The sequence below is a fragment of the Pseudomonas sp. AC016 genome (assembly GCF_979253365.1).
The window spans coordinates 3,893,529-4,124,214 of the sequence record NZ_CEEDCC010000001.1 but is presented as its reverse complement, the minus strand read 5'-3'; the positions used below and the strand labels follow the sequence as shown (position 1 = coordinate 4,124,214).

Sequence of the window (230,686 nt, the reverse complement as noted above, 5' to 3'; positions counted from 1 at the left end):
TCAACGACCGGTCAGCAGTCTGGCCGCCGGTGAAAAGCAGAAGCTGGAAATTCTCAAGCAACTGTATCTGGAACGTCGGCTGGTGATTCTCGACGAACCGACTTCGGTGCTCACGCCGCAGGAAGCCGACGAGGTGCTGGGCCTGATGCAGCAGATGGCGCACCGTGGCGAGCTGACGGTGCTGATGATCACCCACAAGTTTCGCGAGGTCAGCACCTACGCCGACGACGTCACCGTGTTGCGCAAGGGTCGCTGGGTGGCAAGCAGCGCGGTCGCCGACACCACGACTCAGCAAATGGCGACGTGGATGATGGGCCATGCGCAAACCAACAGCGTCAGCGGTGATCGGCCGCCCGTGCCTGAACAGGCCCCGCAATTGCAGGTCGATCAGCTTGATGTGCCGGGCGACAAGGGCACGCTGGCAATCAGAAAGCTGAGCCTGTCAGTGCGGCCCGGAGAAATCCTCGGCATTGCCGGTATCTCTGGCAACGGCCAGCGCGAACTGACCGAAGCGCTGTTGGGCCAACGGCCGTTCAGCGCCGGACGCGTGCTGATCGACGGTCAGCCTTATCACGCCAGCCGCGAACAGATGCAGCGCCTGCGCGTGTTCAGCCTGCCGGAAGAGCCGCTGCGCAATGCGTGCATCGGCGGGCTCAGCGTTGCCGACAACCTGGCCCTGCGCAACTTTGACCGCCCACCGCTGTGCCGTCAGGGTTGGCGCATCGACCGCCGTGCGGTTGCCGCTCAGGCGCGCGGTCTGATCGAACGCTTTCAGGTCACGCCCAACGATCCGAACCGCCCCATCGGGACCTTGTCCGGCGGCAACGTGCAACGCGCGGTGCTGGCTCGCGAGCTGACTTCGGACATCGCCGTGCTGATCGTCGCCAATCCGGTGTTCGGTCTGGACTTCTCGTCCGTGGCGCTGATCCACCAACGCCTGATCGACGCTCGCAACAGCGGCGCCGCCGTACTGTTGTTAAGCGAAGACCTCGACGAACTGTTGACCCTGGCAGACCGCATCACTGTGATCCACGACGGCGAGCTGGTCTTCGAAACACTCGCGAACGCTGCCGACCGCACCGAACTGGGCCGACATATGGCGGGCGCTGAACACTCGCACAAGGAGTCCGCATGATTGACGTCAACGCTCATCCGGCCCGCTTTGCCTTCGACCCTGCCAGCACCGCGCTGGTGATCATCGACATGCAGCGCGACTTTCTCGAACCCGGTGGTTTCGGCGCAGCGCTGGGTAACGACGTGCTGCCGCTGCAAGCCATTATCCCGACGGTTCAACAGCTATTGGCGCTGGCACGTGATCAAAACCTGACCGTGATCCACACCCGCGAATCCCATGTCGAAGACCTCGCCGACTGCCCGCCCGCCAAACTCGAACATGGCCTGCCGGGCCTGCGCATCGGCGATGCCGGACCGATGGGCCGGATTCTGGTGCGTGGCGAGCCGGGCAATCAGATCATCGACGCTCTGGCTCCGATTGCTGGCGAGTGGGTCATCGACAAGCCCGGCAAGGGAACGTTTTTCGGCACGGGTCTGCACGGAAGACTGAGCACAGCGGGCATCACTCATCTGATCTTCGCCGGTGTGACCACGGAGGTCTGTGTGCAGAGCAGCATGCGCGAAGCAAATGATCGCGGTTACCGCTGCCTGTTGATCGAAGACGCCACCGAGAGTTACTTTCCCGCCTTCAAGCAAGCGACGCTCGACATGATCACCGCACAGGGTGGCATTGTCGGTCGAGTGACGTCGTTGTCAGCCCTGGAGCAGGCACTACAGACAAGGAGTACACACTGATGGATATCAACCTGCCTCATGTGGTGGCCGCCGTCACCGATGCGTTCATTGATTACGAACGCGCGTTGCTGGCCAATGAACTGACAACGCTGGATGACTATTTCTGGAATTCGGAACACACCGTGCGTTACGGCGTGGCGGAAAACCTGCACGGCGCTGAAGCCATTGCGCTGTATCGACGCCACTGCCAGCCCGTCGGTCCCGGACGACAATTGGTTCGTACGGTCGTTAGCACCTTCGGCGAAGACTTCGCGACCGTCAGCACCGAATTTCACGATGGCGTCACTCAACGGCTGGGACGCCAGATGCAGACCTGGGCCCGCTTCGATGGCGCGTGGAAAGTCGTTGCCGCGCATGTCAGCATCGACCTGAGCACGCTGGAGTGAACACCGTGAGCACGCCCCACTCCACCAACGCGCTGGCCGAAGACGTCTACCGTCGACTGAAACAGGAAATCTTCGATTTCTACCTGCTGCCCTATGACCGCTTCACCGAGAACCAGTTGGCCGACCGTTATCAGGTGTCACGCACGCCGGTTCGCGATGCGCTCTACCGCCTGCAGCGCGAGGGTTATCTGGAAGTCGAGTTTCGTCGGGGCTGGTCGGTCAAGCCGCTGGACTTCACCCAGATCGACCAGCTCTACGATTTGCGCATCGTGCTGGAGTGCGCGGCCGTCGAACGTATCTGTGCGTCTGCCGAGGTCCACCCGGAACTCAACATCCTGCGTGGACACTGGCTGGTGGACAAAAGCCAACGGCACACCGACATGCAAGTGGTCGCCGATCTCGACGAGCAGTTTCATACCCAACTGGTGGCTGCGTCAGGCAATCAGGAAATGGCCCGCGTGCACCACGAAGTCACTGAACGCATCCGCATCGTCCGGCGTCTGGACTTCTTCAAGAGCGCGCGCATCGAACACACCTACCTTGAACATGCCGCCATCCTCAACGCCCTTCAGGCCCGCAAGCGTGATGAAGCGCTGTTGCTGCTGCGCTCTCATGTGGAGATCAGCAAGCTGGAGGTTCGCAAGCTGACCATCTCGATGCTGACTGATGCGCGGCGTCAGCATCAGGCGTGAGCGCCAAGACAGGCGTTCATCAGGAGCCGAGTGACCGGGCAAGCAAACGGTCGCCTCCCGACGTCATCAATTGCATCTCGAAGCCCGGCTTCTTATCATCGCTGCGGGTGTATCGACGCATATCGCGCGGTGCAGGTTAAAGCTGACGCGTTGGTCGGGCCGCCAACGGAGAGTCATTGTGTCTGAGAGAAAGCCCCCCGCCCCCGCAATTCCCCGCCCTCAGGTTCTGACAGAGCGCGCCTTGTCCGCGCTGGAACGGTTCTCGCACATCGAAGCGGTCAGCGGCATCGTGCTGCTGCTCGCCGCCTTGACGGCGCTGGTGTGGGCCAACAGCCCCGCCGCTGAAAGTTACGAACATTTCTGGCACACCCAGGTGAGCCTGGGCTTTGGTGATTTCAGAATCTCCCAGTCATTGCACTTTCTGGTCAACGACGGGCTGATGACGATTTTCTTTCTGGTTGTCGGGGCAGAGATCCGCCAGGAAATCAGGGACGGCGCACTGGCAAGCATGAAGCTGGCGATTCTGCCGCTCGGGGCTGCACTGGGCGGCGTCATGGTGCCCGCCATCATCTACATCGCGCTGAACCACGGAACAGCCGCCAACGCAGGCTGGGCAGTCCCGACCGCGACTGACATTGCCTTTGCGGTGGGCGTCCTTGCGCTGCTGGGCAAATCCATTCCCAGTGGCGTGCGCATTCTGCTACTGGCCCTGGCGATCATCGACGATATCGTCGCCATTCTGATCATTGCCGTGTTCTTCACCGAAAGCCTGAACTACAACGGCCTGCTCATCGCCCTTGGCGGTCTCGCACTGGTGCTCGTGCTGCAGCGCATGGGGATCGGCAAGGCTTACGCCTACATTGTGCCGGGCGCCATCGTCTGGTTCGGGCTTTGGAAAACAGGGGTTCATCCGACGCTGGCAGGCGTGATCCTGGGCTTGATGACGCCGGTCAATTCCCGGCCAGCCAGAGAGCGTCCGATGGAGACGATCGGACGCACCTTTCATGAGCTGATGGGCCGCTTTTCTCAAGCCAACGAAGATCCGAAAGAACTGGCAAAGCCCCTCAAGCAGCTCAGCCAGGCGCAGCGGGAAGTCCTGCCGCCGGTGCTTCGCGTTCAGGTGGCGCTGCATCCCTGGGTCGCGTTCGGCATCATGCCGCTTTTTGCGCTGGCCAATGCGGGGGTGAATCTGGAAGGGGCCAATCTGGATAACGCCATGTCCCAGAGCGTGTTTCTGGGCGTGATGCTGGCGCTCGTGCTGGGCAAACCGTTGGGCGTCATTCTCGCCAGCCTGACGCTGGTCAAACTCAATATCTGCAAGCTGCCGGAAGGCGTGACCTGGGCAGGCGTGATTCTGGTCGGGTTGCTGGCCGGTATCGGCTTCACCATGTCCATCTTCATCGCCTCCCTGGCGTTTTCGGATGAAGCCCTGCTGTCGTCGGCCAAACTCAGCGTGCTGGCCGCCTCGTCGACCGCTGCCATCATCGGGTTGATATGGGGCAAGCTTAAATTCCGAAACCGGTGATCGATCTTTGCGCTCCGATAACGGTCCATAAGGTTCGTCAGACGGATTGCCCTGCGAACGGGCAGTCCGCCCACACACGTTAGCGCACGAGGTTTCATGCAGATCGAACTTCAGGAGATCAGCGATCACCTTCATCGCTTCCCTCCTTTCGACGTATTGCCCAAAGACACGCTGGACATGATTGCCCAGCGAATCGAGGTCAGCTACTTCAGGGCAGGCAGCGTCATTCTCGAAGCAGGGTCGCAGATCACTGATCTGCACTATGTGCGCAGCGGCGCGGTTGAGATCTACCGACGCACGGGAGAGCTCTACAACCGGCTGGTCGAAGGTGACATTTTCGGCCAGGCGGGGCTTTTGCGAAGCAACAAGGTTCGCTTCCCGGCCAAAGCACTCGAAGACAGCCTGATCTATTTCATCCCTTCGGACATGTTTGCCGAGTTGTGCGAACGCCATGACAGCTTCGCCGATTTCGTCGAAGCCGAAGGCCACTCGCGGCTCAAATCGGCAGTCGAAGCGCAGGGACGCGCCAGCGAGCTGATTCAACTCAAATCGTTGGCGCTGATTTCCCGCTCGCTGGTCTGGGTTTCGCCACAGACCAGTGTGCAGCAGACAGCCCTTCTGATGAGCAAGGAAAGCGTTTCCTGCGTGGTGGTCCTCGACAAGCCCGCCGACGGAGCCGAGAAAATGCTCGGTATTGTCACCGACAGAGACCTGCGTAACCGCGTGGTGGCGGCCAATCTGAGTGGCGATACCGAAATTACACAGGTCATGTCGGCCGACCCTGTAACGATTCAGGCCAACGACTCGGTATTCGAGGCGATGCTATGCATGCTCAGGCACAACATTCACCACCTGCCGGTCATGGATCGCGGCCGTACGAAGGGCCTGATCAACCTGTCGGATATCATTCGGCACGAATCACAGAGCAGCCTGTATCTGGTCAACAGCATTTCCAACCAGACATCGGTTTCGGGCCTGCAGTCCTTGCTGCGCGATCTTCGCGGTACTTACATCCGCATGGTTCGCGACGGTGCAACCGCACACATGATCGGCAGTGCCATTTCCGGAATCGGCCGCGCCTTTACGCAGCGTCTGCTGGAACTGGGCGAGCGGGAACTGGGACCGGCTCCCGTTCCGTACTGCTTCATGGCGCTGGGCTCCATGGCGCGGGACGAACAGTTGCTGGTCACCGACCAGGACAACGCGCTGGTGCTGGACGACAGTTTTGATCCCGGCCTGCATGACGACTACTTCAAAAAGCTCGCCGCCTTCGTCAGCGACGGGCTGGCGGCGTGTGGATACAGTTATTGCAAGGGCGGCATCATGGCGACCAACGCGCAATGGCGTCAGCCGCTGCATGTCTGGAAATCCTATTTCACGCAGTGGATCGAAAAGCCGAGTGCCGCGACCCTTCTCAACAGCTGTATTTTTTTCGACCTGGACGGCGTGCATGGACAGATGCACCTGGTTGAAACGCTCAAGACGCTCTGCGCCGAAAAGTCGAAGGAAAACCCCGACTTTCTGGCTGCGATGGCCAGAAATGCGCTCAATCGGACGCCTCCGCTGGGCTTCTTCCGAACCTTTGTGATGGAAACCGATGGTCGCCAGAAGCAGATCATCAATCTCAAGGGGCGCGGGACTGCGCCGTTGACCGACCTGATTCGCGTCCACGCTCTGGCCTGTGGCTCGACCGCGCAGAACTCGTTCGATCGCCTGGACGCCATCAGCGCGACACGCTTGATCCAGCCGGAGGGCCTGCAGCATCTGCGCTATGCGCTCGAGTTTTTATCGATGGTGCGGATTCGCCATCAGGCGGAGGCGATGGAACAGGGACAGGAACCCGACAATTACATCGAGCCCGAGCGTTTCACCACCAGCGAGCGCCACAACCTGAAAGAATCCTTTCAAGTGCTCAGCAGCGCGCAGAAATTCCTGCGTTTTCGCTACCCGGGTCAAACGCGGTCATTGCGATGAGCCGGACCGTGAAGCCAGACCAAGACGTTGCGCCCCTGAATTGGCCAGAGACGTTTGACCGACTGGCGCAAACGTCCCGCCATCCGCTCCTGCAAAACTATTACCGCTCCGGCGTTCCGGGAGCAGATGAGCCTCTGGACGAGATCCAGTTGCTCGCCATGGACCTGGAGACCACTGGGCTGAATGCCGAGTCCGACAACATCGTCAGCATTGGCATTATGCCCTTCACCCTAAAGCGCATACAGTGCGGCCGGTCACTGTACTGGGTGATAAAACCTCCCACCGAGCTGAGCAGCGCTTCAGTGGTGTTTCACCACATCACCCACGCAGACATCCACAGTGCGCCACAGCTGTCCGACGTGATGGAGCAGTTGCTGACCGCGATGGCAGGCAAGGTCATGGTGGTGCATTACAGAGCCATCGAGCGCAACTTTCTCGATCAGGCATTACGCAGACAGATTGGTGAAGGACTTCAGTTTCCGGTCATCGACACCATGCAACTGGAGGCGCGCCTGTACCGAAAAAAACGTGGCTGGATTGACCGCTTGCTGAGGCGTCAGCCGGTGTCGATCCGGCTGGCCGACAGCCGCAGTCGCTACCATCTTCCGCAGTACCTTGCGCACCATGCGTTGACCGACGCACTGGCAACGGCGGAGCTGCTGCAAGCGCAGATAGCCACGCACTATGCGCCATCGACGACCGTGGGTGAGGTATGGAGTTGATGGCTGGAAACGAAGGATGACCTGAACGCAGCGACCCGAAGGCTCGCTGCGTTCAGTCGTCAGATCAGGAGCGTGGCTCGGACAGCAGCCCCTTGACCAGCGAGATACAGCCCAGCATCAGGACAATCGCAAACGGCAGACCGGTCGAAACCGCCATCGCCTGCAGAGCGACCAGGCCGCCGCCCAGCAACAGGGCAATGGCGATCACACCTTCAATGACGGCCCAGAAGACACGCTGAGGAACCGGCGCGTTGACCTTGCCGCCAGCGGTGATGGTGTCGATCACCAATGAGCCTGAGTCGGACGAGGTGATGAAGAACACGATCACCAGAACGATACCCAGGAACGAGGTGATTTCCTTGAGCGGAAGCTCGCCCAGCATGGCAAACAGCTTCAGCTCGAGTACGGCGTCCTTCACGCTGACCACGCCTTGCAGCGTTGCCTGATCGATGGCCGTGCCGCCAAACGTCGTCATCCAGAGCACCGACACCAGCGTTGGAACCAGAAGGACCGAAATCAGGAACTCGCGGACCGTACGCCCACGACTGACGCGTGCAATGAACATCCCGACAAAAGGAGACCAACTGATCCACCATGCCCAATAGAACGCTGTCCAGCCTTGCGTGAACTCGGTATCGGTACGTCCGAACGGGTTGGAGAGTGCAGGCAGGTATTCGACGTAGTTGACCAGGTTATGGAAGAACCCGGTAAAAATGGCCACTGTCGGACCCACCACGATAATGAAGACGAGCAAAAGCAGCGCAAGTCCCATATTGACCTGCGACAGCAACTTCACGCCCTTGTCCAGACCGGCAAGTACCGACCACAGTGCAATCAGCGTAATGCCCACGATCAGCACGACTTTGCTCAAATTGCTGGATTTGATACCAAACAGATATTCGATACCCGCAGCAGCCTGCTCGGCACCAATCCCCAGCGAAGTGGCCAGGCCGAAGAGCGTGGCAAACACCGCCAGAATATCAATGATATGCCCGGGCCAGCCCCACACCCGCTCACCCAGCAACGGGTAGAAGATGGAGCGGATCGAAAGCGGCAATCCCTTGTTATAGGAAAACAGTGCAAGCGATAACGCGACAATTGCGTAAATGGCCCACGGATGCAGACCCCAATGGAAAATGGTCGCCGCCATCGCCAGATCGGCGGATGCCTTCATATCACCCTGCGCGCCGCCCAATGGCGCCCAGTCGGTACGCAAGCCCGCCGCATCGACACTGACACCATCCATTGCCGCAGAATAGTGGGACATCGGCTCGGCAACGCCATAGAACATCAGCCCGATGCCCATGCCTGCGGCGAACAGCATCGAGAACCAGCCCACATACGTGTAATCCGGTTTGGCTTCCCTGCCGCCAATACGAACCTTGCCGAGCGGCGACACAATAAGCGCCAGACACAGCACGACAAAAACGTTGGCCACGCTCATGAACAGCCAGGCCAGATGCCCGGTCAACCAATTGCGTATCGCGTTGAAGAGCGGCTCTACTTCGGTCTGAAGTGCAAGTGTCAGCACGACAAAGAGCACCACCGTCGCGGCCGAGATAATGAATACCTTGCCGTGGATATCAAGCGAGAACGAGAACTGGCCCTTGATATTATCCTGGCCAATCACATAGTCGGTATCGATCAGATTAGCGTCGCCGCTGGGTGCCGGGATGCCTTCGATATTGGCATTCTGCGTTTGTTCCGGCACGTCATTTTCAGGTTTTTTATCCACAAGAACCTCCTTTATAAACAGCACGCTACAACATGCAGCCGTCTGAATTCTCGCTGTTCCTATGGTAAAACGAGTCTAAGCGTTTCATGGTAACAATAGATGACAACGCATTAAGCTATTGCCGTGACCACCCGGACCAGACACGCGCCCGGCCCACAAAGTTCAGAATGCCGTCTCAACGCTGGTCGTGCCAATCGCTCTGCGCCACCTTCGAGGGTGGACGCGGAGCGTCCTGGGAGGCATTCCCACGCAGAGCGCTCATCGTTATACACAAGTCCGTCTCGACACTGATCGTGCCCATCGCTCCGCGTGGGCATGCCTCCCGTGACGCTCCGCGTCACAAATGGCACAGACTAGGGATTCAGTAAGCCGAGCGCATGACGTGGATAACGCTGGAGCCTGGGCACACATCTGCGCCACATTCCAGAGCGGACGCGGAGCGTCCTGGGAGGCATTCCCACGCAGAGCATGGGAACGATCATCATCGTATTCCTCCAGGAGGACTTGTGTATAACGCCGAGCGCGGAGCATAGGAACGATCAGCGTGATCTCAAGCAAGCCGATCATGCCCATGTTTGTGCTCAGCGTTATACAAGAGTCTTGCTGCGACCACGGACTGTGGGGCACGCGCTGAAAGAGCATCAAAAAGCCATCATTTCCTCGACGCGCCGGTCGATGATCAGGCTATGATCGGGGCGACCTGACCCGGACGTTCCTGAACATGCCCGTTGACCTCCAAGCGCTCTACCCCAAGCTCATCCATCTGATGCTGGATACGGTCTTTGTGGTCGACAGCGACAACCAGATCGTATTCGTCAGCGATGCGTGCGAGACGCTGCTGGGCTATCGCGCTGCCGAGCTGGTCGGGACGCAGATTACTGGCTATATGCACCCTGAAGACCTGGCGGCCACGATAGCGTCCATCGACCGGGTGATGAATGGGCAACCGCACTTCGATTTCCGTAACCGTTACCTTCGCAAGGATGGAAGCATCGTCTACATCTTGTGGGCGGCATTCTGGTCTGAAGAAGTCGGCGCACGTATCGGCGTCGCGCGCGATGTGACGGCGCTGGCCAAGGCCGAGAAAGAGTTACGCTTTCTGGCCCATCATGATCCTTTGACCGCACTGACCAACCGCTCGCTGTTCAATGAACGGCTTGATGAAGCCTTGCGAGTTGCACGTCATGACCAAAGCTCGCTGGCCTTGTTGTTCCTGGACGTCAATGACTTCAAGGGTATCAACGACGTCCACGGGCATGCTGCGGGCGATCAGGTGCTGTGTACGGTGGCTCGGCGCCTGGAACGCTGCATTGGCGAGGCAGGCACGGTGGCCCGTGTTGGCGGTGACGAGTTCACAGTCTTGCTGACGGATATTCCGTCCCGGGACGCGGTGTCCATGAAAGTCAGACAGATTCTTGAGGCCATGGCTGCACCGCTGGATGAGGCGTCTGGCGCAATAGCCATGCCGTCCTGCAGCATCGGCGTCGCGTGTTATCCGGCAGATGGGGAAGACGCCGACACCCTGCTCAGCCATGCGGACGGCGATATGTATCGGGTCAAAAGGCAGCGGCCTTTCAGCCATAAAATGTAACCAGCTGAATAAAAAACCATCGGTGGGAGGCGGCTTGCCGGCGATGCAGTCGACGCGGTATGTCAGGAAAATCGCGTCATCGTTCATCGCTGGCAAGCCACCTCCCACGGTCCCGTGTTTGCTGCGCTACAGCGCTACGTCAAAGACGTCGTGAGACCTCCCCAGCCTGGGGTCTGCCAGGAGACAACATGAACCTCAACGCTTGACCGTCTCCTCCAGCGTGAACCGACCCAGCGGGTTCTGGCCGAAGTGTTCGATGTTCTTGCGCGACACGCTGATGTACGGGCTGTAGTAAAGGTCGATCCAGTTCACGTCGGCCTTGGCCATTTTCTGCAGGTCGATGTACATCTGCTCACGTTTTTTCGGGTCCATTTCCACGCGGGCGGCGGCGACCAGTTCCTTGACCTTGTCGTTCTTGTAGCGGGTCATGTAGTTCATGTTGGTGTCATGCCCGAGCACGAACGTCGTCTTCTGATCCGGGTCGAGGATGTCGTTGGTCCAGTACATCACGGAGATGTCGTAGTCACCGGCGATCAGCATGTCCCAGCTCTGGCTCGGGTCGACTTTCTGCAGCGTGGTGGTCACGCCAACCTTGGCCAGTTGCTGTTGCAGCATGACGGCGATCTGCTCGTCGACTTCGTTGCCTGCGTTGACGATGTAATTGAGTTTCAGGTCTGAAGCGCCCGCGTCGGCCAGCATTTTCTTCGCTTTCACCGGGTCGTAAGGGCGTTGCAGGTTGTCGGCGTAGTGGTACAGCGCGCCCTTGGGGATGTAGGAATTGGCGACAGTACCCAGTCCGAAGGTGGCGGCTTCGACAAGGGATTTCTTGTCGATGGCCATGTCCAGCGCCTGACGCACTTCCACTTTCGCCAGCGCGCCATGCTCGTGGTTGATCAGCAGATGATCTTCGCGGGTCGACGGGTCTTCATGTACGACCAGACCGGCATCTTTCTTCAGGGTCTCCACGCGGGAAAACGGCACGTAGATCGCGGCATCCAGCTCGCCGGCCTGGACCTTGAGCATGCGAGTGTTGTCGTCCGGCACCGAGATCCACTCGACACCGTCAAGGCTGACGGTGGAGGCTTCCCAGAAGTTGGGGTTCTTTTCCAGAATCACCCGATCGCCACGTCGCCATTCCTTGACGGTAAACGCACCCGAACCCACCGGTTTTTCGGCGTAGGCTTCTTCGCCCAGACTTTTCATGGCTTTCTCGGACAGGATCGAGACGTTGGGCAGCGCCAGTTGCGAGAGGAATGAGGCCGACGGGTGTTTCAGGGTGATCACCAGCGTGTGCGGGTCGCTTGCCACAGCAGTGTCGATGATCTTGTAGGAGTCGCTCCACAGCGAGCCTTTGTCGTCACGAATGCGCAACAGGCTGAACACCGCATCGCTGGCGGTCAGCTCGGAGCCGTCGGAGAACTTCGAGGGGCGCATCTTCAAGGTGTAGATGAGCCCGTCCGGTGAAATGCTCCAGCTTTCTGCCAGCCCCGGCACCAGTTTCGTGCCCTTGTTATCGACGCGGATCAGCACGTCGTAAACGTTGGAAAACACCCAGTTATCGATGTTCTGCGCGCTCTTGATCGGGTCGAACGTGGTGCCGTCTTCGCGGCGGCCGATGGTCAGCACGCCAGCGGCTTCCGCCACCCCGGCAGCCAGAGAACAGGCCGCCAGCATGGCGACGGTCAGCAACTTCACAGGTCGTGCTTTCATATACGGAAACTCCTTGTCGGTATCGAGAACGGATAGTGATTACGGGATCAGAAAACGAGTTCTTCAAGCACACAGTCGTAGCGCTGTTCGCCCACATGACGCGTGGGCGGCGCGATGCTGGAACAATCGGCTCGGGCAAAACGGCAGCGTGGATGAAACGCGCAGCCGTCCGGCAAATGCAGCGGGCTTGGCGGTTCGCCCTGCAGCGGTTCGCTGGGTAACGGGCGGTCAGGATCGATTTCCGGGATCGCCTGAATCAGGGCGGCGGTGTAAGGATGACGCGGGCTGAGAAACACCGACTCGACAGGTCCTTCCTCGACGATGCGGCCCAGGTACATCACTGCCACCCGATCACAGAGCCGGCGCACGATGGCCAAGTCGTGAGCAATGAACAGAATGGCCAGGTTCATGCGCTGGCGCAGTTCCAGCAGCAGGTTGATGATCTGGCCCTGAATCGACACATCCAGCGCGGCCACGCACTCGTCGGCAATGATCAGCCGCGGCTCGATGGCCAGCGCGCGGGCGATGCCGACCCGCTGACACTGCCCGCCGCTCAGGGCGCCGGGCTTTCGGTCGGCGAACTCCGGGCGCAGGCCGACCATGTCCAGCAACTCGATGACCCGCGCCGGAATGTCGGACCTGGCGACCTTGCGCTGCACATGCAGAACCTCAGCCAGCGTGGCGCCGATGGTCATGCGTGGATTGAGCGAGGAAAACGGGTCCTGAAAGATCATTGCCGTTTCGCTGCGCAGGCGTTGCAGATGAATGCCGCTGCCCTGCGCCACATCCACGTCGTCGAATACGATCTGCCCGGAAGTCACGTCATTCAGGCGCAGGATGGCGCGGCCCAGCGTGCTCTTGCCGCTGCCGGACTCGCCCACCAGCCCCAGCGTTTCGCCCGCGCTTATGGTCAGGGACACACCGTTGACCGCCTGTACCCACTGCTTATGCATGCCCAGAAAGCCGGTTCCGGACGCCGGGAAGCGCACCACCAGATCATTCACGTTCAGCAACGTCGGGCCGCTCATGAGTGCACCTCTTCGCCGTGCGCCGACGTCACCTGTAACGGGTAATGGCAGGCAGCGGCGTGGCTGTCGCCGACAGAACGCATGAACGGTAACTGTGCAGCACAATCCGGACCGGCGTGCGTGCAGCGCGTATGGAACCGGCAGCCTTCGGGCAGTGCATCGAGCAGCGGCGGCTGACCGGGAATAGTGCGCAACAGCGCATTGCCCGCACTGCTGGCGGGCTGACATTCGATCAGGCCGCGCGTATAGGGATGTCGCGCACGGGCCAGCACATCGCGTTTGCTGCCGTGCTCACACAGGCGACCGGCGTACATCACGGCGATGGAATCGCAGGTTTGCGCCACCACGCCCAGGTCATGGGTGATCATGATCAGCGAAAGCCCGTGACGATCACGCAGGTCGAGCAACAACCGCAGGATCTGCGCCTGAACGGTCACGTCGAGCGCCGTGGTCGGCTCGTCGGCAATCAGGACCTGCGGGCCGCAGCCCAACGCAACGGCAATCATGGCGCGCTGGCGCATGCCACCGGAAAATTCATGGGGATAGTTGTCCACGCGGGACGCCGGATCGGGAATACCGACCTGACGCAACAGGTCGATGGCCTGCGCCCTCGCCTCGCGTTTCGACGAGCCCTGATGCAGACGAAAGCCTTCGGCAATCTGCTCGCCGATGCGCATCAACGGGTCGAGGTGGCTGCTGGGGTTCTGGAAGATCATGCCGATGCGGCGCCCACGCATGGCGCGCATCCGGGCCGCATCGAGTGTGAGCAGATCGACATCGTTGAGCAGTACCGACCCACCGCGCACCTGCAGGTCCGGCGATGGCATCAACTGCATCAGGGCACGACAAGCCATGGTCTTGCCCGAACCACTCTCACCGACCAGACCGAGAATCTCGCCCTGATGCAGATCGAATGACAGCCGATCCACCAGCGTCACCTCGCGGCCACCGTTGCTGGCGACCACGCTCATGTCGCTGACCTTCAGTACCGGCGTGCTCATCGGCGTTCTCCCAGCGTTTCGGCCACGCCGTCGGCCAACAGGCTGAAGCCCATGGCCAGGGTGACGATAGCCAGGCCCGGAAACAGACAGATCCACCAGGCCGTGGTCAAAAACGCCTGACCTTCGGCAACCATCGTGCCCCACTCGGCCAGCGGCGGCTGTACGCCCAGGCCCAGATAGCTGACCGCTGCACCACTGAGCAGCACCAGCACCGCATCGGACATGGAAAACACAATCGAGCCGAACAGTGCGTTGGGCAGCAAGTGGCGAAACAGAATGCGCAGGTGGCCGAAGCCCAGACTCTTGGCGGCGAGAGCAAAGTCGCTTTCCTTGAGCACCAGAATCTGCGAGCGGATCAGCCGCGCGTAAGACACCCAGCCCACCAGCGCCATGGCGATATAGAAGCTGGTCAGGCCGGGGCCGAGAATGGCGATGATCGCCAGCATCAGCACCAGAAACGGGAACGCCAGCACGATGTCGATCACGCGCATGCACAGGTTGTCGAAGCGGCCGCCAATGTAGCCGGACAGCGCGCCGACAAAGGTGCCGATCATGAACGGGAAGATGACGCCGAGCACGCAGATCTGCAGGTCGACACGGGCCGCCCAGATCACGCGGGAAAGAATATCGCGCCCGAAATTGTCGGTGCCGAACGGGTGCGCCAGGTGCGGCCCCATCAGGCGCAATTCGGTGTTCTGGAAGATCGGATCGTAGGGCGCCAGCCACGGCGCGAAGATCGCCAGCAGCAGCCACATGCCCAGCAGCGAGCCACCGAGCAGCATGGCCAGCCGGCCATTGCGCAAGCGTAGACGCAGACGCGTACGCCATTGGGCAGGGACATGGGTCTGGGCCGTGTTCATTTGATGCTCACCCGTGGATCGACCGCAACCGTTGCCACGTCCGCCAGAAAGTTCACCATGACCGTCCCGCAGGCCAGCACCATTGCGACGCCCTGCACCACCATGTAGTCGCGGCTGAAAATGCCACGCACCAGCAGCTGACCGATGCCCGGAATGGCAAACAGGCTTTCGATAACCACGGTGCCGCTGATCAGCCAGCCGATGTTCACTGCCAGCAGGTTGATGGACGGCACCAGCGAGTTGGGCAGCACGTGACGGCGAAACAGTGCGCCTTCGCTGACGCCTCTGGCTCGGGCTGCCGTGACGTGATCGGCCTGCAACTCCATCAACATGCTGGCGCGCAGGTTGCGCACAAGCACTGCGGACAGCGCCAGCGCGATGGTCAGGCACGGCAGCGCCATGTGATGAAGCTTGTCGAGCCAGTCGTTGCCATAGCCAGATACCGGAAACCAGCCCAGCTTCACGCTGAACAGCAGGATCAACATGATCCCCAGCCAGAACGCGGGCATGCCCAGTCCGGTGGTGGTGAAAACACGAATCAGATTATCGCCCCAACTGCCTTTGTTGCGCGCGGCCAGCGTGGCGAGCGGGATGGCAATCAGCAACGCCAGCAGGACGCTGCCCAACACCAGAAACAGGGTCGGCTCCAGGCGTGTGACGATCAGTTTCAGGACATCGATCTTGTACAGCAGCGACTTGCCCATATCGCCCTGCAGCAGGTTTTTCATGAAATAGACGTATTGCATCCACATGGGCTGATCGAGCCCGTATTGGGCGCGAATGTTGGCCAGCGCATCGGGCGTGCTGCGGGCACCCAGCAGGATGCGTGCCGGGTCGCCGGGGATCGAGCGCACCAGAATGAAGGTCACCAGGCTGATACCGAACAACACCGGCAGCAGCTGCACCGGGCGCTGGAGAATGAAACGATAACGACCCAGATTCATTGCATGTCCCGAGGTGGTTGAAGAAAGATCGAGCAGGACCGAAAAATCGCTGCGGGCCTCTCATGATAGAACGACACGTCAGAACCGTTGGAAAACGCCCTTCGCCTACCGTTATCCCCGACAGGTCATGACTCAACCCTATCGCGCCGTCCATCGGGTGACAGCTAGTAATTCTTATAGGTTTTCAACGCGCAGGTCGTCCGGATTCATGCGCGTGGCACTTTCCTTGCTTCGTTCATTGCTATAGTTGTCGTTCGATGGGTCGAGTGACAAAGGAAGTCATGCCATGCACGTGAGGTTGTCGGATTTCAATACACGTCTACAGTCTGCAGCCACGCTGGACCAGCAGATGGACTGCGCATGGATGCTCGCCTCAGGGCTCGGCTTCGACTCGGTGGTTTACGATTACAGCCCGGTGCCCGTGGCCCATGATGGTGCACTGATCACCCCTTCTTTGCTCGCGCTGCGCAATGCACCCGAAGACTGGCACACGCTCTGGTGCCGCAAGGGCTATTACCAAATCGACCCGGTTCAACAACTGGCGGTGAACAGCGTCTCGCCATTTGTGTGGTCTTACCAACCCAAGGCGGAGACCGTATTGCGCACAGTGATCAAGGATCTGCACACACCCGTGGTGCGCTATTTGAACGAATTTCATATGACCTGCGGCGTCACCGTGCCGATCCACATGCCCAGAGGTGGCTTCGCAACGCTCACCGGTATCTGCTCGGACAGCAGCGACGTGGCACTCGAAGACGCCCGACAAAGCCTCGCCGAGTTCGGCCTGCTCGCCCATGCCTTTCAGGAAGTGGCTTACCCGATGTTCGACGAGGCCATGCACTCGTGCACGGCAATCAAACTTACACGTCGCGAACGCGAATGCCTGCGCTGGTCCGCCGAAGGCCTGACCGCCAGGGAAATTGCCCAGCACCTCAATCGCTCCGTCGCCACCGTGACACTGCACCTCAACTCCGCGATGCAGAAGCTCGGTGCGAAGAACCGCGTGCAGGCCGTGGTGCGCGCCGTACATTATAGGTTGCTGGACAGCTGACCCTTTGTTTAAAGGCAAAACCTATCATTTCTTACAGTTATCGCTGACGAAAAACAGCGCTAAGGTGCCCCGATCCATCACCGGGAGACCGACAGCATGTCAGAGATAACAATCCAGGAAGGTTACGCACCCTTTGGCCAGTACCAGACCTGGTATCGCATCACTGGCGATCTGCGTGGTCCCCACACGCCGCTGGTCATCCTGCACGGAGGTCCCGGCTGCACCCATGACTACGTGGATGCGTTCAAGGACATCGCCAGCACCGGCCGCGCCGTCATTCACTACGACCAGTTGGGCAACGGCAAGTCGACTCATTTGCCGGACAAAAAAGCGGATTTCTGGACAGTCGAGCTGTTTCTGGCGGAGCTGGACAACCTGCTGATGCATCTGGATATCGCCAACAACTACGCCCTGCTGGGCCAGTCCTGGGGTGGCATGCTCGCGTCCGAACACGCGGTTCGACAACCTTCCGGCCTGAAAGCGCTGGTCATCGCCAATTCGCCAGCTGACATGCACACCTGGGTCAGCGAGGCCAACCGCCTGCGCCGGGAGCTGCCGGAAGCTGTGCAGAAGACGCTTTTGCGACACGAACAGGCGGGCACTTTGCAGGACGAAGAATACAAGGAAGCGTCTCGCCTCTTTTACAACCGTCATGTATGCCGGGTTAATCCATGGCCGGAGGAAGTGCAGCGCACGTTCGACCAGATCGATGAAGACCCGACCGTTTACCACGCCATGAACGGTCCGACCGAGTTTCATGTGATCGGCACCATGAAAGACTGGACGATCATTGATCGCCTGAACCTCATACGAGTACCAACGCTGCTGATTTCCGGCCGTTATGACGAAGCCACGCCGCGCGTGGTAAAGCCTTACGAGGACAACGTACCCGGCATTCAGGCGGTGGTTTTCGAAGAGTCCAGCCACATGCCGCACGTGGAAGAGCGCACGGCCTGCATGGGTGTCGTCGCGGAGTTTATGGATACTGCGCTCGCTTTGGCAAAACCGTAACGTGCCTCCTGCAGGCTGGACGGAGGGTGCTAATCTGCCAGGCGTCCGGCTGGACGGGTTCGCGAGGAGTACGTAATGGACATCGTGGTGCATAGTTACTGCTTGAAAGGGGCACGCCAGGAAACGTTGCTGCCCTCTGTCACCCTGACACCAGACGCGTCGACCCTGACGGTGGCGGAACTCATCCGCCTGACCGTCGCCGAGCAGATCGCCGCCTTGTCGGTCCGCCACTTTCTTGAACAAATGTCGGTGCGCGAAGTACTCGATCGCCAGTACCTGAGCGAACGTGACATCGTCAGGCAGACCCGCGCGGGTACGATCGCCATGCCACAGGCCACCGCTTCTCCGGATCTGGATGTAGGCGTTGAGGTCGAGCGGGCCTTGAAGGGCTTTAAAACCCGCGCTTTTCGCGTTCTGCACAACGGCGTCATGTTGCAGAGCCTCGACGAGTCCATCGACCTGAGTCCCCCGTCCACGCTCGCGTTTATCCGCCTGATGCCCCTGATCGGCGGTTGATCCTCTTCGTTCACCTGCTCGGAAACCGTCATGCAATCACGTCGCCCTGCACCCGAACAAGTCAAACGCCTCGCTACACTGCGGGCGTTTTGTGATCACGCACTGGATTTCTATCCCGAGCTCAGCCGACATGACGACTTCGAGATGGATTTCTGGGACAGCATCGACTTCCTGCGCATCGCCGATGACTGGCTCACTCAGCATCCGCAGGAAGGCAGCAAGGCACTGGCCGACGGCCTGGTGTTCCCGACCGTGTGGGATGATCTGGAAGATCGACGCGATCAGCAACGCTACGGGTTGCAATACCGCCTCTGCGATGCGTGGGTCATCGCTCATCCGGAGGACGCCTATGCGCTTGAACAGATCGGCGCGCGGCTGCAACACATGCTGTGCCATGCGTTCGAGGACAGTGACTACCCGCTGCCCACTGACGCTGATTCTCCTGCGTATTATCGACGACGTCCGGAAAACGCCTGGGCGTTTCCCGACGTTCCTGCCTGCATCCATCGATTGAGCCACTTCCCGCCGACACCGGAGTGGCAAACCTTCGCAGAGTGGTTGCTGGATGGCAGCTGGAACCGTGTGCTGCCTCCCTCCCCGCCAGACGAAGAGCAGCGCAGGATCGCCGACGCTTACGTCTATGTGCACAAGGACATCGAGCGCATCGCGCGGGGTCTGCTGGACGCGGGCCGTCTCGATTACCCTCGCTTCGCCCGGGCAGCCGACACCTGGGGTCGCGCCATGATGTTCTACTCAGACGACGCGGGTCTGGACAGTGATGATGTCGACCAGCAGCACTACGCTGTGGACGAGGACGATTCGCACGACGATAGCCTCGAAGACGCAGGCGTCGACCATGAGCAAACGCCGAGTACTGACACCGCCTGCGGAGCGCATGAAGACGTCCATCCCGAACTGGCGAAGTTCACCGTTCGCTACGTGGAGGATGCCCTGGCTGGACTGCCCGGGAACGCTGTAAAACTGGCCGATACATTCCGTTCGGTAGAGGTGTATGAGACCCGCTGGATGCTGCAGGCTCTCGCAGTCATCGAGCGGTTGGACATGAAGCCGGATGATTTCTTTGACCGTTCCGTTGACACGGCCGAGGTGCTGGAACGCTTTCTGCTGCTTCAGGATTTGCCCAAAAGCCAGTCGACAGAATTACTCGCAGCATTGAGCTGCTTTTCAAGAAACACCTTGCTGACGGCACTGCCCTATGCCGGGCAAGCAAGCCGCGTAGTGCTCGATGCGCTCGGCTGGACTGACCTGCAAGCCTTCCAGCGCGAATACCTTGGCATTGCGCTCGCGCCTGCGTCAGGCTGGGGCAGCGACCTGCCCAATACGACGGACGAAACCGTAGGCGTGGTAGACCGTTATCTGCTGAACAACGCGTTGGCCGAGGCCGACCCGCAACACTTGCGCGACTACCTCGAGGCGCTTGAGCCTTCGCACTGGGCGTTTCCCGAAACGCGGACCTTGCTCGACGCGTATCAGGGCATAGGCCGGCCGGCGCTGGAAAAGAAACTGACTCGCCATGCGCAATCAGCCATGCGCATCTACGGCGTATTGCCCGTCAAGGATGCGGACGACATCCGTCAGCGCTACCTGATGTTCAAGAAGTTGCATAAAGAGGTGCGCAAGTACGGCGCTGAACGGCAAGCCAACTCTCAAGCAGCGATACAGGCAGGCCTGGAAAACCTGGCGCGTGTCGCCGGTTACCCCTCGGCGATTCGCCTGGAATGGACCATGGAATCGGAGATTGCCGAATCCGCCCTGACGGCTGCCACCATCGATGGGTATGACGTCACGCTAGTGGTTAACGGTTTGTCGCCGACGATGCACATCTGCAAGGCGGGGAAAACGCTCAAGGCCGCACCACCGGCGATTCGCAAGAGCGCTGAATTCGTCGCCCTGAAAGCACAGCAAACGCAGCTCAAAGAGCAGATTGCACGCTTTTGCCGCACCCTGGAAGCGATGATGGGCAGCGGCGAATCTCTGGCGCTGGTCGATTTGAAACAACTGCTGAGCATGCCCGCGGTTCGCCTGCTGATGGAGCAATTGATCGTGCAGGCGGATGACGCTGTGCTGGGCTGGCTTGATGCTGCGGCCCTCATGGTGACCGACCTTGAAGGCCGCCAACATGCCGTCGAGAGGAATCTGCGCATCGCTCACCCGTTCCACCTGTTCGAAGCCGGACAGTTGTCGGCGTGGCAGAAAGAGGTGGTGAGCCAACGCCGCGTGCAGCCGTTCAAACAGGCCTTTCGCGAGCTGTACCTGCTGACCCCGGCCGAACGGGAAACGGGCCTGTGGTCCTGCCGATTTGCCGGCCACCGCCTTAAAGGCAACGTTGCGTCGCGCTTGTTGCAAGTGCGCAACTGGTCGACCTCAAGCGTCGAAGACGTCTATTACGAGAGCAAGGAACACGGCATCCACGCTCTATTCAACTTTCTGGACACTGGCCATTACCTGTCAGAAACGGAGCACTTCACCTTCGACACGATTGCGTTCCACCGCAACCGCGAAGCTCTGCCCCTTGAGCAGGTGCCGCCGTTGCTGTTCTCGGAAGTGATGCGCGATGCCGACCTGCTGGTTTCTGTCGCCCATGCTGCGGACGACTACAGCACTAGCCATGAAACCCTGCAACGACGTACTGAACTGGTCGACCAGCTGATAAAGGGAATGGGACTGCAGAACGTCAACTGTGAAGGACACTTTCTGCACATTTCCGGCCAGCGTGCAAACTATCGTATTCACTTGGGCAGCGCGGCGATTCATATCGAACCCGGCAACTACTTGTGCATCGTCCCTGCCAGCGCCAGCGTCAACGAGTTTTACCTGCCGTTCGCCGACACGGACAGAAAAATGGCAGAGGTGTTGAGCAAGATGTTCCTTTTGCTGGACGATCGAAGCATCACTGACCGCCAGATACTGGAACAGATACAGCGCGCGAGCTGACATTGGTATTTATGATTACAGGAGGCGGCTTGCCGGCCATGAGGTCGACGCGGTGTGTCAGAAAAGTGGCTTCGTCGTGCATCGACGGCAAGCCGCCTCCACAGGAAAAATAGCTTTTTTTCAGTAAGTTATGATTATTTGACAAGAGCGAGCCGGCTCACCGAAGCGACTTTTCAAACGCTGACGCTCAATTGCGCCGACCGGCCTCTGCATGGGCCCGCTCGTTTGTAACGTCTACCGCCTGTTGCGCACTGTCAAATGCCATTGATTGTTAAATAATTTAACAATCTAGAGTAAATACTTAAATAGAAATTTGCCAACCCTGTCGGCAGGACGTTTATCCAACCTCCGTTTCTTGACGCCGTAAAAATGATTCGTATCCAGTAACACTCTCCGAAAACATGAATAAACTTTAATGAATATTTGATTCAAGCGCGTTCAACTCCGGCAGAAATATTGTTCATACGAAGGGGACATTCTATCCCCGCAAGACGCTTTGCCGCCGGAGGCAGACATGAACCTCAGATCCCTCAATATTTCACGCAGGGCCTCGCTCTGCTTCGGCATCATCACGGTCCTGCTGGTCGGGCTAGGTGTTTTTTCCTACGTCCAGATGGGCAATCTCCGGACAGCCGAGCAAAACATTTCGCTGAATTCGCTTCCCAGCGTTCGGGTCATCGATGACATTCAGGTCGCCCTGCTCCATGCGCGCCTGGAAAGTATCCGAATGCTGGCTACCACTGAGCCGGCCTCACATTCTGCGGCCGTCGCCAAGACCAATGACGCCATCGGAGCGCTCCAGTCGAGCAGTGAGTTCTACCGAAAGAACCTGATTTCCGGCGAGCAGGACCGGGTCAACTTTGACGATGCCGGCTCGAAGATGGTGCAGTACATCGATGGCGTGAAACAGGTCATTGCGCTGGACTCGACGGATCATGAAAAAGCCCTCGCGTTCGCCAACACAGAGCAGGCGCAACGCGCAGTTGCGTATCAGGAGAAGCTCACCGGCCTGCGTGAGCAAAACGTACAGGAAGCCAAGCGCTCCGGTGACGATGCAACCGTGGTGTATGACCATAGCGTCAAGGTGCTCATTGGCGTCGTGGTCGTTGCTTTCATCCTGACAGTGTTTCTCGCCGTTGCCCTGACGCGCAGCATTGTCGAGCCGATCGGTTCTTCACTGTCGCTGGCAGAAGACATTGCTGCAGGCGATCTGACCCGGCAACTGGAAGTGACCGGCAAGGATGAAGCGTCGCGACTGATGCACGCGCTGAACCTGATGTCGAAGAACCTGCGCGACACCATTCAACAGATTTCCGGCGCCTCGACACAGCTGAGCACCGCCGCGGTTGAAATGACGTCTATCACTGAAAGTGCCGACCGTACCCTGCAACAGCAAAACAGCGAAATCGAACAGGCGGCCACCGCCGTGAATGAAATGAGCGCTGCGGTGGAAGAAGTTGCGCGCAACGCCACGTCAACATCCGAAGCAGCGAAACAGTCGCGCGTGGCCGCTGAACTGGGCAACAAGCGAGTGACCGAAACGCTGACCGCGATGCAGGGCCTGACCCATCTGGTCGAAGGCTCATCGGCCCAGGTCACCGCACTGGCCAATCAGGCGCAGGACATCAGCAAAGTGCTCAGCGTCATCCGCGCCATTGCCGAACAGACCAACCTGCTGGCGCTGAACGCAGCCATCGAAGCTGCACGTGCAGGCGAACAGGGTCGCGGCTTTGCCGTGGTGGCCGACGAGGTTCGTGCCCTGGCTCATCGCACGCAGACGTCGACGCAGGAAATCGAGCAGATGATCTCTGCCATCCAGGCTGGCTCCTCCGCCACCGTTGAATCCATGCAAAAGAGCACCCTGGAAGTGCACAGCACCCGCAAGACGGCCGAAGACGCTGGCCAGTCGCTGCTCCAGATCACCGATTCGGTGCTTGAAATCAACGACCGCAACCTGCAGATCGCCACCGCATCGGAAGAGCAGGCTCACGTTGCACGGGACGTGGATCGCAGTCTGATCAGCATTCGTGATCTCGCGATCCAGAGCAGCGAAGGCACTCGCCAGACACTGCTGGCCAGCAATGAATTGTCACGGCTGGCCGTGAACATGAATAACCTGGTGCTGCGATTCAGGACGTAATGTAACGCCTGATAAAACAAGTCAGACACGGTGAATCGCAAGGTTCACCGTAGATGGCTCAACCGTTCGATGATCCTCGCCTGTTGTTTCCACTCAGACGAATGCGCAACAGACAATCCGAGTGCTTTATAAACAGTGAGTGCACATGAGTTGAGCGATCTATCCGTGAGATTTTCATGTAACGTCGCAACATGCACTACAACCGTGCACAACCAATAACAAATTGCCATCACTTATGCGCAATATAAGTTGCCCGTCTCTGTATCAGTCACGTTACACACACGCCTCATCAGGTATGATGCCCTCTACTCTGAGTAGTGGAAGTATGCGGCATGCCTTGCAGAATTATTGTGGCCGATGATCATCCGTTATTTCGTGAGGGCATGCTGCGTACTGTAGAACGCCTAGTGCCCAACGCAGTGATCGAACAGGCTGGCAATCTTGATGAAGTGCTTGAACTGGCGCGCTCGGGTGACGAGATTGATACGCTGGTGCTGGACTTGCGCTTCCCCGGCCTTGTTTCAATGCAGACCATTGGCGAACTTCGCAAGGAGTTCAAGCGCACCTCGATCATTGTGGTGTCCATGGTCGACGATATGGACACCATTTCAGAGGTCATGGCGCAGGGCGCGGATGGCTTTATCGGCAAGAATATCGATCCGCTGGACATCGCCGAAGCCTTCATTGCCATTCGCAATGGCGATGTCGTGGTCAAGTACAAGCCGGAAGGCTCGATTCTGGGCGACGTGGAAATGTCGGCGCTCAGTCATCTGACGTGCAGACAAAAAGAAGTTCTGGGACTGGTCGCATCAGGCAAGACCAACAAGGAGATTGCCAAGGAACTGGGCATCTCGCCATTTACCGTTCGCATTCATGTTTCCAGCCTGCTCAAGACACTGGGTGTGCCCACCCGATCTGCTGCCGCTGCGCAATTTTCCAGCCTGTCCATCAAGTAACCGCCATGTCGATATTGCCCAAACGCATTGACCTGGAAATGACTCAGGCGCTACTGCGCATGGCCGTCATTGCCACTTCAACGCTGTACACGCTCATAACGTATGCGCTGGATGAAATCTCCGAAGAGCGTATGTTCGTCATCCTGGGCTACTGCCTGGGTTTCGGCATCGTGACGGTTGGCCTGATTGTGCGCATCGCCCAGCGGCCGGGGGCTTCCGGCAGGCGACGCCTGTTTGCGCTGGTCACTGACAATCTGGCGGGCATCGTCACCATCACCGTGGGCGGCGAAGCGTTGCTTCCGGTGTACTCGGTCATGCTGAGCATGACCGTCGGTTACGGCATGCGCTATGGGCGCAATTACCTGTTGCTGGCGACCGGTTTCTCGATGATTTCCCTGCTGATCATCATTGCCCTGACACCCTTCCTGCGCGAACACCACGCCGTCGCGGTCATGATGATCCTGACCATGCTGGTGCTGCCGTTGTTCGTTTACTTCCTGCTGGGCCGACTGCACCTGGCCCTCAAGGAAACCGAAGAGGCCAACCAGGCCAAGTCACGGTTTCTGGCGCAGGCCAGCCATGACCTGCGACAACCGATCCACTCCATCAGCCTGTTCACCGCTTGCCTGCGCGACGCCAGTCTGGGTGACAACGAACGTCGACTGGTCGAAAACATCGACCGCGCACTGGGTTCGGTCGAGCAGCTGTTCCGCTCCTTGCTGGACATCTACACGCTCAATCGCGGCGAAGTCACACCTCGCCTGGAGACAGTCGATGTGGACGCGCTGCTCAAGGGACTGGCGAGCCAGAACAGCGAAGCGGCCAGTTGGGCCGGTGTGCAGATTCGCGTGCGCAACAGCAGACATTACGTCCATACCGACCCGGCGCTGCTCAGTACGCTGTTGCAGAATCTGATTTCCAACACCTTCAAATATGCCCCCGGCAAACCGATACTCATCGGTTGTCGCAAGCGTAAGGGCAGGCTCGACATTGGCGTTTATGACCAGGGTCGCGGCATTTCCGCCGAACACCTGCCCCACCTGTGCAACGAGTTTTATCGCGTGCGGGAAAAGCGTGATCGGGATATCGAAGGTGTCGGGCTGGGCCTGAGCATTGTCAGGCGCATCGTCCGGCTCATGAAATTGAAGGTCAATATTCGCTCGATTCCGGAGCGCGGTACGGCCGTCATGGTTACGGGATTGCCCGTTGTCGCGGCCAGGCTGCCCGTCCAGACATCGAGCATCGACTGGAACAAACGTCTGCTCGGCGGGCTGCGGGTCATGTTGATCGAGGACAATCAGAACGTGCTGCAGGCGACTGCCATGTTATTGAGCAAGTGGGGGTGTGAGGTCCAGACGTCTGTCAGCATTCCCGACGCTCACGTTGACTGTGATCTGGTCATCACCGACTTCGATCTGGACCGCAGTGCATCAGGCGCTGACTGCATCGCTTACCTGAACCGGCTGCAAGGCCGGCGCATTCCCGCCATCGTGATCACCGGCCACGAACTTCAACATGTGCGCCAGGCATTGAATGACCCGGACATTCCGGTGCTCTCGAAACCGGTCCGCCCCGCCGAACTTCGCTCGCTGTTGCTGAGCTTCAAGGTGGGCTCAACCCCATCCTCCAGCGGTCAGTATATTGCCGAGCGCTAACGGTCAGCGCGTGCTGTAGTGGTCAACGACGTTGCCTTTGAAATAGATATAGATTGTGCCGATGTTCGCCTGACGTCCGGTTGATTGTGTTCCTGTCACTGTACTGGCATCGTCCATCACTTCCTGGGCATCGCCAATACGTGATTCACCTTGCCACATGGCCGACCCGACCTCTCCGGAACCATATTTGTTCGCGTATTTATAAGCCACTTTCTTCAAGGCGTTGAAACCTGAGTCACTGCGATAGTAAGACCAGTCCGAGGTATTATCGGCGACGTCGTCTTGCGCAGACGTCGGTGCCCCGAACTTCTGGCGAATCTGCTCTTTGGTGGACTTGCCAGGGATGATATTGGCTTTTATGAACGCCGGCGAATACTTCGATTCACCGGTGATTGCATCCAGCGGATTGCCACCGCCTGTAGAGCAGGCTGTCAGTGTCGACAGTATTGCCAATGCCGCCATCAATCCTTTTAACCTCGCCATTCGGCCAAACACACCCATGCCAGCGCTCTCCACTATCAGCCTATCGTTAAGGTCTATCGAAAATCCGACACGGCACGTCTCGCAAGGCCGCTGTAACCAGCGGCCCTGAAGATGGATGTGCATAGAAGATTCGATATCAGCTAGTTGAGTAGGTTAAGGCGCTCAACCGAGGCAGGCTATAGTGCAGATGTACTAGTCAGTTCTTCAAACTGAAAGAACTAGAAACGATAGGTCGCGCCAACGCCGAGAAAACTCGCACTGTTTTCGTAGCGGGCGCTGTAACTGGCCAAGGCATTGGAGCGGCTGACATTCACGCTTTCTTCCTTGAGCCAGGAATAGGCAACGTCGAGGGTCAGGTCTTTGGTCAGGTCGTAGGCTGCGCCCACGCTGTATATCGTGCGATCGCCGGTCGGCGTGCGCGGCGAGCGGTTGGTGTTGCTGGTCGGCGATTGATCGAAGCGGATACCGGTTCGCAGAAGCCATTGCGCGTTGAGACGATAGGACGTACCCAGCGCATAAGCCCAGGTGTCGTGCCAGTCCAGACCGCCCGCAACGGCATTCGACAGCGATGACGCCAGCACGCCACCTACCGCAGGGCTGATGCTTTGCGTGCTGAAGTCCAGGCCTTTCATGCGGCTCCACCGGGTCCAGGTCGCCCCCGCGTAAAGCTTCCAGGCATCGCTCAGGTCTTGCGTGACCGACAGATCCACGGACTCAGGCGTGTCCAGTTGCAGCGAGCAGTCGTAGCGATTGCTCCTCAGTACCTGGGGTGGTGTTCCAGCGCCGGTCGCTACGTTGGTGTGACAATCAAGGTCGTAGCGCACCCGCGAATGGTAGGTCATGCCCGCCCTGGTGGTGTCCGTCAGGTTGGCCAGAATGCCTACATTGAAGCCCAGGGCCACATCGTCGCCCTTGACCTTCACATTGGTGTCCGGGATGGCAGGGTTGAGCGTCAGGTCGGACTCCAGCTCGCCCGCCAGCCGGTTGATGGTCGGCCCGAAACCAATGGAAACACGGTCATTGAAAGCGTAACTGACGGTGGGTTGCAGCGTGATCACCCGGGCGTCGCTCCTGCTGGCAAACGCACGCCCCTGAAAGCCCGACTCGTAATCGGTCGCCAGACCGAACGGCGCGTAAACACCCATTCCGAATGCCCACTGTTGATTCGGTTTGTAGGTATAAAACCCGAAAGGAATGGCCTTGAACGGCACCATGTCGCCCTTGTTCGTACCGGTGGAACGGCCGCCTGGGTTACTGATGTCGGACGACGCGTCGATGAAGGTGACGCCGCCGGTGATCTGCTGCCCCTGCAGCCGCGCCATGCCCGCCGGGTTTCCATACACCGTACTGGCGTCATCGGCCGAGGATGCACGCCCGGCGAACGCCGTTCCCATACCACTGATGCTTTGTTCGTTGAGTCCGAAGCCGCCCGCGCAAAGCTGGGTCGACACCACGGCAAAGGTAAAGCCCAACGTGATTTTTTGCATGGATCTCACTACTCGTGGCAGATCACTGTTCGATAAGGGTCATCAGACGTGAAGACATGTACGCGCCGGAGCGTTTCAGGACCTGAAAGGCCGTGGGCATGCGCGCGACAGACAGGCCTGCATCGACTCAATGGGCAATCGAGGAGCCTATCAGCGAGTAAAAACGCGCTCCATAGTACAGGTGTACTAATGGCTCTTTGCCGCAGCATGAGTGCGTTGTTTTCTGATCGACAGCCTTGTTAGTGCATGCAACTGCGAACGCTTATTGACACCAACGCGCTGCCGTTAAAGGGCCTGCTGTCATATTCCAGGAATATTTCATGTAACCCCTGAGAAGGTGTGGCAGGATCAGCACCGGTGAAAGTGTGATGCAGTTCAAAGACTGCCTGACGCTTTGCCAGCTTCTCAATGACCAGGTCGGGGCATCACCATTGAACACCACATTGACTTCCGCAGAACTGGCCGTCATCAGTGAAATCGAAACCACCTCAAGCTTGTTGAGACTGGTCACCCGACTCACCGGGCTCAGATTCGCCGCAATCGCCAAAGTGACCGACAGCAGCTGGACCGCATGTGCTGTATATGACGAACTCAATTTCGGGCTGGATGCCGGTCATGAGCTCAAACTGGAAAACACGTTCTGTAACGAACTGAGATTGAATCGTCAGCCGATCGTGATCAACGAAGTCGCGACCGATCCTGAATACGCCCAGCACTTCATTCCGGCAAAATTCGGTTTTCAGAGTTATTTCTCGCTGCCGATCATTTTTCCGACCGGTGATTTCTTTGGCACGCTATGCGGCCTCGATCCTTTGCCGAGAAAGCTCGACGACGAACAGCTTCTGGAAACCCTCAAAGTGTTCTGCACGCTGATCGCCAACACGCTGTACGCGCATCAGCAGCTCACTGATTTGCAGGGCCAGATCGCCCTGCTGTCCGAGCCGACTGAAGTCTGAGTATGCGCTTCGCCATCACACTGATCGCGCTCGATTATCGACCCTTCAGAACCAAAGAGCCCGGTATGAACCGGGCTTTTCACAAGCATTCGAGACTAAAAAGCGAAAACCTGGTGGAGGGACTCAGTCAGCGTGACTACTCAACTCGACTCTCTTATATCCCGGTCGGCTACGCTGGCTGAATGTTGAACGCTATCTACAACGGGTCAGGCTAAAAGAATGATCACGTCAGGATTTATCCGACTCTTCACTGTCATCACTGCCACCCGATGCCTGTCCTCCCTTTCTGCGTGCTTCAGCTGCCCGCTCAGGATCATTGGCGAAATTGCCACCCGAAGCCTGCCCGCCTTTTTTGCCGGCTTCGGATGCACGCTCAGGATCGTTGGCGAAGTTGCCACCTGATGCCTGACCACCCTTTTTTCCTGCTTCGGACGCCCTTTCCGGGTCATTGGCGAAATTGCCGCCTGACGCCTGACCACCCTTTTTACCTGCTTCGGATGCCCGTTCCGGGTCGTTGGCGAAATTGCCGGGATTGTTTTCCCCAGTGTTAGCCATTGTTGTTGTCCTCCGTTATCGGCCGACCGCTTGAGTGCTGTCGTAAGCAATAGAAAGCGCCTTCGGGGCAGTCGATCCGGAAATCTGAAGGCTGAACGACGAATGGCAAATTCGTTCAATCCCGTTCAGGTTGATCCAGACTGCCCGGTTTTAAAGGGCTGAAGCCTTATTCAGAGCAGACCGGACAGGTTTTTGAGGACGTTGAAATTCTTGTGTGGGGCTATAGATAAAAATGGTGCGCTGATAAAGTGAACTTCGTGATGTCATATAGTCATCACCCATGCACCCCCTCCGAGATACTCATGAACGCTTGCGCCCCTATCCCGTTCAACGAAACGCAACGCCTGTTGCGTATAGAGGAGCTGTGCGTGCTCGAGAACACGGCGGACGATGTCTTCGATGAAATCGTGGAAATGACCGCCAATTTCTTCGACGCCCCCATCGCGCTGATCTCCATCGTCGATGAGCATCGACAATGGTTCCGCGCCCGGGTCGGCCTGCAGGCCCAAGAAACCCCTCGCGACGTTTCGTTCTGCGCCTATACGATCCTGGCCGATGAGCCGTTCGAGGTGACCGACGCGACGCTCGATGAGCGGTTCATGGATAACAACCTGGTCACCGGACACCCCGGCATTCGCTACTACGCAGGGGCGCCGCTGATCACTGATGACGGCATCGCGCTGGGCAGTCTGTGCGTGATCGACACCAGCCCACGTGCGCCGATGAGCGAAAAGCAGGCGAACATGCTCAAGCAGTTCGCCTCGCTGGTGATGAAACGCATCGTAGGTCTGAGAATGAGCTGCTTTATCGACCAACCTACCGGGCTGTATAACCGCTCGCGTCTGGAGGAAGACATCACCCAGACGCTGAGTTCGAAGCAGAACTATCGCCTGGTCGCTGCGGACATGATCACCCCCGAGTTTCTCAACGACATCGTCAAAGCGCTGGGTTATAGCTACTCGCAGGACCTGGTGATGGCGATCAAAAATCGTCTGCAGCGTCTTTTGCCGCACGACTGCTCGCTCTACAAGGTCAGCCCGACACGCTTTGCCTTTCTGCTGCCTGAAGAAGCCGCGACTGAAAACATGTTCCGCGCGATTCTCAGTGACTTCGAAACCCCGGTGCAGTGTCGCGGCATTCCCGTGCAGATGCAGGTCGGCCTGGGCGTGGTAGCGCTGGACAACACCGCCAGCACCGAGCAGGACTGGATGCGCCTGGTGATCAGCGCTGCTGACAACGCCCGTGACCGCAACCTCGGCTGGGCCATGTATGAACCCCATTCCGATGCCGCTCAGCAGCGCGCCTTCAAGCTGCTCAGCTCACTGACCAACGCTGTGCACTCACACGACCAGTTGCGTCTTGTCTATCAGCCGCGCATCGACCTGAAGACCGGCCATTGCACGTCGGTTGAAGCCCTGTTGCGCTGGAATCACCCGACACTGGGGCCGATCGGTCCGGCAGAATTTGTGCCGCTGGCGGAAAAGACCGCGCTCATGCGCCCGTTGAGCCTGTGGGTGCTCAGAAACGCAATCGAACAGGCAGCCCACTGGCAGCGCCAGGGTTTCGATTTCCGCATCGCGATCAACGTGACGCCGGAAGACCTCACCGGCCCGGCATTCACCGACACCATGATCGGCCTGCTGCGTGAACACGACATCCACCCGACCCGCTTCGAACTCGAGTTCACTGAAGGCGCGCTGATGCAGAATCCCGCCGAAGTCCGCAGTCAGCTCGAACGTATGCGTGAAATGGGTATGGATGTCGCGATTGACGATTTCGGCACCGGCTACAGCAACTGGAACTACCTGCGTCAGTTGCCAGCCACCACCGTCAAACTCGACCAGTCGCTGATTTGCAACCTGGTCTCGGACGAGACGGATCAACGTCTGGTGAAAGCGCTGATCGGTCTGGCGAAAAAACTCGGTTACTGCGTCGTTGCCGAAGGGATCGAAACCGATGAGATCCGCACATTGGTCAAACAATGGGGCTGCGATGAAGGGCAAGGCTACCTGATCGCAAAACCGCTTGAAGCCGACATGATGGTGAACTGGCTCAGCCCTACGCAACGCCTGCAAAGTGTTGCCGAGGCAACACTTGCGGCTGCCACCCGCGATAAACGGTTATAACCTTAGAACACATCTTCATAACCGCTCATAACCAAAGCCGCTATGCTGCCCGCCACTTTTGCCTGATACGTTTGCATGACAGGGTTGGATATGGAAGCGGGTGGTTTAGGGTTTGTAGTAGCAGGACTGGTAGTGGGCTTCATCGTCGGCATGACCGGTGTCGGCGGCGGTTCGTTGATGACTCCGATACTGCTGTGGTTTGGGATCAATCCGGCCACCGCTGTAGGCACTGATCTGTTGTACGCCGCCATTACCAAATCGGGCGGTGTGCTGGTTCATCGCAAGAACGACAACATCGACTGGAAAATCACGGGGCTGCTTACACTGGGCAGCGTGCCTGCGGTGTTGCTGACGCTGTGGTTCCTGAGCACCCTGCATGCCGCACCCGACGCCCTGAACGCCATCATCAAACAGGCGCTGGGTTTCGTGTTGCTGTTGACCGCCCTCGCCGTCCTGTTCAAGAAAAGACTGCTGGCCTTCGCCCATGGGCGTGGCGACGGGCATTCCTTTTTCAAGGGCACCAGCCTGACGGTGCTCACCATAGTCACGGGCCTGATTCTTGGCACCATGGTTGCGCTGACGTCGATTGGTGCAGGTGCCCTCGGTACGGTGGCGCTGTTCATTCTTTACCCGTTGCTGCCGACCCGCCGTCTGGTGGGAACCGAAATCGCCCACGCGGTGCCCCTCACCCTGGTTGCAGGCCTGGGCCATGCCAGCATGGGCAACATGAACTGGGAATTGCTGGGCTGGCTGCTGATGGGCTCGCTGCCGGGCATCTATTTCGGCAGCCACATGGCCGGACGCGTTTCTGATGACCTGTTGCGTCCTTTCCTGGCGATCATGCTGGGCATGATCGGTTTCAAGCTGGCGTTCTGACCGACGTCAAGCTGTCACATCCATGCGTCAGGCTCGCCCTGCAAACACGCTTTGAGTGCTGTGCAGCGCAACACATTGCGCTGCACAGGCACATTGGTCGGGATTTGTATTTTTTTGTAGCTCAACGCCGTTTTTCGGCGCAGGATTTTGCCGGTCTGCTTTCGCGCCGGTGCTCGGCACAGACTCATCCTTGCTGACTGGAGATGCCAATAATGCTTATCCGAATTGAAGAAGGTGTTTACGGGGCCCACTGGGTCGTGAAGCTGGACGATTACCCGGTGACTTGCCGGAGCTGGCAGGAAGCCAAGGAATTTGCTGACCGCATGAAATCCAGAATCGACGCTCCCCACTCTCTTCCGCTGTCCGCACGACATGCCGTATCCGAACGAAGCGCGCCTGAACGACGCTCGAGGGCGATGGCTCGCTGAGCTTTTTCTGCTTTTGTTTCCTGTAACATTAATTCCTGTAACAACTGAAGCGCCGCTGCCCTGACAGCGGCGTTTTGCCATCCATCTTTTGCTGAATATGCACCTGAATAAAAACTGAAATTCATTCTCGTTTCGGTGACATCCATTTCACATCTTCTTCACGTCAGGCTGGGTAAATTGAACCCACTCCTTTGATGAATCCCATTTGGCCCACCCTGTTGTGGGCCATTTTTTTGCCTGCGAAAAAGTGAGCGGTATCACGCATGCAAAGCCTTCCCGATCCGACTTACTCCACTTGCGAGCGAGGCTGTCCGGAATCTCTGGTTGCCAGGGCAGCCGGATTGCTCAATGCCCCACTGTTCAGCTCGGCCAGCCGATCACTGCCTGTGCCACTGACCACAGAATGACTCCAGTGTGTGGCTACCGTAGCCATCCAGCCCAGCAAAAACAGCACAACTGCCTGCAACGCCCATTTGCTAATGATCGACATGCGCTTTCTCCTCAATCAGGTCTGGATGGCGAGCATGTAAACACCTCGTCATTGCAGAAGAATTGCAGAGTTTCAGATTTTTGCCACCGTGCCGCTCATCCTTTTTCGCTGAACTCGCCCGCCGTCGCGTCCTTCCTAATTTCAAGGCCAGCGTGAAGCGTGCGTTGCGAGAATGTCCGCGCTTTTGACATCCGGCCGAACCGTCATTCAAATCGATAGGAGACAGACCATGCCTGCCGCGAACTCGAAAAAAGACGCTACCGCAAATAAAGACAAGTACACAGACAAGCAGAAACGCAAGGCCGAACATATCGAAGGAAGCTACGAAGAAAAGGGTGTTTCGAAAGGTGAGGCAGAAGCGCGGGCGTGGGCCACGGTCAACAAACAGTCGGGTGGCGGCGAGCGCAAGGGCGGCTCGGGAACCAGGACACCGGCGTCGAGCAAATCGGCAGCGCGCAAGGATTCCGCCAAGCGTGCCGTGGCGACCAAACACGGTGAACCGCGCAACGACCAGTCGCTGGAGTCGCAGACCAAAGTGGACCTTATGCAACGCGCCCGGGGCCTGAATATTGCCGGTCGCTCGACCATGAACAAGCAGGAGCTGATCAGCGCGCTGAAGAAAGCGTCATAACGAATCCGCCGCACACTGTGTGACTGACAGGAGTTGCTCATGACCGGGACCGTAACCGGCAAGACCGACGTTGTTCTGCTGCCCACGCGCAAAACCCTTTCAACCCATGAAACAGTGGTTCACCAGGTATTGGCGCAGAAGCTGGCGACGCTGCTCGGCGCAGAATTCGTCGGGCTGTACGACAGCGTGATTCATCAAGGGCGAGCTCTGTATTTCGTCCCGTCCGACACGTTGATCGAACGGGATAATCCCGGTATTCGATCTGCCGACGATCTGTTCGGCGGCGTCATCGCTGAGCCGTTCATGGCGACCAAGGCCCTTTCGCATCTGCTGCCCGATAACGCAACGTATAAACCGCCCGGCTGGTCAGACGCGTTTCATCGTCAGGCTGCGCAGGCCGTGCTCGCTGGCTTTTCGGTTTTTACCGATAAGGATGCGTCGAGAGTCGGCACACAGATGCTCGCCAACGGTCCGGTGCGATTGAAACCTGTGCTCGCGACGGCGGGACGCGGTCAGGTGGTAGTAACCACAGAAGCAGAGCTGACTGAAGCCATTGCCCGGCAGGACCTGCACGAGATGCAAGAATACGGCCTTGTACTGGAAGAAAACCTGACAGAGGTCGTGACCCTGAGCGTGGGTCAGGTACAGGTGGCCGGGCTGACCGCCAGTTATTACGGGACTCAGGACCTGACGCGGGACAATCAGGGCGAAACCGTCTACGGCGGTTCACGCCTGCACCTCGTGCGGGGCGATTATCAGGCCTTGTTGCGTCTGCCTTTGGACGATTCGGTCAGGCGCGCCGTGCAGCAGGCGCTGGCTTATGAGAGCGCCGCATTTGCCTGTTTTCCCGGCTTCATCGCGTCCCGCCGCAACTACGACATCGCCCAAGGCACCAACGCGCAAGGCCAGCGTTGCTCAGGCGTGCTGGAGCAATCCTGGCGCATCGGCGGTGCCAGCGCAGCGGAAGTAGAGGCGTTGCTGTTGTTCAACGCCGGCCCGGCACTGCATCAGGTCACTGTCTCGACCCACGAGGTGTATGGCAAGACCACGCTTCCCGCCGATGCCCAGGTGCTCTATGAGGGCGACGACCCTCAGGTGGGCTTCATCAGCAAATTCGTTCAGGTGGAGCCTCTATGAGCGTTCGCAGTGAAATCATCGAGATCAAGGTAGGCAGCCAATCCATCTCCGGGTCCATCGTCACGCCGTGCGAGAAGTTTCCCGGCATTCTGTTCGTCCATGGCTGGGGTGGCAGCCAGCAGCGCGACTTGGCACGGGCCAAGAACATCACGGGGCTGGGCTGTGTCTGCCTGACCTTCGACCTGCGCGGTCATGAGCGTACCGAGGGCCTTCGGGCCAAGGTTTCACGTGAGCAGAGCCTGGAGGACCTGCTGGCCGCCTATGACCGACTCGTCAGCCACCCTTCTGTCGACCCTGAGGCCATTGCGGTGATCGGCACCAGTTATGGGGGGTATCTTGCGACCATCCTGAGTGCGATGCGCCCGGTCAAATGGATGGCGTTGCGCGTACCTGCCCTGTATTGGGACGCCGACTGGGACATGCCCAAGCAGGAACTGGATCGCGACAGACTTGCGCACTACCGACGTTCGGCCGTCACCGCAGCGGACAATCGTGCGTTGGCAGCCTGCAAGGAGTTCAGAGGGGATGTGCTGCTGATTGAATCAGAGCGTGACGACTATGTACCGCACGCCACGCTGATGAGCTATCGCAGTGCCTTCGAACTGGCGCACTCGCTGACCTATCGCCTGGTGGACGGTGCCGACCACGCATTGAGCAGCGATATCAGCCAGAGCGTCTACAGCTCGATGCTGACCAACTGGATCAGCGAGATGGTCATTGGCGCTCGGCTGGTGGATTACCCTCACCACTCAGCCAAGTACTCATGACCCGCAAGCGATCCCGAACGACCGAATCAGTACTTGGTGCTTTGCTGTTCAGGCTTGGCGGGCGTGTCGACGTGACGCGGGCCTGCAACCAGCAGAGCCAGCACGCCAAGAATTGGCACGGCAACGATCACGATGATCCACATCAGTTTGTTACTGGACTCCGTGACGCTCTTACGAACACGCATCACCGCCCATATATCCGAAATCACGATCAACGCCGTAATCGCTGTAAACAGCCACAAATGATTTTCCGATATCCAAGGCATTTGAAATCTCCTGCACATTCAACGAAGGCGGCCAGACCGGCGCCCTTACTGTAGAAGAGGCTTGAGAGCACCTTAAAGTTCAGAGAAGTAGGAAAAATCAGGCTTTTTCCGAGCGCTCGACCGCCATCGGTCCAGTGCGGTGAAACCATTGCGTCACGTCGTATTCAATCCGAAGAGGCTCGCAAGGACCTGCGAGACCTGTTCGCCATCGGAGGGAATGTCATGAACGCATTTATCGTCAAGCTGTTCACCCGCCCCGCCAACGCGTGGAGAAACATACGCGACGAGGAAGAGCACAGCCCACGCCAATACCTGCCGCACTTGATATTGCTTGGTCTGATCCCGGCCGTCTGCCTGTACATCGGTACGACACAGGTGGGCTGGAGCATGACACTTGAAGATCGGGTCTGGTTGAGCACCAAAAGCGCTTTGCAGCTATGTACCCTGCTGTACATTGCCATTCTGGCCGGTACAGCGCTGATGGGCACGTTCATCCGCTGGCTGTCACGCACCTCCGAAGCGCGGCCAACGCTCAACCAGTGCATCGGTTTCGCCACTTACACCATCACCCCATTCTTCATCGCGGGGCTTGCGGGCTTGTATCCCAGCCGCTGGCTGATGATTCTGGTACTGGGGCTTGCCGCCATTCATTCGACCTTTCTGCTGATCATCGGCATTCGCACCTTCATGCGCCTGCCACCCGGCAACGCCCCGCTCTACGCGGCCGCAGTGTGGGGTGTCGGCGTGCTGGTGCTCGTGACGATTCTGGTGTCGACGATACTGCTCTGGTACCACGTGCTCACGCCTGACTATGTGCGCACCGTACTGGGGGACGTGCCGGCAGGATGATGTGAGGCCAAACCTGATGGGGAGCCCATCAGGCCTTCGACAACACACTGTCGCGCAGCAAACACCGGAATGGGGAAGGCCTCACCACGTCTTCGACGCAGCGCTGTCGTGGAGCAAACGCCGGACTGTGGGAGGCGGCTTGCCGGCGATCTGCCGGGAACCGGCAGCAAGGCCTGCGCACGCGGTGTACCAGATGCAATCAAGGGCCTGCGCAGCCCATCGCTGCCGTCCTGACCTGCGAGAGCTCCCTCACCCTGCGGGCAGAAGCAGCTCTGCGCAACGGCGTGAACTCAGCGCGTCCTGGCCGGTTTAGCGTCGATCTTCACCCGGAACAGGCTGTAGGGCTTTTCCCGCAGATCCTTGCCGCCATGAAACAGTCCCTGGCGATGCAGCTGGTTGGCGATGAAGTAGAGGTAGCCGTCATTTGCCACCGACAACGTGTCCGGCCACAGCATTCGAGGATCGTGAGCGACCGTCTGCCAGCTTCCGTCCGCAAGACGTTTGCGAATGCTGTTGTCTTCATAGTCGCCCGCGTAGATCGCGCCATCGATGTCGGCTTCCAGTCCATCCGACGGCCCTTTTTCTCCCAGATCCTGTACTGCGGCGACAAGCTGCTCTTCAGTGATGGCTGGATCGCGCAGCAGCTTGGTCGGCACCGAATACAGGTGTCGGCTGGAAAGCGGGGAGAAATAAAGGGTCTGGCGGTCCGAGGACAAGGCGATACCGTCGGAAGCAACCGCAAACGGTTTGCTGGTCCCATCGGCGTTACGCATTTTCAGTACCTGGCCTTCAACCCTCGGCACGAAGGCAGGGTCTGCCGACGTCGAGGCTGCGCCACTCAAACGACGCACGGCCTTACCGGTCGCAATGTCCATGACAATGATTGCGCCGGGGCCACTGACAGACGAGTCGGTGACATAAATCACGCCTTCCTTCGCGGCACTGAAGTCAAAACGCATATCGTTGACATAGGTGCCTGGCAGAATGACGTTCTCAGGGAAAACCAGCGTCTTGACGACCTTGTTTGTCTTGAGGTCAACGGCAACCAGTTTGGCGCCGCCAGCGACCGGCTTGGAGAACTCAGGTGCAGCGGTATCGAGTATCCACAGATGGCCCAAACCGTCGGCGACAACGCTCTGAACGCTGATGAACCCCTTATCGGGATGCTGCGGGTCCGGCTGGTTCAAGGCGCTGTCAGGGTAAGGCACTACCTTGCCGTCGCGTAATTCGCCGACAGTGAACGGCACCTTGTCGCCCCAGCGAGGGAAGTTGACAAAAATGCGCCCTGTTTCAGTGACGCTGACGCCCGTGGGCATCGCATCATGGAACGCAAAGACCTGTTCGATTTTCCCCACGGGCTTGTCTTCTGGAAGCTTGGCGGGGGTCGCAGCCTGAACAGCCTGGCTACCGAGCGCAACCATCAAGGCTGCAGTAGCCCAGGACATCGGTTGTTTGAAAGACAAGAAAGGTCTCCTTGGCCAGCGTGAGGCGGGCCAGTATCGAAAAGTGAAAATGGCTCGCTTGAATGGCCGGATGTACCGGGCAGGCAATCTACCTGCTGCGGATACTGATCCCTTTGTGGCAAAGAAAGAAGCCGTTAAATTCACTAACACTTTCAATCAAATGAAGAAAATGAGGCGGCTGGCGGCAACTGCGAGACCTGCGCACTCAGTCCCAATTGGGACGCGGAGCGTCCCGGGATGCATGTCCACGCGGAGCGCTCGTCGTTATACATAAGTCTGCCTCAACACTGATCGTGCCCATCGCTCCCGCGTGGGCATGCATCCTGTGACGCTCCGCGTCACAAATGGCACAGACTGAAGACTCAGTGAGCCGAGCGCATGACGTGGATAACGCTGGAGCTTGGGCGCGCATCTGCGCCACATTCAAGAGCGGACGCGGAGCGTCCTGGGAGGCATTCCCACGCGGAGCGTGAGGAACGATCAGTGTGATCTCAGGCACGCCGATCATGCCCATGCCTGTGCTCAGCGTTATACCCGAGTCTTGATGCGACCACGGAATGTGGGAACGATCATCAGCGTATTCCTCCAAGAGGACTTGTGTATAACGATGAGCGCGGAGCGTGGGCACGATCAGGTACAGATGCCAGCCTTTACGCTGATCGTTCCGCACGCTCCGCGTGGGAATGCCGCTCAGGACGCTCCGCGTCCGGGCTGCGCACCTATAAGACCTGCGTAACTCAGTCCCAATTGGGACGCGAAGCGTCCCGGGCGGCGTTACCACGCAGGAGCGTGGGAACGATCATCACGGATTGCCGGAATGTCTCGATTTCACCTTCAGGAACCACGCCCCGACACCTCAGGTAATCGGCGCAGGGTTGAACAGGGTGATGTCGTTGTGTAGGCGGTAGTGCTCGGTCCAGGTCTTTTTCTTGCCGCTGGCCACTTCCAGGTAGTAGTGGAACAGCTCCCACCCCAGGTCCTCGATGCTGGCGCGTCCTGTCGCGATGCGGCCGGCGTCGATGTCGATCAGATCCGGCCAGCGCTGGGCCAGCTCGGTGCGGGTCGACACCTTCACCACAGGTGCCATCGCCAGACCATACGGCGTGCCGCGTCCGGTGGTGAACACGTGCAGGTTCATCCCGGCCGCCAGTTGCAGCGTGCCGCACACAAAGTCACTGGCCGGAGTGGCGCAGAAGATCAGCCCTTTGCCGTTGACCCGCTCGCCAGGGCCGAGCACGCCGTTGATGGCGCTGCTGCCGGACTTGACGATCGAGCCAAGGGACTTCTCGACAATGTTCGACAACCCGCCCTTCTTGTTGCCCGGCGTAGTGTTGGCGCTGCGATCCGCTTCGCCTTTGGCCAGGTAACGGTCGTACCAGTCCATTTCGCGCACCAGTGCCTGGGCGACGTCCTGATCCTGCGCACGGGAGGTGAGCAGATAGATGGCATCGCGCACTTCGGTCACTTCGGAAAACATCACCGTCGCGCCTGCACGCAGCAACAGGTCGGACGCATAGCCCAGCGCAGGGTTGGCGGTGATGCCGGAAAACGCATCGCTGCCACCGCACTGCATGCCCAGAATCAGCTCGGAGGCCGGTACCGTCTCGCGACGGCGCAGGTCCAGCTTCTTCAGGCGTACTTCAGCCAGGTCCATGATCTGCTCGACCATTTCACTGAAACCGTGGCTGGAGTCCTGAAGCTTGTAGAGCCAGGGCTCGCTCAGGTCCACCGAGCTGTCGCCCTCGTGCATCACCTGACCGGCCTGCAGCTTTTCACAGCCCAGACTGATCACCAGCGCCTCGCCGCCCAGGTTCGGGTTGCGCGCCAGGTTGCGTACGGTGCGGATCGGAATGTAAGCGTCGGTGGCGGTGATGGCCACGCCGCAGCCGTAGCTGTGGGTCAGTGCCACCACGTCATCGACGTTCGGGTATTTGGGCAGCAGTTCGTCACGGATGCGCTTGACGGCGAAGTCGAGCACGCCAGTCACGCACTGCACGGTGGTGGTGATGCCCAGGATATTGCGAGTGCCCACGGTGCCATCGGAGTTGCGATAGCCCTCGAAGGTGTAGCCTTCCAGCGGCTCGCCCTTCGCAGGTACGGCATCGGACATCGGCAGGCTGTCGAGCGCAGGCGCTGACGGCATGCGCAACTGGTCTTCCCTGACCCAACTGCCACGCGGTATCGGTTGCAGGGCGTAGCCGATGGTATGGCCGTAACGAATCACGGCTTCGCCCTCGGCCAGGTCAACGGTGCTGACCTTGTGGCTCTGCGGTACGTTATCGACAGTTACCAGGCCGTTATCGAATTCGGTTCCGGCCGGTACACCCTGGTCGTTGACCACGACCACCACGTTATCCAGCGGATGCAGCCGGATGTAACGTGGAGAATCGGCATGTTGAATCAGGTTCATCACGGTTTCCTCAGGATTTTGCTTCGGAAAGGTTGCTGGCCGTATCGGTCGGCAATGGCCCCTTTACAGGCGGCTCTATCAATTCCACACGCTTGATTTCACCCACGATGAAAATGTAACTGATCACCGCCAGCAGCGCGTTCGCGCCGACGAACACCAGTGCCCATTTGAACGAGCCGGTGGTGCTGATGATGTAACCAATCACGATCGGGGTGGTGATCGATGCAATGTTACCGAAGGTGTTGAACAGGCCGCCGCTCAAACCGGCGATCTGCTTGGGCGATACGTCGGACATGACAGCCCAGCCCAGTGCGCCCACGCCTTTGCCGAAGAATGCCAAGGCCATGAAGCCCACGACCATCCATTCGATGTCAACGTAGTTGCAGGTCACGATGGAGGTCGACAGCAGCAGACCGCCAATGATCGGTGCCTTGCGGGCGAAGGTCAGCGAGTGGCCCTTGCGCAGCAGGTAGTCGGAGATGATCCCGCCCAACACGCCGCCGATGAAACCACAGATGGCAGGCAGGGACGCAATGATACCGGCCTTGAGAATGGTCATGCCGCGTTCCTGGACCAGATACACCGGGAACCAGGTCAGGAAGAAGTAGGTGATGCCGTTGATGCAGTACTGGCTCAGGTAGATGCCCAGCATCATGCGGTTGGTCAGCAACTGCTTGATGTAGTCCCATTTCGGACCGCTGCTGCCGTCTTTCTTCGACTTCGATTTGTCCTGATCCATGTCAACCATACCGCCGTTGCTGGCGATGTGATCGATCTCGGCCTGGTTGATGCGTGGATGGCTGCGCGGGCTGTAGATAACCTTCATCCAGATGGCGGAGAAGACGATGCCTGCCGCGCCCATGACGATGAACACGTGCTGCCAGCCGTAGGTGTAGACGATCCAGCCCATCAGCGGCGCGAACAGTACAGTGGCGAAATACTGCGCGGAGTTGAAGATGGCTGACGCCGTGCCGCGTTCAGCGGTCGGGAACCAGGCGGCGACGATACGTGCGTTGCCGGGAAAGGATGGCGCTTCGGCCAGGCCCACCAAAAAGCGCAGCATGAACAGCGCGACGATGGCGGTCGAGATACCGAACTCACCCACATAGCCTTGCAGCAGGGTGAACAGCGACCAGGTGAAAATGCTCATGGCGTAGACTTTCTTCGAACCGAAACGGTCGAGCAGCCAGCCACCGGGGATCTGACCGGCCACGTAGGCCCAGCCGAATGCAGAGAAGATATAGCCCAGAGTGACGGCACTGATGCCAAGGTCTTTCTGGATGCTTGAACCAGCGATAGCGATGGTGGCACGGTCGGCGTAGTTGATCGTGGTGACCAGAAACAGCATCAACAGGATCAAATAGCGGACGTGCGTCGGCTTGGACGTTTGCATCGGTTGAACTCCCACTAGTTATTTTTTTACGCGGGTACATCTGTTTTTGGGTGTAGCGCTACAGGCCCCTTAGAAGTGTCGCGGCGACGCCAGCTTCTACCTGTACGGGTCATGCATTCCAACGACAAAACCGCTGATCGCTCAGCGGTTCGGTCTTCAGAGGTGTTACTGCTTGCCTTGCTTGTCCATCAGCGCTGCGAGCTTGTCGCACTCTTCTGGCGTCAGGTCGGTCAGCGGCGCGCGGACCGGACCTGCGTCGTAGCCTGCGATTTTTGCACCGGCTTTCACGATGCTGACGGCGTAGCCCGCTTTGCGGTTACGGATTTCCAGGTAAGGCAGGAAGAAATCGTCGATGTACTTGCCGACTGCTTCGTGGTCGTCACGGGCAATGGCGTGGTAGAAATCCATCGCCAGTTTCGGCACGAAGTTGAACACTGCCGAGGAGTAGACCGGCACGCCCAGCGCCTTGTAGGCAGCGGCGTAGACTTCGGCGGTCGGCAGACCACCCAGGTACGAGAAGCGGTCGCCCAGACGGCGGCGGATCGAAACCATCAGTTCGATATCGCCCAGACCATCCTTGTAGCCGATCAGGTTAGGGCAGCGCTCGGCCAGTTTTTCCAGCAGCGAGGCGTTCAGGCGGCAGACGTTGCGGTTGTAGACAACCACGCCGATCTTGACCGATTTGCAGACCGCTTCAACGTGCGCGGCAACGCCGTCCTGGCTGGCTTCGGTCAGGTAGTGCGGCAGCAGCAGCAGGCCTTTGGCGCCCAGACGCTCGGCTTCCTGAGCGTATTCGATGGCCTGGCGAGTCGAACCGCCCACGCCTGCGAGAATCGGCACGCTGGTGGCGCAGGTATCAACGGCAGTCTTGATGACTTCGGAGTATTCGCTGGCGGCCAGGGAGAAGAACTCACCTGTGCCACCTGCTGCGAACAGAGCGCTGGCGCCGTACGGGGCCAGCCACTCGAGACGCTTGATGTAGCCAGCGCGATTGAAGTCGCCCTGAGCATTGAAATCGGTAACCGGGAAGGACAGCAGACCGGAAGAGAGGATGGACTTCAGTTCTTGTGGATTCATTATTCGAACACCCTGTGGGACATAAATTGTGAATGGATCATCGGGGCAGTGCCGATGTCGTAAGTCATCGTACAACTGAAAATACATTCCCTCAACAGGCATTTACGGGTTTTTGTCTTACAAGGCGATGAATGGGGCTGAAGGCCTTGACCGGCCTGGGTTTGGCGGGATTCGGGATTGCTGAAAGTTATACGGCAAGTGCAGATTTCGTCCAGAGCATAGTGCCTGGACCGACATACTGCTCGTGCCTAAGCTCTGCTCAGGCAGTCAGCCAACGGTGCTCTGCGTCACATCAACAGCGGACGCAGAGCGTCCAGAGAGGCGTTACCATGCCGAGCGCTCATCGTCATACACAAGTCTGCCTCAACACTGATCGTGCCCATGCTCTGCGTGGGCATGCCGCCCGTGACGCTCCGCGTCACAAATGGCACAGATTGCGGATTCAGTAAGCCGGGCGCATGACGTGGGTAACGCTGGAGGTTGGCCACACATCTGCGCCACATTCGAGAGCGGACGCGGAGCGTCCTGGGAGGCATTCCCACGCAGAGCGTGAGGAACGATCAGTGTGGGGGCTGGCTCTGTACCCGATCGTGCCCACGCTCTGCGTGGGTATGCCGCCCGTGACGCTCTGCGTCACATCAGGCGCGCTGCGATTCAGCCTCTTCGTGAGCGTGACGCAGACGTTCACGGCTGTTTGTCAGGTGCAGGCGCATGGCGGCGCGGGCGGCGTCGGAGTCCTGACGGGCGATGGCCTCATAGATTTCCTCGTGCTCGCGGCTGAGCCGGTCCATGTAGTGCTGCTGATCGTCATGAGCCAGGCGCGCAGAATTCAGCCGCGTGCGCGGAATGATGCTGGTGCCCAGATGGGTCATGATGTCGGTGAAATAGCGGTTGCCGGTCGACAACGCAATCTGCAGGTGGAACTGGAAGTCAGACGCCACCGCATCGGTCGCGTGAGCAGCGCTTTCATTCAGCGCGTCCAGCGCAGCTCGCATGGCAGCCAGTTCCTCGGCGCTGCGGCGCTGTGCAGCCAGCCCGGCGGACTCGACTTCCAGGCTGATGCGCAATTCGAGAATCGCCAGCACATCACGCAAGGTGACGATGGTGGCCGGGTCGATCCGGAAACCGCTCGGGCTCGGCGTATCCAGCACAAAGGTGCCGATCCCGTGGCGGGTTTCGACCAGGCCGGACGCCTGCAGGCGTGAAATCGCTTCACGAACCACAGTACGGCTGACGCCCTGCTCTTCCATGATGGCGGATTCGGTGGGCAATTTATCGCCACGCTTGAGCTGTCCACTGCGAATACGCTCGGACAATTCAGTCACCAGCTCCTGCGCAAGGCTGCGGTGCTTTCTACGGGCGCGGGGCGGAGCGCTTTGATTTTCCATATCCAACATCGATCTCTGGACAGTTAAACAAGCGTCAATCATAGCTCAGCGGTTGTATGATCACACCCCAAAAGCTCGGCCCCGCTACCCATAAGCTTCATCAGGCCGGTTCAGACGCCCGGCGCTCGATCAATTGCCCCCCTTCGACCTGCACATGCCGGTCATGAAAACGCTTCAGACTGCTGCGATGTCCCACGCTGAGCAGGGTCAGGCCGGGAATCTCTTCGAAGAGCGCATGGTGCATCGCCGCCTCGTCCTCTTCGTCCATCGCAGAGGTCGCTTCATCCATGTACAGCCACTGCGGTGTCAGCAGCAGCGCGCGGGCAAAGGCCATCCGCTGTTGCTCGCCGGGCGACAGCACTCGTTGCCAGTGATCACTGTCATCCAGTCGCGCCACCAACGGCTCGAGGCGACATTTGCGTAGCGCCTCGGCGTACCGTTCAGCCGGAAACTTTTCGGGCGGCTGTGGATAACTCAAGGCCTCACGCAAGGTACCGATCGGTAGATAGGGCCGTTGCGGCAGAAACAGGGCACGCCCTTCCGGTATGCCGATCTTGCCCGTGCCCTTGGGCCATAAGCCGCCAAGCGCCCTGAGCAAAGAGCTTTTGCCGCTGCCTGACCGGCCACTGAGCATCACTTTCTCGCCCTGGCCAATATGCAGATGCGCGTCTTGAAGCAAATGCCGACCGCTGGCCAGCGTCAGGCCCAGGTCTTTCAGGTCTACTGCATTCCCGGCTTGCACCCTTTGGATGGACGGAACCTGAACCTCGTGGTCGCTCATGGCCTGACGGAAGCTCAGCAGACGATCACTGGTCGCCCGCCATGACGCCAGCGTGTCATACGCGCTGATAAACCAGCTGAAGTTCTCCTGCACGTTGCCGAACGCCGAGTTGATCTGCATCAGATCACCCAGTTCGATCTTGCCTGCAAAGTACCGGGGCGCTGCGACAACGAACGGAAAGATAATCGCGATCTGGCCATAGCCCGACGTGAAGAACGTCAGTCGCTTCTGCACCTTCATCGAGGTCAGGACGTTATGCCAGATCATCGAGAACCGGCCGCTCAGCCGTTGGTTTTCATTCTTTTCGCCGTCGGACAGCGCGATGCTTTCCGCGTTTTCCCGCACCCGCACCAGCGCATAACGCAGGTCCGCTTCGTAGCGTTCCTGCTGGTTGTTGAGCGGAATCAGACGCCGACCGATCCAGTGGGTCAGAAAGCTGCCGACGATGGCGTAAAGCATGGCGGCCCAGAACATGTAGCCGGGAATGGTGATGCCGAACAGCTCGATACTTCCCGACACGCCCCACAGAATGACCGAGAACGACACCAGGCTGACCACCGCGCTCATCAGGCCAAGCCCGAGGTGCAGGGTGCTGGTTGTAAATTCATTGAGGTCTTCGGACAGACGCTGGTCCGGGTTATCGGTGTAACCGCCCTGCTCCAGGTGGTAGTAATTCTTGTGCGCCAGCCAGCGTGCGAAATGCTGCTCGGTCAGCCAGCGCCGCCAGCGGATCGTAAGCATCTGCGTCAGATAAAGCCGATACACGGCAGCGAAAATGGCGATAGCGGCCAGGCCGCTGAAATACAGGATCAGGTGCGTGAAAGCACCTGTATCCTTGTTCTGCAAGGCGTTGTAGAACTCGCGATACCAGCTGTTGAACATCACTGACATCTGCACGCTGAACAGTGACAGTGCCACCACGGAGGCCAGCAGCACCCAGGCCATGGTTTTTTCTTCACTGCGCCAATACGGTGTAATCAGTTTCCAGACCCTTGGAAAAAACGCTCCTTTAACGGTGTCGTTGACGACGGAATACTCGGCATTGCGTTTCATGTAATTCAGGCTCGCTGTCTGCAAAAGAACGATGCCTGACCACAATGAAGCAAAAAAACGCCTGAACGATCAACATGAAAAAAGCTTCATCAACGCCGCACGGGACGCTTCTGCAATTTGCGCTGCAAGGTCCGGCGATGCATACCCAGCGCACGTGCGGTGGCCGAAATGTTGCCTTCATGCTCGGTCAGCACGCGCTGGATATGCTCCCACTGCAGGCGATCCACCGACATGGGGTTTTCCGGCACCAGCGTGTCGAGGTTGGCGTGCTCCGACAACAGGGCCGCCAGCACATCATCGGCATCCGCCGGTTTGCACAGGTAGTTGCAGGCACCGCGCTTGATGGCTTCGACAGCGGTGGCGATGCTCGAATAACCGGTGAGAATCACCACGCGCATGTCCGGGTCCATTTCCAGCAGCTTGGGCAGCAGCACCAGGCCGGAATCACCATCCATCTTCAGGTCCAGCGCGGCGTATTCGGGGATGTCCTGTTGCGCCAGTATCAGACCTTCTTCCGCCGAACCTGCGGTGCTGACCCGAAAACCGCGACGGCTCATGGCGCGTGCCATGACCCGGGTGAAGGTCGCGTCGTCATCGACCAGCAGCAGGTGCGGCAACTCTTCGCCGTCTACCTGAATCTCTTCGTCACTCATGCTTCTTCTCCTCGCGTGTCACGGGGCAGTCGCAGCTCGGTGAGCGTACCGCCTTCTTCATGACTGTAGAGCTTTACCGAGCCACCCGCGCGGGTGACGCTGGCCTTGCTCAGGAACAGGCCAAGGCCGAAACCCTTGCCCTTGGTAGTAAAGAACGGTTTGCCGATCTGCTCGGCAATGGCCAGCGGCACACCGGCGCCGTGGTCACGAATACTGATGCACACTTCCGTGCTGTCCCAGTCCAGATTGACTTCCAGCCCGTCGGGACAGGCATCGGCAGCGTTGTTGAGCAGGTTGAGCAATGCCTGTGTCAGGTCCGGTGGCGGCGCCAGCATCGGCACCTCGTCCTTGCCCAGCTTCTGGAAGCGATAGCTCACTTCAGGGCGCATCAGGTGCCAGCGATTGAGCGACTCGTCCAGCCATTGCGTGGCCGGTTGATAGTCGACCGCCATGCGCCGGTTGGCCTCGGCAGCGCGTACCAGCTGCTGAAGGGTCTGCTTGCATTGCTTGACCTGCTCCTGCAGCACCGACAGGTCATCCTGCAGGGCCGGATCGCTGTGGTCCTGGCGCATTTCCTTGAGCAGCACGCTCATGGTCGCCAGCGGCGTACCCAGTTCATGCGCGGCTCCGGCTGCCTGCGTCGCTACAGCCAGCAGTTGCTGGTCTCTCAGGCCTTCTTCCCGACGCTCGGCGCGCAGCTGGTCCTGACGGCGCAGTTCTTCAGCCATCTTCGCGGCGAAAAACGTGATCACCCCCGCTGCCAGCACGAAGCTCAGCCACATGCCATAGACCTGCATGTTTTCCCGGGCGATGGGGTAGGTTTCCAGCGGGTAGGACTGCACCATCAGAAAGGTATACAACCCCAGCGCAAAACCGGACAGGATCAGCGAATAGCGCCATGGCAATGTCGCTGCGGCAATGGTCAGCGGCACCAGATAGTAAGAAACGAACGGGTTGGTCGAACCGCCCGAGTAATACAGCAGCGCACTGTGGATCAGCAGGTCCAGCGCCAGTTGCAAGGCGTATTCGAGTTCGGTCAGCGGCAACGAGGTGCGCAGACGAATGACAGTCAGCAGGCACAGGATCAGCGAACAGCCCAGAGTGATCGACAACTGCAGCCACGGCAGCGGAAGAAAGTCGAACAGCCAGGCAATCCCCACCGAACCGGCTTGCGCGGCCAGCACCAGGATGCGGATGAATGTCAGGCGCCACAGGTTCTGACGCGTGGCTGAAAGCATTTGAACGGGGGCGAGCATGAGCTCTCCTGATGAGCGCTCCAGGCGGATCGGGACGAGTATAACCAAGCATGGCGCAAAACTGGAAAAGTGCGTCAACGCGCCGCATCGTTGGGCGCGTCGGGGGTGCAGGAACCAGTCTCAAGGGTTACAGTCTGATGAGTCTGCGCCGTCCGACAGCCGTCGAAGGCCGCCTTATAACAAGGAGTTCTCATGTTCACTCTCCGCCCTGCCGCCACGCTTTTTGCGCTGGCTGCCGTTACCCTCTCCAGCCTGCCGGCCATGGCCGAAGAAGCCCGCTATAACCAGATTTCCCTGCGCGCCGAAGTCAATCAGGAAGTCCAGCGGGACCTGATGATGGTGACGCTGTACACCGAAGCGCAGGACAGCGACCCCGCGAAACTGGCTACGCAGGTGACCGAGACGTTGAACAAGGCGCTGGGCCAGGCGCGTCAGGCCAAGGATGTGAAGATTCGTCAGGGCAGCCGTAACAGCTATCCGATTTACGATGACAAGGGCCAGAAGATCACTGGCTGGCGTGAGCGCGCAGAAGTCCGCCTGGAAAGTGCCGATTTCGCTGTCCTGTCCAAGCTGACCGGCGAACTGCTCGGCGATCTGAAAATGGGCGGCATGGACTTCTCGATCTCGCCCGCCACGCGCAAGGCCAGTGAAGACACCCTGCTCAAGGATGCCGTCACGGCGTTCAAGGCGCGTGCGCAACTGGTCACCGAAGCGCTGGGCGGCACCGGCTACAAACTGGTCAACCTGAACCTCAACACCTCGGGCTACCCGCAACCGTACCTGCGTGCGCCAGTGGCCATGATGATGAAGTCCTCGCGTGAAGACGCAGCACCGACGCCAGACGTTGAAGCGGGCACCAGCCAGGTGAGCGTGGCGGCAGATGGGGTGATTGAGGTGGCGGTTCCATAAGCTCTCTGTCCTCAGAATCGAGAGCGGACGCGGAGCGTCCTGAGCAGCGTTACCACGCAGAGCGTGGGAACGATCGGGGTCTCAGGCACACTGATCATGCCCATCGCTCCGCGTGGGCATGCCTCCCGTGACGCTCCGCGTCACAAATGGCACAGATTGACGTCCACTTTTCGCCTTCTATTACCTCCAGAATTCCCGCCATCCTCGGCCGCGTCTTACAACATCAACCGCGCAGGCTTATTTCACTAAATCCCCTCATCCGTAAACTTGCCCGCACTCCCCAACCGGGCATTGCTGCGCACACGAGCACCTGCCCCACTTTCAGGAATCACGGATGAATCCTCAAGACCCGACACGCCATCAACCCGCCCATGACCAGCACGACAACGCTGCCGAGCCGCTCCCGACGCCGCTGCGCTTCGAGGCCGGTGAAGGTGACGAACACCGACATACCCACGGATCGATTGAGGCTGTTCTGGAAACAGCCGGTTTCAGAAAAGACGAAATCCGCGCCATCTATTACGGCAACTGGTTGCGCGACTACTCACAACTGGTCGACCCCAAGCTTGTCCGCGCACCCGACATGCCCAAGCGTTTCCCTGACCTGCTGTCTCGCGAAGCCCTTACGCAAATCGTTGACGTGCTGGCGGTGAAAGCCTTCACCGATCTGATGAAAATAGACCGGTCGCTCTTCATCGTGACACCGCAGCGTCTGGGCGTGTATCGCGCCGCCGAACACATCGACAACCCCAGGGCCATCAACCCTGCCCCCGCCAACCCCAAAGCGCGTGATGCTGACTTCGACGACTGGACGCTGCCCGACGATCCCATTTTGCAGGTCGATCCCGAGACTTCCATGAAACGCTACCTCCAGCGTTCGGTGGATCTCATGGCGGCAGATCTGGACATCGCCGTAGAGGCGGGTCCTTCCTCCACAGACGGGCTCAGGGCAATGGGCGCCGCATTGCACATCCTCGAAGACTTCTTCGCCCACTCCAACTTCGTCGAACTGAGCCTGATCAAGCTGGGCCATACCGATGTGCTGCCGTGGACCTCGGAAGCCGATTGCAGGCACCGTCTGCCGTTGGTGACGGGAAGTTTCGGCGGCAGCGACATCATTGCCAGCCTGGCGGCACCGCTGGGCAAGATACTGTTTCCGAACAAGGACAAGCCCTTCGAAGCCTTGCAGCCGGGCGTTCGCTATGAACGCGACCAGATCATCCAGATTCTGCTCAGCGAGCACCCGGACGAAAACCTGCTTCGGGCCTTTGAGGAGTTTCTGAAGGCTCGTGACGGCTGGGCGCTGCTGCCCTTTTCCGAGCAGGTCGAACGCTTCTATGCATTCATTGCGACACCCGGCCGACTACTTGGCAATGCCGTGGGCAGCGTCCTGCTGGGGCTGATGGCAATGCTTGGCAACAGCATCGACGATCTCCAGACCGGGCTTGGCGATGACCCTCATACCAACGGTTCGACAGATCCGTCCCACTCGCAACTGGCCAAGGACCACGCGGAACACCCCTTGCACGAACCGGCTGCGCTGCTGGCCAGGCATGCCGTGCTTCAGGTTGGACAGGCGGTACTGAGCCAGTGGCACTCTGCAGACGAAACCGAACATCCTTCGCAGGTCGCTGCGCGGTTCTTCGCTCACGCCATGGACACTGACTGGCAAGACACGCTGTTGCGGGAATGGGCCGATGCCCATCCTGAACAGGTCAGACGCGCGACGTTGAAAAACGAACTGGATCAGCTTCATCGTCATATCCAAAGTCATGCGTCCGAGGCGCTGCAGCAATTCGAACACGGCAGTGACAACTTCCTGGATACCTTCTTTAAAAGCACGTCGCTGTCGGACATGTGGAAAAAGATCACCGGCAAGTAAGATTTGTCCCTATCCGACCAAGTGCGGCACTATCGTGTTACATCTTTTGTCGACACTAGACGTGTCAACACTCAGCACGGTCATTGCCGCACTTCGTGAGGGATCCATGGGACACACCATCTTCAAACCGCTGCTACTGACCACCGCCCTGCTGGCCTGCGCACCTCTTGCTCAGGCAGCCACCACACTGGTGTATTGCTCGGAAGCGAGCCCGGCAGGTTTCGACCCCAGTCAGTACACCAGCGGCACCGATTTCGATGCCTCCGCTGAAACCGTTTTCAACCGCCTGACGCAGTTCAAGCGCGGCGGCACGGAAGTGGAGCCAGGGTTGGCAACCCGTTGGGACGTGTCGTCCGATGGACTGACCTACACCTTCCACCTGCGCGAAGGTGTGAAATTCCACACCACGGACTATTTCAAACCGACCCGCACCTTCAATGCCGACGACGTGCTGCTCACCTTCAACCGCCTGCTGGACCCGAACCACCCGTTCCGCAAGGCCTACCCTTCCGAATCGCCGTACTTCACCGACATGGGTCTCAACACCACGATCAAGCAGGTCGAGAAGGTTGACGCCAATACCGTCAAGTTCACGCTCAACAACATTGACGCGGCGTTCGTACAAAACCTGGCGATGAGCTTCGCCTCTATCCAGTCGGCCGAATACGCTGATCAGTTGCTCAAGGAAGGCAAGGCGCAGGACCTCAACCAGAAGCCTGTCGGCACCGGCCCGTTCGTGTTCAAGCGTTACCAGAAAGACTCGCAGATCCGTTACACCGGTAACACCGAGTACTGGAAACCCGAAGACGTGAAGATCGACAACCTGATTTTCTCGATCAGCAGCGATGCCGCCGTGCGCCTGCAGAAGCTCAAGGCCGGCGAATGTCAGGTCAGTGGCTACCCTCGCCCGCAGGACATCGAGGAAGTGCAGAAGGATCCGAAGCTCAAGGTATTGAGCCAGCCGGGCTTCAACCTCGGTTTTCTGGCGTACAACGTGACTCACCCGCCGCTTGATCAGCTCAAGGTGCGTCAGGCACTGGACATGGCCATCGACAAACAGGCCATCATCAAGGCTGTTTACCAGAGCGCAGGCCAGTTGGCCGAAAACGCACTGCCGCCAGCCCAGTGGAGCTATGACCCGACGATCAAGGACGCTCCCCGCGACCTGACCAAAGCCAAACAGTTGCTCAAGGAAGCAGGCGTGGCGCCGGGCACTAAAATCGATCTGTGGGCCATGACGGTTCAGCGCGCCTCCAACCCCAACGCACGCATGTCGGCGCAGATGATCCAGTCCGACTGGGACAAGATCGGCATCAAGGCCAATATCGTCAGTTACGAATGGGGTGAGTACATCAAGCGCGCCAAGGCTGGCGAACATGACGCGATGATCTACGGCTGGACCGGCGACAACGGTGACCCGGACAACTGGCTCGGCGTGCTGTACAGCTGTGCCGCCGTCAAAGGCAGCAACTACGCCAAGTGGTGCGACCCGGCTTACGACAAGCTGGTGCAACAGGCAAAGCTGACGACCAACCGCGACGAGCGCATCAAGCTGTATCAACAGGCCCAGCACATTCTCAAGCAGCAGGTGCCGATCACACCGATTGCCAACTCCAGGGTTTTCCAGCCGATGCGCAAGGAAGTGCAGGACTTCAAGATCAGTCCATTCGGGCTGACACCGTTCTACGGGGTCAGTCTGAGCAAGTGAGGTAACAGTCGCAGCCCCAACCGGGTGCATTAACCCCACCCGGACGCCTCTTAATGGGGCGCGATTTGTTTCAAAACTGGTCACGCAAACGATCAAATACCGAAAAAATTACACTTTCGCGACATTCCTGTACGATCGTGCCACTCTTTGTGGCTTCTTTGGCGTCAGCATCTTGCTTTGGGTATGGCCCCTGCATAAGTATCGGACGGATCGGCTCACGAGGTCGGTTCCTCTAATCAAAAAATGACAACAACTGAGGCCACCATGCTCAAACACGCGGTCATTCCGTTTCTAGTCGGCGCCACCCTGCTCGCAAGTGCACCTTTCGCTCACGCAGCATCGAATCTGGTGTTTTGCTCCGAAGGCAGCCCCGCGGGCTTTGACCCGGCCCAGTACACCACCGGCACCGATTTCGACGCCTCGGCAGAAACCATGTTCAACCGTCTGGCCCAGTTCGAGCGTGGCGGCACTGCCGTTCAGCCGGGCCTGGCGACCAGTTGGGACATCTCCGACGACGTACTGACGTACACCTTCCATCTGCGCAAGGGCGTCAAGTTCCACACCACCCCGTACTTCAAGCCGACTCGCGAATTCAACGCGGACGACGTGCTGTTCACCTTCAACCGCATGATCAATCCGGACATGCCGTTCCGCAAAGCGGCACCGACGGAGTTCCCGTACTTCACCGATATGGGCATGGACAAGAACATCGCCAAGATCGAGAAGGTCGACGACTACACCGTCAAGTTCGTGCTGAACACCGTTGATGCCGCGTTCATTCAGAACCTGGCGATGAGCTTTGCCTCGATCCAGTCTGCCGAGTACGGCGACCAGTTGCTCAAGGAAGGCAAGGCAGCGGACATCAACCAGAAGCCGGTCGGCACGGGTCCGTTCGTGTTCAAGAGCTACCAGAAGGATTCCAACATCCGTTTCACCGGCAACAAGGATTACTGGAAGCCTGAAGACGTCAAGATCGACAACCTGATCTTCGCCATCACCACCGACCCGTCGGTGCGCATCCAGAAGCTCAAGAAAGGCGAATGCCAGATCACCGCCTATCCACGCCCGGCGGACCTGGAGCCACTCAAGGCCGACAAGAATCTGAAAATGCCTGACCAGGCTGGCTTCAACCTGGGTTACATCGCCTACAACGTGATGGACAAGATCAAGGGTGAAGACCGCGAGAACCCGCTGTCCCAGCTCAAGGTTCGTCAGGCTCTGGACATGGCCGTCAACAAGCAGCAGATCATCGACTCGGTCTACCAGGGCGCGGGCCAACTGGCCGTCAACGCCATGCCGCCGACCCAGTGGTCCTATGACACCACGATCAAGGATGCCAAGTACGATCCAGAGAAAGCCAAGGCCCTGCTCAAGGAAGCCGGCATCAAGGAAGGCACCGAAATCACCCTGTGGGCCATGCCTGTCCAGCGTCCGTACAACCCGAATGCCAAGCTGATGGCCGAAATGCTCCAGTCGGACTGGAAGAAGATCGGTATCAATGCACGCATCGTCAGCTACGAGTGGGGCGAGTACATCAAGCGCGCCAAGAACGGCGAAAACGGTGCCATGCTGATTGGCTGGAGCGGCGACAACGGTGACCCGGACAACTGGCTCGGCACCCTGTTCGGCTGTGACGCCCTGAACGGCAACAACTTTGCCAAATGGTGTGACAAGCCTTACGACACCATCATCAAGCAGGCCAAATCGACACCTGATCAGGCCAAGCGCACCGAACTGTACAAACAGGCGCAACACCTTCTGAAAGACGCAGTGCCGATGACGCCTATCGCGCACTCGACGGTCTATCAGCCCATGAGCACCAAAGTGCAGGACTTCAAGATCAGCCCGTTTGGTCTGAATTCCTTCTATGGTGTAAGCGTGAAGTAAACGCGATTCGACTGTGCTGCTCACGCAGCACAGTCGACGCTCTTCCTGAATAAAGAACCCTTTCGGTTAGTGGGCCAAGTGCAACTAAAGGCACTAAGCCACCTATCTGGGGGGATATTTCCTACACGTCTTGCAGCCTATAAGCCTATTTACCGGATGCCTTCAACGACATACCGTCAGAGGCAATGGCAAAGGCAGGAAGCCCGCCATCAGCTGGCCCGCTACCTGCAAGCACTGCGTGTTATTCAGTTATCGCCCAAGGGCCTGTTAGTTACCGAGCCTGAGTGCTCGTCCTTCAAGGATAGGGATCATCATGCGTAAAACTCTTGCGATGACGTCTTGCCTGAGTCTGGGTCTGCTTGCATTGACTCCGATGACCGGCATGGCGAGCAATCTGGTGTTCTGTTCGGAAGCGAGTCCAGCGGGGTTCGACAGTGCTCAATACACGTCGGCCACCGACAATGACGCCTCCGAGCCCATCTACAATCGCCTCACCGAATTCAAGCAGGGCGACACGACCGTGGTGCCTGGACTGGCAACCTCATGGGACGTGTCGCAGGATGGTCTGGTCTACACCTTCCACCTGCGCAAGGGCGTGAAGTTTCACAGCAACAAGACTTTCACGCCCACCCGCGACTTCAATGCCGATGACGTGCTGTTCACCTTCAACCGCATGCTCAAGCCCGACCATCCGTTTCGCGTGGCTTACCCTACCGAGTTTCCGTACTTCACCGGCATGGGTCTGAACAAGAAGATCAAGTCCGTCGAGAAGATCGATCCGCTGACAGTGGTCTTTACCCTGAACACGGTTGATGCCGCGTTCATCCAAAACATCGCGATGAACTTCGCAGGCATTCTGTCCGCCGAGTACGCTGAACAGTTGATGGCCAGCGGCGATGCACGGGACATCAATCAGCAGCCTATCGGTACCGGTCCGTTCGTGTTCCAGCGCTACCAGAAGGACTCGCAGATCCGCTATCGCGGCAACAAGGAGTACTGGGACCCGAGCCGGGTGAAGATCGACCAACTGATTTTCGCGATCAACACCGACGCCTCGGTGCGCGTGCAGAAGCTGCGCAAGAACGAGTGCCAGGTCACGCTGAACCCGCGTCCGGCCGACCTTGAAGCACTCCGGTCCGACAAGGCGCTGAACGTGATGGAGCGTCCGGGCTTCAACCTAGGCTACATCTCCTACAACGTGCGCCACGAACCACTGGGCAACCTGCAGGTGCGCCAGGCACTGGACATGGCCGTCAACAAGAAAGCCATTATCAATGCGGTGTACCAGGGCGCAGGCCAACTGGCCGTCAACGCCATGCCGCCGACCCAATGGTCCTATGACGACACCATCAAGGACGCCGCCTACGACCCGGAAAAAGCGAAGCAGATGCTGCGCGATGCCGGGATCAAGGAAGGCACCGAACTGACGCTGTGGGCCATGCCTGTGCAGCGCCCTTACAACCCCAACGCCAAACTGATGGCCGAAATGCTTCAGTCCGACTGGGCAAAGGTCGGCATCAAGGTTCGGATCGTCAGCTATGAGTGGGGCGAGTACCTCAAGCGCACCAAGAACGGCGAACACGATATCTCGCTGATCGGCTGGACCGGCGACAACGGTGACCCGGACAACTGGCTCGGCACGCTGTACAGCTGTGCCGCCATCGGCGGTAACAACTACTCGATGTGGTGCGACGAGAAATACGACGCGCTCATCAAAGCCGCCATTGCCACCACGGATCGGGAACAACGCACCGACCTCTACAAACAGGCGCAGCGTTATCTGAAAGAGCAGGTGCCGATCACGCCAATTGCCCACTCGACGGTCAACCAGCCGTTGCGCAAGGAAGTGGAAGGTTTCCACGTCAGCCCGTTCGGTCGTAACAACTTCTCGGGCGTCAGCGTCGCCGAGTAACCCGTAAACAGCGATATCGCTCACCGCCGCTTCAGGCGGCGAGCGATTCATCTGTGCCCAGAACATATAACAAGGCGGGGCCTTAAACCCTGCATCACCAAAGCCAGAACTCAAAAAACTGGCGTTTATAAAAGTAGTAAAGGGAGCTGTACATCGTGAAAACAACCAGCACTGCATTACTGGCTCTATCCCTCTCGTCGTTCGGCGCGATGGTTCAGGCAGAGCCCGTGAGTCAAGCCTTCGTGCCCACCGGGCTGAGCACCAAGAACGCACAGGCAGAAGCCAATGGCTTTCTTGAAGACCAACACCTGACCGGTACGACACGTAACTGGTACGCCAATGAACTGCGCCGTCGCGACAGCACGTTCGGCTACACCAAAGACGGCGTGGACAAAGAGACGCCACGCCGCATCAACTGGCAGCAGGGCACTATCGTCAATTACACCTCGGGTTTTACCCAGGGCACGGTTGGCTTCTCCACTGAACTTGCGCTGTACAACGCCGTCGCGCTGGAGCGTGACATCGACGATTTCGTCCCGAGATCCAACCGCACCCTGGCGGACAGCGACGGTGATGCCGTAGGCCAGTGGAGCAAAATGGGTCTGGGCAATGTCAAGGCCCGTGTCTCCAACACCGTGCTGACCATGGGTCGCCAGTCGGTCAACACGCCGGTCATCGCCTTTATCGGCAACCGCGCACTGCCTTCCAGCTTCCAGGGTGTCGCCCTGCAGAGCGACGAGTTGAACAACCTGTCATTCCAGGCCGGCAGCTTCGACCGTGTCTCGCCGCGTATGGAACAGAGCCTGGACAAGTTCCGCTCCGAGTACGGTGATCGCACCAAGACCGCTGATCGCGTGGACATGTTCGGTGCCGATTACAAACCGTTCGAAAGCCTGACCACCAGCCTCTACGCCTCGAACGTGGAAGACTTCTGGCACCAGTACTACTTCGGCTTCACCCATGAAATGGGCGACAGCAAGACCCTGGCATTCAGCACCAACCTGAACTACTACAAGACCAAGGATTCCGGCCAGGCCAAGCAGGGTCCGATCGACAACGATACCTACAGTCTTTCCTTCACGGGTACCCACAACGCACATAGCCTGAGCGTTGCGTACCAGGAAGTGTCCGGTAACGAGTACTTCGACTACGTTCACGATACCAATGCGATCTTCCTCGCCAACTCCCTGCTCTCGGACTTCAACGGACCGAACGAGAAGTCGCTGCAGATCGCCTATGTGCTGAACATGGCCAGCTACGGCGTACCCGGTCTGAAATTCAACATCTACCAGGCCCGCGGCTGGGACATCGACGGTACCAACTACAAAGGTACCGTTTACGGCGATTCTCAGGACATCAGAGGCGTTGAAACTAAAACCGGCGTGCGCGCAATGGACGGCGAAACCCACTACGAATACGGCATCGGTACTTCGTACTCCGTACAATCCGGTCCGCTCAAGGCCACCGCGATTCGTGCGACCTACACCACTCACCGCGCCAGCGAGAACCAGGCTGATGGCAACATCAACGAGTTCCGTCTGGTGACCACCATTCCGTTCAACATTCTGTAAGTGATCGGGAAACGGCGACCGGCGTGACGCCGGTCGCCGTTTCGCATTGCATCAAGGAGGCTTCTATTGAAACTGCTATCGCTCCGCGCTTCGATCGCCATTGCGCTGCTCAGCGCTGCTGCATCCGTCTCGGCCAAGCCGCTGGTGGTCTGCACAGAGGCCAGCCCTGAAGGTTTCGATATCGCGCAGTACACGACCGCCGTCACGGCAGACGCCTCGGCAGAAACCATTCTCGAACGTCTGGTCGCCTTCACCCCCGGCACGACTGACACGGTTCCAGGTCTCGCCGAGAGCTGGGACATCAGCGCCGATGGCCTGACCTACACCTTCAAGCTGCGCAAAGGTGTGAAATTCCAGACCACCGACTACTTCAAACCCACCCGCGAAATGAACGCCGACGACGTGGTCTGGAGCTTCCAGCGCCAGCTGGACCCGAAGCACCCGTGGCACGCACTCTCGCTGGTCGGTTACCCTTATTTCGAGAGCATGGACTTCCAGAACCTGCTCAAGAGCGTCGAGAAAGTCGATGACTCCACGGTGAAATTCACCCTGACGCGCCCCGAGTCGCCGTTCCTGCGTGACCTGGCCATGCCGTTCACCTCGATCTACTCCGCCGAGTACGCCGACCAGTTGCTCAAGAGCAACAAGACCGGCGAATTCAACAGCAAACCCATCGGCACCGGTCCGTTCATCCTGACACGCTATGCCAAGGATGCTCAGGTCCGCTATAAAGCCAACCCGGATTACTGGAAAGGCAAGGTTCCGAGTGAGGCGCTGATTTTCGCGATCACTCTGGACAACAACACGCGCCTGCAAAAGCTCAAGGCCAATGAATGTCAGGTTGCGCTTTATCCAAAACCTGACGATATTGCCAACATCAAAGCAGACCCCAATCTCAAGATCGACGAGATGGAGTCCATGATGACCAGCTATGTGGCGATCAACACCTCGCACAAATACCTGAGCGACGCTCGCGTGCGACAGGCGATCAATCTGGCGTTCGACAAGAAGTCCTACATCAGGGCGCTGTTTGGCGAAGGCAAGGCCACCGAGGGCGTAGGTCCGTACCCACCGACCATGATGGGCTACGACACCGAGAGTCAGCCCACGCCTTATGACCCGGAAAAGGCCCGTGCGCTGCTCAAGGAAGCTGGCGTACCCGAGGGTCAGGTGTTTACCCTGTTCGCCCGTAACGGCGGCGCGGTGACCAACCCCAATCCGATGGTGGGCGCACAGATGCTCCAGTCGGACCTGGCCAAGGTAGGCATCAAGCTCGACATTCGCATCATGGAATGGGGCGAAATGCTCAAGCGCGCCAAGAAGGGCGAACATGACATGGTCTTCGCAGGATGGGCCGGCGACAACGGCGACCCGGACAACTTCCTGACACCCAACCTGAGCTGCGATGCAGCGAAGAATGGCGAGAACTATGCACGCTGGTGCAACAAGGAATTTGAAGCGGCAATCACCGAAGCCCGGAAAATTACCGAACCGAGCGAACGGGCTGCCCTCTATAAGCAGGCTCAAAAAGTGTTCAATCAGGAACAGCCCTGGATCAGCCTGGCTTATCCGAAGCTGTTCGTGGCAATGCGCAAAAATGTCGAAGGCTTTCATATCAGCCCGCTGACCAATAACAACTTCACCACGACCGGGGTGAAGTAGAAAAAACCACCGCCTGCGCCCCACAAGGGCAAGGGCGGTACGCCTGACCGGCTGATGAGGTACACCACAAGATGTTTAGTTTTATTGCCCGCCGGGTGGGGTTACTGATCCCTACCTTCTTCGGCATTACCCTGCTGACGTTCGCACTGATCCGTCTGATTCCGGGCGACCCTGTGGAAGTCATGATGGGCGAGCGCCGGGTCGACCCGGAAATGCACGCCCAGGCCATGGAACGCCTTGGCCTGAACAAGCCGCTGTATGCCCAGTACATCGATTACATCGGCAAGCTCGCCCAGGGCGACCTCGGTGAATCATTGCGTACGCGCACCAGCGTCTGGACCGAGTTCACTTCGCTGTTCCCGGCAACCCTCGAGTTGTCGCTGGCAGCCCTGATCTTCGCAGGTGTCCTCGGGCTTCTGGCCGGGGTGATCGCCGCACTCAAGCGAGGGTCCCTGTTCGACCATGGGGTCATGGGGATTTCCCTCGCTGGCTATTCGATGCCGATCTTCTGGTGGGGCCTGATCCTCATCATGTTCTTCTCGGTGTCGCTGGGCTGGACGCCCGTGTCCGGGCGGATCGACCTGCTGTATGACATTCCGCCAGTGACCGGCTTCATGCTGATCGACACGCTGCTCAGCGATGAGCAAGGCGCGTTTCTCGACGCCCTGCATCACCTGATTCTTCCGGCCATCGTGCTGGGGACCATTCCGCTGGCGGTAATCGCCCGGATGACCCGTTCATCGATGCTCGAAGTGCTGCGTGAAGACTACGTGCGTACCGCAAGGGCCAAGGGCCTGTCGCCTGCACGCGTGGTGTTCGTCCACGGCCTGCGCAACGCGCTGATTCCGGTCCTGACCGTTTTCGGCCTGCAGATCGGCACCTTGCTGGCCGGTGCGGTCCTGACCGAAACGATCTTCTCCTGGCCAGGTATCGGCAAGTGGCTGATCGAAGCGATCGGCGCCCGCGATTATCCGGTCGTGCAAAACGGCATCCTGCTGATCGCCTGCCTGGTGATCCTGGTCAACTTCGTGGTGGACATCCTCTACGGCTTTGCCAACCCACGCATCCGTCACCAGCGCTGAGATCATCGATATGAGCACACCTACTCCTTCGGTAGCAGTCGATCAAAGCCTGCTTTACCCGTCCCCGTACAAAGAGTTCTGGCAAGCGTTCTCCAAGAACAAAGGTGCCGTTGCCGGCCTGATCTTCATGATCATCATCGTGTTTTGCGCGCTGTTCGCCCCCTGGGTTGCGCCGCATGACCCGAGCGAGCAATACCGTGACTTCCTGCTGACCCCGCCGGTCTGGCTGGAAGGCGGCCAGTGGCAGTTCATCCTCGGCACCGACGAACTGGGCCGCGACCTGCTGTCGCGCCTGATTCAAGGCTCGCGCCTTTCGCTGCTGATCGGCCTGTCTTCGGTGGTCATGTCGCTGATTCCCGGCATCCTGCTGGGCCTGCTGGCGGGCTTCTTCCCGCGCATTCTGGGTCCGTCGGTGATGCGTCTGATGGACATCATGCTCGCCCTGCCCTCGCTGCTGCTGGCGGTTGCCATCGTCGCGATCCTCGGCCCTGGCCTGATCAATACCGTGATCGCCATCGCGATCGTCTCGCTGCCGTCCTATGTCCGTCTGACCCGCGCTGCGGTGATGGGCGAACTGAACCGCGACTACGTGACCGCTGCACGTCTGGCCGGTGCAACCCTGCCGCGCCTGATGTTCATCACCGTGCTGCCCAACTGCATGGCACCGCTGATCGTTCAGGCCACCCTGAGCTTCTCGTCGGCGATTCTCGATGCTGCGGCACTGGGCTTCCTGGGTCTTGGCGTACAACCGCCGACGCCTGAGTGGGGCACCATGCTTGCCTCGGCCCGCGATTACATCGAACGCGCCTGGTGGGTCGTGAGCCTGCCCGGTCTGACCATTTTGCTCAGCGTGCTGGCAATCAACCTGATGGGCGACGGCCTGCGCGATGCGCTGGACCCGAAACTCAAGAACGCCGCCTGAGGAGATTCGTATGTCACTGCTTGAAATCAAGAATCTCAACGTTCGCTTCGGCGACGCCAAGGCCGTACCCGTCGTGGATGGCCTGTCCCTGACTGTCGATAGAGGCGAAGTTCTGGCCATCGTAGGCGAGTCGGGTTCGGGTAAATCCGTGACCATGATGGCGCTGATGGGCCTGATCGATGCCCCCGGCATCATCACCGCCGACGCGCTCAACTTCGACGGCAAGGACCTGACCAAACTCAATTCCCGCCAGCGTCGCCGCATCATCGGCAAGGATCTGGCGATGGTATTCCAGGACCCGATGACTGCGCTGAACCCCAGCTACACCGTGGGTTTCCAGATCGAAGAAGTGCTGCGTCAGCACTTGGGCATGTCCGGCAAGGCTGCCCGTCAGCGCGCCCTGGAACTGCTGGAAAAAGTCGAGATCCCTGGCGCCGCTGCACGCCTGAATGCCTACCCGCATCAGTTGTCTGGCGGTATGAGTCAGCGCGTTGCTATCGCCATGGCGATTGCCGGCGAGCCGAAACTGCTGATCGCCGATGAACCGACCACTGCACTGGACGTCACCATCCAGGCGCAGATCATGGAGTTGCTGCTCAGCCTGCAGAAAGAGCAGGACATGGCGCTGGTTCTGATCACTCACGATCTGGCAGTTGTTGCCGAAACCGCTCAGCGGGTCTGCGTGATGTACGCGGGTCAAGCCGTGGAAGTGGGTCAGGTGCCCGGTCTGTTCGACGTACCGGCGCATCCTTACAGTGAAGCGCTGCTGGCAGCGATTCCCGAGCACAGCATGGGTGCCGAGCGTCTGGCGACGCTGCCGGGCATGGTGCCTGGCCGTTATGACCGTCCACAAGGCTGCCTGCTGTCGCCGCGCTGCCCTTACGTGCAGGACAACTGCCGCGTACAGCGTCCGGCGCTGGACCCCAAGGCTCACAGCCTTGCGCGCTGCTTCTATCCCTTGAATCAGGAGGTGGCGTGATGAGCGTCGTACTTACCGCCCGCGACCTTACCCGTCACTACGAAGTCTCGCGCGGCCTGTTCAAAGGCACGGCGCTGGTGCGCGCGCTCAACGGCGTGTCTTTCGAACTCGAAGCGGGCAAGACCCTGGCTGTGGTGGGCGAGTCCGGTTGTGGCAAGTCCACACTGGCCCGCGCACTGACCCTGATCGAAGAGCCGTCTTCCGGCTCGTTGAAAATTGCCGGTCAGGAAGTGGCTGGCGCCAGCAAGTCCGAGCGCAAGCAACTGCGCAAGGACGTGCAGATGGTGTTCCAGAGCCCGTACGCCTCGTTGAACCCCCGGCAGAAGATTGGTGATCAGCTCGGCGAGCCGCTGTTGATCAACACCAACCTGTCTGCCAGCGAACGTCGCGAGAAAGTGCAGGCGATGATGGCTCAGGTCGGTCTGCGTCCCGAGCATTATCAGCGCTATCCACACATGTTCTCTGGTGGTCAGCGTCAGAGGATCGCACTGGCACGGGCGATGATGCTGCAACCGAAAGTCTTGGTGGCGGATGAACCGACGTCGGCGCTGGACGTGTCGATTCAGGCGCAGGTGCTGAACCTGTTCATGGACCTGCAGCAGGAATTCAACACGGCCTACGTGTTCATTTCGCACAACCTGTCGGTGGTACGTCATGTCGCCGATACCGTGCTGGTGATGTACCTGGGTCGGCCTGCGGAAATGGGTCCCAAGGAAGAGATCTACAACCGTCCGCTGCACCCGTACACCCAGGCGCTGCTGTCAGCGACCCCGACCATTCATCCTGATCCACTGAAACCCAAGATCAAGATCGTTGGCGAACTGCCCAACCCGCTCAACCCGCCAAGCGGCTGCGCCTTCCATAAGCGCTGCCCTTACGCGACAGAGCGCTGCGCCACCGACGTGCCGGAACTGCGTCTGGTGGACAACCGCCAAGTGGCCTGTCACTACGCGGAGCAGTTTGTCGCAGCGTGATTCTGCCTTGTGGTAATCGTGTCCACGCGTCTGCGTGGGCACGATTACCACAACCAGCAGACCTCAATATACATCCCGCCGATACCGCCCCTGCTCCAGCAGCTCGCTAACGGCTCGTTCGCCGAGCACTTCGTTCAACACCCGATCCACACCTGATGCCATGCCCTGCAAGCTGCCGCAGATGTAGATCGCTGCGCCCTCATCCAGCCATGCTCGCAGGTCTTGAGCAGCCTCACGTAACAGGTCCTGCACGTAGACTTTTTCTGCCTGATCCCGCGAGAACGCAAGATCCAGGCGTGTCAGGTCACCCGACTCCAGCCAGCCTTGCAGCTCTGCGCCGCAATGAAAATCATGCTCGCGATTGCGCTCGCCGAACAGCAGCCAGTTGCGCGCCTGGCCTTGGGCGATGCGCGCTTTCAAGAGGCTGCGAAGCCCCGCGAGCCCGGTACCGTTACCCAGCAGGATCAGAGGAACCGGCTCGGCGGGCAGATGGAAGCTGCTGTTGCGACGCAGGCGCAGACTGATCGCGCTGCCTGAGGTGGCATGCTCGGTCAGCCAGCCGGAACACAGCCCCAGGCTGCCATCAGGATGAATCTCCTGACGCACAATGAGTTGCAGACAGCCATCCTCCGGAATCGAAGCAATGGAGTATTCGCGCGCGGAAACCGGCACCAGCGCATCGATCAGCGCCTGCGCATGAAAGCCCACCAGATGAGCCCGATGCTGCGGCAACTGACGGGTCGCCAGGGCCTGAACAACCGGCTCCTGCAAGCCGTCCACATTGATCCGGGTCGCAGGATCGATGCCCAGCCCGCCGAGAAAATTCCGTACGCTTTCCTCACTGTTGCGCGGCAATATTTCGACCAGATCACCCGCCTGCCAATGCATCGTGCCGGGAGCGACAAGGTCCAGCAGATAAACAGCCGAGCCGCTGCTGCCAGGGTTCAGGTGCTCTCGCCGGGTCAGCGTCCAGTTTTCGAACACCGGGGTCTGCCAAAGCACTGTCGGCGTGCTGCCGGTTAGTTGTCCAAGGTGGTGTTGCCACTGCTGCAAGGCAACAGGGTCGGCGCTGTCGACCTCGACCGGGGCAAACAGGGTGCTGCCGCCACGCTCGGCCAGCCAGTCATGCAGACGATGAGCGAAACCGCAGAAATTCGGATACTGCCGATCACCCAGCGCCAGCACGGCATAGTTGAGGGTCTCCAGCGACAGCGGACGGCCCAGCAACTTGCGTTCAAAAACGCGCGCATTGTCCGGCGCTTCGCCGTCACCGAAGGTACTGACCACGAACAGGGCGTTGCGGCTTTCAATGAGGTCCTGCTCGGTCATGTCGCCGAGCCGCTGCACCCGCGCCGGCAGACCCGCTGCCTGCAACTGCCCCGCCGTCTGCCAGGCCAGTTGCTCGGCAAACCCGCTCTGACTGGCGAACCCGATCAACCATGCGTCAGCGTCAGGCGCCGAACGGGTCGATACATCACCTCGTGCAGCCTTGATCTGACGCTTCTTGCGTCGGCGATCCAGATACAACAGCCAGCCGGTGATGAAAAACAACGGCATCATCAATGACGCAACGGTCATGACGATTCGACCGACAATCCCAAAGTAGCTGCCGACGTGCAGCGCATAGTTGCTGACCAGCAACTGCGCACCCAGGCTGCGTTCGGCATAACGCGAAACCGAACTGACCGCGCCACTTGCCGGATCAAGGGTGACGCTGTTAAGGGCACGCGGATGAGGTGAATCCTTGAGCAGGTAGAACACCGTGGCCGGCTGACCGCCCGCTGACGGCAGACGCAGGTTATAGGCCGCAAGGCCTGGGCCTGCAGTCTTTCGCAGGCTGTCCCAGATCGCGACGTAATCCACCACCAATGGCGCAGGCGGCGAATCTTTACTCATATTCCCGCCACGCCCACCACCGCCTTTGCGTTGCTCGGCCGGCGCATCGCCCAGCAGCCGGTTCAGGCCATTGCTGACCCAGTCATATGACCAGTTCAGACCGGTAATGGCGAACAACAGATAGAACAGCAGGCACCAGGTGCCGAAAACCGAGTGCAGGTCCCAGTTGAAGCTGCGTCCCTTCTTCGCCCAATCCAGCGTCAGCCAGACTCGCCAGTTCAGCGCCTTGCGCGGCCAGCGCAAGTAAAGGCCGGACACACAGAAGAACACCAGCACCAGCGTACACGCCGCCGTGACCTGCTTGCCCACTTCGCCCATGGCCAGAAAGCGGTGCAGTCGCAGGATGAAGTCGAAGAATTCCTCACCGACTCCGTCGCCTTTCAGCTCGCCGGTGTAAGGATCGAAATTGCGCTTTGGACCGCGGCGCTCGCCTGGCCTGGGCGTGAAAAAAACCTGCGCGACCCGGTTGCCGACGGTCTCGACCCGGAGGATGGCGACGGTCAATCCGGTCGCTGACTCCAGCCGGCGAACCAGTTCGACAGGCGGCAGGGTTTCGCCCTGTGGCTGGACCAGCAGCACGTTCGGATTGAGCGCATCGAGAATTTCGTCCTCGAACGAGTACAGCGCGCCGGTGATGCCCATCAAGGCCAGCACCAGCCCTGCCGTGATCCCGAAGAACCAGTGCAGCTGAAACAATACCTTTTTCAACACTCGCTACCCTCACCCGCCTGCCCGGACGCACACTTTGATACTCGAAGGCGTCGCCTGTCTTGTCTGTCTTCATACGGCGCTGCGGCCTTATACAGAAAAACCCCGCCTACCGAAATAAGCGGGGTCTGCCTTGCATCGCTTCCTAGAAGTGGAAGTTGGCGCTCATCAAGGCGGTGCGGCCAGCGGCGACGTGAGCGTAGTGGGTCTGGAACACTTGATCGAAGTAACGCTTGTCGGTCAGGTTCTGGACGTTGAGCTGCAGGTCGACGTTTTTGGTCAGCGCGTACGTGGCCATTGCATCGTAACGCCAGTAGGAAGGCACTTCGACCGAATTGGCTTCGTTGCCGAAACGGGAATCGACATAGGTCGCGCCACCGCCAACAGTCAGCTTGGGCATCAACTGATACGTGGACCACAGGTTGAAGCTGTTGCGCGGTGTGTTGGGCATGTGATTGCCCTTGTCCGCCGCCAGCGTGGTCTTGACCAGTTCACTCTCCATGTAGGTGTAGCCGCCATACACTTTCCAGCGACTGGTCAGATTGCCCGCGTAGGTGAATTCCACACCCTGAACGCGCTGCTCGCCGTCGAGTACCTGAAAGGTAGTGTTGTCCGGGTCGGTGATTCGCGCGTTGGTTTTGTCGGTGCGGAACAGGGCAGCGGTCAGCGACAAGTCGTCACCGAAGAAATCCCACTTGGTGCCCAGCTCGTAGTTGCGGTTCTTTTCCGGGTCGAGGTTGGCGTTGTTGGCCGCCAGTTCAAGGCCACCGTTGCCGCTGGTTTCACCGGACGGGTTGCTGGACGTGGACAGCGCAGCGTAAACGCTGCCGTTCGGCGCAGGCTTGTAGACGACGCCCAACTGGTAATTCCAGAGCTGGGTGGTCTTCTGGCGATCGAAGTTGGCCGCAGGCGTTGCGCCACGTGCCGTCGCAAAACCGCTGGATCGCGTGTCGTAATGGTCGTAGCGCAGGCCCATGTTCACCGACCACTGCTCATTGAGGGTCAGGGTGTCGAACACATAGGCGGCACTGGTCTTGGTGTCGGTATCGGTGTAGGCCAGGCTGTCGGAAATCCGCCCGTTCCAGGCATCCTTCGGCGAAGGATCCGCAAGGCTGGTGCAGTCGCCGGACCTGAACAGCGCTGCCGAGCAGGTGCTGGCAATCGCGCTGCCGTTGGCATTGGTGATTGTGTAAGGACGGTTATGCGTGTCCTGATAAGAGAACTCGACGCCAGTCACCAGACTGTGGCTGATGAAGCCGGTGTCGAACTTGCTGGTCAGGTCAGTCTGGTTGACGAAGCCGCTGGACGTCGAGTTACGGCTCTTGGCCGAACGCGACACGCTGCCATTGGCGACGTTGCCACGGCTGTCATCCGGATTGGTGACCACATAATCCAGCGTCGAGCGCGACATGCGGAAACTGTTGGAGAGGGTCACGCTGTCGTTCAGGTCGTGCTCGATGCGCACGGTGCCGCTGTCGTTGCTGCTCTTGCGATAGTCGCGACCCGTCAGGCCGTAGAAGTTGCTCTTGTCGACACTGGCCGGCGTGTCGACGATGTACTTGCTGCGGCCCGGCGTGGACGTCAGCGGGATGCCGTAGTCAGGCATGTCGTCGGTTTCAAGGTGGTAGTAATCCACCTTGATGCGGGTGTCGGTGCCCAGACCGAACGCAAACGAAGGCGCCACGCCCCAGCGGCTGGTCTCGACGTTGTCGCGCCCGGCGACATTGGCATCGTGCTTCATGAGGTTCAGGCGAAACGCCGAGGTGTCGGTCATCTGCTGGTTGACGTCCAGCGTGTAGCGCTGGGTCTGGTCGGAGCCAAAGGTGTAGCCGCCGTTGTAGGCGTTGCCCAGATGCGCGCCCTTGGTGATCAGGTTCAGGCTGCCACCGGTGGAGCCCGCACCTGTGAACGCAGAGCCAGGGCCTTTGCTGACCTCGACCGATTCAATGTTGAAGATCTCGCGGGACTGGGCTGCCACGTCACGCATGCCGTCGACGAACACGTCACTTTCAGCGTTGAAGCCACGAATGATCGGCCGGTCAGCGGCCGGATTGCCGCCCTCGCCTGCGCCAAAGGTAATGCCCGGCGTGGTGCGCAACGCTTCGGTCAGCGTGGTCGCGCCGGTGTCACGGATGACCTGCCGAGGGATGACGGTGACGCTTTTCGGCGTGTCGCGCAGCGGTGCCGTGTACTTCTTCGAGGCCGAATCTTCGGACTTGTAAGAGGCATCAGCCTGTTCACCGTTGATGTTCGTCGCCCCCAGCGACAAGGCCTTTTCGTCTGTGTTCTCAGCGGCGTGAACCATGTGAGCAGCAGACATCGCCGCGATGGCGACCCCGACCGCAGAAGCAATCGAGCGTTGCGAACCCGCATGAAGCGACAGTGTTTGACGTGACATTGTAAATCCTCCCCCAAGGCAGTCGAGGCGGCGGAATATAGTGCAAACACGTATCGGTAGCAATTGAGATATATTAACATTTACGAAATTATATTATTTCTGCACATCCTCTTCACAAAGCTTTCACAGAAGATTCGATTCAGCCTCAAACAGCCGTATACAGAGGCAATGGGAATCACTACCATTCGCAACCTTCTACCTTTTCGGTGCTCTCATGCTCCTTCACATTCCTGGTGTCTTTGATCGCGATGAAGTCGCCCGCATCCGTGAAGCACTGGAGCAGACCGACTGGGCGGATGGAAAAATCACTGCCGGATTCCAGTCGGCGAAGGCCAAGCACAACCTGCAGTTGCCGGAAGCGCATCCGTTGGCGAGGGAAATCGGTGCAGCACTGCTGGAGCGGTTGTGGCGCAATCCGCTGTTCATGTCTGCAGCCCTGCCCCACAGGATTTTCCCGCCGCTGTTCAACTGCTACCGGGAAGGTGGCAACTTCGACTTCCACATCGACAATGCGGTACGTCAGCCACCGGGTGGTGCCGAGCGTGTACGCACCGATATCTCGTCCACGTTGTTTTTCAGTGATCCCGACGATTACGACGGTGGCGAACTCGAGATTCAGGACACCTTCGGTACAAGGCAGATCAAACTGCCCGCCGGCGACCTGCTGATCTATCCCGCCACCAGCCTGCACAAGGTCAACGCCGTGACGCGCGGTGCACGGTACGCCTCGTTCTTCTGGACCCAGAGTCTGGTGCGTGAAGACAGTCAGCGTGCCCTGCTTTTCGAGATGGACACCGCTATCCAGCAGCTCACCCTGGATGTGCCCGATCACCCTTCGCTGATCCAACTGACCGGCACCTATCACAACCTGCTGCGCCGCTGGGTCGAGGTCTGACCATGAGCTGGAACCTTGCCCGCAAGGAATGGCTGAACATCGATGATCTGCAAGCGATGCTCGAAGAAAGCCCGGCGCAGGCAGCCAAGGCGATTCTCGCCGCCGCTGCCCAGGGCAACGTCGAGGCGCACGCGCTGCTGGGCCAGATCCTGCTCGACGGCAGCGGTATTCAGCGTGACCAGGCGCTGGCCATGACCTGGTTCGGAATCGCCGCCAACCAGGGCCATTCGATGGCCCGCAACATGCTGGGGCGCTGCATCGAACATGGCTGGGGCTGTACGCCGGATCTGCTCCAGGCGGCGCTGCATTACCGGCTGGCTGCCGAACAGGGACTGGATTGGGGGCTCTACAATCTGGGCAACCTGCTGGCAACGGGACGTGGCGTCGAACAGGATCACCGACAGGCCATGGACTGTTATCGCAAGGCCGCCACTCTGGGGCACGCCAAGTCGATGAACCTGTTGGGGCGTTATCTGGAAGAAGGTGTTACGGGGCACCGTGACCTGTCAGCGGCGCACGAGTGCTACAGACGCTCGGCCGAGGGCGGGGATTTTCGCGGTCAGTTCAGTCATGCAACCGTGCTGGCAGAAAGCGGGGATATCGAACAGGCGCTGGGCTGGCTGAAAAAGGCACTGGCGGGAGGGAATCTGAATTTTCTGAGAGTGGGACGCAAGATCCTGCTTGATGCGGTGCATCCGGATATTCAACGCATGGCCACTGATTACTTTCAGCGCGCCGCCGCCATCGGTGACGAATCGGACCGGATGGCGTTGCGTGACTTCTCTGCCCGGCCTGCCTGAAGTGCGGATCACTTCAGACAGGCCAATCGGCAACGTGCTTACAGGTAGAAAGCCTTCAATGGCGGGAAGCCGTTGAATTCCACTGCGCTGTAGCTGGTGGTGTACGCACCGGTCGACAACCAGTACATGCGGTCACCGATGGCCAGGTTCAGCGGCAGGCCGTACTTGTAGTTTTCGTACATGATGTCGGCGCTGTCGCAGGTAGGACCGGCGATGACCACTTCTTCCATCTCGCCCTTTTTCTCGGTCCAGATCGGAAACTTGATGGCTTCGTCCATGGTTTCGATCAGGCCGGAGAACTTGCCCACATCGGTATAAACCCAACGCTCGACGGCAGTACGCGACTTGCGCGCAACCAGTACCACTTCGCTGACCAGAATACCGGCGTTGGAGATCAGCGAACGGCCTGGCTCCAGGATGATTTCCGGCAGGTCGTCACCGAAGTCTTCCTTCAGGAAGCGGATGATTTCCTCGGCATAGGTTTCCAGGCTGTTGGTACGGGTGATGTAGTTGGCCGGGAAGCCGCCACCCATATTGATCAGCTTGAGCACGATGCCGTCTTCTTCTTTCAGACGCTCGAAGATCACTTTGACCTTGGCAATCGCGGCGTCCCAGACGCTGATGTCGCGCTGCTGGGAACCTACGTGGAACGAGATGCCGTAAGGCACCAGACCCAGGTCACGGGCCAGGATCAGCAGGTCCATGGCCATGTCGGTCTGGCAGCCGAATTTGCGCGACAGAGGCCAGTCAGCCGTGGTCGAACCTTCGGTCAGGATCCGTACATAGACTTTCGAGCCCGGCGCAGCCTTGGCGATGTTGCGCAGGTCGGCTTCGGAGTCGGTGGCGAACAGGCGCACGCCCTTCTCGTAGAAGTAGCGGATGTCCTTGGACTTCTTGATGGTGTTGCCGTAGCTCATGCGATCCGGGGTCACGCCGCAGCTCATGACCTTGTCCAGCTCGTAGATCGACGCGATGTCGAAGCTCGAACCCTTGTTCTTCAGCAGCTCGATGATTTCGACTGCAGGGTTGGCCTTGACGGCGTAGTAGACCTTGGCGAAATCGAAGCCTGCGCGCAGGTCATCGTAGGCCTTGCTGATGATGTTGGTATCAATGACCACGAAAGGTGTTTCTTGCTTGTCAGCAAACGCCTTCATTTTCTTGAAGGTTTCGGCTGCGTAGTAGTCTTCGACATTGATCGTCATGCTGCTGGAACTCCTGTCTGGCAAACGGAATTGGTAAATGGGTGCAAATGAACGTCCTCCGTATCCCCACTTTGGTTCGCCTACTTCCCAAGGCATGTCGCCGAAAGCAAAAAGGCCACTGAAGGGCTTGCCTTCCTGGCCTTGCTGTCTCGTCGTCAGTACTTGAGCCGGATGGATCGTTTCCAGCATGGACGTTCGGCGCGAACTTTAGGGCGTGAGGGGGCTGAGATCAACAAAAAATGTCGCGTTTTTACACGCGTTCGTCGCGGCCGCTGCACTGGCCTCCTGTGTAACGGACCGATGTGACAGGCTGATGTTCCTTGGCGAGGGTAATCCCCGCTGATTTAGAGAGACGTCACAAGGCGCAGAATTTCGCCTGGCCCCAGCCCTATGCTCGCGTCATCTGTTGCCCTGCTAGCAAAAATACGAGTAGGCAGACGCCTTTGAAAACGCAACGCTAGTGCTCAGACCCAGACATGCTCAGGAGCAAGCTGCGATGAAAGATTGCACTGGACTCTTATATCGCTATCGCTACGATCCGCTGGATCGCCTGGTCAGCAGTGGGCTCTCGACACAGACCCGTATTCAACGTTTCTATCAGAACGACCGCCTGACGACCGAACTTCAGGGCAATGTGCAGCGTTCGATCCTGCAATACGAGCAACAGTTGCTGGCTGAGCAGCGTCATGATAACGGCCACCTGGAAATGTACGCGCTCGCCACCAACGTACAACGCTCGGTACTGGCCGCGCAGGGTAAGTCCCATCAAGACAATGCCGTTTATACGCCTTACGGCCATCCTGCTTTACGGGAAAGCCCTTTTTCCATCCTCGGTTTCAGCGGAGAAAGGCCTGACCCGGAGACCGGACACTATGCTCTGGGCAACGGTCGGCGGGTGTTCAATCCGGTATTGATGCGTTTTCATAGCCCTGACTCACTAAGCCCTTTCGCCGAGGGCGGGCTTAATGCTTATGCCTATTGCAGTGGCGACCCTGTGAACCGGTCAGACCCAAATGGACGGTCTTGGCAATTCCTGGCAAACGCACTGGACCGACTTTCAACGTCATCGGCAGGCCCCTTGACCTTGGGGACAATCTCAAAACCAATAACAAACTTTCGCTCAATAGCGATCGGCGTAGACACTTTCGAAGACACTTACAAAGGCAATCTTCGTTTAAACATAATGGCTCATGGCGAAGTAGCACGTGAGCCGACTGATTGGGGCGGCAGAAGTTTTTCTTACATGATATCGGACGCAAAACCGTTGAATCCAGACAGGCTGCTGGCTTTACTTCATGAGCATGATGTCCGCTTGGGCAGGTATCGCAACATCAGGTTGCTATCGTGTGCCTTAGCTGATGCCGAGTTGAGCTTTGCTGCAAAACTTTCGTATATCACAGGCAAACCTGTGAAAGGGTTTTCGGGGCAGGTCAGTGTCTTTGAGCACCCTCGGAGGAAGAACTTACCTATTGGTTCAATTGACGAATCCGTCAAAAAAATTGTGATCCATAAAAACCGCGGCTTGATGGGCAACGTTTTCAGGCCCTACACCCCTAAAAAATTCCTGCCCACCGCCCAAACCCTGCGCTATTCATGAATTCCCCGTCGACTGCGGCGTAAATCAATGCGTCCAGATGTAAAAGCCCTGCGCATTGAGCGCAGGGCTTTCAGCATCAGCTTTGCACTTCAGCCGCTGCAATTTCAGCCGGCGACACAATGCTGGTCTTCATGCCACGCGAACGACCCGAACTCAGGTAAGCCGCGATCGACTCCTGGGTCACTTCACCCAGGAACACGTTTTCGGCGTCCAGCACCGGCAGCCACGAGCGGTTGAACTCGTACATGCGCGACAGGAGGATACGCAAGTGCTCGTCATACGCGGCCGTGCCGTTGAATTCGCGCAGGAACTGGGCGCAGGTGCCCTGCTGACGGTGCAGGTCGCGACGGCGGACGTAGCCCATTGCCTTGTTTTCGCTGTCGGTGACGACGATGTAGCGACGGTCGTTTTCGTCCATCACTTCCAGCGCATCGGCCACCGGGGTTTCCGGGCTGACCGATGGTGCGTTGTCGGCGGCGTCTTCGGCCTTGACCAGCAGCAGGCGCTTGAGAGTGCTGTCCTGACCGACGAAGCTGCTGACGAAATCGTCTGCAGGGTGCGCCAGCAAGGTGTCCGGGTGATCGATCTGCAGCAGCTTGCCGCCACGGAAGATCGCGATCTTGTCGCCCAGTTTGATCGCTTCGTCGATGTCGTGGCTGACCATGATCACGGTCTTGTTCAGCGCGCGCTGCATCTCGAAGAATTCGTTCTGGATCATCTCGCGGTTGATCGGGTCGACTGCACCGAACGGTTCGTCCATCAGCAACAACGGCGCATCGGCCGCCAGTGCACGGATCACACCGATACGCTGCTGTTGGCCGCCGGACAGTTCACGCGGGTAGCGATGCAGGTACTGCTTGGGTTCCAGCTTGATCATGCTCATCAGTTCGCGGGCACGATCATGGCAACGCTGCTTGTCCCAGCCCAACAGCTTGGGCACGACCACGATGTTCTCTTCGATGGTCATGTTCGGGAACAGACCGATCTGCTGGATCACGTAACCGATGTTGCGACGCAGGGTCACTTCGTCCAGGTCCGTGGTGTCTTCACCGTTGATCAACACCTTGCCGGAGGTCGGCATGATCAGGCGGTTGATCATTTTCAGCGTGGTGCTCTTACCGCAGCCCGACGGACCGAGGAAAACGCAGATCTCGCCTTCGTTGACGGTGAGGCTGACCGAGTCGACAGCCTTCACTTCTTTGCCGTTGCTCTGGAAAGTCTTGGAGAGGTTCTGGAGTTCGATCATTTCAGGAGTCCTTTTGGAGTCAGCGTGCGTTGCAGCCATTGCAGGAGAAGGTCGGCGATGATGGCCAGAATGCTGACCAGTACCGCGCCGACGATCAGCATCGACATATCGCTGCGGCTGATTGAAGCGAGAATGAGTACACCCAGACCACCGGCACCGATGGTCGCAGCGATGGTCATGACACCGATATTCATCACCACGGCGGTGCGTACACCGGCGAGGATGACGGGCACGGCAATCGGCAGCTCGACCATGCGCAGGCGCTGGCCGAAGGTCATGCCGATGCCTTTGGCGGCTTCGCGAATACCCGGTTCAACACCCGTCAGGGCCAGGTAGGTATTGCGCATGATCGGCAACAGGGAATAGAGGAACACGGCAGTGATGGCCGGCATCGGGCCAAGGCCTTGGCCGAACTTGGAGTAGAACGGCAGCAGCAGGCCAAACAGGGCAATCGACGGCACGGTCAGCAGCACGGTCGCACTGGCCTGCAGCGGACCGGCCAGCACCGGGAAGCGCGTCATCAGTACGCCCAGTGGCACACCGATAAGGATGGCCAGGGTCACCGCAATGCCGACCAGCGTGATGTGCTGCCAGGTCAGTTGCAGGACCTGAGCCCAGTCCAGATGGGAGAAGGCGCTCAAGAAACTCATATCGTCTCCTTCCTTAATTCAGGGGATGCTGACGCAGGAAATCTGCGGCAACCGAGGATGGGCTTTCATGGCCGACATCGACGCGGGCGTTGAGGTCGATCATGGTCTGGTTGTCCAGAAGCTCAGCCAGCGGCTTGAGCAGCGTGGCGATCTCCGGATGCGCATCCAGATACTCCTGACGAATCACCGGCGCAGCGGTGTAGTCCGGGAAATAGCGCTTGTCGTCTTCCAGCACCTTGAGCTTGAACGCGTTCAGGCGGCCGTCGGTGGTGTAGACCAGACCGGCAAACACCTGACCATTACGCAGCGCGGTGTAGACCAGACCCGCGTCCATCTGCCGAGTGTTTTCACGACCGAGATTCATGTCGTAATGCTTGACCATGCCGATCAGACCGTCGGAGCGGTTGGCGAACTCGGTGTCCAGCGCTACGACATGACCCTCTTTGGCTTCATCCTTGAGCACCTTGGTCAGGTCGCTCATGGTGTTGACCTGTGGGTACTTGTCCGCAACCTTCTGCGGCAGTGCCAGTGCGTAGGTGTTGTTGAACTTCGACGGCGAAAGCCAGGCCAAGCCTTTCTTTGCATCGACTTCCTTCACACGGGCGTAGGTCTGCTCGCTGTCGAGTTTCTCGTCGATGTGGTTATAGGCAACCAGCGAGACGCCGGTGTATTCCCACAACAGGTCCAACTGGCCGCTTTCCTGAGCGCTGCGCGCCAGGTTACTGCCCAGACCACCGGTGATCTGCACGTTGTAGTTCTTGGTACGCAGGTATTGCGCCGTCAGCTCGGCCAGCAGCGTCTGCTCGGTGAACACGCGTGCGCCGATGCGCAGCAGCGGTTGTTCAGCCGCCTGGGACAGTGCCGGGAACAGCAGGGCAAAGCCTAAAAACAAACATAACTTCTTCATGGTATTTCCTTCGCTCAGCGAGTCAGGCCGCGTTCAAGCCACAGGCGGCTGGCAATGATCACCAGACCGTCGAGCAGCAGCGCCAGCAGAGCGGTACAGGCAGCGCCCAGCACCAGTTGCGGCTGATTGTTCAGGGCGATGCCCGGGAAGATCAGGCTGCCGAGGCTGTTGGCGCCGATGAGAAAGGCCAGTGGCGCGGTACCGACGTTGATCGCCAGCGCAACCCGCACACCACCGATGATGATCGGCACGGCATTGGGCAGTTCGACACGCCACAGCACCTGACGTGGCGTCATGCCGATGCCGACAGCGGCTTCCTTGAGTGAGCCCTGCACGTTCTTCAAGCCTTCGTAGGTGTTGCGCACAATGGGCAACAGCGAGGCGAGGAACAGCGCGAAGATGGCTGGCCCGCTGCCGATCCCGAGAATCCCGAGGGCAATGGCCAAAACGGCGAGAGGTGGGACGGTGTTGCCAATGTTGAAGATCTGCATGAAGCGTTCGGCGCGGCCAACCATACCGGGTCGGCTAAGGGCAATGCCTGCCGGAATACCGACCACCAGGGCCGCGAGCATCGAAAACAGAACCAGCATCAGGTGAGCCTGGAGATAGAACAGCAGGTCATCCTGGTAGTGCGTGATGGTACTAATGCCGATCCAGTGGATCAGCAGGGCCAGGAGCGCGATAACAACCGCGCCTCCCAATAGCCCCTTGCCATAGCGATTTGCCACGGGCGGACTCCTTATTTCAGTCGGCGAACGCGTTTGCCTGGGCGACCGTGCGGGGCGCCAGCAATAACGTTCGCGAAGAGCAGCGGGTGGGTCGCCATAGAGGGTGTGACCTCGGCGATAACACAAGCCATGAGCGCAGCTTCGTCAAGCCAACATGCTGATGAATCAGCCCCTGAAGTTGGCCTCGGTACTGGCCTTGACGGGGGAATGGACGTCTCCACGGCCTGAAAGGTTCCCATGTGAGACATTATCTGGCCACCCCCGATTGACTGAACGGTTCGGTTATTGCCCGGAGTTGAGCTATAATCTGCGCCCTTTTTCAATCCCATTCCAGGCGATTTCCCATGACCCAACAGGCCGCCGAAGTCGCGAAACGCCGCACTTTCGCCATTATTTCCCACCCGGACGCCGGTAAAACCACCATCACGGAAAAGCTGCTGCTGATGGGCAAGGCCATTTCTGTCGCCGGTACGGTCAAATCGCGTAAATCCGACCGTCACGCCACATCCGACTGGATGGAAATGGAGAAACAGCGCGGCATCTCCATCACCACGTCCGTCATGCAGTTCCCGTATCGCGATCACATGATCAACCTGCTGGACACCCCGGGCCACGAAGACTTCTCGGAAGACACTTACCGCACCCTGACGGCGGTCGACTCGGCCCTGATGGTTCTGGACGGCGGTAAAGGTGTCGAGCCACGCACCATCGCCCTGATGGACGTCTGCCGTCTGCGCGACACGCCGATTGTCAGCTTCATCAACAAGCTGGACCGTGACATCCGCGACCCGATCGAACTGCTGGACGAGATCGAAGCCGTCCTCAAGATCAAGGCGGCGCCTATCACTTGGCCAATCGGTTGCTACCGTGACTTCAAGGGTGTGTATCACCTGGCCGACGACTACATTATCGTCTACACCGCCGGTCACGGGCATGAGCGCACCGAAACCAAAATCATCCAGAACCTGGACTCCGACGAAGCCCGCGCCCACCTGGGTGACGAGTACGACCGCTTCGTCGAGCAACTGGAGCTGGTGCAGGGCGCCTGCCATGAATTCAACCAGCAGGAGTTCATCGACGGTCAGCTGACGCCGGTGTTCTTCGGGACCGCGCTGGGCAACTTCGGTGTCGATCACGTGCTCGATGCCGTGGTCAACTGGGCGCCAATGCCGCTGGCCCGTGTCGCCAACGAGCGCACCGTGGAACCGGAAGAAGAGAAATTCAGCGGCTTCGTGTTCAAGATCCAGGCGAACATGGACCCCAAGCACCGCGACCGTATCGCGTTCATGCGTATCTGTTCGGGCCGTTACGACAAGGGCATGAAAATGCGCCATGTGCGTCTGGGCAAGGACGTGCGGATCGGTGATGCCCTGACCTTCTTCTCCTCGGAACGCGAGCAACTGGAAGAAGCCTACGCAGGCGATATCATCGGCCTGCACAACCACGGCACCATCCAGATCGGCGACACCTTCACCGAAGGCGAAGGCTTGGGCTTCACGGGTATTCCGCACTTCGCACCGGAGCTGTTCCGTCGCGTGCGTCTGAAGGATCCGCTCAAGTCCAAGCAGTTGCGTCAGGGTCTGCAGCAGTTGGCCGAAGAAGGCGCCACGCAGGTGTTCTTCCCGCAGCGCAGCAACGACATCATTCTCGGCGCCGTAGGTGTGCTGCAGTTTGACGTGGTCGCCAGCCGCCTGAAGGAAGAGTACAAGGTCGAATGCGCCTACGAGCCGATCACCGTATGGTCAGCCCGCTGGATCGAATGCGCCGACAAGAAGAAGCTCGAGGAGTTTGAAAACAAGGCCGTGGAAAACCTGGCGCTGGACGGTGGTGGTCACCTCACCTACCTGGCCCCTACCCGCGTGAACCTGGCGCTGATGGAAGAGCGCTGGCCCGACGTGAAATTCCGCGCCACTCGCGAGCACCATTGATCGACTGAAGTGCTCCGGACGCTCTGCACCGCATTCGAGAGCGGACGCGGAGCGTCCTGAGAGGCGTTACCACGCAGAGCGCTCGTCGTTATACACAAATCGACCTGAAGGAACGCGGTGCCCGAAAGTGGGAGCGGACTTGTCCGCGAATACTGCGTTTCAGACGCTGGATCTTTGTCGGATGTACCATCTTTCGCGGACAAACGGAACGCCGCCCGGTCCGCTCCTACGGCCGAAATAGTGCCCGCTCCAGATCCGTGTTGCGACTTGTGTATAACGATGAGCGCAGAGCGTGGGAACGATCAAGGCTTCTTCTTGCGCGGCCCGGTGTTGAAGACCGGGACCTTGCGCACGGGTTTGACTGCCGGCGCAGGCTCGGAATCGCCGCTGTCGACCCACTTGCCCAGATTACGCTTGCTGCCCGATACCTTGGGCTTTTTCGGCTTCTTGGGTTTCTTGAGGATCTGTCCGCTGGCATCGGTGCTCGGCACGCGGTGCTCTGGCTCGAAATCCTGCTCTTCACGACGCTCCAGGGTCTGACGGGTCAGCACTTCGATGGCCGACAGCAGCTCGACTTCATCGGCGCACACCAGCGAAATCGCCTCGCCGGTCAGGCCCGCACGGCCAGTACGACCGATACGGTGGATGTAGTCTTCGGCCACAATCGGCAGGTCGAGGTTGACCACGGTCGGCAGGTCGTCAATGTCCAGCCCGCGCGCCGCCACATCGGTCGCCACCAGAATCTTCACTTCATTGCTCTTGAAACGGTCCAGCGCACGCTGACGGGTTGCCTGAGGCTTGTCGCCATGAATGCCGTCTGCGTTCAGACCCAGCGCCTGCAGGCGGTCCACCAGTTGATCGACGCCTACGCGGGTCTTGGCGAAAACCAGCACCTGGCCCCAGCGATGCTTTTTCATCAGATGGATGAACAGGTCGGCCTTGCGCTTTTTATCCACCGTCACGACCCACTGCTTGACCGATGCCGCCGCCACGTTGCGCGGGCTGACTTCGATGGTCAACGGGTCGTCCAGCATCTGCGAGGCCAGCAGGCGGATCGGATCGGAGAACGTCGCGGAAAACAGCAAGGTCTGGCGACGCTTCGGCAGCGCGGCGTAGATCCCACGCAGTTCCTCGGCAAAGCCCAGGTCCAGCATGCGGTCTGCTTCGTCGAGGATCAGGGTCTGCAATTGCGAGAACTTGACCGCGTTCTGACGATGCAGGTCGAGCAGGCGACCGGGCGTGGCCACAAGTACATCAACGCCTTTGCGCAGCTTCATCATCTGCGGGTTGATGCTCACCCCGCCATAAACCGCGTAGGTGCTCAGCGGCAGGTGCTCGGCATACTGACGAATGCTTTCGTGAACCTGTTCGGCCAGTTCGCGGGTCGGTGCCAGCACCAGCGCACGAATGGTGTTGGGGGCAACTTTCGGCCCTTCCATCGTCAGACGCTGCAACAGCGGCAGCGCAAAACCTGCGGTCTTGCCGGTGCCGGTCTGGGCGGCAGCCATCAGGTCACGGCCAGCCAGAACCGGAGGAATCGCCTGTGCCTGCACAGGGGTCGGAGTCTGGTAGCCAAGCGCATCAAGGGCGCGCAGCAAGGGTTCGATCAGGCCGAGAGAGGCGAATGTCATGGGAATACCGTAGGAAAAATTCAGCGCAAGGCGCGCAGTTTACCCTGTCCGGCCCGCCTCGGTTAGCTTGTGCGCGCTGATACGGCTTCCTGAGGTCGCGGCTTGCGCCATTGCGGCAGGCCGATCAGCACAACGCCGCTGATGATCACCACCATCGCCAGGCATTCGGCCAGGCCGATTGTTTCGCCCGCGAACACCACCCCCAGCAACACCGCCACTGCCGGGTTGACGTAGGCATAACTGGTTGCCGCCGCCGGACGCACGTTCTTGAGCAGGTACATATAAGCGCTGAACGCAACGATAGAACCGAACACCACCAGGTACAGCAGCGCGCCCCAACCCGCCGCCGTCGGCATCTGTTCCAGCCGTTCGCCACTCAAAAAGCTGCCGATCAGCAACGTTGCGCCCGCAACCAGCATTTCCGCGCCACTGGCCATAGGCCCTTTGGGCAAGGTCAGGTGCTTGCTCAGCACCGAACCGAATGCCCAGGCCGCTGCAGCGAAAATAACCAGCGCGGCGCCATAAGGGCTGGCTTGCAGATTCGAGCCCATATTCAGCAGACCAATGCCGATCAGGCCCAGAATGATGCCGGCCCATTCCAGGTTGGTGGTGCGATTACCCCAGAACAGGCCGAACAGCAGGGTAAACAGCGGCATGGTCGCGACTGACAGCGCAGCGATCCCCGAGGCCACGCCGGCATGCTCGGCCAGCGTCACACCACCGTTTCCGCAGGTCAGCAACAGAAAGCCGATCACCGCCGCGCCTTTCCACTCAGCCCAGGTCGGTGCCGGCACGCCGCGAAAGCGCAAGAATCCGTACATCAGGGACCCGGCAATCAAAAACCGGATACCGGCCATCATCAACGGCGGCCAGGACTCGACGCCGATCCGAATGACCAGATAGGTAGAGCCCCAGATCAGGTACAGGGCCAGAAAGGCACCGATGAGCAACGGCGAAAAACGAACGGAATGCGGCATGTTCAGGCTCGAAAATCATTGTTATGGTGGGCTTATTGTATGAAGGCAAACTGCGAATATTAAGCAGACAACCCTTTTTAACCGCCCGCCAAACTTACGATTCGACGCTTGTTTGGCGGTTTTACCTTGGTTTTCAAAAACAGCACGAACGCCACCGGAGACTGCAATGATCCTGGACAAATACGATCGGATTCTGCTCGACGCGCTGCTGCAGAACGGCCGCGCCTCGTTCGCTCAACTGGCGAAGCTGGTCAACCTTTCGGCACCCGCCGTTGCCGAGCGTGTCGCCAAGCTGGAAGCCAGCGGGGTCATCACCGGGTATGAGGCGAAAGTCGATCTGTCGAAGGTGGGCTTGCCGATTCAATGCATCATCGAACTGCGCATGGGCAGTCATGGCAATCAGCAGGCATATGACGATCTGTGGAAAATACCGGAGTTGATCCAGTGCCACCGGGTGACCGGCGACCCCTGCGTGATCATGCGCGCTGCCGTGGATTCGATGCCCCATCTGGAAGACCTGATCAACCGCATCGCGCAGTTCGGCTTCAGCAAGACATCGATTGTGCTGTCGACAGCCGTGGAGCGAAGCCTGCCGTCAGGCCATCTGACGCCTCAGGGCAGACAGGAAGGCAGCAAGGAGCGAAAAACGCTCAAAGCCCGCGCTGACGCTTGATGGCTTCACCGATCTTCGCCGCCGGGACTTTCTGTAGCGAGCACAGCAATTGGTGGGAAACACCCGCCAGGCCGTGTTTCTGACGCAGTTCGTTGGTCAGGTAAGCCGTCAGGTTGGCGGCCATCTCGGCATCGGCCATGGCCCGGTGAGCCTTGCCAGTATTGGGCAGGCGTGCGTACTGGGTCAGCGTGCCGAGCTTGTGATTGGGCGCACCCGGCATCAGACGTCGGGCGAGCAGCATCGAACAGGCAAAGCTCTGTTCGCGCGTGCGCTCGATACGCGACAGCTCGTAGTCCCAGAACTTCTGGTCGAACGAGGCGTTGTGCGCCACCAGCGGCGTCGAACCGACGAAATCGCACACATCGCCCATCACTCGCTCGGCACTGGGCGCGGTGCGAATCATGTTGTTGCTGATCCCGGTCAGCCCTTCGATGAACGCGGGGATGCGCACACCGGCATTCATCAGGCTCTGGTAGCGATCAACGATACGCCCCTGTTCCATGATGACCACGGCAATCTCGGTCGCACGGCAACTGTGGCCAGGCGAGATCCCGGTGGTTTCAAAGTCGATGACTGCAATACGTTCCAACACGTTGGTCCAACCCTTGAATTCATTTCAACAACAATTTCATTTCAACAACAACGCGCCTTCGATGGGCACGTAACGACTGGCGGCGCGGATCAGCGAATTGGCAGTCAGTCCCGGCACGCCATAGGCTACCGCTTCTACGCCATGCTTGCTGATGATGCGTTCGAGCAGCATGTCGAAATCGCCATCACCCGACGCCAGCACCACTTCATCGACCTGCGGGGCGAAGTCCATGATATCGATGGTAATGCCCACATCCCAGTCCCCTTTCGCTGAACCGTCGCTGCGCTGGATGTACGGTTTGAGCCGCACAGTGAAGCCCAGATTGCGAAGGATCTGCTGGAACTGCTGCTGTTTGCTGTCGCCCCGGTCGATGGCATACGCAAAGGCATGGACAATCTCGCCACGCTTGCTGATGTCCGCCCACAAGGCGGCGTAATTGAAATGACAGCCATGCGCCTGGCGCACGGTGTAATAGAGGTTCTGCACATCGGCGAACACCGCGATCTTCTTCACCGCAATTCCTCATGACGCAGGCTGGCCCCTGCGGTTACAGCGATCCGGAACGTGGATCGGCGTCCAGTATGCCAGCTTGAGCCGGGAATTGAGGGATCGATTGGTCAGCCTGCCGACTCAGAGCATGGGCACTATCAGACACACAGTGATCGTTACCACGCTCTGCGCTCATCGTTATGCACAAGTCCGCCTCAACACTGATCGTGCCCATCGCTCCGCGTGGGCATGCCTCCCGTGACGCTCCGCGTCACACATGGCACAGACTGTGGATTCAGTGAGCCGAGCGCCCGGCTCAGGTCACCTTTGCGCCCTTACGGCGCGCTACTTTGAGGGACCAAAGTAGCCAAAGTCCTTCGCTCCGGTTCCGGCCCCGGCTTCGCCGGGATTCCTTCGTCCTGACACTGATTCGGGGGTCGCTGCAAATGGGCCATCCATGGCCCAGTGCAGCTCAATCGGCATCCATGCCGATTGCCCCCCCGAATCAGCGCCAGGACTCAGCCTTCACCCACGTCGCAATCGGCTGCGTCCGCACTATCGCGCAAAAAAGCACGGCGGCGCCGCTGTCTCACTGGATCGCCAGATGACTTGTGTATAACGATGAGCGCGGAGCATGGGCACGATCAGATTATCTCGCTCAGGCGAACCAGCCGCCCTCAAACAAACGAATCATCGTCGTCCGAGAACATCCCGCCATCGTCGTTATAGTTGTCGTCGGCCGTGTATTGCGGGTCCGGCTGATTCCAGTTGCCTTGATCATTGTTGGAGAACTGATCCTGAACGGGCGCGTCGTGGATGACTTCGACGATTTCCTGCGGCTGATTGTGATGGCTGAACAGGCTGCTGATGCCTTCGGCCAGCATCACACCACCTGCCACACCGGCCGCTGTTTTCAGGGCACCGCCCAGAAAGCCACTGCCGACGGGAGCAGCAGGCGCCGCGCCATAGCCAGCCTGCGGCGCGGGCGCCGGATTGAAACCTGCCCCGTCACGCCAGCCACCGCCCGACGCAGCCGGTGGCGACTGCGGCGCTCGCGGTGCGCTGCTGCCGAAAATGTTCGACAGAAACCCGCCGCTGGCAGGCGCCGAAGAGGTTTGACTCTTCGCCTGCTGAAGTTCGGCCTGCAATTGCTGGATCTGCTCGTCACGCTGCTTGATCTGCTGATTCAGCTGATTGACGGCCGCTTCCTGCACCAGAATCGCCTGCGTCATGTAATAAGGCGCAGCGGGCTGGCGGTTCAAGTGCTCCTTGATCAGCGTCTCGGCCCCCGTGTCTCGCGGGGCGGACGTTGTTTCGGCAGTTTTCAGTTTTGAGAAAAGACCGTCGATCAGGGTTTGCTCTTCTTGGTTCATGGCGACCTCGCGGATTGCCGTTATCAATCATCGTCCGGCCGGATGCCGGTATCTGAATCAGTAATGGGGCTGCTCGGCAGCGGTTCAACAACATGAAAAAAAAGATAAGGAAGCCTTGCGGCGGCGGCCACTGCGCTTGGATCGGCACAGGGCATGGGCTAAAGTGGCGACCTGCTTTTTGCCTGCGATCTACTATGAACCCGTTGACCGTTATCCAGGATTCGCTCTATTTCTTCCGGCGCAATCTGGGCAGCATTCTGATGCTCTGCCTGCCGTTGGTGGTGCTCGAAGCACTGGCCAAGCAAGCCCTGGGCAGTGCCATGTCTGCCGAGGCTTCACCTGCGTACAGCCTGGTCGTCGGGCTGTTTTTCTATCCGCTCTACACCGCCGCCCTGATTCTGTTTCTTGACGCCCGTACCCGTGGCGAGGAACCGGCGACCCGTGACCTGCTGGCCATGGCCTTGCGCCTGTGGCCCACCTTTGCCGTGCTCTCGGCCATGAGCACACTGCTGATCATGTTCGGCCTGTCGCTGCTGGTCGTTCCGGGCATCTGGGTGATGATCAAGCTGGCCTTCAGCGAATACCTGCTGGTGCTGCGCAAGCTGACACCCTTCATGGCCATGCGTGAAAGCATGTTGATGACCACCGGGCATTTCACACGCATCATGGTCTGTGTGCTGTGCGTCTACATCCCGTTGTGGTTGCTTGAAGGCGTGGGGCTTTACCTGATGCCGGAGCCGCAAAGTGCGCCGGTTTCACTGCTCATCGACAGCATCAGCAGCTTTCTGAACCTGTTCACCAGCGTCGTGATGTTTCGGCTGTTCATGTTGATCAGCGAGCCGGAGCACACCGCCTGAGACAAACGCGAACCTCACCGAGCGCAAGGCGCTCCAGGTCGAGCCGATGAAACGCTTCCTGCTACGCCTGACACTGTTTGGCCTGTTGCTGACTGCCCTCCTGCTGATCCTCATTCAGCAGATGACCTGGCGCCCGGCCGCGCGTGAGTCGGCCCAGACCAGCTGCAATCCCGAAGTGGCAGCAAAGCCGCTGGTGCCGGGGCAGGCGCTGAAGGTCATGACCTGGAACATTCAATACCTGGCCGGCAAGCGCTACGTCTTCTGGTACGACATGGCCTACGGCAGCGGCCCGGACGAACGCCCGACGCCCGAAGACCTTGCGTATAACCTCGACGAAGTAGCCCGCGTCATCCGCGATGAACAGCCCGATATCGTCCTGCTGCAGGAAGTGAACGACAACGCCAAGAACACCGACTATCAGGATCAACTGGCGCTGCTTCAGGAGCGCGTGGTCGATCTCTATCCGTGCAGTTCACAAGCCTTTTACTGGCGCGCCGAGTTTGTCCCGAGCCCGCATATCTGGGGTGGCGTGGGCACCAAACTGGCGACCCTGAGCCGTTTCCAGATCGACCGTGCCGAACGCGTGCAACTGCCGATTCCGGACGCCAACTTCATCAGCCGTCAGTTCCAGCCGAAAAACGCATTGCTGGTCAGCTATCTTCCGCTGCGCGACGGTGGCCACCTTGCCGTCATCAACACCCACCTGACCGCCGCCCGAACCAGCAGCGACACCGCACAAAGACAGATCGCTGCCACACGCGACCTGCTGGACAAATTCGAGGGCGCGGGCACGCCGTGGCTGATCGGTGGCGACTTCAACCTGCTGCCGCTGGGCCAGTACCGACGCCTGCCGGAACCGCTACGCACTGGCTACTCAGACGACAGCGAACTGCATGGACTTTGGGACAGATACCCGATGATCCCGACCAATGCCGAAGCCAGCGGCATCGATCGCAACAAATGGCTGACCTATTTCCCCAACGATCCTCGCGTGAGCGGGCCGGATCGAACCGTCGACTACCTGTTCTACAGCCCGAGCCTGAAACGGGTCAGTGCCAGGGTGCGTCGTGACGACACGCTGCTGATCTCCGATCACCTGCCGGTGATCGGGCGCTTTTTGTTGCCGATGGTGCCTTGAAGGCCGAAGATTCGGCCGCGACTGCTTGCCTCCCAAGGTGTAGTTTGCACGCGGAAGTATCGGCTGGCAGCGACAGCAATGATTTCAAAGTCCATCAAGGGGTCCTTGGCGGAAGGCAAAAAGTGCTCGCATAACTTGACCCGGCATAAAGAGTCCTGCCGGGAAACCATGGATGTTTTCCCGTGATGAAACTTCTGCATCGATTGAAGTCCTGGCTCGGCCAAAAAGCAGTGACACAACAGCCAGATATCCGCCCCGAACCTGATGAAAAAACATCACGCCTTCAAGAACTAAAACCGCTGCTGGTTTCTCCACCAACCTGCCCGCCCCTGACCGACAGGGACGCGCCGTTACTTGCGCGTTATCACGCCTACATCGCCGAGGTGGAACATGCGGATAAAGCCGAACCGCTGGAGCAGAGCGAGTCGCAGCGTGAAGAAGGACGCATGCTGGCAAATGCGTTGTACTCAAGAGCACTGGATCTCGCCACCTCCAGGGCGGGCGAACACTCGCCTGACATCTACTGGCTCATGCAGTCTGCAGCCGTTGCGTCGTTATTCGCCGACGGCATTGACTCCGAAGCATTCCTGAAATACCAGAAGGACGTTCACCACTATAAGGATCAACGACTGACCGAAGGTCAGGTCTGGGCATTTGATCTCTATGTCTCGCACCGTTTCCCCGCTAAACCTGCGCCGCTTCTGATGCATCCTTCGGTTGAAACACGCCTGCCCAGTGAACCGATTCCAGGTCCCGAAGACATCGACGAGTTACTGTCTTACCTGCCCAGGCTCTATCCGAACGGCATTGCAATCGAGACACACATCTACAAAGAGGGTCAGTACTGGCCCACTTACTTCGACGTTGTGCACGACTTTTTCAAAGCGGTAGCCAAGGACTGCTGGTGCGACACCCACTATCCCAACCATCGCCCTTACGACAAGCTTGAGAGCCCTGACTACATTGCACAGGCAAACCTGGCCGATATTCAGACCTTCCTGACTTATTGCTCCAGAGGTGAACGTTTCTGTGATGGACATCACGGCCAGATGATCAAAGAGGGTTACGTGCTGCGTGTATTGAATCGATTATCCGTATTGCGCGTGAATGATGTGAATCACTAAAACCGAGTTCATGGCAGAGTTACGGAAAAAGCCGTCTGAATCGTTACATCAAAAAAATACATCCAGGACCAAAGGAGCTCAGGCATGAACACCACAGACCACGTACAACCAAAACGAAAATACAGCGCCAAATGGCAGGAACGCTTCGACTTCTTTGACGCACATGGCGCGCCGAAGGATCCGAGCTTCAACATCGCCTTCAAGGCCCTTCCGGGTTTTGGAAAGAAAATGTTGATGCAGATGAACTTCATCGCCTTTTTCTTCGGACCGATCTATCTCTTTGTACTCGGCCTGTGGAAGAAAAACCTCGCCCTGCTGGGCATCCTGATCGGGATCAATATTGTATTGAGCGTGGTGCTTGCGATTTTCGGGCTGGAACTGTCTCACGCGATAGGAACCGGCATGAATATCGCTGGCTCGCTGATGTATGCGATGACGACCAACTATGCCTACTACCTGAAAGAGGTAAAAGGTGAGCAGGGCTGGAATCCGTTCAAAGGGTTTCGCATGATCTGATTCATCGTGTTGGCTGTACGAAAAACCGCCCATTCAAGCGAATGAGCGGTTTTTTTCGTTCTGCTGGTGCTGCGGGCCCTACTCGATCAACGTCAGCTCACCATCTGCATAACGCACTTCACGCCCCAGCCATTCAGGATCGACATGAGGCAGCACTGCCGAAGGTTTGCGCAGTTCACGCAGCAACGTGGAACCATGGGACAGACGCCCGCCCATGCGCGCAATCACCGCACGAGCGCTCTGATAATGCGCGTGACGGCCGGGGTCCAGTGTGTCCTCCAGCAGAATGTCCTCACCCAGAACGCCCTGCACCTGGCCCGGATAGATCATGAAACCTGCGGCCTGTTCGGTGCCTTCGCGGCCGTCCTGCCAGAAGCTGCCGGTGCGGGCGCGAACGTCAGGATGTGGCGCGAACCAGTGCGCCCGATCAGTCTGCGGCATGGCGTGATGCAACCGAAAAAACACGCGCATCAGGTTGTCGCGATACCACTCTCGCACCTGCAAATAGTAACCGCGCATGCCTGGCAGGCCTGCCGAGTGCGCCAGACGAATCATCTTCGGCCAAGCTGGAAATGCCTGCAAGGGAAGATCGGTCAGCGCCGGGCGCGGTGTGGCAGGATCGGTCTCCCATGGCAGCCGATGCGGACAGTGCTCCAAATCATCGTACGCCGTGGGCGGACGCCCCAACAGATCGCCGCCGCTGCTGGCCAACGCCGTGGCGATGCACAGATTGCCCTGTACGACGAAAACGTAGAAGCGGGTGAACCAGTCAGCGAGTTGCTGGCCGTCTGCATGCTGCGCGGTCAGTGAGTCGAGCTCTCGGTCGAAGCGGATCAGGCGTGTTTCCAGGGTCAGCAAATGCCCGCGTGCAATACGCTGCATGCGCAGGAACAAGGGCAACGAGCGCAACAGACGCAACGGCCGCCAGGGAAGATGCGGCGTTGCGCCGCCGACTTCATCCGCGTAGCTGCTGGAAGCGACGCCCCAATCCGCCAGTCTGGCCAGAAACAGGTCATTGTTGATGTAGGACGCTGCACCAAACAATGCAGTGAATGGCTCGTTGTCCTGAAAGATGCGTGCATCCCAGCGTCCCATGATCGCCGGAATACTGCCTGCAGCTCGTCGCTGGGCGTATTCCACGAATCGACTTGGTTGCGGCGGCAGGATTTCTGCGATGTTCGCGGCGGTCAGATGACGACGCCAGCCGTAGTCACTGATCGGCCGATACTGCAGCAGCCATAACTGCTGGCCGTCCCACGCCCATTCGACGTCGCCGGGCACATAGTGAAACACCCTCAGTACGTCCTGAAGAAAGTCCCAGAGCACGTCCTGCGTCAGACCGTGCGCCGTCACGAAGGTGTTGTCGCTCCAGGATGGGCCAAGCCGGGAAATGATCGCCCGCTGAGGCGTGGCCTGCCCGTCCGCCAACGATTCAAGATGGCCTTCGACCCATTCCAGCTCGACTGACAGGTGACGAACAAAAGCGATGCCGGACAACACCGGCGTGATGAAGCGCTGAACCACAACCTCTTCGACACCTTCAGCGTGCAATTGCGCAACGCGGGCAGGCACGTTTTGCCCGGACTCCCGCAGATAGGTGGTACTCAGCCCGGCATTCGCCGCATCGGCCTGATCTTCGCCAAAACTGGACGAACGAACCGCCCAGAGGCCTTCCGGCTGGCTGGCGAGAAACCCTGACACATCGACCTCGTCGCCCTGCACCACCGACAAGGCTGTAGGGACGGGCTGCCCGGCGCTCGCTGCCAGACGCAGGCGTCCGCCTTTGGTATGCGCGATGAATCCACGCTCGTCCGACTCCAGCCACTGCGCGAACTCGGCAGGCGAGTCAATCCACGGGTAATGCCCCCATCCCGGTTTCAGGCTGATGGTCAGGTCGGCGCGAGCCAGGATCGCAGACCAGGCCGCTGCCTGTTCGATGCCGAGCAACGCGTCCTGATCGCCCCAGACCAGTTCGACCGGATCGTCGACCCACTCGAGCAGCGGCAACGCCGTGTCCGCACGCAGTAGATCCCAATACGGCACGAATGCCCGACACCGCGCATAACCGGCGCCCATGCGCTGATAGTGCGCATCTGGCCAGGTACGCCTGGAAAACTTGTGAGCAAACAGCGCAGGTTTGTTGGACAGTAGCCAATGAATGGTCTTGCGAATCGGCATCGGCGACATCAGCGCAGGCAGACGCCGCTGCCAGAGAAACGCGCCCACCGGCGACAGCAATACGCTTCGACTGAAATGCCCGGGCTGACGCTGCAACGCATGCAGGACGAGCAAAGCGTTGACGCCGACGGCAACGATCGCGCGGCCTCTGATCGTCATGCTCAACAAAGCCTCGGCATAGGCGGCAAGGTCTCCGCAGGGCGGTTGAGGATTGTCGCCGAAACCTGGCAATTCAAGCGGCACCACCTGATAGCGCTGAAAACAGGGCACCGCGTCGTCCCACCACTCGGCACTGCTGCCGTTACCTGCCAGGAGATACAGCAGAGGACGGTCAGACATGGCGGGATTCCTTCAACGCATGGGCACGGTCATGGCGATACAGCCAGAACAGAGGCGGCAAGAGAGCCAGCAGCGCGGCCCCATCCAGCCAGACGTGCGACCAGACATCAGCCCGCAACGAAATCGCGATGTCCTGAGGTGCCCAGAGCAACAGGCCGGCCATCAGCCAACCCCAGGGCAGGTGACTTTTCAGACGATTGCCAAGGTGCACGAGCGCCAGCATGTACAGCGAATAGGTCTGCAGCGTCGCGCCGAACAGCGCCGCCCACCAGGTCTGCTGCGCCCGCGCCGCAGCAGGCGCCGCCCCGGTCCAGAATGCCTGTTCAAGTGTGAGCAGATAGCCGTCGAGCCACCCGGCAAACCCCGCCCATGTGAACACGATGGCACCCAGTACGTGCGCGAGTGCAGCGGCGTACAGCCAGGTTACGAGGATGCGTCGAAGAGGCCAGGCAGGTGATGGCATTACAGATCCTTACATCCTTGGGAGGGCCGAGTGTAGAGATTTTCGGAGTTGCTTGATACTTAGGGCATGCAGCAGCAACGATGTAGACGTTTGAGAAAGCGCATAACCGCGGGCTACGCTGTGATGACCAAAGAACGAGGCTATCGATATGCGGTGTCAGATTCGCCCCGCCACAGTCGAAGACACGGCATCTATCAGCCGTGTAGTAATCGCCGCTCTGCGCAGTTCAAACTCACAGGATTACCCGCCTGAGGTTATCGCAGAGGTCGAGCAGAGCTTTGCGCCTGAAGCCGTCAGCGCAATGCTCGACAAGCGCAAGGTTTTCGTAGCGGTGTACGACGAACAGATCATCGGTACTGCAAGCCTCGACGGTCATGTAGTCAGAAGCGTTTTTGTCGATCCTGCCTGCCACGGGCGCGGAGTCGGTCGGCAGTTGATGAGCGTCATTCACGCTACTGCCGCCAATGCTGGAATCCAGGCTTTGCGGGTGCCCTCATCGATTACCGCTGAGGCGTTCTACATCTCGCTGGGCTATCAGAAAATCCGCGACGAATTTCATGGCGCTGAGCGCACAATCGTCATGGAGAAACGACTCGAGGATCAATGAGTGTCTGCCCACTGATCGAACCCGGTTAATCCGATACGTTCAAGGCTTATGGCTCAGCTCTCGGAAGAAACGACAGACTCCTGCCCGGCTTCAGCCGCAAGCTTCGCCCGATCTGCCTTACTGACGTAGGTAGACTTCTTGCGCGGTGCGAGTTTGGCGCTGGCCTTCTTGGCGTTGGCTTTCAATAGTTGATTGATTTTTTTGCGACGATTCATGGCGACTGGCTCGGCTTGGACGGTGTGGATGATATCAGCTTGAATGACGCACTACGTCCTCCCCGCCAGAAACTGCGCCCGAACTCCCGGAAACGCTTACGACTTCTGCCGACACCACCCCACGCTCACAACCATTGAACTAATCATCAGCCCCGCTCACCTAACGTTGTGCAGATAGCTTCTGGCCACCCGCTCAGTCCGATTCTGAGCTTCCATTTACACACGAAGGTTTGATGAATCATGAAGAGTGAACAGGTAGAAGGTGTTGCAGAAAAGCTCGTCGGCAAGGCGCAGAGCGCGGTCGGGAGATTCCTGGGTGATTCGAAGCTGGAAGCCGAAGGTGCTGGCCGCCAGACCTCCGGTCAACTGACCAAGACTTACGGCGATGCGCTGGACACGGTGTCTGCGTTCGTCAAAGAGAAGCCGGTCGCAGCCTTTGCAATTGGTGCGGTAGCGGCAGTGTTGCTCAGCCGCATCCTGCGTCGCTGATTCAGCAAGAGGGAGTGTCCGCCAGGGCATTCCCTTTTTTGTTATTCCTCTCCTGCTACTCCTGATGGTTACGCCACGCGTTTACGTCAGCGCGTCTCAAGCAATCATCATCAGTCCGCACGCTCACGTCCCCTTCGGTTTGACTCGCGCAGTTGCCTCCGCCACCAGTGGATCATCCGGCCAATAGTGCTTCGGATACCTGCCCTTCAAATCCTTCTTCACTTCTGCATACGTACTGCGCCAGAAGTTGGCCAGGTCCTGCGTGACCTGAACAGGACGGCGGGCGGGTGACAGCAGGTGCAGTTTGACGACCTGTCTGCCGTTGGCGATGCGCGGGGTGTCGGCCAGGCCGAACAGTTCCTGCAAGCGCACGGCGAGGATGGGCGGGTGTTCGCTGTAGTCCAGGCGCACAGACGAGCCGGATGGCACGCTGAGGTGATGGGGAGCGAGTTCATCGAGGCGCTGCGGCAACGGCCAGGGCAGCAGGTTGCGCAGGATCGAGGACAGGTCCAGGTTGCCGAAATGGCTGAGCCGCGTGACTTTGCCCAAATACGGCTGCAGCCAGCTTTCCAGTGTGTCGAGCAGGCTGGCGTCGCACACGTCCGGCCATTCACTGGAAGGCTGTTTTTCCAGATCCAGTTGGCGCAACAAAGCGACCCGCGCCTGCCACTGACGCAGTTCCGGCGTCCACGGCAACAACTCCAGCCCCTTGCGCCGGACCAGCGCGAGCAAGGCGCGACTGCGTGTGGCTTCGTCGAGGCCGGTGAGGGGCTCACGGCTGAGGATCAATTCGCCGACCTTGCGCTGGCGTTCGGCGCGGAACACACCTTCGCGCTCGTCCCAGTCGATCTGGTCGAGCAACGTGACCTGCTCGGCCAGCACGGAATCGAACAGCGCCGGGTCGAACTCGGCAGCCAGATAGATCCGTTCTTCACGCTGCCCCTGACGACTGCCCAGATCCGCCACGACGATCCATGCCTGCTTCATCAAGGCATCGGCTTCAGCAAACAACGCTGCGCGACCATTGGCCAGACGATACTCCGCGCCACCCGGTCTACGCTGCTGGGCGACACGGTCCGGGTAGGCCAGCGCCAGCAACGCGCCGAGCCAGCGCGGGTGATCGGGATCAACGACCGGACTTTCAGCCTTGCCGCGCAGGTAGCCACGGTACTGACGCGCCAACTGTCTGGCCCGTTGCACGCCACCCTGTGCGCCACGTGCTGCGCGCTCGGTGCCCGCCAGCAAGGTCAGGCGACTGTGCAGATCGGCCCCGGCGCCACGCAGAATATCCCGCTCGCCCAACAACGCTGCGACATCACATGCCAGATCGCCAAGCCCCAGCGCATGGCCGCGCAGAAGCAAATGGGCGATGCGTGGATGAGCAGGCAACTCGGCCATCGCCTGGCCGTTGGGCGTCAGGCTGCGCGGTTGCTCTGGCTGACTGCTTAGCGCTTCCAGACGTACCAGCAGGTCTTGCGCCTGTGCATAAGCGGCCGCGGGCGGCACATCCAGCCAAACCAACTGAGCTGGCGTCACCCCCCAGCGCGCCAGTTGCAGCGCCAGTCCGGCCAGATCCGCCTGCAGAATTTCCGCCGTGCCGTAGGCCGCCAACTGATCGTGCTGCGCTTCTGACCACAGGCGATAACACACGCCCGGCTCCAGACGCCCTGCCCGTCCCGCACGCTGAGTAGCGCTGGCGCGGGAGATGCGCTGGGTTTCAAGACGCGTCATGCCGCTGCCCGGATCGAATCGCGGCACACGCGCCAATCCGGCATCGATCACCACCCGGACGCCGTCGATGGTAAGGCTGGTCTCGGCGATGTTGGTCGCCAGCACCACCTTGCGCGTGCCCTTGGGCGCAGGCTCGATAGCCGCACGCTGGGCGCTCAGGTCCAGCTCACCGTGCAAGGGACACAGCAGAATGTCGTTGCGCTCGCCCAGCGCATCGGCCAGTTGCTGATTGACTCGACGAATCTCGGCCTGCCCCGGCAGAAACACCAGCAGGCTGCCGGACTCGCTGCCCAGCGCATCGAGCACGGTCTGCACCACGCGTGGCTCGACAAACTCACCGGGCTGAAAAGGACGCCCCCACTGCATCTTCACCGGAAACATGCGCCCGTCGCTGCTCACGACCGGCGCATCGTCCAGCAACGCCGCCAGCCGCTCGCCTTCCAGCGTCGCCGACATCAGTAAAATCTTCAGCGGCTGGTCATCGCGAAACAGCTCACGGCCGTTGAGACTCAGGGCCAGTGCCAGATCGGCATCCAGACTGCGCTCGTGAAACTCATCGAATATCAACAACCCGACGCCTTCCAGCGCCGGGTCATCCTGCAGACGTCGGGTCAAAATACCTTCGGTGACCACTTCGATGCGGGTTTTAGGGCCGATCTTGCTTTCCAGCCGGATGCGATAGCCCACGGTCTCGCCCACCTTCTCCCCCAGCTCGCTCGCCAGACGCTCGGCGGCGGCACGCGCAGCCAGACGCCTCGGTTCCAGCATCAGGATCGTCTGCCCGGCCAACCAGGTTTCCTCCAGTAGCCCGAGCGGCACACGCGTGGTCTTGCCTGCACCCGGCGGCGCTTCGAGCACGGCCTCGTGACGGGTGGACAGCGCCTGACGCAAGGCGGGAAGGACAGCATCGATAGGCAGGGAAATCATGGCAGCTCCAGAACAGGCGGCTGATTATACGGGTGTGGGGGGCGCTTCACATGATGATCGAGTACGTGGTCCAGCCCCATCCAGGAACAGGAAGTGCGACATACGTGCGAATGAATACAGGAGGGTCGAGAGGCAACATGACACTTGAAATGCTGGAGGTTCAGGATTCTCAAACGCCAGAAACAAGAAGGCCCCGCATGCGGGGCCATAACTCAACCTGATCTCGTCACCGCTTCTGTATCGCGGGAGTGGAGTTGCCAGGGCAGCGAGGTGAATTTATCACATTAGAGAGTCACGTCAACTCTCAAGTTATCAGCCGAACCTCATGGCATGAATGATTCCCTGCAGTAAAAAGATTCGCACATAAAAAAGTAACTTTTCTTACAACTAACAATTCCGAATCCGAAACATAACTAGACTGCTTAACCTTCCTCTCACATAAAGTAACGCAATGCTACATATATCCCCCACCCAACAAGCTCTCTCTGCCTAGAATTTCCACCTGGAGGCTGCCCCGTCGCCCACTGGACATCCAGGAGTTACATGTCGCTATGGTTTGGAAAACACTTGAAGCAAAGCTGTCGACCCCCAGAATGCACCGTTATCTTGAATGCAATAAAGGCAAGCATGACCGCGCAGCGGAGGCCTACGTGCATAACATGAGAACCGCCGAAGCCTTCGTCACTATTTTTCATGTGCTGGAGGTAGCCCTGCGAAATGGTATTCAAAAGGAACTGACAGTGGAGTACGGCCGTAGAGACTGGTATGAAGAGTGGGACAATACCGGAAATCATAATTTTCAAAGATTATATGACAGAGTTTTTGATGCGCAGAAGGATGTACTCAGGCGAAAAGCAAACGCGACCCCTGACAATATAGTGGCAGAACTCAGTTTTGGTTTTTGGACGTCCCTTTTCAACAGAGCAACTATCGTCAGCCTCTCAAAGCCGTTGATGAAGGTATTCTATTACTGCCCTGCAAACATGCGAAAACCTGACAATATCCGAGCGGTGCTGAACAAAGCGCGTGACCTGCGTAATCGCTGTTTCCATCATGAGCCGCTTTTATGGCAGCCTCTCCATGAGCTGCATAGAGATCTTTCGCAAGCTGTCAAATGGATAGACCCTAGCCTTCATGACTGGATTCAGGATCATGACCGGGTACCTGTCATTCTGGGTGACTGGGCGAAATGGCAGGACGCCTGAAAGGTCGGTACGCCATAAACTGCTGTCGCATAGAGGTGATCGACCCAAGGTAACGTTCCACCCACCAGAACCACCCCACCACTCAATAGTCTTAGCCTTGCAGCCTTTGCCTTGTATAGTTGCCCTCTTCATCTCAGGAGCTTTCCATGCGCATTCCTTCCCGTTTGATTGGTGGCGTTGTGGTCGCCACGTTGCTGACCCAGCTGACTGCCTGCGGCAGTATTTTCTACCCTGACCGTCGTGGTCAGATTGATGGCAAGGTCGATCCGGCCATTGCGGCGCTGGATGCGTTCGGGCTGCTGTTCTATATCATTCCCGGCGTGATCGCCTTTGCGGTGGACTTCGCAACCGGTGCGATTTACTACGGGCCGGGCGAGCATGCGCAGATCGATCCGCAGAAGCTGCAACCGGCGATCAAGGCCGATGGCAGTGTGGACAACATCAAGCTGCAGGCCATCCTCGAAACCGAGCTGGGCCGCTCGCTGCCGTTGAACGACCCGCGCCTGATTCAGCACAAGGGCAGCGTCGAGCAATTGGCTTCGCTAGGGCTGATCCCGGCTGCGTAATCTTTTTTCAGGTTTGAAGGACGCGTCATGAGCACCAGTGCCGAACACAGCAGACTGTTGCGTCTCGCAACGCGGGCTTCACTTGGGGTGGCGATCACGCTGATCCTGGCCAAGAGCGTGGCGTGGTGGATCAGCGGGTCGGTCAGTCTGCTGGCAGGTCTGACCGACTCGCTGCTCGACGGTGCCGCGTCCTTCCTCAATCTGCTGGCCGTGCATTACGCCTTGCGTCCGGCCGATGACGATCACCGTTATGGTCACGGCAAAGCGGAAGCGCTGTCGGGCATGGCGCAGGCGCTGTTTATCGGGGTCAGCGGCGTGTTGATCGCCTTTCAGGCGGTGCAGCGTATTCAGAACCCGGAGCCGCTGGGAGCGCCGTTGCTGGGCATGATCGTGATGGTGGTGTCCATTGCGCTGACGCTGGCACTGCTGACCCTGCAAAGCCGGGTGATCAAGGCGACCGGGTCTGCCGCGATACGGGCTGACTCCCTGCACTACCGTTCGGACTTGCTGCTCAACGCCAGTATCTTGCTGGCGCTGACGCTGGCGTACTTCGGCTGGCAGCAACTGGATGCGTACTTCGGGCTAGGGATCGCGCTGTACATTCTGTGGAGCGCTTTTCAGATCGCCAGGGAAACCGTTTCCGTGCTGATGGACGAGGAACTGCCCAGCGATGTCAGCACGCACATGCTGGAACTGGCGTGCGGCGTGCCGGGGGTGTTGGGCGCGCATGATCTGCGCACAAGGATTTCCGGCAATCACTGGTTTGTGCAGTTGCACCTTGAGCTACCGGGCGCGCTGACGCTGTCCGTTGCCCATGCGCTGTGCGATCAGGTCGCCGACGCCATCCACGCGCAATACCCGAAGGCCGAAGTGCTGGTGCACGCCGACCCTCAGGAAGTGGTGAAGCAGGCTCGCGCCTGATCAGCTTTAATTGACGCTGTAGCCGCGACCTGCCAGGCAGGCGCCCATCGAGCGCCGGTACAGGTCAACGACTTCAGCCTGGGGCTGGGAAGTGATGTTGGCCGGATCGAAGCCGCTTTGTTCCACGGCCCAGCGGTAGCATTGGTAGCGATCCAGTTCGACCTGCTGCTGGCTCTGGCCGTTTTGGGGATAGGCGACGGGATCGTAGCCGTTACCCTGTTGCTGCACCGGCTGTGAATACACCGTCTCGTTCTGCGGCGGATTGACCACCACATACTCCTGACTGTCCGACTGGTACGTGTAATACGTGCCTGCCGCCAGAAACAGCAGGCTGCTGCCAATCCACACTTCCTGCGAATACGACGGCAGACTGCGAACACGTGCGCCGTAGGGCGGGTTCACAACCACGTAGCGCGGGCCTTGCGGCCGATACCAGTAACCCTCGGAATAGTAGTAGTCCTGCCCGCGATAAGGGACACGCGAATAGCCGTGCGGCACGCTGTCGATGGCGTAACCCGGACGATAACGCGGTCCAGGCCCCCAGCCGTTGCCGTGCCCGTCAGGACGCCCGTTCCAGCGCTCATCAGGCCTGCCGTTGCCAGCCGACCAGTTACGGTTATTGCCACGCGGAATGTCCTGATAGTAACCCTCACGCGGCTGCTGGGTTTGCCAGGCTTCACGCGGGCCACTCTGGATCGGCAGATTGCCCTGACTCTGTCTCAACTGCTGTTGCTGCTGGCGCTGTTGATTCTGCTGTTCCTGAATCTGGCGCTGCTGTTCACGCTGCTGCTGGTTGATCTGCTGTTGCTGCTGACGCTCCACATTGCGCTGCTGGAGCTCCTGCCGCTGAATCTGTTGTTGCTGCTGACGTTCGACCTGACGCTGCTGGTTCTGCTGCTCCTGAATCTGACGCTGCTGCATGTTCTGTTGCTGATAGATCTGTTGCTGTTGCTGGCGCTCGACGTTGCGCTGCTGGTTCTGTTGCTGCTGCATCTGACGCTGCTGATTTTCCTGCTGCTGAAAACGCTGCTGATTCTGCTGTTGCTGCTGTCGCTGAGGTCCACCGTCGATGGCATTGCCTCGTGAATCATCACGCTCGTCGGCCAACGCATGGGCACTGATGCTCAGGCATAACAGACTCAAACCCGCGAACTGCCAGATGCCAGATTTCATGCTTTCCTCACTAGAGCGCGGATGGACGTTATTGAGACGGTGATAGCGATGCGCCGTTCTATGCACTTTATCAGGACGCAAAGAAAAGGGGACCAATTGGCCCCCTTGGGATACTTCGTCCTGGCGCGACGCTTGTGGCATCGGCTCACTTCACACCGTCTTGTGGACAGTCTGTAGCCCGGGGGCCTGGCACACCCGGTTGGGTGGGAGGCCGCGACTGGCCTGATTCGGCGGGTCGCGCTGGACGCTGTGTCCGGGCAGTGATTCTGGTTAAAAGAATAGGCCTGCGGCGTTGGCAGAGGATTGCTAATGTTGCTTGATAAAACATCACTTGCGCAATTTTTGACTTCAGATGAATAATCCTGCGCAATCCAAATCATAAAGGGGTAGATCGTGAGCAAGCTCGACAGATATGACTTGAGCATTTTGGCCGAATTGCAAAAGGACGCGCGCATCTCAAACCAGGAATTGGCGGAACGCATTGGTCTGTCGCCGTCGCCGTGCTCGCGCCGGGTCAAACAACTGGAAGATGATGGTTACATCGTGCGACAGGTGGCCTTGCTGGACCGCAAGAAACTGGGCCTGAATCTGACCGCGTATGTGCTGATCGGCATGGACCGCCACACGCCGGAGCGTTTCGAGAACTTCGAGCAGCAGATTCGCAACCTGCCTCAGGTGCTGGAATGCAGTCTGGTGACCGGGATGGAAGCCGACTATCAGCTGAAAGTCGTGGTGCCTGATATGGACCATTACCAGAAACTGCTGCTGGGGCACCTGACCCGTATCGAAGGCGTGACCAGCGTGCGGTCGAGCTTTGTGCTCAATCAGGTCCTGGCCAGCACCGAAATGCCGCTGGTTCATCTGCGCAACTGATAAAGGGCGTGATAACAGCGTTACAGCCTGGCGGGCACCTCGCGATACTCACCCTGATCGAGCCCGTCGAGCGTCCAGTCGCCGATCCTGACGCGCACCAGCCTCAGCGTCGGCAGGCCAACGGCAGCGGTCATGCGCCGTACCTGTCGATTGCGGCCTTCCCTGATGACCAGTTCCAGCCAGTGTGTCGGCACGCTTTTGCGAAAGCGGACCGGCGGATTACGCGGCCACAGGGCAGGCTCTTCAATCTGTCGGGCTTCGGCGGGCAAGGTCGGGCCGTCATTGAGCTGCACACCCTCACGCAGTTGCTGCAACTGTTCTTCGCTCGGTTCGCCCTCGACCTGCACCCAATAGGTCTTAGCCAGCTTGTGCTTCGGATCGGCGATACGCGCCTGCAATTGCCCGTCGTTGGTCAGCAGCAACAGGCCTTCGCTGTCGCGATCCAGTCGGCCTGCCGGGTAAATGCCCGGGATTTTGATGAAATCCTTGAGCGTCGCCCGGCCCTGCTCGTCGTTGAACTGGGTCAACACGTCGAACGGCTTGTTGAACAGAATCAGCTTTGGCTCGGCGGGTGGCGCCTTGGCGACTCGCCGGGGAGCGCCTGATGGACTGGTTTGAGGACGGCGGGAGGCAGGACGCTGGATGCGGGACATGGGAATTCGGCAATCGGAAAACAGAAAGGGCCACTTTAGTGGCCCTTTCTGCAAATACCAACCGCAATCAACGGAACGGCGGTTCGTCGAAGCTGCGCAGTTTGCGCGAGTGCAGCGAATTGAGCTCGGTGCGCAGCAGGTCCAGCGCTGCAATGCCGATCTTCAGATGCTGGCTGACTGCGCGTTCATAGAACGCGTTGGCCGAGCCCGGCAGCTTGATTTCGCTGTGCAACGGCTTGTCGGATACGCACAGCAACGTGCCATAGGGCACCCGCAGACGATAACCCTGCGCGGCGATGGTGCCGCTTTCCATGTCCACGGCCACAGCGCGGGACAGGTTGATCAGCGGACGCTCCTGCGCCCAGCGCAGTTCCCAATTGCGGTCGTCGTAGGTCAGCACAGTGCCGGTACGCAGGCGCTTCTTGAGTTCTTCGCCACGCTCGCCAGTGATTTGCGCAGCCGATTCCTGCAGGGCCAGTTGCACCTCGGCCAGGGCCGGAATCGGGATATGTGGCGGCAGTACACGGTCCAGAATACCGTCGCGACGCATGTAGGCGTGGGCCAGCACGTAGTCGCCGATGGTCTGCGACTGCCGCAGGCCGCCGCAGTGGCCGATCATCAGCCAGCAATGCGGACGCAATACCGCCAGGTGGTCGGTGATGTTCTTGGCGTTGGACGGGCCGACACCAATGTTGACCAGCGTCACGCCGTGACCGTCTTCGGCGATCAGGTGATAGGCAGGCATCTGGTAGCGGTGCCAGACCACGCTGGCGACGATGGCCTGGGCTTCGTCCTGGCTCATGCTCTTGTCGACAATGACGTTGCCAGGCAGAACCATGCGCACGAAGCGCGGATCTTCACGCAGTTTTTCCAGGCCATGCAGGATGAACTGGTCGACGTAGCGGTGATAGTTGGTGAGCAGAATCCACGGCTGCACATGGCGCCAGTCGCTGCCGGTGTAATGCACCAGACGACGCAACGAGAAGTCCACGCGGGCAGCATCGAACAGCGCCAGTGGCAGCGGATCGACATTCGCCCAGTCGTAGAGGCCGTCGGCAATGCCATCGGTCGCGGCCGACAGGTCGGTACTCGGGAACACTCGCGCCAGTGCTGCGGCGGTCACGCCGGAGCCAGCCAGCTCATCGCCCTGCTCCACCACGTACGGGTACGGAATGTTCTGCTCGCTCATGCCGACTTCGACCGTGACGGTGAAGTCGCTCATCAGCGGGCCGAGTTGCTCCAGCAAGTATTTGCGAAACGCCTTGGGCTGCGTGACGGTAACGCTGTAAGTGCCGGGCAGCTGGACCTTGGCGTAAGCGCGAGTGGTCAACGGCACTTCGCCGTGGCACTGGTAGTTGAGGCGCAATTCAGGGTAGCGGAACTGCGCTCGTTCTTCGGCGCTGGGTTCGACGCGGTCTTTCAGGTAACGCTTGAGCGCCTGGCTCAGCGCGCTGGTCGCACGCTCGTGCAGTTCAGCGAGACGCTCGACAGCTTGCTCGGCAGTGTCTACAACAACAAAGGCTTGGGTCACGTTTCATGTCCTGTCTGAACTTGCAGACCTGCATCCTAACGGGTTCGCGTGCTCATGCCACCTGCGGCGACGCTCTGGACACCAATGTTTCGACATCCACCCCTCGCGGCAATGCGCCATACACCCGCCCGCCAGCCGCTATTCGACCGGCGATAAATCCGTCGCTGACGGCCGCGTTACCCGCCTCAAGCAACAGTTTGGCCTGCAGGGCGACGGCGATGTCTTCGGTCAGTTGCCGGGCGCGGTACTGGATATCGCTCAAATCGGTAAAAGCGTCTTTCAGCGTGGCGATGTGCGCGGCCAGACGTCGATCGCCATGTCCGTCACCCAGCTCGTCAAACAAGGCATCGAGCACACCCGGCTCCTTCGACAGCGCCCTCAACACATCCAGGCACTGCACGTTGCCGGAGCCCTCCCAGGTCGAGTTGACCGGCGCTTCCCGGTACAGACGCGGCAGAATGCTGTCTTCGACGTAGCCCGCACCGCCGAGGCATTCAGCGGCTTCGTTGATCATCGCCGGGGCTCGCTTGCAGATCCAGTACTTGCCAACCGCCGTCACCAGCCGCACGAAGCGCGCTTCATGGGATTCATCCAGATGATCCAGCGCGCGGCCCATGCGCAGGGTCAGGGCCAGCGCCGCTTCGCTTTCCAGCGCCAGATCGGCCAGCACGTTCTGCATCAGTGGCTGCTCGGCCAGCAACCGGCCACTGACCGAACGGTGTGCGCAGTGATGGGTGGCCTGAGTGAGCGCCTGTCGCATCAGCGCGCTGGAGCCGATCATGCAGTCGAAGCGGGTCATGGCGACCATTTCAATGATGGTCGCGACACCGCGTCCTTCTTCGCCGATCATCCAGGCCAGCGCGCCTCGAAACTCTACCTCGCAGGAAGCGTTGGACCAGTTGCCCAGCTTGTTTTTCAGGCGCTGGATATAGAATTCGTTACGTGTGTCGTCCGGCCGGTGACGCGGCAGCAGGAAACAGCTCAGTCCTTTGTCGGTCTGTGCCAGGGTCAGGAAGGCATCGCACATCGGTGCCGAGCAGAACCATTTATGCCCGACCAGTTCGTACACCTGCCCCGGCCCGCCCGCACCGACTGGCCAAGCCCGTGTGGTATTGCTGCGCACGTCAGTGCCGCCCTGCTTCTCGGTCATGGCCATGCCGATGGTCGCCCCGGGCTTGTGGGCAATGCCGAGGTTGCGCGAATCGTACTGGGTGGAAAGCACCTTGGGCAGCCAGATCTCGGCCAGATCCGGTTGCAGGCGCAAGGCCGGAACGCTGGCAAAGGTCATCGTCAGCGGGCAACCGCTGCCAGGATCGGCCTGAGTGTGCAGATAGCTCATCGCCGCTCGCGCGACATGCGCACCGGGCTGCGGATCGGTCCAGGGCAAAGAAGGGATGCCATGTTCGATCGCGGTGTTCATCAACTGGTGGTAGGCCGGATGAAATTCGATCAGGTCGATGCGATGGCCGTAGCGGTCGTGACTGGCGAACACCGGCTTGTTCTGGTTGGCGAGAAAACCGGCTTCCATCAGCGGCCCACCTGCCAGCGCGCCGTACGCATCGATGCGCGACTCGGCCCAGCCTGCGCCGTAGCGCTTGCTCCACTGTTGCAGCGGCAGATCGATTCTGTAGAGATTCGCACCGTCGAGCGGCGGTGGTTGATTGGTGACTTCGTGGGTTTCGGCGAATTGATTCAGGTTCATGAGTCATGTTCTCCCTGCGTGTTTCATGAGCAGGAGTGAATCATGCGCCCAAGGCTTCGCCTTTAAAAAGTGCCGTATGCGCCGAATGACCGGCGCTTTTGCCCTCTACTCTCAAGCTCAAATACCCCAGTGGGCTTTCAATTCAGGCGTCTTGCGCACTGCGCCCGGAATGGCCATCAGCATCGGCAGGCTCAGGGTGAAGCAACTGCCTTGTCCCGGCTCGGAATGATGGCTCAATTCACCGCCCTGCAACTCGACCAGTTTGCGGCAGATCGCCAGACCGATGCCAAGCCCGCCGTACTGACGGGTCATCGAGCCATCAACCTGGAAGAAATGCTCGTACAGCTTGACCTCGTCCAGACGGTTGAACCCGATGCCGGTGTCCATGACCTCGACGCGCAGGCGCAGGCGGTCAAGGTCTTGCGGCTGACCGCTGACCCGAACCCTGATCTCGCCTTCGCGGGTGAACTTGATGGCATTGTCCAGCAGGCACTCGACGCACTGGTACAACTTGTCGGCATCGCCACGAACCGTGGCAGGCAGCTTGTCGTCCAGATCGAAGGTCAACGCCAGCGACTTGGCCTGCGCCGGGCTGTTGAAACGTTCATGCAATTGGCCGAACAGTTCACTGACCTCAAACGCGTCGCACTCGGCATACAGCACACCAGCCTGCAGCTCGGTGAGGGTCAGAATGCCGTTGATCATGCTCATCATGTCCTGAGCGGAGCTGGCGGCGGTCTGTTGATACATCTCCAGCTCTTCACCCAGCTTCAGGGTCTGCATCAGTTCCAGAGAACCGATCACCCCGTTCATGGGCGTGCGCAACTCGTGGGTGACCGTGGCCAGAAATTCGTCCTTGAGGCGGTTGCTGGTCGCCAGTTGCTGGTTCAGACGTTCCAGATCCCTGCCGGTTGCCACCAGTGTCTGGGCCTGTTGTCGCCGGGCATGGTTGATGCGGTCGGCGAGCGCCATGGACAGCAGCGCCATTTCCAGCACAGTACCGATATGGCACGCATACATGGTCAGGAAGGTATTGGGCAATTTGCCCAGCAGCATCAAGCCGAAAATCACCCCGCCGACCATGAACACCGACCAGGCAATCACGAAGTAACGCCCTACGCGCTCGCCCTTGGCAACGGCGACGATGCCCGCCAGATAGATCACAAGCGCCCCGGCCTCGACCAGATAGGTCGCCGAACGCAACGCAGGGCCGTAGCCCAGAAACAAGGCAATACCCATGACCACGGCAGCCGCGCCGACCATCACCAGCAGCAGCTTGTCGAGCCAGGGCGCCAGACGTTTGGTCATCAGAAAGCTGCGTGAAAACTGACAGGCGAACAGCGTCGCCATCGCCATCAGAAACGGTGTCGACGCATTCGCCCACCATGGGTTATTCGGCCACAGGTATTCGATGGCGACCCCGTTGATCGACATCTGATACAGCCCGAACGACGCGACGTAGAGGATGTAATAAAGATAATCGGGGTCGCGCACGCTGATGAAGATGAACAGGTTGTAGACCAGCATCCCCAGCAGTACGCCGTAGATCAGACCGAACACGTAGATCCGAGCCGGTTGGGCCTCGATATAGGCATGGGTTGACCAGAGATTGAGCGGTCCCTGGAGCGAGCCCTCACTCTTGAGGCGCAGGTACACGGTGCGCTGCTGACCGGGCGGCACGTCCAGTTGGAAGAGGTAGTTGTTCTGTTTGAACTGGCGGCTGGCGAACGACAGCATGTCACCGGTCTGCCAGATCAGTGTCGGGCGTCCTACGGCGTCCTGTGTATAAAAGTCGACGTGATCCATCGGTGGGTACGCCAGCTCCAGCAGCCAGTCCGTATGCTGGTCGGCCGTACGGGGGCGATACGCCAGATCGACTTTCAACCAGAAAGCCGAACGCGAGTAGCCGGCATTGAAGGTGCGGGTTTGCAGAGGTCGAAACTCACGCGTGCCCGCGTCGGAGCTCACGCTTTCGATCGTCGCCTCACCCGTCGGATCTTCGAACACCTGAATCGCCCGCCCAAGCGGCAGGAACTGAGTGTTCTCATCAAACTCCACGGCATGAGCCAGCATTGGCAGCCAGACAGCAAGCATGATTAGCAGATAGCGCATTAAAGCCCCAAGGTCGGTCGTCGCGGCCACTCCATCCGTTGATGGCGACGTCCTGCAAATGTCTATCCTTGAAACAGGCTTAAGGGTGTGACCGGTACACGACAACTGCCTGTGGACACCGCGGCGGGCACGCCATTCAGCAGACTCTCGGAATAGTGAAGCATAGCCGTTAATAGCTTTAAGGCACCATCGCTTTAAAAATCAATGCGATGGCTCTATTTCGGCACTTCCAGGCCAAACATGAATTTTCTTCGGATTTAAATAGGCCGCTCGGGCGTTCAGCGCGCTCCACCCATCCGCAAGAAAATCATTCACCGACAGACGGCCCCGGAAAGGTTTAGTGATAAGCTCGCGCACCATGAATATCTATAGCTCCCGCCCCGTTGTCCTCTGCCTCTCCGGCCACGACCCTAGTGGCGGCGCCGGCATGCAGGCCGATATAGAAGCCCTGCTTGCCCAGGGTTGCCATGCCGCTCCGGTCATCACGGCGCTGACGGTTCAAGACACCGTCAATGTCAGTGATTTCCGCGTACTGGATCGCGACTGGGTGCTCGCCCAGGCGCATGCCGTCCTTAACGATTCGTGCGTTGCTGCCGTGAAGCTGGGCATGCTTGGCTCGCTGGACATGGTCGATACCGTCGTCGAGCTGCTGCGGGCCAATCCGCATCTGCCCATGGTCTGCGACCCGGTGTTGCGGGCCGGCGGCGGCGGACGGCTGGGCAAGGACGAAGTCGGCTACGCCATGCGTGAACAACTGCTTCCGCTGTCGGCCATCGCCACGCCCAACCTGCCGGAAGCCCGCATCCTTGCGGAGCTGCCTGAAGGCACGGCGGATGAATGCGCAGAAAAACTGTTGCCTTACTGCGAACATCTGCTGATCACCGGCGGGCATGGCGACGAACAACAGATCCACAATCGTCTCTATGTTCGTGGCGGCCAGACCCATACCTTTGTCTGTGAACGCTTGCCAGGCAGTTACCACGGTTCAGGCTGCACACTGGCCAGCGCTCTTGCGGGACGATTGGCACAGGGCGAGGAAATGGTCAGCGCGGTGAAATCCGCCCTCGATTACACCTGGAGAACGTTGCGCGACGCCGAGCAGCTGGGCAAGGGTCAATTCGTCCCCCGCCGTCTTCCGCTGGACTTCTGTTCGTAACGCACTGCCATGAGGGTCGATCCATGAAACTACGTGGCCTGTATGCCATTACCGACAGCCAGTTGCTGACGGGCAGATTCCTGTCTTACGTTGAAGCCGCCCTTGATGGCGGCGTGACGCTGCTGCAGTATCGGGACAAGACGGAAGACGAATCGCGCCGCCTGCGCGAAGCAACTGAACTGCTCAAGCTGTGCGAGCGTTACAAGACGCGGCTTATCATCAATGACGATGCAGAACTGGCGGCTCGTCTGGGTGTGGGCGTACATCTGGGCCAGACCGACGGCTCATTGCCCGACGCACGTGCGTTGCTGGGACACAAGGCGATTGTCGGCGCAACCTGCCACGGCAAACTGGAACTGGCCGAGCGCGCCAAGGCCGACGGGGCGACTTACGTGGCGTTCGGACGTTTCTTCAACTCCCAGACCAAACCGAACGCGCCTGCCGTGTCTCTGGACCTGATCGCTCAGGTCCGCGCCAAAGTGCACCTGCCCATCGCTGTGATCGGCGGCATCACCCTGGACAACGCCCCGCAACTGGTCGAGCACGGCGCCGACCTGCTGGCCGTCGTCCACGGCCTGTTCGGCGCCGAAACCCCACAGGAAGTCACACGCCGGGCCAAGGCATTCACCGAACTGCTGGCCAACGGCCGCTAAGCATGCCCGTGACGCTCTGTGTCACATCAAAAGCGGACGCAGAGCGTCCAGAGAGGCGTTACCACGCTGGAGCGTGGGAACGATCAGCGTAAGGTTGATGATCGTGACCATGCTCCGCGCTCATCGTTATACACAAGTCCGCCTCGACACTGATCGTGCCCATCGCTCCGCGTGGGCATGCATCCCGTGACGCTCCGCGTCACAAATGGCACAGATTGCGGATTCAGTGAGCCGAGCACATGAAGTGGATAACGCTGGAGCTTGTCCACGCATCTGCGCCACATTCGAGAGCGGACGCGGAGCGTCCTGGGAGGCATTCCCACGCAGAGCGTAGGAACGATCATCATCGTATTCTTCCAGGAGGACTTGTGTATAACGCCGAGTGCTCCGCGTGGGCATGCAGCCCGTGACGCTCTGCGTCACATCCCGGCGCGAGAGCAATCAGGGCTAAGCCTGCCCCACCAGCTTGAACTCGAAATCCGGCATGCCGGTTGCGTTCTCCAGAGCCAGCAGTGCGCGTTTGCGGTCGACGCCACCGGCATAACCGGTCAGATCACCACCCGCGCCGATGACCCGGTGGCACGGCACGATGATGGAGATCGGGTTCTTGCCGTTGGCCGTGCCCACTGCCCGTGAATGGCCAGGGCTCAAGCCCATCTTTCTTGCCATCGCTCCGTAGGAAATCATCTCGCCATAAGGAATGCGCGCCAGTTCCGCCCAGACCTGTTCCTGAAACGGCGTACCGCGCATGCGCAGCGGTACATCGAAGACCCGGCGCTCGCCGCGGAAGAACTCGGTCAGTTGCTCCTGCGCCATCCGCACGACTCTGGGCACGTGCTGATCATCGGGCATCATCACCAGACCGGGATAGTGCTTCTGGCCGATGAAGTAAACGCCAGTCAGCGCATCGTCCTCGACACGCAGGGCGATGTCGCCCAAGGGGCTTGAAAGCAGGTAGCCGGGAATCATGATGGTGTCTCCTCACGTTGATGCCAGACATGCACGGTCGCGTAGGCTCGCCACGGCGCCCACTGGCTCGCATGCTCGTTGAGCTGCGCAGCCGTCGTGCAACCCAGGCGTTTTTTGAGCACCGCATCGCCTTCGGGAAACGCATTGGGCCAGCCCAGGGCGCGCATGGCAATGTATTGCACGGTCCACTCGCCGATGCCACGAATGTGTCTCAGCGCAGCCAGTGTTTCGTCCAGCGGCACCAGCGGCTCAAGCAGGATCCGTCCCGTCGCCACTTCCTCGGCGACCGCGATGATCGCCTCGGCGCGAATGCGGATCAGGCCGGTGGCGATCAGGTCCTCATAATGCAGCGGTGCGATGGCCTGTGCGGCCGGGAACGCATGGTGCAGCCCGAATGGCGCATCGCTGACAGGCGTGCCAAATCGTTCGGCAATCCGTCCCAGAATCGCTCGGGCGTTGAGCACCGATATCTGCTGCCCGACCACCGCCCGCACCGCAATTTCGAAACCGTCGAACGCACCGGGAACACGCATGCCGTGCAGTTCACCAATCAGCGGCCCAAGGTGCGCATCGACCAGATCCGGTCGGCAGCCGGTGTCGAACACCCGCCGCACCCGCCCGAGCACCATTGCGACTGCGGATTGCAACGAGGCCGACATGGTCACCACCAACGCATGCCGCTGGGGCGCATCGGTCACGCTGATCCAGCCCGAGACCTTGCGCCCCGCATGCTCGACCTCGATGACCCGCGCATAAACGTCATCGTCCACATGCTCGACTCCGGCAATGCAGCGATGCGCGAGAAACGCCACCACACCTTTCCATGAAAATGGTGGCCGGTAGGACAGTTCGAAGCGCAGCTCGGCGTCGTCGGTTTTGTGCGCTGCCTTCCTCAGCCGCGTCGGATTCAGGCCGTAGCGCGTCTGAAAGACATCATTGAAACGTCGCACGCTGCCAAAACCTGCCGCCAGCGCCACCTCGGTCATGGACAATCCGGTGTCGGTCAACAGGCGCTTGGCAATCAACAAACGTTGCGTCTGTGCGAAATCAATCATCGAGACGCCAAACTCGGCTTCAAAAATCCGTCGCAGGTGCCGTGCCGTGACACCGACTCGCTCAGCCAACGCATCCAGTGTTCTGCCACTCAGAAAGCCCTCCTCTATCAACCGGGCCGCGGCCTGTGCCAGCCTGCTCGACATGTCCAGAAGGCTTTGTCCGGGTGCCAGTTCAGGGCGGCAACGCAGGCACGGACGAAACCCCGCCTGCTCGGCAGCCGCAGATGTTCTGTAGAAACTGCAGTTTCTGGCCTGCGGCGCACGCACCGGGCACATCGGCCGGCAATAAATACCGGTGGACGACACGCCCATGAAAAACCAGCCGTCAAACCGGCGGTCCCTGGCGATAAACGCGGCGTAGCAGATAGTGGGATCGAGAGTGTTCATGGGCAGACTCTATTCCAGGCTCCGGCAAAAGTCTGGCTGAATTCGGACATGTGCATCTGACCGGCTCTCATCATTTGTTATAGTGGCGCCTCCTGCGCTTTCTCTGGCTCACGCCTCTCCAATAAAGCAGTCACTGCTCACCTCGGCTGACGCCAGCGTAGACCCGACTTCCTCGTTTCAAAGCAGAGACCCGATCATGTCCCGTTCCGAAACACTGTTCGCCAATGCTCAAAAACATATTCCCGGTGGCGTGAACTCGCCGGTTCGTGCGTTCAAGAGCGTGGGTGGCACGCCGCTGTTCTTCAAGCACGCTGCGGGCGCTTACGTGACTGACGAAGACGACAAACGCTACGTTGATTACGTCGGCTCATGGGGCCCGATGATTCTTGGCCACAGCCACCCGGAAGTGCTCGACGCAGTGCGCAGCCAACTGGAACACGGCCTGTCCTACGGCGCACCGACCGCCATGGAAACCGAGATGGCCGATCTGGTCTGCTCGCTGGTGCCGTCGATGGAAATGGTGCGCATGGTCAGCTCCGGCACCGAAGCCACCATGAGCGCCATCCGTCTGGCCCGTGGCTATACCGGCCGCGACAGCATCATCAAGTTCGAAGGCTGCTACCACGGCCACTCCGACAGCCTGCTGGTCAAGGCCGGTTCCGGCGCACTGACCCTGGGCGTACCGAGTTCGCCCGGCGTGCCTGCAGCCTTTGCCAAACACACCCTGACCGTGCCGTTCAATGACCTGGAAGCCGTGCGTGACATGCTCGCGCAAGTGGGCCAGGAAGTCGCGTGCATCATCGTCGAGCCGGTGGCCGGCAACATGAACTGCGTACCGCCAGCGCCGGGCTATCTGCAAGGCCTGCGCGACCTGTGCGACGAGCACGGCGTGGTACTGATCTTCGACGAAGTCATGACCGGTTTCCGCGTTGCCCTCGGCGGTGCCCAGGCTTACTACGGCGTGACGCCAGACCTGAGCACCTTCGGCAAGATCATCGGCGGTGGCATGCCGGTCGGCTGCTTCGGCGGCAAACGCGAAATCATGTCGCACATCGCCCCGCTCGGCCCGGTCTATCAGGCAGGCACGCTGTCCGGCAACCCGCTGGCAATGGCTGCCGGTCTGACCACGCTGCGCCTGATCAGCCGTCCGGGCTTTCACGATGAACTGAGCGATTACACCCGTCGTCTGCTGGAAGGCCTGCAACAGCATGCCGATGCCGCTGGCATTGCGTTCGTGACCACCCAGGCGGGCGGCATGTTCGGCCTGTATTTCAGCGATGCCAGGGAAATCGTCACCTTTCAGGACGTGATGACCAGTGACGCCGACCGCTTCAAGCGCTTCTTCCATCTGATGCTCGAAGGCGGTGTGTATCTGGCGCCAAGCGCGTTCGAAGCAGGCTTCACTTCCATTGCCCATGGCGATGCCGAATTGCAGCTGACGCTGGACGCTGCCGAAAAGGCCTTCGCTGCGCTTAAATAAGCCGCTGCGGATGATTCGTGCAGGCAAGTTTTGCCTGCACGAATCATATCGATGAATGAAACTGAACGTTGTTGCAGCAATTAGCTTCTACACTGCAATGCGATTGACGTGATCAATCGACGCAAACATGGGAAACGACTGTCTTGCTTCAGGGTTTTTCGCCTGAGGGTTCGTAGTTTTTTACTGGCCGTGCAGCAGAAAATCCGTAAAGACTTTGTAAGGTTGGCTCTGCTTATTTCATAATGCGCAGCCAGCACGTTTAGCTGGTCGGGCACGCCCGCACCTTTTTCAGAGGTAAGTCGACTTCCATGAACCGCACCGGCCGCACCCTTGCATTGGGCTGCCTGTTGCTTGTCTATCCTCTGCTGGCTACTGCCGGCAGCAACTCGTTGTTGATCCCAGCGATGGGTCGCTGCACCCTCAATACTCAGCCTGAGAACCTGCCCGCTGCACTTGCAGCCTGTCAGCAGGCCGCTCAATCCGGGGATGCACAGGCGCAGTACGAGTTGGGTGAGTTTTATTACGAAGGCAAGAATGTACCTCGCGATCTGCCACAGGCCCTCGGTTATTTCGAGCAGGCTTCGTTGCAGGGTCACGCGCAGGCGCAATATCAGTTGGGCCTGATGTTCAGTCGCGGCGAAGGTGTGCAGGCCAATAACATCCAGGCCTATATCGTGCTGAAGATGGCAGCGGTCAACGGATCTGAAGATGCACTGGACGCAGCGGACGAAGTTTCGGCAAAAATGAAGCGCGACGAGCTGGAAGTCGCCACTCAGGTACTGGGACAGATTTTCCGCAAATACCTCATGGAACTGCAAACGGCCGAAGGTCGCAGCCCATTCTCTCCATTGCCCTGATCGATTGTCTTCAGGGCAACAGTCTCGACTCTCTGGTTATTTTTCCGGCATCGGCATGGGAAACGGCATCACATTGCTGACGCCCTTCGCTTCGCTGATCTTCGGCGTGCCCATGCGCTCGACTTCATCGATACGCACGATCGAATGCATCGGCACGAAACTGCGCACCACGCCTTCGAACTGGGCCTTGAGCTTTTCTTCGCTCGGGTCGACCACCACTGTCGTGCGCTCGCCGAAGACGAACTCTTCCACTTCCAGAAAACCCCACAGATCGCTTTGATAGATCTGCTTGGCGTACATCTCGAACACCTGGCCCTGGTTGAGGAAAATCACCTTGTAGATTGGAGCTTCGCGTTTGGTCATGGTTGGCGGGTAACGATTCGCGGATGAAAAAGGGGCACGCACTATAGCATGCCCGTCGGATCGCCCCTAGGAACCCAAGCGTATCGCCCCTATAATGCGCGGTTCTTTGAACCAGCTGATGATCACGAATGGCCAAGAAGCTTTATATCGAAACCCACGGTTGCCAGATGAACGAGTACGACAGCTCGCGCATGGTCGACCTGCTGGGCGAACATCAGGCCCTGGAAGTCACCGCCCGCGCGGAAGACGCCGACGTGATCCTGCTTAACACCTGCTCGATTCGCGAGCGCGCCCAGGACCGGGTTTACTCCCAACTGGGCCGCTGGCGCGAACTGAAACTGGCCAAGCCGGAAATGGTGATCGCCGTTGGCGGCTGTGTAGCCAGTCAGGAAGGCGCGGCCATCCGCGACCGCGCGCCCTACGTGGACGTGGTCTTCGGCCCGCAGACCCTGCACCGCCTGCCGGAAATGATCGACGCCGCACGTATCACGCGCCTGCCGCAGGTCGACGTCTCGTTCCCGGAAATAGAAAAATTCGACCATTTGCCCGAGCCACGCGTCGATGGCCCGAGTGCCTACGTGTCGGTGATGGAAGGCTGCAGCAAGTACTGCACGTTCTGCGTGGTGCCTTACACCCGTGGCGAAGAGGTCAGCCGACCGTTCGATGACGTGCTGACCGAAGTCATTCATCTGGCGGAAAACGGTGTGCGCGAAGTCACGCTGCTGGGTCAGAACGTCAACGGTTATCGCGGTGCCATGCACGACGGGCGTGTCGCAGACCTGGCGGACCTGATCCGCGTGGTCGCCGCTGTCGATGGCATCGACCGCATTCGCTACACCACGTCGCACCCGCTGGAGTTTTCCGACAGCCTGATCCAGGCCCACGCCGAGGTGCCTGAGCTGGTCAAACACCTGCATTTGCCGGTGCAGTCGGGCTCGGACCGTATTCTGGCGGCCATGAAGCGCAACCACACCACGCTGGAATACAAGTCCAAGCTGCGCAAGCTCAAGGCCGCCGTGCCGGGCATCTGCATCAGCTCCGACTTTATCGTCGGCTTTCCGGGTGAAACCGAGAAAGACTTCGAAAACACCATGAAGCTGATCGAGGACGTCGGTTTCGACTTCTCGTTCTCGTTCGTCTACAGCCCGCGCCCCGGCACACCGGCGGCCGATCTGAAAGACGAAACGCCGGAAGCCCTGAAGAAAGAACGTCTGGCCGCGCTGCAACACCGGCTCAACCAGCAGGGATTCGAGATCAGCCGACAGATGGTTGGCAGCACCCAGCGCATCCTGGTGACCGACTACTCCAAGAAGGACCCCGGCGAGCTGCAGGGCCGTACCGAGAACAACCGGATCGTCAATTTCCGCTGCGACAACCCGAAACTGATCGGCCAGTTCGCCGATGTGCATATCGATGACGCACAGCCTCATTCCCTGCGCGGATCTCTGCTTCAATAACCCTTGCACCCCGTCGCGGAAACGAATGGCCGAATGAATTCGTTTCCGTGCGGTCCCTACCATTGAGCACGGTGAATCCTCCATGCAGAAGGCAAGGCTTTCGCCTGACCACCGCCAGGGAGTATTCTTCAATACATCTCAATTGCCGCCGGACGGCCATTAAAAGACCTTGAACGCACCCATAGAACCTCATCGTTTCACCCTCGAACCCTTCGAGGCCCATCGTTTCGCCAACCTGTGCGGGCAACTCGACGAGCATCTGCGCTTGATCGAACAACGCCTGGACATCGAGATCCGCAATCGCGGCAATCAGTTCGAGCTTATTGGCGACTCCAAACACACCACCTCGGCCGAAAATCTGTTGCGCCGTCTGTACCGGGAGACCAAGGGTACAGACCTGACGCCGGACATGGTTCACCTGTTCCTGCAGGAATCAGGCGTCGACGGGCTGGACAATCACCCGGCCGCCGAAGTCGGCGTTGCGCTGCGCACCAAAAAGGGCATGATCCGCCCGCGTGGCATCAACCAGCAGCGCTACGTCAAAGAGATCCTCGGCAACGACATCAACTTTGGCATCGGCCCTGCCGGTACCGGCAAGACCTACCTCGCTGTCGCCTGCGCAGTCGATGCGCTGGAGCGTGAGCAGATCCGTCGCATCCTGCTGGTGCGCCCTGCGGTTGAAGCGGGTGAAAAACTCGGCTTCCTGCCCGGCGACCTCGCCCAGAAGATCGACCCGTACTTGCGACCGCTTTACGACGCGCTCTACGAGATGCTCGGCTTCGAGGTCGTTGCCAAGCTGATCGAGAAACAGGTCATTGAAGTGGCACCGCTGGCTTACATGCGCGGACGCACCCTTAATAACAGCTTCATCATTCTCGACGAAAGTCAGAACACCACCGTCGAGCAGATGAAGATGTTCCTGACCCGTATCGGCTTCGGCTCCACCGCCGTGATCACCGGCGACATCACTCAGGTCGACTTGCCCAAGGGCACCAAGTCGGGTCTGACGCATGTCATCGATGTGCTCAAGGACGTGCCGGGCATCAGCTTCACGCACTTCAAGCCCAAGGACGTGGTTCGCCACCCGTTGGTGCAACGCATCGTTGAAGCCTACGAGCGCTTCGATGATCGTTTCAGCGACGGCTCGTCGAGCAACAACAGTTACTCTCGGGACAAGAACCGCGATGCTTGAGCTGGACCTGCAAGTCGCAAGCGAAACCCCTGCGCCGACCGAAGCCCAGTTCCGCCTCTGGTGTGAAATGGGCCTGCGTCAGCGCAGTGCCGACTCCGAACTGACCATCAGACTGGTCGATGAAGTCGAAGGGCGTGAACTCAATCACACCTGGCGGCACAAGGATTACGCCACCAACGTGCTGTCCTTCCCGGCCGACGTACCGGATGACATGCTGGACATCCCGTTGCTGGGCGATCTGGTCATCTGCGTACCGGTGGTGAATCGCGAAGCGACTGAACAGAACAAGGCCGTGGACGCCCACTGGGCGCACATGGTGATTCATGGCTGTCTTCATCTGCTGGGTTACGACCATATCGATGATGAAGAAGCCGAAGAGATGGAAGCGCTGGAACGAACGTTGCTTGATGAGTTGGGCTATCCCGACCCTTATGCCGACGACGACACCGAACCTCAACATTCAGAAACATCAAGCAAGGACCACGAGTAAGGGCTATGAGCGAAGACCGATCGAGCAACGGACAAAAGTCATGGCTGGGTAAACTGACCCAGGCTTTTGTCCATGAGCCGAAAAACCGCCAGGAGCTGCTTGAGCTGCTGCGCGAAGCCCACCAGAACAAATTGCTGGACAGCGAAGCGCTGGCCATCGTCGAGGGAGCCATCCAGGTTGCCGACCTGCAGGTACGCGACATCATGGTGCCGCGCTCGCAGATGATCAGCATCAAGGCGACCCAGACACCCCGCGAATTCCTTCCCGCCGTCATCGATGCCGCGCACTCGCGCTATCCGGTGATCGGCGAAAGTCATGACGACGTCCTCGGCGTGCTGCTGGCCAAGGATCTGCTGCCGCTGATCCTCAAGCCCGACGGCGACAGTGACGATGTCAAGAAACTGCTGCGCCCGGCGACCTTCGTGCCGGAGTCCAAGCGTCTCAACGTTCTGTTGCGCGAATTCCGCGCCAACCACAACCACATGGCCATCGTCATCGACGAGTACGGCGGTGTGGCAGGTCTGGTGACGATTGAAGACGTGCTGGAACAGATCGTCGGCGACATCGAAGACGAGCATGACGTCGAGGAAGACAGTTTCATCAAGCCGCTGCCCAGCGGTGACTTCCTGGTCAAGGCACTCACGCCGGTCGAAAACTTCAACGAGTTCTTCGACAGCGAGTTTTCCGACGAAGAGTTCGACACCGTCGGCGGCCTCGTGATGAATGCTTTCGGCCACCTGCCCAAGCGCAACGAAATCACCGAAATCGGTGCCTATCGTTTCCGCATCCTGAGCGCAGACAGCCGTCGCATCCACTTGCTGCGTCTGAGCCCCATCAATCGCCCGTAAAACCACCCTGATGCCGCTTTAAGGAACCTACATGCGCTGGATTACGCGTCCCGGCTGGCCCGGCAACCTGCTGGCCGTCGTCGCTGGCGGACTCACGACCCTGGCATTGGCACCGTTCAATGCCTGGCCACTGATCCTGGTGGCAGTCGCGGTGTTTTATCTGGGGCTGCGCGAACTGAGTCCGCGCCAGGCGCTGGGACGCGGCTGGTGCTACGGCTTCGGTCTGTTCGGCGCTGGTACCAGCTGGATCTACGTCAGCATTCACACCTACGGCGGCGCTTCGGTGCTGCTGGCCGGGTTGTTGATGCTGGCGTTCATCGCCGCCATCGCACTGTTCTTCGCCCTTCCCGCCTGGGTCTGGGCGCGCTGGCTGCGGCGTAACGAAGCGCCGTTGGCCGATGCGCTGGCGTTCTCTGCACTGTGGTTGGGCCAGGAAGCTTTTCGCGGCTGGTTCCTTACCGGTTTCCCCTGGCTGTATTCCGGCTACAGCCAGCTCGACGGACCGCTGGCAGGACTTGCACCGGTGGGCGGCGTCTGGCTGATTTCCTTCGCACTGGGCCTGACCGCTGCATTGCTGTGCAACCTGCACCGCTTGCGGGCGCGCAAGTCGTTTCTGGCGATTGGCGTGCTGCTGTTGCTGGCCCCCTGGGTCGCCGGACTGGCACTCAAGGGCTATGCCTGGACATCACCGTCCGGCAAGCCACTCAAAGTGGTCACCCTGCAGGGCAACATCGAGCAAAGCATGAAGTGGGACCCGCAGAAGCTTAACGACCAGTTGGCGCTGTACCGCGACATGACCTTCAGGTCGCAACAGGCCGACCTGATCGTATGGCCGGAAACCGCCGTACCTGTGCTCAAGGAAAGCGCCGAAGGCTATCTGTCGATGATGGGCAAATTCGCCTCCGAGCGTGGCGCGGCGCTGATCACTGGCGTGCCAGTACGCGAACTGACCGGGCGTGGCGAATACCGTTACTACAACGGCATCACCGTGGTCGGCCAGGGTGACGGCACCTATTACAAGCAGAAACTCGTTCCATTCGGCGAATACGTGCCGCTGCAGGACGTATTACGCGGTTTGATCGCGTTCTTCGACCTGCCGATGTCGGACTTCGCCCGAGGCCCGGACGATCAGGCACTGCTGCAGGCCAAGGGTTATCACATCGCACCCTTCATCTGCTACGAAGTGGTCTATCCCGAGTTTGCCGCAGGCCTGTCGGCCCAGAGCGATCTGTTGCTGACGGTCAGTAACGACACCTGGTTCGGCACTTCGATCGGCCCGCTGCAGCATTTGCAGATGGCCCAGATGCGCGCGCTTGAAGCCGGACGCTGGATGATCCGCGCTACCAACAATGGCGTGACAGGACTCATCGATCCGTTCGGCAGGATCACCGTGCAGATTCCGCAGTTCGAGCGTGGCGTGTTGTATGGCGACGTAGTGCCGATGCAAGGCCTGACGCCTTACCTGCACTGGCGTTCGTGGCCTCTGGCGGTTGTCTGCCTGCTGCTGTTTGGCTGGGCCTTGCTCGCAGCTCGCATCTCCAAGACGGTCTGATCGGGCTTCAGAGCAATCCCGGACTGCGGGATTGCTCCTGGCTGCTGCCTAAGGGTAAATCAGCGGATAGACCAGCAAGCCCATCGCTTCGTTGAGCAACACGCCGCTCTGCATGAACACCCGGTTCTCCGGCAGCCAGCCGCCGAACGGCCGGGCATTGTCCACGCCCAGAAAACCCACGGGCGCACCCACCACGGTAAAACCGGCCTTCTCGAAACTCCAGCGCGCCCTCGGCATGTGCCAGGCCTGCGTCACCAGCACGACTCGCTTGATGCCCTGGGGCTGAAGAATACCGGCGGTCAGCGTAGCGTTTTCCCAGGTCGTCCGGCTCAGACCTTCCTGCCAGCGCACGGCGACGCCGAAATCATCCTGCAGCGACTGCGCCATGATCGCCGCTTCACTGGGAGGCTCGTCATAGTGCAGGCCGCCCGTTGTCAGCACGGGCAGCCCGGACGCCTTGGACAGGCGCGCCGCCAGCCGCAGCCGCTCCAGACCAATACCCGTGGGTACATCGCCGCCCCAGGTCGGCGAGTTGCGCTCGCGCCCGCTGCCCAGCACCACAATCGCGTCGGCCTGCTGTGCCAGACTCGCCCACTGGGCCTGCGGCAGAGGCGCAACCTGCTCCATGCTGCCTGCGCCCCATTCCACGACAACCGGCAGGCTCATCAGCCACAACCCGCCAAGGCCGATCACGAAGCACACGGCAGCAATACGCGGCCGCGAACGTCGCAACCACCAGGCAAGAATCAGCAATAGAAATAGAATGCCGGGAGGCAGAAGAAGGGTCTTGAGCAGGTAACGCAAAGGCATCGGACATCTCCAGAGATGCCCGAAGCCTAAAAGGTTTGAAGCTAAGCAACAATGCTTAAAAGGCAGGCCCGCAGCCTGCCGGGGGAAAGACTGATCGTCGTATCAGTTGTTGCGGCCTGACCGCATCGATGACCTGCCACGCTTTCGATCTTTCAGCCAGATGATAGTGGCTGATTGTCCAGGCGCCCTGGCCAAACTGGTCTGCTCCGGTGATCGCGTGAAACTGCCCTTTGACTTACCCTTGACAGCCCCGTTTGCCGCCATCGTGCCTTTTTCAAGGTAGGCCTCGATCAGCTCGAACTCGGCACTGCTCAACCCTTTGAGCTCAAGTACGGCAGGCGACTCGTTTCGGAGCCGAACCGCAGTACTTGCCATTTCAAGAGCAAGCCCGAGACGATCGATCAAACGTTCATACAGCTCATAAGTGCTTACAGTGTGCTGCAACTCTGTCATCCGCTCACCTCACTGAAGATAGAACATACCCTCGAGAATGAGCTTAGCGCTGCTGCCGGAACAGGCGGATAAGTGCGACCAACGGCCAGAGACGGCGGTTGGACGGGGCCGTGGCTGCCGCGCATAGCAATCAGGACTCCCTCGATAGACGGCGCTCATGTATGCTACGACGCTTCCTGCCATTCCACTTCCGCTCTCTTGAGCCTGTACGCACCGCACAGACAGTTGCAATTGTCCGGCAAGCGGTGCAGACCTGACTCGGCGAAGCAATGAAGAGGTCAAGGGTCACTAATCTTTAGTCAAAAGTAGCCATGCACGAACTCTATCAGCCCCGCGAAATCGAAGCCGCCGCCCAGACCTTCTGGGAAGAGCAAAAGTCTTTTGAAGTCAGTGAACAGCCAGGCAAGGAAACCTACTATTGCCTGTCGATGTTCCCTTACCCCAGCGGCAAGCTGCACATGGGTCATGTGCGCAACTACACCATCGGTGATGTGATCTCCCGCTACCAGCGCATGCTGGGCAAGAACGTCCTGCAGCCACTGGGCTGGGACGCTTTCGGCATGCCGGCGGAAAACGCGGCCATCGACAACAACGTCGCACCGGCCAAGTGGACCTACGAAAACATCGATTACATGAAGACCCAGCTCAAGAGCCTGGGTCTGGCCATCGACTGGTCGCGTGAAATCACCACCTGCAAGCCTGACTACTATCGCTGGGAACAATGGCTGTTCACTCGCCTGTTCGAAAAAGGCGTGATCTACCGCAAGAACGGCACCGTGAACTGGGACCCCGTCGATCAGACCGTTCTGGCCAACGAGCAGGTCATCGACGGTCGCGGCTGGCGTTCGGGCGCGCTGATCGAGAAGCGCGAAATCCCGATGTACTACTTCAAGATCACCGCCTACGCGGATGAGCTGCTGGAGAGCCTCGACGAATTGCCGGGCTGGCCTGAACAGGTCAAGACCATGCAGCGCAACTGGATCGGCAAATCCCGCGGCATGGAAGTGCAGTTCCCGTACGACCAGACCAGCATCGGCGAAGCCGGCACGCTGAAAGTCTTCACCACCCGTCCCGACACGCTGATGGGCGCGACCTACGTGGCAGTGGCCGCCGAGCACCCGCTCGCGACCCTGGCGGCGAAGGAAGACGCGCAACTGCAAGCGTTCATCGATGAATGCAAGGGCGGCAGCGTTGCTGAAGCGGACGTTGCCACTCAGGAAAAGAAAGGCCTGCCGACCTCGCTGTTCGTCGAGCACCCGCTGACCGGCGAGAAGCTGCCGGTCTGGGTCGCCAACTACGTATTGATGCATTACGGCGACGGCGCGGTCATGGCTGTGCCTGCACACGACGAGCGTGACTTCGAATTCGCCACCAAGTATCACCTGCCGATCAAGGCCGTAGTGCGCACCAGCGCAGGCGACGAAAGCCCCGCGCCGTGGCAGGAAGCCTATGGCGAGCACGGACCGCTGATCAATTCGGGCGAATTCGACGGCCTGGACTTCACCGCTGCGTTCGACGCGATGGAAGCTGCGCTGGTCAGGAAAGGCCTGGGCCAGTCACGCACCCAGTTCCGCCTGCGCGACTGGGGCATCAGCCGCCAGCGCTACTGGGGCTGCCCGATCCCGATCGTGCACTGCGACACCTGTGGTGACGTGCCGGTCCCTGAAGATCAATTGCCCGTGGTGTTGCCGGAAGATGTGGTGCCGGACGGCGCAGGTTCGCCGCTGGCGCGCATGCCCGAGTTCTACGAGTGCAAGTGCCCGAAATGCGGCGCACCGGCCAAGCGTGAAACCGACACCATGGACACCTTCGTCGAGTCCTCCTGGTACTACGCACGCTACGCTTCCCCGCATTACGAGGGTGGCCTGGTCGAGCCAAACGCCGCCAACCACTGGCTGCCGGTCGATCAGTACATCGGCGGTATCGAACACGCCATCCTGCACCTGCTGTACGCACGCTTCTTCCACAAGCTGATGCGCGACGAAGGTCTGGTGACGTCCAACGAGCCGTTCAAGAACCTGCTGACCCAGGGCATGGTCAACGCAGAAACCTACTTCCGCATGGAAACCAGCGGCAAGAAGACCTGGATCAACCCGGCCGATGTGACGCTCGAGCGTGACGCCAAGGCCAAGGTCATCAGTGCCAGACTGACCAGCGACGGTCTGCCGGTTGAAATCGGCGGCACCGAAAAAATGTCGAAGTCGAAGAAAAACGGCATCGACCCGCAGACCATGATCGATCAGTACGGCGCAGATACCTGCCGCCTGTTCATGATGTTCGCCTCGCCACCTGACATGAGCCTGGAATGGTCCGATTCCGGCGTTGAAGGCTCGAGCCGCTTCCTGCGTCGCGTCTGGCGTCTGGCACAGGCCCATGTCGCACAGGGTGTGTCCGGCAAGCTGGATACGGCCGCGTTGAGCGATGATCAGAAGGCTATCCGCCGTTCGATTCATCAGGCGATCAAACAGGCGAGCCAGGATATTGGTCAGAACCAGAAGTTCAACACTGCCATTGCCCAGGTGATGACGCTGATGAACGTGCTGGAAAAAGTCCCGCAAGCTACTGCGCAGGATCGCGCCCTGCTTCAGGAAGGACTGGAAACCGTCACCCTGCTGCTGGCGCCGATCACGCCGCACATCAGCCACGAGCTGTGGAAGGAACTGGGCCACACAACGCCAGTCATTGATGCAGGCTGGCCTGCGCTGGATGAAAGCGCTCTGGTGCAGGACACGCTGCAACTGGTGATCCAGGTCAACGGCAAGCTGCGCGGTCACATCGAGATGCCCGCCAGCGCCAGCCGCGAAGAAGTGGAAGCCGCTGCCCGGGTCAACGAGAACGTACTGCGCTTCATTGATGGCCTGACGATCCGCAAGGTCATCGTTGTGCCAGGAAAACTGGTCAATATCGTCGCAAGCTGATGAGATCGGGCACCCGGCAGACCGGGTGCCGAACATATTTCCAAGGGACGCGAAGTCGGCCCACAAGGATTCAAGGGGAGCATCAAGATGATCAAACGCAATTTGCTGGTGATGGGCCTTGCCGTTCTGCTGAGCGCCTGCGGCTTTCATCTGCGTGGCACCGGCACGACCGATCTGGCCATCAAGGAACTGGATGTCAGCGCGCGCAATGCCTACGGCGAAACCGTTACCCAGCTCACGCGTGTACTGACCAGCTCCGGCGTGAAGGTCTACACCGGCGCGCCGTACAAGCTGGTGCTGGTCAACGAAGCCGAAACACAACGTAACGCCAGCTTCAGCGGCTCGGGCCGTTCGGCCGAGTACCAGCTGACCACGACGCTCAACTATGAAGTGCGTGGCGAGAAAGACCGCTTCCTGCTCGGCGACAAGGTCAGCGTGGACCGTTCCTACGTACACGATGGCAACAACCTGACCGGCTCCGATCAGGAAGCGGCTCAGGTACGTGGCGAAATGCGCAACGAGCTGATTCAGAGAATGATGGCGCGCCTGCAGCAACTGACGCCGTCTCGTCTGGACGAACTGCAGGCCAAGGCCGACGCAGTTGCCAAGGCTGAGGCCGACGCTCTGGAAGAAGCTCAGCGCATTCGTGACTCAACACCTCAACAGTCGCCTGTTGAAATCCCGAACAGGTAAATGTCCGGGGGTCGGTTCGCCGGCCCCGGCATCCTTTCGACGATGAAACTCGCCCCCGCCCAACTCGGCAAACACCTGCAAGGTACGCTCGCACCGGTCTACGTGATCAGTGGTGACGACCCGTTGCTCTGCCAGGAAGCTGCCGACGCCATCCGCACAGCGGCCCGCCAGCAAGGTTTCGACGAACGCCAGGTGTTCAGCGCCGATGCCAGCTTTGACTGGGGTACGCTGCTGCAGGCCGGCGCCAGCATGTCGCTGTTTGCCGAACGTCGCCTTCTGGAGCTGCGTCTGCCTTCCGGCAAGCCCGGTGACAAGGGTGCCGCTGCACTGATCGAATACTGCGCCCGGCCTGCCGAAGACACGCTGCTTCTGATCAGCCTGCCCAAGCTCGACGGCAGCGCGCAGAAAACCAAATGGGGCAAGGCGCTGGTCGAAGGCGCGCAAACCCAGTTTGTGCAGATCTGGCCCGTAGACATCGGCCAGTTGCCGCAATGGATTCGTCAGCGCCTGTCACAGGCAGGGCTTGCGGCAACTCAGGATGCGGTCGAACTGATTGCCGCACGTGTCGAAGGCAACCTGCTGGCCGCTGCGCAGGAAATCGAAAAGCTCAAGCTGATGGCCGAGGACGGGCAGATTACCGTCGAAACCGTACAGGCGGCGGTGGCCGACAGTGCGCGTTTTGATGTGTTCGGCCTGACCGATGCCGTACTCAATGGCGAAGCGGCACATGCCTTGCGCATGCTGGAAGGGCTTCGCGGCGAAGGGGTCGAAACGCCGGTGATTCTCTGGGCGCTCACCCGCGAGCTGCGTGCGCTGGCTAACATGTCCCTGCAATTCAGCCAGGGCGTGCCGATGGACAAGATATTCAGCTCAGCCCGTCCGCCGGTCTGGGACAAACGCAAACCGCTGATGAGCAAGGCCCTGCAACGTCATTCAGCGAAGCGCTGGAGCCAGTTGCTCATGGATGCGCAACGTATCGATGCGCAGATCAAGGGTCAGGCAGCAGGCTCGCCATGGAGCAGCCTGAGTCGGCTGGCGCTGTTGATGGCCGGACAACGATTGCCGTTGCCAGCGGAGTGACCCCGTGTCAGACGCATTCTTTCAGCTGTTTTTCGAAATCCCGCTTCGTTATATCTGCTATCCCATCGGCTGGCCTATCGTGCGGATCGTGACGTGGGGTAAATACCCGAAGAAAGGCTCCTGGCTCAAAGACAACTGGCAAGCCGGATGGACCAGCGCCACCGGATTCGTGATTCTGGTGTTTTCTATCGTCGCACTGTTCGTGCATTGAGCAAGTGGGTGCCGTCAGCAACGGCATACACCCGCCAACCGAAGCGCAGCCGTCCTGAAAAAAAACGGTTTTTCAGCAGCCCGCGACACCCCGTCACTCCCTGCCCTTTTTACTTATCCCCTTCATTCAGGCTAAATGGCGGGGTTGATCACTCGACACGAACGGAACCTGTGATGTCTCAACGACGCACAACAACGGTCTGGATTGCCTGCTTTGCAGTGCTGTTCAGTCTGCTGGCCATGCCACTGTCACCCAGCACGCCACGCGTGACCGGGGAGCAGGTGCTGTGGGGGACGTTCTGTGGTGGCGGCGGCACGCGGCTGGTCGCCATTCCGTTGATTGAAGCCTCGCAGGGCATGCCTGACGGGCAACAACATCAGTCCGCGATGCAGCATTGTCCGTGCTGCTCGGGATCGGTGTTCGTGGTCATTGCGCCCGGCTTCAGCCACGGGCTGGTGGCGCGTCTGGAGCCCGAGCGCTTCGCGCCTGCGATTTTTCTGATCCACGCTTCGCCGCGCCTGCAATGGCCGAGCGCCAATCCGCGAGCCTCTCCGCCGGTCTGATACACCGTTTGTTCGTGCCTCGATGCACCTGAATGGATTGACCGGAGAACCCCGATGCTCAAGAAAGCCCTCGTGCTGGCCGCTCTGCTGCTGCCTGCCTGTTTCGCCCACGCTCACCAGTACACCGCTGGCCAGATCATGATCGCCCACCCATGGTCCATGGAGCTGCCGCCCAATGCGCCAACCGTAGCCGCCTATTTCGTGCTCGAAAACAAAGGTGACACAGGCGACCGACTGCTAGGCGTCGACACCCCGATCGCAGGTCAGGCCCAACTGCATGAACACATTCAGGCAGATGGCCTGATGAAAATGCAGCAGGTGCAGACCGTAGACGTGCCTGCCGGGGCGACCGTGACCTTCGCGCCCATGGCCTGGCACGTGATGCTGCTGGACATCAAAGACCGCTCGAAGCTGCTCGTCGGACAACGCTTTCCAATGACACTGCATTTCGAGAAGGCCGGAGATGTTCAGGTGCAGGTCGTGGTACAAAAGCAGGCACCCGAACACCAGCACTGAGTAGCCTTCCAGATTGAGCGCCATGCGCCGAGACCGCGAACAATCAGACGTCCCAGGTAAACACCGGGGTGCGTGGCTGAGCCTGTTCGCCATGTTGATGATCTTCATCGGTCCACTGATTTCCCAGTCGATGCCGATGAATCAGCACGCCGGTATGTCGATGCCGCCTGCCATGTCGATGGACATGGGCAGTTCGGCAGACACCCATGCTCATCACGGCAGTGAACACGCCACTGCGACTGATGCAGGCGCGAGCGACCATGCGCTGTGGGCCAAATGCGGTTACTGCACGCTGCTGTTCAGTTGCCCTGCGCTTCCCTATGTCCCGGTGCTGGTCGCAGCGGCTCCGCCCGGGCATGCAGACTTTTTCGCAGCGCAGCCCCTGCTCGGGCATGCGCGGCGAGCGATCTTCCCCAATGCCCGGAGTCGGGCACCCCCAACGCTGTTCACAGCCTGAAACCAGAAAATTTCATGACCGTACGCAGCCAGCGGCTGCGCGCAGGTTGTGCTGTGTTATCCCTATTCGGGAGCGTTGACCGTGTCAAAACCCACCGTTTCTTTCTATAACCTGGCCTGGCGATGGCATTTTTACGCCGGATTGTTTGTTGCGCCCTTCATGATTCTGTTGTCGCTGACCGGGATGATTTACCTGTTCAAGCCGCAGCTCGACAACCTGATGTACAGCGATTTGCTGAGCGTGACACCTGCTCACCATCAGATCAGTGCCGATGAGTTGCAACAGCGCGTACTGAGCACTTACCCACAGGCTGCCATCAGCAAGTATTTCCCACCCGTGAGCGCCGAAGGCAGCGCGCAGTTCGTGATTCTTGATGAGGGCCGTGAGGTAAACGTCTTCGTCGATCCGTATCGCGGTGAAATCCTGGGCACTCAGGACGCAAAGCAGAACCTGCAGGCCATTGCCCGCGCGCTGCATGGCGAGCTGATGATCGGCACTGTCGGTGACCGGCTGATCGAACTGGCGGCAGGCTGGGGCATCATGCTGGTGATTTCCGGGCTGTACCTCTGGTGGCCACGGGGCTCACGCGTCGCAGGCGTGCTATGGCCCCGGCTGACTGCGCGAGGTCGCGTGCTGTGGAAGGACCTGCATGCGGTGACTGGCTTCTGGGGATCACTGATTCTGCTGTTCATGCTGCTCAGCGGCATGACCTGGACCGGCATGTGGGGCAAACAGTACGCAGCGGTCTGGAATACCTTCCCGGCTGCAATGTGGACCGATGTGCCGAAGTCCACGCAAATGGCCGGCGAACTCAACACCGCCAGCACCCAGACCGTGCCGTGGGCAATGGAAAACACACCGATGCCGCAATCGACCGGTGAGCATGCCGAGCACATGCATCAGCACGGCATGTCGACAGAGCCGGCAGCGCCGAAGATCAGCCTGCAACAGGTGGTCGACATCGCAACCGCCAAGGGCATCGAGCCTGGCTACAGCATCACTGCTCCCAAGACTGCCGAAGGCGTGTTTACCGTATCGGTGTTTGCCGATGATCCACGCAACGACGCCACCCTGCATATCGACCAGTACAACGGCAAGGTGCTGGCTGATGTGGGCTGGCAGGATTACAGCCTGGTTTCACGGGCAACCGAGATGGGCGTGATGCTGCACGAAGGGAAGTTTTTCGGCTGGATCAACCAGTTGCTGATCTTCCTCGCCTGTCTGATGATCCTGCTCAGCGCCGTCAGCGGGCTGGTGATCTGGTGGAAACGTCGTCCCCAGGGCGGCCTCGGCGTACCGCCACTGCGCCACGACCTGCCGCGCTGGAAAACCGCCATGGTGATCATGTTTGGGATTGCGGTCGTGTTTCCGCTGGTTGGAGTTTCGTTGGTGGTCGTCTGGCTATTTGACCGAATAGTTTTCTCCCGCTTTGCTAATTCCTCGGCAGCAGCTTAAATTGCACGCGGCGGGGCCTGAAACCGGCGGGCGGTTTTGTGATGAATTCCTCACCTGACAGGATCAGGTCTCGTTCTTTCAAGTTACAAAAAAGCCGCCTTCGGGCGGCTTTTCTCGTTATGCGCACCCTGCGCACCAATATTGCCCCTCGCTTCGCACCAGCCTCCCCTGCCAGCTCCACTTCAGTGCACTCCGATGGCTGCGACGCTCCCGAAGGCCCGTTCCAAAGCGTTTTCTCAGGCTGGGCACAGCCTTTGCTTGGAAGGCTTCAGAGAGTCGTTCTGCCAATCCAAAAAAAACAGATCAACGGAGCCCGTCCAATGAAACGTCGCAGCCTGATCAAAGCCTTCACCCTGTCCGCATCCATCGCAGCCATGGGCCTTTCATGGACCGTTCAGGCCGCCGAAACCATCAAGGTCGGCATCCTGCATTCGCTTTCCGGCACCATGGCCATTTCCGAGACTTCGCTGAAAGACATGGCGCTGATGACCATTGACGAGATCAATGCGAAAGGCGGCGTGAACGGCAAGATGCTGGAGCCGGTGGTCGTAGACCCGGCCTCCAACTGGCCGCTGTTCGCCGAAAAGGGCCGTCAGCTGCTGACTCAGGACAAGGTCGCCGTGGTGTTCGGCTGCTGGACCTCCGTTTCGCGCAAATCGGTCCTGCCGGTCTTCGAAGAACTCAACGGTCTGTTGTTCTACCCGGTTCAGTACGAAGGCGAAGAGATGTCGCCGAACGTGTTCTACACCGGTGCAGCGCCCAACCAGCAAGCCATTCCTGCGGTCGAGTACGTGATGAGCGAAGACGGCGGCGAAGCCAAGCGCTTCTTCCTGCTGGGCACCGACTACGTCTACCCGCGTACCACCAACAAGATTCTGCGCGCCTTCCTGCATTCCAAAGGCGTGAAGGACAGCGACATCGAAGAGGTCTACACCCCGTTCGGCCACGCCGATTACCAGACCATCGTGGCGAACATCAAGAAGTTCTCCGCTGGCGGCAAGACGGCGGTCATCTCCACCGTCAACGGCGACTCCAACGTGCCGTTCTACAAGGAACTGGCCAACCAGGGCCTGAAAGCCACCGACGTACCGGTCGTGGCTTTCTCGGTCGGCGAAGAAGAACTGCGCGGCATCGACACCAAACCGCTGGTTGGTCACCTCGCGGCCTGGAACTACTTCCAGTCGGTCGAGAACCCGGTCAACAAGAAGTTCGTCGCTGACTGGAAAGCCTACGCCAAGAAGAAAAACCTGCCGGGCGCTGACAAGGCCGTGACCAACGACCCGATGGAAGCCACGTACGTCGGTATCCACATGTGGGCGCAGGCGGTCGAGAAAGCCAAGTCCACCGACGTCGACAAGGTTCGTGAAGCCATGGCCGGACAGACCTTTGCTGCGCCGTCCGGCTTCACCCTGACCATGGACAAGACCAACCATCACCTGCATAAGCCGGTGATGATCGGTGAAGTCGAGGAAAACGGTCAGTTCAACGTGGTCTGGCAGACCAAGGAGCCGATCCGCGCCCAGCCGTGGAGCCCGTACATCCCTGGCAACGACAAGAAGCCGGACCATGCGGTGAAGAGCAACTGATCAGCGCTCATATGATCGTTCCCACGCTCCTGCGTGGGAACGCCGCTCAGGGCGCTCCGCGTCCGCTCTGGAACGTGACGCAGAGCGTCTCGGGCGGCATGCCAATGCGGACCATCGGCACGATCACCCCGCACGAACATGAATCAAGGCCATTGATATGCCCTCTTACCTTTACCGCCTGATCCTCGCCATCACACTGTTGCTGCCTTTCGCGGCGCAGGCCAGTGATGCGGGCGATTTCGCTGCGGCCAGTTCTTCGCAACAGGCAGAATTGCTTGAAGCCTGGGCGGCCAAACCTGTTCCTGAGCGGGTCGAGTTGCTTGAAGCACTGCGCGACGGCCGAGTGGCTGCGGACAGCAGCAAGCGGGCCTGGATCGAGAACAATGACACCTATGTCGCGGTGGACGCCGATGTCCCGGCTGCGGCAGATGCCCCCACACCTGATGAACCGCGCAAGTTGCGCCTGAACAACCGGCTGCGGGGTCTGGTCGAGACCGCGCTGGCCAGCCACCAACTGCTGGCAGCCGATGTAAAGCTACGCATGGCCGCCGCTCTGCAACTGCAGAAAAGTGCGCGCCCTGCGCAACTGGACCTGCTGAGCCAGCGCGTGGCGACCGAAACAGACTCAAGCGTCAAAGACGCACTGACCCTGGCACTGGCCAACCTGCAACTGGTCGACAGCAGCCCCAGCGTGCGCCTTGCCGCTGTGCGCCTGCTGGGCGAAACCGGTGATCCGCTGGCCCGCACCCGCCTTGAATCGTTGCTGTCGCCGGGCGTTGAAACCGACGCGTCGGTGCGCATTGCCGCCGAAACCAGCCTGGCCCAGGTCAAACGCAAACTGATGATCGGTGAGGTCCTTGGTCAGGCGTTCAGCGGCATGTCGCTGGGCTCGATCCTGCTGCTGGCCGCGCTGGGCCTGGCGATCACGTTCGGCCTGCTGGGTGTGATCAACATGGCCCACGGCGAAATGCTGATGCTGGGTGCCTACTCGACCTATGTCGTGCAGTTGATGTTTCAGCGCTACGCACCGAGCGCCATCGAGTTTTACCCATTGGTGGCGCTGCCCGTCGCATTCTTCGTCACGGCACTGATCGGCATGGCACTGGAGCGCACAGTTATTCGTCATCTGTATGGCCGTCCGCTGGAAACCCTGCTCGCCACTTGGGGCATCAGCCTGATGCTGATTCAGGCCGTGCGCCTGGCCTTCGGTGCGCAGAACGTTGAAGTTGCCAACCCGGAATGGTTGTCCGGCGGTATTCAAGTCCTGCCCAATCTGGTGCTGCCTTACAACCGTATAGTGATCATCGCCTTCGCGCTGTTCGTGGTGGTGCTGACCTGGCTGTTGCTGAACAAGACCCGTCTGGGCCTGAACGTGCGCGCCGTTACCCAGAACCGCAATATGGCCGCCTGCTGCGGCGTGCCGACCGGACGCATCGACATGATGGCCTTCGGGCTGGGCTCCGGCATCGCGGGACTGGGCGGCGTCGCCCTGAGCCAGATCGGCAACGTCGGCCCGGACCTGGGCCAGAGCTACATCATCGACTCTTTCCTGGTGGTGGTGCTCGGCGGCGTCGGGCAGCTGGCAGGCAGCGTGATGGCGGCTTTCGGGCTGGGCATCGCCAACAAGATTCTCGAACCGCAAATCGGCGCCGTGCTGGGCAAGATACTGATCCTGGCGCTGATCATTCTGTTTATCCAGAAACGTCCGCAAGGCCTCTTCGCATTGAAAGGACGGGTGATCGACTGATGAGCCAGCCATTGATGGTAACTGCTGCACAAAAGGTCGGCCCCAAAGGCACGCTGACGGTGGGCATTCTGGTACTGGCTGTTTTGCTGGCCATGCCGCTGCTCTCGTTGCTGCCCGCCGATAACAGCCTGCAGGTGTCGGCCTACACCCTGACACTGGTGGGCAAGATTCTCTGCTACGCCATTGTCGCTCTGGCACTGGATCTGGTCTGGGGTTACGCCGGGCTTCTATCGCTGGGTCACGGCCTGTTCTTCGCGCTGGGCGGTTATGCCATGGGCATGTACCTGATGCGCCAGGCGGCGGGTGACGGTCTGCCGGCGTTCATGACCTTCCTGTCGTGGACCGAGCTGCCGTGGTACTGGGCCGGCACCGACAACTTCCTGTGGGCCATGTGTCTGGTGGTTCTGGCACCTGGCCTGTTGGCGCTGGTGTTCGGCTTCTTCGCCTTCCGCTCACGGATCAAGGGCGTGTATTTCTCGATCATGACCCAGGCACTGACCTTCGCGGGCATGCTGTTGTTCTTCCGCAACGAAACCGGTTTCGGCGGCAACAACGGCTTCACCAATTTCCGCAGCATTCTGGGTTTCAGCATCAGTTCGCAGGGCACACGGGCGACGCTGTTTCTGGCGACCGTGATTCTGCTGGTGGTCAGCCTGTACATCGGCTGGCGTCTGGCACAGAGCAAGTTCGGCCGGGTGCTCACCGCCCTGCGCGATGCGGAAAACCGCCTGATGTTCTGCGGCTACGACCCACGCGGCTTCAAGCTGTTCGTCTGGGTCCTGAGCGCGGTCCTGTGCGGACTGGCGGGTGCGTTGTATGTGCCTCAGGTCGGCATCATCAACCCGAGCGAAATGTCACCGACCAACTCCATCGAAGCGGCGGTCTGGGTGGCGCTGGGCGGACGCGGCACGCTGATCGGCCCGCTGCTGGGTGCCGGTCTGGTCAACGGCATGAAGAGCTGGTTCACCGTGGCATTCCCGGAGTACTGGCTGTTCTTTCTCGGCGCGCTGTTCATCATCGTCACGCTCTACTTGCCCAAAGGCGTCATCGGCGTACTGAAGAAAAGGAGCGAGTCATGAAAACCACGCCAACGCCCTCTTTCATGCTGGAGCCGGTGCTGGACCCCAATTCCGATGCAGGCACCAGCCGCGACGCGCTGGGGCTGGGCCAAAGCGCCGGCAAGGGGCTGAACACACGCCACGGCACGATCCTCACTCTGGAAGACATCAGCGTCAGCTTCGACGGTTTCAAGGCGCTCAATGACCTGAACCTGTACATCAGCGTCGGCGAGCTGCGCTGCATCATCGGCCCCAACGGCGCGGGCAAGACCACGCTGATGGACGTGATCACCGGCAAGACCCGGCCCAGCCACGGCAAGGCCTGGTTCGGCGAAACGCTGGACCTGACGCAGATGAGCGAAGTGCAGATCGCCCAGGCCGGGATCGGCCGCAAGTTTCAGAAGCCCACCGTGTTCGAAGCACTGAGCGTGTTCGAAAACCTGGAACTGGCGCAGAAGACCGACAAGTCGGTATGGGCCAGCCTGCGGGCGCACCTGAACGGCGAACAGCGCGACCGCATCAACGAGGTACTGGAAACCATTCGCCTGACAGGCTCCGTGCAGCGCCCGGCGGGGCTGCTGTCACACGGTCAGAAGCAGTTTCTGGAAATCGGCATGCTGCTCGTTCAGGACCCGCAATTGCTGCTGCTCGATGAGCCAGTCGCAGGCATGACCGATGCCGAAACCGAATTCACCGCCGAACTGTTCAAAAGCCTGGCGGGCAAGCATTCGCTGATGGTGGTCGAGCACGACATGGGCTTCGTGGGTTCGATTGCCGACCATGTGACCGTACTGCACCAGGGCAGCGTACTGGCCGAAGGCTCATTGAACGACGTGCAGGCAGACGAACGCGTGATCGAGGTGTACCTGGGCCGTTGAGGCTGACGTGATCGCTCCCACTCCACGCTCATCGTTATACGCAAGTCATTTGGCTACCCAGTGAGGCAGCGGCACTGATGCGCTTTTGTAGCGCGATGGCATGAACACCGCAGAACGCGACGTGGGTGAAGGCTGAGTCCTGGCGCTGATTCGGGGGGCAATCGGCATGGATGCCGATTGAGCTGCACTGGGCCATGGATGGCCCATTTGCAGCGACCCCCGAATCAGTGTCAGGACGAAGGAACCCCGGCGAAGCCGGGGCCGGAACCGGAGCAAAAGGCTTTGCTTACTTTGGCCTCTCAAAGTAAGTCGCCGAGGGGCGAAAAGGTGACTTGAGCCATGCGCTCGGCTCACTGAGTCCGCAGTCTGTGCCATTTGTGACGCGGAGCATAACGGCGACCACGCTGTAACAGAAGAGAACATGAACCATGCTGCAGGTCGAAAAGCTTCATCAATATTACGGCGGCAGCCACATTCTGCGTGGCCTGTCCTTTGACGTGAAGGTCGGTGAAGTCACCTGCCTGCTGGGCCGCAACGGCGTGGGCAAGACCACTTTGCTGCGGGTGCTGATGGGCCTGTTACCGTCGAAGGAAGGCTCGGTGCAATGGGAAGGCAAGGCCATCACCGGCTTCAAGCCCCACCAGCGTGTGCACGCCGGTATTGCTTACGTACCGCAGGGCCGGGAAATCTTCGGACGGCTGACCGTCGAGGAAAACCTGCTGATGGGCCTGTCGCGCTTTCCCGGCTCGGAAGCCAAAGAGGTGCCTGCGTTCATCTACGAGCTGTTCCCGGTGCTGCTGCAAATGAAGCACCGCCGTGGCGGCGACCTGTCGGGCGGCCAGCAGCAACAATTGGCGATTGGTCGCGCACTGGCCAGCCGCCCTCGCCTGCTGATTCTCGATGAGCCTACCGAAGGCATTCAGCCGTCGGTGATCAAGGAAATCGGCGCGGTCATCAAGAAACTGGCCGAGCGCGGCGACATGGCGATTCTGCTCGTAGAGCAGTTCTATGACTTCGCCGCTGAACTGGCGGACCAGTATCTGGTGATGTCCCGGGGTGAAATCGTCCAGCAGGGCCGTGGCGAGAACATGGAAGCCGAAGGCGTTCGCGGACTGGTCACTATTTGATGCGCCAATCCGTTATCGTGCAATCCTCGACACAGAATTGAAGACGCCATGAATCTGCCTGCCAATACCGCCCTGTTCACGCCCAGCTGGCACGCCGAGCTGGAGCTGGGGTATGGGCGTTTTGACGACAGCACGCGGCCGGTTCAGCGACGCCACAAAGGCCCGCTGCGGGTGCAAAAACATCTTTATGCCGAAGGCCCCGAGGTGTGTCAGCACATCATCGTCCACCCGCCCGGCGGTATCGCGGGCGGCGACCGTCTGGATATCTCGGCCAACGTCGGCACCGACGCCTGGGCGCAGTTGACCAGCCCCGGCGCAGCCAAATGGTATCGCGCGGCAAGCCCGGCGTTTCAGCAACTGGAACTGCAGGTCGAGCCCGGTGCGACGCTGGAGTGGCTGCCTCAGGAAACCATCGTGTTCTGCAACGCCCAGGCCGAACTGACCACGCGCATCGAGCTGCGCGGTGACGCGAAGCTCTGTTACTGGGACGTCGTGGCGCTGGGCCGTCCGGCCAGTGGCGAGCGTTTCGAGCACGGGCATCTTCAGTCCGCGCTGGATATCCGCCGCGACGGCACATTGATCTGGCACGAACGTCAACGCATTATCGGGGGCGACGGGCTGCTGGATTCCCCGGTCGGGCTGGATGGCCATACGGTGTTTGCCACATTGCTGATCACCGGCGAGGTGGACAGCGAATTGCTTGAAGCCTGCCGCAGCCTTTCGATGCCCAATCCGGTACGTAGTGATCTGACCCAGGTGCCGGGGCTGGTCGTGGCGCGCTGTCTGGCCAACGAAGCCTTGCATGCGAGAGCCTGGCTGATCGAAGTCTGGAAAAAACTGCGTCCGGCATTGCTGGGACGCGAGGCGGTGACGCCAAGAATCTGGAATACATGAAGTTGGGCAGACGCCTCCCCCAAAAGCGCCAACAACGACTGCACAGCAACCCGAACACCACGACACGGAAACCCCATGGACCTGACGCCACGCGAAAAAGACAAGCTGCTGATTTTCACTGCCGGACTGGTTGCCGAACGGCGCCTGGCGCGTGGAGTGAAGCTCAACTATCCGGAAGCCATGGCCTACATCTCCGCAGCGCTGCTTGAAGGCGCACGTGACGGCCAGACGGTGGCCGACCTGATGCATTACGGCACGACGCTGCTGACCCGCGAGCAAGTGATGGAAGGCATCCCGGAAATGATTCCGGAGATTCAGGTGGAAGCGACGTTCCCGGACGGGACCAAACTGGTCACCGTGCATCAGCCGATTGCCTGAGGACACCCGCATGCAAGACGTGATTCGCGATGCGCTGCCGGAAGATTTGCCCGGCATTCTCGCCATCTACAACGACGCGGTGCTCAACACCACCGCCATCTGGAACGAACAGCCGGTCGATCTGGCCAACCGTCAGGCGTGGTATGCCTCCCGCCAGACCCAGGCCTACCCGATTCTGGTCGCCGTGGATGCGGCAGGCGAAGTGCTGGGTTACTCATCGTTCGGCGACTGGCGTCCTTTCGAGGGCTTCCGTCATACGGTCGAGCACTCGGTGTACGTACGCGCCGATCAACGTGGCAAGGGCCTGGGGCCAAAACTGATGTCGGCCTTGATCGAACGCGCCCGCACCTGCGACAAACACATGATGGTCGCCGCCATCGAAAGCGGTAACGCGGCCTCGATTGCCCTGCACGAACGCCTGGGTTTCACGACCACCGGCCAGATGCCGCAGGTCGGCACCAAGTTCGGTCGCTGGCTGGACCTGACCTTCATGCAACTGGACCTGTCGCCCGGCGCTCGGGCGCCAGCCTCGCAAGCCCCCAAATCCGTATAACCGAGAGCCTTCCATGAACCCAGCACAGTTGCGTCGCGTCACCGCTGAAAGCTTCGCGCATTACCGTCAGGGTCTGGCGCAACTGCTGTTCGACACCGTCCATGACGGCGCATCGGTCGGGTTCATGGCTGATCTGACGCTGGAGCAGGCGCTCCGCTGGTGTGACGGTTTAAGAGCTGACGTTGCGTCAGGCGACCTGTTGCTGTGGGTCGTGGTCGACAATGAACGCCTGCAGGCCAGCGCACAGCTTGCGCTGTGCCAGAAGCCCAACGGGCTCAACCGTGCCGAGGTGCAGAAGTTGATGGTGTCGCCTGCCGCACGCGGCCACGGTCTGGGCAGGCAACTGATGGAGGCGGTCGAACAGGCCGCCGTGAAACTCAAGCGCGGCCTGCTGCACCTGGACACCGAAGCAGGCTCGACGGCGGAAGCCTTCTATCGCTCGATGGCTTACACCCGCGTGGGCGAACTGCCTGACTACTGCGCCACACCGGACGGTCGCTACCGACCGACTGCCATTTATTTCAAAACCTTGGGGCAACCGACATGATCCCTGGCCAATACCAGATCCAGCCCGGCGAGATCGAACTCAACGCCGGCCGCCGTACCCTGAGCCTGACCGTCGCCAACAGTGGTGATCGTCCAATTCAGGTGGGCTCGCACTTTCACTTTTTCGAAACCAACGATGCGCTGACCTTCGACCGTGCCGCCAGCCGCGGCATGCGCCTGAACATTCCGGCCGGCACTGCCGTACGCTTCGAGCCTGGGCAGGCACGCGAGGTTGAACTCGTGGACCTTGCAGGGTTGCGCAAGGTGTACGGGTTTGCCGGTCGGGTAATGGGCGAGCTGGATTGAATCAAGGCACAGGCTCGGGTCGTTCTTGCTCAAAGCGCGGGAGCGATCAGTGTGAGGCCAATAAAGTACTCAAGGAATCACCATGAAGATTTCCAGACAAGCCTACGCCGACATGTTCGGCCCTACGGTTGGCGACAAGGTTCGCCTGGCCGACACCGAGCTGTGGATCGAGGTCGAGAAGGACTTCACCACCTACGGTGAAGAAGTGAAATTCGGCGGCGGCAAGGTCATTCGTGACGGCATGGGCCAGGGCCAGTTGCTGGCGGCCGAGGTGGTCGACACGTTGATCACCAATGCGCTGATCATCGATCACTGGGGCATCGTAAAAGCCGACGTCGGCCTCAAGAACGGTCGCATCGCCGCCATCGGCAAGGCAGGCAACCCGGACATCCAGCCCGACGTGACCATCGCGGTCGGCGCAGCCACTGAAGTGATCGCAGGCGAAGGCATGATCCTCACCGCAGGCGGCGTCGATACGCACATCCACTTCATCTGCCCGCAGCAGATCGAAGAAGCCTTGATGAGCGGCGTGACCACCATGATCGGCGGCGGCACCGGCCCGGCAACCGGCACCAACGCCACGACCGTTACACCTGGCCCCTGGCACATGGCGCGCATGCTGCAGGCCGCTGACGCCTTCCCGATGAACATCGGCCTGACCGGCAAGGGCAACGTCAGCCTGCCCGGCCCTCTGATCGAGCAGGTCAAGGCTGGTGCAATCGGCCTCAAGCTGCACGAAGACTGGGGCACCACGCCCGCCGCCATCGACAACTGCCTGAGCGTGGCCGACGAATACGACGTGCAGGTGGCGATTCACACTGACACGCTGAACGAGTCGGGCTTTGTCGAGACCACGCTCGCCGCGTTCAAGAACCGTACGATCCACACCTACCACACCGAAGGTGCCGGTGGCGGCCACGCGCCCGACATCATCAAGGCCTGCGGCTCACCCAACGTGCTGCCCAGTTCGACCAACCCGACCCGGCCGTTCACCCGCAACACCATCGACGAGCACCTGGACATGCTCATGGTCTGCCATCACCTGGACCCGAGCATCGCTGAAGACGTCGCTTTCGCGGAAAGCCGCATCCGTCGCGAAACCATTGCCGCCGAAGACATCCTCCACGACCTGGGCGCATTTTCGATGCTCAGCTCCGACAGCCAGGCCATGGGCCGGGTTGGCGAGGTGATCATGCGCACCTGGCAGACTGCCGACAAGATGAAGAAGCAGCGCGGTCCGCTGCCTCAGGACGGTCCCGGCAACGACAACTTCCGCGCCAAGCGTTACATCGCCAAGTACACCATCAACCCAGCCATCACCCACGGCATCAGCCATGAAGTGGGCTCCATTGAAGTGGGCAAATGGGCGGATCTGGTGCTGTGGCGCCCGGCGTTCTTCGGCGTCAAACCAACCCTGATCCTCAAGGGCGGTGCCATTGCCGCCAGCCTGATGGGCGACGCCAACGCCTCGATCCCGACACCGCAACCCGTCCACTACCGCCCGATGTTCGCCAGCTACGGCAGCTCTCTGCACGCCACCAGCATGACCTTCATCAGCCAGGCCGCGTTCGACGCAGGCGTGCCGGAGTCATTGGGTTTGAAGAAGCAGATAGGCGTGGTCAAGGGCTGCCGCACCGTGCAGAAGAAAGACCTGATCCACAACGACTATTTGCCCGACATCGAAGTCGACCCGCAGACCTATCAGGTCAAGGCCGACGGCGTGCTGCTGTGGTGTGAGCCTGCGGATGTGCTGCCGATGGCGCAGCGGTATTTTCTGTTTTGAATACCCGAGAGGCATGACGATAGGGCCTTCCTGCTGGAAGGCCTTTTTATCAGCCCGAGCCAGTCGGATTCCTTGCCCGGGGTTAAGCAACGTGTTCAGTGTATCGCTGTGTCCGATAATGAGCTGAAGCCCGGTTTCACTACTCAGCACTCCCCGTCTTTTAAGCGGATAATTGCCGGATGACGCGCCTGTATTATTTGATGCGTTCCAGAATCGTCTCGCCTTTGTCCAGCACACCCAAACATTGCAATGAGTCGTTCATTGCATCCAGCATTCCGATATCCTGAGCCGTCGCGTCATTCTGCAGCGTACGACGCAGCCCCAGAAAAACACCCAATTTTCCGTAAGCGATATCATCCAGTTGAGCACTTTTTTTAGTGAGGACCCGCTGCGCAGCAAGATTGATCTGTTCTTCTATAAACCGGAACAGCTTTATTTTCAGCAACCGACTATTCAAATCCTTCAGCAACTCATCAAGTTTCAGTCTGGTCGATACGTCGTCATAAAAACCCAACAGGTTTTCCTGCACGCGCTCCCCTTCCAGAAGGAACACTAGCGTCGGGCCGTGGTTGATCTCATACGCGCTCGAAGCCGCAGGATTCAGATCATCTTTTGCCGTCGGCTTTTGAGGGTCTGAATAGTCCCAGACGAGGTTGACTTCCACCCTGAAAAACTCGATCTCGCCTGCATATTGAGCATCCAGGCGATTAATGACTGAATCCATTTGGGCACTGGCGTTGGGTTTTCCTCACTTGTTGAGCTTTTCTTTTGTGGAGAACTCGACCACGACCAGTTTTTCCTGACTGACGTCAATGACACTCTTCTGAAAGGTTGAATCTGAAACCATTTCTACGCTCACGCTCCGGACCTCCATCCAAGTAATCCGTCGCACCGCCTTAGGACGTCACAAAAACAGCGTCTACTGACAGAAATGTCAGTCAACGCTCTGTTTGTTGCGCACTGTAAAGGCGGTAAGATGCGCCATCTCCGTCACGCTCCCCCAGCAAGGTAACCGGCCATGCGCCTTTCCGAATTCATCGTTCTCCATGTGGATCGCATCGTCGATGAATGGGAAAACTTCGCCAGAACACTGAAACCCGCTGCAGACACCATGAACACCGCAGAGCTGCGTGACCATGCCCAGTCGATTCTGCTGGCGGCTGCGCGGGATATGAAGACCGCCCAGAGCAAGAGCGAAGAGATCGCCAAGGCCCGCGGTGAGGAGTTGAACAAGACGCCGAGCCTGGATGAAGCAGCGACCAGCCATGGTGAACTGCGCCATGAAGTCGGGTTTGATCTGGTGCAGATGACTTCGGAGTTCAGGCATCTGCGCGCCAGTGTCATTCGCCTGTGGGTCGACAGCCTGACCACGCCGCAACTGGCTGATTTTCGCGACGTGATCCGCTTCAACGAAGCCATCGACGAAGCATTGGCCGAATCCACTGCGGCTTATGCCGAACGTGTGGCGCGCTCGCGGGACATCTTTCTCGCAATCCTCGGCCATGACCTGCGCGCACCGCTTCAGGCGGTCAGCATGTCCACCGAGCTGCTGGCCCGCAAGCTGGTCATGGACGAAAAGACCCAGGGCTATATCTCGCGTATCAAGACCAGTACCCGGCATATGGGCACGATGGTCGGCGACCTGCTCGAATTCGTTCGCAGCCGCCTGGGCGCGAGCCTGCCGGTAGAGCGCAAGTTCATGGACCTGGCAGGCGCCTGTCGTGAGGCCATCGAAGAAGCGTGCGCCGGACACCCGAATTCAGCGCCAGTCCTGACCATTGAAGGTGAGACGCAGGGACACTGGGACAGCGGACGCATCAGTCAGATGTTGCAGAACCTGATCGGCAACGCCTTGCAGCACGGCGCCGCCAGCCATGAAATCACGGTGCGGGTCATCGGCGGGCCGGACACGGTAGAGCTGGTGGTTCACAACGAGGGCAAACCGATTGCCGAAGATGCTATCGGCACGATTTTCGACCCGCTGGTACGCAGTTCCGAAGAAAACAGCGAAAGTCGCACCACCTCGACCAGCCTGGGGCTGGGTCTGTTCATCGTCAAGGAAGTGGTCAACGCCCACAGCGGCAGCATTACCGTGACCTCGACCATCGGCGACGGCACCACCTTTACCGTGGTGCTGCCCAGGAACTGAGGGTTGCGAAGACTGGCTGATGATCGTGCCCACGCGGAGGCACGATCATGACTCGATCAATTACCCCACTGAGCCCTTGGGTCAAACGACGAGCTGTCCGCCAGCTTCTGCCACAGCGCCCGACTGGCATCGTCGATGTGCTTTGGCATCACGATCTTGATCTGGGCATACAGGTCGCCGCGCTCGCCCGCCTTGCTCATCAGGCCGTTGCCCTTGATACGCAGGCGTTGACCGTTCTGGCTGTCAGGGCGGATGGTCAGATTGATCCGGCCTGTCAGCGTGGGCACGGCGACCTTGGCGCCCAGCGCAGCTTCCCAGGGTGCCAGTGGCACGGTAATGACCAGATCATGACCTTCCACCTCGAACATCGGGTGCGGTGCCAAGCGGATGATCAGGTACATGTCACCATTCGCGCCACCGGCTATTCCCGGCGCGCCCTGGCCCTTGAGACGAATGCGCTCGCCGTCCACGACGCCTGCGGGAATCTTCACGTTCAGGGTCTTGGTGATGTCGCTCATGCGCTGCCCGTTGGGGCTGTGCTGCGGCACCTTGAAACTGACCTGCTTGGATTCGGCCGACAGCGTCTCTTCCAGAAAGACGGCCAGTTCCATTTCCACATCCTGTCCCTTGCGACCCGGATTTCGGCTGCGGCCACCCTGCTGGGCACGCCCGCCGAAAATGGAACTGAAGAACTCGGAAAAGTCCGCCGTCTCTTCGCCGAATCCGCCCGCACCGGCGCGGCTCTGCCAGCCCGGCGGGGTCTGGAACGGCCGCCCCTGACGCCCGTACTTGCGCAGCTCGTCATATTCGGCGCGCTTGTCGGGGCTGCTCAGCACTTCGTAAGCCTCGGACGCTTCCTTGAATTTGTCCTCAGCCCCGGCCTCTTTACTGACGTCGGGGTGATACTTGCGCGCCAACTTGCGATAGGCCGTCTTGATCGCCTTGTCGTCTGCAGTCGGTTCGACATCCAGTATCTTGTAGTAGTCTTTGAAATCCATCTAACAATCACCCATCCAATTATCCAGCGCAGCCAGATGCGCTGGTATAACACGCCCAGCCTCCTCGTGTTCGAGGCACCTGAAAGACTTCAAGTCAAAAAAACAGCCCGGTAGCACGCCCTGTCTTCTGGCCGTCAGGTGTTCGACAACCTGGTCTACCGAGAATCCCATCAAGATTGGGGGTGATGGTCCCGAGTTCAAGCCCCGGACGCAAATACCGATAACCCGGAATAAGCGACGCATCGCCCTACGCAATTGCTGCGCACTGACATAAACTGCGCGGCCGTTTTTTGACTGGAACGTAAAAGACATGAATGACCAATCCCCGGCCCGTGCCTGCGGCATCGATTTCGGCACGTCCAATTCCACTGTCGGCTGGCAACGGCCAGGTGTGGAATCGTTGATCGCGCTGGAGGACGACAAGATCACCCTGCCCTCGGTGGTGTTCTTCAACATGGAAGAGCGTCGCCCGGTCTATGGCCGTCTGGCGCTTCACGAATACCTGGAAGGCTACGAAGGCCGCCTGATGCGCTCGCTCAAGAGCCTGCTGGGTTCCAAGCTGATCAAGCACGACACCAGCGTGCTCGGCACGGCGATGCCGTTCAAGGACCTGCTGGCGCTGTTTATCGGCGAGCTGAAGAAGCGCGCTGAAAAGACCGCCGGACGCGAGTTCGAACAGGTGGTGCTGGGCCGCCCGGTGCACTTTGTCGATGACGACGCCATGGCCGATCAGGAAGCCGAAGACACACTGGCCGAAGTCGCACGCAAGATTGGCTTCAAGGACGTGTCGTTCCAGTTCGAACCCATTGCTGCAGCGTTCGACTACGAGTCCACCATCACCCAGGAAGAACTGGTACTGATCGTCGACATCGGTGGTGGTACCTCCGACTTCTCGCTGGTACGCCTGTCTCCCGAGCGGCGTGAACATGAAGATCGTCAGGACGACATCCTGGCCACCGGCGGCGTGCACATTGGCGGTACCGACTTCGACAAGCAGTTGAGCCTGCAGGGCGTGATGCCGTTGTTCGGCTACGGCAGCCGCATGAAAAGCGGCGCGTACATGCCCACCAGTCACCACATCAACCTGGCGACCTGGCACACCATCAACGCCGTGTACTCGCAGAAATCCCAGCTCGCACTGGGCAGCATGCGCTACGACATCGAAGACACCGGCGGCATCGACCGGCTGTTCAAGCTGATCGAACAACGCGCCGGACACTGGCTGGCCATGGAAGTGGAAGAGACCAAGATTCAGCTGACCCAGACCGATAACCGTCACTTGCTGATGGACCGTATCGAACCGGGATTGAGCGTGGACCTGGGTCGGGCGATGTTCGAGGCGGCAATCGATGCGCAGCTTGAGCGGGTCCGCAACAGCGTGACTCAACTGCTGAGTCAGGCAGGCGTGGGCGTCGAGCAGGTCAACACGGTGTTCTTTACTGGCGGCTCAAGCGGCATTCCTGCGCTACGTAACAGCGTATCGGCGATGCTGCCGAATGCACGTCATGTGGAAGGCAACATCTTCGGCAGCATCGGCAGCGGGCTGGCGATTGAAGCGAAGAAGCGTTACGGCTGAAGCAGGCCGATGATCGTGCCCACGCTCCGCGTGGGAATGCCTCCCAGGACGCTCCGCGTCCGCTCTTGAATGTGGCGCAGATGCGCGGCCAAGCGCCAGCGTTATCCACGTCATGCGCTCGGCTCACTGAATCCGCAATCTGTGCCATTTGCGACGCAGAGCGTCACGGGCGGCATGCCCACGCGGAGCGATGGGCACGATCAGTGTTGGGGCGGACTTGTGTATAACGATGAGTGCCCCGCGTGGGCACACAGCCCGTGACGCTCTGCGTCACATCCAAGAGCGGACGCAGAGTGTGCGGACGATCCTGGACCGCCCTTAAACCAGCCCTTCCTTTTGCAACTCACTCTTCAGGTACGCGTAGTAGATCGGTCCGGCCACCACGCCTGGCAGGCCGAACGCGGCTTCGAACAGCAGCATCGCCAGCAGTAGCTCCCACGACTTGGCGTTGATCTGTCCGCCTACGATCCGTGCGTTCAGGAAGTACTCCACCTTGTGGATCACGATCAGATAGCCCAGCGCCGCCAGTGCGACCCAGATCGAGATCGACATGCCGACAATGAAGATCAGCGTGTTCGACATCAGGTTACCCACCACAGGCAGCAGCCCGAGCAGGAAGGTCATGATGATCAGGGTCTTGGTCAGCGGCAGGTGAATGCCGCACAACGGCAGAACGACAGCCAGGAACACCGAGGTGAACGCCGTGTTGAGCAGTGAAATCTTGATCTGTGCAAAAACGATGTTGCGAAACGCGCGGCTGACCAGATAAAGCCGGTCGAACAGTGCCGACGCCAGCGGCTTGCGGGTATGAACATCGGAAATCCGCTGCAGGGCAATGATCGCGCCGAGCACCATGCCGATGAGCATGGTCACGAACATGTGCGCAGCGCCCTTGCCGATCAGTTGCAGCTCACCAATATGCTTCTGCAGCCACTGAAACAGCGAAACCTGAAACTCGGCCGCACTGGCGGGGAGGTAGGAATCAATGAACGGCGGAAGCTGACCACGGGCGCGATCCACAAGAATCATGAACTTGTCCAGCGATGCGCCAGGGTTCTCGGCCTCATGCAGTACGAAGCTGATGGCGCCGGCGAAGATCAGGGTCAACAGACTGACAATGATGGTCCCCAACAGCGCAACAGCCAGCCACCTGGCACGTTCGCCAGAGATGAGCTTTTGCAGTTTGGGGGTCAGCATGTTGACCAGTTCGAAGACCAGCAGCCCGGCCAGCAGACTTGGCAGCAGTTTGAAGGGCAATACCAACAGCAGACCGCCGAACACGAGAATCCAGCTGGCTATTAATACCTGACGCGCAGAAAACGTTGGCATAGACCCTCAAAGGGCAGCACGAAGAGGTGGGCAGTCTGCCAGCGTTCGCAGCCGAGAACCAGTCATCCGCACGCCGGAAACGGGACGGCGCGAACATCTATTCGATGACCGGAGTGACAACGACGCGCAAGTGCAGCGTTTACTGCACCTGCGCTGTCTGCCTCAGGCTTTGCAAGGCGTCGGAAAATTATTTCTTCTTGAGACAATCGCTCATGAACGTCTTGCGGGCATCGCCCTTGAGCGCCTGAGTGGAGGCCGTCGCGTTGCAGGTCTTCATCTTTTCCTGCTGAGTGGCCACCGGAGCAGGCGTGGCTTTCAGGCACGTGCTCATGAACGCCTTGCGCTCATCGCCCTTGAGTGACTTGGCACTGGCGTCGGCGTTGCAGGTGGTCATCTTGTTCTGCTGCGCCGTCGCGGCAAAACCCTGGGCGGAACACATCAGGCCAACGAGCAACAAAGCAATACCGGGTATCTTCATCGTTCGGCTCTCCAGATCAGCTGTACCGGTCGGCACAGACCTGAAATCAGTGTAGCCAAGATGTTGCAAAATATGAGCAATCATCAGGCGCACCGATTGGCATTCATTTGAAACAGGTGGATAGTTGCGCCTCGTTCACCTGTCGGCTTTCCCATGCAATACGCGTTTCCACTCCTGACCATCTTCATCTGGTCCGTCAACACCGTCATCACCAAGGCGGCGTCCGAAGTCATCTTCCCGTCCGAAATCGGGTTCTACCGCTGGCTGCTCGCAGGACTGCTGTTCACGCCCTTCATGCTTCTGCCGGTCTGGAGGAATCGCGCGGCGATCAGGCCGTTGCTGGGCAAGATTGTGGTGTTAGGAGCCTTGGGCATGGCCGTGTATCAAAGCCTGGCGTACTTCGCGGCAGGCATGACCACGGCCACCAACATGGGGATCATTCAGTCACTTGTACCGGTGATGGCGCTGGGGCTGTCCATCGCCTGCCTGGGCACACGACTGACCTGGGGCGCGCTGCTCGGCGCCGTGATTTCTTTCGCGGGTGTGATCGTGGTGGTCGCCGCAGGCAACCTGACAGGGCTTATCGAGCAAGGGATGAATCGGGGCGATGCCATCGTGCTGTTCGCCGCTGCGGCCTATGCGCTGTACAGCATGCTGTTGAAGAAATGGCAGTTGCGTCTGCCCCCGCTGCACTTGCTGTACATGCAGATTCTGGTGGCGATCGTGGTGCTGTTTCCGCTATTCATCCTTTCGCCGAGAACCGGCCTGAATGCGAGCAATAGTGCGCTGGTGCTGTATGCCGCGATTCCCACCTCAATGTTGGCACCCTGGCTGTGGATGACCTCGATCATGCGCCTGGGGCCGAGCCGCACCACGCTGTTCTTCAACCTGATGCCAATCGCCACGGCATTGATTGCCGCCGTGGCGCTTGACGAACAGCTGGCGCTATATCACCTGTACGGCGGCGCGCTGACCCTGTGCGGAGTGATCCTCGCGGAACGCTGGAAGACCCCGCTACAACTCAGGAAAGGCTAGGCCGTCGCGCTGCCCTCACCGCCCTCCACACTGTGGATCGACACGTCCGTGATGCCGGCAGCATGGGGCATGCCGCCTTCCGGAAGGTCATCCAGCTCTACGTCGTGTTTCAGCGCCAGTTCATGCACGATTTCAATGATCGGCACGTCCAGGTTCTCGATGACATCCACATGGTGCTCACCCAGCAGGGTGTACTCGATTTCATACAGTTCTTTATCGCCCATCGCATCACTTCCTGGCCGTCGTTTTCGAACGGCTGATCACGAATTACTGCCTGATTGAGTTAAAGGCCGGCAGCCTTGAGGCGCGCGGCGTGTTCCATGAACAGGCGTACAGGATCTGCGCCTTTGCCCACCAGCCCGAAGGTCTGGTTGACGATGTCAAAATGGTCGAGCGGAAAGTCATCCCCGATGACCATGCCCAGGTGCGAACTGAAACGCCCGACCATGCCATCAGATTGACCTCGCTCCTTCCTGAACGTGCGAGCGAATATTCGACAGGTCACGTTGGTGCCATCAATCAGGTTGCGTCCGCGGTTGGTCACCCCCGGCTTGAGGATTCCGGACCAGGAGTAATAACGCACACCATCGACCAGTTCTTCGCCGTTCTCGCCCCATACTTCGGGCAAACCCTGGGGATACTGCCTGTTAAAGAGCGCAACGCCGGTGGTGGTCAGGGACTGGTGCGAGGCGGTGATGTCCATCGGCAGCTTCGGCCCGCGGTAGCCGGTTTCGAACGCGACAATCGTCCAGGCCAGCAGGCCTATCACCGCATTGACGACGCGCCCTCCCAGCGTGCCCGGCGGAAAGTGCCGCTCCAGATAATCCGCCAGCTCCGAACCATAGTTGGGGCCCGCCACCGAGGTGACCGAGGCGACCAGATCGGGGCGCCTGGCTGCCACGTAACGTACGGTCAGCGCTCCCTGGCTATGGCCGATCAGGTTGACCTTGGCCACACCGGTCTCCCGAACCGTCTGCTCGATGACCTTGAGCAACTGCTCGCCGCGTATTTCGGTCGAATTGACCCCGGACACCATGACCGGTATGACGGTCGCTCCACCGCGTTCAAGCGCTTTCACGATGCCGAACCAGTAGGGATACACCAGTAACCGCACAAACCCTAACAAGCCTGGTACCAGCAACAATGGATAACGCGTCGCCTGTTCTTGCGCCATGTTGATCTCCTTGTGCTGAAACGAGTTGATTAAGCCTTTTCAACCTTAGCGGTGTTTTTTTGAGAAGGCAGAACAACATGACCACCAGAGGTACTGCCTAATCGCCATCTTTTTTTTCGAACTCTTGCGCCTCTCCCTTGCTCCAAGCTGCAACGGGCCAAGACCGGCTCTGACATGTGGAGCAATAAAGATGTACAACAAAATCCTCGCAGCAACCTTTGCACTGGCGGCATTGGCTGGCTGCAGCAACACAACCGTGCAGAACCCGGTGGACTACGTCACCTACCGCAACGAACCACTGGTCAAGCAGGTCGAGAACGGCATGACCCGCCAGCAGGTCCTGACCATCGGCGGTGAGCCGTCGTCGACCATTGATCGCAAGGTCAATACCGGCACGTGCAACAACTACGTCATGGCCAAAGACGGCCACAAACAGGTCTACCACGTCAGCTTCAACAGCGACGGTCGAGTAACCAACAAGGGTTTCATGACGTGCGAACAGCGCGAAGCGAACGAACGCGCGATGTAATGCCGATCTGAAACGAAAAAGCCCGGTGCGTAATGCATCGGGCTTTTTTATGGACGTTATTTGTACAAACGTCAGAACACCAGCTTGAACAACGCAATCACCACGATCAGGCCGATCAGGAAAATGATGCCGACGGTGCTTCCCAGAAACTTGAGCATGTGAATCTCCACGATTGAATAGGTCTCAAGGTTGGGACCGCAGGGGTGCGCGCTCGTTTCTTATATTTTTACGCATTCAGCAAAGCGTGAAACCTGCAAGATCCGATAAAACTTTCTCGCCGTTCATCACTCACAACCCTTGATGATCTTGCCGGGCAACACACAGAGCGAGACACACAAAACCTGATGAACCTGGAGATAACCCATGATTTCTGCACCACAGCTATCCGATGTAAGCAGCTTGCGCCAGCGTGCGCGCCAGAACGTTGAGAATGGTGCGGTCACTGAAGGCTACAACGCTGATCGTGAGACGGTCCTGCGCCTGCTCAATGAGTCGCTGGCCACCGAACTGGTCTGCGTACTGCGCTACAAGCGTCACTACTACATGGCGACCGGCCTGAAGGCCAGCGTTGCAGCTTCCGAGTTTCTGGAGCACGCGCAGCAGGAAGCCGAGCACGCCGACAAGCTGGCCGAGCGTATCGTGCAACTCGGCGGCGAGCCTGAGTTCAACCCCGACACCTTGTCGAAGAACTCCCACGCACAGTACGTGGCAGGCAACACCCTCAAGGAAATGGTTTACGAAGACCTGGTTGCCGAGCGCATTGCGGTCGACAGCTACCGTGAAATCATTCAGTACATCGGTGACACCGACCCGACTACCCGTCGCATCTTCGAAGAAATCCTCGCGCAGGAAGAAGAGCACGCCGACGACATGGCGGACATCCTGAACGACCTGTGATTCGGGACTGAAAGCAAAAGCCAGGATAGTTATCCTGGCTTTTTTATGGGCGTTTGTTTGTTCGCTGCGAAGCATGCAGTCCGTGACGCTCTGCGTCACCTCACGGCCGGACGCGGAGCGTCCTGAGAGGCGTTACCACGCGGGAGCGTGGGAACGATCAGCGTGATCTCAAGCACGCCGATCATGCCCATGCACCCAAGTCTTGCTGCAACCACGGACTACTGTGGGAGGCGTCACCACGTCTTCGACGTAGCGCTGTCGCGCAGCAAACTCAGTGGGAGCGGACTTGTCCGCGAAGGCCAGTACATCCGACGAATATTCATCGTCTGAAATACAGTATTCGCGGACAAGTCCGCTCCCACAAAATCCAGTTTCTTCAGTAAGTTACAGGTTGTTTGATAAGAGGCGGCTTGCCGGCGATGCTTTTTCTGAAGCGACCTGTCAGTGACTGAACTGACGCCATCGCCGGCAAGCCGCCTCCCACGGGGTATGCATTCAGTCAGTCACTTTCGTTCTGGCTCCCGTTTTGCGCGTCTTCCGGGCTTGTGTATGACGATGAGCGCAGAGCGTGGGAACGATCAGCGCAGGGTTGACGATCAAGCCCGGTGCAGACGCTTACTTGACGGTCTTCGGCGCCTTGCCTGAGCGCATCTGCTCGAGCAACGGACCACACTGGTTCGGCTCACTGTCGCCCGTCGCGACCAGCGCCAGCAACCCGGCCGCAGGCCCGATGGTAGCACCCAGCAGGACCATCCCTGCGCCACGCAGCAGCAGCGGACCGGACTGCACGCCCGCATTGGGCCGGGCGAACGGGCCGTTGACGTACAGCGGCGAGCGCAGAGAGAACACGCGGAAACCTTTGGACTCGGGGTTGATCTGCAGGTCCAGTTGCTCGGTCTTCATGTTGGCCGTGCCGCTGATGTAGATGATCGCGTTCTCGGTATCGAAGACGAACAGCCGACTGGTCGCCAGCCCGTCCTTGATGCCGAAATCGGACGCAGCGCAGTTGATCTTCACGTCCTTGTCGCCGAACAGTTTGCCGACCACGTAGTTGCCCACGTTGAGCCCGGCGATTTCCATCAGGCCACGGCTGATCGCGCCGTCGTTGACCAGCATTTTCATTTCGCCATTGGCCGTGCCAAGCAGCGCCGCAATCGAATTGCCGCGCCCCGAGATATCCGCATCGCCGTTCAGCTCACCAAAGCTGGTCTTCATCGGCTCGAACGTCGGGAACAACTGCTTGAGCTTGAAGTTGCGCGCTGACAGCTTCGCCCGGCCCAGCAGCGGCTTGTCACGTCCATCGAGGCGAATGTCCGCGTCCAGCTTGCCGCCCGCCACGCCGAAGCGCAGTGGCTCCAGGCTGAGCTGGCCGTCGTTCAGAATCAGATGCGTATAAAGGTCGGTGAACGGCAGGTCCGGGCTCTGGACGATGCGCTTGCCGGTGAACTCGACGTCCGCATCCATCGCGCGCCAACGGTCGGTCTGGAACTCCTCGACCGGCAGCACCTTGCCCGAAGGCTGCTTGCTCTCACCGCCACGCTTTTTCTGAGCCGCGTTGGAGTCGGCACCGATGAGCGGCGCCAGATCACTGAACAGCAATTGATCGGACACCAAAACACCCGTCAGCTTGGGCCGTGGCTGGCTGGCGACATAGCCCAGATCACCATGGATATCGCTTTTGCCGATCTTGCCATTGAATTTCTCGTAACTGAAACTGGCGCCCGCCGGATCATGCAGTTTGGCGATAAGGCGACCGTCCGTTGAATAGGCAGGCGAGTCTGGCAGCGTGACGCCTGTCAGCGGGTAAAGATTACTCAGGCTGGCACCCGACAGTTTCAGGCGCAGGTCCAGCGCGCCGAGGTTCTGCGGGTCGGTCACGGTGCCGGCGATCACCACATGGGTATCGCCCACCTTCACATCGGCCTGCACCGGAAATGGCTGAGCGGCGTCCTTCAAAGCCAACAGGCCACCGATCTTGCCAGTGCCGTTGAGTTGCTGGCCGTGGTACTGACCTTTGACGGCCAGACCAAAGGCGTAGTCCTGAGGCACGGTGCCCTTGTCCTGAGCCTTCTTCGCTTCCTTGCTGCCGACGATTTCGCCAAACGGAATCGGCTTGCCGAGCATGTCGATCACCACGTCCAGCTGGGTGCTCAGGGTCTGGTCGTTGAAGCCCACCACGCCTTTGTCGAACTTGATCGCACCGATGTCCACTTCCCATTTCGTCGGCTCGGCATTGGGGTCGGACTTGGGCAGGTCAAACACCCAGTTGGCACGACCGTCGGCCAGGCGCTCCAGCTTCGCTTCAGGCCCGGTCAGGTCAATGCGCGGAATGACCACGTGCTGCACCAGCAATGGCAGCAGCGACAGACGAAACTCCACCTGCTTGAGCGTGACCATTTGCGGCTGTTTCGACCACTCCGGATTGCCTAGTGTCAGGTCTTCCGCCACGAAATGTGGTGAGGGCACCCACGCGCGCCAGCCACCCAGCTCAGGCTCGCGCGACCAGCGCACGTCCAGATTGCCATTGATGGCGAACGGGCGATGCAGCGCTTCGCTGACTTTTTCATTGAGGGTGGGTTTGATGCGGTTCCAGTCGAAAGTGACAATCACAATGACCAACACGGCCAGCACCACCAGCAAAGCGGCACCTGTCCACGCGAAAATCCTACGGCTGCGCGTCATGCATGACTCTCCAGAAAACAGTGCCCCTGCCTTGGTGCACTGAATACGACATGCCCTTTCGACTGACAAAAGCGCCGAGGGTTTGATCGGCTTGGGCAAATAAGCCAACAGCCTTTAAAAGTGAGCTGGTCTAATGACCCCGGACACCTCAATGGGGGAAACTATACCCATTGAGGACTTACCATGACCAAGAAATACAGAAAGTTCGATGCAGCCTTCAAGCTCGATGTCTGCAAGCTCATTGTTGATCAGGGCCAGAGTGTGAACTCGGTCTGCCTGGACATGAATCTGAGCGATACCGCAGTGCGGCGCTGGGTTGAGCAATACAAGGCCGAGCTATTGGGTGGTCCCGGAATCGGCAATCCTTTGACCAGCGAGCAGCAACGTATTCGCCAGCTGGAGCAGCAGATTCGCGAGCTGAAAATGGACAACGACATCCTAAAAAAAGCTACGGCCTTCTTTGCCCGCGAATTGAAGTGATCCACCAAATGGTTCACCAATTGCAAAGCAAGGCCTACCCGGTTGCTCGTGTCTGCCGGGTGTTGCGGATCAGTCGTTCCGGGTTCTATGAGGCCCATCAGCGGCAGTTGAACCCTAAACCTGTCTGCACCGCTGTTACCAGGATCAAGGCCATATTCGAGGCCAGCGAGCACTGTTATGGCAGCCGTCGCACACTGAACCTGCTGCGCGCTGAAGGCATGTCCATTGGCCGTTTCAAGGTCCGTCGTCTTATGAAGCAACAAGGTCTTCGCCCTGTCTGGAAACGTAAATTCGTCCACACGACCAACAGCAATCACAACCTGCCGGTGGCTGAAAACCTGCTCAACCGCCAGTTCAACCCCGAGGCAATCAACCGGTCCTGGGTTGCGGATATCACTTATATTCGCACGCGTAGCGGTTGGGTGTATCTGGCAGCAGTCATGGATCTGTTCTCGCGCAAGATCGTGGGCTGGGCTATGGCGACTCATATGCGGGCCGAACTGGTGATCAGCGCCATGCAACTGGCCGTCGCTCAACGGCAGCCCGAGCCGGGCCTGATCGCTCACTCGGACAGGGGCAGTCAGTACGCCGGCGCGGCCTATCAAGCGCTGCTGGCGCGCCACGATATGCGGTGCAGCATGAGCCGCAAGGGTAATTGCTGGGACAACGCGGTGATGGAGCGCTTCTTCCTGAACCTGAAAATGGAGCGCACCTGGAGGAAGGATTATGCCAACCAGGGTGAAGCGATAAAGGACATCAGCGATTACATCGTGCGGTTCTACAACGAGAGTCGATTGCACTCGACACTGGGCTACGTACCGCCCAATCATTATGAGCGGCAAGCGGCCTGACAACCACCGATTGAGGTGTCCGGAAAAAGTTGACCACTACAAAGACCACCGGCAAAACTCAATCATTTTGGTTGATTCCCACCATCATCTTTATGAACTTCTTTACACACAGGCCCGGCGTCATAGTGCACGCCTACACCATCTTCCGCTCTTTCGAGGAGCACAGCCATGAAACCCCATCTATTACTCAGCCTGTTTCTGTCCATCTTCGCCGCCAATGCCTTCGCCGCTCCGGAGCAGGATCGCGAGCAGCGTCTGGCTGAAAACGGTCCAGATCGTCTGGTGCAGCAATACCAGCGAGTCTGATCACGCCAGCCATTTGAAAAAAGCCTTTCGACGCAGGCAAAGCGCATTTGTTAAAGTGCGACGCAGTGTTTATCCAGAATCGTTTGAGCCATGCTGCCCCGCGCCGAACAGAAACAACAGACCCGAAGAGCCTTGCTGGACGCCGCCCACCAGTTGATGGAGAGCGGACGCGGTTTCGGCAGCCTCAGCCTGCGCGAAGTCGCCCGCACGGCAGGTATCGTGCCGACCGGCTTCTATCGCCACTTCGAAGATATGGATCAGTTGGGTCTGGTGCTGGTCAGCGAGGTCGGTCAGACCTTTCGTGAAACCATCCGCCTGGTGCGGCACAACGAATTCGCCATGGGCGGGCTGATTCGTGCGTCGGTAAAGATCTTTCTGGAACGTGTGGCTGCCAACCGCTCGCAGTTCCTGTTTCTGGCGCGGGAACAGTACGGCGGCTCGCTCAAGGTCCGTCAGGCACTGGGCGCTTTGCGCGAAGGCATCAGCGCCGACCTGACCGCCGACCTCGCCAAAATGCCCAAGTGGAAGCATCTGAACGCTGAATCGCTGTCGATCATTGCCGACCTTGTCGTTAAAAGCGTGTTCGCCATGCTACCCGAACTGATCGACCCGCCCCCCGCCTCGCTCGCCCCACACCTTACGCCACAAGCCAAGATTACCCAGCAGTTGCGCTTCATCTTCATCGGCGCACGGCACTGGCGTGGTTTGGGCAGTCATGAGTGATCAATGAGCTTGCGGTAACGATCGTTCCTCACGCTCCGCGTGGGAATGCCTCGCAGGACGCTCTGCGTCCCGGCGTACTTGCTGGAACGTATATGGCCGGACTTATCACCCCACTCGATTGCACCACATTGAATCGCCCGATATTTAACGCACCAAAAAAGCACACTCCATTCAGTCAATAAGCCCATTCCGTCAGCCATTTCCCACTCCCTGCACTGTTGGCAAGCCCCTTGCTCTGCTTTGAGGCATCGCAATTGGCTGGAAGCTATCTGATGCTGGTGATTCACAACCGAATCGAACCTCAGGCCGAATGGGCCGCCGAGTTGCACTTGAATTTCGAGGCGCGCAGCAAGAGCCGTCTGCGCTGCTTCAGTGCAGAAAACGAAGACGTGGGGCTGTTCCTGCAACGCGGACAATCGCCCCTGCGCGACGGCGAGTTTCTCCAGGCCGAGGACGGTCGCATCGTGCGCGTCTGCGCCCGCCCCGAAAAACTGATGCACGTGACCTGCAGCAGCACCTTCGAACTGACCCGCGCGGCCTATCACCTGGGCAATCGCCACGTGGCCCTGCAAGTGGGCGACGGTTGGCTACGACTGCTCGACGACTACGTGCTCAAGGCCATGCTCGATCAACTGGGTGCGACCACCGAAACCATCGAAGCGCCGTTCCAGCCGGAACATGGTGCCTATGGCGGCGGGCACCACCATTCACGCGCTGGCGAAGAGGATTTCAATTATCCCCCTCGCCTGCACCAGTTCGGCGTGCGCACGTGAACAGCGCCTGGGCGCTTTTGCGCCTGGCCAGTCCGCAGTTGCCGATTGGCGGCTACAGCTATTCCCAGGGTCTGGAGATGGCGGTGGAACAGTCCATCGTGACCAATCCACAGACAGCCGCCCGCTGGATCGGCGATCAGTTGCTGCTCAACCTCGCACGCTTTGAAGCGCCGCTCCTGCTGGCGCACTGCCAGGCGGCTGCGGACGAAGACTGGGGGCAATTGCTGCAACTCAGCGAGCAACATCGCGCCAGCCGGGAAACCCGCGAACTGCATCTGGAAAGCCGGCAGATGGGTTATTCCCTGCAACAGCTGCTCAACGGCCTGCCCGAGCTGGACCGCTGCGCGCGAGGCTTTCTGGAACAGACAACCGAGCCGCATCTGGCACTCGGCTGGGCGCTGGCCGCCCGCGCCTGGCAGATCAGCCCGCAGGATGCGCTGGCCGCCTGGCTCTGGAGCTGGCTGGAAAACCAGCTGGCGGTGCTGATGAAAACACTGCCGCTCGGCCAGCAGGCTGCACAACGCCTGACCAGCGAGCTGCTGCCACTGTTGCAGCAGGCGCAGGCCAGTGCCACTGAACAGGATATACGCCATTGCGGCAGTGCGGCCTTTGGCCTGTCACTGGCGAGCATGGCCCACGAACGTCAATACAGCCGGTTATTCCGGTCCTGATAAGTACCTCTGGAGAACTCAATGAACAGCCAACCCCTGCGCGTCGGCATCGGTGGCCCGGTCGGCTCCGGCAAGACGGCCCTGACCCTGGCTCTGTGTCTCGCGTTGCGTGACCGCTATAACCTGGCGGTCGTGACCAACGATATCTACACCCGCGAAGACGCAGACTTTCTGGTGCGTAACGAGGCACTGGCGCCCGAGCGCATCATCGGCGTGGAAACCGGGGGCTGCCCGCATACCGCGATTCGCGAGGACGCCTCGATCAACCTGGAAGCCGTTGACCAGCTCAACCGCCGCTTCGAAGGTCTGGATCTGATCATCGTCGAATCCGGTGGCGACAACCTGTCCGCCACCTTCAGTCCGGAGCTGTCCGATCTGACCATCTACGTGATCGACGTGTCGGCAGGCGACAAGCTGCCACGCAAGGGCGGTCCGGGCATCTGCAAATCGGATCTGCTGGTGATCAACAAGATAGACCTCGCGCCGCTGGTAGGCGCCTCGCTGGAGATGATGGACAGCGACACCCGCCGGATGCGCGTTGAAAAACCGTTCGTCTTCAGCAACCAGAAAACCGGCCAGGGTCTGGAACAGATCATTGCCTTCATTGAACGCCAGGGCCTGCTGAACGCGGCCGCCTGATCCCACGCAAAGGAAACCCTCGATGAACTACAAAAAAGTCCTCGGCGCCCTCGCCCTCCTGCTGATCCCAACCCTTGCACTGGCGCATCCCGGCCATGGTGATAACGGTCTGATCGCCGGCATCAGCCACCCGATTGGCGGTCTGGATCACTTGCTGGCGATGCTCGCCGTCGGTCTGTGGGCCGCGCAGCAACAAGGCTCCGCACGCTGGGCTCTGCCTTGCACCTTCGTCGGCACCATGCTGATTGGTGGTGTACTGGGCTTTGAAGGTTTGAACCTGCCTGCGCTGGAAAGCGGTATCGCAGCCTCGGTATTGGCGCTGGGCCTGGCCGTCGCGCTGGCCATTCGTCCACCACTGGCTCTTGCCGTTGCAGCGACCGCGATGTTCGCACTGTTCCACGGCGTGGCGCACGGCCTTGAGTTGCCGGAAATGTCCAGCCCGTGGGCCTATGCTGCCGGTTTCGTTGCTGCGACTGCCGCCCTGCATGCTGCTGGCTACGCGGTCGTTCGCGTACTGCCGCAGGCCGCGGCGCCGCTGGTGCGCCTGGCCGGTGCCGCGTCTGCCGCGACAGGCGTCTGGTTGCTGGCAGGCTGATTTTTTCCTGATCACGCCTCCACTGATCGTTCCCATGCTCCGCGTGGGAACGCCTCTCAGGACGCTCCGCGTCCGGTGTTGAGGTTGCATCACAGGCACGATCAGCAAGGCCCATCGAGACTTGCCCGGCAATCCTGCTAACATGTCGCGCATCTCGATACAGCCGCGACGACAGCCGATGCCCCATGCTTCCAGCTCCGCCCCCACGCCTGACATGACCTCGGTCTTCGCTGCCTTGCAGGCGCACTTCCTGAAGGTGATCGTGCCGCTCTGGCAAGGCCCTGGCTGGAATGCGCAACTGGCGCTGCCGTATGAAGCCCTTGACGCAAACCATCAACCGCTGCCACCCCAACGCTATCGGGCCATGGCCTGCGCGCGGCAGCTGTTTCTGTTTTCCAGCCTGATCGATCACGACGAGATACCGGACGCTGCTGTACGCGCCGGTGCACTGTTCCGCTCGTTGCAGCAGCACTTCCACGACGGCGAGCATGGCGGCTGGTTCTACAGCATCGACCCACAGGGCAAACCGCTGGACCGTCGCAAGGATCTGTACACCCACGCCTTCATCATCTTCGCCTGCGCCCATTACTGGGCGAAGTCGAAGGATCCGCTTGCGGAGTCCGTGCTCAACGCAGCGCTCAACGTCGTTGCCGAGCGCTTTGCCGACGGCAACGGCTTGTACGAAGCGCAACTGGATGAAGGCTGGTCAACGCTCGGCACCGGCCCTTTACAGAACCCGTTGATGCACCTAGCAGAAGCCTTTCTGGCCACGCTGTCGGTGCGTGCCGACCCGGCGACGCAGGCGGCGATGGACGCGCTGGCCGTCAACATGCAGCAGCGCTTTGTGGATAAAACCACGGGCGTAATGCTCGAGAAGCCGCTGGGTGCTGTGGATAACTGGTATGAGCCGGGGCATCAGTTCGAGTGGTTCTTCCTGCTGGAATCGTCACCCGAGATGCACGGCAGGCCCTTGCATGACTCCATGACCCGTGCGTTCGCCCATGCACAGGCACAAGGCGTGGATCCACAGAACGGAGCTGTCACGGCAACGTTGACGCTGGATGGAAAGGTGCAGGACAGCACACAGCGCATCTGGGCGCAGGCTGAGTACTTGCGGGCGATGGCCTTGCGGCCGGAGTGCGAGTCAGCGCTCAGCCAGCAACTGCTCGACTTCGAACAGCGCTTCCTGCATGCGAACGGCTGGAACGAGTGTGTCGACACGGATGGCACGGTGAGCCGCAGCGACATGCCATCGACCACACCCTACCATCTGGCTACCTGCTACATCGGGCTGGCGGACTATCTGGAAAACCGCTTTGTCACAGCTTTCCCGCCGCCCATGCCCGAAAAAGACTGATCAGCCGCGATTGCGATCGATCGCAAAGCCCGCCCAGGTCTGGCTGACCGGCATCAATTCAAGGCTGTTGATGTTGACGTGGGCCGGTGTGTTCATGATCCAGAAGATCGTATCGGCAATGTCCTGCGGCTGGATCGGCTCTGCACCCGCGTAGGTCGCATCGTACTTGGTCTGATCACCACCGAAACGCACCAGCGAGAACTCGCTTTCGCACAAACCTGGCTCCAGATTGGTGACTCGCACGCCTGTTCCGACAAGGTCATTGCGCAGGTTGAGCGAGAACTGCCCGACGAACGCTTTTGTGCCACCGTAAACGTTGCCGCCCGGATACGGGTAATTGCCCGCCACCGAGCCCAGGTTGACGATGCTGGCACCGCGGCCATGCGCGATCAGGCGCGGCAGCAGCAGGCGCGTGGTGTAGACCAGACCTTTGACGTTGGTGTCGATCATGGTGTCCCAATCGTCCAGATCGCACTTGGGTGCAGGATCAATGCCCAGCGCCAGACCTGCGTTGTTGATCAGGCCCTGAATCGTGGCGAACGCTTCCGGCAGCTCGGCGATAGCGCTTTCCATGGCCGCACGATCACGCACGTCCAGCACCAGTGTGTGAACCCTGGTCTGCTTCGACAACTCGGCGCTCAGCGCGTCCAGGCGGTCCTTTCGGCGGCCGGTCAGCACCAGCGACCAGCCAGCTTCAGCGAAACGACGCGCGCACGCCTCGCCAAACCCGGAAGTGGCGCCTGTAATGAATACGGTGGAAGTCATCTCGTTCTCCTGACATGGCGCAGCCTGTTGCTCGGTAAAGCGGCGCAGCCTGTTAATAAATAAAGCGAAAAAGGAAGCATGCCCGTCACGAACGCTCTGGATCAAGCCTGGGGATAAATCCCGCGATCAAGCCGGCCAGCTGTACAAAAAACATACACCTCAAGCAAAGCCATACGCAGCAAGGCCTGCAGGCAGTTTTGCCCACGTTATCCACAGTCAGACCCACAAAATCCGGGGGCAACTCTGAAACGCTGAATCACCCGCAGACCGGGGCCTGTAGCGAGGCATGCAAAGTTTTTTCCTTGACTTTGATCGGTAGGGCAAGTGAACGATGAAGGTCGTGTGAACGCATGATGGCCTACAGCCCAGCATCTGTGCCGCCTACCCCACTCTTTCCAACGCTTGCCCACAGAGTTATCCACAGGTTGAACAGGCGGATAAACTGTATGAACAACCAGCCCTCAGGCAGTTGACAAACGCCCCGAATGAAAGCTGAAAACTGCCTGTACGATTTTTGAACACTTCGCTGTAACCCTTATGCATAAAGGCCTGCAGCTAAATACTCCCAAGTTATTAACAGTCGGATCCACAGTAAACCTGAACAAGTCGAAAGCGTGACAAAACAACCGTTTGCAGCGGTTTTATGTCGCACTTCCAAGGTCCGTCAAAATTGTTTTCCACAATTCTGAAAAGCGACGCCCCGGGTGTAAAACACCCGGGGCGCACGATTGAAACAGCATGAATTGCCAGACCGTCAGTGACCGCCCAGATAGGCGTTCCTGACCTCCTCATTGACCAGCAATTCCTGACCGGTGCCCGACAGGCGGATCTCGCCGTTGACCATCACGTAAGCGCGGTCAGACAGCTTCAGCGCATGGTTGGCGTTCTGCTCGACCAGAAAGATGGTCATGCCGGTCGCGGCCAGCTCACGCAAGGTGGCGAAGATCTGCTTCACGATGATCGGCGCCAGGCCCAGGCTCGGCTCGTCGAGCAGCAGCAATTTCGGACGGCTCATCAAGGCTCGGGCGATGGCCAGCATTTGCTGTTCGCCACCGGACATCGTCATGGCGCGCTGGTTACGACGCTCCTTGAGGCGCGGAAACAGATCGAACATGCGCTGCATGTCTTCAGCCGAGTGCTTGTCGCCAATCGGGATGGTGCCCATCATCAGGTTTTCCTCGACCGACATGTCGGGGAACACCCGCCGCCCTTCCGGCGACTGCGCAATGCCGTTGGACGCGATGTAGTGCGACGACTTCTGAGTGATGTCAGTGCCCTGATAGATGATCTGCCCGCTGGCCGCACGGGGCTGACCGAAAATCGACATCAGTAGCGTGGACTTGCCCGCACCATTGGAGCCGATCAGGCTGACCGTCTCGCCCTCGTCGATGTGCAGCGATACCTTCTTGAGGGCCTGGATCGGCCCGTAAAACACATCGATCTCTTTCAGTTCGAGGATCGGCTTGCTCATACCAATTCCTCTTCATCAGCGCCCAGATACGCGGCGATCACTTTCGGGTCGTTGCGGATCTGCTCCGGTCCGCCTGCGGCAATCACGTTGCCGTGGTCCAGCACCACAATGTCATCGGAGATACCCATCACCATGCCCATGTCATGCTCGATGAGCACGATGGTCATGTCATGCTCATCGCGCAGCAGACGGATCATGCCGCTCAGGGCTTCGGTTTCCTGCGGGTTGAGGCCTGCAGCAGGCTCATCCAGGCAGATCACCTGCGGACGCGTGCACATGGCCCGGGCGATTTCCAGGCGGCGTTGCTGCCCGTAAGACAGCTCACCGGCCAGACGGTTGGCGCAATCCACCAGATCCACGACTTCCAGCCAGTAGAACGCGGTGTTGAGTGCGTCTTCCTCGGCCTTGCGGTAGCCGCGGGTGTTGAGGATCCCGCTGATCAGGCTGCGATTGACCCACATGTGCTGGGCGACCAGCAGGTTTTCGACTACCGACATTTCCTTGAACAGGCGAATGTTCTGGAAGGTCCGCGCCAGACCCGCCCGGTTGACCAGGTGGGTGCCGCCGAACATCTTGTAGTACACGCGGCTCAGGAAGCTTTTCGGCGACACGAAGTCGCTGCCCTTGAACGGCTCGCCCAGCAGCTTGATGACGTTGGTGGTCTTGCCACGGGTATGCAGCTCGATACGCCCTCCCGTGGCCTTGTAGAAACCGGTCAGGCAGTTGAAGACCGTGGTCTTGCCCGCGCCGTTGGGGCCGATCAGGGCGAAGATCGAGTTGCGGCGAACCTTGAGGCTCACGTCGCTGAGGGCCTTGATGCCACCGAAATGCATCATCAGGTGTTCGACGGAAAGAATCACTTCGTTGCTCATTGCGTGGCTCCTTCCTTGACCAGCGCACCCTTGCGCGGAACCACACCGGTACGGCTGATGCGGATCAGGCCGCGTGGCCGCCAGATCATCATCAACACCATCAGAATCCCGAACAGCAGCACGCGGTACTCAGAAAAGCTGCGCAGCAGTTCAGGCGCAACAGTCAACACGAAGGCTGCGATCACCACACCTACCGTCGATCCCATACCGCCGAGCACCACGATGGCCAGAATCAGCGCCGATTCGAAGAAGGTGAACGAGGTCGGGTTGACGAAGCCCTGATAGCTCGCGAAAAAAACGCCCGCAAGACCCGCCGTTGATGCACCGATAGTGAAAGCCGACAGCTTGACCAGCACGTGGTTGAGGCCCATCGAGCGGCAGGCGATTTCATCTTCACGCAGCGCTTCCCAGGCACGGCCAATCGGCATGCGCGTCAGGCGATGTTTGACGAACAGCACCGCCAGCACCACGAGGAACAGCACGGTGTAGATGAACAGGAATTTCAGGTCCGGGTTGTAATCGAAGCCGAAATACTCATGAATCGGAATCCCGCCGTCCTTCGCACGACGACCGAATTCCAGGCCGAAAAACGTTGGCGAGGGCACCGGCACACCGTTTGGGCCGCCAGTGAACGACAGCCAGTTGTTGAGCACCAGACGGATGATCTCGCCAAAGCCCAGCGTCACGATGGCCAGATAGTCGCCATGCATGCGCAGCACCGGAAAGCCCAGAATGCAGCCCGCCAACGCTGCCGCAATCGCCGCCAGAGGCAGCGCCGACCAGAATCCCAGCCCGAGGTATTGATAGCCCAGCGCAAGACCGTAGGCCCCGATGGCATAGAACGCCACGTAGCCCAGATCGAGCAGCCCGGCCAGACCGACCACGATGTTCAGGCCCAGCCCCAGCAGCACATAGATCAGCCCGAGAATGACCACGGTCAGCAGGTATTTGTTGGCGAAGATGGGGAACACGATGGCGATCACGATCAGCAGCGGAATGATCCAGTACAGGCTCGACTTGTGATCGGGTTTGAGCACGTGCACGCCCGACCCCGAACTCTCGAAGCTCTGGGAGATACGCACGCCTCTGGGCGTCTGCAGAAACAGACTCATCAGGAAGCGCCCGAGCATGACGATTGCCACCAGCCAGGCCACACGGGTCGGCTGCAGGTTGAAGCTGTAGCCATCGAGCACGATGCCGACGATAGGACCGAACACGATCAGTGCCAGCAATCCGGCCACCACGGCATCGATCAGGCTTTTCTTGATATCAACAGGTTTAGCGATAGGAGCGGACATACTTATACCTTCGCCACGAGTGGGCGACCCAGCAGGCCTTGGGGACGGAAAATCAGGATCAATACCAGCAGGCCGAAACTGAACACGTCTTTGTAGTCGGAGTTGATCAGACCGGAGAACTGCGACTCGGCAACTCCCAGAATCAAACCGCCAAGCATCGCGCCAGGCAGCGAGCCGATCCCGCCCAGTACGGCGGCAGTGAACGCCTTGATGCCGATCACGAAGCCTGCGTAGAAGTCGAACGTGCCGTAGTTCATGGTGATCAGCACGCCCGCCAGTGCCGCCATGGCCGCACCGATGATGAACACGTAGGAGATGACCCGGTCGGTGTTGATCCCCAGGATCGACGCCATCTTGCGGTCCTGCTGGGTCGCGCGGCACATGCGGCCCAGCTTGGTGTACTTGATGATGTAGGTCAGCACGCCCATGCCGACGAAGGCGGCAATGAGGATGAAGATCTTGGTGTAGGTGATCTGCACGAAGCCGGTGCCGATCTCGAAGCGCCAGGCGCCTTCAAGCAACGTTGGAACACCCTGCTGTCGCGCGCCCTGACTGATCTGCGCATAGTTCTGCAGAATCAGCGAAATACCGATGGCGCTGATCAGCGGCGCCAGCCGGGTCGAGTTGCGCAGCGGCTTGTAGGCCACACGCTCGATCACGAACCCGTAAACGCCCGTCACCACGATGGTGAAGATCAGCGTCCCGAGGATCAGGAATGGAAAGGATTCCAGTCCGAAGAAAGACAGTACCGCCAGGCCGATCGCGGCCAGGTAGGCGGAAATCATGTACACGTCGCCGTGGGCGAAGTTGATCATGCCGATGATGCCGTAGACCATCGTATAGCCGATGGCTATGAGGCCGTAGACCGACCCGAGTGTCAGTCCGTTGATCATTTGCTGCAGGAAGATACCGTCCATCACGCACGCTCACACACTTGAAAGGCAGCTCAGCATTCCATCCGCCTGGCCCTCGTGAGGCGCGGCGAACGGGTCCGAAAGCAACAGAAAATGCAGGCCCGCTCATGGGCGAGCCCATCCATTTGTCAGCCCGTGCTCACCTGGAGCGAGCACGGTCGACACACGTCCGTCTTATTTCTGTTTTTCAAGCTGGTGGTATTTACCGTCCTTGTCCCACTGGTACACCACGTAGTCGGAGACTTTCAGGTCACCCTTGCTGTCCCAGGCCTTTTCGCCCATGACAGTCTTGACCGGGTGAGCCTTGAGCCATTCGGCTGCCTTGTCGCCCTTGGTGGACTTGGCACCATTGAAGCCGGCCGCCAGCGTCTGAACGGAAGCATAGGCGTACAGGGTGTAGCCTTCAGGCTCGTAGCCGGATTTGCGGAACTGGTCCACGACCGCCTTGCTGTCTGGCAGCATGCGAGGGTCGGCGCCGAAGGTCATGTACACGCCATCGACATACTGAGCGCCGCCTGCGGTGGTCACCAGTTCGTCGGTCACGACACCGTCATCGGACATGAACCGGACATCTTTCAGGCCCTGCTCGCGCATTTGACGAACCAGTGGACCGGCTTCAGGGTGCAGGCCGCCGAAGTAGACCACATCGGCACCGGTCGAGCGGATCTTGGTGACCAGCGCGCTGAAATCCTTCTCGCCACGGGTCAGGCCTTCATACAGGACCGGTGTCACGCCGCGCTTTTTCAGTTGCGTCTGTGTGGCATCGGCCAGGCCCTGGCCATAGGTGTCCTTGTCGTGGATAACCGCAACTTTCTTGCCCTTCAGGACATCCACGATGTAATCACCGGCGACGACACCCTGCTGGTCGTCACGGCCGCACATGCGGAACATCTCTTTCAGGCCCCGCTCGGTAACCTGCGGGTTGGTGGAGCCAGGAGTGATGGCGATGACGCCCGCATCACTGTAGATCTCGGAAGCCGGAATGGTGGAAGACGAGCAGAAATGGCCGACAACGCCCACTACCTTTTCCTGATCCACAAGACGGTTGGCAACGGCCACGGCCTGCTTGGGTTCACAGGCATCGTCGCCCGCGACCAGGACGATCTTTTCCCCATTCACACCGCCTGCGGCATTGATGGCATCAGCCGCAGCCTGCGCACCCTTCATGTACTGCTGACCGAACGATGCGTTGGCACCGGTCATTGGACCCGCCACGCCGATTTTCACGTCAGCCTGCGCCAACGAAGACACGCCCAATGCAGTAGCGACTGCAATTGTCAGAAAGCCTTTCCTGTAAAACGTATGCGACATGAGTGGTGCTCCTGGTTTTTTTAATTGGCACTGCGACTACGCCTTTGCCTAGAGCAAGGGACGTGCCATCAGTTTTTTATTCCGGAAAATGTCACGTTTGGCTTGTCATTCAATGACCTGATCTCATTGCCCACAGGCCGTGCAACCTCTCAAACCGAAAAAGGTGCAACCCGCCCTATGAAAGAGCAACCCAGACCATCATCAACAGCAACCCGAACATGGGTCGACGTGCAACCCGCCTGTAACAACGTACGTCACCGAAGTGCACACGCCCGGTGCGCAAACGCTACGAGACGCACCATTTGAGGCTAGTGGATGTGTCGAAAAATGCCCTCATGCCTATTCAATCGGCAGGCAAATTGCAGTCCTGCTTTGCGGTGATGCGAGCGACGTAGTAATAACCGGCCTTCAGTCGGGCAACAAATGACCTTTAGGCGAGATATCATTCCGATTACTCATGCATCACGCCTTGTAAAAGAGAAGCCTATTCATGCTTAACAAACGTCACCTGCCCTCGATCGCTGCGCTGCAATGTTTTGAGGCGGTGACCCGGCATTTGAGCTTCACCCGCGCCGCAGAAGAACTCAACCTGACCCAGAGCGCAGTGAGCAAGCAGGTGGCGCAGCTTGAAGAACTGGTCCAGCACCTGTTGTTCCAGCGCGTTCGACGCAGGCTGCAGCTGACGCCCGCCGGCTCGCTGTACCTGGCCGAAGTGCGCAAGATCCTCAATCAGGTCGAGATGTCCACGCACTTCCTGCGCTCCTACGGCGGGGAAACGGAAGTGCTGCGTGTGTCCACGCCCTCGACCTTTGGCGCGCGATGGTTGGTGCCGCGCCTGAAAGGCTGGCGCCTGCGGCATCCGCATATCCACCTGGATCTGCTCAACGAGCAGGAGTCGGATGACTTGATCAAAGGTCGCTGCGACGTGTCGTTCTACTTCGGACAGTCCGCCAGACCCGGTGCGGAAAGCGTGAAACTGTTCGGCGAGGAACTGATCCCGGTCTGCTCGCCTGACAGCCTGCCGAAAGCGCCGCTCACTGACCCAAGGCAACTGAGCGACCTGGTCCTGCTACAGAACGCGTTCCGCCCGCAGGCCTGGCATGAATGGTTCGAAAGTCAGGGCTATCACACCGATCACAGTTATCACGGCCCGCGCTTTGAAACCTTCTACATGTGCATCCGCGCCGCCCAGGTCGGATGCGGTGTCGCGCTGCTGCCGCGCTTTCTGGTGGAGGAGGAACTGGCTGAAGGCAAGCTGGTGATCGCATGGGATTTCGCGATGCCCAGCACCAACAATGCCTATTACTTGTCCTATCCGGAGCACACCGCCGACGTGCCCAAAATACGGGTTTTCCTGCAATGGATGCTCGAACAGTTGGATCAGCCGGCCAGTTAAGGGCGACAATGCCCACCCAGCAGGCCGTGAGCTTTCCGTGGCAACAGGACAGGAAGTCGCGACCCCCATGTTTACCGGCTGCTCTGGAGACCCGAAACAATGAGCGAGAGCGCCTTCTCCAATCGCATCGTGCAGAGTCTGCTCGATACCGATTTTTACAAACTCACCATGATGCAAGCCGTCCTGCATAACTACCCCAACGTCGACGTAGAATGGGAGTTTCGCTGCCGCAACGGTGAAGACCTTCGGCCCTATCTGGACGAAATACGGCATCAGATCGAATTGCTGTGCGAGCTGTCACTGAGTCCCGAGCATTTGGCATTCATGGAACGCATCACGTTCATGAAGCCCGACTTTCTGCGCTTTCTGGGGCTGTTCCGCTTTAACACCCGTTACGTGAAGACCAGTATCGAGAACGACGAACTGTGCATTCGCCTGCATGGCCCGTGGTTGCACGTGATTATGTTCGAAGTGCCGTTGCTGGCGATTGTCAGCGAAGTGCGCAACCGTCACCGTTACCCGAAGATCCTGCTCAGTCAGGCTCGCGAGCGGCTCTATGACAAGTTCGAATGGCTGAGTACCAACGCCACGCCGGATGAACTGGCCGAACTCAAGGTCGCGGACTTTGGTACGCGTCGGCGTTTTTCGTATCGCGTGCAGGAAGAAGTATTGGGCGTGCTCAAGAATGACTTCCCGGGGCAGTTCGTCGGCACCAGCAATGTGCATCTGGCGCGTCAGCTTGACCTCAAACCGCTGGGCACCATGGCCCACGAATGGATCATGGCCCATCAGCAACTCGGGCCGCGCCTGATCGACAGCCAGATTGCCGCGCTTGATTGCTGGGTGCGCGAGTACCGCGGACTGCTGGGCATCGCACTGACTGACTGCATCACCACTGACGCCTTTCTGAGCGACTTCGATCTGTATTTCGCCAAGCTGTTCGATGGCTTGCGGCACGACTCGGGCGACCCGGTGAAGTGGGCCGAAAAATGCATCCTGCATTACCAGAAACTGGGCATCGATCCGATGAGCAAGACGCTGGTGTTCTCGGATGGCCTGAACCTGCCCAAGGCGCTGGAGATTTTCCGGGCACTGCGCGGGCGCATCAATGTCAGTTTTGGTATCGGCACCAATCTGACGGCGGACATCCCCGGCATTGCCCCCATGAACATGGTGCTGAAAATGACGGCCTGCGCCGGACAGCCAGTGGCAAAGATTTCCGACGAGCCCGGCAAGGCGCAATGCAAGGATCCGAACTTCGTCGCCTACCTGCGGCATGTGTTCAAGGTGCCGGACCTGCCGCCTTCTGATAAACCTGTTTGAGTTTGACTACCTACGAGGAGTGAATCATGCACGCCGTACAGCGCCAGATTGCTGAACAGCTCAAGGTCCAGCCACCGTTCGCGGACCAGAATGCTCTGGAAACCGAAGTCGCCCGCCGCGTCGATTTCATCAAGCAGTGCCTGCAAAACGCCCGCCTCAAGACACTGGTGCTGGGCATCAGTGGCGGCGTCGACTCGCTGACCGCGGGCCTGCTGGCCCAGCGCGCCGTCAAGGAACTGCGTGAGAGCACCGGCGACACCGGTTATCGCTTCGTCGCCGTGCGCCTGCCTTACATGGTGCAGGCCGACGAACACGAAGCGCAGGCATCAGTGGATTTCATCGAGCCGGACGAACGCCATACCGTCAACATCGGCCCCAGCGTCAAGGCGCTCGCATCTGAAGTGAAAGCGTTCGAGGGCCATCCTGCCAGCGCCGTGGATTTCGTGCTGGGCAACACCAAGGCGCGGATGCGCATGGTCGCTCAATACACCATCGCCGGTGCCTGTCAGGGTCTGGTGATCGGGACTGATCACGCCGCAGAAGCAGTGATGGGTTTCTTCACCAAGTTCGGCGACGGCGCGTGCGACGTGGCACCGCTCAGTGGTCTGGTGAAACATCAGGTAAGGGCCATCGCCCGTCACTTCGGCGCACCGGAATCACTGGTAGAGAAAGTACCGACGGCAGACCTGGAAGACCTGTCTCCCGGCAAACCGGACGAAGCCGCGCATGGCGTGACCTACACCGAGATCGACGCCTTCCTGCACGGCCAGCCGGTACGCGAAGAGGCGTTCAAAATCATCTGCGACACCTACGCCAAGACCCAGCACAAGCGCGAACTGCCTTACGCGCCCTAAGGCGCAGCAGCGATGATCGCGCTCATGCCACTGATCGTGCCCATGCTCCGCGTGGGCATGCAGCCGTGACGCTCTGCGTCACATTCCAGCGTAGGGGACGATCATAGACACGGCGATCAATTACTTCAGCGTTACGCTGCCTTTCATCATCGCGATGTGGCCAGGGAACGTGCAGAAGAATTCATAGCTTTCGGCAGGGTCGAGCTTCGAGACATCGAATGTCACCGAGTCCTTCTCACCCGCGCCGATGATTTTGGTGTGGGCGATCACGCGAGGGTCGCCTTCCTTGATGTAGTCCTTGTCGATTCCGACGCTCATGCCGTCAGTGGTCACGCCTTGAGCGTCGGCCTTCTTGCTCAACACCCAGTTATGCCCCATGACGTTCTTGGGCAGGCTGCCGGAGTGCGTGAGGTTGACGGTGAAGCTCTTGCAGCTCTTGTCGATCTCGATGGCTTTCTTGTCGTACATCATCTGATCGGTCGAATCGATGGTAGTGGAGCACTCGGCCGCCAGCAGTTGACCACTGGCCAGCGTCAACAGGGAAATCGCTACAAGCTTGCGGATCATTTGAATCTCCAGGGCAGGTACTTCAGATTTAAAAAGCGACGATTGAAAACAGAGCGTCGAATGGCGGCTGGGTTCCAATGGTGTCCAAAAGGCGCACGAACTATCGGTGCCATCGAAACAATCAAACAGCCAGATACGGAGCGCCACTTTACCATCGGCACATCGACCTCCCCATGGAAAGACCTTCATGCAACTCAATAGTCTGTTTCGCAGTCTGCTCGCCGCCTACGCCTGTGGCGCAAGCGCCAGTTGTCCGCACGATGCGTACGACCGGGCCCGGCATAGCGTCTGAATGGGTCGATGCCGCCGAGTAATAAACGTTTGGCGGACACCGGGAATTAAGCGCGTCTCAGGCGACCGGCATGACTGTGACCCGCACTTCGGGGTCATGCGTGCCGCCGCCCAGAATGACACCGCGCAATGGCGATACATCAGAGAAGTCACGTCCCCACGCCAGACTGATGTGTTCCAGCGCAGGCTGCACATTGTTGGTCGGGTCGAAATCGACCCAGCCCGACGCAGGACAGAACACCGACACCCAGGCATGCGAGGCGTCCGCACCGATCAGGCGAGGCTGTCCGGGGGGTGGCTGGGTCAGCAGATAGCCGCTGACATAACGTGCCGCCAGCCCACGGGAACGCAGACAGGCGAGCATGAGGTGCGCGAAGTCCTGACAGACGCCACGCCTGCGCTCCAGGACTTCCACCAACGGCGTCGCCACCTGGGTAGCTTCGCTGTCGAAGGTGAACTCGTCGAATATCTTTTCCATCAGCGCCTGCACACCGAGCAGCAACGGCCGCCCCGGTGGAAAGCAGTCCTGCGAGAACTCGACGAACGAGCGCTTCAAGTGCACGTAGGGCGATTCGAATCGGTAGCGGCAGGCTTCCAGAACATCAGCGGTCATCGGCTTGGCGCTGTAGGTCAACGCGCTGCGCGTGACTTCCCACTCCGGCGACAGGTTGAAGTCCAGATACGGCCGTTCCAACACCTCGATCTGCAGACGTGCATTGACCTGCAATTCGTCGTGCGGACGTTCGAAGGCCAGCCGGGTCAGCGGATTGCCGAACACGTCCAGCTCATCGCGGCGCGTGGTAGGCGCTGGAAAAATCTCCAGGCTCTGCTCGGTGCAACGCTGCCAAGGACTGCTGCGCGGCCACAGGTGTGCCAGTTGCTGGGCCAGCGACACCGGGCTGTCGTACTTGTAATGCGTGTCATGGAAAATCTGGTAAAGGGCGCTCATCAGACGGACACCGTGCGTTGGCTGACGTCATCGACGTGGGCAAAGTGACGCAAGGCCAGACGATCAGAGGCTTGACCGGCGCTTTCGCCGATGCCTTGCAAGAGGTCCGCGAGACCGTCCAGCACCGCATCGATGCTGCTCTGACCGAACAGCGGATTTTCCAGACTGCCGAGATCGAAAGCCGCCAGACGCTGCGCCAGAACCGTAAGGCTGTTGTCACGCGGCGCGTCGAAGTTGTCACTCAAGCGGCGCAACGAGCGCTGTACCAGTTTGAGCTGAAACAGCACGGCGTGTGGGTTCTGGTCATCGAGCAACAACAGGTCCAGCACCGGAATCAAGTGCGGCACCGCCATGTAGCGCGAGCGATACGTGATGCTGCTGTTGCCCAGCTCCAGCAGCCATTCCAGGCCGGCCTGATCCGACACGGTGGTGCCACGCAGGAACGCCGCCAGGCTCATGCTGAGAAACTTGAGGCGCTCGATACGCCGTCCGATCATCAGAAAGCTCCAGCCCTCATCGCGGGTCATGTCATCCAGCGCAAAACCGGACAGCGCGGCCAGCGACATCACGAGGCGGTTGAGGAAATCCAGCAGCTCGCCGAAGTCGGGATCTTCGGATTCCAGGCTCAGGGCCTCGCGCTGCAACTCGACCAATGCCTGCCAGTTCTCTCTGGACAGCTTGCCACGCACTTGCGAGGCCGCCCATTGCAGACGCTGCAGGTTGGCGCGCAGGCTGAACGGCCACTCGTCGCCCAATAACGCTGTCAGCAGACGATGTTGCAGCGTTTCGTCTTCTTCGGCCTCGGGCAGCACACCCAGACTTTCGGCCAGCGTCACGGCAGCCTGCAAGGCTTGCGGATCATCATCGTCGACATAGCGGGTGAACATGATGCGCAGCAGGCGCGCGCTGTCGTCGCAGCGCTCGCAGTAACGCCCGAACCAGAACAGGTTTTCCACAACCCGGGACGGCAGATAGGGATCACGCCGGATCAGGTCGTAGACGCCCAATGCGCGCTGGCCTTTCAAAGGCTCGCCGGCATGCACGCCACTGTAGGAGCGCTCACCCAGCACCCAGGTGTCCTTGCTGGCACCGCCACGCTGCATCGAAACCACGTCCGCATCGGCGTCGGCTGCCACGCGGGTCAGACCGCCCGGCAAAACACGATAACCATCAAGGCCCGCGACAGCGTACACCCGCATGCCGATAGCACGCGGCTGCAAGGCTTCGCCATCGGCCTGCAGAACGGGCGCGTGAGAGAGCTGCGCCAGTTCCTGCGCGACGTAGGCATAAGGCCGGGCCTGCATGCGCGCGGCCAGTGCCTTGCGTTGTTCCTCGTCCAGGTCGCGGCCGAATACGGGCACGAAATGCTGCGACGGAAACGCAGGTTTGATCAGCAGTTCAGGAAGCTTTTCGAGTGCCTGCGCCAGCACGGGCGGCTCGCCGCACCACCAGGTCGCCACAGACGGCAGGATCAGTTCCTCGCCGAACAGGTACTCGCAGATTTTCGGCAGAAAGCCCAGCAGTCCCGGCGATTCCAGCACACCACTGCCCAAGGCGTTGGCCACCAGCACATTACCTTGGCGCACGGCTTCCAACAGCCCCGGCACACCCAGTGCCGAGTCGGTACGCAGCTCCAGCGGATCGCAGAAGTCATCGTCCAGACGGCGCATGATGGCGTGCACCCGGCGCAGACCGCTGAGTGTCTTCAGAAACACCGTGGCGTCACGCACCGTCAGGTCGCCGCCTTCCACCAGTGGATAACCCAACTGCCGCGCCAGATACAGGTGTTCGAAATAGCTTTCGTTGAAACGCCCCGGCGTCAGCAGCACGATCAGCGGCGCTTCATTGCTGGTAGGCGCCTGACGTATTAGCGTCTGCTGCAAGGCACCGAAGAAACCGGACAAATGCCGCACCTGCAGATCACGGTAAGTTTCCGGCAAGGCACGAGCGACGATCTGGCGGTTTTCCAGCGCATAACCTGCGCCAGAGGGAGCCTGGGTCCGGTCAGCGGTCACCCACCAGCGACCATCGGGCGTGCGCGCCAGGTCCACGGCGTACATGTGCAGAAACGTGCCCTCGGGCGGCTTGACGCCCTGGCACGGCCACAGAAAGTTGTTATGCCCGAAGACCAGCTCTGCTGGCAGCAGCCCTTGGGCGATCAGGGTCTGCGGGCCATACAGGTCGGCAAGCACCGCATTGAGCAAACGTCCGCGCTGAGCGATACCGGCCGCCACATGCGCCCACTCGTCAGCCGGAATGATGTGCGGCAGCAGGTCCAGCTCCCACGGACGGTCAGCGCCCTTGGGATCGGCATAGACGTTGTAGGTCACGCCGTTTTCCTGAATCTGCCGGGTCAGCAGCGCCTGACGCTGGGTCAGCTGCGCAGGCGAGCTGCGTCGCATGTGCTCGTAGAGACGCCGCCAATGAGGACGAACTGTCCCGTCGGCATCGAGCATCTCGTGGTAGGTACCCTCGGACAGCGGGTATCGGTCAAGCAAGTCGGGCATGGAAGGCTCGGCAGGGCAGCAAAAAGGACTTCAGATGAAGCGGTCAGGTGTCACGTCCGTGCGCACCCGACTCACTGTTGACGCAGACTCAGTGCAGGCGCATATCCAGCGTCATCGGCAGTTCGTCGTTAATGTTGAGCGACGGGACCTCCAATTTGCCCGGTGTATGGCCAATGCGGAAGAAACGCGACATGCGGCGGCTTTCCGCTTCGTTGGCGTTGACCGGCAAGGTTTCATAGTTGCGCCCGCCCGGATGAGCGACATGATACTCGCAGCCGCCCAGTGAGCGGTGCATCCAGGTGTCGAGCAGATCGAAGACCAATGGCGCATGCACACCGATGGTCGGTTGCAGGCAGTTGGCTGGCTGCCAGGCGCGATAACGCACGCCCGCAACGAACTCGCCCGCCTGCCCGGTTGGCTGCAGCGGCACGGGAATGCCATTGCAGGTCAACATGTAGCGCTGCGGCGGCAGGCCGGTGAGATGCACCTGCAGGCGCTCCAGTGACGAATCCACGTAACGCACTGCACCACCGCCCGACCCCTCTTCACCCAGTACATGCCAAGGCTCCAGCGCCTGACGCAATTCAAGCTGGATACCATTGACGGCGTAATCACCGACTTTCGGGAAACGGAACTCCAGGTGCGCCGCGAACCAGTCGGCACGCACCGGATAACCGGCGCTGTTGAGGTCGGCCACGACGTCGGCGAAATCCTGCTCGATGAAGTGCGGCAACATGAACCGGTCATGCAATTGCGTGCCCCAGCGCGCCAGCTTGGCGGGCGCATAGGGTTCACGCCAGAAGCGCGCCACCAGTGCGCGCAACAGCAACTGCTGGGCCAGACTCATGCGCGCATGCGGCGGCATCTCGAAAGCACGCAGTTCCAGCAAACCCAGACGCCCGGTCGCACCGTCAGGCGAGTACAGCTTGTCGATGCAGAACTCGGCGCGGTGTGTGTTGCCGGTCACATCGATCAACAGGTTGCGCAGCAAACGGTCCACGACCCAAGGCGCCGCTTCTTCACCGGGCTCGGGCATTTGCGAGAAGGCGATTTCCATCTCGTACAGCGAGTCGTTACGCGCTTCGTCGATGCGCGGGGCCTGCGAGGTCGGGCCGATGAACAGACCAGAAAACAGGTACGACAGCGACGGGTGATTGTGCCAGTAGCTGATCAGGCTGCGCAGCAGGTCGGGACGGCGCAGGAACGGCGAGTCGGCAGGTGTTGCGCCACCCATGACGAAGTGGTTGCCGCCGCCGGTGCCGGTGTGGCGCCCGTCGATCATGAATTTTTCCGTGGTCAGCCGCGTCAGGCGCGCCTGCTCGTAAAGAAACTCGGTGCGCTCCACAAGCTGATCCCAACTGGAGGACGGCTGCACGTTCACTTCGATCACGCCCGGATCCGGGGTGATGCGGAAGTTGCACAGACGCGGGTCGCTCGGCGGCTCGTAGCCTTCCAGCAACACCGGACACTTCAACTCTTCGGCCGTCGCTTCGATCACCGCGACCAGTTCGAGGTATTCCTCAAGCTTCTGCAGCGGCGGCATGAACAGATACAGACGCCCGTCACGGGCTTCGGCACACAGGGCCGTGCGGGTCAGCCAGTCGGCAGACTCGTCAAGCTTGGGCGCGCGCTCGGCATCGGTGTCGGAGGACTTGAGCTGCGAGATCAGCGAGTCGCTGTCATCCAGCTCCGGGAAGGCCTGATTGTGGTCGGTCGGATGAATGAACGGGTATTCCGCCGCTTTGACCCAGGGCTGCGAAGCCAGCGGCAGACGATAGCCCAGCGCCGAATCGCCCGGCACCAGACGGCAATGATCGTCACGCAGGTACCAGCGCCCGCTCTGCCAACTGTCGCCATCAGCCGTACGCGCCAACGGCAGCACCTGACCGATGACCTTGTCCAGGCCCTGAGCGAAGACCTTGCGCAGACGGGCACGCTCCATCTCGTCGCCGAGCCTTGAATCCTCGGCAGTGACGTTCACCGGCAGCGCGCCTTCGCGCCACAGGTAGTAATAATTGTCTTCGTAGGCCGGAAACACGAAGCGGGTCGGCAGCTTCAGCCGCTCGGCCACGCTGGCCAGAAAGCGCCCTGCCAGTTCGCCTGTGACGCCGTAGTCTTCAGTCTCGCTGGCGATCAACGCGTCGTTGTGCCAGACCGGCTGGCCGTCCTTGCGCCAGAAGCAGTTCAGCGACCAGCGCGGCAACTGCTCGCCCGGATACCACTTACCCTGTCCGAAGTGCACGATGCCCAAAGGTGCGTAATGGGCACGCATGCGCTGGAACAGCTCGGCTGACAGCTCACGTTTTTTCGGGCCGAGCGCGGCGGTATTCCATTCCTCGCCGTCACGATCATCAATGGAAACGAAAGTCGGCTCACCGCCCATGGTCAGGCGCACGTCGTCGCGTTGCAGGTCCGCGTCGATCTGATGACCAAGCGCCTGAATGTCCTGCCATTGCTCTTCCGTGTAAGGTTTGGTGACGCGTGGCGCCTCCCAGATCCGCTCGACCGACATTTCATGGCTGAACTGCGTTTCGCACGGTTCGACCAGCCCGCTGATCGGCGCAGCAGAAGACGGTTCGGGGCTGCACGCCAAGGGAATATGCCCTTCGCCTGCGAACAGACCGGAGGTCGCGTCCAGGCCGACCCAGCCTGCGCCTGGCAAATAAACCTCGCACCAGGCGTGCAGGTCAGTGAAGTCAACGTCAGTGCCTGACGGACCGTCCAGTGCGGCAACGTCGGCCTTGAGCTGAATCAGGTAGCCCGACACAAAACGCGCCGCCATGCCCAGGTGACGCAGCAACTGCACCAGCAACCACGCCGAGTCGCGGCAGGAGCCTGAGGCGTTTTCCAGCGTGTACTCAGGGGTTTGTACACCCGGTTCCATGCGGATCAGGTACGCAACGTCCTGACTCAGGCGCTGATTGAGCCCGACCAGAAAATCGATAGCCGGTATCGGTTCGCGGCTGATGCTGTCCAGGTACGCCTGGAATTTAGGCGTCAGCGGCAGTTTTTCCAGATACGGCGCCAGCTCACGCTGCTCTTCGCTGGCGTACAGGAACGGGATGTTTTCGGCATAGGGCTCGAGGAAGAAGTCGAACGGATTGAACACCGCCATCTCGGCGACCAGATCGACCTCGACACGAAACTCGTCGGTTTTCTCGGGGAAGACCAGACGTGCCAGGTAGTTGCCCTGCGGGTCCTGCTGCCAGTTGATGAAGTGGTTTTCAGGCTGCACTTTCAGCGAGTAGGACAGCACACGCGTGCGGCTATGGGCCGCCGGGCGCAGGCGAACAATCTGCGGACCCAGTTCGACGGCGCGTTCGTAGCGGTAATGCGTGACGTGGTGCAAGGCAATATGAATCGACACGGCGTGCCTCCTGCGAGCCTGAACGGTAAATGATCCGCGCAAGACTTATGCCATCCGGCCAAAGTCCTGCACCTGCGACGCTGGCAATACGCGCCCGAACGGACAAGGCACCAAAATCGCGCCAGCCGGGGCCGAGCGTGCAAGGGTCGCACAATAATGTGGCAGACAGTGTGGCAGAGGGATGAGACGGGAGGTGAAGTATCTGATTGACGCGAGGGAGGTGCGTGGAAAGCGGTCTGATCCGAGTGATCAATGCCAGTGGGACGCAGAGCGTCCCGGAGGCCCCGCGACACTGATCGTTCCCACGCTCCAGCGTGGTAACGCCTCTCAGGACGCTCTGCGTCCGGCCGTGATGTGACGCAGAGCGTCACGAGATGCATGCCCACGCGCGATGGGCACGATCAGTGTCGAGGCAAGCTTGTGTATACGCCCGCGTTCGCTTGCAGGTGACCTAGCGCGGCACCACTGGCTTGCGGGCTGGCTTGCCGCCTTTGCCCTTCCCGCCCTTGGCCGCTTCCATACGCTCCTTGGCAGCCTGCTTGTTGCGGGCCATGGCGGCGGCCTTGGCTTCCTCGCGCTTGTCCCATGGCTTGCTGCCATCACTGCCACGAGGCGGCAGGCCGGTGTGCTGGGTCTGGATCAGCGTGGTCTTGGCCGCCTTGGCAACCTTGTGACTGCCCGCCGGTGTCGAGTTCTTGCGACGCGCACTCTGGTAGCTGTCGGTTGCAGGCTGATGCAGCGGAATCAGTTGATCCTTGCCCGAACCGATCAGGTCGGAGCGACCCATGCGTTCCAGTGCTTCACGCAGCATCGGCCAGCCTTTCGGATCGTGGTAGCGCAAGAACGCCTTATGCAGACGACGCTGCGCCTCGCTCTTGACGATGGTGACCGCGTCGCTCTTGTACGTGACCTTGCGCAGCGGGTTCTTGCCCGAGTGGTACATGGCCGTGGCCGTGGCCATTGGCGACGGGTAGAACGCCTGCACCTGGTCGGCACGGAAACCATTGCCCTTGAGCCACAGCGCCAGATTCATCATGTCTTCATCGGTGGTGCCCGGATGGGCCGCGATGAAGTAAGGAATCAGGTACTGCTCCTTGCCCGCTTCCTTGGTGTACTTCTCGAACATGCGCTTGAACTTGTCATAGCTGCCAATGCCCGGCTTCATCATCTGATTGAGCGGACCTTCCTCGGTGTGTTCCGGGGCGATCTTCAGGTAACCGCCGACGTGGTGCGTCACCAGCTCCTTGACGTATTCCGGCGACTCGACAGCGAGGTCGTAACGCAGACCCGAAGCGATCAGGATCTTCTTCACGCCCGGCAATGCACGCGCGCTGCGATACAGCTGGATCAGCGAGGAGTGATCGGTGTTCAGATTCGGACAAATGCCAGGGAACACGCAGGACGGCTTGCGGCACGCGGATTCGATTTCCGGGCTCTTGCAGGCGATGCGGTACATGTTCGCGGTCGGCCCGCCGAGGTCGGAAATGACGCCGGTGAAGCCTGGCACCTTGTCGCGGATCTCTTCGATTTCGCGAATGATCGACTCTTCGGAACGGTTCTGAATGATGCGGCCTTCATGCTCGGTAATGGAGCAGAAGGTGCAGCCGCCGAAGCAGCCGCGCATGATGTTCACCGAGAAGCGGATCATGTCGTAGGCCGGAATCTTTTCCTTGCCGTACGCAGGATGCGGAACACGTGCGTAGGGCATGCCGAACACGTAGTCCATTTCTTCGGTGGTCATCGGAATGGGCGGCGGGTTGAACCAGACGTCTACATCGCCATGCTTCTGCACCAGCGCACGGGCGTTGCCCGGGTTGGTTTCCAGGTGCAGCACGCGGTTGGCGTGGGCATACAGAACGGCGTCGTTACGCACTTTCTCCACCGACGGCAGACGAATGACTGTCTTGTCACGGGTCATGCGCGGGCTGGCGAGAATCTGCACAACCTTGGGTTCGTTCGGGTCTTCAACCGGGCCTTTTTCCTGCTCGATGGCGCAGGCTTCAGTGTCCTGGGTGTTGACGTACGGGTTGATGATTTTGTCGATCTTGCCCGGACGGTCGATGCGCGTGGAGTCGACTTCGTACCAGCCTTGCGGCGTGTCACGACGAATGAACGCGGTGCCGCGCACGTCAGTGATGTCTTCAACCTTCTGACCATAGGACAGGCGCTGGGCGACTTCGACAATCGCACGCTCGGCGTTGCCGTACAGCAGAATGTCGGCGCAGGCATCGATCAGGATCGAGTTGCGAACCTTGTCCTGCCAGTAGTCATAGTGCGCGATGCGACGCAGCGAGGCTTCGATACCGCCGAGCACGATAGGCACGTGCTTGTAGGCTTCCTTGCAGCGCTGGCTGTAGACCAGGCTCGCACGGTCCGGACGCTTGCCCGCCATACCACCGGGGGTATAGGCGTCATCGGAGCGAATTTTCTTGTCCGCGGTGTAGCGGTTGATCATCGAGTCCATGTTGCCGGCAGCGACACCGAAGAACAGGTTCGGCTCGCCGAGCTTCGTGAAGTCGTCTTTGGACTGCCAGTTGGGCTGGGCAATGATGCCCACGCGAAAGCCCTGGGACTCGAGCAGACGCCCGATGATCGCCATGCCGAAAGACGGATGATCCACGTACGCATCACCGGTCACGATGATGATGTCGCAGGAATCCCAGCCAAGCAGATCCATCTCTTCCCGACTCATGGGCAGGAAGGGTGCTGGTCCGAAACATTCGGCCCAGTACTTGGGATAGTCAAATAACGGCTTGGCTGCTTGCATGTTCAGGACCTACGTTTGCACGTTGGAAAAATCGCGGGCGCGGAATATAGCACATTTTTTGATCAAGTCCGACTGCGGTGGTCGGAATTGAATGGAGCGATGCAACTCCATGATGTTCGCGAATCGGGACGTGTAGCTGCGCCTGGCGTTATACACAAGCCTGCCTCGACACTGATCGCGCCCATCGCTGCGCGTGAGCATGCAACCCGTGACGCTCCGCGTCACATTCGAGAGCGAACGCGGAGCGTCCTGGGCGGCGTTACCACGCTGGAGAGTGGGAACGATCAAATCCTCAATCGTCGTCGAAATTGTAACTGCCCGGCGCGAGGTTCTCGAAGCGGGTGTATTTACCGATGAACGCCAGACGCGTGGTACCGATGGGGCCGTTACGCTGTTTACCAATGATGATCTCGGCAATGCCCTTATGCTCGGTCTCCGGGTGATACACCTCGTCCCGGTACACGAACATGATGACGTCGGCGTCCTGCTCGATCGCTCCGGATTCCCGGAGGTCGGAGTTGATCGGGCGCTTGTTGGGGCGCTGTTCCAGCGATCGGTTGAGCTGCGACAGGGCGATGACCGGGCAGTTGAATTCCTTGGCCAGCGCTTTCAACGAGCGGGAAATCTCGGAAATCTCGTTGGTCCGGTTATCACCGCTCGATCCCGGAATCTGCATCAACTGCAGGTAGTCGATCATGATCATGGCCACGTCGCCATGCTCGCGCACCACACGACGGGTACGGGCGCGCATTTCCGAAGGGCTGATACCCGCCGTGTCATCGATGAACAGCTTACGGTCATTGAGCAGGTTGACGGCCGACGTCAGGCGCGGCCAGTCGTCGTCATCCAGTTGACCGGCCCGCACCTTGGTCTGGTCGATACGACCCAGCGACGACAGCATACGCATGATCAGCGATTCGCCTGGCATCTCGAGGGAGTAGACCAGCACGACTTTGTCGCTGCGCAACACGGCGTTCTCGACGAGGTTCATCGCGAAGGTGGTCTTACCCATCGACGGACGACCGGCAACGATGATCAGGTCGGACGGTTGCAAGCCGCTGGTCTTTTCATCCAGATCGGTATAACCGGTGGACAGGCCGGTGATCGCGTTATCACTGTTGAACAGTGTATCGATACGGTCGATGGCCTTGGTCAGCAGGTCATTGACGCTGACCGGACCGCCGGTCTTGGGCCGTGCTTCGGCAATCTGGAAGATCTGCCGTTCGGCCTCATCAAGAATCTCTTCGGCGGTACGGCCTTCGGGGTTGAACGCGCTGTCGGCAATTTCGGTGCTGATGCCGATCAATTGCCGCAGGGTTGCCCGCGCGCGAACGATTTGCGCATAGGCCTTGATGTTGGCAACCGAAGGTGTGTTCTTCGCCAGCTCACTGAGGTAGCCAAGGCCGCCGACCTGTGAGGTCTGCCCTTCCTTGTCCAGTTGCTCAGCCAGCGTCACCACGTCGATCGGGCTGTTCTGGTCGGCCAGACGAGCGATAGCCCTGAAGATCAGACGGTGGTCATGTCGATAGAAATCGCCATCAGAGACTTGATCGAGCACCCGCTCCCAGGCGTTGTTGTCCAGCATCAGACCACCGAGTACAGCCTGTTCGGCCTCGATGGAATGTGGCGGCACCTTGAGGGCAGCGGTTTGCAGATCGTATTGCTCAGGGCTGGAGATTTCGTTCATGGCCACTTGAATTCGAGGTTTACAGAATAGGGATGCCACAAAGACAAAGGGCACGACCTGTGAACAGGATCGTGCCCGATGTTAATCCTCTGACGGCGATGCCGCCAGACGATTACGTACTGCTTAAGCAGCCACTACGACAACGCGTACGGTCGCTTCTACGTCGCTGTGCAGGTGCACGGCTACGTCGAATTCGCCAACGTTGCGGATAGTGCCGTTCGGCAGACGAACTTCGCTTTTTGCAACTTCAACGCCAGAGGCGGTCAGTGCATCAGCGATGTCGTGAGTACCGATCGAACCGAACAGCTTGCCTTCGTCACCAGCGGTGGCAGTGATAGTCACTTCCAGCTCAGCCAGTTGGGCAGCGCGAGTTTCGGCAGATGCTTTCTTGTCTGCAGCCAGTTTTTCCAGCTCGGCACGACGCTCTTCAAACGCAGCCAGGTTGGCAGCGGTTGCAGCGGTGGCTTTGCCGTAAGGCAGCAGGTAGTTACGACCGTAACCGGCCTTAACGTTTACTTTGTCGCCCAGGTTGCCCAGGTTGGCGACTTTTTCCAGAAGGATCAGTTGCATGTGGAAATCCTCTTAACTTTTAACCTTCACCGTTCGCAGGACCATTGCCGGAATCTTTCGATACCCGGCGACCGCGAAAATCAATCAGGCTGTCGACAATGGCAATTACCACGAGCAACGGATAGATCAGCTGCATGAACACCAGCAGCGTGATGTACATCCCCACCAGCCAGAACCTGGACAAGCGCTTTTCAGCGACCAGTCCATGTATCAATGCCAGCCCTGCAAATACCAGCGGTACGCTGCAGAGCGGTGTAAGCATTGCCATCTGCGGACCGAAATTCGGTCCCACCAGCATGCACACCAACAGCACCAACGACGGTACCAGCGGGAGTCTCACGGCGCGAAATTCACGCCCGAAACCACCAGGGTTGTACAACAACGCTTGCCAGTAGCGCCCAAGAATCAGGCTCAGCACACTGACGATTTGCAGCAAGGCCGCTATCAGGCCAATCAGGACGGGGGCAATCAGTGCTCCCAGACGCGCGCGTTCTTCTACGTTCATTTGCTCGTAGAGCCCAGAGAGCATCGCCGGCAGGTGTTTCTGCAACTCCTGCGACATCGCTTCAATGGGTTCGCCAAAAACCGCACCCAGAACCACTGCGTACACCACACCCAACGCTACGCTGACCAGCAGCACGCGGACCCAGGACTCGCTGGCACGCAACACCATTGCCAAACTCAGCGAACCAGCCAGCACCATGGCTACACGTGGTTCGCCGAAATACCACCAGACCAAAGCCGGCAGCAGAGCCCAGGACAGGACACCAACGGCATCACTGAACCCGCGCCGCAGAAGCACAAGGCATCCTGCGGCAGCACTCAACCAGAAAAACAGCGGCAATGCCGCACATCCCGCCACTACGAGAGTGGCCTGCATACGGCCGCGCATGATGAATTCAGCCAGGGCACGCATGCTTTCTATCCCTTGTTACGTTTTGTCGACTACCTGGTCTCAGCGGCCGTGGCTGTCGGTGTAGGCCAGCAGGGCCAGGAAGCGGGCGCGCTTGATAGCGGTGGCCAGCTGACGCTGATAACGTGCTTTGGTACCAGTGATACGGCTTGGAACGATTTTGCCGGTCTCGGATACGTAGGCTTTCAGAGTGTTGAGATCTTTGTAATCGATCTCTTTGACGTCTTCAGCGGTGAAGCGGCAGAATTTACGACGACGGAAGAAACGTGCCATGTAATTGGCTCCTCAAAAGGTCCGTGGATTACTCGTCAGCGTTATCGCTAACGTCGCTGTTGTCGCCGTCATCGCCATCGGCGCTGTCGGAGTGCTCAGGACGGTCACGACGCTCACGGCGCTCACTGCGGTTTTCTTCAGCCTTGAGCATCTCGGACTGGCCAGTTACGGCTTCGTCGCGACGGATGACCAGGTTACGGATCACAGCATCGTTGTAACGGAAGTTGTCTTCCAGCTCGGCCAGAGCCTTGCCAGAGCACTCAACGTTCAGCATCACGTAGTGAGCCTTGTGAACATTGTTGATTGCGTAAGCCAGTTGACGACGGCCCCAATCTTCCAGACGGTGGATTTTGCCGCCGTCTTCTTCGATCAGCTTGGTGTAACGCTCTACCATGCCGCCGACTTGCTCGCTTTGATCCGGGTGGACCAAAAAGATAATTTCGTAATGACGCATGAATGCTCCTTACGGGTTGTAGCCTGCCGCCGAAAGCGGTCAGACAAGGAGTGAATGACACTGTTGGTCTTGCTCAGGAACAGGCACATGAGCGCCTGCCATGACAGCAAGGGGCGCAATTGTAGAGAAGGGTCGTGTGGGGCGCAAGGCAATTGGTGATTATTTGAACAGATCACCAGTGCCCACGTGCTGAGCAGATCAGCGTGGGCATGATCATTTCAGCGGATTCTGCGATCAGCCTTTCTTGCCGGTCGCCTTGGCGCTGCGCTGACGCAGCGCTTCGAACAGACAAACGCCTGTCGCCACGGATACGTTCAGGCTGCTGACGCTACCTGCCATTGGCAGGCGCACAAGATAATCGCAGTGCTCGCGGGTCAGGCGACGCATACCCTTGCCTTCGGCACCCATGATGATAATCGTCGGGCCGGTCAGGTCCTGCTGATACAACTCCTGCTCAGCCTCCCCCGCCGTACCGACAACCCAAAGGCCGCGCTGCTGCAGTTTTTCCAGCGTACGCGCCAGGTTGGTCACAGCCACCAGCGGAATCACTTCCGCCGCGCCACAAGCTACCTTTCGTACAGCCGGTGTCAGCGTTGCCGACTTGTCCTTAGGCACGATCACTGCCAGCGCACCCGCCGCATCGGCGGTACGCAGGCAGGCACCCAGATTATGCGGATCGGTCACGCCGTCGAGCACCAGCAACAAAGGCGGGCCTTCGGTGCGGTCCAGCAGCTCATCGAGCATTGCTTCGCCCCAGACCTGGCTCGGGCTGACATCGGCCACAACGCCCTGATGCACACCCTCAACCCAGGCATCCATTTCGCGGCGTTCGGCCTGGCCGATGGTGACGCGATTCTGACCCGCCAGCTCGACGAGCACCTGAACGCGAGGATCGCTGCGACCCTCCGCGAGCCAGATGTGCTTGACCCGCTTCGGGTGATGACGAAGCAACGCTTCCACGGCATGAACGCCGTAGATTTTTTCCAGCTGACTCATGACTTGGCCTTGGGTTTACGAACGCTACCGCCCTTGGACGATGACGCGGAGCCCGTTTTCGACGAGCCACCTTTACGATGTTTACTGGTCTTGCCTGAGGAAGGTGCAGAGCCCGAATCGGACCTTTCAGACTTTCCCGACGACGCCTTGCTACCACCCTTCGCTTCAGCCAGAAGGGCTTTTTTCATCTCACGGCTCTTGCGCACTTCTGCGTTTTTCGCCGCAGCGTCGCTCGGGCGATAGGCCTCGACCGGCGCTTCCTTGGTAGCCGCTGTACGACGTCCGGATTTGGCCGGAGCCTTTTCCTTTTCGGCGGCAGCGGCAGGCGTTGCAGTTTCATGGCCACGGCGCTTGCGGCCCGGCGAAGAAGTCGTCGCTGCAGACTTTTCGGAGATTTCGAAGTCGATCTTGCGCTCATCCAGATCGACGCGCATGACCTTCACTTCTACCGTGTCGCCCAGGCGGAAATTACGCCCGGTGCGTTCGCCGGCAAGACGATGGTGCAGCGGATCGAAGTGGTAGTAGTCACCTGGCAAGGCAGTGACGTGCACCAGACCTTCGACATAGATATCGGTCAGCTCGACGAACAGACCAAAGCCGGTGACGGCCGTGATCACACCCGGGAACGACTCGCCGACGCGGTCCTTCATGTACTCGCACTTGAGCCAGTTCACCACGTCGCGAGTGGCTTCGTCGGCACGGCGCTCGCTCATCGAGCACTGCTCGCCCATTTGCTCCAGCAACGCTTCGTCGTACGGATAGATGCGCGCTTTCGGAATGGTTGCAGCACCGGCACGACGCACGTGCGGCGTGTCCTGCTTGGAACGGATCACACTACGAATCGCACGGTGGGTCAGCAGGTCCGGATAACGACGGATCGGCGAGGTAAAGTGCGTGTAGGCTTCATAGTTGAGACCGAAGTGGCCGTTGTTGTCCGAGCTGTACACAGCCTGGCTCAACGAACGCAGCATCACGGTCTGGATCAGATGGTAGTCGGGACGGTCGCGAACGGTTTCAAGCAGCGCCTGATAATCCTTCGGCGTCGGACCATCCTTGCCCTTGTGCAATGACAGACCCAGCTCACCCAGGAAAGCACGGAGCTTTTCCAGACGCTCTGGCGGCGGGCCATCGTGCACGCGATACAGCGCAGGGATTTCGTGCTTCTTCAGGAATTCAGCGGTGGCCACGTTGGCCGCCAGCATGCACTCCTCGATCAGCTTGTGAGCATCGTTGCGCGTGGTCGGACGGATCTCGGCAATCTTGCGCTCGGAACCGAAGATGATCCGGGTTTCCTGCGTTTCGAAGTCGATGGCACCACGTACATGGCGCGCGCCCAGCAGCACTTTGTACAGCGCATAAAGCTGCTTGAGGTGCGGAACGACATCGCCGTATTCGCCACGCAGACTTTTGGCTTCAGCCGTTTTCGGCTGCTCCAGAATCGTGCTGACCTTGTTGTAGGTCAGGCGCGCATGGGAATGGATAACGGCTTCGTAGAACACGTAATCCGTCATCTCGCCGGTCTTGGAGATGGTCATCTCGCAGACCATGGCCAGACGATCGACGTGCGGGTTCAGCGAGCACAGGCCGTTGGACAACTGCTCAGGCAGCATCGGCACGACACGCTCGGGGAAGTACACCGAGTTGCCGCGCACCTGGGATTCGGCGTCCAGCGCCGAGCCGATCTTCACGTAGCTCGATACGTCGGCAATCGCCACGTAGAGCTTCCAGCCACCAGAGAACAGGCGCAGCTTGCCCGGTTTGGCTTCGCAATAGACGGCATCGTCGAAGTCGCGTGCATCTTCACCGTCGATGGTCACGAACGGCAGGTGACGCAGATCGACGCGGTGCTCCTTGTCCTTGTCCTCGACTTCCGGCTTGAGTTTCGCCGCTTCCTTGAGCACGGCCTCAGGCCATACATGAGGAATGTCGTAGGTGCGCAGCGCGACATCGATTTCCATGCCAGGCGCCATGTAGTTGCCGACCACTTCAACCACATCGCCTTGCGGCTGGAAGCGCGGCGTTGGCCAATGGGTGATCTTCACCTCGACGAACTGACCGATCTTCGCGCCATTGTTGCGACCCGGTGTCACCAGCACTTCCTGCTGGATTTTCGGATTGTCCGGAATGACGAAACCGATGCCGCTCTCTTCGAAGTAACGACCCACGATGGATTCGTGACCACGGGAAATGACCTCGACGATCACGCCTTCGCGGCGGCCGCGACGGTCCAGACCGGAAACGCGAGCCAAGGCACGGTCGCCGTCGAACACCAGACGCATCTGCGCCGGGCTCATGAACAGGTCATCGGAGCCGTCATCAGGGACCAGAAAGCCGAAACCGTCGCGATGGCCGGAGATGCGGCCGAGGATCAAGTCGAGCTTGTCCACTGGCGCATAAGTGCCACGACGTGTGTAGATCAATTGAGCGTCGCGCTCCATCGCACGAAGGCGACGGCGCAGAGCCTCGAACTGGTCTTCAGTGGTCAGGCCGAACTCTTCGACCAGTTGCTCGCGACTGGCCGGCGAACCACGCTCGGCAAGGTGCTGAAGGATCAGCTCACGGCTGGGAATAGGGTTTTCGTATTTTTCCGCTTCACGAGCGGCCTCGGGATCGAGGGACTGCCAATCGGCCATTAGATAGTTTTCACCTTGTATATATAGGGGTTAGTTTGGCATAGACCTTATGAAACGGGAAATTTCACGCTCAATCAGCTCACTGAAAACGCTTGAAACTGCCCTGAAAGACCCGATTCACGCCGCTGGCGAAATTTTTGGAGTTTTTTTCATCGATGGGCTTTACAGCCCAAAAGACGCTCCGTATAGTGCGCGCCATCGACAGGTCAAGGCCTCAAGATACTGCCCAGATGGTGAAATTGGTAGACACGCCAGCTTCAGGTGCTGGTGACCGCAAGGTCGTGGAAGTTCGAGTCTTCTTCTGGGCACCAATTCAATGCAACAGCCTACAACAGGTTGATGTCACACAAGAACCCGCGAAAGCGGGTTTTTGCATTCTAGGGTTTTGATTATTAAATCAAAACAGGGGTTTACAGAATAAAACGATCGCCGTATAGTGCGCCCCATCAGCAACGGCGACGTCGCTGATACTGCCCAGATGGTGAAATTGGTAGACACGCCAGCTTCAGGTGCTGGTGACCGCAAGGTCGTGGAAGTTCGAGTCTTCTTCTGGGCACCAATTCAAAAAAACCGAGCCAATGGCTCGGTTTTTTGCTTTCCGGTATTTGAAACTGTTGTCATCTTTGCCCTGCGCGCCCCGCCCTCCAATATCCAAGGACGCTTTGGCGGATGGTGACCACCCGCCAGCCTGATCCACACTCTTACGCTCTGAACTGCCCCAGACTCGCCTTCAGACGCACCGAAAGCTTGTCCAGCGTCCGGCCGCTTGCCGTCGTCTCCACCACCGCCCGAGCAGCTTTTTCGGCTTGCGCATGAATCACTTCAACACGCCCTTTCACGGCATGAGCGCCCTGCGCCTGATGCTCAGCCGCTCGTGTGGCCAGTCCGATCGCCGCATGCACCTGCTCGACCGAGGCCTGCACGGTTTGCTGCAGCCTTGCGCTGTCACGCAGCACAGCCAGCCCTTCCTTCGCCTGACGCCCGGCCAGGCCAATCGTTGCTACTGCCTCTTTGGCACCGGCCTGCAATTTGGTGATGTGCTCCTGAATATCGCCGGTCGAACTCTGGGTCTTGCTGGCCAGGGCGCGGACTTCGTCAGCCACGACGGCAAAGCCACGGCCGGTTTCACCTGCGCGCGCTGCTTCGATGGCTGCGTTGAGGGCCAACAGGTTGGTCTGCTCGGCAATGCCATGAATCACTTCAAGCACCACCTCGATCTGCTCGCTCTGCCGCGCCAGACGCTCGATCACCTGAGCACCGGTTTCCACCTGACCGGCCAGCGCTTCTATGAGCCCGCCAACCTGATTGGAAGTACGCGTGTTTTCATCGGTGGCCTGTTTGATGTCGATGACCTGACGCAATGCTTCCTGCATGGCCTGGCTTTCCGCCTGAGCCTCATCAGCCATTTGTTCAAGCGCTTGCAGGCTCGCCGCCACCTCATCCCGCTGCAACGCAGCAGCGGCATCGGCGCCCGCGTTTCTCTGGCTCATGGCGCCGATCTCGACACCGGTCAGTTGCGCCACCTCGCCTGCTTCTCGAACGATGGGCTGAAGCTTGTCGATGAAACGATTGACCGCAGCCGACATGTCGCCGATCTCGTCGTTGCTGTCGAGCTTCACCCGGCGCGTCAGGTCGCCCTCACCTGCTGCCAAGTCATTGAGCGCCGCGATCAGCAGATGCAGCTTGCTGACCACACGACGGCCCAGCACCACTGCCAACAGAAGCAGTACGCCAAGACCGATGACGGCAAGTCCGACGGCGATATTCCAGCGCAAGGTTTGAGCCGCATCCTGAACTGCAGAACGGGTATTGCTGGCCATTGCGGTTGCTGCTGCTTGCGCGGACTCCAGACGAGTGCGCAGCGCCGCTGAACTGTCTTTTGAAGCACCCGCCAGGCTTTCCGATACCAACTGCTCGCCGCTGGTGATCAACGTGGCGAAACGCTTGTCCAGCGCAGCCAGGTTTTCCTCGACCGTCGCCGTCGAGACGCCCATGCGCACCTTGCCGATTTCGACACCGTTAGGACTGATGGAGGCTTCGACGTAATACACCGACGGATCGTTTTTCGCAGCGTTGAGGATCTTGTCCATCGCCCGCTCACCCTCCCCTTTGGCGAGAAGCGCCTTGACCAGGGGATTGTCGCGGTTCATGTAGCGTGTCAGGTGCTCGCCAGCTGCATCGTCATACACCACGAACAGCACATTGGGATTGCGCTGCGCACGACGGGCAAATTCGGAAAGTGTCGGTGTGTCGTTATCCCACATGGCACGCGGCGCAACCGCAGCCAGCAGCTCGGCCATGTCGGTCGCGGATTCCCTGAGGTCTTTCTCCAGCGTGGCGCGCAGTTGCGCCTGCTCTTTTTTAAGACGCGAGGACAGACCGGTACTGAGACGCTGACGGGTACTGGTAGAAAGCGCATCCAGACTGGATGTCACTTCACTACTCGCCCGCTCCAGCTCGGAAGAGACATGTTGCGAATCTACACCCAGACGATTGGTCAGATCCGCTTCAAGTGCGGTGACCGTGCTCCGGGTGAGCGCAACCGCGACCACCACCTGCACCAAAAGGGCGATGCCCAGCGCAATGAACACTGGGCGCAGCAAACGACTTTGCAAAAGAGATAACACAGCCGACACAGGAGAATCCCTCCAACCTGAGCGCCATTAAAATAGTGGCACTTTTCTGTCGTTTGTATAGCAAGGGCCGTGCCGTGATGCAATTCACATTTTGCCTGCTCCGAGAGGATCGGACGCGGAGCGTCCTGAGCGGCATTCCCACTTCAGAGCGTGAGGAACGATCAGTGGTGCCGTGCCATGCTCTGAATGCAAAAAAGGGCCGCACATGGCGGCCCTTCTTTTTGCAACTAACGACGTGTTACGCGAACGGGTGACGCAGAACGATGGTTTCGTTGCGATCAGGACCGGTCGAGATGATGTCGATAGGTGCGCCTACCAGCTCTTCGACACGCTTGATGTAAGCGCGCGCATTGGCTGGCAACTGCTCCAGCGTCTGAGCGCCCAGCGTGGATTCGCTCCAGCCTGGCATCTGCTCGTAGACCGGCTCCAGACCCAGGTAGCTGTCGGCATCGGTCGGCGCGTCGATCACCGCGCCGTTTTCGTTCTTGTAACCCACACAGATGTTGATGGTTTCAAGACCGTCGAGCACGTCCAGCTTGGTCAGGCACAGGCCCGAGATGCTGTTGATTTCGATAGCGCGACGCAGGATGACGGCATCGAACCAGCCGCAACGACGGGCACGACCGGTGGTAGCACCGAACTCATGGCCACGCTTGGCCAGGAAAGCGCCAACGTCATCGAACAGCTCGGTAGGGAACGGACCCGAGCCGACGCGCGTGGTGTAAGCCTTGGTGATACCCAGAATGTAATCCAGGTACATCGGTCCGAAACCCGAACCGGTGGCGATGCCGCCAGCCGTGGTGTTGGAGCTGGTGACGTACGGGTAAGTACCGTGGTCGATGTCCAGCAACGAACCCTGAGCACCTTCGAACATGATGTCCTTGCCGTCGCGACGCATCTCATGCAGCGTGGCGGTGACGTCGAGCATCAAGGGTTCGAGCATGTCGGCGTATTCCATGCACTCGTCGAGTGTCTTCTGGAAATCGATCGCAGGCTCTTTGTAGTAATTGACCAGCACGAAGTTGTGGTAATCCAGCAACTCGCCCAGCTTGGACGCGAAACGCTCACGGTGGAACAGGTCGCCGATGCGCAGACCGCGACGTGCAACCTTGTCTTCGTAAGCCGGGCCGATGCCGCGACCGGTCGTACCGATCTTGAACTCGCCACGGGCCTTCTCACGCGCCTGATCCAGCGCAACGTGATACGACAGGATCAGCGGGCAGGAAGGGCTGATGCGCAGACGCTCGCGCACCGGGATGCCTTTCTCTTCCAGCTTGATGATTTCACGCAGCAGTGCGTCGGGAGCAACCACCACACCGTTACCGATCAGGCACTGCACGCCTTCGCGCAGTACACCGGACGGAATCAGGTGCAATACGGTTTTCTCACCGTCGATTACCAGGGTGTGACCCGCGTTGTGGCCACCCTGATAGCGAACTACGGCGGTAGCATGTTCGGTCAGCAGATCAACGATCTTGCCTTTGCCCTCATCACCCCACTGGGTGCCCAGGACTACGACATTCTTACCCATAACACTCGTCCTCATTCACGCAAACTTGGTGCCGGCGGCGGCCGGCAGGAATACTCAAGAAGCCAGCGGCATTACCTGCCAGTGCTCGCCATGCTGAATCAATTGCCGGTCACAGTCGGCCTCACGTGCCGCGCTTACCTGCTGCCCAGGCAACGCCTGAACCACACGTTGACCTTCGCTGCGCAACTGGCAAACCTGCTGCCAGAGTGCTGCATCCGTGCTGTCCGGCATCCAGATGCCACCGGACGGTAATACGATTTCTGCCTGCCCCAGTGTGACCAGGGTTTTCAGGTCAGTGGAAAAGCCGGTGGCCGGACGTGCACGGCCGAAATCGGCACCGATGTCGTCGTAGCGACCGCCCTGGGCAATCGACTGCCCGACGCCCGGCACGAAGACCGCGAACACGACGCCGGTATGGTAGTGATAGCCACGCAGCTCACCGAGATCGAAATACAACGGCAACTGCGGGAAGCGCGCTGCGAGGCGGTCGGCGATGCTCACCAGATCGTCCAGCGCAGCGAGCACGGGCTCCGGCGCACCGGCCAGACGATCACGGGCCGCAGCCAGGACTTCATGACCACCACAAAGGTCAACCAGTGCACGCAGCATCGACGCCAGCTCCTGCGGCAGATTGGCCGTCAGGGCGATCACTTCATCGATGGCCTTGCGTTGCAGCGCATCGAACAGCTGTTGCTCGACTTCGCCCGACAGACCGGCAGCACGCGCCAGCCCACGGTAGATACCGACATGCCCAAGATCCATATGCACATCCGGCACATCGGCCAGTTGCAGCATGGCGAGCATGAGGCTGATCACTTCAACGTCACTGCTCGGGCTTGCATCGCCGTACAGTTCGGCACCGAGCTGGATCGGGCTGCGCGAAGACGACAGCGCGCGCGGCTGGGCATGCAGAACACTGCCCGCGTAGCACAGACGGCTCGGGCCTTCACGCTTGAGGGTGTGTGCGTCGATTCGCGCAACCTGCGGCGTGATGTCGGCACGGAAGCCCATCTGCCGACCCGATTGAGGATCGATGACCTTGAAGGTGCGCAGATCCAGATCCGAGCCTGCGCCAGTCAGCAGAGACTCCAGATACTCGATATGCGGGGTGACGACGAACTCATAGCCCCAGCTCTGAAACAGATCCAACACCTGACGACGCGCTACTTCAATGCGCGCCGCTTCCGGTGGCAGTACTTCTTCGATGCCATCTGGTAGCAGCCAGCGGTCAACCGTTGCCATTACGCCATTCCCCTGTGATCCGGGCGGCCAGCCTTGAGGCCAACCTTGAGTGAAGCAGAAAGTGGTGCGCTGTATGACGGGCACGACAAACGCCCGAGACAGGCCTTGCAGACCACTTTCCTCGAAAAATCTTGCCGATCGCCACGCGGGCTTCAGCCAATCAATCGTGCAGACGCAAAAAAGCCGGGAATTTCCCGGCTGCCGCATGATACACACGTTTTACCGAACGATCACCCCAACGGACGGTTTTGCCGCCCGGCGGGTAATTTATTACAGCCAGATATTACGGCTTGGCTTTTTCCAGATAGCGGAAGAACTCGCTGTTCGGGTCAAGCACCAGCATGTCGCTCTTGTTCGCGAAGCTTTCACGGTAGGCGCGCAGGCTGCGATAGAACGCATAGAACTCCTGATCCTGACCGTAGGCCTTGGAGTAGATCGCCGCTGCCTGGGCATCACCATCACCACGCGCCTCTTCAGACTCGCGGTAGGCTTCGGCCAGCAGCACACGACGCTGACGATCGGCGTCGGCACGGATGCCTTCCGCCAGTTCGTTACCCTTGGCACGGTGTTCACGGGCTTCACGCTCACGCTCGGTGCTCATGCGCTCGAAAACACTGCGGTTCACTTCCTTGGGCAGGTCGATGGCCTTGACGCGAACGTCGACCACTTCGATACCCAGCTCTTTCTCGGCCATGCGGTTCAGGGAACCGGTGATGTCCGCCATCAGTGCGTCACGCTCACCCGACACGACTTCGTGCAGGGTGCGCTTACCGAACTGGTCACGAAGACCCGATTCCAGGCGACGCGACAGACGCTCGTCGGCAATCTGCTTCAGACCGGAAGTTGCCGTGTAGAAACGCTCGGCATCCTTCACGCGCCATTTGGCGTAGGCGTCGACCATCACGGCTTTCTTCTCCAGCGTCAGAAAACGCTGGGTCGGAGCATCGAGGGTCAGCAGACGGCCGTCGAACTTGCGCACCTGGTTCACGTAAGGAACCTTCACGTGAAGGCCCGGCTGTACATCAGCCTGCACCACGCGACCGAATTGCAGCAGCACTGCGCGTTCGGTCTGGGACACGATGTAGAAGCTGTTCCAGGCAATGACTGCCAGTACCACACCAACAATTAGGGTGATCAGCGATTTATTGCTCATCAGCGACTCTCCCTGGTACGTACATCGCGCTGCTGAGTATCGGTCGCTCGCACGCCGGCATCAGTTCCAGTCGCGGATGAACCACCGGTACTCGGGGTGTTACCGGTACCGCTGCGACTGTTTTCCATCATCTTGTCGAGCGGCAGATACAGCAGATTGTTCTGCCCTTTGTCACCGGTCACGAGCACCTTGCTGGTATTGCTGAAGACTTCCTGCATGGTGTCCAGATACAGACGCTGACGGGTCACTTCAGGTGCCTTGCGGTATTCGGCGACCAGCTTGGTAAAGCGGTCAGCCTCACCCTTGGCACGGGAAACCACTTCGTCACGATAACCGTTGGCGTCTTCAAGAATACGCTGGGCCTGACCACGAGCTTCCGGGATCACACCGTTGGCGTAGCTTTCCGCCTGGTTGCGTGCACGCTGCTCGTCTTCACGGGCACGGATCACGTCATCGAACGCTTCCTGCACTTCACGCGGCGCCGCAGCACTCTGCACGTTGACCTGAGTCACGGTGATACCGGTGCGGTAGGTATCGAGGAAACGCTGCAGGCGCTCCTTGATCTCGCTCGCCATCAGTTCACGGCCTTCGGTCAGCACCTGATCCATCGCCGTGGAACCCACGACATGGCGCAACGCACTTTCAGTGGCGTGCTGCAGGCTGATTTCAGGCTGATCGACGTTCAGGACGAAATCCTGAAGATTGCTGATCTTGTATTGCACGGTCAGCGGCACTTCGACGATGTTCTCGTCTTCGGTGAGCATCTGGCCCTGCTTGCTGTAGGCACGCTCGCGAGTGACGTTTTCCATGTATTTGCGATCGAACGGCGGGAAATAGATGTTCAGACCCGGACCCACGGTTTCATGGTACTGGCCGAAACGCAGTACAACTGCCTGCTCCTGTTCGTCGACGACATAGATCGCGCTGTAAAGCCAGAAAGCGACGAGCACGACCAGACCGATGCCGAGCAGACCGAAGCCGCCGCCCTTGCCCGAACTGCCGCCATTGCCGCCATCACCACTGCGTTTCTTACCGCCGCCGAACAGCCCATTCAGGCTTTCCTGCAGCTTACGGAAGGCCTCGTCGAGATCAGGTGGCCCCTTGCGGTCGCCGCCACGGCGTTTACCACCCCAGGGATCTTGATTATTCGAGTTGCCACCCGGCTCATTCCAAGCCATAGCGCTCTCCATCTGATAAAGCAAAGACGCACCATCGGCGCGCCGCCCCATGCTACAGAATGCCCGCGAAAGCCGTACAACGGCTTTCCCGTGCTTTTATTGCAAAGTGTGTTGCTCGATGAACTCCAGCGGCTGCAATCCTTCGCGAGTCACCAGACGATTGAGTTCAACGCGCGGTATACGCACTGCCAGAAGACTTGAGCCTTCCTCGTCGTGCGTCTCGCTCTGCACGGCACCCAGCTCGAAGAACTGGGCGCGCAGCCGGGCAAGACGCTGAGGCAGACACAGGGTGCCGACGAACAGGTCGTCACCCAGCAGTTCGGCCACGGCCTGCTTGAGCAGGTCCAGCCCACGACCATCACGGGCAGACACCCAGACACGTTGCGGCTTGCCATCGGCATCACGCTGTATCTGAGGCTCTACACCTTCAAGCAGATCGAGTTTGTTATAGACCTCAAGTATCGGCAAGCCCTCGGCACCGATCTCGCCGAGCACGGCAATGACCTGCTCGATCTGCGACATGCGGTCCGGCTCGTGGGAGTCGATCACATGCAGCAGTAAATCGGAGTTGCTCGATTCTTCAAGCGTGGCGCGGAAGGCTTCGACCAGCTTGTGCGGCAGGTGACGAATGAAGCCCACTGTATCGGCCAGTACGATGGGGCCCAGGTCGTCGAGTTGCAGACGACGCAATGTCGGGTCCAGCGTGGCGAACAGCTGATCGGCTGCGAACACATCGGAATCGGTCACGGCGTTGAACAGTGTGGATTTGCCGGCGTTGGTGTAACCCACCAGCGAAACCGAAGGGATATCGGCACGACGACGGCCGCGACGGGCCTGATCACGCTGACTGCGAACCTTCTCGAGACGACCCTTGATCTGGCGCAGACGAACCCGAAGCAGACGACGGTCCGTTTCGAGCTGGGTTTCACCCGGTCCACGCAGGCCGATACCACCCTTCTGACGCTCAAGGTGAGTCCAGCCTCGCACCAGACGGGTACTCATGTGCTCAAGCTGGGCCAGTTCGACCTGCAGCTTGCCTTCATGGGTCCGTGCGCGCTGCGCGAAGATATCCAGAATCAGACCGGTGCGATCAAGCACGCGACACTCGAAAACACGTTCGAGGTTACGTTCCTGACTGGGCGTGAGGGTGTGATTGAAGATCACGATGTCGGCCTGCTCGGCCTTGACCTGGTCGCGAAGCTCCTCGACCTTGCCAGAGCCAATCAGGTATTTGGCGGATGGCCGATGACGCGGCACGTTGATAAACGCGACGGTATCGGCGCCAGCCGACATGGCCAACTCCTGAAACTCCTGCGGATCTTCGCGCGCCTCAGGGTCCTGACCATCCAGGTGAACGAGAATTGCACGTTCACCACCGCTGTGGCGCTCAAAGAACAAGGCAGACTCCTATCAGGCGTTACCTGGCTCGGCATCGGCGCCGTCAGCGTCGGTGGCGCTGGGCAGACGAATCGGACGAACCGGTACGACGGTGGAAATAGCGTGTTTGTAAACCATCTGGCTGACAGTGTTTTTCAGCAAAATGACGAACTGGTCGAAAGACTCGATCGTGCCCTGCAGCTTGATACCGTTGACCAGGTAGATCGATACCCCGACCTTCTCTTTACGCAAGGTATTCAAGTAAGGGTCTTGTAGCGAATGCCCTTTTGACATGTGCCGCACTCCTTTAAGGATCAATAAATAATAAATCGAATTCGATTGGCTTACCGGCCACCCCCCAAGGATAGACGGCTATTGCAAGGACTCAGCCCAATATGGAGACCGATCCCAGGTATTTCAAGGCGCGTGGCAGATTGTCGCTGGCCAGGCTGTCCAACCAGTGCAAATTCTCCCAGCTGCGAAGCCAGGTAAATTGCCGTTTGGCCAGTTGGCGCGTTGCAATGATGCCGCGCTCCTGCATTTCATCCCGTGTCAGCTTTCCATCCAGGTGATCCCAGACCTGGCGATAACCGACGGCTCGTATCGATGGCAGACCTGAATGCAGGTCGCCTCGTGAGCGCAATGCCAGTACTTCGTCCAGAAACCCCTGGTCCAGCATTTGCAAAAAACGTAGTGCGATGCGGTCATGCAGTACCTTGCGATCAGCCGGAGCTATCGCAAGATTCGCGACAGTATAGGGCAATTGCTGACGCCCCGATGCCGCTGCTTCGGTACTTTGCGCAGTTTGTTGCTCGCGATGTGCGGTCATGCTCGTTCCGCTGACGCGATAAACCTCCAGTGCACGGATCAAGCGCTGCGGATCGTTGGGGTGAATACGTGCCGCCGACACCGGGTCGACCACCGCCAATTGATCATGCAACCACTGCCAGCCATGGGCCAGCGCATCGGCTTCGAGCTGTGCCCGAACCTGCGCATCCGCCGCCGGCATGTCCGCCAACCCGTCCAATAGAGCCTTGAAATACAACATAGTGCCGCCCACCAGCAAAGGAATATTTCCCCGTGCGGTGATTTCATCCATGGCGGCCAGTGCGTCGGTACGAAAATCAGCCGCCGAATAGCTCTGCGACGGGTCGCGTATGTCGATCAGGTGGTGCGGAAATTCGACCAGTTGCGCCTTGGAAGGCTTGGCCGTGCCGATGTCCATATCGCGATAGACCAGCGCCGAATCGACGCTGATCAGCTCACACGGCAGGACCTTGGTGAGTTCGATGGCAAGATCGGTCTTGCCCGCTGCGGTTGGCCCCATGAGAAAGATGGCCGGAGGTAAAACATTCATTCATTGACCGCGCAGGAATAATTTATCCAGGTCGTTGAGCCCCATCTGGGTCCAGGTGGGACGACCGTGATTGCACTGTCCGCTGCGCTCGGTGTTTTCCATGTCGCGCAGCAGGCCGTTCATTTCCGGGATCGCCAGACGACGGTTGGCCCGGATCGCGCCATGACAGGCCATGGTGCCCAGCAGCTCGTTCATGTGCGCCTGCACCCGGTCACTGGTGCCATATTCCATCAGGTCCGCGAGCACATCGCTGACCAGCCGGTTGGCCTCGGCCTGCTTGAGCAACGCGGGGATCTGTCGGATGGCCAGCGTCTCGGGGCCAAGACGCTGCAATTCGAAACCCAGGCGCTGAAAGGTCGCAAGATGTTCTTCAGCGCAATCCGCTTCGCGCTGACTGACCGCGATGGACTCGGGCACCAGCAGCGGCTGTCCGCTGAGGCCTTCGTTGGCCATGGCGATTTTCAGGCGCTCGTACATGATCCGTTCATGGGCGGCGTGCATGTCCACCAGCACCAGCCCGTGGGCGTTTTCAGCCAGGATGTAGATGCCTTTGAGCTGCGCGAGCGCATACCCCAGCGGTGGAATATCAGCAGGCGACTCTGGCAACGACGTCGGCGTGGTGCCCGGCAGCGGCGCGAAAAACTCGCGGTAGGCGCTTTGCACTTCGGCAACGGGCGCACCCGGCGAAGCCGGCCGCGGCGAGTATTGATACTGATAGCCGCCGCCCGAGCCAGAGCCTGCGGGACGTGCATAGGTCTCGCCCTGCGGCTGTTCGAGCACGTTATTGGCCAGACGCATCTCGCCCTGCGGCCCGAACTCGCCCGCTTCGGGGCCGGTCGGACGCACAATCGCTGTCACAGGTGCGCTGCCGGACAACTGATCTTCCGGCCGAACGTCACCCAGCGCACGGTGCAGCGTGCCGTACAGAAAATCGTGCACAGTGCGTCCGTCACGGAAGCGCACTTCGTGCTTGGTCGGGTGAACGTTGACGTCTACAGCCGCCGGGTCGACTTCGAAAAACAGCACGAAGGTTGGGTGACGGCCATTGAACAACACATCGCGATACGCCTGACGCACCGCATGGGCGACGAGTTTGTCGCGCACTGCTCGGCCATTGACGAAGAAATACTGCAGATCTGCCTGGCTGCGAGAGAACGTCGGCAATCCGACCCAGCCCCACAGATGCAGACCGTTGCGCTCGATCTCGATCGGCAGCGCCTGCTCCAGAAAGCCCGGTCCGCAGATGGCCGACACGCGACGCGCTCTGGCGGTGTCGTCATGGGCTTCGTGCAGGCTAAGAATGGTCTTGCCGTTGTGGCGCAAATGGAAGGCCACGTCGAAACGCGCAAGCGCCATGCGCTTGATCACTTCCTGCAGATGATCGAATTCAGTCTTTTCAGCCTTGAGAAACTTGCGGCGAGCAGGCGTGTTGAAAAACAGATCACGCACTTCCACGGACGTACCGACCGGGTGCGCAGCAGGCTGAACGCGGGGCGCCATGTCGCGACCTTCGGTCTCGACCTGCCAGGCCTGATCCGCGTTTCGGGTGCGGGACGTCAGGGTGAGACGTGCGACCGAACTGATCGATGCAAGGGCCTCACCGCGAAAGCCCAGGCTCATCACGCGCTCAAGGTCTTCCAGATCGCGGATCTTGCTCGTCGCATGGCGCGCCAGCGCCAAGGGCAGGTCATCCGAAGAGATACCGCTGCCATCGTCACGCACTTTCAGCAGCTTGATACCGGCCTGCTCGACATCGACGTCAATACGTCGCGCACCGGAATCGAGGCTGTTTTCCAGCAATTCCTTGATCACCGACGCAGGGCGCTCGACCACCTCGCCCGCCGCAATCTGGTTCGCCAGTCGCGGACTGAGCAGTTCGATGCGAGCGGCGTTCAGGATGGCCTGTTCGACTTGCGGCTCAATGCCTTCGAGCAGAAGGTCGCTGCTGGCGGCTTCTTCATTCATGGCTGTGTTGCAACCTCGGAGCTCGGAATGCGCAGGTCCTGACCGATTTTCAACTCATCGGACTTCAGGCCATTGGCGCTGCGCAATGTGGCGATGTTCATGTCGTAACGTGCGGCCAGCATGGCCAGTGTTTCGCCGGAGCGTACGACATGGTTGCGCGGGCCCTGGGCCAGCTTGCCGTTGTCGCGCAGCCAGGCGATGTAAGTGCCCTGTGGCGGGTTCTGCTGGAAGAACTGCTTCACGCCGGAGTTGATCGAACGCGCCAGTGCCTGTTGATGCGAGGCCGAGGACAGCTTATTGGCTTCGTTGGCATTGGAAATAAAGCCGGTTTCCACCAGGATCGACGGAATGTCCGGCGATTTGAGCACCATGAAGCCTGCCTGCTCGACACGGGACTTGTGCAGCGAAGTCACCCGACCGATGTTGCTCAGGACTTTCTGGCCGACGTTCAGGCTCGACGACAGCGATGCCGTCATGGACAGGTCGAGCAGTACGCCCGCCAGCATGCGGTCCTTGTCATCGAGACTCACGGCACCGGCACCACCAATCAGGTCGGAACGGTTTTCACTGTCCGCCAGCCAGCGCGCGGTTTCGGAGGTTGCACCACGATCAGACAGGGCGAACACCGACGCGCCAAAGGCCGCCGTGGACGGCGCAGCGTCGGCGTGAATGGAAACGAACAGGTCGGCCCCCTTGGCGCGGGCGATCTCGGTGCGTTTGCGCAACGGGATGAAGTAGTCGCCGGTGCGCGTCAGCTCGGCGCGGTAGCCCTTCTCGGCATTGATCTGCCGTTGCAGCTCACGTGCAATCGACAGCACCACGTTTTTCTCTTTCTCACCGCCCCTGCCGGAAGCACCCGGGTCTTCACCACCATGACCGGCGTCGATCACGACCACGATATCGCGCTTGCCGTTGGGCACCGGCGTCAGCTTGACTTCAGGCTTGGACGGGCTGATCGGCACCGCAGGCGCAGTGTTCGCAGGGGTGTCAGCAATCGTCGGCACCGGCGTAGGGTTGGCGTCGGCAGCGTTGTCGAACAGATCAACCACAAGGCGGTTGCCGTACTGCTGATTCGGCGCCAGCGTGAAGCTCTTCGGCGTCACGGCCTTTTTAAGGTCGATGACCACGCGCAGATCCGTCGCAGTGCGCTGCGCAGAACGCATGCTGGTGATCGGCGTGTTAGCAGTCGACACATTGAGCGGTCCGCCCAATGTCGCGCCATTGATGTCGATCACCAGACGGTCAGGTGAAGTCAGGGTAAATACGCTGTGCTGGACAGGTCCTGAAAGGTCGAATACCAACCGAGTGTTGTCCGGCGCTCGCCATAAGCGGACACTTCGTACTTGCGTAGCGGCCAGCGCTTCGACAGCCAAGGCCATCAACAGCAGACCTACTACAGTAACCAGCGCGCGCATGCGCATACCTAACCCCATATCTATTTGAATTCCAAAGCCAAAGTGGCACACCAACGTTCGCCACGCGAACCCGTGGGGCTCAATATCACGGAACGACCTTCTCCGTGCGGGCTAATGGTAATGGTCAGGTCAGGCTTTGGCAAAAAGCCTGCACCACGCTGGGGCCACTCAATGAGACAAAGTGAGTCACCGTCGAAGTAATCACGCACGCCCATGAACTCCAGTTCTTCTGGATCGACCAGGCGATACAAGTCGAAGTGGAAGACCTTGATCGTCCCTATTTCATAGGGTTCAACGAGGGTAAAGGTCGGGCTCTTCACAGCCCCTTCGTGCCCGAATCCACGTATCAGGCCTCGCGAAAGCGTGGTCTTGCCCGCGCCCAGATCCCCGTCCAGAAAAATGACGCCTACACCCTCGGTGACCTGCGCGAGGCGTGCGCCGAAAGCCATCATGGCCTCTTCGCCAATCACATGCAGCGTTAAATCAGACACGGTTTCAGCTCCTCCAGTAACTGACGAATGGCGGGAATAATATCGCTGGCTGCCATGCCACGCCCCGATGCACCGACTTTCTGACCGGCACTGGCATGCAGCCACACCGCCAGACAGGCCGCATCGAACGCACTCATGTGTTGAGCCATCAGCGCACCGGTCAGCCCGGCCAGCACATCACCAAGGCCTGCAGTGGCCATGGCAGGGTGACCGCGATCACACAGCGCCAGTCGCCCATCGACATCGGCGATCAGGCTGCCTGAGCCCTTGAGCACGCAGACGGCATTGAATTTACGCGCCAGAGCGTGGGCTGCAGCGGCGCGGTCGTTCTGCACCTCCTGAGTACTGATACCCAGCAGACGCGCCGCTTCACCGGGATGCGGGGTGATAACGCTGTTCTTCGGCAGGACCACCTGCCCGGTTGCCAGTTGATTGAGCGCATCGGCATCCCAGACCTGCGGCCGATCTGCATTGGCTGCCGCAGACAGCAGGCTGCGCCCCCAGCTGTCCTGCCCCAGACCAGGCCCGACAACCAGTACGCTGGCTGCCTCGATCAGCGTCATGAGCTGGTTGGCCGAGTGGATGCCTGCGCTCATGATCTCGGGCATGCGCGTCAGCGCAGCGGGCACATGTTCGGTGCGGGTCGCCAGCGTGACCATGCCTGCCCCGCTGCGCAATGCGCTTTCGGCGCTCAACAGTGCCGCACCGCCAAAACCGTGATCGCCACCGATGACCAGCACGCGGCCGTACATACCTTTATGAGCCGTGCGCGGTCGAGGGGCCAGGAAAGGCAGGCTGGTTTTGTCGAGTCGTTTTGCAGTTACCGGCGCCTGGGCGACGATGGCCTTGTCGGCCTGTAGATCATCAAAGATCAGTTGCCCGATCAGATCGGGGGCATCGCCGGTCAGCATGCCCATCTTCAGGCCGATAAATGTCACGGTCAGGTCTGCACGCACGGCAACACCCAGGCAATGCCCGGTATCGGCACACAAGCCCGAGGGAATATCCACCGCCGCTACCGGCAAGCCGCTGGCATTGATCGCCTCGATAGCTGAACGATAAGGATCGCGCACATCACCCTGCAGACCTGTTCCCAGGAGAGCATCCACCACGATGCCAGCCATGGTCTGATTGGCCCAGGGCTGGATATTGACGCCCGACGCAGCGGCGTAGGCCAGTGCAGCGTCGCCCTGCAACGCAGCAGGATCACCGACGGCCAGTAGACGCACCTGCCAGCCGGTCTTGTGGGCCAGCGAGGCCACCAGATAACCGTCTCCGGCGTTGTTGCCATGCCCGGCCAGCACCGTCAGTTCGCTCGCTTCGGGCCAGCGCCTGCGGATCGCCCGCCAGGTTGCGTGCGCGGCACGCTGCATCAATTCGAAGCCTGGCGTGCCTGCGGCAATCAGCCGGGCATCGAGGTCACGCACCTGCGCAGCGCTGTACAGCGCGTCGGGTAATTCGGGTTTCGTGTCTAACATGCGTCTCTAGGCTCCGATGTCTGGCAGAATTATACGCACCTTGTCTCTGGTTTCTCTCTGCGCATGTCCGCTATTACCGCTGAACTTCCCACCGCTGACGACCTTGTCACCCTTGCGCAATCGATCAAGGCGTGGGGCCGTGAGCTCGGTTTTCAGGAAGTCGGCATCTCCGGGCTCGATCTGGCAGAGCACGAGCAGCATCTGCAACGCTGGCTCGAAGCGGGCTATCACGGCGAAATGGACTATATGGCAGCCCATGGCAGCAAACGTTCCCATCCTGAAGAGCTGGTGCCGGGAACGTTGCGGGTAGTATCGCTGCGTATGGACTATCTGCCAGGCGACACGGAAATGGCTCAGCGCCTGACCGAGCCTGAAAAGGCCTACGTGTCCCGCTACGCATTGGGACGCGACTATCACAAGCTGATCCGCAAACGCCTGCAACAACTGGCAGAGCGCATCCAGCAAGCCATCGGTCCGTTTGGTTTCAGGGCCTTCGTCGACAGCGCGCCGGTGCTGGAAAAAGCCATCGCCGAACAGGCCGGGCTGGGCTGGATCGGAAAGAACACGCTGGTGCTCAATCGCAAGGCCGGCAGTTATTTCTTTCTCGGCGAGCTGTTTGTGGACATCCCGCTGCCGGTCGATCCGCCACACGCCACCGAACATTGCGGGCGCTGCACGGCGTGTCTCGACATCTGTCCGACGACAGCCTTTGTCGGTCCTTACGTGCTGGATGCGCGCCGCTGCATCTCCTACCTGACCATCGAGCTGAAGACCTCCATCCCCGAAGAGCTGCGACCTTTGATTGGGAATCGGGTATTCGGCTGTGATGACTGCCAGATCGTCTGCCCCTGGAACCGCTTCGCCCGCCCCACCGACCAGAGCGACTTCCAGCCTCGCCACAATCTGGACAACGCCGGGTTGGCCGAGCTGTTTCTATGGGATGAAGATAAATTTCTGAACAGCACCGAAGGCTCACCCTTGCGACGTGCCGGGTATGAACGCTGGCTGAGAAATCTGGCGGTCGGACTGGGTAATGCACCTTCGACCATTCCGGTGATAGAAGCGCTGGAAGCCCGGCGTGATTATCCATCCGAGATGGTCAGAGAGCATGTGGCGTGGGCGCTGGGCAGGCATGGGCGTTCCTGACGCATGTGCGATCAGTAAAGCCCCCGCACCCACGCGCGTTAGAGCGCCCATCAGATCAAGGCTCATCCTTGTAGACGAACTTGGGCATTTCCCAGTGGAAACGGATCGCCAGCAGGCGCAGCAGCAGGCCGCCGAACAGGGTGATCAGCACGCTTTGTTCGGACGGCAACTCCAGATAACCGCACAGCAGAAAGCACCACGCGGCAAGGAACGAGACGCTGGCGTACAGTTCGCGACGGAAGATCAGCGGAATGTCATTGCAGAAGATATCCCGCAGTATGCCGCCGAACACACCGGTAATCACCCCGCACACCGACGCGATCAGCATGCCGTGCCCGGCTTCCAGCGCAGTCATGCAGCCAATCAATGTGAAGGCCACCAGCCCGAGCGCATCGAGCACCAGAAACAGCGAGCGCAGATGCCGCATCAGCGGGGCGATAAAAATGGTCACCAGCGCCGCAATACTGGTCAGCACCAGGTATTCCGGGTGCTTGACCCAGGTCAGTGGGTAATGGCCGATCAGCACATCACGTACCGAACCGCCACCCAACGCCGTGACGCAGGCGATCAGCACCACGCCGAACCAGTCCATGCCGCGTCGCCCGGCAGACAGTGCGCCGGTCATGGCTTCAGCAGTGATCGCAATCAGGTAAAGCATCAGCAACATGGTGACGACTCGGCGACAAGGGCGCGCAGTTTAACCAGCGCCGTTGTGCGCCGAAAGGCTTATGCACTGAAAGAGTGCAGCGAACATGCATTCGCTGCACTGGCCTCACGTGTTACTTGATGAAGTGCTCGCGGTAAAAGCGCAGTTCGGCAATCGACTCGCGAATGTCGTCCAGCGCCAGGTGCGTACTGCCCTTCTGGAACTTGAGGTTCGGCGACCAGCGCGCGGCCAGTTCCTTGAGCGTGGAGACGTCAAGATTGCGGTAGTGAAAGTAGTGTTCCAGGGTCGGCATATGGCGATACAGGAAGCGACGGTCCTGGCAGATGCTGTTGCCACAGATCGGCGAACTGCGCTCAGGCACCCATTGCATGATGAAGGCCAGAGTCTGCGCCTCGGCATCCGCCATCGTCACCGTGCTTTCACGTACGCGCTGGGTCAGGCCCGAGCCGCCGTGCTGACGGGTATTCCACTCGTCCATTCGCGCCAGCGTCTCATCGCTCTGGTGAATCGCGAGCACCGGACCTTCTGCCAGGGTGTTCAGCTCACTATCGGTGATGATCGTGGCCATTTCGATGATGACATCGGTGTCAGGGTCCAGACCGGTCATTTCCAGGTCGATCCAGATAAGGTTCTGCTTGTTCTGCATATCACGACTCCTCAGCGTAGGCGCGCAGTTTAGCTTACCCGGCCGTGCTAGACTGCCGCCCGATTCAACGTACTGCCTATTCATCTGCTTCATCACATCGGAACACCCATGGCCAAACGCCAACTCAATCGTCGTCAGAACTGGCGCATCGAAAAGATTCAGGGCGAACGTGCTGCCCGCGCCGCGAAACGCGAGTCCGTCGCACTCGAAACGCTCGAAGGCGGTGACCTCGGCCCGGAACAGACCGGCCTGGTGATTGCCCACTTCGGCGTTCAGGTCGAAGTCGAGGCCCAGGAAGGCGATCAGATCGGCCAGGTGTTCCGCTGTCACTTGCGTGCCAACCTGCCCGCACTGGTGACCGGTGATCGCGTGGTCTGGCGCGCCGGCAATCAGGGCATCGGCGTTATCGTCGCCCAACTGCCCCGCACCACCGAACTGTGCCGTCCGGATTCACGCGGCCAGCTCAAGCCGGTGGCAGCCAATGTCGACCTGATCGTCATTGTCTTCGCCCCGATGCCCGAGCCGCACGCCAACCTGATCGACCGTTATCTGGTCGCCGCCGAGCATGCAGGGATTCATCCGCTGTTGCTGCTCAACAAGGCTGACCTGATCGACGAGCAGAACGCTCCTGCGCTCAACGCCTTGCTGGCGGTCTACCGCACACTGGGCTACCCAGTGCTGGAAGTGTCTGCGCATCACGGCGACGGCATGCAGCAGCTGCAGGCGCGCCTGGATGGCCATATCAGCGTGTTCGTGGGTCAGTCCGGCGTGGGCAAGTCCTCGCTGGTCAACAGCCTGCTACCTGAAGTCGGGACGCGTGTCGGCCCGCTGTCGGAGCTTTCCGGTCAGGGCACGCACACCACAACCACTGCGCGACTGTTCCACTTTCCGCGTGGCGGCGACCTCATCGACTCGCCGGGCATCCGTGAGTTCGGACTGGGGCATGTCAGCCGCGCCGACGTGGAGGCGGGCTTCATCGAGTTCAACGACTTGATCGGCACATGCCGTTTCCGCGACTGCAAGCACGACCGCGAACCGGGCTGCGCTCTGCTCAAGGCACTCGAAGACGGGCGCGTTCAGCAGCAACGCATGAACAGCTATCGCTCGATCATCGCCAGCCTGCCGGAAGACAGCTACTGATACCTGTCTGCGCCGACGTTCTGCCGAAAACAAGAATGCCGCGATGATCGCGGCATTTTTGTAGGTGTCAGGACTCAGTTCTGGGTTGGCTCGACCTTCAGCGTGCCCTGATCGAAGATGTTCAGCTTCTGCCGAATCTCATGGGGCTGGGCATAGGCCTGCGGGTCGACCGGCGCTGGTGCCGTCGAAGCGCCAGGCACTGCACCTGGAGCTGCCGGAGCAGCAGGCGCCTGCGGCGCGCCACCGGAGTTTTGAGCACCTTCAATACGCTCCTGAGCCTTTTTGGTCAGCACAACGATATCGATACGGCGGTTCACGGGGTTGGTAGGGTTTTCACGATCATAAAGCGCCGATGAGGCATAACCGACCACGCGTGCCACCTGCGGATCCGGATAACTGCCTGCAACCAGAGCACGGCGCGCAGCGTTGGCCCGGTTGGCCGACAGTTCCCAGTTGCCGAATCCACCATTGCCTACGAACGGCGTGGCATCGGTATGACCGCTGATGCTGATCTTGTTGGGCACACTTTTGATGGTGTCAGCCATCGCCAGCAGAATGTCCTCGAAGTAAGGCTTCAAGCGCGCACTGCCGGAATCGAACATCGGCCGGTTGTCAGCATCCATGATCTGGATGCGCAGACCGTCCTGCGTGATCTCGAACAGAATCTGGTCCTTGAACTTCTGCAGTTGCGGGTTCTCTTCGACCTTGTTCTGCAATTCCTGCAGAAGCATTTCGAGACGTTCCTGCTCGACCTCTTCAGCCTTGGATTCCGAGGTGTCGGACTCTATCGGCACCGTATCCGGCGAAGGCGTGGTCTTCACTTCAGGGTTGAGCGTCTGGTTGGGCGACATTTCCGGCGAGCCGCCCAGGTCGATCACGTAGGGCGAACCACTGTCTGAGAACCCGACCGGGTCCTTGAAGTAACCGGCCACGGCAATCAACTGCTCGGGCGTGGCGGACGACATCAGCCACAGCACCAGAAAGAACGCCATCATTGCCGTCGCGAAGTCGGCAAAGGCGATTTTCCAGGCCCCGCCGTGATGCCCCCCACCGAAGCGCTTGACGCGCTTGATGATTATCGGCTGATTATTTTCCATGGCTTAGCGACCGCGAACCGCTTGTTCCAGCTCACTGAAGCTGGGGCGATGCAGCGGGTATAGAACCTTGCGACCGAACTCGACGGCCAGCGAAGGCGGCATGCCGGAGGCCGAGGCTACCAGAGAAGCCTTGATGCATTCGTAGACGTTCATTTCTTCCTTGGCATCGTGAGCCAGGGAAGTGGCCAGAGGACCGAAGAAACCATAAGCCGCGAGAATACCGAAGAAGGTACCCACCAGCGCCGCACCTACGTGCATGCCGATGGCCGCCTTGTCGCCCGACCCCAGGGACGCCATGGTCACTACGATACCCAGTACCGCTGCGACGATACCGAAACCGGGCATGCCGTCGGCAATACCGGTGATGGCGTGCGACGGATGCTCGAGCTCTTCCTTCATGCTCAGCAGTTCCATGTCGAACAGGCCTTCCAGCTCGTGGGGAGCCATGTTGCCCGAGGACATGATGCGCAGGTAATCGCAGATGTACGCTGTCATGCGCTCATCTTTCAATACACCCGGATATTTGGCGAAGATGGGGCTTGCGGCCGGTTCTTCGATATCCCCTTCAATCGCCATCATGCCTTCGCGACGGCTCTTGTTGAGGATCTCGTAAACCAGCCCCAGCACCTCAAGGTAATAGGCGTGGGTGAAGCGTGTGCCGAACATCTTCAGCGACTTCTTGAACACGTGCATGGTCATGTGGCCGGGGTTGGCCTGCAGAAATGCACCCAGCGCAGCACCGCCGATGATCAACACCTCGTAGGGCTGAAACAGGGCCATGATCTTGCCGTGAGACAGGACGTATCCGCCGAGGACACTCGCGAAAACGACAATGATGCCGATAATTTTAGCCATAGGAGAAAATACTTTACTGAGTCGGGTTCAGGGACAGTCCGGAAGTTCTTGAAACTCTTCTTCTCCTTATCGGCCTAACTGGGCCAGACTATAGGCAGTTCTTGCTAAAAAACCAGTTCCGCCCGGAATCGCGGGATCGAAAAAGGCTGTTACGCCCCAGAACGCTGGCAGCCTCCCAGCTCGAAAATCAGCTGCACAGGGCATCGAATGTCGACAACGCATGTTCCACATCCGCCGGTTCCAAAGACGCTTGAATCCTGGGTCAGACTGCTCGACGGCGTCGATCTGCCCGTGCCTGCAGCCAACCACGACCGGGTTCGTGCAGCACTCAATGACAGCCGCCGCTCGTTGCGTGAAATTGCGGAAATGATGCAGGAAAGTCCTGCGCTGGTACTCAGCGTAATGCGTGAGGCCAACCACCACACGCATGGCATCACTGAACAGGCCGAAAGCCTGGAAATCGCGATCAACCGGCTGGGGCTGGCGCGTACTGAAGTGCTGCTGGGTCGTTTGCCGGCCAAGCCGCCCGAAGAAATTCCGGCGGCATTCCGTCAGTTGATCCTGATCAGTCAGCACGCCACGCAGCAGGCCAACGGGCTGTTCGCCAGCCGTCTGGCGCGACTGTGGCAGGACATTCATCTGGGCAGCCTGTTGTTTCTGGCACCGCTCTGGCCTATGGCGCTTGCCTATCCAAAGCTGCTTGAGGAACTGGAGCTGCGGGTCATTCACAAAGGCCATTCCAGCATTGCCGTCGAGAAGGAACTGTTCGGCGTCAACCTGCTGGAACTGGCGCTGGCGCTGGCCGAATTCTGGCGCCTGCCGGTCTGGGTGACCCGTGGCTATAAACTGCTGCTCAACGAGCGGCGTGATCTGGTCAAGGTGCTGCGGATCGCGCGCGAAGATCAGGATCCGCTGTTGCAACAGCAGCTGATGGATGCCGACCCCAGCCTGCGTCGCTGGCTCAATCAGCCCGCCAATACCGTACTGCTGGGCAACGGACTGGCGCTGGCTGCGCAGCACGCATGGAACAGTCCGCACTGCCTGCGCTGGGAGCGACTCACCAGCCTGTACCTGCAGCAGCCTCTGGATGACGTGCAGCAGCAGGCCCACCAGAATGCGGCCAGCAGCGCACGCCATCACAGCGAAAAGGATCTGTGGCATCCGGCCGAATCGCTGATCTGGCCGTGGGATGCGCGCCGCGTAAGGCGAGACAACGAACCAGCGCCGCCGCCCTCGGCCGACGCCCTGCTGCTCTGGCGCAAGCAATGCGCCGAACTGCTGCAGGAACCGACGCCGTTTATCAATGCCATGCACTTGACCACGTCTGCACGCGAAGCGCTTGTCGCCTGCGGGATGCAAAGGGTCATGCTGCTGATGATGGACAAGACCGGAACAGCGCTACGCGTGCATCAGTCTGCAGGACTGCCGCCCGAGGCTGCAGCGATGCAGCTTTTCGTGAAGGAAAGCACCGTGCTGCAGCGGCTTCTGACCCAGCCGACACAGTTGCGCATGACACCTGCCAACATCGCCCAGTTTTCTGCCCTGCTGCCTGCACCGCTCAAGTCGCTGTTCAGCGGTCAGCACTGGCTGATTCGCTCCCTGAGCAGCAACGGCAAAGTCATGATGCTGGTGGTCGCTGATCAGGGCGGCGGTGCACTGTCGGAAATTTCCGTTCAGGCATTCGGAAAAACCGCGCAATGCATTGAACGCGCGCTGGGCATCTTTAGTCATCGCAAAGCCTGAGGCCTGGCGTACAATTCGCATCTTTCTTTTCATCGGAGGCTGCAAATGTCCGTATTCGCTGGCTTACCGTTGGTCATCGAGCCCAACGATCTGCTTGAGCGCCTTGATGCCCCGGAACTGATTCTGGTGGATCTGACCAGCAGCGCTCGCTACGACGCAGGGCATATCCCTGGCGCTCGCTTCGTTGATCCCAAGCGCACTCAACTCGGCCAGCCACCTGCGCCCGGCCTGCTGCCCGCGCACTCCGATCTGGAAAAGCTGTTCGGCGAACTGGGCCACAACCCCGATGCCGTCTATGTTGTCTATGACGACGAAGGCGGCGGTTGGGCCGGACGCTTCATCTGGTTGCTGGACGTGATCGACCATCATCGCTATCACTACGTGGACGGCGGCCTGCTGGCCTGGGAAGCCCAGTCACTGCCGCTGACCCGGGACGTTCCGCCAATGGCGGGCGGCCCGGTTGCGCTAAAGCTGCACGACGAGCCGACGGCGACCCGCGAATACCTGCAAAGCCGACTGGGTGCTGCCGATCTGGCCATCTGGGATGCACGCGGACCCACCGAATACTCGGGTGAAAAAGTACTGGCGGCCAAGGCCGGGCATGTACCGGGCGCCGTCAACTTCGAATGGACGGCTGGCATGGACAAGGCACGCCACCTGCGCATTCGCGATGACATGCCACAGATTCTGCAGGACCTGGGCATCACAGCCGACAAGGAAGTGATTACCCACTGCCAGACCCATCACCGCTCCGGCTTCACCTATCTGGTGGCCAAGGCGCTGGGCTATCCCCGGGTCAAGGCGTATGCCGGCTCGTGGGGCGAATGGGGCAACCACCCGGACACGCCTGTCGAAAAATGACCAGGGCCGTGCTCATTTTTTCGAGCACCGCCCGTTTTCTTATCAAGTTCAGGAATACCCATGAAAGATCGCTTGTTTATCCTCAGTCAGTACCTGTTGCCGCATCATCTGTTGTCCCGTATTGCCGGTCTGGTTGCCGAATGCCGCGTGACCTGGTTCAAGAACGCCTTCACCGCCTGGTTCGTTCGCCGCTATCAGGTCGACATGTCGCAGGCACTGGTCGAAGACCTGACCGCTTACGAGCACTTCAATGCCTTCTTCACTCGCGCATTGAAAGCCGATGCCCGCCCGCTGGACAACACGCCGGGCGCCGTGCTTTCGCCTGCCGATGGCACCATCAGCCAGTTGGGCTCGATCGATCACGGCCGCATCTTCCAGGCCAAGGGTCACAGCTTCAGCGTACTTGAACTGCTGGGCGGCGATCCAAAACTGTCCGCGCCGTTCATGGGCGGCGAGTTCGCCACTGTTTATCTGTCGCCGAAGGACTACCATCGCGTGCATATGCCTCTGGCCGGCACGCTGCGTGAAATGGTTTATGTGCCTGGCCGTATTTTCTCGGTCAACCAGACCACGGCCGAAAACGTTCCGGAGCTGTTTGCCCGCAACGAGCGCGTTGTCTGCCTGTTCGATACCGAGCGCGGCCCGATGGCTGTCGTACTGGTCGGCGCGATGATCGTTGCGTCGGTCGAAACGGTCTGGGCCGGGCTGGTCACGCCACCGAAGCGCGAACTGAAGACATTCAGCTACGACGAAGCCGCACGTGCACCGATCCATCTGGAAAAAGGCGCCGAGATGGGTCGCTTCAAGCTGGGTTCCACAGCCATCGTGCTGTTCGGACCGAATCAGGTGAAGTGGGCCGAACAGTTGAGCGCCCTCTCCAAGGTTCAGATGGGGCAGGCGCTCGGCGCTGCGAAGCAAACCACCGAGGCTTGATGGCTTCAGGCCATAATAGCTGCGTGGTTGCACCGATACTGGTAGAGTCACAGCATCGGTGCGTAAGGATACGTTGCACTTTTTCAGTGGCACCGGGTCCACATCCTCCTACCGAAGGATGTGGCTCATTGCCAGCATGGAGTCACCGTCCGGGCCAGAGAGTCGTTGGAGTTCACCTGTCACATGAGTAATTTGAGCCTTCCTCTGTTGTTGCGTGCCCCCACGCCAACGCAGTCGAGCCTGTCATTCAGTGAACCCACGCCCCGCGACCTCAAACGCTGGATCTCCCGACTGCCCAAGGCAAACCTCGGTGAAATGGCCCGTCAGTTGTATCAGGGGCTCAGCGAGCTCAACCAACTGATCACCCCAAGCGACAATCGCCTGCAGATGCTGGAATTGTTGCGCCCCGAAGTCTATTTCGTCTGCAAGCACCTCGAACGGCACTTTCTCAATCAGGCCATCGTGCTCGATGAGCGCCCGCGCAAGGTCGCCAATCTTTGTCAGGCGCTGCAAAACCATCTGGCAACCGGCTACAAACAGGTCATCCAGCAGATCGCCCCGCGCTTCAGCAAGGACCAGAGCACGATGCTCGCCACGGCGTTGCAGCGGGCTCTGCATGGCCTGAATGGTCCCCTGATTCGTGCCAATCAACTGTATTGCCCGGTGCAGGAAGGCCTCTGGCTCGAACTGCACCAGCTCTACCAGATTGCCCGTCAGTTCCAGTTGCATCGCACCCAGGTAGATGAACCTCTGGCGCATCACACCCGCACGCTCAGCGCAGAGCAGACCTACGTGATCGCGCTGTTGATGGGGTGTTCGCGCTGCAATCAGATGCGCCAGCTGAACATCGGCAAGCTGGCCGACGCGCTTGAAACGTGGAGCGCACTGGTGACGCTGCAGGTGCCCGCCGACGAGCACAGCCTGCTGGCTCTGGACCCTGCCAGCGACAAGCCACCGCTGTACCGGACGCTGTTTACCGACGAACAAATGCCCAGGATGCTGGGGATTCAGCCGCTGGCGCTGGCGGATGCAATCAATCATTACCTCGCTCTGCCGGCCGATCAGCGCGGTCCTGCCAAGCTGCTCATTCCCACCGGCGTCAACACCGACCTGCTGCAACACCTGGCAGCGGCCTGGGGTGATGTGGCCGAGCGAACCTTCCAGCGCACGGTAGGCCAGGGCACGCTGAAACTGTGCATCGGCATGAGCGCAGTCCATTACTACGTCGCCGGGCAGAAGTCGTTCAGCGAACTGTTGCAACTGAATGCGACCAGCCATATTGCCGATTTCGCGCTCAAGGTGGTCAACGAGAACGACGACGATCCCTGGTCGTCCGCGTTCGATACCCAGCGCGGCAATACCTCATCGGTTCTGCTGCCCTACGAAGAAATCGAATACCAGAAGTCAGACGCCGATGGCGACTCCGCCTCCAACGCACAGCGCACGTTTCCGACTTTTGACGTGAACATCGTCAACCACAGTCCGGGCGGTTACTGCCTGGCGTGGCAGAAGGACGTGCCGCAGCAGCTGCAGGCCGGCGAGCTGGTGGGTATTCAGGATGATTCCGGGCAGGGCTGGAGTATCGCCATCGTGCGCTGGGTCAGGCAGGTGCGCAGCGGCGGCACGCAGATGGGCATCGAGTTGATCGCGCCCTTTGCCCAGCCATGCGGCATGCAACTGATCCGTGAATCGCAGAACAGCCAGTACCTGCGTACCCTGATGCTGCCGGAAGTACGGGCGATGGACAAACCTGCCACCGTGCTTGCACCTCGCCTGCCGTTTCAGGACGACAGCAAGGTCATGATCAACGTCAATGGCGAAGAGCGGCGCGCGACACTGAGCAATCGCCGCATCAGCAGCGCCAGCTACAACCAGTTCGAATATCAGATCTACGACGCGCCCAAGGCAGCCGAGAGCGAAAAACCCAAACCGGGGCAGGAGTTCGACTCGCTGTGGGGCTCGCTGTAACGGCCGCGATCACTTACGCAATCACGGCCGTACATTGCGATTTCAGCGGCTGGCTTCGCGGTCGCGAAAACCCAACAGATACAGAACGCCATCCAGACCCAGCGTCGAGATCGCCTGTTTGGCTGACTGCTTGACCAGAGGCTTGGCGCGGAAAGCCACGCCCAGCCCGGCAATCGCCAGCATCGGCAGGTCGTTGGCTCCGTCGCCCACGGCGATGGTCTGCTCAAGACTCAAGCCTTCCTTGTGCGCCAGCTCACGCAGCAGGTCGGCCTTGCGTTTGGCATCGACGATCGGCTCGACGGCCACACCCGTGACCTTGCCATCTTCCACTGCCAGTTCGTTGGCAAACACATAATCGATGCCCAGCTTCGCCTGAAGCTGCTTGGCAAAGTAGGTGAAGCCGCCCGAGAGAATCGCAGTCTTGTAACCCAGACGCTTGAGTTCCGCGAACAGGGTTTCGGCACCTTCAGTGAGACGCAGCGACGCACCGATCTCGTCCAGTACGCTGACGTCCAGCCCTTTGAGCAACGCGAGACGCTCCTTGAAGCTGGCACTGAAATCCAGTTCGCCACGCATGGCGCGTTCGGTGATTTCGGACACCTGTTCGCCAACACCCGCAGCCTTGGCCAGCTCGTCGATCACTTCGGCTTCGATCAGGGTCGAGTCCATGTCGAAGACCGCCAGCCGGCGATTACGACGAAACAGCGAATCCTGCTGGAACGCGATATCGACGTTCAGGTCCTGCGCGACGGCGAGAAACTCCGCCTGCATGGCCTTCATATCTCCGGGTTCGCCACGAACGGAGAACTCGATGCAGCCCTTGCCCTTGTCGGCTGGCGTATCGAGGGGCATGCGGCCGGACAGGCGATCGATCTGGTCGATGTTCAGACCGTATTTGGCTGTGATGGAACTCACACATTGCAATTGCTCGGCCGTCACCTTGCGGGTCAGCAGCGTCACGATATGACGCGCCTTGCCCTGACCTTCGACCCAGTGCTGATAATCCTCTTCGGACACCGCCGTGAAGCGCACCTGCTGGTCCAGCTTGTAGGCCGTGAACAGGATGTCCTTGAGCACGGAAGAACCTTGCTCGGTACCCGGAATTTCAACCAGCATGCCGAACGACAGTGTGTCGTGGATCACCGCCTGACCAATATCGAGAATGTTCACGCCACCCTGGGCGAGGACGCCGGTGATGGCCGCAGTGAGACCGGGACGGTCTACACCGGTGATGTTAATCAGGACGATTTCGCGCAAGGCGCACCCCCGCAGTGGAAAAAAACCGCATTCTAACCACTTTCAGTGACCACCGGGCACAGGCAGCGCTTTGCCGCTACAAGGTCGGTCGTTATACTGCCCGGCAACTTCACCGAAAGAGCCGTGCTCTGTGAACCGGCCCACGCCCGTTAAAACCGATAATTTCTTCCTGCTCATCTTTCGTGCCCTGCGTCATCGCCGTGTACCGATCGCTTTGCGCATTGCCAGCCATAACGTGATCCTGGTCGCGTTGGCGTTGGTGATCTACGCCGGTGTCATGGGTCTGCAGTTCAAGCAGGCCATGCATGAACAGGCTGACGCACTGGGACAGGCCCTGACGACCCAGACCGCCACCTCGGCTACCGAGCTGTTGGTGTCCAACGACATCCTCAGTCTCAACGTGCTGCTGGGTAATCTGGTCAAGAACCCGCTGGTGGCGCATGCCGCGATCTATAGCGTGGACAACCGCATCCTTGCCGAAGCCGGCCAGCGCCCGAAAAACGGGCTCCTGGGTGAAGCCCAGGGTCTGTACGAAATCAAGATCACGTTCCAGGACGTGATGGCGGGCCACCTGCGTATCAGCCTCGACATGTCGCAGTTTCAGCAGCCGATGACCATCAGCCTGCAAAGCATGGGCATCCTGGCGGGCATTCTGCTGGCGCTCGCGCTGGCCCTGAGTCTGCGTCTGGGTCGCCACATCTCTACGCCATTGATGCAGATGCGTATCTGGCTGCGCGATATCGATCCCTACACGCCGGCAACTGATCGCCAGGATGAAATCGGTGATCTGGCGCGTCAGTTGCGCACGTCTTTCGCCCCGCCCGTTCCAGAGCCTGAGCCGGTGCCGGAACCCGAGTACGAAGAGGAAGACGAAGGCGACGATCCTTATCTGGAGCCGGATGAAAAGCCGAGCCCCTCTTTCTCTGCGCGCGATACCGCGCCTGTGGCCAAGCCTCGACTGCCTGCGCCACCTGTTCAACGCCGTATCGTTGCCGAGGAAGATGAAGATGACGACGGCGATGATCCGTTTGCCGAGTTGCGTGACACGTCCGAAAGTGCCAGCTCCGCGCCCGTCGCCCGCCCTATTGCAGCGCCCGTGGTATCGAGTGAACCTCAGCACAGCGCCGTTCTGGCAGTACAGCTGGGCGCGCAGGACCAACTGCGTCGCCTGCCTCGTGCCCGTCTGACTGAACTGCTGCAGCGCTACCGCGACTGCCTTGATCAAGCCGCCTCGCTGTACGAGAGCGAACTGCACACCCTGAACGATGGCAGCACGCTGATGCTGTTCCACAGCCAGGAAAGCGGCGACGACTACCTGACCAATGCCATCTGCTGCGGCGAACTGCTGCGTGCACTGAGTCATGCCCTGCAGATCGAGGTGGCCGACAGCGGCATCACCTTGCAGCTGCAACTGGGCCTGACGCTGGGTGAAGGCCTGGGCGGTCTGAGTCAGATCGACCTGTTGCTGACTGAAACCGCGCAGGACGCACTCGCGCTGTCGCAACACAGCCGCAACCTGCTGCTGGTTGAGCGCAAGATCAACGACGACCCCCTGATCCGTCAACGCGCCCGCATCCGCCCTATCGCAAGCCCGGAAGGTGCCTGCTGTGTAGAACGCCTGATGGAGCCCTACCCGTCCATGCTGGAGCGTCAACTGGCGCGCATGCACGAGACGAACAAGGCCTGACGCACACCCGCTGATCGCGCCCACGCTCCGCGCTCAGCGTTATACACAAGTCTGCCTCAACACTGATCGTGCCCATCGCTCCGCGTGGGCATGCATCCCGTGACGCTCTGCGTCACAGCAGGCGCTGATCGCGCTCAGGATAACGCCCAACAAAAAGCCCGCATCGCTGCGGGCTTTTTGTTGGCTGCACCTTAAAAGCGAAACACTTCAAGGTCAGTGCGTATCGGTGAAGCCATCGGAATTCTAGGCTTGTCGGCCTCTTTGGCGCGGGCCACAGGGGCTTTCTTCGGTTCTTCGAGCGGCTGCCAGGAAATCGGCTTGATGGCCGTGCTGACCTGGTCGGCCAGGCGCTGCAGCAACATGCCTTGCGCCTTGACCTGATCGGCCGAGCTGCCCGCATGGACCTGCTCAAGGTGCACCAGTCGGCTGTCGCGCACGTGTCCCTTGCGGTCCAGCAAACGCCATTGCGCATCCAGCACCGCAGGCTGCTTTGCACCGGAATCAAGGCGGGTAATCGACAACACCACCTGAACATCAGGCGAGAAGTTGGCAACTGCCGGGGCCAGCACGACGCGCTGACTGTCCAGTTTCCAGGCCAGTTGACGCAGCAATAATTGATCGATATCCGACGACAGATTTCCCGCCCAGCGCCCATCGGGCGAAGCGGTCAGGGTGCCGTCAGGCTGTCGTTGCAGAAGGGTTTCGCGTTGCAGGTAGTCGGCCACCGAAACAGGGCCCAGCAAGACTGCCAGACCACTACTCTGTTTCGGCTGACCAGGCTCACCGCTGTCGAGTTGATAAAGCGCGGTCGGCTGGTGCACGCTGCAGCCAGCCAGACCCAGGACGCCGGTCATCAACAGGACAAGGGGAAGGCGTAGAAAATTCATCATCCCATCCAGGTGGCTGCCCCTCGGGAAGCCACAGTATAAGTACTTTCCAGACCCATGCAGGCACTGCGCCACGCTTGCGCCCCAAGACCCCATATCATCCGTGAATATTCGCCATGACTCCAGCGATTATGCATCGTACTTCATGGCAAAACGAAGAACACCCGCGTCAGATCAATGTTTTCAGCCATTTTCCACCAACAGGGCATCGACTCGCTGGAAGCCGCGCGGGAGTTTATTGCCGCGACGGCCGCGCTCGCCCTTGTAATGTTCCAGATCCTCGGGCTTGAGCGACAGCGTGCGTTTGCCTGCCTGAAGCACCAGCGTAGCGCCCTGTGCGATGACTGCAAGATCGGTGACGTATTCTTCACGACTGGCCACCCGCTCTCCGGGAATGCCGATGATCTTGTTGCCCTTGCCCTTGCCCAGTTGCGGCAGGTCGCTGATCTTGAACACCAGCAGACGGCCTTCAGTCGTCACTGCCGCCAGCCAGTTCTGCTCGCGGTCAGTCACCGGCCGAGGCAGGATGACTTTCGCGCCATTCGGCAGGCTCAGCAACGCTTTGCCCGCCTTGTTCTTGGCCTGCAGATCCTCACCCTTCACGACGAACCCGTATCCGGCGTCGGAGGCGATCACGTACAGCGACTCATCGTCAGGCAGCAGCACGCATTCAAACGTCGCACCGGGCGGCGGTTGCAGCTTGCCGGTCAGCGGCTCGCCCTGTCCGCGCGCAGACGGCAAGGTGTGTGCGGCAACCGAATAGCTGCGCCCGGTCGAGTCGATGAACACCGCAAACTGATTGGAGCGCCCGATGGCTGACGTCTTGAAGCCATCGCCCGCCTTATAGGAAAGCCCCGTTGCGTCGATGTCATGCCCTTTGGCACAACGCACCCAACCTTTCTCGGAGAGCACTACGGTGACTGGCTCGGTCGGCATCAACTCGTTTTCGGACAGCGCCTTGGCTTCGGCACGCGCTACGATAGGCGAGCGACGATCATCGCCATAGGTTTCGGCATCAGCGATCAGCTCGGCACGCACCAGCTTGCGCAGCTTGGACTCGCTGCCCAGCAGCGCCTGAAGCTTGGCCTGCTCCTTGCGCAACGCATCCTGCTCGCTGCGCAGCTTCATCTCTTCCAGGCGCGCCAATTGACGCAAACGGGTATCGAGAATGTAGTCGGCCTGAATTTCCGACAGATCGAAGCGTGCAATCAGCTCGGCCTTGGGATGTTCGGCCGTACGGATGATGTGAATGACTTCATCGAGGTTCAGGTAAGCGGTAAGCAAACCATCCAACAGGTGCAGACGATGCTCGACCTTGTCCAGACGGAACTGCAGACGACGGCGCACCGTTCCGATACGGAAGGTCAGCCACTCGCTGAGCAGTGTCTTGAGATTCTTGAGCTGCGGCTTGCCGTCCAGACCGATGATGTTGATGTTGACCCGGTAGCTGGATTCCAGCTCGGTGGTCGCGAACAGGTGCTGCATCAACTCGTCGAGTTCGACGCGGTTGGAGCGTGGAATGATCACGATGCGGCACGGGTTCTCGTGGTCCGACTCGTCACGCAGGTCGGCCACCATCGGCAGTTTCTTGGCCTGCATCTGGGCAGCGATCTGCTCCAGCACCTTGGCACCGGAGACCTGATGCGGCAGCGAGGTGACCACGATGTCGCCGTCTTCGATGCGATAAACCGCACGCATCCGTACCGAACCGCGACCGGTTTCATAGATTTTCAGCAGGTCGGCACGAGGCGTGATGATTTCCGCTTCGGTCGGGTAATCCGGCCCCAGAATGTGCTCGCACAGCTCCTGAATGGTCGCCTTTGGCTCGTCCAGCAAGTGAACACAGGCGCTGGCGACTTCGCGCAGGTTATGCGGCGGTACGTCGGTTGCCATGCCCACGGCGATACCCGTGGTGCCATTGAGCAGAATGTTCGGCAAACGCGCAGGCAAGACAGCCGGCTCGTCCAGCGTGCCGTCAAAGTTCGGCACCCAGTCCGCCGTGCCCTGCCCCAGTTCGCTGAGCAGCACCTCGGAATAGCGCGACAGGCGCGCCTCGGTGTAACGCATGGCCGCGAAGGACTTGGGATCGTCCGGCGCACCCCAGTTGCCCTGGCCGTCCACCAGCGTGTAGCGATAGCTGAACGGCTGGGCCATCAGCACCATGGCTTCGTAGCAGGCCGAATCGCCGTGCGGGTGGAATTTACCGAGCACGTCACCGACCGTACGCGCCGACTTCTTGTGCTTGGCATCCGCACCCAGGCCCAGCTCGCTCATGGCGTAGATGATACGGCGCTGTACAGGCTTCAGACCGTCGCCGATGTGCGGCAGGGCACGGTCCATGATCACGTACATGGAATAGTTGAGGTAGGCCTGTTCGGTGAAGTCAGCCAGCGAGCGGCGTTCTACGCCATCCAGGCTGAGGTCAAGGGAGTCGCTCATGCGGGCCTCATCATTGTGTTGACTGGCGCAGCAGCAAGTTGCCGCCGCGCTGTGTGAATTCGAGTTGTTTCATTGCGCTCATGCCCAGCAGCACCTGATCACCTTCCAGACCCGGCGCAACAAGGGCGCGCACGTTGGTCAGGACAATGTCGCCCAGTTGCAGCCGGTCGAGCGAGGTCCGGAAACCCTGACTGTTGCCGTTGGCCGTACTGACCGTCACCGGCATGCCGCGTTTCAGGCCCAGGCTGTCGGCCATATCACCGGGGATGGCGACGTCCGTCGCCCCGGTGTCGATCATGAACTCTACCGTCCGGCCATTGATCTGGCCGGTACTGACGAAATGCCCCTGACGATTGCCTGCCAGCTGCACTTCGATATAACCGTCACCATGCTGCGAGGCGACCACGGTATTGGGGTTCTGCTGTTTTTCTTCCCAGTCACCGAAAAAGCGCGTGGCCAGAAAGATACCTGCCGCCCAGGCCAGAATCATCAGGACCTTGCCTGCGCGCCTGCCGGGAACCGCCTGGCTCATTGACCTTCACTCCAGCCCGCCGCAGGCGCAGCGAAACGCCACACAATCGGGCGTTCTTCGCCATCGGCGCGGGCACCGGAATTATTGTCGATGCCAATCCAGGCGCCAGTCTCATCCACCACCAGCGCCTCGGTCAGACCATAAGGCTGATCATAGCGACGCGACGGCAGCATGGCTTCCTTGGCAAACGACCAGCAACGCTCGATCTGCCCGGTTTCCAGCTCCCGGCGACAGATGCGATACACCGAACGCTCAAGGGTGAACAGCTTGCCGTTGTACAGCGAGATATCGGAAAAATCCGTCGAGACCTTCTTGCGATTCTGTTCCGGCGGCAGCGTATCTTTCCCCGCTTCGGCCAGCAGCACGCAGCTTTGTCCACAGGTCCACTGATCCTTGTCACGCTGCACCACCAGCAGCCCGCGCTTCTCGCGTTCGGCCGCCAGCCAGATCCGGTCGCCCGCAGCGTTTACCGCAATGCCCTCGAAGATCGCATTGAAGTGCTGCAACATCCCGTTGGCACGCGCCTGTTCAACCAGCGCTGCAGGCAATGGCAGCCAGACCGGTGCACCTTCTACCGGCACTTTCAGCACCGTGCCGTAGGCCTCGCTGACCAAATAACGATTGCCCGCCGCATCGCAGCTGATGCCTTCGAAATCCATGCTGCCACCGCGCACTATCGATGACATATTCGCCAGCGATCGCAGGTTCAACGGCAAATAGCTGTCCGGTTTCGGCATGTCGATGACATGGGGCTCGGCCTTCCAGGTGCGGTCTGACACATCGAGGCTGTAAAGCAGGTTGTCGTCACGGTCGGAGACCGTCCATAACCGGCCATTGCACGAGGCGAGACCCGACAGATTGCCGCCGACCATACCGTCTACCGGATGCTCGGATTGCAGTTTCAGGGCCTCGAGCGGCGCCGCAAAAACCGGCGCGACCACAAGGGACAGGGCAGCGAGCCAGGCTCGTATCAAATCATGACCTCGGCGAGGTTGCCTTTCGATTCGAGCCAGCTTTTGCGATCACCGGCGCGCTTCTTGGCCAGCAGCATGTCCATCATTTCCGAGGTCGCCGCGTAATCATCCAGCGTGAGCTGCACCAGACGCCGTGTGTTCGGGTCCATGGTGGTTTCACGCAACTGCGGCGGGTTCATTTCGCCCAGACCCTTGAATCGGGTGACCTGCGGCTTGCCGCGCTTCTTCTCGGCCACCAGACGATCAAGAATCCCGTCGCGCTCGCTCTCATCCAGCGCGTAGTAGATTTCCTTGCCCAGGTCGATGCGATACAGCGGCGGCATGGCCACGTACACATGGCCTGCGTCGACCAGCGGACGGAAGTGCTGAACGAACAGTGCACACAGAAGCGTTGCAATGTGCAGACCGTCCGAGTCGGCGTCAGCCAGGATGCAGATCTTGCCGTAGCGCAACTGGCTGATATCCGCCGCGCCCGGATCGACACCGATGGCGACCGCGATGTTGTGCACTTCCTGACTGGCAAGCACTTCGCCGCCGTCCACTTCCCAGGTGTTCAGAATCTTGCCGCGCAGGGGCAGAATCGCCTGAAATTCCTTGTCGCGCGCCTGCTTGGCCGAACCGCCTGCAGAGTCACCCTCGACCAGAAACAGCTCGGAGCGCGCCGGATCCTGCCCGGCGCAATCGGCCAGCTTGCCCGGCAATGCCGGACCTTGGGTAATGCGCTTGCGCTCGACCTTCTTGCTGGCCTTCAGGCGGCGACCGGCGTTGTTGATCGCCAGATCGGCCAGTTGCAGGCCCAGCTCGGAGTGGGTGTTGAGCCACAGGCTGAATGCGTCCTTTACCACGCCAGAGACGAACGCCGCCGCTTCACGTGAGGACAGACGCTCTTTGGTCTGGCCGGAGAACTGCGGTTCCTGCATCTTCATCGACAGCACGAACGCGATGCGCTCCCAGACGTCTTCCGGCGCCAGCTTCACGCCACGCGGCAGCAGGTTGCGGAATTCGCAGAACTCGCGCATCGCATCCAGCAGCCCCTGGCGCAGACCGTTGACGTGAGTGCCGCCCTGCGCGGTCGGGATCAGGTTGACGTAGCTTTCCTGAACGCTGTCGCCGCCTTCCGGCAGCCAGAGCAGTGCCCAGTCGACCGCCTCCTTGTTGCCCGCAAAGCTGCCGCAAAACGGCTCGTCCGGCAGACGCAGGAACTCGGTGACCGAGTCCTGCAGATAGGAGCGCAGGCCGTCTTCGTAGTGCCACTCGACTTTTTCGCCGGTGGATTTGTCTTCGAAGCTGACCAGCAGGCCCGGGCACAGCACAGCCTTGGCCTTGAGCACATGCTTGAGGCGGCTGACGGAAAACTTCGGGGTGTCGAAATACTTGGGATCGGGCGCGAAATACACGCTGGTGCCGGTGTTGCGCTTGCCAACCGTACCGATGACCGCCAGCTCCGTGGCCTTGAAGCCATCGGCAAAGGTCATTTCGTATTCGTTGCCATCACGCTTGACCCGCACCCGGACCTGAGTGGAAAGCGCGTTGACCACCGAAATCCCCACGCCGTGCAGGCCGCCGGAAAACTGGTAGTTCTTGTTGGAAAACTTGCCGCCCGCGTGGAGCTTGGTGAGGATCAGCTCGACGCCCGACACGCCCTCTTCCGGGTGAATGTCCACCGGCATGCCGCGACCATCGTCGGACACTTCAAGGGAGTTGTCGGCATGCAGAATGACCTGCACCGACTTCGCGTGACCGGCCAGGGCTTCGTCGACACTGTTGTCGATGACTTCCTGCGCCAGGTGATTGGGCCGCGAGGTGTCGGTGTACATGCCCGGACGTTTGCGAACCGGATCGAGGCCCGAGAGGACTTCGATGGCGTCTGCGTTATAAGAGCTAGCGCTGGGATTGGCCATGGGTTCTCGTTATCAATCGTTCATTAAATTTCGGGAGTTGAATGTTCTTTATATGCCTTTGATCGGCAGTCATTTACAGCGCTGACAGATCAATCCCTTGCAACAGGCTCGGGGCAAACCCGGCAAAACTCAGCAGCGCCGGCATTTGCTCGGCAAAACCCTGATAGCTGTGGTCGCCACCGGGCTGGATGCGCAATGCGCAGGCACGGTAGAAAGCCTGGGCGCGGCGGTAATCCAGCGTCTCATCGCCCGTCTGCAGCCAGACCTGAATCTGCTGCGGATCCTGGGGAGCAGGCACTTCCAGCTCCGCCAGCGCGTCGATATGGTCTTGCGTCAGTTGCCACTGCTCACCGGTGTACAGATTCTGCTGCGTGCCAAGAAACCCGTCGAACAGTTGATGCGGATTGACAGCCGGGTTGATCAGCACGGCCTTGAGACCGTGGCGCTGCGCCAAATGAGTCGCATAGTAGCCGCCGAGCGAGCTGCCGACCAGCAAAGGCCGACCCAGCGCAGCAATGGCCGACTCAAGCTGAACCATGGCCTGACGTGGATGATGATGCAGTTCAGGGACTTGAAGCTGTTCGGCAAGACCCAGCGTCGTCATCAACGCGAGCAGCTGGCAGGCCTTTTTCGACAAAGCCGAGCTGTTCAGGCCATGGATGTACAGCAATGAGGGGGTTTCACTGGTCACGCTGCCGCTCCTGGGTGCAAAGCAAAGCCGCGCAGTTTACAGGGACTAACGCGACAAAACCTTACTGGAAATAGTTACGTAAGACGATTCAGTAGCCGGTGCCGCCGTAATCGGCCTCGAACACCATGCCGACCACGCGGGAAACCCCCGTTTCAAGCTGTCCGTCGTCGTGCAAACGCAGCCATCGATAGCCTGGCGCAAGGGTGTCCAGCTTGAAGTCCTCACTGCCCGGCGCGAACTGAATGCAGGTCGAAGGTGAAGCCAGCAACCGCACACCCTGGCGCATCTGGTCGAACTCCTGATGCACATGCCCCCAGAGCACGGCGCGGACCTGCGGAAACCGATCAACAACCGCAAAAAACGCCTCGGCGTTGCGCAAACCAATCGGTGCCATCCATTCACAGCCGATCGCCACCGGATGGTGATGCAGGCAGACCAGATGATGCCGGTCCGGCGCTTCGCTCAGAGACTGCGCCAGCAGCTGCAACTGTGATTCAGCCAGAAAACCAGGCACCGAGCCCGGCACCGCAGAATCCAGCAACGTGACACGCCACTGGCCGATATCCAGCACCGGCTCCAACAACCCGGCCCCCTGCGCCACCTGTTCCATCTGCGGCAACTCATCGTGATTGCCGGCAAACCAGCGCGCAGGCGCTGCGATCTGCCCGCTGAGCCGACGAAACGCCTCATACGACTCCACGCTGCCATCCTGTGAAATATCCCCACTGGCAATCACCGCATCAATATCCGACTGCTCGGCCAGCACCCGTTCGACCACCTTTTCCAGGCTGTCACGGGTATTCATGCCCAGCAACGCGCCGTCCGCCTCGGCAAACAGGTGGCTGTCGGATAGCTGGACCAGCAAAACTGACGATGAAGGGGCTGCGCTCGGCAAGGCCGTCTCCTGGAAAGGATTCAGCGCGATTATGTGACGGCGAGCGATACGGGTAAACCCGGAATGTGGGTGTAGGTCACATTTGCTGGATGTCAGGGGATACGTTGGCCCCTGGCTCTAGCTTTGCGAACTGTCTGTGCAATCAACGCACCCGACACCATACCTGCCAACCCGGCAAAGGACAGATAGCCCAGCGCCTGTTCGTAGGGCATTTCAGGCCAGTAGTGACCGAGGATCAGTAGTGTTAGAACTACGCCAAGGGCTATGCCTGACAAAGCCGCGAGGAAAATGTTGGGTAATATCTGCCGAAATGACAGCAAACCCATTATCAAGCCTGAAACTGCAGCGGCCCCATATTGATTTGGGCTTATGCGCTCGCTCCAAAATAACGAAATGCACGCCACGGCAAGCAGACAGAAGACGACCCAGGTCAGGCACGCCAATGAAACCCGAATGATGATCATCGCCATCTCACCGGACAATTGGAAAGCAGCGCTTCAGAGGATCCACCCGCATTGAAAACGTCCTCGACGTAAGATACGCAGTTATTGGGAATCCCGAACCAATGCCACTGCTTTATGCTCAACTCCTCCAGCTTTCGTTGAGCGGCCTCAGGATTCGTGAGTCTGACGTTTCGACGAAACAGCTCTGTTTTAGATGACTCCGCAAGGTAGCGTCTGTAGCCAGACTCGTCCATGTAATAAGGCCGAGCTACCAATCCTGCAATGTGAAAATAGAATATGCCCGCCCTTAGTAGAGCATGCCCACAGATATTGGGTCCGTCGCCACTGACCACTATGAGCCCTGTGTCATACCAATTAAAGGGCACAACCCTGCAAAAATCCAAATGCGTTCCTAAATAGCTCATCCCTACTTCCCCGCCTGAAAAAACAAGGGGAATTTATTCCACGAAATACTTTACACTCAAGCTGAAAAACCTGACCTTTTCAAAAAACCAGAATTCACCTACACGCACCGAGGAAAACTTCTGACAGAAGAGCCTGATCAAAACTTAAAATCCTTTAAGCTTTTGGTTATTCTTGGCCGCACACAAACAGCAACTACATCGTAATCAGTCAAAACGGCTCAACGTCGAAAATCGACTCAGCAGTTCAGGAGCGTCACTCCATATAATCCACTCATGACTGTCAAAGGCCTCAAGCGCGATAAAACAGTTCTGCGGCGGTTCATCCACCTCAATGGGTTTCCTGATCTTGTCGACAGAATCCACCGCGACGATAAAGCAGTCGAAGACCTGCTCGATATCATTAGCAAAGAGGCGTAGCTCTTCCCAACTGAACACCCATCCTTTTTCGAGGACTCGCAGATGCTCCTCAAAGTCAGGCATAGCCAACCCTGCCGGAGCGATGCCGACACCATAAAACTCAAGCACTGCCCAGATCCATTTGTTTTCGGGTACAAGCGCTGTGACATCCTTGAGATTGGCTATACACCTCAGTCCTGGTGATGCCGATATCTGTAGCGATTTCAAAACAGATTCTTCCTATGCCCAGGTTTACGCCGCCCACTCCTACGAAAAACTAGCGCCTGCATAAAGTCACCCAGACCTCATCCAGATCATCTTCCAGCAAAAGTATGGCTTCTGAGCCGGACTCTGGAAACTGCTGGACAGGCTTATCATTCCAGCACTTACATATTACCGCACCTATTTCAGCCGCATCTTCATAACTGACATCTCCCAACAAACTGGTAATCTCAACCATGTTGACCCAGTAAGAAACATCAAGGGCATCCACGCCACCTTGCGTGAACTCCTGATACTTTAACTCCGTATAATTCTCCCCAACAAAATAACCTCCCCCTTTATAAAACAGCGTGGGATTAAACAAGGCAGCGAAGCTGATGATGAAGTCACTGCATAAACCCTTCTTTTCTCTAACCATATAAAAATAGTCAAACCGTTAAAGACCTTCTTCGTTAACAGCCAGATAATCTGAATAACTATCTTTGGATACGGAGCTACTCATTTCGAACACTCGTGGCTGCCCTCCAAGCAGAGAGCGTATCTCGGGCTTTTCCGCATAAAGCGTACGTGGCGGCTGATTTTCCCAGGTGTACTCGGGTGGCCGTGGCTCCGGCGGGGATTTGGCAGGTCCGTTCGGTCGGCAAACACCCGGCGTCGGCGAATAGTTGCCTCTGGTGTCGTAAACACCCATGGCGGTGAACTCCTTGTATCAATGATCACGCGTCCATGCGCTGGGGCAGTGCCGTTCAGTCGGTCGTGAAACCCTGGCTGAACGTAAGCAGATGAAAAACAGCCGGCGAGTTTAAGCGCTGGCGCGAGGTCGTCCAGCGTCAAAAAGTATCGGGAAATTTCGGGGGCGAAGGCTGAAACGTATTCAGCAAAATGCCGCCCATGAATAGCGGCATCTGTCAGCAGAGCGTGTCAAAACGTATCGAAAGATGAATCAGCGGACCGCTTCGAACTCATGTCCGCAGGCCAGACAGTGGCTCAGCCATTCGCCCAAAAACAGATTGAGCTGGGCCTTTTCGTCCGGCTGGTGCATGTCGGCGTTGGGATACGGATAGATCCCCCGGAAGCGACGGGCGTGTTCGGCGCCGATGACTTCGGCCATGCGTGCGTCGTGGTAGACCTGTACTTCCAGACTGGGTATCGGCAGCCATGGCAGGCTGTGTTCCTGGCGCACCTGCAGGGTGGTGGTGTACGGGCAGTCGAGCAGAACCTCGACTGCCAGCACGCCCAGCATCTGGTCACCCTGGGTCACCGCAACGCGCCGTGAGCGCTGTTCGTTGCGCATGTCCGGCAACAAACGCATCAAGCGCGCGTAGTTGGCCTCGCAGGCAGCCTGCAGCCCGGCAAGGTCAACACGGTAGCGCTCGCGCAGTAGATTCACGACCATAACCCCCTTATTTCAGCGCGGTTCAACGCCAGCCATTGCAAGGCGATGATCGTTGCCGCGTTCATGATTCTTCCATCAGCCACGGCCTGCATCGCATCGTCGAACGACAAGACTGTCACGCGGATGTCTTCGCCTTCGGATTCAAGCCCGTGCAGGCCGCCCGCCCCCTGACTGTCGCACTGCCCCATGAACAGGTGAACGAACTCGTCACTGCCGCCCGGTGAAGGAAAGTATTTGGTGATCGGCCATAGCGCGCCGAACACAAGCCCAGCTTCCTCTTCTGCCTCACGATGAGCAACTTCTTCTGGTTGCTCGTCCTTGTCGATCAGGCCGGCCACCAGTTCGATCAGCCAGGGGTTGCCAGTCTTCTCGACGGCACCTACGCGAAACTGCTCGATCAACACCACTTCGTCACGTTTGGCGTCATAAGGCAGCACGCAGACAGCGTCGTGGCGAACGAACAGCTCGCGACTGATTTCCTGACTGGTACCGCCGTTGAACAGCTCGTGACGCAGGTACAATTTGTCCAGCTTGTAAAAACCTTTGAAGCAGTTTTCCCGCCGGGTAATCTCGAAAGCCGTCGGTACTGATCGGGTGGTCTGAGTCATGGGTTTCTCGCTTGCGGCTATCTTGAACTTCCAACCATCCTAACGCGCATCGACCACCGGATGCAGCCCCCTTAAATAAGCAGGGTAGACGGCCGCTACGTAAAACAATTCTAATCCGCCCAGCGGCGAACCGAACCGGGCCTTTGCAGTCCAACCTGCCTGCATACGCACAACACGACCGCCTTTACTGACTCTGCCAAGGATCAACATGTCGTTACTGAGGATCACTTCACTGGCCTGCCTGGCCTTGTTGCTGGGCGCCTGCCAAAGCCTCTTCACGCCCAACATGCGCGCACCGCTGCAGGTTCAGCGTGATGCTTCCGAGCTGATCAAGCCGGGTTGCACCACTGCCGACTGCCCGCTGGTGAACATCGATACCGTGCATTTTCCTGACGAGCCAAAGCTGGACGCCATCGTCCAGAAGACGCTGCTGCAACTGACTGTCGCTGACAGCAGCACGCCGCCGCCCGCGTCGATCAAGGCTTATCAGGAGCAGTTCCTGAACCGTGCCCAAGGCCGCAACAGCAGCTACCTGCAAGCCAAGGTACGCGAGCAGCATGACGGTATCGTGGTCGTCGAGCTGTCCAGTTACCTGGATAACGGCGGCGCTCATGGCAACCCTGGCCGGGCGTTCATCAACTATTCGCGCCAGCAGCAGAAGGTGCTGACGCTGGCCGACATGGTGATTCCAGGCAAGGAGCAGGAGTTCTGGCAGAAAGCCGAACTGGCTCATCAGGGCTGGCTGGTGTCGAGCAAGATGAACGAAGACGCTGCATTCGTGCAGACCTGGCCGTTCAAGCGCACGCCGCACATTGCCCTGACTTACGGCGCTGTGATCCTCAAGTATCCGGTGGAAACCATCGCGCCCTACTCCATGGGCCACATCGAGCTGAAGATTCCTTACCCTCAGCTCAATGGCATCATCAAGTCGGAACTGTTTCCCGGCCGCGGCTGATCGCACGGCCGATCAACAGTTGCAGCACGCCAGCGACGATGAGCGCTGGCAGTGTTGCGCCGACATCCGGGTACAGGTTGGCCAGCAGGTGGTACGTGCTGATACCGCCCAGCCAGGCCAGCAGACTCATCCAGCGCAAGCCACTCGCCGCGACCTGACTGCCGCGACGACGCAGGATGAAGTGATCCACCAGCACCACGCCGAACAGCGGCGCGAAAACCGAACCGATCAATAACAGAAAATTCTGGTACTGCGCCAACGGTGCGAGACACGCGATCAGCGTGCAGACGATGCCGATGAACAGCGCCAGATGCTCGACCTTGATCCGGGTCAGCAACGCCGTGGAAACTGCCGCCGAGTGAATATCGGCAAAAGCGTTTTCCGACTCGTCCAGCAGAATCAACAGCAACGGAATCCCCAGACCCGCGCTGGCCAGTGCCAGCAGCAGCGCATTCGTTTCGCCGCTCGGCGCGAACGCCAGGGTGTAGGCGACGCCGAGCCCCATCAGCCAGAAGTTGCCGATAAAGAAGCCCACAGCGGTGCCACCGAACACGTTGCGTGCGCGCTGGCCGAATCGGGAGTAGTCGGCGATCAGTGGCAGCCAGGAAAGCGGCATGGCGATAGCGATGTCGAAACCCACGGCAAATGGCATCGACCCGTCACCCGTGCGCGCCCAGAGCGCGGCGAGGTCAGCCTTGGTCAACAGGTTCCAGGTCAGCCACAGGCAGGCCGCAAGTAACAGCCAGATACCCCAGCGGCGCAGGATCTGACGCACAAAGGTCAACGGCCCGCCGACGGCCAGCAGGGTCGCCAGCGCACCGAAGAACAACGTCCAGATCAGCGGATTGGCCCACAGACTGCCTTCCGCGAAAGCACGTGCGCCCAGCAGGCTGGCGGCATCGCGCATGACGATGATCTCGAACGAGCCCCAGCCGATCAGTTGAAGCAGGTTCAGCACGGCAGGCAACGACGCACCCTTGCTGCCGAGGCTGAGTTTGAGCGCGGCCATGGACGACAGGCCTGTGTCCGTGCCGATCACCGCCACGCTGGCCAGCAGCAGGACGCCGACCAGCGTGCCGAGAAGTATCGCCAGCAACGCGCCGGACATGCCCAGCCCCGGTGCCAGCAAGGCACCGGTCTGCAGCACCATCAGGCCGATGCCCAACGAAAACCACAGGGAAAACAGATCGCGCCCGCCGAATACCCGCTGACTGGCAGCGATGGGTGTGTCGGGGGAATAAGTGCCGGGTGTATTCACGGTTCTGGCTCGTTAGGAAATGAGTGATGTATCGTCTTGTGGATCGGACGCGCAGCGTCCTGGGAGGCATTCCCACGCAGAGCATAGGAACGATCATCATCGTATTGCTCCAGGAGGACTTGTGTATAACGCCGAGCGCAGGAGCGTGGGAACGATCGCCTCAACACTGATCCTGCCCATGCTCCGCGTGGGCGTGCAGCCCGTGACGCTCCGTGTCACATCACGGAGCGCACACAGACAGCAGGCGTGTCAGACCTTTTTATAGAGCTGACTGCCTTCCTGTTTGAAACGCTCGGCCTGATCCGCGAGACCCTGGGCGACGTCTACATCGACGGCCTCGATCCGCTGATTGGCTGCGTACTCGCGCACTTCCTGGGTGATTTTCATCGAGCAGAATTTCGGGCCGCACATGGAGCAGAAGTGCGCGACCTTGGCCGAATCCTTGGGCAGGGTTTCGTCGTGATACGAGCGCGCGGTGTCCGGATCCAGGCCCAGGTTGAACTGGTCTTCCCAGCGGAATTCGAAGCGCGCCTTGCTCAAGGCGTTGTCGCGAATCTGCGCGCCGGGGTGCCCTTTGGCCAGGTCGGCTGCGTGAGCGGCGATCTTGTAGGTGATGATCCCGGTTTTCACGTCATCCTTGTTCGGCAGACCCAAATGCTCTTTCGG

General features: G+C 59.6%; 202 protein-coding genes, 2 tRNA genes and 4 pseudogenes (2 of these 208 only partly in view). 104 read left to right on the top strand and 104 right to left on the bottom strand.

Features of this window, described 5'->3' with window-relative positions:
• The 7 genes from AC0IXS_RS18535 to AC0IXS_RS18505 form a co-directional block, all read left to right on the top strand.
• Positions 1-1,135: the 3' portion of an ABC transporter ATP-binding protein gene (locus AC0IXS_RS18535; protein ID WP_471825387.1), read on the top strand. Its footprint begins 401 nt before the window's first position; 1,135 of the gene's 1,536 nt are visible here — the last part of the coding sequence; its start codon lies off the left edge, out of view; its stop codon occupies positions 1,133-1,135.
• On the top strand, positions 1,132-1,809 hold the full coding sequence (locus AC0IXS_RS18530; RefSeq protein ID WP_449117119.1) for a cysteine hydrolase family protein: 678 nt from the start codon (positions 1,132-1,134) through the stop codon (positions 1,807-1,809). The genes AC0IXS_RS18535 and AC0IXS_RS18530 overlap by 4 nt, the downstream gene beginning before the upstream one ends.
• Complete coding sequence (gene hpxZ, locus AC0IXS_RS18525) at positions 1,809-2,195, top strand: oxalurate catabolism protein HpxZ (RefSeq protein WP_004883220.1); 387 nt, start codon at positions 1,809-1,811, stop codon at positions 2,193-2,195. Before AC0IXS_RS18530 ends, hpxZ begins: the two co-directional genes overlap by 1 nt.
• 5 nt (positions 2,196-2,200) lie before the next feature.
• Positions 2,201-2,887 (top strand): GntR family transcriptional regulator, encoded by a 687-nt coding sequence (locus AC0IXS_RS18520; RefSeq protein ID WP_025994218.1) that lies wholly within the window; start codon positions 2,201-2,203, stop codon positions 2,885-2,887.
• Between the two features lie 241 nt (positions 2,888-3,128).
• A complete protein-coding gene (gene nhaA, locus AC0IXS_RS18515; protein WP_471825384.1) occupies positions 3,129-4,412 on the top strand; it encodes a Na+/H+ antiporter NhaA in 1,284 nt (427 codons plus the stop codon).
• Positions 4,413-4,508: 96 nt separating this feature from the next.
• A complete protein-coding gene (locus tag AC0IXS_RS18510) occupies positions 4,509-6,386 on the top strand; it encodes a DUF294 nucleotidyltransferase-like domain-containing protein (RefSeq protein ID WP_057408188.1) in 1,878 nt (625 codons plus the stop codon).
• On the top strand, positions 6,383-7,108 hold the full coding sequence (locus tag AC0IXS_RS18505) for a 3'-5' exonuclease (RefSeq protein ID WP_057408189.1): 726 nt from the start codon (positions 6,383-6,385) through the stop codon (positions 7,106-7,108). The genes AC0IXS_RS18510 and AC0IXS_RS18505 overlap by 4 nt, the downstream gene beginning before the upstream one ends.
• Before the next feature lie 64 nt (positions 7,109-7,172).
• On the opposite strand, the gene AC0IXS_RS18500 is transcribed toward AC0IXS_RS18505, so the two are convergent.
• Entirely contained in the window at positions 7,173-8,843 is a 1,671-nt protein-coding gene (locus AC0IXS_RS18500; RefSeq protein WP_057408190.1) for a BCCT family transporter, read from the bottom strand.
• Between the two features lie 721 nt (positions 8,844-9,564).
• On the opposite strand from AC0IXS_RS18500, the gene AC0IXS_RS18495 reads away from it, so the two are divergent.
• A complete protein-coding gene (locus tag AC0IXS_RS18495; protein WP_471825381.1) occupies positions 9,565-10,434 on the top strand; it encodes a diguanylate cyclase domain-containing protein in 870 nt (289 codons plus the stop codon).
• A 195-nt stretch (positions 10,435-10,629) separates the two neighbouring features.
• On the opposite strand, the gene AC0IXS_RS18490 is transcribed toward AC0IXS_RS18495, so the two are convergent.
• Genes AC0IXS_RS18490 through AC0IXS_RS18470 form a run of 5 tightly spaced genes read right to left on the bottom strand, consistent with a single transcriptional unit; the run spans position 10,630 to position 15,977 of the window.
• The gene (locus AC0IXS_RS18490; RefSeq protein WP_217662177.1) at positions 10,630-12,144 is read right to left on the bottom strand and encodes an ABC transporter substrate-binding protein; all 1,515 of its coding nucleotides are present in this window, start codon (positions 12,142-12,144) and stop codon (positions 10,630-10,632) included.
• Between the two features lie 47 nt (positions 12,145-12,191).
• On the bottom strand, positions 12,192-13,172 hold the full coding sequence (locus tag AC0IXS_RS18485; RefSeq protein ID WP_471825378.1) for an ABC transporter ATP-binding protein: 981 nt from the start codon (positions 13,170-13,172) through the stop codon (positions 12,192-12,194).
• Positions 13,169-14,173: an ABC transporter ATP-binding protein gene (locus AC0IXS_RS18480; protein ID WP_471825376.1), complete on the bottom strand. Its 1,005-nt coding sequence runs from the start codon at positions 14,171-14,173 to the stop codon at positions 13,169-13,171. The genes AC0IXS_RS18485 and AC0IXS_RS18480 overlap by 4 nt, the downstream gene beginning before the upstream one ends.
• Positions 14,170-15,033 (bottom strand): ABC transporter permease, encoded by an 864-nt coding sequence (locus AC0IXS_RS18475; protein WP_025994209.1) that lies wholly within the window; start codon positions 15,031-15,033, stop codon positions 14,170-14,172. Before AC0IXS_RS18475 ends, AC0IXS_RS18480 begins: the two co-directional genes overlap by 4 nt.
• Positions 15,030-15,977, bottom strand: a complete 948-nt coding sequence (locus AC0IXS_RS18470; protein WP_057409143.1) for an ABC transporter permease — start codon at positions 15,975-15,977, stop codon at positions 15,030-15,032. Before AC0IXS_RS18470 ends, AC0IXS_RS18475 begins: the two co-directional genes overlap by 4 nt.
• A 286-nt stretch (positions 15,978-16,263) precedes the next feature.
• On the opposite strand from AC0IXS_RS18470, the gene AC0IXS_RS18465 reads away from it, so the two are divergent.
• The 7 genes from AC0IXS_RS18465 to AC0IXS_RS18435 all read left to right on the top strand — a co-directional run bounded on the left by AC0IXS_RS18465 (position 16,264) and on the right by AC0IXS_RS18435 (position 26,261).
• Positions 16,264-17,028, top strand: a complete 765-nt coding sequence (locus tag AC0IXS_RS18465; protein WP_471825373.1) for a LuxR family transcriptional regulator — start codon at positions 16,264-16,266, stop codon at positions 17,026-17,028.
• Between the two features lie 96 nt (positions 17,029-17,124).
• Entirely contained in the window at positions 17,125-18,039 is a 915-nt protein-coding gene (locus AC0IXS_RS18460) for a proline iminopeptidase-family hydrolase (RefSeq protein WP_137202831.1), read from the top strand.
• A 75-nt stretch (positions 18,040-18,114) separates the two neighbouring features.
• Complete coding sequence (locus AC0IXS_RS18455) at positions 18,115-18,555, top strand: hypothetical protein (RefSeq protein ID WP_043306766.1); 441 nt, start codon at positions 18,115-18,117, stop codon at positions 18,553-18,555.
• Positions 18,556-18,585: 30 nt separating this feature from the next.
• Positions 18,586-21,510 carry a DUF4132 domain-containing protein gene (locus AC0IXS_RS18450; RefSeq protein ID WP_449124342.1) on the top strand — a complete coding sequence of 975 codons (2,925 nt, stop codon included), beginning with the start codon at positions 18,586-18,588 and terminating at the stop codon, positions 21,508-21,510.
• 514 nt (positions 21,511-22,024) lie between these two features.
• The gene (locus tag AC0IXS_RS18445) at positions 22,025-23,650 is read left to right on the top strand and encodes a methyl-accepting chemotaxis protein (protein WP_191957586.1); all 1,626 of its coding nucleotides are present in this window, start codon (positions 22,025-22,027) and stop codon (positions 23,648-23,650) included.
• Positions 23,651-23,982: 332 nt separating this feature from the next.
• The gene (locus AC0IXS_RS18440) at positions 23,983-24,606 is read left to right on the top strand and encodes a response regulator (protein ID WP_057409147.1); all 624 of its coding nucleotides are present in this window, start codon (positions 23,983-23,985) and stop codon (positions 24,604-24,606) included.
• 38 nt (positions 24,607-24,644) lie between these two features.
• Positions 24,645-26,261, top strand: coding sequence for an ATP-binding response regulator (locus tag AC0IXS_RS18435; protein ID WP_057409156.1), 1,617 nt, complete (start codon positions 24,645-24,647; stop codon positions 26,259-26,261).
• A 3-nt stretch (positions 26,262-26,264) separates the two neighbouring features.
• Here AC0IXS_RS18435 and AC0IXS_RS18430 read toward each other — a convergent pair whose 3' ends face one another.
• Complete coding sequence (locus AC0IXS_RS18430) at positions 26,265-26,762, bottom strand: hypothetical protein (protein ID WP_057409157.1); 498 nt, start codon at positions 26,760-26,762, stop codon at positions 26,265-26,267.
• 200 nt (positions 26,763-26,962) lie between these two features.
• Positions 26,963-28,231: an OmpP1/FadL family transporter gene (locus AC0IXS_RS18425; protein WP_057409148.1), complete on the bottom strand. Its 1,269-nt coding sequence runs from the start codon at positions 28,229-28,231 to the stop codon at positions 26,963-26,965.
• A 431-nt stretch (positions 28,232-28,662) separates the two neighbouring features.
• Between AC0IXS_RS18425 and AC0IXS_RS18420 the strand changes: the two genes are divergently transcribed.
• Positions 28,663-29,187, top strand: coding sequence for a GAF domain-containing protein (locus tag AC0IXS_RS18420; RefSeq protein ID WP_050575610.1), 525 nt, complete (start codon positions 28,663-28,665; stop codon positions 29,185-29,187).
• A 228-nt stretch (positions 29,188-29,415) separates the two neighbouring features.
• Here the strand turns inward: AC0IXS_RS18420 and AC0IXS_RS18415 are convergent.
• Together AC0IXS_RS18415 and AC0IXS_RS18410 are read right to left on the bottom strand one after the other, a co-directional pair.
• Positions 29,416-29,577 (bottom strand): annotated as a pseudogene (locus AC0IXS_RS18415) (con-10 family general stress protein); the annotation flags it as partial.
• A pseudogene (locus AC0IXS_RS18410) lies at positions 29,578-29,742 on the bottom strand (con-10 family general stress protein); the annotation flags it as partial. It lies immediately after the preceding pseudogene.
• 302 nt (positions 29,743-30,044) lie between these two features.
• Between AC0IXS_RS18410 and AC0IXS_RS18405 the strand changes: the two are divergent.
• From AC0IXS_RS18405 to AC0IXS_RS18395, 3 genes are all read left to right on the top strand, one after another.
• Complete coding sequence (locus AC0IXS_RS18405; RefSeq protein ID WP_122554577.1) at positions 30,045-31,868, top strand: sensor domain-containing phosphodiesterase; 1,824 nt, start codon at positions 30,045-30,047, stop codon at positions 31,866-31,868.
• A 90-nt stretch (positions 31,869-31,958) separates the two neighbouring features.
• The gene (locus AC0IXS_RS18400) at positions 31,959-32,744 is read left to right on the top strand and encodes a sulfite exporter TauE/SafE family protein (protein ID WP_057409150.1); all 786 of its coding nucleotides are present in this window, start codon (positions 31,959-31,961) and stop codon (positions 32,742-32,744) included.
• Between the two features lie 212 nt (positions 32,745-32,956).
• The gene (locus tag AC0IXS_RS18395; protein WP_004883170.1) at positions 32,957-33,172 is read left to right on the top strand and encodes a hypothetical protein; all 216 of its coding nucleotides are present in this window, start codon (positions 32,957-32,959) and stop codon (positions 33,170-33,172) included.
• A gap of 286 nt (positions 33,173-33,458) precedes the next feature.
• Here AC0IXS_RS18395 and AC0IXS_RS18390 read toward each other — a convergent pair whose 3' ends face one another.
• Positions 33,459-33,662: a hypothetical protein gene (locus AC0IXS_RS18390; RefSeq protein WP_057409151.1), complete on the bottom strand. Its 204-nt coding sequence runs from the start codon at positions 33,660-33,662 to the stop codon at positions 33,459-33,461.
• Between the two features lie 229 nt (positions 33,663-33,891).
• On the opposite strand from AC0IXS_RS18390, the gene AC0IXS_RS18385 reads away from it, so the two are divergent.
• From AC0IXS_RS18385 to AC0IXS_RS18375, 3 genes are read left to right on the top strand one after another with little or no spacing between them, the layout of a single operon-like run.
• The gene (locus tag AC0IXS_RS18385; RefSeq protein WP_057409152.1) at positions 33,892-34,293 is read left to right on the top strand and encodes a Rho termination factor N-terminal domain-containing protein; all 402 of its coding nucleotides are present in this window, start codon (positions 33,892-33,894) and stop codon (positions 34,291-34,293) included.
• Between the two features lie 39 nt (positions 34,294-34,332).
• A complete protein-coding gene (locus tag AC0IXS_RS18380) occupies positions 34,333-35,430 on the top strand; it encodes a DUF3182 family protein (RefSeq protein ID WP_449117111.1) in 1,098 nt (365 codons plus the stop codon).
• Positions 35,427-36,197 carry an alpha/beta hydrolase family protein gene (locus AC0IXS_RS18375; protein ID WP_122690671.1) on the top strand — a complete coding sequence of 257 codons (771 nt, stop codon included), beginning with the start codon at positions 35,427-35,429 and terminating at the stop codon, positions 36,195-36,197. The genes AC0IXS_RS18380 and AC0IXS_RS18375 overlap by 4 nt, the downstream gene beginning before the upstream one ends.
• Positions 36,198-36,223: 26 nt before the next feature.
• Here the strand turns inward: AC0IXS_RS18375 and AC0IXS_RS18370 are convergent, their stop codons facing one another.
• Entirely contained in the window at positions 36,224-36,463 is a 240-nt protein-coding gene (locus tag AC0IXS_RS18370; RefSeq protein WP_004883154.1) for a PLD nuclease N-terminal domain-containing protein, read from the bottom strand.
• A gap of 222 nt (positions 36,464-36,685) precedes the next feature.
• Between AC0IXS_RS18370 and AC0IXS_RS18365 the strand changes: the two genes are divergently transcribed.
• On the top strand, positions 36,686-37,312 hold the full coding sequence (locus AC0IXS_RS18365) for a Yip1 family protein (RefSeq protein WP_449117110.1): 627 nt from the start codon (positions 36,686-36,688) through the stop codon (positions 37,310-37,312).
• 290 nt (positions 37,313-37,602) lie between these two features.
• Here the strand turns inward: AC0IXS_RS18365 and AC0IXS_RS18360 are convergent, their stop codons facing one another.
• From AC0IXS_RS18360 to AC0IXS_RS18325, 8 genes are all read right to left on the bottom strand, one after another.
• Positions 37,603-38,757: an L-dopachrome tautomerase-related protein gene (locus AC0IXS_RS18360; protein WP_471826264.1), complete on the bottom strand. Its 1,155-nt coding sequence runs from the start codon at positions 38,755-38,757 to the stop codon at positions 37,603-37,605.
• An 874-nt stretch (positions 38,758-39,631) separates the two neighbouring features.
• Positions 39,632-41,185, bottom strand: coding sequence for a galactarate dehydratase (gene garD / locus AC0IXS_RS18355; protein WP_057408099.1), 1,554 nt, complete (start codon positions 41,183-41,185; stop codon positions 39,632-39,634).
• Between the two features lie 10 nt (positions 41,186-41,195).
• Positions 41,196-42,578, bottom strand: coding sequence for an MFS transporter (locus AC0IXS_RS18350; RefSeq protein ID WP_057408100.1), 1,383 nt, complete (start codon positions 42,576-42,578; stop codon positions 41,196-41,198).
• 165 nt (positions 42,579-42,743) lie between these two features.
• A complete protein-coding gene (gene kdgD, locus AC0IXS_RS18345; RefSeq protein WP_471825366.1) occupies positions 42,744-43,655 on the bottom strand; it encodes a 5-dehydro-4-deoxyglucarate dehydratase in 912 nt (303 codons plus the stop codon).
• Positions 43,656-44,293: 638 nt separating this feature from the next.
• The gene (locus AC0IXS_RS18340) at positions 44,294-45,043 is read right to left on the bottom strand and encodes a FadR/GntR family transcriptional regulator (RefSeq protein WP_004883131.1); all 750 of its coding nucleotides are present in this window, start codon (positions 45,041-45,043) and stop codon (positions 44,294-44,296) included.
• A 100-nt stretch (positions 45,044-45,143) separates the two neighbouring features.
• The gene (locus tag AC0IXS_RS18335; protein WP_057408101.1) at positions 45,144-46,877 is read right to left on the bottom strand and encodes an ABC transporter ATP-binding protein/permease; all 1,734 of its coding nucleotides are present in this window, start codon (positions 46,875-46,877) and stop codon (positions 45,144-45,146) included.
• An 89-nt stretch (positions 46,878-46,966) separates the two neighbouring features.
• Positions 46,967-47,530: a response regulator transcription factor gene (locus AC0IXS_RS18330; protein ID WP_025994188.1), complete on the bottom strand. Its 564-nt coding sequence runs from the start codon at positions 47,528-47,530 to the stop codon at positions 46,967-46,969.
• Entirely contained in the window at positions 47,527-48,786 is a 1,260-nt protein-coding gene (locus tag AC0IXS_RS18325) for an ATP-binding protein (protein ID WP_004883125.1), read from the bottom strand. Before AC0IXS_RS18325 ends, AC0IXS_RS18330 begins: the two co-directional genes overlap by 4 nt.
• Before the next feature lie 192 nt (positions 48,787-48,978).
• Here AC0IXS_RS18325 and AC0IXS_RS18320 point away from each other — a divergent pair, with 192 nt between their 5' ends.
• The 11 genes from AC0IXS_RS18320 (at position 48,979) to AC0IXS_RS18270 (ending at position 64,274) form a co-directional block, all read left to right on the top strand.
• The gene (locus AC0IXS_RS18320) at positions 48,979-49,695 is read left to right on the top strand and encodes an SIMPL domain-containing protein (protein WP_057408102.1); all 717 of its coding nucleotides are present in this window, start codon (positions 48,979-48,981) and stop codon (positions 49,693-49,695) included.
• Positions 49,696-50,029: 334 nt separating this feature from the next.
• Entirely contained in the window at positions 50,030-51,577 is a 1,548-nt protein-coding gene (locus tag AC0IXS_RS18315; RefSeq protein WP_471825362.1) for an HET-C-related protein, read from the top strand.
• Between the two features lie 106 nt (positions 51,578-51,683).
• Complete coding sequence (locus AC0IXS_RS18310; protein ID WP_191957591.1) at positions 51,684-53,285, top strand: ABC transporter substrate-binding protein; 1,602 nt, start codon at positions 51,684-51,686, stop codon at positions 53,283-53,285.
• A gap of 264 nt (positions 53,286-53,549) precedes the next feature.
• Positions 53,550-55,172, top strand: a complete 1,623-nt coding sequence (locus AC0IXS_RS18305) for an ABC transporter substrate-binding protein (protein ID WP_025994183.1) — start codon at positions 53,550-53,552, stop codon at positions 55,170-55,172.
• Positions 55,173-55,485: 313 nt separating this feature from the next.
• Positions 55,486-57,084, top strand: coding sequence for an ABC transporter substrate-binding protein (locus tag AC0IXS_RS18300; RefSeq protein ID WP_057410455.1), 1,599 nt, complete (start codon positions 55,486-55,488; stop codon positions 57,082-57,084).
• Positions 57,085-57,239: 155 nt separating this feature from the next.
• Entirely contained in the window at positions 57,240-58,655 is a 1,416-nt protein-coding gene (locus tag AC0IXS_RS18295) for an OprD family porin (RefSeq protein ID WP_057410456.1), read from the top strand.
• A gap of 66 nt (positions 58,656-58,721) precedes the next feature.
• Complete coding sequence (locus AC0IXS_RS18290; protein WP_004887870.1) at positions 58,722-60,317, top strand: ABC transporter substrate-binding protein; 1,596 nt, start codon at positions 58,722-58,724, stop codon at positions 60,315-60,317.
• Positions 60,318-60,388: 71 nt separating this feature from the next.
• Positions 60,389-61,399: an ABC transporter permease subunit gene (locus AC0IXS_RS18285; RefSeq protein ID WP_004887871.1), complete on the top strand. Its 1,011-nt coding sequence runs from the start codon at positions 60,389-60,391 to the stop codon at positions 61,397-61,399.
• A 10-nt stretch (positions 61,400-61,409) separates the two neighbouring features.
• Complete coding sequence (locus AC0IXS_RS18280; protein ID WP_024687674.1) at positions 61,410-62,321, top strand: ABC transporter permease subunit; 912 nt, start codon at positions 61,410-61,412, stop codon at positions 62,319-62,321.
• A gap of 10 nt (positions 62,322-62,331) precedes the next feature.
• The gene (locus AC0IXS_RS18275) at positions 62,332-63,300 is read left to right on the top strand and encodes an ABC transporter ATP-binding protein (protein WP_069144968.1); all 969 of its coding nucleotides are present in this window, start codon (positions 62,332-62,334) and stop codon (positions 63,298-63,300) included.
• Positions 63,300-64,274 carry a peptide ABC transporter ATP-binding protein gene (locus AC0IXS_RS18270; RefSeq protein WP_004887877.1) on the top strand — a complete coding sequence of 325 codons (975 nt, stop codon included), beginning with the start codon at positions 63,300-63,302 and terminating at the stop codon, positions 64,272-64,274. Before AC0IXS_RS18275 ends, AC0IXS_RS18270 begins: the two co-directional genes overlap by 1 nt.
• Before the next feature lie 63 nt (positions 64,275-64,337).
• Here AC0IXS_RS18270 and AC0IXS_RS18265 read toward each other — a convergent pair whose 3' ends face one another.
• On the bottom strand, positions 64,338-66,878 hold the full coding sequence (locus AC0IXS_RS18265) for a sulfite reductase flavoprotein subunit alpha (protein ID WP_191957593.1): 2,541 nt from the start codon (positions 66,876-66,878) through the stop codon (positions 64,338-64,340).
• A 145-nt stretch (positions 66,879-67,023) separates the two neighbouring features.
• A complete protein-coding gene (locus tag AC0IXS_RS18260) occupies positions 67,024-69,276 on the bottom strand; it encodes a TonB-dependent receptor (protein ID WP_191954535.1) in 2,253 nt (750 codons plus the stop codon).
• A 214-nt stretch (positions 69,277-69,490) separates the two neighbouring features.
• Between AC0IXS_RS18260 and AC0IXS_RS18255 the strand changes: the two genes are divergently transcribed.
• Positions 69,491-70,171: a Fe2+-dependent dioxygenase gene (locus tag AC0IXS_RS18255; protein ID WP_122429820.1), complete on the top strand. Its 681-nt coding sequence runs from the start codon at positions 69,491-69,493 to the stop codon at positions 70,169-70,171.
• Positions 70,172-70,173: 2 nt separating this feature from the next.
• Positions 70,174-70,971: a tetratricopeptide repeat protein gene (locus AC0IXS_RS18250; RefSeq protein WP_122668747.1), complete on the top strand. Its 798-nt coding sequence runs from the start codon at positions 70,174-70,176 to the stop codon at positions 70,969-70,971.
• A gap of 38 nt (positions 70,972-71,009) precedes the next feature.
• Here the strand turns inward: AC0IXS_RS18250 and AC0IXS_RS18245 are convergent, their stop codons facing one another.
• Positions 71,010-72,173 (bottom strand): type III PLP-dependent enzyme, encoded by a 1,164-nt coding sequence (locus tag AC0IXS_RS18245; protein WP_004887887.1) that lies wholly within the window; start codon positions 72,171-72,173, stop codon positions 71,010-71,012.
• 496 nt (positions 72,174-72,669) lie between these two features.
• Between AC0IXS_RS18245 and AC0IXS_RS18240 the strand changes: the two genes are divergently transcribed.
• On the top strand, positions 72,670-73,770 hold the full coding sequence (locus tag AC0IXS_RS18240) for an RHS repeat-associated core domain-containing protein (protein ID WP_122668746.1): 1,101 nt from the start codon (positions 72,670-72,672) through the stop codon (positions 73,768-73,770).
• 76 nt (positions 73,771-73,846) lie between these two features.
• Here AC0IXS_RS18240 and AC0IXS_RS18235 read toward each other — a convergent pair whose 3' ends face one another.
• Genes AC0IXS_RS18235 through AC0IXS_RS18220 form a run of 4 tightly spaced genes read right to left on the bottom strand, consistent with a single transcriptional unit; the run spans position 73,847 to position 77,301 of the window.
• Positions 73,847-75,016, bottom strand: coding sequence for an osmoprotectant ABC transporter ATP-binding protein OsmV (locus AC0IXS_RS18235; RefSeq protein WP_057410462.1), 1,170 nt, complete (start codon positions 75,014-75,016; stop codon positions 73,847-73,849).
• Positions 75,013-75,666 (bottom strand): ABC transporter permease, encoded by a 654-nt coding sequence (locus AC0IXS_RS18230; protein ID WP_025994175.1) that lies wholly within the window; start codon positions 75,664-75,666, stop codon positions 75,013-75,015. The genes AC0IXS_RS18235 and AC0IXS_RS18230 overlap by 4 nt, the downstream gene beginning before the upstream one ends.
• 13 nt (positions 75,667-75,679) lie before the next feature.
• Positions 75,680-76,573, bottom strand: coding sequence for a glycine betaine ABC transporter substrate-binding protein (locus AC0IXS_RS18225; protein ID WP_122668745.1), 894 nt, complete (start codon positions 76,571-76,573; stop codon positions 75,680-75,682).
• 14 nt (positions 76,574-76,587) lie between these two features.
• The gene (locus tag AC0IXS_RS18220; protein WP_057411179.1) at positions 76,588-77,301 is read right to left on the bottom strand and encodes an ABC transporter permease; all 714 of its coding nucleotides are present in this window, start codon (positions 77,299-77,301) and stop codon (positions 76,588-76,590) included.
• Positions 77,302-77,645: 344 nt separating this feature from the next.
• On the opposite strand from AC0IXS_RS18220, the gene AC0IXS_RS18215 reads away from it, so the two are divergent.
• Positions 77,646-79,229: a peptide chain release factor 3 gene (locus AC0IXS_RS18215; RefSeq protein ID WP_024695419.1), complete on the top strand. Its 1,584-nt coding sequence runs from the start codon at positions 77,646-77,648 to the stop codon at positions 79,227-79,229.
• Between the two features lie 302 nt (positions 79,230-79,531).
• On the opposite strand, the gene AC0IXS_RS18210 is transcribed toward AC0IXS_RS18215, so the two are convergent.
• Together AC0IXS_RS18210 and yedA are read right to left on the bottom strand one after the other, a co-directional pair.
• A complete protein-coding gene (locus tag AC0IXS_RS18210; protein ID WP_004887899.1) occupies positions 79,532-80,860 on the bottom strand; it encodes a DEAD/DEAH box helicase in 1,329 nt (442 codons plus the stop codon).
• A 62-nt stretch (positions 80,861-80,922) separates the two neighbouring features.
• Entirely contained in the window at positions 80,923-81,837 is a 915-nt protein-coding gene (gene yedA, locus AC0IXS_RS18205; RefSeq protein WP_057411177.1) for a drug/metabolite exporter YedA, read from the bottom strand.
• A gap of 166 nt (positions 81,838-82,003) precedes the next feature.
• On the opposite strand from yedA, the gene AC0IXS_RS18200 reads away from it, so the two are divergent.
• Positions 82,004-82,510, top strand: coding sequence for an Lrp/AsnC family transcriptional regulator (locus AC0IXS_RS18200; RefSeq protein WP_057411176.1), 507 nt, complete (start codon positions 82,004-82,006; stop codon positions 82,508-82,510).
• Here the strand turns inward: AC0IXS_RS18200 and AC0IXS_RS18195 are convergent.
• The 3 genes from AC0IXS_RS18195 to AC0IXS_RS18185 form a co-directional block, all read right to left on the bottom strand.
• Complete coding sequence (locus AC0IXS_RS18195) at positions 82,488-83,099, bottom strand: 3'-5' exonuclease (protein WP_025994169.1); 612 nt, start codon at positions 83,097-83,099, stop codon at positions 82,488-82,490. The two genes, AC0IXS_RS18200 and AC0IXS_RS18195, sit on opposite strands and share 23 nt — an antisense overlap.
• A 39-nt stretch (positions 83,100-83,138) precedes the next feature.
• The gene (locus AC0IXS_RS18190; protein WP_004887906.1) at positions 83,139-83,615 is read right to left on the bottom strand and encodes an NYN domain-containing protein; all 477 of its coding nucleotides are present in this window, start codon (positions 83,613-83,615) and stop codon (positions 83,139-83,141) included.
• A 653-nt stretch (positions 83,616-84,268) separates the two neighbouring features.
• Complete coding sequence (locus tag AC0IXS_RS18185; RefSeq protein ID WP_057411175.1) at positions 84,269-84,964, bottom strand: DUF2076 domain-containing protein; 696 nt, start codon at positions 84,962-84,964, stop codon at positions 84,269-84,271.
• A gap of 194 nt (positions 84,965-85,158) precedes the next feature.
• Here AC0IXS_RS18185 and AC0IXS_RS18180 point away from each other — a divergent pair, with 194 nt between their 5' ends.
• The 4 genes from AC0IXS_RS18180 (at position 85,159) to AC0IXS_RS18165 (ending at position 88,599) form a co-directional block, all read left to right on the top strand.
• Positions 85,159-85,821 (top strand): YciC family protein, encoded by a 663-nt coding sequence (locus tag AC0IXS_RS18180; RefSeq protein ID WP_137202836.1) that lies wholly within the window; start codon positions 85,159-85,161, stop codon positions 85,819-85,821.
• Positions 85,822-85,867: 46 nt separating this feature from the next.
• Complete coding sequence (locus AC0IXS_RS18175; protein ID WP_471825354.1) at positions 85,868-86,959, top strand: endonuclease/exonuclease/phosphatase family protein; 1,092 nt, start codon at positions 85,868-85,870, stop codon at positions 86,957-86,959.
• Positions 86,960-87,141: 182 nt separating this feature from the next.
• Positions 87,142-88,083: a DUF6508 domain-containing protein gene (locus tag AC0IXS_RS18170; RefSeq protein WP_057411172.1), complete on the top strand. Its 942-nt coding sequence runs from the start codon at positions 87,142-87,144 to the stop codon at positions 88,081-88,083.
• A gap of 84 nt (positions 88,084-88,167) precedes the next feature.
• Positions 88,168-88,599, top strand: coding sequence for a DUF2628 domain-containing protein (locus AC0IXS_RS18165; protein WP_057411171.1), 432 nt, complete (start codon positions 88,168-88,170; stop codon positions 88,597-88,599).
• A 78-nt stretch (positions 88,600-88,677) separates the two neighbouring features.
• Here AC0IXS_RS18165 and AC0IXS_RS18160 read toward each other — a convergent pair whose 3' ends face one another.
• Both AC0IXS_RS18160 and AC0IXS_RS18155 read right to left on the bottom strand, forming a co-directional pair.
• The gene (locus AC0IXS_RS18160) at positions 88,678-91,116 is read right to left on the bottom strand and encodes an alpha/beta hydrolase (RefSeq protein ID WP_471825352.1); all 2,439 of its coding nucleotides are present in this window, start codon (positions 91,114-91,116) and stop codon (positions 88,678-88,680) included.
• The gene (locus AC0IXS_RS18155) at positions 91,109-91,579 is read right to left on the bottom strand and encodes a cell division protein (protein ID WP_471825350.1); all 471 of its coding nucleotides are present in this window, start codon (positions 91,577-91,579) and stop codon (positions 91,109-91,111) included. Before AC0IXS_RS18155 ends, AC0IXS_RS18160 begins: the two co-directional genes overlap by 8 nt.
• A 148-nt stretch (positions 91,580-91,727) precedes the next feature.
• On the opposite strand from AC0IXS_RS18155, the gene AC0IXS_RS18150 reads away from it, so the two are divergent.
• A complete protein-coding gene (locus AC0IXS_RS18150; protein WP_471825348.1) occupies positions 91,728-92,186 on the top strand; it encodes a GNAT family N-acetyltransferase in 459 nt (152 codons plus the stop codon).
• Between the two features lie 53 nt (positions 92,187-92,239).
• Here AC0IXS_RS18150 and AC0IXS_RS18145 read toward each other — a convergent pair whose 3' ends face one another.
• A complete protein-coding gene (locus tag AC0IXS_RS18145; protein WP_004885007.1) occupies positions 92,240-92,401 on the bottom strand; it encodes a DUF2986 domain-containing protein in 162 nt (53 codons plus the stop codon).
• Positions 92,402-92,641: 240 nt separating this feature from the next.
• Between AC0IXS_RS18145 and AC0IXS_RS18140 the strand changes: the two genes are divergently transcribed.
• Positions 92,642-92,890, top strand: coding sequence for a CsbD family protein (locus tag AC0IXS_RS18140; RefSeq protein WP_471825346.1), 249 nt, complete (start codon positions 92,642-92,644; stop codon positions 92,888-92,890).
• Positions 92,891-93,013: 123 nt separating this feature from the next.
• Here AC0IXS_RS18140 and hrpB read toward each other — a convergent pair whose 3' ends face one another.
• A complete protein-coding gene (gene hrpB, locus AC0IXS_RS18135) occupies positions 93,014-95,548 on the bottom strand; it encodes an ATP-dependent helicase HrpB (RefSeq protein ID WP_471825344.1) in 2,535 nt (844 codons plus the stop codon).
• Positions 95,549-96,099: 551 nt separating this feature from the next.
• Here hrpB and AC0IXS_RS18130 point away from each other — a divergent pair.
• The 3 genes from AC0IXS_RS18130 (at position 96,100) to AC0IXS_RS18120 (ending at position 98,240) form a co-directional block, all read left to right on the top strand.
• Complete coding sequence (locus tag AC0IXS_RS18130) at positions 96,100-96,753, top strand: Abi family protein (protein WP_032632719.1); 654 nt, start codon at positions 96,100-96,102, stop codon at positions 96,751-96,753.
• 146 nt (positions 96,754-96,899) lie between these two features.
• Positions 96,900-97,319, top strand: a complete 420-nt coding sequence (locus AC0IXS_RS18125; protein WP_004885029.1) for a hypothetical protein — start codon at positions 96,900-96,902, stop codon at positions 97,317-97,319.
• Between the two features lie 27 nt (positions 97,320-97,346).
• Positions 97,347-98,240, top strand: a complete 894-nt coding sequence (locus tag AC0IXS_RS18120; protein WP_004885031.1) for a cation diffusion facilitator family transporter — start codon at positions 97,347-97,349, stop codon at positions 98,238-98,240.
• A 6-nt stretch (positions 98,241-98,246) separates the two neighbouring features.
• Here the strand turns inward: AC0IXS_RS18120 and AC0IXS_RS18115 are convergent, their stop codons facing one another.
• Positions 98,247-98,963 carry a DUF6515 family protein gene (locus tag AC0IXS_RS18115; RefSeq protein WP_057411165.1) on the bottom strand — a complete coding sequence of 239 codons (717 nt, stop codon included), beginning with the start codon at positions 98,961-98,963 and terminating at the stop codon, positions 98,247-98,249.
• Here AC0IXS_RS18115 and AC0IXS_RS18110 point away from each other — a divergent pair.
• Positions 98,964-99,455 (top strand): annotated as a pseudogene (locus AC0IXS_RS18110) (hypothetical protein); the annotation flags it as partial.
• 351 nt (positions 99,456-99,806) lie between these two features.
• Positions 99,807-100,286: an Lrp/AsnC family transcriptional regulator gene (locus tag AC0IXS_RS18105; protein ID WP_004885037.1), complete on the top strand. Its 480-nt coding sequence runs from the start codon at positions 99,807-99,809 to the stop codon at positions 100,284-100,286.
• 20 nt (positions 100,287-100,306) lie between these two features.
• Here AC0IXS_RS18105 and AC0IXS_RS18100 read toward each other — a convergent pair whose 3' ends face one another.
• The 4 genes from AC0IXS_RS18100 to AC0IXS_RS18085 form a co-directional block, all read right to left on the bottom strand.
• The gene (locus tag AC0IXS_RS18100) at positions 100,307-100,939 is read right to left on the bottom strand and encodes a pseudouridine synthase (RefSeq protein ID WP_122420956.1); all 633 of its coding nucleotides are present in this window, start codon (positions 100,937-100,939) and stop codon (positions 100,307-100,309) included.
• Between the two features lie 67 nt (positions 100,940-101,006).
• Entirely contained in the window at positions 101,007-102,470 is a 1,464-nt protein-coding gene (gene amn, locus AC0IXS_RS18095; protein WP_004885040.1) for an AMP nucleosidase, read from the bottom strand.
• Between the two features lie 52 nt (positions 102,471-102,522).
• Complete coding sequence (locus AC0IXS_RS18090) at positions 102,523-104,172, bottom strand: acyl-CoA dehydrogenase family protein (RefSeq protein ID WP_449121848.1); 1,650 nt, start codon at positions 104,170-104,172, stop codon at positions 102,523-102,525.
• Positions 104,173-104,289: 117 nt separating this feature from the next.
• Positions 104,290-106,284, bottom strand: a complete 1,995-nt coding sequence (locus AC0IXS_RS18085) for a sensor histidine kinase (protein WP_471825340.1) — start codon at positions 106,282-106,284, stop codon at positions 104,290-104,292.
• A 358-nt stretch (positions 106,285-106,642) separates the two neighbouring features.
• On the opposite strand from AC0IXS_RS18085, the gene AC0IXS_RS18080 reads away from it, so the two are divergent.
• The gene (locus tag AC0IXS_RS18080) at positions 106,643-107,440 is read left to right on the top strand and encodes a hydroxymethylpyrimidine/phosphomethylpyrimidine kinase (RefSeq protein ID WP_057411161.1); all 798 of its coding nucleotides are present in this window, start codon (positions 106,643-106,645) and stop codon (positions 107,438-107,440) included.
• A 23-nt stretch (positions 107,441-107,463) separates the two neighbouring features.
• Positions 107,464-108,093: a thiamine phosphate synthase gene (thiE, locus tag AC0IXS_RS18075; protein WP_471825338.1), complete on the top strand. Its 630-nt coding sequence runs from the start codon at positions 107,464-107,466 to the stop codon at positions 108,091-108,093.
• 447 nt (positions 108,094-108,540) lie between these two features.
• Here the strand turns inward: thiE and AC0IXS_RS18070 are convergent, their stop codons facing one another.
• Together AC0IXS_RS18070 and AC0IXS_RS18065 are read right to left on the bottom strand one after the other, a co-directional pair.
• Positions 108,541-109,062, bottom strand: coding sequence for a methylated-DNA--[protein]-cysteine S-methyltransferase (locus AC0IXS_RS18070; RefSeq protein ID WP_057411159.1), 522 nt, complete (start codon positions 109,060-109,062; stop codon positions 108,541-108,543).
• A complete protein-coding gene (locus tag AC0IXS_RS18065) occupies positions 109,059-110,504 on the bottom strand; it encodes a DNA-3-methyladenine glycosylase 2 family protein (protein ID WP_471825335.1) in 1,446 nt (481 codons plus the stop codon). The genes AC0IXS_RS18070 and AC0IXS_RS18065 overlap by 4 nt, the downstream gene beginning before the upstream one ends.
• A 196-nt stretch (positions 110,505-110,700) precedes the next feature.
• Between AC0IXS_RS18065 and hemL the strand changes: the two genes are divergently transcribed.
• Positions 110,701-111,984, top strand: coding sequence for a glutamate-1-semialdehyde 2,1-aminomutase (gene hemL, locus AC0IXS_RS18060; protein ID WP_471825333.1), 1,284 nt, complete (start codon positions 110,701-110,703; stop codon positions 111,982-111,984).
• Positions 111,985-112,292: 308 nt separating this feature from the next.
• Entirely contained in the window at positions 112,293-112,841 is a 549-nt protein-coding gene (locus tag AC0IXS_RS18055) for a tetratricopeptide repeat protein (RefSeq protein WP_025994147.1), read from the top strand.
• Positions 112,842-112,877: 36 nt separating this feature from the next.
• On the opposite strand, the gene AC0IXS_RS18050 is transcribed toward AC0IXS_RS18055, so the two are convergent.
• Positions 112,878-113,204, bottom strand: a complete 327-nt coding sequence (locus tag AC0IXS_RS18050) for a DUF1820 family protein (RefSeq protein WP_004885057.1) — start codon at positions 113,202-113,204, stop codon at positions 112,878-112,880.
• A 128-nt stretch (positions 113,205-113,332) separates the two neighbouring features.
• Between AC0IXS_RS18050 and miaB the strand changes: the two genes are divergently transcribed.
• The 5 genes from miaB (at position 113,333) to lnt (ending at position 118,743) form a co-directional block, all read left to right on the top strand.
• A complete protein-coding gene (gene miaB, locus AC0IXS_RS18045) occupies positions 113,333-114,661 on the top strand; it encodes a tRNA (N6-isopentenyl adenosine(37)-C2)-methylthiotransferase MiaB (RefSeq protein ID WP_025994146.1) in 1,329 nt (442 codons plus the stop codon).
• 169 nt (positions 114,662-114,830) lie between these two features.
• A complete protein-coding gene (locus tag AC0IXS_RS18040; RefSeq protein WP_029244270.1) occupies positions 114,831-115,853 on the top strand; it encodes a PhoH family protein in 1,023 nt (340 codons plus the stop codon).
• On the top strand, positions 115,846-116,343 hold the full coding sequence (gene ybeY, locus AC0IXS_RS18035) for an rRNA maturation RNase YbeY (protein WP_004885062.1): 498 nt from the start codon (positions 115,846-115,848) through the stop codon (positions 116,341-116,343). Before AC0IXS_RS18040 ends, ybeY begins: the two co-directional genes overlap by 8 nt.
• 5 nt (positions 116,344-116,348) lie before the next feature.
• Positions 116,349-117,191, top strand: coding sequence for an HlyC/CorC family transporter (locus AC0IXS_RS18030; protein WP_025994144.1), 843 nt, complete (start codon positions 116,349-116,351; stop codon positions 117,189-117,191).
• A 31-nt stretch (positions 117,192-117,222) separates the two neighbouring features.
• Positions 117,223-118,743 (top strand): apolipoprotein N-acyltransferase, encoded by a 1,521-nt coding sequence (gene lnt / locus AC0IXS_RS18025; RefSeq protein ID WP_471825329.1) that lies wholly within the window; start codon positions 117,223-117,225, stop codon positions 118,741-118,743.
• A gap of 48 nt (positions 118,744-118,791) precedes the next feature.
• On the opposite strand, the gene AC0IXS_RS18020 is transcribed toward lnt, so the two are convergent.
• Together AC0IXS_RS18020 and AC0IXS_RS18015 are read right to left on the bottom strand one after the other, a co-directional pair.
• On the bottom strand, positions 118,792-119,553 hold the full coding sequence (locus AC0IXS_RS18020; protein ID WP_057410077.1) for a YdcF family protein: 762 nt from the start codon (positions 119,551-119,553) through the stop codon (positions 118,792-118,794).
• A gap of 102 nt (positions 119,554-119,655) precedes the next feature.
• Positions 119,656-120,006 carry a hypothetical protein gene (locus AC0IXS_RS18015; RefSeq protein WP_471825327.1) on the bottom strand — a complete coding sequence of 117 codons (351 nt, stop codon included), beginning with the start codon at positions 120,004-120,006 and terminating at the stop codon, positions 119,656-119,658.
• 311 nt (positions 120,007-120,317) lie between these two features.
• On the opposite strand from AC0IXS_RS18015, the gene leuS reads away from it, so the two are divergent.
• The 19 genes from leuS to ureC all read left to right on the top strand — a co-directional run bounded on the left by leuS (position 120,318) and on the right by ureC (position 138,755).
• On the top strand, positions 120,318-122,924 hold the full coding sequence (gene leuS / locus AC0IXS_RS18010) for a leucine--tRNA ligase (RefSeq protein WP_191953994.1): 2,607 nt from the start codon (positions 120,318-120,320) through the stop codon (positions 122,922-122,924).
• Positions 122,925-123,011: 87 nt separating this feature from the next.
• A complete protein-coding gene (locus AC0IXS_RS18005; RefSeq protein WP_004885073.1) occupies positions 123,012-123,617 on the top strand; it encodes an LPS-assembly lipoprotein LptE in 606 nt (201 codons plus the stop codon).
• Positions 123,618-123,659: 42 nt separating this feature from the next.
• Positions 123,660-124,697, top strand: a complete 1,038-nt coding sequence (gene holA, locus AC0IXS_RS18000) for a DNA polymerase III subunit delta (protein WP_025994139.1) — start codon at positions 123,660-123,662, stop codon at positions 124,695-124,697.
• 4 nt (positions 124,698-124,701) lie between these two features.
• The gene (locus AC0IXS_RS17995; RefSeq protein ID WP_025994138.1) at positions 124,702-124,908 is read left to right on the top strand and encodes a hypothetical protein; all 207 of its coding nucleotides are present in this window, start codon (positions 124,702-124,704) and stop codon (positions 124,906-124,908) included.
• Between the two features lie 173 nt (positions 124,909-125,081).
• Positions 125,082-125,471, top strand: coding sequence for a DUF2946 domain-containing protein (locus AC0IXS_RS17990; RefSeq protein WP_426780881.1), 390 nt, complete (start codon positions 125,082-125,084; stop codon positions 125,469-125,471).
• Between the two features lie 54 nt (positions 125,472-125,525).
• Positions 125,526-125,987 (top strand): copper chaperone PCu(A)C, encoded by a 462-nt coding sequence (locus AC0IXS_RS17985; RefSeq protein ID WP_057410081.1) that lies wholly within the window; start codon positions 125,526-125,528, stop codon positions 125,985-125,987.
• Positions 125,988-126,009: 22 nt separating this feature from the next.
• Positions 126,010-126,444: a DUF2946 domain-containing protein gene (locus AC0IXS_RS17980; RefSeq protein WP_122668727.1), complete on the top strand. Its 435-nt coding sequence runs from the start codon at positions 126,010-126,012 to the stop codon at positions 126,442-126,444.
• Positions 126,445-126,525: 81 nt separating this feature from the next.
• Positions 126,526-127,899 (top strand): PepSY-associated TM helix domain-containing protein, encoded by a 1,374-nt coding sequence (locus tag AC0IXS_RS17975; RefSeq protein WP_449117098.1) that lies wholly within the window; start codon positions 126,526-126,528, stop codon positions 127,897-127,899.
• 320 nt (positions 127,900-128,219) lie between these two features.
• Positions 128,220-129,485 (top strand): urea ABC transporter substrate-binding protein, encoded by a 1,266-nt coding sequence (gene urtA / locus AC0IXS_RS17970; RefSeq protein WP_025994132.1) that lies wholly within the window; start codon positions 128,220-128,222, stop codon positions 129,483-129,485.
• Positions 129,486-129,642: 157 nt separating this feature from the next.
• Positions 129,643-131,232, top strand: coding sequence for an urea ABC transporter permease subunit UrtB (gene urtB, locus AC0IXS_RS17965; RefSeq protein ID WP_471825322.1), 1,590 nt, complete (start codon positions 129,643-129,645; stop codon positions 131,230-131,232).
• Positions 131,232-132,311 carry an urea ABC transporter permease subunit UrtC gene (gene urtC / locus AC0IXS_RS17960; protein WP_057410086.1) on the top strand — a complete coding sequence of 360 codons (1,080 nt, stop codon included), beginning with the start codon at positions 131,232-131,234 and terminating at the stop codon, positions 132,309-132,311. Before urtB ends, urtC begins: the two co-directional genes overlap by 1 nt.
• Positions 132,308-133,168: an urea ABC transporter ATP-binding protein UrtD gene (gene urtD, locus AC0IXS_RS17955; RefSeq protein WP_057410087.1), complete on the top strand. Its 861-nt coding sequence runs from the start codon at positions 132,308-132,310 to the stop codon at positions 133,166-133,168. Before urtC ends, urtD begins: the two co-directional genes overlap by 4 nt.
• A 428-nt stretch (positions 133,169-133,596) precedes the next feature.
• Positions 133,597-134,295, top strand: a complete 699-nt coding sequence (gene urtE / locus AC0IXS_RS17950; RefSeq protein ID WP_003376418.1) for an urea ABC transporter ATP-binding subunit UrtE — start codon at positions 133,597-133,599, stop codon at positions 134,293-134,295.
• A 48-nt stretch (positions 134,296-134,343) separates the two neighbouring features.
• Positions 134,344-135,189, top strand: coding sequence for an urease accessory protein UreD (locus AC0IXS_RS17945; protein WP_471825319.1), 846 nt, complete (start codon positions 134,344-134,346; stop codon positions 135,187-135,189).
• Between the two features lie 75 nt (positions 135,190-135,264).
• Entirely contained in the window at positions 135,265-135,567 is a 303-nt protein-coding gene (locus AC0IXS_RS17940) for an urease subunit gamma (protein ID WP_004887254.1), read from the top strand.
• 10 nt (positions 135,568-135,577) lie between these two features.
• Complete coding sequence (locus tag AC0IXS_RS17935; RefSeq protein ID WP_057410090.1) at positions 135,578-136,120, top strand: GNAT family N-acetyltransferase; 543 nt, start codon at positions 135,578-135,580, stop codon at positions 136,118-136,120.
• Between the two features lie 13 nt (positions 136,121-136,133).
• Positions 136,134-136,667: a GNAT family N-acetyltransferase gene (locus AC0IXS_RS17930; protein WP_043305326.1), complete on the top strand. Its 534-nt coding sequence runs from the start codon at positions 136,134-136,136 to the stop codon at positions 136,665-136,667.
• Positions 136,664-136,972 carry an urease subunit beta gene (locus AC0IXS_RS17925; protein WP_004887260.1) on the top strand — a complete coding sequence of 103 codons (309 nt, stop codon included), beginning with the start codon at positions 136,664-136,666 and terminating at the stop codon, positions 136,970-136,972. Before AC0IXS_RS17930 ends, AC0IXS_RS17925 begins: the two co-directional genes overlap by 4 nt.
• An 82-nt stretch (positions 136,973-137,054) precedes the next feature.
• Positions 137,055-138,755: an urease subunit alpha gene (gene ureC, locus AC0IXS_RS17920; RefSeq protein WP_004887262.1), complete on the top strand. Its 1,701-nt coding sequence runs from the start codon at positions 137,055-137,057 to the stop codon at positions 138,753-138,755.
• A 193-nt stretch (positions 138,756-138,948) separates the two neighbouring features.
• Here ureC and AC0IXS_RS17915 read toward each other — a convergent pair whose 3' ends face one another.
• The gene (locus AC0IXS_RS17915; RefSeq protein ID WP_235806281.1) at positions 138,949-139,479 is read right to left on the bottom strand and encodes a YbbN family protein; all 531 of its coding nucleotides are present in this window, start codon (positions 139,477-139,479) and stop codon (positions 138,949-138,951) included.
• Between the two features lie 294 nt (positions 139,480-139,773).
• Here AC0IXS_RS17915 and AC0IXS_RS17910 point away from each other — a divergent pair, with 294 nt between their 5' ends.
• Positions 139,774-140,904 (top strand): sensor histidine kinase, encoded by a 1,131-nt coding sequence (locus AC0IXS_RS17910; protein ID WP_057410091.1) that lies wholly within the window; start codon positions 139,774-139,776, stop codon positions 140,902-140,904.
• Between the two features lie 56 nt (positions 140,905-140,960).
• Here AC0IXS_RS17910 and cbpA read toward each other — a convergent pair whose 3' ends face one another.
• Complete coding sequence (cbpA, locus tag AC0IXS_RS17905; RefSeq protein ID WP_004887276.1) at positions 140,961-141,902, bottom strand: curved DNA-binding protein; 942 nt, start codon at positions 141,900-141,902, stop codon at positions 140,961-140,963.
• A gap of 310 nt (positions 141,903-142,212) precedes the next feature.
• Here cbpA and AC0IXS_RS17900 point away from each other — a divergent pair, with 310 nt between their 5' ends.
• On the top strand, positions 142,213-143,478 hold the full coding sequence (locus AC0IXS_RS17900) for an Hsp70 family protein (protein WP_057410092.1): 1,266 nt from the start codon (positions 142,213-142,215) through the stop codon (positions 143,476-143,478).
• 318 nt (positions 143,479-143,796) lie between these two features.
• Here the strand turns inward: AC0IXS_RS17900 and AC0IXS_RS17895 are convergent, their stop codons facing one another.
• On the bottom strand, positions 143,797-144,807 hold the full coding sequence (locus tag AC0IXS_RS17895; protein ID WP_004887280.1) for an AI-2E family transporter: 1,011 nt from the start codon (positions 144,805-144,807) through the stop codon (positions 143,797-143,799).
• Between the two features lie 187 nt (positions 144,808-144,994).
• On the bottom strand, positions 144,995-145,285 hold the full coding sequence (locus tag AC0IXS_RS17890; protein WP_057410825.1) for a PsiF family protein: 291 nt from the start codon (positions 145,283-145,285) through the stop codon (positions 144,995-144,997).
• Between the two features lie 153 nt (positions 145,286-145,438).
• Between AC0IXS_RS17890 and AC0IXS_RS17885 the strand changes: the two genes are divergently transcribed.
• Positions 145,439-146,320 (top strand): DMT family transporter, encoded by an 882-nt coding sequence (locus AC0IXS_RS17885; RefSeq protein ID WP_004887283.1) that lies wholly within the window; start codon positions 145,439-145,441, stop codon positions 146,318-146,320.
• Here AC0IXS_RS17885 and AC0IXS_RS17880 read toward each other — a convergent pair.
• The gene (locus AC0IXS_RS17880; protein ID WP_025994117.1) at positions 146,317-146,544 is read right to left on the bottom strand and encodes a hypothetical protein; all 228 of its coding nucleotides are present in this window, start codon (positions 146,542-146,544) and stop codon (positions 146,317-146,319) included. The two genes, AC0IXS_RS17885 and AC0IXS_RS17880, sit on opposite strands and share 4 nt — an antisense overlap.
• A gap of 59 nt (positions 146,545-146,603) precedes the next feature.
• A complete protein-coding gene (locus tag AC0IXS_RS17875; protein WP_057410824.1) occupies positions 146,604-147,494 on the bottom strand; it encodes an alpha/beta hydrolase in 891 nt (296 codons plus the stop codon).
• 190 nt (positions 147,495-147,684) lie between these two features.
• Here AC0IXS_RS17875 and osmE point away from each other — a divergent pair, with 190 nt between their 5' ends.
• Entirely contained in the window at positions 147,685-148,023 is a 339-nt protein-coding gene (gene osmE, locus AC0IXS_RS17870; protein WP_029241995.1) for an osmotically-inducible lipoprotein OsmE, read from the top strand.
• A 71-nt stretch (positions 148,024-148,094) separates the two neighbouring features.
• Here osmE and AC0IXS_RS17865 read toward each other — a convergent pair whose 3' ends face one another.
• Positions 148,095-148,193, bottom strand: a complete 99-nt coding sequence (locus tag AC0IXS_RS17865; protein ID WP_442587048.1) for a small membrane protein YohP — start codon at positions 148,191-148,193, stop codon at positions 148,095-148,097.
• A 193-nt stretch (positions 148,194-148,386) separates the two neighbouring features.
• Here AC0IXS_RS17865 and AC0IXS_RS17860 point away from each other — a divergent pair, with 193 nt between their 5' ends.
• Positions 148,387-148,920 carry a ferritin-like domain-containing protein gene (locus AC0IXS_RS17860; protein WP_004887290.1) on the top strand — a complete coding sequence of 178 codons (534 nt, stop codon included), beginning with the start codon at positions 148,387-148,389 and terminating at the stop codon, positions 148,918-148,920.
• A gap of 615 nt (positions 148,921-149,535) precedes the next feature.
• Here AC0IXS_RS17860 and AC0IXS_RS17855 read toward each other — a convergent pair.
• Positions 149,536-151,602 (bottom strand): AsmA family protein, encoded by a 2,067-nt coding sequence (locus AC0IXS_RS17855; protein WP_449125552.1) that lies wholly within the window; start codon positions 151,600-151,602, stop codon positions 149,536-149,538.
• 183 nt (positions 151,603-151,785) lie between these two features.
• Here AC0IXS_RS17855 and AC0IXS_RS17850 point away from each other — a divergent pair.
• From AC0IXS_RS17850 to AC0IXS_RS17815, 8 genes are all read left to right on the top strand, one after another.
• A protein-coding gene (locus tag AC0IXS_RS17850; protein WP_122318624.1) for an IS3 family transposase occupies positions 151,786-152,933 on the top strand; the annotation gives its coding sequence in 2 pieces (ribosomal slippage) (positions 151,786-152,041 and positions 152,041-152,933; 1,149 coding nt in all).
• A gap of 168 nt (positions 152,934-153,101) precedes the next feature.
• Positions 153,102-153,239: a hypothetical protein gene (locus AC0IXS_RS17845; RefSeq protein ID WP_155400979.1), complete on the top strand. Its 138-nt coding sequence runs from the start codon at positions 153,102-153,104 to the stop codon at positions 153,237-153,239.
• Between the two features lie 90 nt (positions 153,240-153,329).
• A complete protein-coding gene (locus AC0IXS_RS17840) occupies positions 153,330-153,962 on the top strand; it encodes a TetR family transcriptional regulator (protein WP_004883632.1) in 633 nt (210 codons plus the stop codon).
• 272 nt (positions 153,963-154,234) lie between these two features.
• A complete protein-coding gene (ureE, locus tag AC0IXS_RS17835) occupies positions 154,235-154,735 on the top strand; it encodes an urease accessory protein UreE (protein WP_004883631.1) in 501 nt (166 codons plus the stop codon).
• Positions 154,732-155,406, top strand: coding sequence for an urease accessory protein UreF (locus tag AC0IXS_RS17830; protein WP_122668722.1), 675 nt, complete (start codon positions 154,732-154,734; stop codon positions 155,404-155,406). Before ureE ends, AC0IXS_RS17830 begins: the two co-directional genes overlap by 4 nt.
• A 21-nt stretch (positions 155,407-155,427) precedes the next feature.
• Complete coding sequence (ureG, locus tag AC0IXS_RS17825) at positions 155,428-156,045, top strand: urease accessory protein UreG (protein WP_471825310.1); 618 nt, start codon at positions 155,428-155,430, stop codon at positions 156,043-156,045.
• A 22-nt stretch (positions 156,046-156,067) separates the two neighbouring features.
• Complete coding sequence (locus AC0IXS_RS17820; RefSeq protein ID WP_057410820.1) at positions 156,068-156,640, top strand: HupE/UreJ family protein; 573 nt, start codon at positions 156,068-156,070, stop codon at positions 156,638-156,640.
• Between the two features lie 142 nt (positions 156,641-156,782).
• Positions 156,783-157,997, top strand: a complete 1,215-nt coding sequence (locus AC0IXS_RS17815; protein ID WP_471825308.1) for an AGE family epimerase/isomerase — start codon at positions 156,783-156,785, stop codon at positions 157,995-157,997.
• On the opposite strand, the gene AC0IXS_RS17810 is transcribed toward AC0IXS_RS17815, so the two are convergent.
• From AC0IXS_RS17810 to AC0IXS_RS17785, 6 genes are all read right to left on the bottom strand, one after another.
• A complete protein-coding gene (locus AC0IXS_RS17810; protein ID WP_471825306.1) occupies positions 157,998-158,762 on the bottom strand; it encodes an SDR family oxidoreductase in 765 nt (254 codons plus the stop codon). It lies immediately after the preceding gene.
• A 754-nt stretch (positions 158,763-159,516) separates the two neighbouring features.
• Positions 159,517-160,233: an ABC transporter ATP-binding protein gene (locus AC0IXS_RS17805; protein ID WP_004883620.1), complete on the bottom strand. Its 717-nt coding sequence runs from the start codon at positions 160,231-160,233 to the stop codon at positions 159,517-159,519.
• A complete protein-coding gene (locus AC0IXS_RS17800; protein WP_025996914.1) occupies positions 160,230-161,105 on the bottom strand; it encodes an ABC transporter ATP-binding protein in 876 nt (291 codons plus the stop codon). Before AC0IXS_RS17800 ends, AC0IXS_RS17805 begins: the two co-directional genes overlap by 4 nt.
• The gene (livM, locus tag AC0IXS_RS17795) at positions 161,102-162,403 is read right to left on the bottom strand and encodes a high-affinity branched-chain amino acid ABC transporter permease LivM (protein ID WP_122433086.1); all 1,302 of its coding nucleotides are present in this window, start codon (positions 162,401-162,403) and stop codon (positions 161,102-161,104) included. Before livM ends, AC0IXS_RS17800 begins: the two co-directional genes overlap by 4 nt.
• Positions 162,404-162,405: 2 nt before the next feature.
• A complete protein-coding gene (locus AC0IXS_RS17790; protein WP_004883614.1) occupies positions 162,406-163,320 on the bottom strand; it encodes an ABC transporter permease subunit in 915 nt (304 codons plus the stop codon).
• A gap of 171 nt (positions 163,321-163,491) precedes the next feature.
• Positions 163,492-164,628 (bottom strand): ABC transporter substrate-binding protein, encoded by a 1,137-nt coding sequence (locus tag AC0IXS_RS17785; RefSeq protein WP_025996912.1) that lies wholly within the window; start codon positions 164,626-164,628, stop codon positions 163,492-163,494.
• A 490-nt stretch (positions 164,629-165,118) separates the two neighbouring features.
• Between AC0IXS_RS17785 and AC0IXS_RS17780 the strand changes: the two genes are divergently transcribed.
• The 3 genes from AC0IXS_RS17780 to nadE all read left to right on the top strand — a co-directional run bounded on the left by AC0IXS_RS17780 (position 165,119) and on the right by nadE (position 168,201).
• Entirely contained in the window at positions 165,119-166,024 is a 906-nt protein-coding gene (locus AC0IXS_RS17780) for a LysR substrate-binding domain-containing protein (RefSeq protein WP_057410817.1), read from the top strand.
• A gap of 99 nt (positions 166,025-166,123) precedes the next feature.
• Complete coding sequence (pncB, locus tag AC0IXS_RS17775) at positions 166,124-167,347, top strand: nicotinate phosphoribosyltransferase (protein ID WP_449117093.1); 1,224 nt, start codon at positions 166,124-166,126, stop codon at positions 167,345-167,347.
• Between the two features lie 26 nt (positions 167,348-167,373).
• Positions 167,374-168,201: an ammonia-dependent NAD(+) synthetase gene (gene nadE / locus AC0IXS_RS17770; protein WP_122672063.1), complete on the top strand. Its 828-nt coding sequence runs from the start codon at positions 167,374-167,376 to the stop codon at positions 168,199-168,201.
• 120 nt (positions 168,202-168,321) lie between these two features.
• Here nadE and azu read toward each other — a convergent pair whose 3' ends face one another.
• The 12 genes from azu to rnr form a co-directional block, all read right to left on the bottom strand.
• On the bottom strand, positions 168,322-168,768 hold the full coding sequence (gene azu / locus AC0IXS_RS17765) for an azurin (RefSeq protein WP_004883598.1): 447 nt from the start codon (positions 168,766-168,768) through the stop codon (positions 168,322-168,324).
• Positions 168,769-169,117: 349 nt separating this feature from the next.
• Positions 169,118-170,008, bottom strand: a complete 891-nt coding sequence (locus AC0IXS_RS17760) for a transglutaminase family protein (RefSeq protein WP_057410548.1) — start codon at positions 170,006-170,008, stop codon at positions 169,118-169,120.
• Positions 170,008-172,515, bottom strand: coding sequence for a circularly permuted type 2 ATP-grasp protein (locus AC0IXS_RS17755; protein WP_057410549.1), 2,508 nt, complete (start codon positions 172,513-172,515; stop codon positions 170,008-170,010). The genes AC0IXS_RS17760 and AC0IXS_RS17755 overlap by 1 nt, the downstream gene beginning before the upstream one ends.
• A gap of 88 nt (positions 172,516-172,603) precedes the next feature.
• The gene (locus tag AC0IXS_RS17750) at positions 172,604-175,882 is read right to left on the bottom strand and encodes a transglutaminase family protein (protein WP_471825303.1); all 3,279 of its coding nucleotides are present in this window, start codon (positions 175,880-175,882) and stop codon (positions 172,604-172,606) included.
• A 451-nt stretch (positions 175,883-176,333) separates the two neighbouring features.
• On the bottom strand, positions 176,334-178,649 hold the full coding sequence (locus AC0IXS_RS17745) for a YgiQ family radical SAM protein (RefSeq protein WP_057410551.1): 2,316 nt from the start codon (positions 178,647-178,649) through the stop codon (positions 176,334-176,336).
• 292 nt (positions 178,650-178,941) lie between these two features.
• The gene (gene dnaB / locus AC0IXS_RS17740) at positions 178,942-180,336 is read right to left on the bottom strand and encodes a replicative DNA helicase (RefSeq protein ID WP_004883590.1); all 1,395 of its coding nucleotides are present in this window, start codon (positions 180,334-180,336) and stop codon (positions 178,942-178,944) included.
• Positions 180,337-180,459: 123 nt separating this feature from the next.
• Positions 180,460-180,906, bottom strand: a complete 447-nt coding sequence (gene rplI / locus AC0IXS_RS17735; protein WP_004883587.1) for a 50S ribosomal protein L9 — start codon at positions 180,904-180,906, stop codon at positions 180,460-180,462.
• A 19-nt stretch (positions 180,907-180,925) separates the two neighbouring features.
• The gene (locus tag AC0IXS_RS17730; protein WP_025996904.1) at positions 180,926-181,822 is read right to left on the bottom strand and encodes a YybS family protein; all 897 of its coding nucleotides are present in this window, start codon (positions 181,820-181,822) and stop codon (positions 180,926-180,928) included.
• Positions 181,823-181,861: 39 nt separating this feature from the next.
• On the bottom strand, positions 181,862-182,092 hold the full coding sequence (rpsR, locus tag AC0IXS_RS17725; protein WP_002551829.1) for a 30S ribosomal protein S18: 231 nt from the start codon (positions 182,090-182,092) through the stop codon (positions 181,862-181,864).
• A gap of 28 nt (positions 182,093-182,120) precedes the next feature.
• Positions 182,121-182,546, bottom strand: coding sequence for a 30S ribosomal protein S6 (rpsF, locus tag AC0IXS_RS17720; RefSeq protein WP_004883583.1), 426 nt, complete (start codon positions 182,544-182,546; stop codon positions 182,121-182,123).
• Between the two features lie 234 nt (positions 182,547-182,780).
• The gene (rlmB, locus tag AC0IXS_RS17715) at positions 182,781-183,542 is read right to left on the bottom strand and encodes a 23S rRNA (guanosine(2251)-2'-O)-methyltransferase RlmB (protein ID WP_004883581.1); all 762 of its coding nucleotides are present in this window, start codon (positions 183,540-183,542) and stop codon (positions 182,781-182,783) included.
• Entirely contained in the window at positions 183,539-186,175 is a 2,637-nt protein-coding gene (gene rnr / locus AC0IXS_RS17710; protein ID WP_122667996.1) for a ribonuclease R, read from the bottom strand. Before rnr ends, rlmB begins: the two co-directional genes overlap by 4 nt.
• A 224-nt stretch (positions 186,176-186,399) precedes the next feature.
• Here rnr and AC0IXS_RS17705 point away from each other — a divergent pair.
• Positions 186,400-186,486 (top strand) — tRNA-Leu (locus tag AC0IXS_RS17705).
• Positions 186,487-186,647: 161 nt separating this feature from the next.
• Positions 186,648-186,734 (top strand) — tRNA-Leu (locus tag AC0IXS_RS17700).
• 142 nt (positions 186,735-186,876) lie between these two features.
• On the opposite strand, the gene AC0IXS_RS17695 is transcribed toward AC0IXS_RS17700, so the two are convergent.
• From AC0IXS_RS17695 to AC0IXS_RS17635, 13 genes and pseudogenes are all read right to left on the bottom strand, one after another.
• The gene (locus AC0IXS_RS17695) at positions 186,877-187,581 is read right to left on the bottom strand and encodes a methyl-accepting chemotaxis protein (RefSeq protein ID WP_422047588.1); all 705 of its coding nucleotides are present in this window, start codon (positions 187,579-187,581) and stop codon (positions 186,877-186,879) included.
• 201 nt (positions 187,582-187,782) lie between these two features.
• A pseudogene (locus tag AC0IXS_RS17690) lies at positions 187,783-187,995 on the bottom strand (methyl-accepting chemotaxis protein); the annotation flags it as partial.
• Positions 187,996-189,049: 1,054 nt separating this feature from the next.
• The gene (locus AC0IXS_RS17685) at positions 189,050-190,342 is read right to left on the bottom strand and encodes an adenylosuccinate synthase (RefSeq protein ID WP_025996901.1); all 1,293 of its coding nucleotides are present in this window, start codon (positions 190,340-190,342) and stop codon (positions 189,050-189,052) included.
• 54 nt (positions 190,343-190,396) lie between these two features.
• Complete coding sequence (locus AC0IXS_RS17680) at positions 190,397-191,584, bottom strand: ATP phosphoribosyltransferase regulatory subunit (RefSeq protein WP_025996900.1); 1,188 nt, start codon at positions 191,582-191,584, stop codon at positions 190,397-190,399.
• Positions 191,585-191,867: 283 nt separating this feature from the next.
• Entirely contained in the window at positions 191,868-192,737 is an 870-nt protein-coding gene (hflC, locus tag AC0IXS_RS17675) for a protease modulator HflC (RefSeq protein ID WP_004883571.1), read from the bottom strand.
• Complete coding sequence (hflK, locus tag AC0IXS_RS17670) at positions 192,737-193,915, bottom strand: FtsH protease activity modulator HflK (protein WP_122667998.1); 1,179 nt, start codon at positions 193,913-193,915, stop codon at positions 192,737-192,739. The genes hflC and hflK overlap by 1 nt, the downstream gene beginning before the upstream one ends.
• Positions 193,916-194,011: 96 nt before the next feature.
• The gene (hflX, locus tag AC0IXS_RS17665) at positions 194,012-195,313 is read right to left on the bottom strand and encodes a ribosome rescue GTPase HflX (protein ID WP_004883568.1); all 1,302 of its coding nucleotides are present in this window, start codon (positions 195,311-195,313) and stop codon (positions 194,012-194,014) included.
• 12 nt (positions 195,314-195,325) lie between these two features.
• Positions 195,326-195,586, bottom strand: a complete 261-nt coding sequence (gene hfq, locus AC0IXS_RS17660) for an RNA chaperone Hfq (RefSeq protein WP_002551819.1) — start codon at positions 195,584-195,586, stop codon at positions 195,326-195,328.
• Between the two features lie 91 nt (positions 195,587-195,677).
• On the bottom strand, positions 195,678-196,649 hold the full coding sequence (gene miaA / locus AC0IXS_RS17655; RefSeq protein ID WP_191953987.1) for a tRNA (adenosine(37)-N6)-dimethylallyltransferase MiaA: 972 nt from the start codon (positions 196,647-196,649) through the stop codon (positions 195,678-195,680).
• Positions 196,650-198,548, bottom strand: coding sequence for a DNA mismatch repair endonuclease MutL (gene mutL, locus AC0IXS_RS17650; protein WP_162863451.1), 1,899 nt, complete (start codon positions 198,546-198,548; stop codon positions 196,650-196,652).
• 62 nt (positions 198,549-198,610) lie between these two features.
• A complete protein-coding gene (locus AC0IXS_RS17645; protein WP_025996896.1) occupies positions 198,611-200,035 on the bottom strand; it encodes an N-acetylmuramoyl-L-alanine amidase in 1,425 nt (474 codons plus the stop codon).
• Between the two features lie 14 nt (positions 200,036-200,049).
• A complete protein-coding gene (gene tsaE / locus AC0IXS_RS17640; protein ID WP_194732919.1) occupies positions 200,050-200,478 on the bottom strand; it encodes a tRNA (adenosine(37)-N6)-threonylcarbamoyltransferase complex ATPase subunit type 1 TsaE in 429 nt (142 codons plus the stop codon).
• Between the two features lie 29 nt (positions 200,479-200,507).
• Complete coding sequence (locus tag AC0IXS_RS17635; protein WP_057409330.1) at positions 200,508-201,998, bottom strand: bifunctional ADP-dependent NAD(P)H-hydrate dehydratase/NAD(P)H-hydrate epimerase; 1,491 nt, start codon at positions 201,996-201,998, stop codon at positions 200,508-200,510.
• 63 nt (positions 201,999-202,061) lie between these two features.
• Here AC0IXS_RS17635 and queG point away from each other — a divergent pair, with 63 nt between their 5' ends.
• On the top strand, positions 202,062-203,144 hold the full coding sequence (gene queG / locus AC0IXS_RS17630; protein WP_057409331.1) for a tRNA epoxyqueuosine(34) reductase QueG: 1,083 nt from the start codon (positions 202,062-202,064) through the stop codon (positions 203,142-203,144).
• Between the two features lie 55 nt (positions 203,145-203,199).
• Here queG and AC0IXS_RS17625 read toward each other — a convergent pair whose 3' ends face one another.
• Positions 203,200-203,811: a trimeric intracellular cation channel family protein gene (locus tag AC0IXS_RS17625; RefSeq protein WP_004883552.1), complete on the bottom strand. Its 612-nt coding sequence runs from the start codon at positions 203,809-203,811 to the stop codon at positions 203,200-203,202.
• A 112-nt stretch (positions 203,812-203,923) separates the two neighbouring features.
• Positions 203,924-204,457, bottom strand: a complete 534-nt coding sequence (gene orn, locus AC0IXS_RS17620) for an oligoribonuclease (protein ID WP_004883550.1) — start codon at positions 204,455-204,457, stop codon at positions 203,924-203,926.
• Between the two features lie 108 nt (positions 204,458-204,565).
• Between orn and rsgA the strand changes: the two genes are divergently transcribed.
• Positions 204,566-205,597: a small ribosomal subunit biogenesis GTPase RsgA gene (rsgA, locus tag AC0IXS_RS17615; protein ID WP_122668001.1), complete on the top strand. Its 1,032-nt coding sequence runs from the start codon at positions 204,566-204,568 to the stop codon at positions 205,595-205,597.
• A gap of 74 nt (positions 205,598-205,671) precedes the next feature.
• On the opposite strand, the gene motB is transcribed toward rsgA, so the two are convergent.
• Both motB and motA read right to left on the bottom strand, forming a co-directional pair.
• Positions 205,672-206,694, bottom strand: coding sequence for a flagellar motor protein MotB (motB, locus tag AC0IXS_RS17610; RefSeq protein WP_096767863.1), 1,023 nt, complete (start codon positions 206,692-206,694; stop codon positions 205,672-205,674).
• A 3-nt stretch (positions 206,695-206,697) separates the two neighbouring features.
• Positions 206,698-207,549, bottom strand: coding sequence for a flagellar motor stator protein MotA (gene motA, locus AC0IXS_RS17605; RefSeq protein WP_004883544.1), 852 nt, complete (start codon positions 207,547-207,549; stop codon positions 206,698-206,700).
• Positions 207,550-207,756: 207 nt separating this feature from the next.
• On the opposite strand from motA, the gene AC0IXS_RS17600 reads away from it, so the two are divergent.
• The 4 genes from AC0IXS_RS17600 (at position 207,757) to AC0IXS_RS17585 (ending at position 213,054) form a co-directional block, all read left to right on the top strand.
• Positions 207,757-209,292, top strand: coding sequence for an HDOD domain-containing protein (locus AC0IXS_RS17600; protein WP_057410809.1), 1,536 nt, complete (start codon positions 207,757-207,759; stop codon positions 209,290-209,292).
• A 45-nt stretch (positions 209,293-209,337) separates the two neighbouring features.
• A complete protein-coding gene (rhdA, locus tag AC0IXS_RS17595; RefSeq protein WP_137216325.1) occupies positions 209,338-210,153 on the top strand; it encodes a thiosulfate sulfurtransferase in 816 nt (271 codons plus the stop codon).
• A 54-nt stretch (positions 210,154-210,207) separates the two neighbouring features.
• The gene (gene asd, locus AC0IXS_RS17590) at positions 210,208-211,086 is read left to right on the top strand and encodes an archaetidylserine decarboxylase (protein ID WP_161987309.1); all 879 of its coding nucleotides are present in this window, start codon (positions 210,208-210,210) and stop codon (positions 211,084-211,086) included.
• A 183-nt stretch (positions 211,087-211,269) separates the two neighbouring features.
• Entirely contained in the window at positions 211,270-213,054 is a 1,785-nt protein-coding gene (locus AC0IXS_RS17585; protein WP_057410814.1) for a hypothetical protein, read from the top strand.
• A gap of 42 nt (positions 213,055-213,096) precedes the next feature.
• Here the strand turns inward: AC0IXS_RS17585 and serB are convergent, their stop codons facing one another.
• Complete coding sequence (gene serB, locus AC0IXS_RS17580; protein ID WP_043304990.1) at positions 213,097-214,311, bottom strand: phosphoserine phosphatase SerB; 1,215 nt, start codon at positions 214,309-214,311, stop codon at positions 213,097-213,099.
• 130 nt (positions 214,312-214,441) lie between these two features.
• Here serB and AC0IXS_RS17575 point away from each other — a divergent pair, with 130 nt between their 5' ends.
• A complete protein-coding gene (locus AC0IXS_RS17575; RefSeq protein ID WP_057410807.1) occupies positions 214,442-215,998 on the top strand; it encodes a HAMP domain-containing protein in 1,557 nt (518 codons plus the stop codon).
• 191 nt (positions 215,999-216,189) lie between these two features.
• Here AC0IXS_RS17575 and AC0IXS_RS17570 read toward each other — a convergent pair whose 3' ends face one another.
• The 12 genes from AC0IXS_RS17570 to AC0IXS_RS17515 form a co-directional block, all read right to left on the bottom strand.
• A complete protein-coding gene (locus tag AC0IXS_RS17570; protein ID WP_025993167.1) occupies positions 216,190-216,885 on the bottom strand; it encodes a PqiC family protein in 696 nt (231 codons plus the stop codon).
• Positions 216,886-217,068: 183 nt separating this feature from the next.
• Positions 217,069-219,324, bottom strand: coding sequence for a DNA topoisomerase IV subunit A (gene parC / locus AC0IXS_RS17565; protein ID WP_004883528.1), 2,256 nt, complete (start codon positions 219,322-219,324; stop codon positions 217,069-217,071).
• A gap of 10 nt (positions 219,325-219,334) precedes the next feature.
• Positions 219,335-219,856 (bottom strand): retropepsin-like aspartic protease family protein, encoded by a 522-nt coding sequence (locus AC0IXS_RS17560; RefSeq protein ID WP_449121837.1) that lies wholly within the window; start codon positions 219,854-219,856, stop codon positions 219,335-219,337.
• Positions 219,853-220,830 carry an esterase-like activity of phytase family protein gene (locus tag AC0IXS_RS17555; protein ID WP_057410805.1) on the bottom strand — a complete coding sequence of 326 codons (978 nt, stop codon included), beginning with the start codon at positions 220,828-220,830 and terminating at the stop codon, positions 219,853-219,855. Before AC0IXS_RS17555 ends, AC0IXS_RS17560 begins: the two co-directional genes overlap by 4 nt.
• Positions 220,827-222,731, bottom strand: coding sequence for a DNA topoisomerase IV subunit B (gene parE / locus AC0IXS_RS17550; protein WP_004883522.1), 1,905 nt, complete (start codon positions 222,729-222,731; stop codon positions 220,827-220,829). The genes AC0IXS_RS17555 and parE overlap by 4 nt, the downstream gene beginning before the upstream one ends.
• A gap of 73 nt (positions 222,732-222,804) precedes the next feature.
• Positions 222,805-223,422: a YqiA/YcfP family alpha/beta fold hydrolase gene (locus tag AC0IXS_RS17545; RefSeq protein ID WP_122668004.1), complete on the bottom strand. Its 618-nt coding sequence runs from the start codon at positions 223,420-223,422 to the stop codon at positions 222,805-222,807.
• 88 nt (positions 223,423-223,510) lie between these two features.
• Positions 223,511-224,317, bottom strand: a complete 807-nt coding sequence (gene cpdA, locus AC0IXS_RS17540; RefSeq protein WP_449121836.1) for a 3',5'-cyclic-AMP phosphodiesterase — start codon at positions 224,315-224,317, stop codon at positions 223,511-223,513.
• A 92-nt stretch (positions 224,318-224,409) separates the two neighbouring features.
• The gene (locus tag AC0IXS_RS17535) at positions 224,410-224,781 is read right to left on the bottom strand and encodes a hypothetical protein (protein WP_471825293.1); all 372 of its coding nucleotides are present in this window, start codon (positions 224,779-224,781) and stop codon (positions 224,410-224,412) included.
• Between the two features lie 608 nt (positions 224,782-225,389).
• Positions 225,390-225,710, bottom strand: coding sequence for a hypothetical protein (locus tag AC0IXS_RS17530; protein WP_122668006.1), 321 nt, complete (start codon positions 225,708-225,710; stop codon positions 225,390-225,392).
• Positions 225,711-225,858: 148 nt separating this feature from the next.
• Positions 225,859-226,221 (bottom strand): hypothetical protein, encoded by a 363-nt coding sequence (locus tag AC0IXS_RS17525; RefSeq protein WP_244651919.1) that lies wholly within the window; start codon positions 226,219-226,221, stop codon positions 225,859-225,861.
• A gap of 525 nt (positions 226,222-226,746) precedes the next feature.
• Positions 226,747-227,199: a DUF1249 domain-containing protein gene (locus AC0IXS_RS17520; protein ID WP_004883494.1), complete on the bottom strand. Its 453-nt coding sequence runs from the start codon at positions 227,197-227,199 to the stop codon at positions 226,747-226,749.
• Positions 227,190-227,807, bottom strand: coding sequence for an NUDIX domain-containing protein (locus tag AC0IXS_RS17515; RefSeq protein WP_471825290.1), 618 nt, complete (start codon positions 227,805-227,807; stop codon positions 227,190-227,192). The genes AC0IXS_RS17520 and AC0IXS_RS17515 overlap by 10 nt, the downstream gene beginning before the upstream one ends.
• A gap of 208 nt (positions 227,808-228,015) precedes the next feature.
• On the opposite strand from AC0IXS_RS17515, the gene AC0IXS_RS17510 reads away from it, so the two are divergent.
• On the top strand, positions 228,016-228,762 hold the full coding sequence (locus AC0IXS_RS17510; protein WP_004883490.1) for an RsiV family protein: 747 nt from the start codon (positions 228,016-228,018) through the stop codon (positions 228,760-228,762).
• Here the strand turns inward: AC0IXS_RS17510 and cytX are convergent.
• Positions 228,731-230,020 (bottom strand): putative hydroxymethylpyrimidine transporter CytX, encoded by a 1,290-nt coding sequence (cytX, locus tag AC0IXS_RS17505; protein WP_057408545.1) that lies wholly within the window; start codon positions 230,018-230,020, stop codon positions 228,731-228,733. The two genes, AC0IXS_RS17510 and cytX, sit on opposite strands and share 32 nt — an antisense overlap.
• A gap of 249 nt (positions 230,021-230,269) precedes the next feature.
• Positions 230,270-230,686 carry the end of a phosphomethylpyrimidine synthase ThiC gene (gene thiC, locus AC0IXS_RS17500; protein ID WP_191953980.1) on the bottom strand. Its footprint extends 1,473 nt past the window's final position, so the window shows 417 of its 1,890 coding nt (coding positions 1,474-1,890); the start codon falls outside the window, past its right edge — the gene reads right to left on this strand; the stop codon is at positions 230,270-230,272.

What these genes read in the sequence shown, in the direction of transcription:
- AC0IXS_RS18530 (WP_449117119.1), top strand. Translation starts at nt 1,132, where the DNA reads ATGATTGACGTCAACGCTCATCCGGCCCGCTTTGCCTTCGACCCTGCC.
- hpxZ (WP_004883220.1), top strand. Translation starts at nt 1,809, where the DNA reads ATGGATATCAACCTGCCTCATGTGGTGGCCGCCGTCACCGATGCGTTC.
- AC0IXS_RS18510 (WP_057408188.1), top strand. Translation starts at nt 4,509, where the DNA reads ATGCAGATCGAACTTCAGGAGATCAGCGATCACCTTCATCGCTTCCCT.
- AC0IXS_RS18505 (WP_057408189.1), top strand. Translation starts at nt 6,383, where the DNA reads ATGAGCCGGACCGTGAAGCCAGACCAAGACGTTGCGCCCCTGAATTGG.
- AC0IXS_RS18495 (WP_471825381.1), top strand. Translation starts at nt 9,565, where the DNA reads ATGCCCGTTGACCTCCAAGCGCTCTACCCCAAGCTCATCCATCTGATG.
- AC0IXS_RS18490 (WP_217662177.1), bottom strand. Translation starts at nt 12,144, where the DNA reads ATGAAAGCACGACCTGTGAAGTTGCTGACCGTCGCCATGCTGGCGGCC.
- AC0IXS_RS18485 (WP_471825378.1), bottom strand. Translation starts at nt 13,172, where the DNA reads ATGAGCGGCCCGACGTTGCTGAACGTGAATGATCTGGTGGTGCGCTTC.
- AC0IXS_RS18480 (WP_471825376.1), bottom strand. Translation starts at nt 14,173, where the DNA reads ATGAGCACGCCGGTACTGAAGGTCAGCGACATGAGCGTGGTCGCCAGC.
- AC0IXS_RS18475 (WP_025994209.1), bottom strand. Translation starts at nt 15,033, where the DNA reads ATGAACACGGCCCAGACCCATGTCCCTGCCCAATGGCGTACGCGTCTG.
- AC0IXS_RS18470 (WP_057409143.1), bottom strand. Translation starts at nt 15,977, where the DNA reads ATGAATCTGGGTCGTTATCGTTTCATTCTCCAGCGCCCGGTGCAGCTG.
- AC0IXS_RS18465 (WP_471825373.1), top strand. Translation starts at nt 16,264, where the DNA reads ATGCACGTGAGGTTGTCGGATTTCAATACACGTCTACAGTCTGCAGCC.
- AC0IXS_RS18460 (WP_137202831.1), top strand. Translation starts at nt 17,125, where the DNA reads ATGTCAGAGATAACAATCCAGGAAGGTTACGCACCCTTTGGCCAGTAC.
- AC0IXS_RS18455 (WP_043306766.1), top strand. Translation starts at nt 18,115, where the DNA reads ATGGACATCGTGGTGCATAGTTACTGCTTGAAAGGGGCACGCCAGGAA.
- AC0IXS_RS18450 (WP_449124342.1), top strand. Translation starts at nt 18,586, where the DNA reads ATGCAATCACGTCGCCCTGCACCCGAACAAGTCAAACGCCTCGCTACA.
- AC0IXS_RS18445 (WP_191957586.1), top strand. Translation starts at nt 22,025, where the DNA reads ATGAACCTCAGATCCCTCAATATTTCACGCAGGGCCTCGCTCTGCTTC.
- AC0IXS_RS18440 (WP_057409147.1), top strand. Translation starts at nt 23,983, where the DNA reads ATGCCTTGCAGAATTATTGTGGCCGATGATCATCCGTTATTTCGTGAG.
- AC0IXS_RS18435 (WP_057409156.1), top strand. Translation starts at nt 24,645, where the DNA reads ATGACTCAGGCGCTACTGCGCATGGCCGTCATTGCCACTTCAACGCTG.
- AC0IXS_RS18430 (WP_057409157.1), bottom strand. Translation starts at nt 26,762, where the DNA reads ATGGGTGTGTTTGGCCGAATGGCGAGGTTAAAAGGATTGATGGCGGCA.
- AC0IXS_RS18425 (WP_057409148.1), bottom strand. Translation starts at nt 28,231, where the DNA reads ATGCAAAAAATCACGTTGGGCTTTACCTTTGCCGTGGTGTCGACCCAG.
- AC0IXS_RS18405 (WP_122554577.1), top strand. Translation starts at nt 30,045, where the DNA reads ATGAACGCTTGCGCCCCTATCCCGTTCAACGAAACGCAACGCCTGTTG.
- AC0IXS_RS18400 (WP_057409150.1), top strand. Translation starts at nt 31,959, where the DNA reads ATGGAAGCGGGTGGTTTAGGGTTTGTAGTAGCAGGACTGGTAGTGGGC.
- AC0IXS_RS18395 (WP_004883170.1), top strand. Translation starts at nt 32,957, where the DNA reads ATGCTTATCCGAATTGAAGAAGGTGTTTACGGGGCCCACTGGGTCGTG.
- AC0IXS_RS18390 (WP_057409151.1), bottom strand. Translation starts at nt 33,662, where the DNA reads ATGTCGATCATTAGCAAATGGGCGTTGCAGGCAGTTGTGCTGTTTTTG.
- AC0IXS_RS18385 (WP_057409152.1), top strand. Translation starts at nt 33,892, where the DNA reads ATGCCTGCCGCGAACTCGAAAAAAGACGCTACCGCAAATAAAGACAAG.
- AC0IXS_RS18380 (WP_449117111.1), top strand. Translation starts at nt 34,333, where the DNA reads ATGACCGGGACCGTAACCGGCAAGACCGACGTTGTTCTGCTGCCCACG.
- AC0IXS_RS18375 (WP_122690671.1), top strand. Translation starts at nt 35,427, where the DNA reads ATGAGCGTTCGCAGTGAAATCATCGAGATCAAGGTAGGCAGCCAATCC.
- AC0IXS_RS18370 (WP_004883154.1), bottom strand. Translation starts at nt 36,463, where the DNA reads ATGCCTTGGATATCGGAAAATCATTTGTGGCTGTTTACAGCGATTACG.
- AC0IXS_RS18365 (WP_449117110.1), top strand. Translation starts at nt 36,686, where the DNA reads ATGAACGCATTTATCGTCAAGCTGTTCACCCGCCCCGCCAACGCGTGG.
- AC0IXS_RS18360 (WP_471826264.1), bottom strand. Translation starts at nt 38,757, where the DNA reads ATGTCCTGGGCTACTGCAGCCTTGATGGTTGCGCTCGGTAGCCAGGCT.
- garD (WP_057408099.1), bottom strand. Translation starts at nt 41,185, where the DNA reads ATGAACCTGATTCAACATGCCGATTCTCCACGTTACATCCGGCTGCAT.
- AC0IXS_RS18350 (WP_057408100.1), bottom strand. Translation starts at nt 42,578, where the DNA reads ATGCAAACGTCCAAGCCGACGCACGTCCGCTATTTGATCCTGTTGATG.
- kdgD (WP_471825366.1), bottom strand. Translation starts at nt 43,655, where the DNA reads ATGAATCCACAAGAACTGAAGTCCATCCTCTCTTCCGGTCTGCTGTCC.
- AC0IXS_RS18340 (WP_004883131.1), bottom strand. Translation starts at nt 45,043, where the DNA reads ATGGAAAATCAAAGCGCTCCGCCCCGCGCCCGTAGAAAGCACCGCAGC.
- AC0IXS_RS18335 (WP_057408101.1), bottom strand. Translation starts at nt 46,877, where the DNA reads ATGAAACGCAATGCCGAGTATTCCGTCGTCAACGACACCGTTAAAGGA.
- AC0IXS_RS18330 (WP_025994188.1), bottom strand. Translation starts at nt 47,530, where the DNA reads ATGAGTGACGAAGAGATTCAGGTAGACGGCGAAGAGTTGCCGCACCTG.
- AC0IXS_RS18325 (WP_004883125.1), bottom strand. Translation starts at nt 48,786, where the DNA reads ATGCTCGCCCCCGTTCAAATGCTTTCAGCCACGCGTCAGAACCTGTGG.
- AC0IXS_RS18320 (WP_057408102.1), top strand. Translation starts at nt 48,979, where the DNA reads ATGTTCACTCTCCGCCCTGCCGCCACGCTTTTTGCGCTGGCTGCCGTT.
- AC0IXS_RS18315 (WP_471825362.1), top strand. Translation starts at nt 50,030, where the DNA reads ATGAATCCTCAAGACCCGACACGCCATCAACCCGCCCATGACCAGCAC.
- AC0IXS_RS18310 (WP_191957591.1), top strand. Translation starts at nt 51,684, where the DNA reads ATGGGACACACCATCTTCAAACCGCTGCTACTGACCACCGCCCTGCTG.
- AC0IXS_RS18305 (WP_025994183.1), top strand. Translation starts at nt 53,550, where the DNA reads ATGCTCAAACACGCGGTCATTCCGTTTCTAGTCGGCGCCACCCTGCTC.
- AC0IXS_RS18300 (WP_057410455.1), top strand. Translation starts at nt 55,486, where the DNA reads ATGCGTAAAACTCTTGCGATGACGTCTTGCCTGAGTCTGGGTCTGCTT.
- AC0IXS_RS18285 (WP_004887871.1), top strand. Translation starts at nt 60,389, where the DNA reads ATGTTTAGTTTTATTGCCCGCCGGGTGGGGTTACTGATCCCTACCTTC.
- AC0IXS_RS18280 (WP_024687674.1), top strand. Translation starts at nt 61,410, where the DNA reads ATGAGCACACCTACTCCTTCGGTAGCAGTCGATCAAAGCCTGCTTTAC.
- AC0IXS_RS18275 (WP_069144968.1), top strand. Translation starts at nt 62,332, where the DNA reads ATGTCACTGCTTGAAATCAAGAATCTCAACGTTCGCTTCGGCGACGCC.
- AC0IXS_RS18270 (WP_004887877.1), top strand. Translation starts at nt 63,300, where the DNA reads ATGAGCGTCGTACTTACCGCCCGCGACCTTACCCGTCACTACGAAGTC.
- AC0IXS_RS18260 (WP_191954535.1), bottom strand. Translation starts at nt 69,276, where the DNA reads ATGTCACGTCAAACACTGTCGCTTCATGCGGGTTCGCAACGCTCGATT.
- AC0IXS_RS18255 (WP_122429820.1), top strand. Translation starts at nt 69,491, where the DNA reads ATGCTCCTTCACATTCCTGGTGTCTTTGATCGCGATGAAGTCGCCCGC.
- AC0IXS_RS18250 (WP_122668747.1), top strand. Translation starts at nt 70,174, where the DNA reads ATGAGCTGGAACCTTGCCCGCAAGGAATGGCTGAACATCGATGATCTG.
- AC0IXS_RS18245 (WP_004887887.1), bottom strand. Translation starts at nt 72,173, where the DNA reads ATGACGATCAATGTCGAAGACTACTACGCAGCCGAAACCTTCAAGAAA.
- AC0IXS_RS18240 (WP_122668746.1), top strand. Translation starts at nt 72,670, where the DNA reads ATGAAAGATTGCACTGGACTCTTATATCGCTATCGCTACGATCCGCTG.
- AC0IXS_RS18235 (WP_057410462.1), bottom strand. Translation starts at nt 75,016, where the DNA reads ATGATCGAACTCCAGAACCTCTCCAAGACTTTCCAGAGCAACGGCAAA.
- AC0IXS_RS18230 (WP_025994175.1), bottom strand. Translation starts at nt 75,666, where the DNA reads ATGAGTTTCTTGAGCGCCTTCTCCCATCTGGACTGGGCTCAGGTCCTG.
- AC0IXS_RS18225 (WP_122668745.1), bottom strand. Translation starts at nt 76,573, where the DNA reads ATGAAGAAGTTATGTTTGTTTTTAGGCTTTGCCCTGCTGTTCCCGGCA.
- AC0IXS_RS18215 (WP_024695419.1), top strand. Translation starts at nt 77,646, where the DNA reads ATGACCCAACAGGCCGCCGAAGTCGCGAAACGCCGCACTTTCGCCATT.
- AC0IXS_RS18210 (WP_004887899.1), bottom strand. Translation starts at nt 80,860, where the DNA reads ATGACATTCGCCTCTCTCGGCCTGATCGAACCCTTGCTGCGCGCCCTT.
- yedA (WP_057411177.1), bottom strand. Translation starts at nt 81,837, where the DNA reads ATGCCGCATTCCGTTCGTTTTTCGCCGTTGCTCATCGGTGCCTTTCTG.
- AC0IXS_RS18200 (WP_057411176.1), top strand. Translation starts at nt 82,004, where the DNA reads ATGATCCTGGACAAATACGATCGGATTCTGCTCGACGCGCTGCTGCAG.
- AC0IXS_RS18185 (WP_057411175.1), bottom strand. Translation starts at nt 84,964, where the DNA reads ATGAACCAAGAAGAGCAAACCCTGATCGACGGTCTTTTCTCAAAACTG.
- AC0IXS_RS18180 (WP_137202836.1), top strand. Translation starts at nt 85,159, where the DNA reads ATGAACCCGTTGACCGTTATCCAGGATTCGCTCTATTTCTTCCGGCGC.
- AC0IXS_RS18175 (WP_471825354.1), top strand. Translation starts at nt 85,868, where the DNA reads ATGAAACGCTTCCTGCTACGCCTGACACTGTTTGGCCTGTTGCTGACT.
- AC0IXS_RS18165 (WP_057411171.1), top strand. Translation starts at nt 88,168, where the DNA reads ATGAACACCACAGACCACGTACAACCAAAACGAAAATACAGCGCCAAA.
- AC0IXS_RS18160 (WP_471825352.1), bottom strand. Translation starts at nt 91,116, where the DNA reads ATGTCTGACCGTCCTCTGCTGTATCTCCTGGCAGGTAACGGCAGCAGT.
- AC0IXS_RS18155 (WP_471825350.1), bottom strand. Translation starts at nt 91,579, where the DNA reads ATGCCATCACCTGCCTGGCCTCTTCGACGCATCCTCGTAACCTGGCTG.
- AC0IXS_RS18150 (WP_471825348.1), top strand. Translation starts at nt 91,728, where the DNA reads ATGCGGTGTCAGATTCGCCCCGCCACAGTCGAAGACACGGCATCTATC.
- AC0IXS_RS18145 (WP_004885007.1), bottom strand. Translation starts at nt 92,401, where the DNA reads ATGAATCGTCGCAAAAAAATCAATCAACTATTGAAAGCCAACGCCAAG.
- AC0IXS_RS18140 (WP_471825346.1), top strand. Translation starts at nt 92,642, where the DNA reads ATGAAGAGTGAACAGGTAGAAGGTGTTGCAGAAAAGCTCGTCGGCAAG.
- hrpB (WP_471825344.1), bottom strand. Translation starts at nt 95,548, where the DNA reads ATGATTTCCCTGCCTATCGATGCTGTCCTTCCCGCCTTGCGTCAGGCG.
- AC0IXS_RS18130 (WP_032632719.1), top strand. Translation starts at nt 96,100, where the DNA reads ATGGTTTGGAAAACACTTGAAGCAAAGCTGTCGACCCCCAGAATGCAC.
- AC0IXS_RS18125 (WP_004885029.1), top strand. Translation starts at nt 96,900, where the DNA reads ATGCGCATTCCTTCCCGTTTGATTGGTGGCGTTGTGGTCGCCACGTTG.
- AC0IXS_RS18120 (WP_004885031.1), top strand. Translation starts at nt 97,347, where the DNA reads ATGAGCACCAGTGCCGAACACAGCAGACTGTTGCGTCTCGCAACGCGG.
- AC0IXS_RS18100 (WP_122420956.1), bottom strand. Translation starts at nt 100,939, where the DNA reads ATGTCCCGCATCCAGCGTCCTGCCTCCCGCCGTCCTCAAACCAGTCCA.
- AC0IXS_RS18090 (WP_449121848.1), bottom strand. Translation starts at nt 104,172, where the DNA reads ATGAACCTGAATCAATTCGCCGAAACCCACGAAGTCACCAATCAACCA.
- AC0IXS_RS18085 (WP_471825340.1), bottom strand. Translation starts at nt 106,284, where the DNA reads ATGCGCTATCTGCTAATCATGCTTGCTGTCTGGCTGCCAATGCTGGCT.
- AC0IXS_RS18080 (WP_057411161.1), top strand. Translation starts at nt 106,643, where the DNA reads ATGAATATCTATAGCTCCCGCCCCGTTGTCCTCTGCCTCTCCGGCCAC.
- thiE (WP_471825338.1), top strand. Translation starts at nt 107,464, where the DNA reads ATGAAACTACGTGGCCTGTATGCCATTACCGACAGCCAGTTGCTGACG.
- AC0IXS_RS18070 (WP_057411159.1), bottom strand. Translation starts at nt 109,062, where the DNA reads ATGATTCCCGGCTACCTGCTTTCAAGCCCCTTGGGCGACATCGCCCTG.
- AC0IXS_RS18065 (WP_471825335.1), bottom strand. Translation starts at nt 110,504, where the DNA reads ATGAACACTCTCGATCCCACTATCTGCTACGCCGCGTTTATCGCCAGG.
- hemL (WP_471825333.1), top strand. Translation starts at nt 110,701, where the DNA reads ATGTCCCGTTCCGAAACACTGTTCGCCAATGCTCAAAAACATATTCCC.
- AC0IXS_RS18055 (WP_025994147.1), top strand. Translation starts at nt 112,293, where the DNA reads ATGAACCGCACCGGCCGCACCCTTGCATTGGGCTGCCTGTTGCTTGTC.
- AC0IXS_RS18050 (WP_004885057.1), bottom strand. Translation starts at nt 113,204, where the DNA reads ATGACCAAACGCGAAGCTCCAATCTACAAGGTGATTTTCCTCAACCAG.
- miaB (WP_025994146.1), top strand. Translation starts at nt 113,333, where the DNA reads ATGGCCAAGAAGCTTTATATCGAAACCCACGGTTGCCAGATGAACGAG.
- ybeY (WP_004885062.1), top strand. Translation starts at nt 115,846, where the DNA reads ATGCTTGAGCTGGACCTGCAAGTCGCAAGCGAAACCCCTGCGCCGACC.
- AC0IXS_RS18030 (WP_025994144.1), top strand. Translation starts at nt 116,349, where the DNA reads ATGAGCGAAGACCGATCGAGCAACGGACAAAAGTCATGGCTGGGTAAA.
- lnt (WP_471825329.1), top strand. Translation starts at nt 117,223, where the DNA reads ATGCGCTGGATTACGCGTCCCGGCTGGCCCGGCAACCTGCTGGCCGTC.
- AC0IXS_RS18020 (WP_057410077.1), bottom strand. Translation starts at nt 119,553, where the DNA reads ATGCCTTTGCGTTACCTGCTCAAGACCCTTCTTCTGCCTCCCGGCATT.
- AC0IXS_RS18015 (WP_471825327.1), bottom strand. Translation starts at nt 120,006, where the DNA reads ATGACAGAGTTGCAGCACACTGTAAGCACTTATGAGCTGTATGAACGT.
- leuS (WP_191953994.1), top strand. Translation starts at nt 120,318, where the DNA reads ATGCACGAACTCTATCAGCCCCGCGAAATCGAAGCCGCCGCCCAGACC.
- AC0IXS_RS18005 (WP_004885073.1), top strand. Translation starts at nt 123,012, where the DNA reads ATGATCAAACGCAATTTGCTGGTGATGGGCCTTGCCGTTCTGCTGAGC.
- holA (WP_025994139.1), top strand. Translation starts at nt 123,660, where the DNA reads ATGAAACTCGCCCCCGCCCAACTCGGCAAACACCTGCAAGGTACGCTC.
- AC0IXS_RS17990 (WP_426780881.1), top strand. Translation starts at nt 125,082, where the DNA reads ATGTCTCAACGACGCACAACAACGGTCTGGATTGCCTGCTTTGCAGTG.
- AC0IXS_RS17985 (WP_057410081.1), top strand. Translation starts at nt 125,526, where the DNA reads ATGCTCAAGAAAGCCCTCGTGCTGGCCGCTCTGCTGCTGCCTGCCTGT.
- AC0IXS_RS17980 (WP_122668727.1), top strand. Translation starts at nt 126,010, where the DNA reads ATGCGCCGAGACCGCGAACAATCAGACGTCCCAGGTAAACACCGGGGT.
- urtA (WP_025994132.1), top strand. Translation starts at nt 128,220, where the DNA reads ATGAAACGTCGCAGCCTGATCAAAGCCTTCACCCTGTCCGCATCCATC.
- urtB (WP_471825322.1), top strand. Translation starts at nt 129,643, where the DNA reads ATGCCCTCTTACCTTTACCGCCTGATCCTCGCCATCACACTGTTGCTG.
- urtC (WP_057410086.1), top strand. Translation starts at nt 131,232, where the DNA reads ATGAGCCAGCCATTGATGGTAACTGCTGCACAAAAGGTCGGCCCCAAA.
- urtD (WP_057410087.1), top strand. Translation starts at nt 132,308, where the DNA reads ATGAAAACCACGCCAACGCCCTCTTTCATGCTGGAGCCGGTGCTGGAC.
- urtE (WP_003376418.1), top strand. Translation starts at nt 133,597, where the DNA reads ATGCTGCAGGTCGAAAAGCTTCATCAATATTACGGCGGCAGCCACATT.
- AC0IXS_RS17945 (WP_471825319.1), top strand. Translation starts at nt 134,344, where the DNA reads ATGAATCTGCCTGCCAATACCGCCCTGTTCACGCCCAGCTGGCACGCC.
- AC0IXS_RS17940 (WP_004887254.1), top strand. Translation starts at nt 135,265, where the DNA reads ATGGACCTGACGCCACGCGAAAAAGACAAGCTGCTGATTTTCACTGCC.
- AC0IXS_RS17935 (WP_057410090.1), top strand. Translation starts at nt 135,578, where the DNA reads ATGCAAGACGTGATTCGCGATGCGCTGCCGGAAGATTTGCCCGGCATT.
- AC0IXS_RS17930 (WP_043305326.1), top strand. Translation starts at nt 136,134, where the DNA reads ATGAACCCAGCACAGTTGCGTCGCGTCACCGCTGAAAGCTTCGCGCAT.
- AC0IXS_RS17925 (WP_004887260.1), top strand. Translation starts at nt 136,664, where the DNA reads ATGATCCCTGGCCAATACCAGATCCAGCCCGGCGAGATCGAACTCAAC.
- ureC (WP_004887262.1), top strand. Translation starts at nt 137,055, where the DNA reads ATGAAGATTTCCAGACAAGCCTACGCCGACATGTTCGGCCCTACGGTT.
- AC0IXS_RS17915 (WP_235806281.1), bottom strand. Translation starts at nt 139,479, where the DNA reads ATGGATTCAGTCATTAATCGCCTGGATGCTCAATATGCAGGCGAGATC.
- AC0IXS_RS17910 (WP_057410091.1), top strand. Translation starts at nt 139,774, where the DNA reads ATGCGCCTTTCCGAATTCATCGTTCTCCATGTGGATCGCATCGTCGAT.
- cbpA (WP_004887276.1), bottom strand. Translation starts at nt 141,902, where the DNA reads ATGGATTTCAAAGACTACTACAAGATACTGGATGTCGAACCGACTGCA.
- AC0IXS_RS17900 (WP_057410092.1), top strand. Translation starts at nt 142,213, where the DNA reads ATGAATGACCAATCCCCGGCCCGTGCCTGCGGCATCGATTTCGGCACG.
- AC0IXS_RS17895 (WP_004887280.1), bottom strand. Translation starts at nt 144,807, where the DNA reads ATGCCAACGTTTTCTGCGCGTCAGGTATTAATAGCCAGCTGGATTCTC.
- AC0IXS_RS17890 (WP_057410825.1), bottom strand. Translation starts at nt 145,285, where the DNA reads ATGAAGATACCCGGTATTGCTTTGTTGCTCGTTGGCCTGATGTGTTCC.
- AC0IXS_RS17885 (WP_004887283.1), top strand. Translation starts at nt 145,439, where the DNA reads ATGCAATACGCGTTTCCACTCCTGACCATCTTCATCTGGTCCGTCAAC.
- AC0IXS_RS17880 (WP_025994117.1), bottom strand. Translation starts at nt 146,544, where the DNA reads ATGGGCGATAAAGAACTGTATGAAATCGAGTACACCCTGCTGGGTGAG.
- AC0IXS_RS17875 (WP_057410824.1), bottom strand. Translation starts at nt 147,494, where the DNA reads ATGGCGCAAGAACAGGCGACGCGTTATCCATTGTTGCTGGTACCAGGC.
- osmE (WP_029241995.1), top strand. Translation starts at nt 147,685, where the DNA reads ATGTACAACAAAATCCTCGCAGCAACCTTTGCACTGGCGGCATTGGCT.
- AC0IXS_RS17860 (WP_004887290.1), top strand. Translation starts at nt 148,387, where the DNA reads ATGATTTCTGCACCACAGCTATCCGATGTAAGCAGCTTGCGCCAGCGT.
- AC0IXS_RS17855 (WP_449125552.1), bottom strand. Translation starts at nt 151,602, where the DNA reads ATGACGCGCAGCCGTAGGATTTTCGCGTGGACAGGTGCCGCTTTGCTG.
- AC0IXS_RS17845 (WP_155400979.1), top strand. Translation starts at nt 153,102, where the DNA reads ATGAAACCCCATCTATTACTCAGCCTGTTTCTGTCCATCTTCGCCGCC.
- AC0IXS_RS17840 (WP_004883632.1), top strand. Translation starts at nt 153,330, where the DNA reads ATGCTGCCCCGCGCCGAACAGAAACAACAGACCCGAAGAGCCTTGCTG.
- ureE (WP_004883631.1), top strand. Translation starts at nt 154,235, where the DNA reads ATGCTGGTGATTCACAACCGAATCGAACCTCAGGCCGAATGGGCCGCC.
- ureG (WP_471825310.1), top strand. Translation starts at nt 155,428, where the DNA reads ATGAACAGCCAACCCCTGCGCGTCGGCATCGGTGGCCCGGTCGGCTCC.
- AC0IXS_RS17820 (WP_057410820.1), top strand. Translation starts at nt 156,068, where the DNA reads ATGAACTACAAAAAAGTCCTCGGCGCCCTCGCCCTCCTGCTGATCCCA.
- AC0IXS_RS17815 (WP_471825308.1), top strand. Translation starts at nt 156,783, where the DNA reads ATGTCGCGCATCTCGATACAGCCGCGACGACAGCCGATGCCCCATGCT.
- AC0IXS_RS17810 (WP_471825306.1), bottom strand. Translation starts at nt 158,762, where the DNA reads ATGACTTCCACCGTATTCATTACAGGCGCCACTTCCGGGTTTGGCGAG.
- AC0IXS_RS17805 (WP_004883620.1), bottom strand. Translation starts at nt 160,233, where the DNA reads ATGAGCAAGCCGATCCTCGAACTGAAAGAGATCGATGTGTTTTACGGG.
- AC0IXS_RS17800 (WP_025996914.1), bottom strand. Translation starts at nt 161,105, where the DNA reads ATGAGCAACGAAGTGATTCTTTCCGTCGAACACCTGATGATGCATTTC.
- livM (WP_122433086.1), bottom strand. Translation starts at nt 162,403, where the DNA reads ATGTCCGCTCCTATCGCTAAACCTGTTGATATCAAGAAAAGCCTGATC.
- AC0IXS_RS17790 (WP_004883614.1), bottom strand. Translation starts at nt 163,320, where the DNA reads ATGGACGGTATCTTCCTGCAGCAAATGATCAACGGACTGACACTCGGG.
- AC0IXS_RS17785 (WP_025996912.1), bottom strand. Translation starts at nt 164,628, where the DNA reads ATGTCGCATACGTTTTACAGGAAAGGCTTTCTGACAATTGCAGTCGCT.
- AC0IXS_RS17780 (WP_057410817.1), top strand. Translation starts at nt 165,119, where the DNA reads ATGCTTAACAAACGTCACCTGCCCTCGATCGCTGCGCTGCAATGTTTT.
- pncB (WP_449117093.1), top strand. Translation starts at nt 166,124, where the DNA reads ATGAGCGAGAGCGCCTTCTCCAATCGCATCGTGCAGAGTCTGCTCGAT.
- nadE (WP_122672063.1), top strand. Translation starts at nt 167,374, where the DNA reads ATGCACGCCGTACAGCGCCAGATTGCTGAACAGCTCAAGGTCCAGCCA.
- azu (WP_004883598.1), bottom strand. Translation starts at nt 168,768, where the DNA reads ATGATCCGCAAGCTTGTAGCGATTTCCCTGTTGACGCTGGCCAGTGGT.
- AC0IXS_RS17760 (WP_057410548.1), bottom strand. Translation starts at nt 170,008, where the DNA reads ATGAGCGCCCTTTACCAGATTTTCCATGACACGCATTACAAGTACGAC.
- AC0IXS_RS17755 (WP_057410549.1), bottom strand. Translation starts at nt 172,515, where the DNA reads ATGCCCGACTTGCTTGACCGATACCCGCTGTCCGAGGGTACCTACCAC.
- AC0IXS_RS17745 (WP_057410551.1), bottom strand. Translation starts at nt 178,649, where the DNA reads ATGCAAGCAGCCAAGCCGTTATTTGACTATCCCAAGTACTGGGCCGAA.
- dnaB (WP_004883590.1), bottom strand. Translation starts at nt 180,336, where the DNA reads ATGAACGAAATCTCCAGCCCTGAGCAATACGATCTGCAAACCGCTGCC.
- rplI (WP_004883587.1), bottom strand. Translation starts at nt 180,906, where the DNA reads ATGCAACTGATCCTTCTGGAAAAAGTCGCCAACCTGGGCAACCTGGGC.
- AC0IXS_RS17730 (WP_025996904.1), bottom strand. Translation starts at nt 181,822, where the DNA reads ATGCGTGCCCTGGCTGAATTCATCATGCGCGGCCGTATGCAGGCCACT.
- rpsR (WP_002551829.1), bottom strand. Translation starts at nt 182,092, where the DNA reads ATGGCACGTTTCTTCCGTCGTCGTAAATTCTGCCGCTTCACCGCTGAA.
- rpsF (WP_004883583.1), bottom strand. Translation starts at nt 182,546, where the DNA reads ATGCGTCATTACGAAATTATCTTTTTGGTCCACCCGGATCAAAGCGAG.
- rlmB (WP_004883581.1), bottom strand. Translation starts at nt 183,542, where the DNA reads ATGAGTCAGCTGGAAAAAATCTACGGCGTTCATGCCGTGGAAGCGTTG.
- rnr (WP_122667996.1), bottom strand. Translation starts at nt 186,175, where the DNA reads ATGGCCGATTGGCAGTCCCTCGATCCCGAGGCCGCTCGTGAAGCGGAA.
- AC0IXS_RS17695 (WP_422047588.1), bottom strand. Translation starts at nt 187,581, where the DNA reads ATGGCTGATGAGGCTCAGGCGGAAAGCCAGGCCATGCAGGAAGCATTG.
- AC0IXS_RS17685 (WP_025996901.1), bottom strand. Translation starts at nt 190,342, where the DNA reads ATGGGTAAGAATGTCGTAGTCCTGGGCACCCAGTGGGGTGATGAGGGC.
- AC0IXS_RS17680 (WP_025996900.1), bottom strand. Translation starts at nt 191,584, where the DNA reads ATGGCAACGGTTGACCGCTGGCTGCTACCAGATGGCATCGAAGAAGTA.
- hflC (WP_004883571.1), bottom strand. Translation starts at nt 192,737, where the DNA reads ATGAGCAATAAATCGCTGATCACCCTAATTGTTGGTGTGGTACTGGCA.
- hflK (WP_122667998.1), bottom strand. Translation starts at nt 193,915, where the DNA reads ATGGCTTGGAATGAGCCGGGTGGCAACTCGAATAATCAAGATCCCTGG.
- hfq (WP_002551819.1), bottom strand. Translation starts at nt 195,586, where the DNA reads ATGTCAAAAGGGCATTCGCTACAAGACCCTTACTTGAATACCTTGCGT.
- miaA (WP_191953987.1), bottom strand. Translation starts at nt 196,649, where the DNA reads ATGAATGTTTTACCTCCGGCCATCTTTCTCATGGGGCCAACCGCAGCG.
- AC0IXS_RS17645 (WP_025996896.1), bottom strand. Translation starts at nt 200,035, where the DNA reads ATGCGCATGCGCGCGCTGGTTACTGTAGTAGGTCTGCTGTTGATGGCC.
- tsaE (WP_194732919.1), bottom strand. Translation starts at nt 200,478, where the DNA reads ATGGCTTTCGGCGCACGCCTCGCGCAGGTCACCGAGGGTGTAGGCGTC.
- AC0IXS_RS17635 (WP_057409330.1), bottom strand. Translation starts at nt 201,998, where the DNA reads ATGTTAGACACGAAACCCGAATTACCCGACGCGCTGTACAGCGCTGCG.
- queG (WP_057409331.1), top strand. Translation starts at nt 202,062, where the DNA reads ATGTCCGCTATTACCGCTGAACTTCCCACCGCTGACGACCTTGTCACC.
- AC0IXS_RS17625 (WP_004883552.1), bottom strand. Translation starts at nt 203,811, where the DNA reads ATGTTGCTGATGCTTTACCTGATTGCGATCACTGCTGAAGCCATGACC.
- orn (WP_004883550.1), bottom strand. Translation starts at nt 204,457, where the DNA reads ATGCAGAACAAGCAGAACCTTATCTGGATCGACCTGGAAATGACCGGT.
- rsgA (WP_122668001.1), top strand. Translation starts at nt 204,566, where the DNA reads ATGGCCAAACGCCAACTCAATCGTCGTCAGAACTGGCGCATCGAAAAG.
- motB (WP_096767863.1), bottom strand. Translation starts at nt 206,694, where the DNA reads ATGGAAAATAATCAGCCGATAATCATCAAGCGCGTCAAGCGCTTCGGT.
- motA (WP_004883544.1), bottom strand. Translation starts at nt 207,549, where the DNA reads ATGGCTAAAATTATCGGCATCATTGTCGTTTTCGCGAGTGTCCTCGGC.
- AC0IXS_RS17600 (WP_057410809.1), top strand. Translation starts at nt 207,757, where the DNA reads ATGTCGACAACGCATGTTCCACATCCGCCGGTTCCAAAGACGCTTGAA.
- rhdA (WP_137216325.1), top strand. Translation starts at nt 209,338, where the DNA reads ATGTCCGTATTCGCTGGCTTACCGTTGGTCATCGAGCCCAACGATCTG.
- AC0IXS_RS17585 (WP_057410814.1), top strand. Translation starts at nt 211,270, where the DNA reads ATGAGTAATTTGAGCCTTCCTCTGTTGTTGCGTGCCCCCACGCCAACG.
- AC0IXS_RS17570 (WP_025993167.1), bottom strand. Translation starts at nt 216,885, where the DNA reads ATGAATTTTCTACGCCTTCCCCTTGTCCTGTTGATGACCGGCGTCCTG.
- parC (WP_004883528.1), bottom strand. Translation starts at nt 219,324, where the DNA reads ATGAGCGACTCCCTTGACCTCAGCCTGGATGGCGTAGAACGCCGCTCG.
- AC0IXS_RS17560 (WP_449121837.1), bottom strand. Translation starts at nt 219,856, where the DNA reads ATGAGCCAGGCGGTTCCCGGCAGGCGCGCAGGCAAGGTCCTGATGATT.
- parE (WP_004883522.1), bottom strand. Translation starts at nt 222,731, where the DNA reads ATGGCCAATCCCAGCGCTAGCTCTTATAACGCAGACGCCATCGAAGTC.
- AC0IXS_RS17535 (WP_471825293.1), bottom strand. Translation starts at nt 224,781, where the DNA reads ATGATCATCATTCGGGTTTCATTGGCGTGCCTGACCTGGGTCGTCTTC.
- AC0IXS_RS17525 (WP_244651919.1), bottom strand. Translation starts at nt 226,221, where the DNA reads ATGGTTAGAGAAAAGAAGGGTTTATGCAGTGACTTCATCATCAGCTTC.
- AC0IXS_RS17520 (WP_004883494.1), bottom strand. Translation starts at nt 227,199, where the DNA reads ATGGTCGTGAATCTACTGCGCGAGCGCTACCGTGTTGACCTTGCCGGG.
- AC0IXS_RS17515 (WP_471825290.1), bottom strand. Translation starts at nt 227,807, where the DNA reads ATGACTCAGACCACCCGATCAGTACCGACGGCTTTCGAGATTACCCGG.
- AC0IXS_RS17510 (WP_004883490.1), top strand. Translation starts at nt 228,016, where the DNA reads ATGTCGTTACTGAGGATCACTTCACTGGCCTGCCTGGCCTTGTTGCTG.